The following is a 230,686-nucleotide window of genomic DNA, read 5'->3' on the forward strand; positions in this document are numbered from 1 at the left end:
GTTCCACAGGACAAAACGCATACGAGCAGGCCAAACAATTTTCCATCGCGACGGATATTTCCGCGTTAGCAATTACCAAACTGGACGGAACAGCGAAAGGTGGTGTTGTGATCGGTATCTCCGATCAAATGAAAATTCCGGTTAAATACATTGGCGTTGGTGAAGGAATGGAAGATCTGCAGGTATTCAATAAAATGGAATTTGTCGATTCCTTGTTTTCAGAATAGCATTTCCTTAAAAACAATCCTTTTCAGATTCACTAATCCACCTTTTATGAAGTCAACGATTCTGTTATCTGTATTTTTGCTGGTATCTCCATTTTTGATCTTTGCTCAGGATACGGAGGCATTGGAAATTCGTCATTATTTTTCTGAGGGAGACACATTACTATTGTCGGGAGGTGGGCACATTCGTTCCACGCCTTCCCGAAACGGTAAATCCATTGATCAGCTGGAAGTAGGGCATACGTTATATATTAATGTCGAAGTTGAATACGGAGGAATCGGAGAATATGTCATTCAGACATTAAAAGCAGGATATTATCCTGTCCGGTACGAAAAGGACGGGCAATGGAAATCCGGTTATGTTTGGGGAGGTTTGATTGCTCAGGCGTATTCCTATGACAAAAACGGAAACTGTTATATTTTTGGCCAACGTTCGTTTAATGCAGATACGGAAGAGCTAACGGTTGCTGTTATTCGTATTGACAGAAAGACCAAAAAAATGCATGAGCAACTGTTCCCGTATATTTTCGGATACCAAACAAGTTATGAAAGTAAAGTGCTTGGCAATATGGGATTGAGCCAATTGGATCACATTTTTCGGGTGGGATTTTTAGGAGAAGCGTGTGGTATTTATACGACATATCATTACTATGGCTGGAACGGTAGCCAGTTCATTGAGTTACCGTCCAAAAAGAGTGTGGGAGATGCAGGTGTGTATTACTATTCTGAGAATATGCTTTTCCCGATTGAACATAAATCAGGGAAAGATTTGATCATCATTGAATCAACTTCTTCAGCAATTGACTATGTTGGTTATGCGGAAATTAAAGATCAATCGTTTGAGGTAGAAGAAATCACAAAAGGAATAAAGGTATACTTGTGGGATGGGAAATCTGCCCGGTTACTTGAGCCGATAGAAGTGGAGTATTGATGTTGTGATGGGGTGACGTTATGACTGTATGATAGTATGATTGGTTGATTGTATGACATTATGATTGAGCTGATAGTAGAATGTTGCTGTTATGTAAAACCCACTATTTCTAGCATGTCACGCTGTTGTTAAGTATATTGGTTATTAGTTTAATACATCGTTTCAAAACATCAATTATCCGAATATTTTTTTTTGGTTATTTTCATTTTATTTGTTAATTTCCTTTCACCAAAACTCTTAAAATGAAAACAAAACTACTCGTAAATCTTGTTGGAGTTATCATCTCAATCGTTTCTATTTCTACGTTTTCAATTACAACGTACGGACAAATCATCAGATGTGCCACCGTTGAAAATGATTCTCTCCTCCGATTAGAAAACCCTGATTTGCAATCCGACCAGGATTTTGAAGCCTGGCTGGCCGAAAAAATCGAAGAACGACGACAATTGGAAGCCACCGGATTAATTATTAACGGGGTATACCAGATTCCGGTAGTGGTGCATGTTGTCCACAACGGAGAAGCTGTCGGTTCCGGTACAAATATTTCGTATGCGACGATCTTATCCCAGATTGATGTCCTTAATGAAGATTTCAGAAGAATAATGGGAACTAATGGGTATAATACGCATCCCGACGGAGCAGATACGCAAATCGAATTCTGTTTGGCGAGAAGAAGACCGGATGGGTCTGCCTTTCCGAATGGTGAACACGGAGTGAACAGAATCAACCGGAATACGGCGGGTTTTTCGACTCCTCCCTATAGCATGAACTATACGAATACAACCATTAAGCCCTATTGTACTGTTATACAAAACTGGAGCCCGTCACGGTATATGAATTTTTGGTCGATCAATCTTGGCGACGGATTACTCGGGTATGCACAATTTCCGACAACTATCCTGGGAGGAATGGGGTGCGGTTCTCAGAGTGCAAACACCGATGGTGTTGTGATGTTGTATTCAAGTATCGGTAAAAGTGCCGTTACGGGCCGTCCGGGACCTTATAACGAAGGGCGGACGGCTACACATGAAATCGGTCACTGGTTGGGATTGCGTCACATCTGGGGAGATAGCCCGAATTGCGCTGTGGATGATTTTTGTCTGGATACACCACCTTCTGATGCGGCCAATTATGGATGTCTGACCAATCATCAGTCGTGCGGATCATTGGACATGGTACAAAACTACATGGATTATTCGGATGATTTGTGCATGAATATTTTCACCAATGATCAGCGGATGCGGATGCGTACTGTTTTGGAAAATAGTCCGATCAGGGCGTCGTTGATTACATCGGATGCTTGTGTTCCTCCGGCAGTAAATGACGCTTCTGTTGTCACTATTATCAACCCCAAAGGTGATCATTGCCCCGGGTCCATTACCCCGACAGTTGTTTTGAGAAACAGGGGCAGCGCGAATCTCACTTCCGCGACGATCAGGTATACCATTGACGGAGGAACGCCGGTGAATTTTAACTGGACCGGAAATATTGCACCTGCCGGCAGTGCGAACGTTACATTACCTGCGTTTACCACCACATTGGGAATTCATACGTTTAATGCAGTTTCGCTGATGCCGAATGGAGTAGCAGACCCGCATACAACATTTGATGCGTCTGAAATCACATTTGCCGTTTCAAACGGATACCAACCGAATTATTCGCAGGATTTCGACGGCGGACAATTTCCTCCGGATGTGCGTTGGACAGTTGTTAACCCGAATAGTGATTGCTATGCCTGGGTAGGAGCAACAGCAGTTTCCAGTGCAGGTGTTACCAACAATGCCTGTGCAGTAATGACTAATTACGGTAACGGAACAAACCAGGATGAATACTTGTATACACCTTATTTTATATTGCCGTGTAATGCAGCTTCTGCACAACTTTCCTTTGATGTAGCTTACAGGAAAAGGGTGACAGGAAGTACGGACCGACTGCGCGTTGAAATTTCTACGAATTGCGGTGCTACCTGGCAATCGACTCCGATTTATGACAAGAGCGGGACAACACTGCAAACAGTAACAACAACACAGGATGCTTACTGGATTCCTACAGCAGCTGGAAACTGGCGTACAGAAACGATTAATCTGGCGTCATTTGTGGGACCGACTTCTTCGTCCGTTCAATTTCGTTTCAGAGCGACAAATGCGGGGAGCGGGGGAAATGTATACGTTGATAATGTGCGGATGACTGCATCCCAACCGGTCGAAATTCGGGTTTCAGCCAATGGAACGGAAGTCCTGGACGGCGGATTTTTCAACTTTGGGACACAAACAACAGGAGCGACTGTTACTCAGACATTCACAGTTCAAAATACAGGAACGTCAGCACTGACACTGACCCCACCGATTACAATTACCGGTGCATCACAGTTCTCTGTGAGCAATTCATTTGGTTCGACAACCATTCCGGCGGGAGGCTCAACGACATTTGTTATATCTTTTACCCCCAATGGGATTGGACCATTCACAGCTGTGTTAAGTTTTACCAATAACGATTGTGACGAAGGAACGTATAATTTTGAATTGGCCGGAGCAGGAGATTCTCCGGGAGTTGTTACAGCGGGATTTTCGACATCTCAAACCACCATCTGTAGCGGAAGTACTGTCACATTTACAGATAATTCAGTTGGTGCAACATCCTGGAACTGGAATTTTGGTGCCGGGGCTACACCTTCTACAGCAACAGGGGCAGGACCGCATACTGTAACGTATACAACTTCCGGGACAAAGACGATTTCTCTGTCGGTTAATGGAGGGGCAGCCTCAACAACAGGGACCGTCCAGGTAAATGCAACACCAACGCCTGCTGTTTCCGTTTCCAATACGTGTGGTTCGTCAACACTGACGGCTACGGGAAGTAATTTAGTATGGTCAACCGGAGCGACAACTCCATCCATTACCGTTTCTTCAGCCGGTACCTATACCGTTACACAAACCGTAGGAGGATGTACAAGTGCGAGTGCTTCTGCAACGGCGAGTCCAACAGCAACACCAGCAGCACCAACGGTTTCTGTTTCGAATACGTGTGGTTCATCTACATTGACGGCTACGGGAAGTAATTTAGTATGGTCAACCGGAGCGACAACTCCATCCATTACCGTTTCTTCAGCCGGTACCTATACCGTTACGCAAACCGTCGGAGGATGTACAAGTGCGAGTGCTTCTGCAACGGCGAGTCCAATAGCAACACCAACAGCGCCAACGGTTTCTGTTTCGAATACGTGTGGTTCATCTACATTGACGGCTACGGGAAGTAATTTAGTATGGTCAACCGGAGCGACAACTCCATCCATTACCGTTTCTTCAGCCGGTACCTATACCGTTACGCAAACCGTCGGAGGATGTACAAGTGCGAGTGCTTCTGCAACGGCGAGTCCAATAGCAACACCAACAGCGCCAACGGTTTCTGTTTCGAATACGTGTGGTTCATCTACATTGACGGCTACGGGAAGTAATTTAGTATGGTCAACCGGAGCAACGACTCCATCCATTACTGTTTCTTCAGCCGGTACGTATACCGTTACGCAAACCGTCGGAGGTTGTACGAGTGCGAGTGCTTCGGTAAGCGCCTCTCCTCTGGATTTACCGGTTGTAACGTTTGGTTCATTATCGAATTTCTGTGTGAATCATTCAGCAGTTTCGTTGACATCAGGAACACCGGCTGGTGGAAATTATTCAGGAAATGGTGTTACGAACGGAGTATTTGACCCTGCTATTGCCGGAGTCGGAACCTGGAATTTAAGCTATTCTTATACGGATGGAAACGGATGTACAAATACTGCTCAAACGTCAGCTATTGTAGAAGCGTGTCTGGGATTGGAGGACAAAGAAACATCCATCTTTGAAATCTACCCGAATCCGACCAACGGATTATTTACGATTGTTTCAACCGATCCGATTTCTGTCGTTCAAGTGATGGACAATACGGGAAGACTGGTGTATGCTAATTCAGCGCCTGATCATTATTCTTCTATCATTAATTTATCGGGATTTGCCGATGGAATATATCAAGTGTTGACAACAACAGATAGTGGAGTCAGAGTGAGTAAAATAGAAATTAGAAAATAAAAAGGAGTAAGCCGTAAGTTGAATAAAATTGGCGGCTTATGGTTTCTTGCTGTAGAAACCTCCTTTTTCTTTGATTGATTGGAACAGCGTTTTTGCTTTGTCCTTTTCCCCGTTTGCCTGATAACTGTTTGCAAGCATCCATTCTGCCTCTTCATCAAAGTTGTTGAATTTTGATTCCATACACAGCTTAAACGCTTCAATTGCCCGGTTGTATTCGGCAAGATTGTAATAACAAATTCCTGAATAAAAAAGTGCATTTACATCATCCGGATAGTGTGAGAGAATGATATTACATCGTGCCAATGCCTTTTTATATGCGCCTTCATCCAATAGAAGTGTTGTTTTACTGATGTAATCATAATACGGAATTTCAATCGAGGAAATCGCTGATTTTTTCAATTGCTCTTCTTTGATTTCTTTATCTGCAGGAACTCCTGAAAGCTGAATTGATTCAACCGTTAATTCAGGTTTCTTCCGGTAATTGCGGTAATCAATCAATTTTAAATTATTCAGGTACATCTCTTTCGCTTTGATTTTTTGCAATGTTTGTGTTTCCGTTGTTACAGCAGGCTTCACAACAGGTAACTCATTTACTTCAATTTGTTCTTTCTCAATTACTACTTCTTTTTTCTCGCTTTCCTTTGCTTTGGTTGCCTGTTTAACGGGTTGTTTAATCACTTTTATTTCATCCAATGTGATCCGTTCATTGTTAGGTACTTCAACCAAATTTGCCACTGAATCGGGTAAGATATAGTCTGTTTTTTCAATACTTACAGCGGCTATCTGAACAGGTTGGTCTTGTTGGCGGGTATAAAAATAAATCCCTGTTACAATCAGCATTATTGTTATCCCGGAATAGATCATCCAGGTTTTGGGCGAAGGAGTATATTTTTTGTCCAGTTGCTTCAGGTCTGAAATACCGGCACCATAAGCTGACCATCCTTCAAGCGCATCAGTATCAAAGTCATTGTTGAGTGCTTTTCCTTCAATGACACGCTTTTCCCGTTCGTCGTGGGTCGAAAGATACGCTTGAATGTCTTCGCGCGTCAGGTGCTCGTTTTGTTTTTTACTTGTTGAACTCATGATGTTGCTCTAACAATAGTTTTAAATTTCGTTTTCCATTCTGAATGGCACTTTTCACTTTTGACAGTGGCAGATTCAAATCGTCACTTACTTGCTGATACGACTTTTCTTCCAGGTAGAACAAGCGGATACAGGCTTGTTGTTCATCTTTCAGAAGTGCGATTTTTTCTTCCAGTAATTCCAGCTGTACTTCTTTTTCAACCAAATCCTCAGTGGGATCTTCATGAATCGCGTACATTTCTGCCGATACATCGCTTTGTGGTTTTTGTTTCCGGAGGAACATCAGGCATTCATTTCTGGAAAGTGTATACAACCAGGATTTGAAATACTGAATGGGGTGTTTTTGAAGTTTATCGAAGAGGTGTTCGAATACGTGTGCAGTCAGGTCTTCCGCTTCGTTCTTGTTTTTAAGGTATTTCAGGGCTAAACCAAATACCAGGTGACCATAGCGCTCGTATAGAATACCAACGTAATGAGAAGCTTGCTCCTGCCGGATCAGTAATACAAGTTCCTCATCGGATAGTTTTCTGTATTTTCGATTCTTAAACACGCCTTTAGCAAAGATTTATACTATACAGATGCAATGGAACGAAAAATTCCACAAAGAATTAAAAAAAATAGACAATGAGGTCAGAGAAGAATTTACCGGAAATGATTGACCACCTCGTCCATTGCCATGGCACCAAACGTATTGTTCACCCAGATCGTCATCGGTTCTTTTTCATTGACCAATACAAAACTCGGATACCTTCCTTGTGCAAGTTTTGTCATTTCGTCCGGATTTTCAGCCAGTCGAAGCGGGAATTCTCCTTTGATAACTTCTTTGTAGAATTCGAGGGTCATACTATCGGTAGATGTAACAACATATTCCACTTCTAACTTGTCGTGTAGCTTTTTAACTTCTTTCAACCGTTCAACAGATTCTTTGCAGTATCCACATCCCGGAAGTGAAATGACAACTAATTTTTTACCTGTTAACTCACTGGTTGCGGGTGAATGTTCAACTGTTCGTGATTCATTGGAAAAATCACCCTGATAGATCGGGTTGACGGCAAAATATGCTCCAAAAGGAACGCCAATCAGCAGAACGGAAATAATTTTTATCGTTTTCGATTTTGTTTTTCTGAATAAATAAATACCAATCAGTAAACCCAAAATGATCATTAAAATGTAGGGGAGGGCTTTACTCCAGGTGTATGAAAGTCCGAGATTTAGAAAGAATGATTCCATGGTATATTATTTAGAACAAATGTATTGTTTTTCAATTATCATGAAGGATAGCAGATAAAAAATTTCTCAACAGGTTTTGTCAACGCTGAGATATTCAGGTTGTCGGATGCGTCTGTCAGATTGATGATTTCCCCGTTTTTCATGAGCAGGTTGATTGTCTGTTTTTCCTGGTTGTATGCATTATTAACCAATCGTGATGAATGCAGGTAATAAACTGTTTCTTCTTCTGAGATTCCTAATTTAGCCGCAATTTCCTGTCGTTTTGTACTCAATTCTGCTTCAGAAAACGGTTCTTTGGAAATTTTTATTTTAAATAATTTTCGGTTGATCAATCGTTTAGATAAATCGGATAGAATTTTGTCATCACAGAATTGCCATACTTTAATTGCCCCCATGATATCGTAATCATCCAACAAAGCAAACGTATCTAACGTAGAGGGATCGGCTTCGAAATCACTGCGGGTAATGTTATTTTTCAGAAAATAAGCAAGAGCAGGGGAGGCAAACAATTCTTTTCCTTCCAATGATACCTGTTTCGCTCTTTTTAAGGTGTTGATCAATAAATGTTCGGCAGAAACGACTGTTTTGTGCAGGTACACCTGCCAATACATCAATCTTCGGGCAGTAATAAACTTCTCGACCGAATAGATTCCTTTTTCTTCCAGCACAAGGTTGCCTTCATGTACGTCCAGCATTTCAATGATCCGGTCACTTCCGATTACACCTTCACTTACCCCGGTGTAAAAACTGTCTCGGTTCAGGTAGTCCATACGATCCATGTCCAGTTGACTGGAAACCAGTTGATACAAAAACGGTTTGTGGTATTGGTTGGTGAAAATTTCCCGTGTCAATCGTAATTTATCGCCAAATTCATGTTCGAGCCGTTGCATAAAAAAACCGGAGATGTCTTCATGGCTTACACCATTGACAATGTCGTGTTCCAATGCGTGACTGAATGGCCCGTGTCCAATGTCATGTAATAGAATTGCAGCTAAAACCGCCTGTTCTTCTTTTTCCGTTATTTCATGTCCTTTTCTCCGGATTACCTGAACAGCTAAATTCATCAGATGCATGGCGCCCAGCACATGGTGAAAACGGGTATGTAAAGCCCCGGGATAGACCAGATGGGACATTCCCAACTGCCGTATTCTTCTCAACCGTTGCATGTACGGGTGTTCAATGAGATCAAAAATGAAATCGTTTGGTATGGAAATAAACCCGTAAACAGGGTCGTTGAAGATCTTTTTCTTGTTCTTATTCTTCACAGTTATGTTGTGCTAATCGTATTGAAACAGACAAAAATAGCGATTTTATCAATGAGGAACACATTTATTGCGACTTCCGGCATACAGGAAAAGATCAATTGTATCGATACCGACGGAATGAAAATGTGAAAAGAGATGTAACAAATGTAAAACGAATGCGTTAAATGCCATAAAATTGATGTACATGATAAAAACCGTTCAACCTCTTTTTTTGCTGATACTGACTACCTTTTATTCGTTCGGACAACTGAAAAAAGTACCGATCGGTCAGCGATCTTCTGAAAATAATGCCCTCACACTGGAATTGACACATCGCAATCAATATTATAAAAGCGTAACAGCCAGCGATAAAGATGTGTATGAACCGGCAATTAATTCTCCAAAATCAGTAACGTTCAGCCAGGATGGTTCGAAGTATTACATCCAGTCATTGGAAGGATGTGAAACCGTTGTTTTTGATGCGAAGACGCACAAAAAAATAAAGGGCATTGCTCATAAATTTAATGCAGGGAATAAGCAACTGTTCAAAAACAATGAATATACACTGTTTGACTATGTGTTTCCCGAAGACCGGTCGAATCCGAATTTCTTTTCAGGAAAACCGGTTGAAGCCTGTTTATCTGCAAATGGCGATTGGTTGTTTGTAACTTATTACCGGAGAAGCTATGACGCAAATGCACAATTGCCTTCTGCACTCTGTGTGATTGATACAGAAAAAGATGAGATTGTACGTGTTATACCAACAGCACCTCTTCCAAAGATGATTGCGGCTTCTTCTGACGGGAAATATGTCGCTGTGACACATTGGGGAGACAATACGGTTGGTGTTTTGGATGTTTCTTCCAATGATCCGTTTCAATTCAATTATGTCAAATTACTGGAGGTAGACAAGCGTGTGACATTAGTATATGATACAACTGAAATCATTGACCGTGATAATAATTGTAGTAATTGCCTGCGGGGAACGACCTTTACTCCTGACAGCAAATACCTGCTAATTGGTCGGATGGGAGGAAACGGTGGCCTGGCGATTTTCAGAATGAGTAATTTTTCAAAGGTCGGGAGTGTGGCCGGATTGAAGCCGAATATCCGTCATATTTTAGTGGATACGGAGTACATTTACATGAGTGTGAATAAAACGGGATATGTCGATAAGGTGAAATGGGGTGATGTGCGTTATCATTTCAATCCTGAAGAAATAAAAACGATCACTGTGAAACCGGATAAAAGCGTGTTTGTAGGAACCGGCGCCCGTACGATTGCAATGGATCCGAAGAGTGAATATACATTTGCGGCGGTGAACAATGAAAGTAAGATCGTTGTGATCCGGAATTCGGATTGGAAGGTTGTAACGGAGATCAATGCAGATTCTTATCCCGTTGGACTGGCGGTTTCTCCTGATGGAAAACAGTTAATTGCCACTGCTCAGGGAAAGGGAAATCAGGGAGGTAATTCGGTGATGGTTTACTCCATTCAAAAGCAATAAAAAAGGGAGAAATCTTCTCCCTTTCGAATTCTTTTTATTTCTTGTTTAGTCTTTTACGCGCTCCCATGTCTGGGTTCTGTAGAACGGTCCCACATAACCTCTGACATTTAATTTGTCCGGAGTATCTTTATCGACCCACATTTTCACCTTGTATGTTTTTCCGTTTTCAGGATCGACAATTGTTCCGCTGTGCCACACTTCACCGTCCCATTTCAGGTTTCTTACGATTTGAAGACCAATGAGCGGCTTGTTTTTTCTGTCGTCTGTACACAATGTACATTTCGGATTTTCTTCCCTTCCTTCACGTGGATACAAATAGGTAATTTTCCCATATAATTGCCCTTCGTATTTGTACAATTCGACAATCGATTTTTTCTTTCCTGATTCATCGTCAATGGTAGTCCACTTGTCTACGCATGTTTGTCCCCAACTCATAACACTGATCAGTGAAAATGAGAATATAAAAAGTAATTTCTTCATACTGTTATTTTTTACATAGCTTCTTAAAGCTACAAATTATTTTGAAATTAACCTTAAAAAATTATGCCAAATAATGAGAGAATGAAGTGTTTTTGATTTTAATTGATGGGAAATCAGTTGAATATATTTTTGATCGCATGAAAATAATCCAGGTATAGTTTTGAAAGCATTTATGTGTGCATAATAAAATCACAATCCTATTGAAAAACCGATTTAGACGTTAATTCAGAATGAAAAAAAAGCTAAATTTGCGCCAATTAATTTTAATTCAATGGCTGATATTCATTCTTATAATTTTTCCGGCAAACGTGCCCTGATTCGGGTGGATTTTAATGTTCCGCTCAATAAAGAAACTTTTGAGGTAACGGACGATACCCGTATTCGCGCTGCTGCACCAACGATTTTACATGTTTTAAAAAATGGAGGAAGCGTAGTGCTGATGTCACATCTGGGGCGTCCGAATGGAGTTGAAGAAAAGTATTCGCTTAAACACATCGTTGGCCAGGTTTCCAACGTAATGGGAGTACCTGTTAAATTTGTTTCGGACTGTATTAATGAAGAAGCACTGGAGGCCAGTACTCACTTAAAGCCGGGAGAGATTTTGCTGTTGGAAAATGTTCGGTTTTACAAACAGGAAACAGCCGGAACGGAAAGTTTTGCGGAGGCCTTGGCGAAACACGGTGATGTGTACATTAATGATGCATTCGGAACAGCTCACAGAGCACATGCTTCCACAACAATTGTCGCGAATTATTTCCCGAATGATAAAATGTTCGGTTACCTGATTGAAGGAGAAATTGAAGCGGTAGATAAAGTGTTGAACAGTACGGAAAAACCACTAACGGCAATTGTAGGAGGAGCGAAAGTTTCATCTAAAATTACAATCATTGAACGTTTATTGGATAAGGTCGATAACCTGATTGTAGGAGGGGGAATGGCATATACGTTTGTGAAGGCACAAGGAGGAAAAGTCGGCAATTCACTTGTGGAAGATGATTATATTGATGTGGCGCTGAAGATCCTGGCGAAAGCAAAAGAGAAAGGAGTTAATCTGTATATTCCTGTCGATACTGTGATTGCGGATAGATTTGATAACGATGCCAACAGACGGGAGGTTAAAATTGATGAAATTCCGGATGGCTGGATGGGATTGGACACAGGAGCTCTTACTTCTGTAGATGTAGCAAAAATCATTACTTCATCCAGGTTGATTTTGTGGAACGGACCAATGGGAGTGTTCGAATTGGAAAATTTCCAAAAAGGTACTGTTGATGTGGCAAACGCGATTGTTGAAGCAACTGAAAATGGTGCTTTTTCACTGATAGGAGGAGGAGATTCCGTTGCTGCGATCAATAAGTTCGGACTGGCAGATAAGGTTTCGTACGTTTCAACAGGAGGAGGAGCAATGCTTGAATACCTGGAGGGGATCGAACTACCGGGAATTAAAGCCATAAAAAATTAAACCTTATTGAACTGTTTTCGAAAGAAGTTTCATAAAAATTGTTGTGAAATGCGTTAATGAAAATGGAATATCTATCTTTGACTGATAATGAAAGTAACCGAACACATCGCTCAAGCAAAAGAGACTTTGTTCTCTTTTGAAATTTTACCACCGCTAAAAGGAAAAAGTATCCAATCGATTTACGATGGAATCGACCCGTTGATGGAATTTAAACCAAAGTATGTCAATGTTACATACCACCGGGAAGAATACATTTATAAGGAACACGACAATGGATTGCTGGAGAAGATTTCTGTTCGGAAACGTCCGGGAACAGTTGGTATTTGTGCCGCGATCATGAATAAATATCACGTAGATGCTGTCCCGCACCTGATTTGCGGAGGATTTTCGAAGGAAGAAACTGAAAATGCATTGATTGATCTGCAGTTTTTGGGAATTGATAATGTGTTGGCTTTGCGCGGGGATTCGATAAAAACGGAGGCGGCATTTCGACCGCATAAAAACGGACATGCGTATGCTGTGGAGTTAATTCACCAGGTAAGAGATATGAATAACGGGGTCTATCTGATGGATGATATTCACCTGGAGTCAACAGACTTTTGTATTGGAGCTGCAGGTTACCCTGAAAAGCATTTTGAAGCGATGAACCTGTCTACGGATTTGGAATACCTGAAACAAAAGGTCGATGCCGGAGCAGAGTATATTGTAACGCAAATGTTTTTTGATAATTCGAAATACTTTCGATTTGTAGAGGCGTGCCGTAGTGTGGGAATTAATGTTCCGATCGTTCCGGGAATCAAACCGATTAAAACCCTGAACCATATTTCTTTTTTACCTAAATTCTTTCACATTGACTATCCGGAAGAACTGTCCAGGGAATTATTGAAATGTAAGACCAATCAGGATGCTGAGAAACTTGGGATTGAATGGGGGATTCACCAATCAAAAGAGTTAAAGGAGAAAGGAGTGCCTTGTATCCATTACTATACAATGTCAAATTCATCGTCCGTAAAGGCGATCGCCAAAGAAATTTTCTAACACATGAAGAATAGTGTAATTGTTTTGTTTGTATTGATGTCATTGAACTCCTTTTCACAGTTGAGTAGTTTGAAACTCAAAAACGTTGTAGTAGTGGGGCAGTTTGATAAAATTGAGGAACGTTTTACCATTGAAAGCACATTGGTCACTTTGTTAAATGAATTTCAGGTAAAAACAACTCCTTCTGTAAATTATGTAAAATCAGGCGAGAGTTCAGCTGTTTTAGCAAGTGATTCATTGCTGAATGTACTCAAGGAAAAGGGCTTTGATACCTATGTTATTGTTTCAGTAAGAGGATATGACAGAAAATACAAAATTTCGGAGATTAAATACCCCTTTGCAGAAAAATTAGATCAGGGGACATTAAGAGAAATTTACCGCAATGCAGCTGTTTCCGTTACATTTGAATTTGCCTTCTACAGAAACGGTGAGATGGTTGCAATCGACCAGATCAAATGTAATAATATTTCCGACAGAGAATCTACGTTGAAACGCTTTGTGAAGAAAGCAGCAAAACGTATTGAATCTAAATGGTTATAATTTAATTTATACGACAATTATCCTATTTTGAAATATGTCTATATCGGAATATAGCGATAAATCGATATTGCTATACTTCCAATTTGAATTCTGAATTTTTATGGAATGTAATATCCGGATAATCCTGTTCAGCCATTTGCAACAAAAATTGAGTTTCAGCTAAAAATACCATATTTCCATCTTTATCTGTTGCAAGGTAATTTGCTTTCGCACGCTTAAATGACTCCAGTTGCTCCTGATTTGTTGTCGTAATCCAGACTGATTTTGTGAAGTTTCTTGGTGTAAAGCGACAATTTGCACCATATTCATTAATTAATCGATACTGGATGACTTCAAATTGTAATTGTCCGACAGTTCCTACAATTTTTCTGTTTCCGGGTTGCATAATAAACATTTGAGCGACTCCCTCGTCTGTCAACTGATGAATCCCTTTGTCCAATTGTTTGGACTTCATCGGATCCAGGTTTTCCAATTCCATGAAAATTTCAGGAGAGAAAGATGGGATACCTTTGAACTGGAGTTTTTCTCCTTCCGTTAATGTGTCTCCAATCTTAAAGTTTCCGGTGTCATATAGCCCGATTACATCTCCCGGAAATGCTTCCTCAATCACAGACTTATCTTGCGCCATGAATGATGTCGGGTTTGCAAATTTCATTTTTTTGTCAGAACGCACGTGTGTATAAAATGTGTTACGTTCAAATTTTCCGGAAACGATGCGCAAAAATGCAATTCGGTCTCTGTGTTTTGGATCCAGATTGGCATGGATTTTAAAGACAAATCCGGAAAACTTCGGATCGTCTGGTTCAATAAATCTCATGTCTGTATCTCTCCCTCTTGGAGATGGGGATATTTGAATAAATGTATCCAGCAATTCTTTTACCCCAAAATTGTTGACGGCTGAACCAAAAAATACAGGAGCCAGTTTACCGGCCAGGTATTTTTCTCTGTCAAAGTCATCATATACGCCGTTTATTATTTCAACTTCTTCCCTCAGCTCTTCTGCAAATGATGTCCCGATCATTTCATCAAGTGTCGGATCTGAAAGGTCTTTTATGGTTACAATATCCTCTGCAATTTTAGTTTTGTTTACCTGGAACAAATTCAGATTTTGTTCATGCAGATTGTAAACACCTTTGAATCTGTCTCCCATTCCAATCGGCCATGTTAACGGACGAACTTTGATATTCAGTTTTTCTTCTAATTCATCTAAAAGTGTAAAAGCATCCTTTCCTTCCCTGTCCATTTTATTGACGTAGATGATCACAGGTGTATTTCGCATACGGCAAACTTCCATCAGTTTTTCTGTTTGTGATTCAACTCCGTTTGCGCTGTCAATAACCAGGATTACGCTGTCTACAGCGGTTAGCGTCCGATAGGTGTCTTCTGCAAAGTCTTTGTGTCCCGGAGTGTCCAGGATATTTACCTGTTTTCCGGAATATTCAAATGCCATAACAGATGTAGCGACGGAAATTCCCCGTTGTTTTTCAATTTCCATGAAGTCAGAGGTTGCGGTTTTTTTTATCTTATTGTTTTTTACCGCTCCGGCAGTTTGTATTGCCCCTCCAAATAATAATAGTTTCTCCGTCAGTGTTGTTTTTCCTGCATCGGGATGGGCAATAATTCCAAATGTTCTTCTCTTTTCTACGGCTTCACTATTCTTCATGTTACGTTATTGTTGTTGAATTCTGAAAAATCAGAGCGCAAAGATAACTGATTCTTCCTCAAAAACGGAATTGAGTAGAATTTTTAGATAAAGAGTAGGATGGATCTAAGATTCAAAACACTGATTCCAGTTGTGTACAGACTTTAGTTTGCTGTAAAAATGGTAGAATGATTCATATCGATCATCATTTTTTAACTCAATTTTTTTGAGTAGGTGCTCTAACATATTCATCAGGTGAGTAAACGCAATTTTATTTACTCTAAATACTTTACAACATTTACTTTCATTGTTGATAACAGCTGTTTTTACAAGTCCGGAATTATGAAGTTGTTTAAGGTGAACAGAAAGTGTGGATTGAGACAGTTTAATTTCTTTTGCAATGTCTTTAATTGTTATGTCCTTGTCTGTCTCATTTGCAATGATCAATAATGCTTTTAGTCTTGCGGGATGAGCAATTGCTTTAAGTAAATCTGCTGTATTGATCAATTCATCGGAATAAAATTCATATTTAGTAGCGCCCATATTTAATTAGTTTTAAAAGGTGGTTAATAAAAATTATATGAATTATGAATATAGTGAATAATAGTGTTTTGTGCAAGTGTTAATTTGGATTTTTTGAAGAATCTCCATATCGTAATATTTCGATATATCAATGTGTTAGAATAATTATAAGATAAAAAACCGGATCAACATGTTGATCCGGTTTTACTATTTTGTAAGATCTAAAACGGTCTTTATGCCTCGCAACTACTACAACTAACTAATTCTGTTACGAGCTCCTTCGAAACGCTTTGACTACGTTGGTAATAAAGGGTTTTAACTCCTAGTTTCCATGCCTCGATCAATAATTTATTGACTTCTTTAATTGGTAATTCTGCAGGAATGTTAATGTTTAAACTTTGCGACTGATCAACAAATTTTTGACGAATAGATGCCTGTTGAATAATTTCCAATTGACTGATCTCTTTAAATGTTTTGAAAACAGCCTTTTCCTGCTCGTTCAATTCTTTCAGGTGTTGAACACTTCCTCCGTTCAGCATGATGCTTCTCCAGATATCTTCATTATCAATTCCTTTTTCTTCAAGCAGTGCTTTCAGATACTTATTTTTTCGCATGAAGTTACCTTTCGCCAACCCCGCTTTGTAATAATTACTGCTGAAAGGTTCAATTCCTGGTGATGTTTGACCTAAAATAGCAGAGGAAGAGGTGGTTGGAGCAATCGCCATGGTGGTTGTATTCCTTTTCCCATATCCTTTCAATAGCTCTGGCTCTCCATAGATTCTTGCAAGTTCTTGGGTTGCTTTTTCTGTTTTTTCATGCAGGTGGCTGAAAATTTCATGCGTCAATTGCTTTGCTTCTAACCCTTCAAAAGGAATCATTCGCTTTTGCAACAGGGAATGCCACCCGAGTACACCTAACCCCAAAGCTCTGTGGCGTTTCGCAAATTTATTCGCCGCTGCCAGGTAGTAATTATCTTCTGTTTTTGCTATGAATTCTTGCAGTACTGCGTCAAGAAAGAAGGTTGCCAGTTTTACCGCTTCCGTGTCTTTCCATTCATCGTACAATTCAAGATTCATTGAGGATAAACAACAGATAAATGACTCATCGTCTGTTGACGGGAGCATAATTTCGGAGCATAAATTACTGGCATTAATCATCAGGTTGTGATCCTTATATACTTGAGGTTTATTTCTGTTAACATTATCCGTAAAGAAGATGTAAGGCAGGCCTTTTTGCTGGCGACTTTCAAGGATTTTGGCCCATAACTCACGTTTTTCCATATCCCCGTCAATCATTTCCTGCATCCAGTAATCAGGAACACATACGCCGAAGAATAAATTTTGAATGGGATTTCCGATGTTTTTGATTTGTATAAATTCTTCACAATCCGGATGATCGATATCCAGATAAGCTGCAAAAGCACCTCTTCGTACACCGCCCTGAGAGATTGTATCCATTGCGGCATCGAACAATTTCATAAAGCTAACTGCACCACTGCTTTTTCCGTTATCTGTTACAGCACTTCCTCTTGATCGCAATCCTCCAAAATACCCGGACGTTCCACCTCCTGTTTTTGTTTGCATAATTACCTCACCCAATTTGTGAGTGATTGCTTCAATACTGTCCGGTACGTGGACATTGAAACAAGAAATCGGCAATCCTCTTTCGGTTCCCATGTTTGCCCAAATCGGAGAACTTAAGCTCATCCATCCGCGTTCAATCATTTCTACAAACGCTTCTTTCAATTCGGGTTTGTAGAGTCTTTTTGCTGCGGCTTCACAAATGCGGTCAATTGCACCTTCTACCGTTTCTCCCTTTAACAGATATCCTCTGTTTAGTATTTGCTCACTTTCGGAGTTTTTCCACCATAATCTTTCCATTGTCCAATATGTTTGCCGGTTTTTTTAAAATAAATCTTCAGCAGTAATGCTTTTATCGTGTTTCGTATAATCAACAGGTCGTTTTGCAAAGAAGTCATCCAGACTGTTGGCAAAAACCTCTTCTTCAAACCAACTCATGGGCTGGTATTCGGAGTTGCTAACATTGAAAATAGCATCAAATCCAATTTGCTTCATGCTTTCATCAACTCTGAATTTCATGAAATTCAACAAATCCTTTTTGTTGATGATGTCCAATTCTCCTTCAATGAAAATCCAATCCAGAATTTTTCGTTCAACTTCGATCGAATCTTCAACGCTTTTCCTGATTTGCGCCATTGTTTCGGCATCAAAAAAGTCAGGGAATTCATCTTTAATCGTGTTTACAATATAGATCCCCGCATTTGCGTGTATTTGTTCATCAACAGAAGTCCATGCAATAATGTTGCTTACATTTTTCATGTATCCTTTGAACCGGGTAAAAGATAAAATGATTGCAAACTGACTGAACAAGGATACATTTTCAATCAGGATGGTAAAGAGAATCAACGACACAACGTATTTTTTTCTGTCGTCAGAGCGGGTGTCCTGTAGTACGCCGGAAAGGTATTCAACGCGTTCGCGGATGACAGGTATGTCCATGAGTTTTTGGAATTCATTGTTGTATCCGAGGACTTCCAGCAGGCGGGAATATGCCTCCGAGTGACGGAATTCACACTCTGCAAATGTACTTCCCAATCCATTGAATTCAGGTTTTGGAAAATGAAGGAAAATATTGCCCCAGAATGTTTTTACTGCTACTTCTATTTGGGCGATTGCTAACAAGCTGTGTTTGATCGCAGTGCGTTCGGCCATTGTTAGATTTGAATGAAAATCTTGTGTGTCAGCTGTAAAATCCACTTCGCTGTGAACCCAGAATGATTTGTTAATTGCCTCTGTAAATTTCAATACTTCCGGATATTCAAAAGGTTTATAATTTACGCGTTTGTCAAAAATGCTCATGATTGTATTTCTTAAATTGTTATTATTCGTCTATTCTTCTTCAGTGCAACCGGGAATGTAGCGCTTTAAGGCCCTTGCAACACCATTTTTCCAGGTGTTGATGTTTCCTTCCAGTTGAAGGCTGTTAATCAATTCAACTACCTTTTCAATGGGCATACCATAGCGCAATGTTCCTGAAAGCAATTTGGCATAATTCCAATACTCGGGATTGAATTTATAGGATAACCCTTCGATTGTAGTTTTATAGCCTCGTGTGTTTTTGTACTGAAAATCATAACGGGAGGTTCCGTCCTGATCCTTTCCTTTAATAATCTTACCGTTATCTACCCATCTGGGGATGGCAATACCATCTTCATCGTCCAGTAATCCGGTAAATATCTCATACGGACGGCCATCGATCAAACCGATAAATGCAATCCATTTTTCCTTATTGTTTTGGAAGCGAACAACATCTGCTTCTAATTCAACCGGTCGATTGGTCGGAAAAGGGATTTGAGAGAAATTTTTATCTGTCTCAACTTGGTCGATTTTGCCTCTTTCTATGGTTTCCATTTCTTGAATGATTGAAAAGTTTGGTTGCTTTATTCTGGTTGACAAATGTAAATTATAAAACAACTATATAAAAATTAATTTTTCAAAAGTTTACAGATTTATATACTTAAATATTTATTTATCATTTATTTATGTTTTTTCTAACATGAAAAAGTTTACAAAAAATGAAATAATGATACTTTTTTGGTATTGTTAAAGTGGACATTTTTAGTTAAGGAGTAATAGTGTTCAAATTCCAAAATAGGGATATCGCAATATGACGATATGGCAATTTCGTGTAAATGACTTCACTCAGGCTGTTAATAACAATTTAAAATCTAAAATTCTCTGCCTAAAAATTACTATTTTTGTAAGCCTGTCTAACAATCAGGAGTGAATACGGTAGCTATGAAATACAATCTTTCAGAAATAACAGAATTAATTCGCAACAGACGAACTATTTTCCCGGAGCAGTACAGCTCGCGAAAAGTACATAAGGAACAAATTGAATTAATTATTAATAATGCATTATGGGCGCCTAATCATGGAAACACACAGCCGTGGCGGTTTCATGTTTTTACAGACGGCGGACTTCAAAAACTAAGTGATTTTTTGGGGAAAACATACCTGGAAGTAACACCGAAAGAAGCCCAAAATGATATGAAACTGGCAAAGATGGTTTCCCGCCCATTGAGATCTTCTGTGGTTATTGCTGTCTCTATGGTACGACAACCGGAGAGTAAAATCATGGAGCTGGAAGAAATTGAGGCGGTTGCATGCGCTGTTCAGAATATGTATCTGACCTGTACGGCTTATGGATTGGGTGGTTTTTGGTCAACGCCGAAACTTATTTACAATCAGGAGATGAACCATTTTCTTGATCTGGGTGAGCAGGATAAGTGCCTGGGATTGTTCTATGTCGGTTATCCGGACATTGAGTGGCCGAAAGCGCATCGAAAACCGTTGGAATACGTAACTAAATGGATTTCTGAAGAATAATCAGCAAGAAGAAAGATATATATGCAAAGCATCATTTCAGTACTTCCGGATCATATTGCCAATCAAATCGCGGCTGGAGAGGTGATCCAGCGTCCAGCTTCTGTTGTGAAGGAGTTGGTTGAGAATGCTATTGATGCCGGGGCTGAAAAAATACAGGTACACATCAAAGATGCCGGGAAAACATTGATCCAGGTGATAGATGATGGAAAAGGAATGAATGTGAAGGATGCGGAATTGTGTTTTTTGCGTCATGCAACCAGCAAAATTCATTCAGCAGATGATTTATTCGCTCTGCAGACAAAAGGATTCAGAGGGGAGGCGTTGGCGAGTATTGCAGCAATCGCACATGTGATACTGCAAACACGGCAGGAAGGAACGGATACCGGTACGCGCGTGCTTGTAGAAGGAAGTCAGGTGATTGAACAGGAGGAAGTTGTTTGTGATAAGGGAACAAGTTTTGAAGTGAAAAATTTGTTCTATAATGTCCCGGCACGTCGCAATTTTCTGAAGTCAAATGATGTTGAATTTCGTCACATCAAAGATGAATTTGAGCGAATTGCATTGGCACATCCGAACATTCATCTGATTTTGACACATAATGGAACGGAAGTGTACAACCTGAGAAGCGTTGTTCTCCGTAAAAGAATTGTGGATATCATCGGCGATCGTCAGAACGAACGGTTGGTTCCTATTCATGAAGAAACAACAATTGTAAGGGTTTCAGGATACGTTGTGAAGCCGGAATATGCAAAAAAAACGAGAGGAGAACAGTTTCTGTTTGTGAACAACCGCTACTTTCGGGACGGCTATTTTAACAATGCTGTAAACAGGGCGTTTGAAGGATTGATTCAACCGAAAACATATCCGGGGTACTTTCTGTATTTTGAAATCGATCCTGCAAAAATTGATGTGAATGTCCATCCGACAAAAACAGAAATCAAATTTGAAGAAGATAAATACATTTACTCGATCCTGATCAGTTCGATTCGTCAGGCATTAGGTAAATACAATATTGCACCGACTCTGGATTTTGAACGTGAGCAAAGTTTTGATTTGCCATATCACATGCATTCTCAACCGGTTGTTCAGCCGCAAATTCAAGTCAACCCGAATTACAATCCGTTTTCTCAGGAAACGAAAAGTATAGGGAAAAATTCTCATTCAACAGAACATAAGGCGTTGAATAAACACGGCTTTGGTGAAAATAAATCGACGCAACAGGATTGGGCCGGTTTCTATAATATTGATGAGATTGCGGAAAAACAGGAAGAAGTTCAACAAGCAATTGAGCTGGAAGAAGAAGGGACGCAGTTTGATCAATTTATTCTGCGACCACCTTATATTTTCTTCCCCGCAAAAACCGGGTTGATGGTAATGCACGGTAAACGCGCGTTTGAGCGAATCGTTTACAATTCCATGATGAAAGAATTTATTGTGCATCCGATTGCATCACAAACATTGTTATTTCCATACGAAAAAGAAGTATCATCCGGAGAACAATCGACCTGGGAGTCCCACAATGCGTTACTGAGCCGGTTGGGATTTGAAAGTAACATTCAGGAAAATACATTGTTGCTAAGTGCTGTTCCGGCCGTACTCGAAGAAGAGGCGATTAATGACTGTGTGGATTCCATTCTGCACAATCTTTCCTTTGCGGAAATAGATAAAGGGGAGATTGCACACATTCTGATTTCGAATGTTGCACGAAATGCGGGGAAATCAAAAGTAATCTCAGGAAACAAAGAACAGGTGAGTAATTTGGTAGAATCGCTGTTTCAGTGTGAAGAACATGTCTATACCCCCGGAGGAAAACTGATTTTAAAAACAATACCTTTAACAGATATCCATCAACTATTTTAATTTTTTGAAATGCTGAATAACATTCCTATCGTAACAAAAAACATCCTGATCATCAACATCCTGGTTTATGTAGTGATGATGGTTGGCATCAATATGGGGCATGAGATGTTACCGTTCTATTTGAGTACCCATTATTTTAATGCTCCGACATTTGAACCATACCAGGTGGTTACACACATGTTTACACACAGCGCGACAGATATTTTTCACATTGTGTTCAATATGTTGTTATTGGTAATGTTCGGGTCTCATTTAGAGCGAATCTGGGGAGCGAAACGATATTTTATATTTTATTTTGCCTGTGGGATAGGAGCATTGGTCTTGTATAATTCAATCGGAGTTGTGCAGATTCACCAGCTGAAACAGGCCCTGATTGCCGATGGTTATAACATAGATGTTGTCAACGAATACATCTGGGGAGGGAATGTCAGACAATTACCGATACTTTCAGCTAACAGTCAGGAGTTGTTTAACGAGTACAGCGAGATGGTTTTTAGCTCAATGGCAGGTGCTTCAGGTGCTATTTTCGGATTGCTGGCGGCATTTGCGATACTTTTTCCCAATACTGAATTAATGCTGTTATTTCCGCCTATTCCGATCAAAGCCAAATACCTGATCGGCGGTTATCTGGTATATGAAATCTATATGAGTTTCTTTTCAACAAAAATTGATAACATTGCCCACCTTGCCCATGTCGGAGGGGCGATTGTCGGTATAGTTTTTGTACTGTACTGGAGAAAAACGGACCGACGTAATTTCTATTGATTTCCAATTGATTGTTTTCTAAGTAATAATTCACGAATATGCAAACTGAAAATAGTCTTCTTACCGATCTTAAAAATACGTTCCGGACAGGGGGCATGACCGTGAAGTTGATTTTTGTCAACATCCTGGTTTTTATTGCCATCGGAATTCTTGAAGTTGTTTCCAGTATTATCGGAGGTGTTCCGGGGACTCTGGTACTGGATCTCACAGATGTTGTTTTTGCTTTATTTACCCCCATCAGGGAGTTTATTGTCAAACCCTGGGGGTTGTTTACAAGTATTTTTGCGCACTACAGCTTCATTCACTTGTTGTTAAATATGGTGTTTTTGTATAGTGTGGGAAGAATTTTTGAGCAATTCTTCAGTGCAAAACGCTTGCTGTATACATACATTCTCGGAGGTATTTTTGGAGGATTGCTGGAATTGATTGCGCATTTAATCCTTCCTTCAGTCGGAGGGACAATGGTTGTTGGAGCATCCGGTGCCGTGATGGCAATTCTGGTAGCAACCGCATTCTATCAACCGAAGTTAACGGTTTCTATCTGGGGGATATTCAATATGCGGTTGATCTATCTCGCATTGATCTTTATCCTGGTAAATTTGTACAATGCAGGAATGGGTACAAAAGACGGAACAGCTTATTTTGCTCATCTGGGAGGGGCGCTTTTAGGTTTTTTATCCGTTCGCAATCCATTTAGTATGAATAACATCATCAATCGGGGGATCAGAATCGGGGACGGGCTCGTTTCTGTTTTCAAAAAAAGGAAAACAAACAGCGGAAATTTTCGTTATTCTAAAGAAAAAGCGGGAGCAACAAAGCGGTTTAAAACGGACGAGGAATACAACATGGAAGCAAAAAAACGTCAGGAGCGCATTGATGCAATTCTGGATAAGATTTCAAAATCCGGTTATGAATCCTTGACAAAGGAAGAAAAAGATTTGCTGTTCAGGCAGGGAAATCAGTAAGGAGACAGGCATGAGTAAGGTGAGCAGGCTGAAAAAGATTGTACGTTTTTCCAACGTGATGAGAATAGGATCCGTGGCCCTTATTGTCGCTCTGCTTATTTCTTACCTGACTCCGTTGATACATCCTCAGCACCTGTGGATTTTACCCTTTTTTGGATTGGCGTACCCAATTCTGGTGTTTTTATCATTTATTGTTATTCTTTACTGGGCCTTTCTTCGTTCTGCAAAATGGAGCATTACACTCTTGCTGCTGGTTGTTGCAGGATATCCTTATTTCCTGCGATTGTTTGCATATGGAGAATCCGTGAAACTTCCTGAAAATGCAGTGACAAGTATTAAAGTTGTGTCAAACAATGTGCAGATTTTTGACTTGTATGACGAAGACAGAGAAAAAAAGTACACGACCAGGGATAGTATCTTTAATTACGTCATTAATCAGCAACCGGATGTTGTCTGCTTCCAGGAGTTTTATAAAAAAGACAACCCGACGGAATTTCAAACAACAGATTTATTTCGAAAAGAATTTGATGGTGCAGATCATCATCAACGCTACATTTACAAAAAAACAGGGAGGCAGCATTTTGGTGTTGTTATGTTTTCCAGGTTGCCCGTCATTGCAAAAGGAGATGTTATTTTTGAATCGGAAGACGAAACAAATTACAATTTCTGTATTTACATGGATGTTGTAAAAAATCAGGATACATTTCGCGTGTACAATGTCCATTTGCAGTCGTTTAGAATCAGTAAAATTCAGGATGAAGGAGAAGGAAAGTCGGAGGTGGTGAAAGGAATCGTCCAAAAACTAAAAACAGCGTATCCTAAACGTGCAGACCAGGCAATCCGAATCAATGAACACATCAGGAATTCCCCTTACCCGGTCATCGTATGTGGTGATTTTAACGATACACCAGTGTCATTTGTCTACAATCAGTTTCAAGATCACCTCACAGATGCTTTTCTGAGTTGTGGATCGGGAATCGGTTCAACATATGTAGGAAAGTTACCGGCCGGAAGAATTGATTACGTATTTCATTCTCCGGAGTTGGTTTCAACAAATTTTTTCATTCAAAAAAGAGCATTCAGCGATCATCGTGCCATTTCATGTGTGGTGAGTAAAGTAAAATAGATATGAGCGAAGGACAAGTGACACGCATCAATAAGTACCTGAGTGAGATTGGGTTTTGCTCACGAAGGGCGGCAGATAAGCTGATCGAAGAAGGTCGTGTGAAAATTAATGGTGTGATTCCTGAAATGGGAACAAAAGTTGGAAAGGATGATCAAATTCATGTGGACGGGAAATTAATCCAGGATAAGAAAGCCGCACCTGTATACCTGGCTTTCAATAAGCCAAGAGGAATCGTCTGTACAACAGATACCAAACGTGAAAAAGATAATATTGTTGATTTCATCAATTACCCGGAACGGATTTTCCCGGTTGGAAGGTTGGATAAAGCAAGTGAAGGATTGATTTTCATGACCAATGACGGAGATATTGTCAATAAAATCCTTCGGGCAAGGAATAACCATGAGAAAGAATACATCGTTCGCGTAGATTTACCCATTACAGCACAATTTTTAGAAAAAATGCGTTCCGGAGTACCTATTCTGGATACGGTAACGCGAGAGTGTGTCGTAGAACAATTGGATCGGTTCAAATTCAGAATTATTCTGACACAGGGATTAAACAGGCAGATCCGAAGAATGTGTGAATACCTTGGCTATGAGGTTAAAAGTCTGAAACGAATCCGGATCATGAATATCTCATTGGATGTTCCGGTTGGTCAATACCGCCATTTTACGCAGGAAGAGTTGGATACACTTAACCAGTTGTGCGCTGATTCATCTAAAACAGTCGATTGATTTAAATCTTCCCGGGGAGTTAGGCCACGATTGTATGATCCCGTGTTTTTAACAACTATTTATGATTTTGTCCTATCGCAATAAGACGATATCGCGATAATTACTGTTAATTTTGTGGTTTCGTTATGACACATAAACCAATCAATAAGACATTCCTCATTATTCTTCTTGGAATCCTTGCAGCCTTAGGGCCATTTACAATCGACATGTACCTTCCCGGATTCAAACGCATTGCAGAGGATTTCGGGACCGATGAAAAACAGGTTGCTTTTACGCTCACCTCTTATTTTGTCGGTATTGCTGTCGGACAATTGATCTACGGACCAATTGTTGATAAATACGGTAGAAAAAAGCCGTTACTGGCAGGGTTGTTGATTTATATTCTTGCGGCAGTGGGGTGTGCATTGTCCCCCAATATAGAAACGATGATCGGAATGCGCTTGCTTCAGGCATTGGGAGGATGTGTCGGAATGGTGGCTTCCAATGCGATTATCAGTGATACGTACGAAAAAGAAAAAAGAGCGAAAGCATTTTCTTCAATTATGTTGGTGATGGGAGTTGCTCCGCTGATTGCTCCCAGTTTTGGAAGCCTTTTACTGAAAGAGGCTGACTGGGAATATATTTTTTACTTTCTGGCGATTTTTTCAGCATTTGTTGCGGCATTAATCTATTTTTTTCTTCCGGAGACCAGTAGCTATATGCATTCAAATAAGTTGAAGGTTAGAAAGATATCCGCAGATTACTGGAAGATTTTCCAAAATAAAACGTTCTTATTTTACACATTAGCAGGGAGCCTGGCCATGTCGATTTTATTCGCCTATGTTTCCTCTGCTGCTTTCGTTTTTCTGACGATTCATAAATTGGATCAGGGAACCTTTTCTTTGTTATTTGCAATAAATGCTTCCGGTCTGATATCCGGAAGTTACATCAACGGTTTGTTGACGAAGTACTTCAACTATATAAAAATTGCCAAAGTTGCTTCTTGGATATTGAGCCTGGTTGCGATCGGTATTTTAATTGCCGTGAATTTCCGTTCCGATCTTCATTATTACTGGATCGTGGCGGGTATTTTCTCCATTCTCTTTTTGATTGGATTTATCAACCCGAATGCGACAGCTGCTTCCCTGGCACCGTTTACAGAGAATGCAGGAGCGGCATCAGCATTAGGTGGTGCGGTCAGAATGGGGATCGGTGCACTGGTTGCTGCGGTGATTGGTATCTTTCAGGGAGATTCCTCGAATACCTTGTTTGTAACCATCTTTTTATTAGCGTTTTTAGTAATGTTGTTGTTGTCCGTTGCTCCGGTAATTGCAAAGCGGAAAGCAAAGAAGAAGGCTGAAAAGGGAGAGGAGCATCCTCCTGGTCCTATCGCAATATGACGATATCGCGATATTTATGAATAGAAAAGTGCCATAGCAAAAAGGCCTGAATATTACTATCCGGGCCCTTTCAATAAAATCGTTCTGTAAAGTGATTATTTCGCGTTCTCAACAACTTTTGTTGTAAATGACAAATCGACTTCTGACCATACTTTAGTGACACCATTTTCTGTATGATTTTCTTTACAAGCGGCATTCAACACATCAATTGCCTTACTGGTATTCCATTTTGCAATGTCCATTGTTGCCTTGAATGAAAAGTTTTTGTCTGCAATCTCGTATTTTCCTTTTACAAGATCGGTAATGCCATTCATCGTTACTTCCAATTCCGCAGTCCCGTCATCAGCTAACTTGACAATATGACCAGTTAAATCTACCGTTGACATGGTTCCAAAAAAGAACTCTATGATCTTAGCGTTCCGCGATTCATCCTGTGTTTCGATGGAACTTACAGGAATCGTAAAACCAAATGATTCTGCTAATGTTTTTACGTCTGCAGCTTCACTAACAGAAGTAATGGTGATCTTGTTAAATGTTCCCTTCACCGGAGCTTTACTTTCAAATTTAAAAGCTGTCCACTCCATCACCGAATTTTCGTGACTGTAACTATACGTAACATCTTTTTTTTCGTCCGTTTGTTCACCTTTTCCTCCACATGCAGCAAGTACAACAATACCCGCAATCAGAGTAATACACTTAATAAACTGTTTCATTTCACGCTATTTTTTTCGAAAATACAAATTTCAAAGACAAGAAAGGTCAAAATCTATTGTTAATTTTGCGTTATAATTTCAGAACATGGATCATCACATAGAATTGAGGTTTCAAAAATTGAAATCATTGCTGGAGGAAAAATTTGGAGAAGGAATGGATGTTTCCGCTATTCTGTTTTTGATTGGAGTCAATGAATTGGGAGAGGGGTATCGCAAATTCAGTAAAAATCAGAAAACGGACCTGATGCACATTGCTATTTGCACCTTATTGGAACCATACGGATATTATGAGTTTGAGGGGAGAGACGGAGACAACTGGCCACATTATAAATTATTGAAGGACTTACCTCCACTTGACAATCGCCAGCAGCAACACCTGCTCAAAGAAGGAATGATTGATTATTTTATCCAGAATGATTATTATACGGAAGAAGAATTACATGTCGTTTAAATGAAATACGAGATCATTACAACAAATGACGGTTCTAAAACCATTTATGTGCCTCACTTGGATGAGACATACCATTCATCTCATGGAGCGGTACAGGAAGCGATTCATGTGTTTATCCGGCATGGAATTCGGGCAATTGAAAAGCGCGAACTTCGTGTTTTTGAGATGGGATTCGGTACGGGATTGAATGCATTACTGACGTATGTTGAATCGGAACAGTTCAAACGAACAATTCATTACAGCGGTATTGAAGCGTATCCGGTAGAACTGGAGATGGCAATGTTGATGGACTATTGTTTATTAATCGGAGAAGAATACCAGGGAAATTTTGCAGAATTGCACCAGGCAGATTGGAACCGCAAACACCGATTGTCAGATTTGTTTTCATTTGAAAAAATCCATGCAAAAATAGAAGAATTTACGCCGCCCCATGCGGAATTTGACATTGTCTTTTTTGATGCGTTTGGCCCCCGGGCGCAGGAAGATATGTGGGCCCCTTCTATTTTGAAAAAAATGTATGACGCACTGATTCCGGGTGGTTTTTTGGTAACTTATTGTGCAAAAGGACAGGTAAAACGTGATTTGAAGTCGCTTGGTTTTCACGTCGAAGCATTACCGGGACCTCCCGGAAAACGAGAAATGACAAGGGCGTGGAAATACAGTTGATCCAACGGGAAAAATGAATACATTGCGATATCGCAATATTCCGATATGGCGATAACTGATTATTCTTTATTCAGAGTCCTTAATGCTTTTCGAATAATATAACCTGTCGCTTTCGTATCACTTTCTTCTTTCCATTTTTGACAAATAATCTGTACAAAATCAGGGCGGGTTTTGCTGGCATCATTCAGCCAGTTTCCGACGCTATCCTGTACATATTTCGCAGGATCGGATTTTAAAGGGTTCAATACCGGTAATGCCAGTTCCGGTTGCTGTTTTAATACATCAATGTGTGTGCACCAAACACCTCTGGGACGAATGGATTCACATGCAAATCGACGCACATTCGGATTTTCATCGATTGCCCAGGTCGATAAAATATCAATACTTTTTTTCAGCTGATCGGTAATGTCCTTTCGAACAGCCATCCAACAGATTTCCCTCACACCAAAATGTTCATCTGCCGCAAAAAGCTTAATGGCTTCCAGTTTTTTCTCAATGGAAAGCTGTTGATTTTTCCCGATGAAATAAGTCGCCCAACACCGAACAATATCAGCTGAATGCTGCATTAACAAAGTAGAAAATGCTGTGTCGTTATTCTCAATCGTCAGCATAAACAAACGAGTTCCGATCGCTTCATTGATTGTATTGACGGTTTGTTTTTTTAGCTGGTCAATTTCATCGAGTACCGATTGCAGGTAGTGAATCCGGTTGTTGTGCTTCAGGATATTCGATAGCAGTAATCGCTGATCAACAGATAGCCATTCTACAAGATTTGCTGTTTCGATCGTTCCCTCATTTAATTGTTGCAGAATTGCTCCCGGAATATCTTTTGTGGAGCGTGCCCCTTTTCGCTTTTCGGTCATTGCTTATTTGTCTTTCATGACAATCCGTGCCGTCTGACGGGAGAATTGCTCCAGTAGAATATCTTTTTTAATTGTCACGCGGTCAATTGTTGCCTGATCATAATGTCGAATGGTAACCAATTCCAGCCCCTCGTTATACCGAACTTCATAGTCAGACCGAAAGGTCTTGAGAATGGTTTCAATATCTACTTTTTCGGCATCAACCAGAATTGAAAAGCTGAGGGCAGAGTTTTGCATCAGGTTTATTTTTGCCCCGATTTCAGAAAGCCGGTTGAAAATATCGCTGAGGTGTGATTCCACAATAAATGAAAAGTCACGCGTTCGGAAAGAGATGAGTAACTGGTTTACCTTGAAAATAAAGGACGGTACCAGGTGGTCGAATGCGCCGGAAGATTGAATTTCTGTTCCTTCAGCCTGTGGGGCAACGAATGATTTAACAAACAATGAAATGTTCTTGTTTTGAAGTGGCTTCAATGTTTTCGGATGGATGACACTTGCTCCGTAATAAGAAAGTTCAATTGCCTCACTAAACGAAATCTTATCCAGTTTGATCGTGTTATCAAAGTACTTCGGGTCGGCATTTAGCATGCCCGGAACATCTTTCCAAATGGTCACATTTTCAGCATCCAGACAGTATGCAAAAATTCCCGCAGTAAAGTCGGAACCCTCTCTTCCCAATGTGGTCGTTAATAATTCAACTGTATGTCCGATGAAACCTTGTGTAATAATAATATCTGCCTGTTCAAAAGCCGGTAATACCGTTGAACGGATCAGTTCTTCCGTGCGCTTCCAGTCAACTTCTGCATCGCGGAATACATTGTTGGTGCGAATGAGTCTGCGGGCGTCCACCCATTTTGAAGCAAAACCGGACATGCTGATATACGCTTCTACAATCAGCGTGGAAATGACTTCTCCCAACGAAACAATTTGATCGTATTCATAATTGTAATGATCCGGAATTTCATTTTGGTACCGGTTTTCCAATGCCTGAAAAACCTCGTTCAATTGTTGATATACGGGATGAGCAGAAGAAGGGAATAGTTGATCTGCAATGGTGAAATGGAATGATTTTAACTCCGCAATTTTTTCGTCAAATACGGATTTATTTCGTTTCCAGAGGGCGTCAACAACCAGTTCCAAAGCATTGGTGGTTTTTCCCATAGCGGAAATAACAATTAACAGCTTTTTTCCCTCAAATAACCGGATGATTTCAGTAACATTTCTTACAGCATCAGCATCTTTCACCGATGCACCTCCAAACTTAAACACATTCATATCAGATCAAGTTTTGTAGTCGTATGGTCATTTTACGACGCTTTTAACGGCCGGTAAATTGAAATACAGACAAGGTTCAGTTCAATTTCTCAGTGAGAATACGCATCTCAATCACAGGAGAGATTTTTTCATAAAGAATATTGTAAACCGCCTCTACGATGGGCATTTCCACCTCAAATTTCTTTTTTATTTCCATCACACTTTTTACAGCATAATATCCTTCGGCAATCATGTCCATCTCCAATTGAGCGGATTTCACCGAATATCCTTTCCCGATCATGAAGCCAAAGGTCCTGTTGCGGGAAAATTTAGAATAAGCGGTAACAAGTAAATCTCCCAGGTAAGCACTTGACTTCACGTCGCGGTGAATCGGACTCACTTCGTCAATGAAATTTTCAATTTCCTGTATTGCACAGCTGATCAAAACGGCCTGGAAATTATCCCCGTAACCTAATCCTGCGCAAATTCCTGAAGCGATGGAGTACACATTCTTTAAAACGGCTGAGAGTTCTGTTCCGAATAAATCATCAGAAGCTGTTGTTTTGATGTACCGGCATGACATGAATTCAGCCATTTCTTCTGCAATGACATCTTCCTGACAGGCAATGGTCAGGTAAGAAAGACGCTCCAGTGCAACTTCCTCAGCATGGCAGGGACCGCAAATGATTCCAATCTTACTGTAGGGAGTCCGGAAGGTTTTATGAATAAACCGTGCAGGTATGGCATGGTACTCAGGAACAATTCCTTTTACGGCTGAAAAGACAACTTTGTTTTCGAGCAATTCAACCGGGAAGTTCTCAAAGGTTTTCACCAGAAACGCTGAAGGAGTGGCAATGATGACAATATCAGCCGGTTCAATGATTTCTACCAGATTGGTACTGACATTGATCTTGTTCAGGTCAAATTCAACCGATTGCAGGTAGTTGGGATTGTGACGATACTTTAATATATGTCGAACGGCAGCATCGTTTCGCATCCACCAATTGACAGAAGAAACATTGTTGCACAATATTTTCACGATTGCAGTAGCCCAGCTACCTCCTCCGATTACAGCTATTTTTTTCTCCGAGTTCATTACTAACAACCGCAAATGTATGGATTATTTTGAATTAACAGCAATGAGATATACAGGTTGTTGACAGAATTCATAGGGTTGAAGCGTAAATCGTAGAATATCGCCATATCGTCAGATAGCGATATGGCGATATGGTTTTATTGGGCGATTACTAAAAACTATTCCGGTTTTGATTTTAATCGTTTAACCCACAGTAGATATCTTGCAACTGAACAGATTCCAGGTGCAATAAAATACCATTCAAAATAGGGGCAGGTAATCAAAAAAGATACGCGTTTATCAAGTGGTTTTTACCTTTTTTTAACACCGATTTAACACGAAAAAATACCCGGGTATTTTAAAGTTGATGTACTTTTGTTGACACTATTGTCAAACGGAGTGTCAAACATGGAGTGCTTAACAGAAGAACATATCAAACAGCGTGCGAAAGTACTGTTTTTCACAACCGGAATACTTGATGCAAGTACACAGGAAATAGCAGATTTTGCAGGTGTTAACAGGACATTGGTCAATTATTATTTTCGTTCTAAAAAGAACCTTTTTAACATTGTATATACAGAAATAATCAGTGAAATGCGTGCTGGTTTCGCTGCTGTGTATGCTTCCGATGGTACGTTTCGGGAGAAAGTCGAAGCGTTGATTGATTATACAATTGAATTCAGGGAAACATATCCGTTCCTGGAAATTTTTAATATTCAGGAAACCAGCAAGCTGAATAATCAAATGGAGACATTGCTCCGCCCGACAGCGATCAAAGAAACCCATTTGTTTCTAAAGGAAATAGAAGAAGAAATGAAAAAAGGGACCATTCCGACGTACGAACCGGTGAATTTCCTGATCAACTTAATGTCACTCATCTCGTTCCCGATTGTCATGAAACCGATATTCCGGGAAATATTCTGTATTTCAACGGAGGAACAATACCAAAAAATATACAACCAACGCAAAGAAATGGTGATGACCATTCTATTTAATAATGTAAACCAATGAGAAAAAACAATTCAACAATGATACGTTTATTTATAACTGCTACAGTGATCGGATTGGTCGCGTCATGCGGAGGGAAACAAGAAGAAGCACCTCAAAAAATGATCGGAACATATAAAGTTGTAAACCTGGAAAAAACAAATACAACTTTATTAGCTGAATACCCGGCATCACTCGAAGGAATAATGGACATCGATATTCGACCGAAAATTGACGGGTACATCGAACAGATTCTGGTAGACGAAGGGCAGGAAGTGAAAAAAGGACAAGTGCTGTTTAGAATCAGCAACCCGCAATTTTCACAAGATATGCAAAGTTTGGCAGCTTCTGTTGCAGCAGCAGAATCCGCAGTTGCTACTGCTGAATTACAAGTAACAAAAACAAAACCATTGGTTGACCAGGGCATTATCAGTGCGTTTGAACTGAAAAATGTGGAATTGGCATTGCAGGCACGAAAGGCAGAACTACAACGGGCAAAAGCACAGTATTCCAATGGAGTGACAAACGTCGGATATACGACGATAAAAAGTCCTGTAAACGGAATGGTAGGAACAATCCCTTACCGGATCGGAAGTTATGTAAACAGTGCAACTGCGCAACCTCTAACACGTGTTTCAGATATCAGTACTATTTACGCCTATTTCTCCATCAGTGAAAAACAACAGTTGGATATTGTTGCGGAAATCGAGGGGAAAACCTTCCAGGAGAAAATTGCAAAAATTCCGGAAGTAAATATGGTCCTGTCGAATGGTAATTTATACAACCATCCGGGAAAAATTCAAACATTCAGCGGACAGGTAAACACACAAACGGGAGCATTTAATGTACGTGCGAGTTTTCCCAATGCGGAAAAATTACTGCGTTCCGGAAACAGTGCTACTATTCAGATCCCCACATACCTGGAGCATGTGATTATCATCCCTCAAAAAGCGACGGTAGAGTTGCAGGATAAGCGAATGGCGTACATTTTAGATGGTGATAAAGTAAAAGCAGTACCGGTGAAAGTGAGAGCCGTTCCCGGAGGTAAATTCTTTGTAGTAGATGAAGGATTAACTGAAAAAGACCAGTTGGTGATTGAAGGAATTGGAATTTTGACAGAAGGAACAGTAATCAAACCTGACTTCGTTAAAATTGCCGATGTATTAAAAGAAGAAAGCAAGTAACACCTAACTTCAATTGTCAGGTACTTGTTTTCAGGCTGTCTGACACCTAAAAAAAAGAATATGTTTGATAAATTTATCGATAGACCGGTATTATCTACCGTGATTTCCGTAATCATTGTGATTCTGGGAATTTTGGGACTCATTTCACTCCCTGTTTCACAATATCCTGAGATTGCCCCGCCAACAGTAACGGTAAGCACAAGTTACCAGGGAGCGAGTGCCGAAGTGGTGATGAACTCTGTGGTGATTCCACTGGAAGAACAAATCAACGGAGTAGAGGACATGACGTATATGACATCAACCTCCAGCAACGACGGATCCGCTTCAATCAGTATCTATTTTAAGTTGGGGACGAATCCGGACCTGGCAGCGGTAAACGTACAAAACCGGGTTTCCAGAGCGACTCCTTTGCTTCCGCAGGAAGTAACACGGGCAGGGGTGACAACAGCCAAACGGCAGAGTGACAATATCCTGATCTTCTCGCTTTACAGTGAGACACCGTCATACGATATGACATTCCTGCAGAACTATGCCAATATCAACATTCTTCCGAAAATTAAGCGTGTGAACGGAGTAGGTGAAGCAATGGTATTCGGACAGAAAGATTATGCGATGCGTATCTGGTTGAAGCCGGATATCATGGCAAGTTACGGATTGGTTCCTTCTGATGTCATGGCACTGCTGTCGGAACAAAACATTGAAGCGGCGCCCGGACAGTTTGGAGAAAGCGGAGACCAATCGTTTCAGTACACCTTGAAATACAAAGGACGTTTACAGAGCGTAGAGGAATTTGAAGAGATCGTTATTCGTTCAACAGAAAACGGAGAAGTATTGACCCTTGGGGAAGTTGCCAGAATTGAATTGGGTGCGCTCAGCTATGCGGGAGGTTCAACAACCAATGGAAACCAATCCGTGGGAGTTGCCATCGCACAAACCGCAGGATCGAATGCGCAGGAGGTAATTGATGGCTCAATCAAAGTACTGGATGAAGCATCTAAAAATTTCCCGGCTGGAATTCATTACACAACATTGGTGAATGCCAATGACTTCCTGGATGAATCCATTTCAAAGGTCCTTAGCACGCTGGTGGAAGCATTTATTCTCGTATTTATAGTCGTATTTGTTTTCCTGCAAGATTGGCGCTCGACGTTGATTCCCGCGATTTCTGTTCCGGTAGCGATCATCGGGACCTTCTTTTTCCTGAGTTTGTTCGGATTTACCATCAACATGTTGACGTTGTTTGCATTGGTGTTAGCGGTAGGTATTGTTGTGGATGACGCGATTGTCGTCGTGGAGGCCGTCCATGCCAAGATGGAACAGGGAGAGCACAATCCGAAAAAAGCAACGCATCAGGCAATGGGAGAAATCAGCGGAGCGATCATTTCCATTACCCTGGTAATGTCGGCAGTATTTATCCCGGTTGCATTTATCAGCGGTTCCGCAGGTGTGTTTTACAAACAATTTGGTATTACGCTCGCCGTTTCCATTCTTATTTCTGCGGTTAACGCATTGACACTTTCTCCGGCTTTATGTGCAATATTACTCAAACCGCATGCACATGACGAGAAAGGAAAAAAGAAAGGTTTGCTGAAGCGTTTTTACGGAGCATTCAATACGGCATTTGATGCGACAACTGCAAAGTACAAGAAATCCGTTGAATTCTTTGTAAAACGAAAAACAGTCGCCTTCGCGGGTGTTGCATTATTTGTGGGATTGTTTATCCTGCTGATGAACTCCCGACCAAAAGCATTTGTACCGAATGAAGATACAGGAGGGATTATGTCCGATATTTCATTGCCTCCGGGAACATCCGTTGAACGGACGGAAGAAGTATTGATGCAGGTAGAAAATGCAGTAAAAGACATTCCGGAAATCAATAAAATTCTGCGGATCTCCGGACGAAGTTTGATCAGTGGAGCCGGAAGTAACTACGGGATGATCATTATCAAGTTGCATCCGTGGGCGATGCGGAAAGGAGAAGGTCAGGACGTTACCGCTATTACGCAACAACTCTTTCAGCGGATTGCTCCGATCAAAGATGCGAAAGTGATCTTTTTTGCCCGTCCGACAATTATGGGGTTTGGTTTCAGCAGTGGATTTGAATTTCAGTTGCAGGATCAGATGGGGGGGACCATTGAGAATCTGAATACGGTGAAAGATCAGTTCCTTGGAGCGTTGAATGCACGACCGGAAATACAGCATGCTACAACTTCCTTCTCACCGAACTATCCGCAATACAGGATCAACTTGAATGTTCCTGCAATTAAACGGGCTGGGTTGACCGTATCGGATGTTCTTGGAACCATGCAAGGGTATTACGGAGGGGTGTATGCCTCTAACTTTAATAAATTCGGGAAGCAATACCGGGTCATGTATCAGGCAGAAGCTGAATTTAGAACAGATGCCGAATCACTGAATAAAATCATGGTGCGAAACAGCAAGGGAGAAATGGCGCCGATTTCCCAGTTTATTGAGTTGGAAAAAGTCTTCGGACCGCAGATTATTAGTCGTTTTAACTTGTTTACATCGGTCAATGTGCAAGGAGCTCCGGCTCCGGGATACAGTACCGGTGATGCCATTAATGCCATTGAGGAAGTAGCGGAAAAAACACTACCTGTCGGTTACGGATACGAATATTCGGGAATGACACGGGAAGAAATCAGTGCCGGTGGTCAGACGATCTATATCTTTATATTGTGTCTGGTCTTTGTGTACTTCCTGCTCGCAGCGCAGTATGAAAGTTACATGCTGCCGTTTGCGGTATTGCTGTCACTTCCGATTGGTTTGGCAGGGGCGTTTATCTTCGCCTGGTTTTTTGATGTAAGCAACAACATCTATTTGCAGATTACACTCATCATGCTCATCGGTTTGCTGGCCAAGAACGCTATTTTGATTGTTGAGTTTGCAGCAGATGCGAGGAGAAAAGGAGCAAGTATTCCACAGGCTGCTGTTCAGGGAGCAGTTGCCCGTCTGCGACCGATTCTGATGACATCTTTCGCATTTATCTTAGGGTTATTGCCGCTGATGTTGGCAAAAGGTGCCGGTGCGGTTGGTAACAATGCAATCGGTACAGGTGCAATCGGGGGAATGTTGATCGGTACCATCTTCGGAGTATTGATTATTCCGGCATTGTTTGTTGTATTTCAAAAATTACAGGAGAAAGTAAGTTCTAAAACAATTGAAGAAAAAGAATCACATTAAGTCAAAAACATGAAAACATCATTTTTCAAATACATATTTGCCTCCGTCTTTGTAATTGCATTGGCAGGATGTGGTTTGGTGACGAAGAAATACGAAGAAGTCACCTTAACCGAAAGCCAGCAGAAAGAACTCTATCGGGATTACCAGTCCGAAGATTCTACGAACATTGCGGATATTCCATGGCAGGATTTTTTCACGGATGAACACCTGAAAACGTTGATCAGTGAAGGATTAGAGAAAAACTATGACCTGCAAAATGCTATTTTGCAGATTTCCACTGCTGAAAATACACTGAGACAAAGTAAACAGGCATTCTTACCAAGCCTGGATTTTACTCCCTCGGTGACGTACAATAAAACATCCCAAAATTCATTGAACTTGCCGTCGAATATCAACATCAACCTGCAGACGACAACTGTTTCACTGGGGTTTTCAACAAACTGGGAAATTGAGATCTGGGGGAAATTATCTGCTTCCAAAAGAAGCGCGCAGGCAGCATGGATGCGATCTGTTGCGTCCCAAAATGCGGTTAGAACTTCCTTGGTTGCAACAATTGCAGATGCCTATTATACATTGTTGTCGCTGGACAAACAGTTGGAGATCACTGAAGAAACAATTGCCATTCGTGAAAAAACGGTAGTAGCAATGAAGGCACTCATGGAAGCGGGAAGCGTAACGGGAGCGGATGTGGTACAGGCGGAGTCAAATTTATATGCTGCTCAGGTTAGTGTTCCGGAGTTGAAACGTTCCATTCGCGAATTGGAAAATACCTTGTGTGTTCTGACTGTAAGACCATTGCAGTCCATTCAACGGGGAACGTTTGATGAGCAGCAAATGACCATTGATCTGAAGTCCGGTGTTCCAACGCAATTGTTGGCAAACCGCCCGGATGTTCAGGCGGCTGAATTGTCTTTTCGTCAGGCCTTCGAGTTGACAAATGTTGCGAAAGCTTCGTTTTATCCGACGCTGCGATTGTCTGCCGGTAGTGGAGGAATCAGTGCGTTGACAACCCGTACATTGTTGGATCCGTCCAGTATATTTGTGAACCTGGTTGGTGGATTAACACAACCGATTTTTCAGCGCGGACAATTGAAAACAAATTATAGAAATGCAAAAAACACCCAGTTACAAGCCTGGAATTCATTTGAGCAGACATTGTTGACAGCAGGACAGGAAGTAACGGATGCATTGTATTCCTACGATATGGCGAAAGAAAAACAAGCCATTCGGGAAAAACAGGTAGATGCATTAGAGAAAGCAGTGAGTTTCCGCATGCAGTTACTGGAGTACAGCAGCAATACAAACTATACCGACGTACTGACTTCCGAACAAAGTTTAATTACAGCACAACTGGCAGGAGTAGCGGATAAATTGCAAGAATACAAGGCTGTTATCTCATTGTATCGTTCCTTAGGTGGCGGTTGGAAATAATCTTCCATTTTACATCAATCGAAAATAAACAACCCCGAAAGCGTCGTAATCAGTACGACGCTTTTTTTATCTTTGAGTAATCAGAGAGGAAGTCAGGAAAAAAATTGATTTTTATTCAAGCGATCATCAGTTTTATTATTTGTGACAAAGAATCAGCAATGGAGACGGATTCGTCCATTGAATTTGAGTTGAATGTAATCCCTGGTTTTTATAAATTTAGGATTTATGGTTTTGATCGTGCAATTGATGATGATGGCAATGACTACTATCGAATTGAAATCTGGAGTGACAGAAATACCGAAAGAAAGGTGCTTAAACAGATCCGCATTCAGCACTTTGACATTAAATAGTTATTTTTGCTTAATGAATATACTTGACAGACCAGTCCCGCGCCATTTTGACCATGGATGGAATTTTCCCCTGAGAATCCGTATTATCGGGTTTGTTTTTCTTCTTTTCGCACTGCTTCAACTGCTGATGGGAATGTACTTTATCGGGGGAGCGATGCTGTTCCTTGCGCTATTTATCTCCTTTTCTTTTTCCGGAGTGAAGATTGATGTCGATAATCAACAAATAAGTGAATACATAGCTTATCTGGGGTTTATAAGAATTTCCAAAAAATATTCCTATCTGAAACTACATTATATAACAGTGATTCCGAAGCGTGTTTCAACCGCTGTATCGGCTAATATGGTTCAACAAACGGTTGATACTAACTACAAATTTTCGGTCTGCCTTTTCACTGAGTCATTCAGAGTGAAAAAAACAATTGTAGACTTTGAAACGAAATCAGAAGCGACAGAGATTACAACACAACTGGCTCATCTGTTAAAAATGAATTATTTTGAATATGACCCGCAGGTAGTGCGTGAAAAATTGACAGGAAGATCCGTATAGTTCATCCGTGCGATTTTCCCCTCTTTTAATCTTCTCAATCTTCACCATCTTCCTAATTATTTTGTATTTTTGCCCCGAATTTTGAAACACCTCTCCGGTATGGTTGGAAAAAAGATGAAGGAGTATCTCGTATTTACAAAGTTTCGGTTGTCCTTTACTGTTGTATTGTCGGCATTGGCCGGATACCTCTTTAACGGAGGAACGGATTGGAAAGAAATCCTTTTGTTGGTAGTCGGAGGGACGTTGGTAACAGGAGCCTCAAATGGTTCCAATCAAATCTGGGAGCGCGATCTGGATAAATTGATGAATCGCACGAAACAGCGACCACTTCCCGCAGGAACCATGTCGTTGAAAGAAGCATACATTGTTGTCATCCTTTTTCTTGTTGTCGGTACAGTCATGCTGGCAATGATTAACCTTCCTTCCGCAATTCTGGGAGTGTCGGCTTACGTTTCATACGTTTTTATGTATACGCCATTGAAGCGCAAATCACCGTGGGCTGTATTTGTGGGGGCTTTTCCGGGTGCAATTCCACCGATGTTGGGCGCGATTGCTGCAAGCGGAACTTTCTCATTGGTTCCGGGAGTATTGTTTTTCATTCAGTTCATCTGGCAATTCCCGCATTTCTGGGCCATTGCCTGGGTTGTTTATGACGATTACAACGCCGGTGGATTCTCATTGCTACCTTCGAAATCAGGAAAATCAAAAAACTCAGCGTTTTTCATTTTGTTGTATTCATTGTTTTTAATCCCCTTCAGTTTAATCCCATGGGTGTTGGGGTGGACAGGTAATATTTCCATGGCGATTGCTTGTGTACTGGGAGCATTGTTTTACCTTGCCGCATACCGTCTGTACCAGACACTGGATACAAAAGACGCGAAAAAATTAATGTTTGCCTCCATCATTTACCTGCCGATTATACAATTCCTCTTTGTTTTTGACCGGACAGATGAATTTATTTTGCAGTTGAAAGATGTAGTGGAATTTGTGTTGAAGTAAAAGAAAGAATATGAGAGAGCAGTTTGAAACTGAAATGACGCCTGAATTAAAAGAGAAAGTAAAGAAAAATCTCGTTTACGCTGCGTTGGTTAGTATTTCTATGGTTTTTGCAGGATTGGTGTCTGCATACATTGTGTCAATGGGTGGTTCATTCTGGTTGAAAACCCCATTCCCGACGCCTTTTTTCATTTCAACAGCGCTCATCGTGTTAAGCAGTATCACATTTGTGCTGTCTGTGAAAGCAGCAAAAGCAAATAACCGCAGGTTGTTATCGATTCTGATCTCTGTTACCTTCATGTTGGGAATCGGATTTGTGGTGTACCAGTTTAAGGGATACGGAGAATTAGTCGACAGGGGCGTGTATGCAAGTGCCAACAAAATATTGGTGAATGAAGGGCGTTACGGAGACTACTATACCCTGAAATACAAAGGGAAATACCTGGTTGTGGAAGGGAATGATTACCTGATTGAAGGGAAGAAGATTGATGAAAAGACAAAAGCAGCAATCCGGGCGATCGGGAAGCAGTTTGAAAATGCCGACAGAACAAAGGGATTGGAGGGGATTAAAGGCTACGGAACAGATTTCGTACTGTTGTATGAAAGTGAGCCGGTGGCATACCTGAACAATCAGCTGGTGTTGCCGGATGGAGCGGTGATCGGATCGCATGATTTGTACCGTTTGAGAACCTGGGCAGAGCACATCCGGGACGGCCGCGGTGACTTCTTTGTGAAAGGAGAATTCGGAAAAGATTTTCACGTGTACTACAAAAGTAAAGAACTGGCATATAAAAACAGGACGCTGTACCTGGGGGATCAAAAGCTGAGCCCTTATCTGTTGAACAAGGCAATGGACTCGGCAGATACAGCATCTTCCTATTTATACGTCATTACTTTTTTACATTTATTACATATAGTGTTTACGCTTCTTTTTATGATTAGAACAGTATCATTCTCATTTTTAGGTAAATACACGAATGGTGACGCGATAGGATTGAGAGCAACAGGAATTTTCTGGCATTTTTTAGGTGCTTTGTGGATATTTTTGTTGTTGTTTTTACTTTTTATTCATTAAACTTGCAAAAAAAAATTTAAGAAATGGCTGGACACGCTTCTGAACACATTGACTCAGCAAATGCTTGGGGAGGAAAAGAATCTCCGTTTAGAGTTAGTTACGGAAAACTGATGATGTGGTTTTTCCTGGTATCCGACGCTTTAACATTCGGAGGATTCTTGATTGCTTATGGTTTTTCTAGACACGCACACCAGGGTGAGTGGCCGATTGGAGAGGAAACTTTCCACTCGTTACCGTTCCTGGAAGGGAATTACCCGTTGATGTACGTGGCATTTATGACCTTCTTGCTGATCATTTCATCTGTAACGATGGTGTTGTCAGTTGAGGCAGGTCACAGAATGGATAAAAAAGGAGTGATCAAATGGTTGGTTGCAACAGTAATCGGAGGGATTATCTTCGTCGGATCACAAGCATGGGAATGGTCGCACTTTATTCACGGATCTAAATTCGGGAAAGTAGAATTGGCAGATGGTTCCAAAGCAGTTGTACACGCAGAGCAATTTGGAGAAATTCAAAACTTTACCGTCCAAACAGCAGGGCACCATTACAAAGCAGGGCAAGTTTTGACCAATAAAGATTTGGATTTGTTGCACGAGTTTCAACATGCAGTTGAAGCAGGGCATGTAAAAGATAAGATGATCACGTTGCACGACGGTTCTGTTGCTAAAATTGCGAAGAGTAACGATGTCGGAATGTATCTGGTAGTAAAAGAAGCAGGTTCAAAATACGAACTTCGTCAGCACATTGAAGGAGCGGAAGCGACAAAGTTATATTATGACGCAGCTTACTCAGGAGAAGCAAAACGAATTGTGTACGGAGCGAACATGGAGCGCAATGAATACGGTCCGAGACAATACGCGAACTATTTCTTCTTTATTACAGGATTCCACGGATTCCACGTGTCTATTGGTATCCTGATCAATATCATCGTATTGATCGGATGTATCAAAGGTACATACCATGCGAGAGGACACTATGAAATGGTTGAAAAAGCCGGATTGTACTGGCACTTTGTAGACTTGGTTTGGGTATTCGTATTTACGTTCTTCTACCTTGTTTAATTTGTTAAATCGTAAAAAACACTTAGGATATGGAAAGAGATGATGTTATTGAGTATTCGTTACATACGCACCACTCAGAAGAAGAAGGAAAGAAAATTCGTAAGAAAATCTACTTTGTTACGTTTTTACTTTCTGCCATCACCGCAGTTGAAGTAGTTATCGGTATTTTGTGGGGGCGTTCAACCGTTCACGGATTCTGGTGGGAAACAATCAAATGGTTCTACATCGCACTGACAATCGTAAAAGCAGCATACATTGTGTTGGTATTTATGCACCTTGGAGATGAAAGAAAGAACCTGAAACTGATGATTTTGGTTCCATACCTGGTGTTCATGTTATACCTGATCTTTATTTTATTGAAAGAAGCAAATGCTGTGGGAAGCGTTTGGGCAACTCACGTATAATATAAAATTCATACCATGACTGGTAAAAAAACTGCCGGACGAATGAAGGGGAAAATGATCATACTACTCTTGTTCGCTCCGGCTCTTTTGTTGTTTGTAACCTCCAGAGGTTGCCGGATGAAATTCAAAACCCTGGAAGATTTCGGGAAGGTCAATAACTATTCGTTTGTTGATGCAAGTGGTAAAACATATACCCAGGATGATTTCAAAAACAATGTAATCATCTTTACGAATATTCAGGAAAGTTGCCTGGATACATGTAGTATTAACTTGTTTACCTTCGAAAAAATTATCTACCAGGATATCCGTTCGAAGAAATCATTGAAACATGTCAAGATCGTGTCGTTTGTAAACGATATAGACGGAAATCCCGTGAAAGACCTGAGTCCTGTGCGGGATATGCTGAAAGATAAAATTCACAACTATGATCCTGAAAAGTGGATCCTGGCAAATGGAGATGCAAAAAATGTCTATAACATTGATCACAACGGGAAATCATTGCTGCAGAAAGGAGATGAATACTTTGGAGGCAATGCCTTCCAGGAACTGATGTTGCTGGTTGATAAAGACAATCATTTGCGGATGGCACTTCGCGGAAACGTAGAAGGGATGTTCCGGCGAATGAAAGAATGTGTTGCCTTACTTCAAAAAGAGTACAATACCAATGATACGCATAAAGGAAAATAAACTGATAATTGGTCTGCTGGCAATTGCACTTTGGGGATGCGGAACAACCGAAGAAGAGACCCGCCGGCTTCCCATTGTCGGAGAAGTTGACGTTCACTACCGCATGGTAAACGGAAAAGAAATTGCCGATACAATCTATCATAAAGTTCCGGATTTTAAATACATCAACCAGGATTCGGTATGGATTTCTTCCTCCGATCTGAAAGATAAAATCTGGGTGACAGACTTCTTCTTTACACATTGCCCGACAATTTGTCCCCCGATGACAACCAACATGAAACGGTTGAACATCATGACGGAAGATCTGAAGAATCACCTCCAGTTTTTAAGTTTTTCGATTGATCCGTACAGAGATAATCCGACGCGTTTAAGAGCCTATATTGCCGAGCATGGTATAAAGGCAACAAATTGGTATTTCTTCACCGGAGAAGAAGAAGCAACACACAACCTGGCAAAAGAATTCTTTAACGGGGCAGAGAAAGACGAAACCATTCCCGGAGGTTTCGGGCATACACCTTATTTCGCATTAGTGGATACCAAAGGGCACGTCCGGGGAATTTACGACGGAACCAACTCGGACGCCATTGATTCATTGGCAAACGATATACGAATTTTATTAAAAACAGAATACAATGTTACAGGAAGCAAAAATTAAAAGAGCCCGCACCGCAATTATCATCGCATCCTTTGCAATCCCGCTGGTTGTAGCTGTTTTATTCGGCGTGAACTTAAGAGACCTGGGTTTTGATGTGAAGCCATTGTCATTTTTACCTCCGATTTATGCAACAATCAACGGTGTAACGGCTGTTTTATTAATCCTGGCCTTAGTGGCGATCAAGCAAAAAAACAGAAGGCTGCACGAAGGATTGATAAAAGTGTGTATGGTACTTTCATTGTTGTTCTTGGCGAGTTATGTCGCGTATCACATGACATCCGATTCAACTGTGTTTGGAGACCTGAACGGAGACGGAGCAAGAGATGCGGCTGAAAAACTGGCAGTCGGAAGTTCCCTGTATATCTACACGTTTATTTTATTATCCCACATCTTATTGAGCGTTGTAATTATCCCGATTGTACTGTTCACCTATCTGTTTGCCTGGCAGGGAGATTTCGTGCGTCATAAAAAGTGGACACGTTTTGCCTGGCCGATGTGGTTTTATGTCGCTGCAACAGGAGTAATTGTCTACCTGATGATCTCTCCGTATTACCATTAAATTTAACGGGTAAATTTATAACCCACCCCCCTTATTGAATGAAAATATACAGGTTCTTTGGGGTTTTCTTCAAACAACTTCCGAAACGTTAATATAAAGTTGTCAATTGTACGTGCGGTTGGAAACTGGTCCGTACCCCATACTTTATCCAGAATTTCATCCCGGGATACCACCTCTCCCTGTTTTTCAACAAACAATTGCAGTAAAGCCACTTCCCGTTTGGATAACTCAGTAATTTTCCCCCCGTTTTTGTCGGAGACAATGTAAGTTTTAAAATCTATTTTTTTGTCACCGATTGCAGTCATGTTGTTGGAAACACTTGTTCGGCCGATTAAAATCTTCACGCGCAACAGTAATTCTTCCAGGTCAAATGGCTTACTTAAATAATCGGTTCCCCCGCTTTTTAATCCTTCAATCTTATCTGTACTGGTTCCTTTGGCTGAAAGAAACAACACGGGGACATTCGAACGCTCCCTCAAAGCTTTGCAGATATCAATTCCGTTAACCTCTGGTAACATGACATCTAAAATAACCAAATCCGAACCCGCCAATACCTGGATTTCATCCAGTGCTTTTCTTCCGTGATTGATATGAATAACCTCGTATGATTCCAGTTCAAGATTGAGAATAATTGCCTCAGCAATAGCTTGTTCGTCTTCTACAAGAGTGATCTTCTGACCCATGATTGTTTTTTTGTGATAAAATTAACGATTTACTGATAGTTTAATTTAAAAATGTTCTAAATTTGATCAAACTATAAAATAAAACTAGATCATGAAAAAAGTAATTACCCATGTATTGATTGGTGTTTTACTGCTCTCTCTGCCTTCTGTCTCTAAAGGTCAGAGCCAGGTGAGTGAGGTGAATAACTTCCAAAAAGATGTACCGGTTTTGGCATTTCAGCAACCGGATTTGACGCTTGTACATGCAGAAGACATCCAGCGGGATAATAAAGGTCAGATGTATCGCATCGGAACAGGTATTGGTGTGAACATTACTCCTCAAAACAGCGGACTTTGGTCGACGAATGCGAACGGTGATAAAGTGTGGAGACTGAAGGTGAAATATCCCGGAGCACAGGCACTCAGCTTTATGTTTTCCAAATTTTACCTGTTCGGAAATTCCCGTATTGATGTGTACGGAACAAATGGGAAGAAACTCCACTTAACATACACGGCAAAAGATGTACTTGAGCACGGGCAACAGAATATGTCACTCTGTGTGGGAGATTACATGATGATAGAACTGGTAGAGCCGGCAGGTACACCTGCTTCGATCCTTGAAATGGACCAGATTATCTACAACTATAGAGGAGTGACTCACTCCACAGAAAAAGATTTCGGAGATTCTGAAAGTTGTGAAGTTAACGTGAACTGCTCGGAAGGAAATAACTGGCAGGATGAGAAAAGAGGTGTTGCAAGAATCCTTGTTTTTATAGGAACCCAGGCGGGGTGGTGTTCCGGTTCGCTTGTTAACAATGTCCGCCAGGACTGTACGCCCTATTTCCTCACTGCAATGCACTGTGCGGATGGAGCAACAACAAGTAACTATAACAATTGGCGTTTCTATTTCAATTATGAAGCTTCCGGTTGTACAAACCCTGGTTCTGAAGGTTCTCTGGCAAGTGGATACATCACGGGATGTGTGAAAATTGCCGGTTCAGAAGATGCTTCAAACATCGTAAGATCTGATTTCTTGCTCCTTCATTTGGGAACGATGGCAAATGCTTCATCGACCATTACAACACTTAAAAACAAAAACGTGTATTGGAACGGGTGGGATGCAAACAATACGGCATCTGCAAACGGTGTGGGAATTCATCATCCGGCGGGAGATATTAAAAAAATATCAACCTACACTTCTACTGTACAGTCTGTATCTTACGGAGGGGTGAATCCAAATACACATTGGATGTTAACCTGGGCCGTTACAGCAAACGGACGTGGTGTAACAGAAGGTGGTTCTTCCGGATCTCCGCTCTTTAACAACAATGGAGGTGATTCACGTATTGTAGGAACACTTTCAGGAGGATCTTCCGCATGTACGGTAAATGGAGCCGGACAAGGAACAGGACCGACACAACCGGATTTATATGGAAAAGTATCCTACCACTGGACAAGTTCAGGAACTACGAATGCCACGCGATTAAAACCATGGCTGGATCCGGATAATACAGGTGCGTTGGTTTTGAGCGGTTCTTCTGATCCGTGTGCATCGACTCCGGGAGCACCAAATGCCAATTTTGTTGCCAATCAAACAAATGTAACCCCGGGAACAACCGTTTCATTTACAGATCAAACAACCGGTTCGCCGACATCCTGGTCCTGGTCGGTGACACCTGGTTCCGGATGGGCGTATGCAGGGGGAACATCCGCTGCTTCTCAAAATCCGCAAATTACATTCAATACAGTCGGCTCATATACCGTAGCACTGACTGCTACAAATGCAACCGGTTCGGATACTGAAACAAAAACCAATTATATTATTGTAGCAACAGTAAGTGGCCCGTGCGCTGCAACGTCTACAAATTGTGACGAATACATTGCACAGGTACAGTTGAATACCATCAATAATTCCACTGCATGTAACAATTACACCGATTATTCTTCCATTTCTACAACGTTGGTGAAAGGGCAGCAATATACGATAAGTGTCATCCCCGGAGTTATCGGGGGACAGGTAGGAGACGCATACACCAATGATCAGATTGCTGCGTGGATTGATTTCAACGGAGATGGTGATTTTGTAGATGCAGGAGAACAAATCGGAATGGGGACAATTGGTTCCGGATATAACGGGTCATTTACGTTTACTGTTCCGGCAGGAGCTACAACCGGTTCGGTGCGCATGCGGGTACGTATTATTTTCCCTGGCACTTCAATGCCAACCATTCAGCCGTGCGGAACCAATACAGACGGAGAGGTGGAAGACTACAGAATTAATCTGACTGCTACAGCAGGTGTCGACGACGTGGCTTTAAATGCACTACTAACACTATATCCGAACCCGGCATCTGATAATGTAACGATTGATTTCAATTCAGCAATTCAACAAGCAACCATCCGTATATTGGATGTTACCGGAAAAGAGGTGTTGGCGACTGCTAATACGAATGTTGAAACGGTTACGTTGAATATTGCAGCTTTGTCTGCCGGAATTTATCAGATTGTGATTGATACCGAGCAAGGGAAAGTGGTTAGAAGAATCAATAAACAATAACATAAATAGCTTATTTTTAAAGGCATTCGAATTTCGGATGCCTTTTTTAATATAGAAAATCAAGCGTTATAATACATTGGATTTGAAGAAAAAAGCGCATTAAAATTAGATGAAATTTTAAGCAATTATCCCCTGACTTCCAACTATAATTGTATCTTTATCGTTCTATATACTGTTAATACATTGCTTATGAGAAGAAATCTACTAATCTGTTTTTTGATAGGGAGTATTGGGTCTTATCTGCTCAATTTCGCCCATTCTCAAAATTATCTGGGAGTCCATTCAAGTAATTATGCCGGCGTGATGGGACTGGATATTCAACCGGCAAGTTTCGTTGACGGACGTTTCGTGGTGGATGTGAACCTGGCCAGCGGAAATGTAGGCGGGTGGACAAACATCGCTAAGTTCGACACAAGGGATATGCCGGGATGGTGGACCAAATCGTTCAAACGCGATACGATGTGGATGAAACCGGATTCAACATTCAGTGACCGGTATATCATTGACAATTACCAGTTGGGAAGCGGTAAAAATCTTGGCGTTTATGCAAATACGCAAGTGGATATCCTAAATTTTGCTTTTCACGTTCATCCTAAAATTGCAATCGGATTGGGAATGAAGGTCAGAGGGATCGCCAATGTGGAAGATGCAAGCCCCGAATTGATTAAATTACTCCGGAACGGATTGGACTATGCCGATTTGTGGCAGCAAAATCTTCGTGACCAGAATGTCAACATTTCATCCATGGTATGGAAAGAGTATAAACTGAACTATGGACAGGTTTTGCTGGATAAAGGAGAGCACTTCCTGAAAATGGGAGTCGGTGTGAAATTGTTGCAGGGAGTTTCTTCCGTGTACATGTATTCCAATGACATCAATTACGGATTGAACAATAAAGACACTTCTTTTCTTTTGCAGGGAGACTTCTCTTATGGATACTCATCCAATCTGGATAAGGAAAAAGTAAATTTCGGTAAAGAGTTGCAAGGATCAGCATCGAAATTGGGTGTTGGTTTCGATCTGGGATTTGTGTACGAATGGCGTCCTGATCATGAAGAATACAAATATGAAATGGATGGTGAGACAGGATTGTGGCGAAAAGATAAAAACAAATACAAGGCTCGTGTGGGTGTTTCCCTGTTGGATATCGGCGGAATGCGATTCACAAAAGGTGGGTATAGCCGCGATTTTACCGTTAATGAAACCAATCCGTTTGATCTTCGCGTGTTTGAGAATGCAAAAGACCTTGAGTCTACCGATCGGATCCTGGATAGCTTGATCCGATTTGATCCGGATTGGTCGGAAAAGCAGGGAACTGGTGAAAGTTACTATCACAACTTGCCAACAGCATTGAGTTTGCAGGCGGGATACCAAATCTGGAAAGATTTTAATGTGGATGTAACAGGAATTGTTAACCTGTTATCCAGAAAGAATGAAAGCCGGGTAAGAATTGCCAACCAGATCACCGTAACACCAAGTTATGATTTTGCGTGGGCGGGCGTTCATTTACCAATCTCTTACAACTCCTTTTCAGGGTTTAAGGCAGGTATTGCAACACGTTTAGGACCGATTACCATTGGAGTAACTGATTTTAAAAGCTTGTTTGCTACCGGAAAACTCAGAGGAGCGGAAGTCTATGCCGGATTGAGAGTTCCTGTATTGTACGGAGAGCCGAAGGATCGCGACAATGATAAAGTATCGGATAAAAAAGATTTGTGTATTGATGTTCCGGGAGTGTGGGCATTTAAAGGATGTCCCGACACAGATGGAGACGGAATTCAGGACTCCGAGGATGAGTGTCCTGCTGAACCTGGAATTCCTGCATTCAATGGGTGTCCTGATACAGACGGAGACGGTGTGAAAGATGCATTGGATCTATGCCCGGATGTTCCCGGACTTCCACAATTTAACGGATGCCCGGATACGGACGGAGACGGTGTGATTGACAAAGATGATGATTGTCCTGAAGTACCCGGAATACCGGCGTTCAAAGGATGTCCGGATACAGATGGAGATGGTATTCCTGATCATGAAGATGCATGTCCTACAGCAGCCGGACCGGAAATCAATAACGGTTGCCCGGATACAGATGGCGATGGAGTACTTGACTTCCTGGATAACTGCCCGACTGTTCCCGGACCTGCCGAAAACAACGGATGTCCGTGGCCGGATACGGATGGTGACGGAATTTTGGACAAAGATGATAAATGCCCGAATTTGCCGGGACCAATCAAAAATCAGGGGTGTCCGTACCAGGATACAGATAACGACGGAGTGATCGATTCAGAAGATGATTGTCCGAATACACCTGGAACTGTTGCCAACAAAGGATGTCCTGAAATTGAAGAAGCGGTGAAGGAAATTCTGAAAACAGCATTCGATAACCTGGAATTTGAAACAGGTAAAGACATCATCAAAGAGGCATCCAAACCTTCATTGGATGAGTTGGCTGAAGTATTGGTGAAACGCCCTGAATGGAAATTGCAGATTGCAGGACATACCGATAATGTAGGTAGTGCGCAAAGCAATTTGATCTTGTCCAAGAAAAGAGCAGAAGCGGTAAGAAATTACCTGGCTTCTAAAGGACTGGATGAAAAACGATTCAGTGTACTGTACTTTGGTCAGACGCAGCCGATCGCTGATAATGCAACACCTGAAGGACGTCAGAAAAACAGACGGGTGGAAATGACAGTGATTTTTGAATAAAACCGATTCGAGAGAAACATCGAAAGAGGTTGTCTGTACAGGCAGCCTCTTTTTTATGGACGTTAAATTCATGTTATAAAAAACAATACAACCGTTATTTTGGTAAATTTGCACTTCCTATGTCACCTCAGAAGAAATTAAACATACAAATCTTTTTCAGGCTTCTTACCTACGCGAAAGCGTACAAAGGATTGTATATCGTAGCAATAATCACAACGGTTGTCCTTGCATTTATTTCTCCTTACCGGGTGAAATTAATAGGAGATGTAGTTGATAAATACGTCGCACAGAGTCAAAACAGTCAGCTGTTGCTGATGTGGATTATGATTATCATCGGTATGCTGTTGGTGGAAACAGTCCTTCAGTTCTTGTCGAGTTATTATTCGAACTTGCTGGCTCAGTCTGTCATTTATGACATCCGGGTGAAACTTTTTCGACAAATTTCTACGTTTCGTATGCAGTTTTTTGACCGGCACCCGATCGGAAATATCGTGACCCGGTTAATTTCCGATTTAGAAGCGATTTCCGATGTGTTTTCGTCAGGACTGATGAGCATTATGGGGGACTTACTGATGTTGTTTATTACCATTTTCATGATGTTCTACACCGATTGGGAATTGTCGTTGTATGTACTTGTGCCGGTACCTATATTGGTGATTGGAACCCGTATCTTTGCCCGTGCAATGCGCAAATCTTTTCAATTGGAAAGTCAGCAGGTAGCCAAGTTAAATTCATTTGTACAGGAACGGATTTCAGGAATGAACCTGGTACAGTTGTTCAACCGTCAAAAGAAAGAATTTACCGCTTTCCGGGAAATAAACGAAGGACATAAAGCAGCACATATCAAAGCGATTTGGGCCAATTCGATCTTTTTTCCCTTTGTGGAAATGCTGAGCTCGTTATCCATTGCATTTTTATACATCATAACCGTTGTCAACTTGCAGGGAAATTCTTCCGCTGATATGACCGCAAAATACGGGGAAGTAATGGTTTTTACGTTATGGGTTAACCAGTTGTATCGCCCGATCCGGATGCTGGCGGATAAATTTAATATCCTGCAACGGGGAACCGTTCGCGCGGAACGTGTCTTTTCATTGTTGGATACGGAATCAAATTCTCAAAACCAGGGAACGTCTGTGGAATGTAATTTCGGAGAAGAAATCGTGTTTGATAATGTATCCTTTGCTTACGAAAACACGGACTGGATTCTGAGAGACATTGATTTGCGGATACAACCGGGATCAATGGTGGCATTCGTCGGAGCTACGGGAGCCGGAAAAACTTCTATTGTCAATCTGTTGGGACGTTTCTACGATTTTCAGAAAGGGCAGATCCGAATCGGAGATAAAGACATCACAGAACTGGACCTGAAATTCCTGAGAAGAAACATCGCAATTGTTCTGCAGGACGTGTTCTTGTTTTCGGATACTGTCTTTAACAACATTACACTTCGCGATCCGGCGATTACCAAAGAGCAGGTCATTGAAGCTGCCAAAGCGGTCGGAGCACATCAATTTATTGAAAAGCTACCAAACGGGTACGATTACCAGGTGGGGGAGAGAGGAGGAGTTTTGTCTGTTGGTCAACGTCAATTACTGGCATTTATCCGGGCATATGTTTACAACCCGCAGATTTTAATTTTAGACGAAGCGACGTCCAGTGTCGATAGCGAATCAGAGTTATTGATCCAGCAGGCAACAGAAAAACTCACAGAAGGAAGAACGTCAATTGTCATTGCACACCGGTTGTCTACGATTCAAAAAGCAGATAAAATCGTTGTACTTGAAAAAGGACGCATCATTGAAGAAGGTTCGCACAAAGAATTGTTGAGACAGGATGGGCAATACAAACGCTTGTTTGACATGCAGTTCGGCGTGGAAAGTAACGGATAATTTTTGAGGAGAAAAAGCAATGAAACTGAGAGTGGGCGGAGTTCCTGAACATTTTAACCTTCCGTGGAAACTGGCAATTGAAGAAGGTGACTTCAAAAATGAAGGAATTGAATTGCACTGGACCGATATGCCGGGTGGAACAGGACAAATGTTACGCGGATTTGAAAATGAAACGCTGGATGTAGCTGTTTTACTGACGGAAGGGGTTACAAAAGGAATTTTACAGGGATTAAAAGCAAAAATCGTTGATGTATATGTTACCACTCCCTTGCATTGGGGGGTGCACGTTCCTTATACGGGAGATTATCACAAGATTGAGGACCTGGAAGGTAAAACGTTTGCGATTTCCAGGTTTGGTTCCGGTTCTCATCTGATGGCCTATGTTTGTGCAGACCGGCATGGCTGGGACACGTCCGATTTGAAGTTCAATGTGATCGGCGATGTATACGGGGGCTTGTGGGCTCTGGAAAACAATGAAGCACAGATTTTTCTTTGGGATAAATACATGACGCATCCGTATACTGTTCAGAAGAAATGCCGGTACATCGATGAAGTAATTACACCATGGCCTTGTTTTGTTATAGCTGCCCGTGAAGAGGTGATCCGTAAAAATCCGGAGGTGATTGAGCGCATTTCAAAAATCGTGAACGAACGGGCGCAGATCATGAAAAACAGTGAGCACATCATCGAGATCATTTCCTGGAGGTATAACCTGCGTTCTAACCAGGTACAAAACTGGTTGACGGAAACCGATTGGAATTATAATCTGATTAAATATCCCCTTGCGTTTGAACGAACAGTGAGTTATTTGTTGAAATTAAACCTGATCAGCCCTGAAGAAGCAGAAGGCTGGAGGGAAAAGTTGTTTTATTAGTGGTTTTCCGATTAAGGCAGCTTAAAAAATCGGATGGACAACGATTGAAAATAAAGAAATAAAAAAGGGGCGAAAACGCCCCTTCAATTTTTTTAGATCACCTAAAATTATTTAGTAGACCAAGATCCACCTGCAAGTTTGCAAGATGTTTCAGCTGCTTCAGCTTCAGTTTTATTCAAATCTGTGTAAGTGATTTCAGCGCTGCTAGAATCGCTAAATTTACAAGTGTAAGATTTCTTACAAGAAGCCAATGCCAAAACTGCAACTGCAGCGAACAATACTTTTTTCATAATTTCTAATTTTTTTTAATAATAGTTACAGGCGCAAAGATAGAGTTAAATTTTAATTGTGCAAGAAATCAATAGTCAAAATACGAAAAAATACGTATAAAAGTCGATCGCTTGGCATTAATCACTTGTCAATCAGGTCGGAATTTATAAATTCTTTAATAAAAAACGGTACAATTCCACCATACACATGATGTCGTATTTGTAAACCAGTTCATCCGGGGTATGTACATGATCTTCAGGGGCTCCGATGAAGCACCAATCGATAGGAAGATCTGATTTCTGAAGTACCCCGCCGTCACTTCCCCCGGCCGATTCAACCTCCAATTGAAAGGCTATTCCGGATGACGTTGCCAGGTCAATTATTCTATTCAGGTAAGACCGTCTCGGAAGTAAACTGTCCCGCATGGAAATGGCAACTCCTTTTCCGTGGGGAACTCCCGGGGTAACCCAGGTGATGTCGGAAATCAACGCTTGCCGAACCTGATAGTGATCCAACAGGTACTTCGCGCAGAATCCCACACTATTTCCTCCGTGCTCTTCATATGTAGAGAATACAATTGCCCCGGCCTCCAGTGTTTCTGCCACTTTTAATGCATTCCAGACTCCCAGGCGGTTGTCCATATAAGGCGATTGAATGTAGGTGTCTGTTTCCCGGAAATCAGGTTTGAAAGTGAGTAACGTGCCCCGGTCAATTTCACGGTCAAATACATATTGCAGGTCTTTTGAGCCGTCTTCATTCTCGATGACCATTAATTCTGTTTCAATTTCTCCCTGTGAATCACTTCCAACCAACTGGATACCGTCAATCAATCGGGGACCCCCGACTTTGATTAATTCTTTATCATAACCAACTGAAAAACCGATGGTGTCAATGTGCGCGTAAACGGCCGTTCTCGGTGTTCCGAATACAAGGATCACACAATCCTGGAACCCGGGACCGGAGATAATCTGCGGTTGCGTTTTCCAACTACCGGAGTTTGACTTAACATAGTCAATAATAAATGCTGCGATGGCTCCTTCATCACTTGCTGCCCCTCGTATTTCTGTTAATTTTTTTAGTAATTCCATCTGTTTTTTGTTATTTGTTGACAGGTGTTAATAATCTCCCAGAACTTCACTGTCAGTTATTCCGAGGGTTTCCAGTTCTTCTTTTAATTCGCTTACCCGGTTAAGTGGCAGTTGGATGTCAAGGGTACAAGCCAGTTCAAATTGCTGGTTGCTATAATCGAGGTTCATACGCTTTAACCAATTCATGACTTCCGGCATGACCTCGTACGAAAAGTGAATGCGGACATGATGAAACACTTCGACCTCGATAATCTCTGCTTGTTGCAATGCATCCTGAGCAGCTTCTCTGTAAGCATGGATTAATCCGCCGACTCCCAGTTTAACTCCTCCGAAATAACGCACCACGCCAATCAGAATATTCGTCAGATCAAACGATTGAATTTGACCAAGAATAGGTGCACCGGCGGAGTTGGACGGCTCTCCGTCATCATTTGCCCGGAATTGTTGTTTATCCAGTCCGAACCGATAAGCCCAACACAAATGCCGCGATTGATAGTGCTCTTTTCTCCATTGTTCCAGGTAACGCTTGGCTTCCTCTTCAGAATAACAGCAAACGGCATATGCAATGAATTTGGATCCCTTTTCTTTGTAGAGTCCCTCCGATTGCTGCCTGACGGTTTTGTATGTTGTCTGAATGTCCAACCCGATTAATTTAACTGGTATAATTTCACATCTCCTTTGTCAGAAACAAGGTGATAGTTTTCTTGCACTAATCGCATCAATTCTGATGTACATGCGTCCGGCTCTTCAGGAAAATTACCCATGACAAATATATAATCTATCTTGACGGCTTGATTGGCGGTGTAAGGCCAATGGTTACATCCAATGGACTGGAGTGATTTTCCGTCAATTGAAGGGGATGGAATGGTCTGCATTTTCCACCGAAGCGGGAAATAGTCTTTGGTACATTCATAATTTTCCAGTACAATAACAGGTTTGTCGGCACCGATGTAATTTGAAAAATGCAGAAATAACCAGTTGTTGATGTAATTCAACGGTAAAACAACACTGTTGGGTTGAATGGCGGAAGACAGTTCATAACATTTTTGACCATATTCCCGCAGCCCTTCGGTTTTTTCAACATAAAAATCAATGCGAAGGAAGTGAACAATAATAAAAATCCCTGTGACAGTTAGCTGAATCCATTTGTTCAACCGCTGACCAATAATCCATACCAATACAGACAGGTAGAAAAGAAGGGCTATTCGCAATGAAATAACGCCACCAAAATCATTAACATCGGGAGAAACATAATAAGCTGCTAATAAAACAAGGGCAATAACAATCCATGTATCGCCAGAGGTTAGCAATGAAAGAATCCGTCGGTGCGTTGTATTTTTATAGCTGCGGATCATACTTCTGATTCGCTGATAGATCGCATAAATAAACAACATCAGAAAGGTATAAAACAAGACATTGATCAGTGGTTGTTCTTCAGACATAAGTCCTTTCATAATTGACATGTCCGTCAGATTTTTTGTCAAGTCAGATGCAGATAAATAGTGATTGAATGTCGATGCTTCCCGCGAGAAAAAATAGTTGGCGAATAAAAGCAGGGGAATGACGGAAGCTAAGGTTAAAAATTTTATTTGTTTCAAAAAAAACGAGCGCAACCCGGAACCATTTTCCCGTGTATGCGCATAGCGATGAATAACGCCTATCAGAAGGTACAACCCGATAATCGCCATCAATATGACAAATACAAAAACGTGAGAGAAATACGTGAGTGTAATCAGTAAAGAGAGTTGAATAACAGCACCGGTAGAGGCATGATTGTTTTGATAAATCTTCAGCCAGAAGCTGAGTGTGAAAAACAATAAAATCAATGAAAGATTAAAGTTGTAAAAACCTAAAAAGAAAAAGGAGGAAAAAATGAAGGGAAAGATCAGGTAACTGACCAACCGGTTTTCAGGATGTGTCCGATTAACAAGGCTTCGGAAAGAATAGGGAAGTCCGATGATGTAACAGATAAACAAGAGTTTTTCAGCGATAAAAGCAGGTAAAAATAAATTGAAAAAAGAAAGCAGGAAATGTCCCAGCCAATTGGGTACCGGTTCGGGATTAATCTCTACAAAATCATGAATGATACTTTGTTCATTAAATAACAACGCATTGATGAGATTTGCATTGTGTAAATGAGCCGGACCATCCAGTGTCGGAAAAACAATGCCTGTAAAAACGGGATACAGACTGATGAATGTAATAAGTAAAAAACAATATTTTTCAAGTTGACCGGCTTTTAAGTTCATGTGCTAATGCTAATAAGTGGGAACAGGGTAAATATATCAAAAATGAGAGAACATGCGTTCTCTCATTTTTGATGAATAATCAGATCCGGTATTAATTCAATGAAGCCAGCTTTTCTTCTAAGATTGCAATCTTACTCAGTGCATCTGCCTCTTTCTTACGTTCAATTTCCACGACTTGTGCCGGTGCTCCGGAAACAAATTTTTCATTCTTCAGTTTTCCCTGAACACTTGCCAGGAATCCCTTCGCATATTTCAATTCGTCTTCCATTTTAGCTTTTTCTGCTTCTACATCGATCGAATCTCCGAACGGAACGTAATATTCATTATTTCCGACAATGAAACTGTTTGCATTGGCAATTTTGTCAGAAACATATTCCAGGGAGCTCAGATTTCCCATTTTAATGACCACTGCATCAAAACGCGGATCAAACGCATTGTTTTTCTTGATCAGTAAATCCATTTTTACCTTGTTGGCAATGTTGTTGGATTTACGGATGTTTCGAATGCCTGTAATTACTTCTTCTGTGCGTTTGAAATGATCAAGAACAGTCGTGTTGATTGTTCCGATTACCGGCCACGCTGCAATAATGATATCGTCACCTTCTTTGCGGTCGCGGATCAAATGCCACAACTCTTCTGCAATAAACGGCATAAACGGTTGGATCAACTTCAGAATGTTTTCAAAGAAATCCTTTGTTGTCTCCAGCGTTTTCGGATCAATCGGGTGTTTGTAGCCCGGTTTAATCATTTCCAGGTACCAGGAACAGAAATCATCCCAGATTAATTTATAAATAGCCATCAACGCTTCTGAAATCTTGAATTTATCAAATAAACTGTTGATCTCTGTCAATGCTTCATTAAAACGCGATTCAAACCACTCAATGGCACATTTTGATGACTCCGGCTGATCAATTTCATGCACTTCCCAACTGTCAACCAGACGGAATGCATTCCAGATTTTATTTGTGAAGTTACGTCCCTGTTCACACTGAGAACTGTCAAACGGTAAATCATTTCCGGCAGGAGAAGAAATCAGAATCCCCATACGAACACCGTCCGCGCCGTATTGTTCAATCAACTCAATCGGATCCGGAGAATTTCCCAGTGATTTTGACATCTTTCGTCCCAGTTTATCGCGAACGATTCCTGTATAGTAAACATTCCGGAAAGGTAAATCTCCCATGTATTCATAACCGGCAATGATCATACGTGCAACCCAGAAGAACATGATTTCAGGTGCTGTTACCAGGTCGTTTGTCGGATAGTAATACTTGATTTCCTCGTTTCCGGGCTGTGTCAATCCATTGAAAACAGAAATCGGCCACAACCAGGAGGAGAACCAGGTGTCCAGTACGTCCTCATCCTGACGTACATCCTGTTCAGTAACTGTTTTTCCCGTTTTTTCGGAAGCCAGCTTTGCTGCTTCTGTAGCGGTTTTCGCAATCACAAAATCAGTTGTCCCCTCACCAAAATACCATGCCGGAATCCGATGTCCCCACCATAATTGACGGGAAACACACCAGTCTTTTACATTTTCCATCCAGTGTTTATAGGTATTTTTAAACTTATCCGGATGGAAATTAATGTTTCCGTTTAATACATTTTCCAATGCAGGTTGTGCCAACTCTTTCATTGAAAGAAACCACTGGAGTGATAATTTCGGCTCAATAACGGCATTGGTGCGTTCCGAAAACCCGACTTTATTAATGTGATCTTCTGTTTTTACAAGGTATCCTTTATCATACAATTCTTTTTCGATGGCTTTCCGTACCTCGAAACGATCCTGTCCCTGGTAATGCAATCCGTGTTCGTTCAACGTTCCGTTGTCATTCAGAATATCAATTGTTTCCAGGTTGTGACGAATCCCCAGGTCGTAGTCATTTACGTCGTGTGCCGGAGTTACTTTCAAACACCCTGTTCCGAATTCCATATCGACATATTCATCCAGGATAATCGGAATCGTACGGTTGGCGATCGGAACGATTGCCTGTTTTCCGTGTAAGTGCTTATAGCGCTCATCGTTCGGGTTGATACAGATCGCCGTGTCTCCTAAAATTGTCTCCGGACGGGTGGTTGCAATTACTAACCAGGCATCGTCAGCACCTGCAATTTTATAGCGCAGGTGAAACAATTTGGAGTTCACTTCCTTGTGAAGTACTTCCTCATCCGATAAAGCCGTCTTTGCTTCCGGATCCCAGTTAACCATTCGTACGCCACGGTATATTTTTCCTTTGTTGTATAAATCGATGAACACATCGATCACCGATTCAGAATATTCCGGATCCATCGTGAAACCGGTGCGTTCCCAGTCACATGAAGCCCCTAATTTTTTCAATTGCTCAAGGATGATTCCCCCGTGTTTGTCTTTCCATTCAAATGCATGTTGTAAAAACTCTTCACGTGTCAGATCCGATTTTTTAATCCCTTCCGCACGCAGTTTCTGTACAACTTTTGCTTCTGTGGCAATCGATGCATGGTCCGTACCGGGAACCCAGCAGGCATTTTTACCCAACATACGCGCACGGCGAATCAATACATCCTGAATGGTATTGTTCAACATATGCCCCATGTGCAAAACCCCGGTGACGTTTGGTGGTGGAATGACAATTGTATAAGGCTCGCGTTCATCCGGTGTGGAGTGAAAGTAACCTTTGTCTAACCAATGCTTGTACCATTTTGTCTCTGCGCTTTGCGGTTCGTATGTTTTAGGAATTTCCATAGAATAAAATAAATTTTTGCAAAGGTAGTGATTATGGCTGTTTTTAACAAGATGTAAATGATGCATGAAAAATAAAAATAGTTACATTCGCTGCGTTTTACTGGGGGATAGTTTCGCTGCACGATTTTTATGTAAGGCATTGCTATAACGAATCATTTAATTACCAACTTCAATTAAAAAATATGAAAAAAACAATTACGACTTTTTTAGGTGTATCAATAGGTATTGTTGCAATGAGTCAGGGACCTGCAATTGAATGGAAACAATCACTGGGTGGTTCTGAAAACGAAATCATTTATTCAATTCGTGAAACGTCAGACGGGGGCTATATTGCTGCGGGATATACAGAGTCAAATGACGGGGATATTACAGGGAATAACGGAGACCGGGATGCCTTGTTGATAAAGTTTGCGGCGAATGGTGCAGTTGCATGGTATAAAACGTACGGAGGGACAGGTGCTGAAAATGCACGATCCGTTCTTCAAACAACAGAAGGGGGATATATTTTTACCGGTTCGGCAAGTTCTGACAACGGAGATGTTTCTGCTAATCACGGAGGAAATGATGTGTGGGTTGTTAAACTGGATAGTCAAGGGGAAATAGAATGGGAGAAAACATACGGTGGAATGTATGGTGATGCGGGATTCTCAATTGTTCCGTCGACAGCAGGAGGATACATTATCGGAGGACAGTCCAATTCGTCAGATGGTGATGTGACGGAAAACAACGGAATGACTGACTGCTGGATATTTAAAATTGATGCATCAGGAACACTTACATGGCAGGCATCATTGGGTGGGGGTAACACGGATTATGCTCGCAAGTTAATCGAAACATCGGCAGGGGATATCGTGATCGTTGGTTATTCCGATTCGGCGAATGGTGATTTGACAGAAAATAAAGGAGCGGAAGACGGATGGATCATTAAATTGTCGGAAACGGGAACACTGATCTGGCAAAAGTCAATCGGGGGCAGCGGATCCGATTACCTGTGGGATGTGATTGAAAGCACGGGAGGATCTTATGTGTTGACAGGCTCAACAACTTCCACGAATGGTGATGTTGCTGCGAATCACGGCGGTCTGGATACCTGGATTGTTCAATTAGACGAACAGGGAGTCATCGAATGGGAGCATACATTTGGAGGGACAGGTTATGAGGAAGGGTATCATATCGCTGAAATTTCTGCAGATAATTATGCCGTTTTTGGAACAACAACCTCTAATGATGGAGATGTTGCAACAAATAAAGGTGAAAATGATTATTGGATCTTTGCTGTGAATGCCGCGGGAGCCATCCAATGGGAAAAAACAATTGGGGGGAGCAGCTGGGATATTGCACTGGCAGGTACTTTGACTTCCGACGGTGGATTTGTAATTGCCGGAAGCACAGGTTCAGCAAATGGAGATGTGACTGAAAATCAAGGTCAGGATGATGCCTGGATTGTGAAATTGAAAGAGGAAGGGCTTGGTGTTACTTCTATGCAACAAAATGAAGTAATCGTATATCCAACGGTGACAAACGGACCGGTTGTGATTCAAAGCGAATCGCTGATTGAACAGGTTACTGTTTATACGGTGGCTGGAACAGTTGCCTTGACGATTACCGGACAGCCGGCAACACTTGTTCCGACGGACATTGCTGCTTTAGCAACAGGGAACTACCTGGTTGAAGTTGTATCAGGAATGACAAAAGTTACAAAGAAAATTGTCAAAAAATAAATTGAATGTCAGTTCATGACACCGGAAATCGTGGTTATTCCAATAACCACGATTTTTTTATAGTACCTGTGATCGGCTTAAGTTATTAAACATACCAGGGGTTGGAAATATGTACAGTGTATAAATAAACAGTTGTTTGTTTACATAAAATAGATTAGTTTAGTATACGATATGCTGGAATAGCAGACTATTCTTCGCAGTAGAAACAATTAGACAACACTACTATAACATTCAGTCAAATGAAAAAAGTATTAGTTCTGTTTGCAGGAATCAGCATTGTGCTGCTGTCGTGTAAAAAGGCCGAAATCACTTCTGAGGAAAGAGGTGCGCTCATTAGCAATGAGCGGGTGGGTTCCATTGCCAAAGATGAGGTTAAAGACTTTATCGATGAATACGACGCAAGTGGTATTTCAATGCATGATGTAGAGGTGATACGCATCTCTTATGTGTCTGAAAGCAAAGGGGAAAATGTCAAAACTGACGGGATGTTGTTTCTGCCTAAAAACGCGGATTCGGTTTATTTTATCTCCTATTTCCATGGCACGTTGATTCCCCTGAATGTGTTCGGAGTGAAAAAAGCAGTGCCCTCGCTCTATGACCTGCAAAAAGAAAATTTTTACGAAGTAAGAAACATCGCGTTGGCGTGGGCATCTGCAGGATACACTGTCTTTATGCCCGATTACATCGGGTATGGAAGTACGGAAAAGGAAGAGCACCCCTATATTTATTACCCGGAATTATTTAAATCGTGTATTGACGGGATGAAGGCCTGCAAAACATATTTTAACAACGAGCAGCTGGCATACGATAACCGTGTTTTTCTGGCGGGATGGTCACAAGGCGGAGGAGCCAGTTTGTCCACGCATAAATTCATCCAGGAAGGATATGCAAACGAGTTCCAGGTAGTGGCCAGCTCAAGTCTGGCGGGACCACACGATTGCAAAGAGTTTTTATTCGATGTGTTCAGAAACAAAGACCAGGAATACCAGTTGGTGAATATCTATTCATGGGCCCTGTACTCCATCAATACTTTTTCAGGACTGAAACGCCCGAATGATCAAATCTGGACTTATCCGGTTTACGACCAGGCATCGAGTTTCAGTACCCCTTCAAAAATTCCCGCTCAATTGATCCGTGAAGGGTTTATGCATAAACTGCTTTCAGGAGAAGATACAGGGATGCTCGCGGAAATCAACAAAAATGTATTTTCCGAAGGCTGGACCCCTGTCGGTAAAGTGTTCCTTCATCATGGGGATGCCGATGATGTCGTTCCTTATTTTAATTCGGAACGTGCAAAAACGGGGCTGACAAATGCCGGGGGAGATGTGACCTTGTATACGTACAGCGGCGGAAACCATGTATCGGAAGTAAAAAATTATGTACTGAATACCCTTGCGGATTTTAATCTTTTAAAGTAATGAAAAAACTGCTGCTGATTGCTTTTTTCGGAATTTCTGTTGGAACATTTTCCCAATCGTTGATTCGCCAGGACATGTATTTTAATAACATGAACTACATCAATGCTGCGGCCGGTCTCGCTGACACGAATTTCAACAATGACCTGCAATTGTATCTGCTCCATCGGTTTGTGCCGAACAATTCATCCGTTAAAGCGCCGAATATTTTTCTCAATTACATCCGCCGGATAGATAAAATCAAAGGGAGTATCAATGCCGGGTATGTCTACGATCAGTATTCCTTTTTTGACCGTCATTTACTTCAATTGGGGTACGCAACGCACCTGAAAAAAGGAAACCACCGGTTTGATATCGGGTTGCGGGCGGTAATGAACCTCGATTATTTGAAAGACCGGTCTGTTTATGAAAGCAATGATGCAACGGATATTAAAGGAGCCTATCTGTTGCCCGATCTGGATTTTGGGTTTCAATACAGAATAAAAGGCTTTACACTCGGACTTGCTGCAAAAAACCTGTTTCGCAATAATGTGATTAATACCTACAAATTGTTTGAAAACGAACGTATTTTCTACTCCAATCTTTCATACACGCATGTATTTGGAAGGAATTTTCAATTATCTGTATTCACACTTCCATCTTACACGACTTCTTTCCAGGTTGATGTGGGGTTGGATGCCGTTTTCTGGAACAAGGTCGATGTGGCTTATTTTTTTCGTCTGAAGGAATTGAGACATGTATACAGAGTTGCGGTCAACATCAGCAAACAGCTGTATACGGGAATATCCTTCGGTCATTCACACGTGACATCTGACTACACCGGTAATTTCATGTTCGGTTACCGGTTTTAAGGACAAAAGTCAATACCTTCCCGGGAGCGATGGGCGCATTCAATCATTTTCGAATCAATGGATGATTGTCCTTACCTTTTCGTACTTTTGGTTTTTTGATGCATACAGATGAATTTCAATTTTCCTCCTTTTGAGTCGTTTATTTCCAATTATACTACGCAAAACAGTAGAAGTGAAGCGGAAGTGGTAGCTGTAAGGGAACTGGAATTACAAGAGGGACAAATAAAAGCCAGGCTGGAAGATGGAACGACGTATGCGGTACACATCAATTTCAATCAAAAAAAAGTGCTGAATGCAGCCTGTTCTTGTTTGTACAGCCAGGCAGGATACTGTAAGCACATCATTCGCGCACTGACCTACGCCGATGGGTTACTGCCAAAACAGAGCAAGGAAAAACGAAAGCAGGAAGTCGTTCCTTTAGTTGAAATCAAAAAAGACAAAACCGGTTTTACAATCGAACATCAAGACCTTCTTCAACTCTCAGAAGAGGAGATTGTCAGTGTTTCCCAAGGGATACAGAAAAACAATACATGGGGAAGCCGGATGGATTTCCGGGAAGCAAAATTAGGAAATCATCGGATCGAAGCAAAAATTTATCAGGGATACAGCGATGAGTGGACCGTTGTCATTGAACAGGCAAACGGGCATCTTTCACTGGCATGTACCTGCTACAACCCGTCCAAAAAGCTGTGCGCGCATATCCATTTCGCCATTGCGGAAATTCGGAATACGAATGAATTACAGCTGCCCTTTAACGACGAACAACGCTTTGACTTTTTACGTAAATATGCCGCTAAGATGGGATTGACGAACCTTGGAAACCCGGATGATTTATTTGAATTGAAATTCGATTACGGACGCATTCACGTGCACCCCAGGTATACCTTACTTTCGCTCACGGCTTATGAGAAACAGGAACTCAAACGCCAGTTGATCCCCGAATTCCAATTTCCCAAATTGAACAATGCGGAAAAAAAAGAATTTGTATTGGTCGAAACATCCAACTATTCCAAAGAATTGGTGTTCACATTGATGGAAGCTCCCTTGTCAAAGTCGGGAGAACTCAAATCTCCGGTAGAAAAAGTGACATTGCAGGAGAAAATGAGGCAGCATACCAACCAGGATGAACTGTTGTTCTTCTCGGCGTTGATGCAACAGGATGTATACGGCGCGAAACCGTTTTTATACCAGGACATTGTCAGAAATCCATTGCACTTCCCGTTTTATTTTAATGCAAATTCATGGGATACGAAGCGGGTAAATGTCAAAAATCTGGAATTGATAACGGTTCAGCCCGGAAATCCGGAAGCAACACTATTTGTACGACAATCCGGCGATTTTTACGTGCTTACCTGTGAGGTGACGATTGGGCATAAAACATTTCAATCTAAAAACATTCACCTGTCCGGTTCGTTCTTTCGCTCCGCAGAAAAATTGTTTTTTGTCAATAACGAAACAGTGGTACAGGTACTGCATTTTTTTAAAAGCAAAAACCACGAAATTTTTATTCACCGGACCCAATTTGAATCGTTTCGGGAAGAATTTTTAAATCCATTGGAGCAACGGATCACGGTTTCATACAGTTTTGTGAAAAAAGCCCCTGCAAAAGTAATCAAAGAACGTTCCTTGAACCAGGTGTCAGAACACCTGATTTACCTGTCAGAATCGGATGATTACATCTTAATTACTCCCGTTATTTGTTATGGAGAAGTTGAAGTAGCGGTGCTTTCCAGGCGGACCGTTTACACAGAAAATCCGGATGGAACATTGTATTCTGTTGAACGCAATGAAGCTGCCGAACGAAAATTTCTGCGGTCGATTCAGGCACAGCACCCGTCATTTGAAGCATTTCCGCAAACAGAATTTTTTTACCTGCACAAACAAGAGTTTTTAGACCAGGGGTGGTTCATTGACGCGTTTGAGGAATGGCGCAGCAATCAGTATGCGATCTTAGGATTCAGCCAATTGAAAAACAACCGCTACAATGCGCATAAAATGAACGTTCAGACACAAATCATTTCAGGAATTGATTGGTTTGACGTGAAAATAAATGTGTCGTTCGGAAAGCAACAGGCAGGATTGAAAGAAATTCAAAAATCCATTCTCAATAAAACCCGGTTTGTACAATTGGGAGACGGAACGCAGGGAATCTTGCCGCAGGAGTGGATTGAAAAATTCGGACATTATTTTCGCTCCGGGGAAATTAAAAATGACACCATCCAGGTGCATAAAAGTAATTTTAAACGGATTGATGAACTGTTTGAACGGGAAGTCTTGTCCCGGGAAGCACAGTTGGAAATTGATCAGTACAAACAAAAACTGGAAAATTTTCATTCGATCAGAAAGGTTCAGGTACCCGAAAAATTAAATGCTACGCTGCGTGATTACCAGAAAGAAGGACTCAACTGGCTTCACTTTTTAGATGAATTTTCCTTTGGAGGTTGCCTGGCCGATGACATGGGATTGGGAAAAACCATCCAGATTATTGCTTACTTTTTAACCCGCCATGAAAAAGGAAATACCCGGCCCAACCTGGTAATTGTTCCCACCTCGTTACTCTTCAACTGGCAGCGGGAAATGGATAAGTTTGCTCCTCATCTGAATTACATCGCGTTGCACGGAACAAACAGGGAAACATATACAGTTGATTTCAACCTGTATGATGTAGTGCTTACAACCTATGGTACCTTATTGTCAGATGTGGAGGAATTGAAAAAACAACGCTTTGACTGCCTTGTTCTCGACGAATCCCAGGCGATTAAAAACCCGGATTCAAAACGCTACAAAGCCGTGCGTTTGCTGGATGCACGACAGCGATTGGTGGTGACAGGTACACCATTGGAAAATAACACATTTGATTTGTATGCCCAGTTGTCGTTCGCGATGCCGGGATTATTGGGTAGTGCCAAACGCTTTGCGGCCGATTATTCGACCCCCATTGATAAATTCCAGGATACAGCACGCGCAAAAGAATTGCAACAGAAAATTCATCCGTTTGTGTTGCGACGAACCAAAAAACAGGTGGCTGCAGAATTACCCGAAAAAACCGAAATGGTCGTTTATTGTGAAATGGACACCGAACAACGAAGGGTGTATGATACCTACAAAATAGAATTTCAAAAGTACCTGGCGGGCTTGTCAGAGGAAGAATTACAGGCGTCAGGACTACATGTCTTGCAAGGGTTGGCCAAGTTGCGGCAAATCTGCAATTCCCCTGCATTACTTTCCGATGATGAATTTTACGGTGATCAGTCTGCCAAACTGGATGAATTGATGGCACAAATCAACAACCTGAAAGAAGCGCATAAAATATTGGTGTTCTCGCAATTCGTAGGAATGCTTGACCTGATCAAAAAACGGCTGGATGATCACAAAATCAGGTACGCTTATCTGACAGGACAGACAAAAAAACGGGAAGAACAAGTTGAAATTTTTCAAACTGATGAAACTGTCCGCGTATTTCTAATCAGCTTAAAAGCGGGAGGGACCGGCTTGAACCTTACACGGGCAGAATACGTGTTTTTAGTGGACCCGTGGTGGAATCCGGCTGTGGAAAACCAGGCAATCGACCGGGCACACCGCATCGGACAGACCAATAAGGTAGTTGCCGTTCGCCTGATTACCCCGGGCACCATAGAAGAAAAGATTATGGAATTGCAGCAACGGAAACGTCAGTTGGCTGATGAACTGGTCCATACAGATAACAGCATGCTCAAACAATTATCCAAAGAAGAGTTGATGAAGTTGATGTAAATACCGTACCGGATCAAAAAGTGATGGATTCCGGTGGAATTTAATCGCGAATACCTGACGTTTTCGTTACATTTGCTCCCTGAATAAAAAAATATGGCATCAAGTTTTTTTGCAATTTTAGATGATATCGCAGCATTGATGGACGATGTTGCTGTTGCCAGTAAATTGGCGACAAAGAAAACAGCGGGTATCCTGGGGGATGATTTAGCAGTGAATGCGGAAAAAGCCACGGGTTTTCTTTCTTCACGGGAATTACCGGTCTTGTGGGCCATTACAAAAGGTTCTTTGCTGAATAAACTGATCATCGTTCCAGTCATTTTCGGATTGAATTTTCTATTGCCCGTTGCCATTAAAATAATCCTGATCATCGGCGGGTTTTACCTGGCGTATGAAGGAGTGGAGAAAATCATCGAATACCTGTTTCACCGGAAGGACAAAGCTCATACTTCGGCAAAAGAAGAGCTTGAGGAGGAAGGCATGGAAGCGGAGAAGAAGAAGGTACGTTCAGCGATTTCAACAGATTTTATTCTTTCACTGGAAATTGTGATCATCGCATTGGCAACAGTGCTGGACAAACCATTATCCGTTCAGATCATAACCGTTGCAGTTGTAGCGTTAATTGCGACAGTAGGAGTGTATGGGATCGTTGCACTCATTGTGAGAATGGACGATGCAGGATTCAAATTAATCAAGCGTTCCAAAAATGACGGCTTTTTGCGGAAATTGGGGAATTTAATGGTCAATGCGCTTCCGATGGTGATTCGCTCGCTCGCTGTGATTGGCACCATTGCATTAATCCTGGTATCGGGAGGTATTTTTGTTCACAACATTGATTATTTACATCACCTGCTACCGGGTGTTCCTTCCATTGTGAAAGAAATTGCTGCCGGACTGATTGCCGGATTGCTTGCTGTACCGGTAATGGCAGTAATTAAGAAATTGGTAACAGCAGTGAAAAAATAAGTTCCTTACCTTTACTGGAAATAACAATACAATGAGCATCCTGAAAAACCTGTTAAAAAACCCGTCGTACGGGAAGAATATTGATTTATCCCTTTTATTGCTCCGCATTGCAGCGGGTGGATTTATGCTGTCGCACGGATATGGGAAAATGGTCAAATTATTCAACGGAATAGTTGAATTTGCAGATCCGATTGGATTGGGAGTCGAGTTGTCATTGATTTTAACAGTATTTTCAGAAGTGTTATGTGCGTTGTTTATATTACTGGGAATCATTCCGCGCCTGGCAGCGATTCCGTTGATCATCACCATGCTTGTAATTGTTCTTGTAGTACATGCCAGTGATGGATTTGAAAAGCAGGAATTACCATTGTTTTACCTCATTTCTTATCTCGTGATTTTATTGGTTGGGGCAGGTAAATACTCCGTGCAAAGTCTGTTTTCAAAAGGGTAAAAACTAGTTTTATAGAAGCTTTTGAGAATTAAATGTTACTTTTGCACACAAAAAATCTTATGAAAGCTACTATTTTATGTTTCTTTTTTCTTTTACCGACAATTTATTTGTTTTCTCAAAAGGATGAAGGAAAGTTGTCAAATCCCATCCCTAATTCATTCATTGAAAAAAGTGTCTCATTTTTTCATAATGGAAACCTCTACTTTTTTGACAGCAATGCTGCATATAAAGAGAATACCGTAGTTGTGAATACAGAAAACGGTGATGTATCAACATTTCAACAAAATAAATTAGTGATTGATAACTATGCCATTACGTCGGTTAATAATAAAAAACACATTTCAGGAGAATACCTGTATGAATTGGTTTATTGCTCTAATAAAAAGAAGTTTGGGAATGTGTCATATGCGATTCTGAAGCGAAATTTAAACAGAATATCTGAGGTTGAAAAAGTGTTGTGGTTGGATAATTTTCAGTTATCACCAACGATGATTACCTATTCAACTGTTAATATTTCATTTTTTCCGGGGAAGTCTGGTTTTTACATCATTCGTAAAGCCACAGTTGGTAAGAGCGGAGAACAAAATTACATAGCAAAATACAATTATGATCTGGAAGAAGAATGGAAAAAAGATTTCTCATTCACAAATGAAAAAGGAATTGATGTAGATTATACAGATGTTAATGAAAATGATGACCTTTTGGTATGTATAAAAATGACAGGGGATGTGAAGGGACGTTGGTCGTTTAAATCTACGGTCACCGTAAACCAATCCGGATTGTTTTTTTATATTTTGGATAAAGAAGGCAATGAAATGGGAATCGCACCAAAAATAGATCAAAATATCTTTTTTAAAGCATACGATTTACGTTATTATCCTGAAAAAAAAGAGGTGGTAGGTTTTTTTCAGGTGAACAAGTTAAATCAAAAAGATTATACAATCTATGGGAATGGGTACGCATACATGAAATGGGATGAAGAAGGTTCTATCTTAGTAAGCAATTCTCACTACTTTACAATAGATGAATTTAAAACACCTGAATTTGATCAGTTTCTAAAAGTAAAAGGGAGGGATTCGAAAGATATAGTAGATAAAAATAATGAACTGTTACCATTTAGTTCCGGCTTCTATTCAATATCCTTCAGCCCAAATCAGGAAGTCGTTTTAGGATATAAATATGGGAAACAATTACTCTACAAAGTAAACGAACATGGAGAATTGGATTGGACTTATTTTATGGCAATTAATAACTGTATAATAGGTGAATTTATTTTTGGGGAGGACGACATATATTTTATTGCAACAGACTATGCTGAGAATTTTGTTTCAGGAAAGTATGAGATAGCCGCTCAATCTAAAAAAGAAATTTTATCTGCCCGAAAAATAGACATGAAATCGGGTGAGTTAATAACGATTAACCCGATCTCTAATATCCCATCGGACTACCTCGTCTATAGACAATCAATTTTAGTAGACGAAAATAAAACGACAGCTGTAATTGAGTATCGGAATACCAGGAAGAATAGTCGGAAATATGTGACTTACAATTTATAACGCTAAATTTATTGTTTCGTATTCTGATTAAATAATAAGTAATACTTAAATATTTCCATGTATTTTCTCTAACTTTCTTGCTGTGTGGGGAATTAATCTTAATTTCACATTCAAATTTAGCGTACAACCAAAAACACAGTGAAACTTTCACTATCAAATCGGCAACTTTCAGAAATCGTTGGAGGTAAAAACGGTGTGGGAGAAAATGTATCTTCTGTTCACAGTATTGTTTATGACTCCAGGAGAATCGCAACTGCGTCTACCAGTGCATTTTTTGCATTGAAAGGAGTGCACAGCGACGGACATACTTTTATCGATGATGCCTATGAGAAAGGAATCCGCACATTTGTTGTGAGTGAGAATGTCACAGAAGCTTCTTTTCCTGGAGCGTGTTTCATATACGTGGATGATACGTTGAATGCATTGTTCCGGTTGGCAGCATACCACCGAAGGTCTTTCAAAGGAAAAGTGGTGTTGATTTCAGGGAAAATCGGAAAAACAAGTGTCAAGGAATGGTTGTATACCTTGCTGGCACCTGAACTGAGTGTTTCCAGAAGCCCGAAAAGCTATAATTCCAACCTGGGAATAGCTATATCGGTGCTGGAAGCAAACCCGGTTTCTGATGTGGTATTGATTGAAGTGAAACCCCACGAGGAATTAAACCCCGCTAAAATTAATGAATTGCTGCATCCCGATCTGGGTATTTTAACGACAACAGAAGTAGCGGGAACGATGTTCCCGGATGCATATTTCGAAGCGTTGTACAAAGGATGTACCGATTTGTTTCATGCGGAACGACAACGTGCTTTCCTGAATATGAAAACAGCTGTACGCTTTGTCAACCCATTAAAGGAAGAGTTGTATCCGAGTGAAGCAAAACGGAAAAATGTGGCACTGGCACATGCCGTAGCATTGAAAATGGGGATTTCTGAACCGAAGCTGCAAGAAAAAATGAAGCATTTACCGGATCTGGCATTGAGAATGGAAACATTTGAAGGAAAAAACGGGAACTTTATTATCAACGATTTGTACAACCTGGATGCGGATGCATTTCGAAGTTCACTTGAATTTCAGCAGGCACTGGCAAAGCGAAAAAAACGTGCGGTCATTTTAGGGTTACAGGAAACCGATTTACCTAAAAAACAAGCATTGGAAGAATTGATCCGTGAATTCAAGCCGGATTATTTTTTCCTGTTGAATGAAAACGAAACGTTTACAGAGCAGTTAAAAGATACGGTTATTCTGATCAAAGGAAGTACTTCCAGGTATTTGTTGCGCATCGCGAATCAACTCAAAGAAAAACGCCACCATACACATCTGCGGATCAACCTGAAATCGCTGCGGAAGAATATTATCGCTCATAAGCAGGTACTACCGGAAGGAACCAAATTAATGGCAATGATGAAAGCCTCCGGGTATGGGTCCGGACTGGATAAAATGGTTCAGTTTGTCGACGGATACGGAGTCGATTACTTTGGCGTTGCATTTGTGGATGAAGGTGTTGCAGTACGCAATGCCGGGATTGCAAAGCCGATCATGGTGATGAATACCGAAGAAGACAATTACGAGGCATGCATCAACCACCGGTTGGAACCTGCAATTTTTGATTTTCAACAGTTGGATGACTTTATTTCGGAGTGTATCTATCAGGGAGTGTACGATTACCCGATTCACCTGAAAATCGACACGGGAATGCGACGGTTGGGGTTTGAACCGGATCAGTTGGGAGCAGTGTTGGAAATCATTCAATCACAGCCCGAAGTCAGAATAAAAAGTGTGTATTCACACCTGGCTGAATCTGATAACCTGCGGGATAGACGCTTTACAGAGCACCAAATCCGGCAATTCGCACTTGCTGTCAATAAAATCCGGCAAGTCATTGATTACCCGTTTGAACAGCATATTTTAAATTCCCCGGGGATTGAAAACTACCCGACAGTAGATTTTTCTATGGCCCGGTTAGGAATCGGCATGTACGGAATTTCCGCAAACCCGTCCTTTAAACGGAAGTTAGAACCCGTGATCAGCTGGTACAGTGTTGTTTCGCAAGTGAAAAGAGTCGCGGCCGGTCAAAGTGTAGGGTATTCACGCTCCTATTATTGTAAAACAGACACCATTGTTGCAGTTGTTCCTGTTGGTTATGCGGATGGACTGAGACGCTCATTGAGCAACGGAGCCGGTTACCTGACAATTAACGGTACAAAATGCCCGATCATCGGTAAAGTGTGTATGGACATGGTGATGGTGGATGCAACCAATGCGAAGGTAAAAGTAGGGGATGAGGCAGAAATCATCGGTCCGAATTGTCCGTTGGAAAAAATGGCTGAACTGTTAGGAACGATTCCCTACGAAGTCATGACCTCTATTTCAGAACGAGTACATAAAGTGTATGTTGAATAAATTACAGCCGACATATCCCGTTGTTTCCCTTACTGGAAAAATAGCCCTTCGTCTCGGATTACTTTTTGTGTTTTGGATTTTCGTGTTTGATGCGCAACGCATCTTTTTTACCATTCACAACCTGAGCAAATTTTCTGAATTGGGGTTTTTTAACTGGTTGGGAGCCTTTGTTTTTTCATTTCGGCTGGACATGGCCACGGCAGGCTACCTGAGTATACTACCCGGGATTTTTTTAATACTTGCAACGACGTGGGAAGCAAAATGGGCGTACCGGGTATTTGCAGCTACGCTGTTGTTTGAAGCCATTGTCTGTGCGTTGATACACGCAGGAGAAATCAATGCTTACCCGGAGTGGAATCACAAACTCACCGGACGTGTTTTTACCCATTTATCCAACCCTGATGAGGTTGTCAGAACAGCCGATTACGGGATGATGTTCTGGTTTTTTATCTATGCGGGACTGGAAATCATACTGGCATTTAAATTGAGAAAATGGTTTTTCCCGTTCAAAACGACCGGATGGGAATTGTCAGCTTTGAAACGTACTTTTGTAACAATGATGACCATACCAGTGGCATTCGCGACCTGTTTGTTACTTGCCAGGGGAGGATTGCAACCGATCCCGATTAATACGGATGCGGCAATTTATACCAATGATTATGTCGCCAATGATTTATCCGTCAACTCAACGTATTATTTTGCCAAAAGTTTCTTATTGTACAACCGGACGGATATTGATGAATTCATACCTGAAATTACCGATGAACAAGCAGCTCAGACGCAAGAACTGCTGTACGGCTACAATACGTATCACGAGAATTGGATTCTGGACAACAAACGCCCGAATTTCGTGTTCATCATCCTGGAAAGCTGGACGGGAAATGCAATGGGCTGTCTCACAAAAACAACGACGGCAACTCCTCATTTTGATGAGTTGACCAAAGACGGACTATTCTTCTCCAATATTTACGGTGTTTCAGGAACATCTGAAATCGGTAATTCCGCTATTTTCAGCGGATACCCGGGAGTTCCCGAAATTTCAATTACCATGCAGCCGGATAAACACCGGAAGATTCCTTGTTTGAATGAAGACCTGGAAAAGTGGGGATATACTTCAGCGTATTTGTTCAGTGGTGACCTGAAATACGGAAACATAGGCGGGTATTTTACCGATCACGGGTTTGATCACGTTGAAGATGAAAATAACTTCCCGAAATCATTGGGGAAAGGAAAATTAAACTATTACGATGAGGATTTATACGATCTGCTGATTGCGAAAATGAATCAGCTTCCGCAACCCTTCCTGCAGTGTGGCTTTACGGGAAGTACCCACTCTCCATATGATTTTCCGAATGCAGAGCGCTTTTCCCGGTTCGGAGGAGTAGAAGGAAAATTCCACAATTCGATGCTATATGCCGACTCGTGCCTGTACGATTTTCTTCAAAAAGCAAAAAAACAGTCCTGGTATGCGAATACCGTTTTTGTTTTCGTAGCAGATCACGGACATGCCTCCAATTTACAGCAAAATCCTTCTGCTAGCGCGTACAACAGAATTCCGCTGTTGATTTGGGGAGAACCGTTGAAACAGGAATACAAAGGAAAAACAATCCACAAACTGGGATCTCAGGCTGATATTGTTCGAACTTTGCTCTACCAGATGGGAGGAGATTATCAACGGTACAAATGGGCAAAAGATTTGTTGAACCCGAATGCACCGGAATTCGCCTTGCATACAATTAACCGGGGGTATGGTTGGGTAACACCAAAAGGAAATTTTACCTACCACATGGAAAATAAGTATTTTGTGGAAAATACTTATTCCGAAGCGGATACCGAACGGGAATTTTCTACCTGTCAGTCACTGTTGGCATTGATTTATGAAGAATATAAAAAATTATAATGTGAAACAATCTGTCTGGACTGATTACAAATTGATTTTATGGACAGCTCTGCTGCTTCGTTTGATCGCTGCGATCTTTTCCCAGGGATATGGAATGCATGACGATCATTTTTTGGTAATTGAAGCATCCGGCTCGTGGGTGGAAGGGTATGATTACAATAAATGGTTGCCGTGGAACCCTTTAAATAAAGGACCGGAGGGACATTCATTTACCTATGTAGGATTGAATTTCTTTTTCTTCTACCTGTTGAAACTCATTGGTATTGTTGACCCGAAAATCATGATGCTGCTGGTACGGATTGTACATGCATTGTTCTCGATGTTGACAGTCGTTTACGGAATAAAAATCACAGAGAAATTATCCAATAGACGGGTGGCTAAAATTGTTGGTTGGTTACTCGCTGCATTGTGGGTAATGCCGTTTTTATCGGTACGTCAGTTGTTTGAATTTACCCCCATTCCATTCCTGATGATGGGGATCTGGCTCTTACTGAAAGATGAAAAACGCGCAACGAATTTTCTGTATGCAGGATTGTTGATGGGACTGGCGCTTTCCTTTCGTTACCAGATCGGGGTGTTTGCAATTGGTGTAGCTGCCGTTTATTTCTTTCAATGGAAATGGAAACCGTTTTTCTTGTTTTGTGCAGGTGTACTCGCAGCATTTGTTATCACGCAGGGATTGGTCGATTTTATTATCTGGGGATACCCGTTTGCAGAAATGATGGGATATGTCACCTACAATATGAACGAAGGGACAAAGTACCTGCCGAATACGAATTACTTCATGTATTTCTATGTTCTGATCGGAGTGTTGCTTGTGCCTCTCGGACTCTTGATTTTTACAGGATTTTTCAAAGTGAAAAAGGAATATCTGATCCTGTTTATCCCGGCACTACTCTTTTTGTTGTTTCATACCTGGTATCCCAACCGTCAGGAACGTTTTATCCTGACGATTTTACCCGTATTTATTATCCTTGGTGTAATGGGGTTCGAGCACCTGAAAAAGAATGGGTTTGACAGTAAATTGTGGCGGTATTCCTGGATTGTTTTCTGGATATTAAACATTCCTCTTCTGGTCTTTACAACGCTGATGTATTCAAAAAAATCGCGTGTAGAAGCCATGTATTCCATCTATGAGCCCAACATGCATCCCAAAAATGTATTGATGGAAGGAACAGGAAGTAATAAAACCTCCCTGATGCCTCGTTTTTACAGCAAAGACTGGGCAGGAGCTTATTTGGACCGGACAGATGCCGGCCAGCCGCTAACGGTTGCTGAGGGGATGGAATACGATTACATTTTCTTTTTTGATGAAGAGAAATTGCCGGAACGAATTGCGGAATACAAAACAATTTATCCCAAAATGAAACTGCACCAAAAATGTTATCCGAGTACGTTGGACGTATTACTTCGCAAAATGAACCCCCGAAACTCAAATGAATACATTGAGGTGTGGAAGACAAATCGGTAAATGAATATCTGAAATGACTTGTCAAGGATGAAAATTCTTTTATATATTTGCCGCTGTATTTAAAATATATTCACACATGAAACTACTCTTATCTATTACTGCTTCTTTTTTAATCAGTTTAAGTATTGCCCAACAAGATCCTACTGGTTGTTTCTTTTTTTCTGATTATTCATCTGCTGCCGGTTGGACACAGGTTGGTACGTTGGTCGAAGTAACGGGAGGTACCTTGTCATTTATTAACGGAGCTCCGGGTGGAAGTGTCGGTTCTTCATCTGTAGGAACACAACGACGGGTACACAAAAATATAGGTGTTACAATCGCTGCTGCTGATGCATGGAGAGCTGATTTTGAGTTTACTCCGAATACTGTAGGCCAATATCAGAATAATCCTTACACAGGACATGTTCTGATGGCTCTAACTGCCGGAACACAAGACCCTCTGAATGATTGTACAGATTTACCATGCACCGGATTTCCGAATAGCACACAAAAAGGAATAATGGTTGCTTATGCAGCAAATAATCCTACGGATGGCGACGTTTATTATTATGTGATTGTAAGAGACGGAGTAACAACAACAGAGTATAATTCACCTAAGATTATATACAATGAGTTGGGAGCTACTTTGTACATCAAACTGGTCAAATCTTCTGCAACAGATGTTGAACTAAGTGTTTATAGTGATTCCGAACATACAACTCATGTTCCCGGATCGCCGGTTTCTTACACCATTCCTGCTACAATCGGAGGATTAACCACTGTACAACATGCAAGTATGGTTCGGGGTAGGGTTGAAAGAGAATTAACGGGGTATATTGACAATTTGTGTATTACCAATCAGTTGAATTTATCCATTAAAAATAATGATGTGATACCAGGACTTTCTGTATTACCAAATCCTGTAAACGACGTAGTGTATGTAAACAGTTCTAATGAACCAGTTAAAACAAAAATTTATACACTTTCAGGAGATCTTTTATTTGAGCAAAATAAAGCAGAATATTCCAACAAAATTAACGTTTCAGATTATGCACCCGGAGTATATATGCTAGAGATTACCTCAAAAGATAAAGTTATCATTAAGAAAATAGTGAAGAACTGATCAGTTGATAAAAGCTTTAGGTGTATGAATCGGTTGATTGAAATCTAAACGGATAAACGACCTTCTTTCAGTCAATAATTCTACCTTTGTCCCAATGACGATTGAAGAATTGATTGCAGCATTGAAAATTGAGTCCCGTGCACAGGATGAACGCTATTCCTTGTCCGGTGGAGCCAGTTTGAAACAACTGAGGGCGGATGGATACCTCCTGCAGCCGATCCGGGTGAACCGCCGTAGTTATGGTTTCGCGGATTATCCTGAATTTGAATTTTACCTGCCTTTCCCGGCAGAGACCAGTCAATTCAGAAACGGATGCAGTATTCAGTTGTTTTCAGGAGATGAGCAACCCGTTGCGGGTGTATTATTGTACCTGGAAGGAAACAAAGGAGAAATCCGTCTGTACACATCCGATTTCCCGGATTGGATCGATGATAAGAATATCGGCGTGCAATTGGTTACAGATCAGCGGACCAATGAAATCCAGTTGGAAACATTGAAGCAGATTCAACAATCGAAGAAATATCTTTCGTTGTATCAGCGCTTTCATCAACCGTTTTCCGGAAAAGAATCCCTGGTTCGGAAAACTGAAATTACGTTTCAAAATTCATCATTGAACAATTCTCAGAAACAAGCAATTATGGCTTGTCTGGATACGGATGAGGTGGAAGTGATTCACGGACCTCCGGGTACAGGAAAAACAACAACGTTGGTTGAGTTAATTGATCAACTGAACCGGCAGGGGAGAAGAGTGCTGGTATCCGCTCCGAGCAATACGGCTGTAGATAACATCGGGCAGAGACTGGCTGCACAAAATATCGATTTTCTGCGTGTCGGAAATAACGTGAAAGTACGGGAAGAACTGATTCCGTATACCATTGAGGGAAAGATTGAAGAGAGCAATCTCAAACAGACGATTAAAAAGATGCGCATTCAGTCCGAACAGTTGCGTAAAATGGCACACCAGTACAAACGCAAATTCGGAAAAGACGAACGGGAACAACGCAAATTGTTGTTGAATGAAGTGAAGTCTATTCGCAAAGAAATCAAAGCGTTGCAGCATCATTTTGAGGAATCCTGTTATGAAAAAACGAACGTTATCCTTGGAACACCGATTGGTCTATATGATTGCCAGTTCAAAGAAGAGTCCTATGATGTGTTGCTGATGGATGAAGCGGGACAATGCCTGGAACCATTGACCTGGACAATTATTCCGCTGGCAAAGCGATGTATTCTTGCCGGAGACCCGTTCCAGTTACCACCGACAGTGATTTCCGAAGAGGCCAAACGAAAAGGGTTTAACGTATCTTTACTGGAAACATTCATTGCAAACGGATTTCCGGTCCATTTACTGGATATCCAGTACCGGATGGAAGCAGTGATTGCAGAATTTTCCAATCGTTATTTTTACGAAGGAAAATTGAAATCGGACAAACCTGTTATGGCGGACAGCAATCACTTGTTTTTTTATGATTCGGCCGGTGCAGATTATACCGAGCAGGAAGATGAACATTCCGCATCACTTTACAACCTGGAGGAATTGCGTTTCATTGAGCGTTTGCTGGATGCGGAGGGAATTGATCCGAAGTCAACAGTGTTTATTACGCCGTATAACGGCCAACTACAACAGGCAAAGGACTATTTCAAAGACGTTCCGTTTCAACGTTTTTCAACCATTGACAGTTTCCAGGGGCAGGAAGCCGACGCGATTATTTTGTCGCTTGTGCGTTCCAACCCCAACCAGCAAATCGGTTTTTTGAATGACTACCGCCGGATCAATGTCGCCATGACGCGCGCGCGTAAACAACTCTACATCATCGGTGACTCTTCCACGATCGGTGGTGATGAATTCTATTCTAAGCTGTTGGATTACCTGGAAGAAATCAATGCCTACCACAGTGTGTTTGAAATTTCTGAATAAAAAACAACCACTGATTCAGACATTGTTCTAAAAGCTGAATGGTATTTGTGGTTATGAAACAAAGAACAGTACTTTGCTTAAAGGAGCTGTTATTCTCCTTCCGTTTTTTTTATGGTTGCAGCTCCTGTTGTCGATGCATCATAATTAGATGGTTTTCCACCTATTTTCATTTGACTGGTTCCGGAAGCCCGCAAATGTGCTTTCTCGTTCACAGTGATTGCTAAAGAACTCGCACCATCCGCTTGTGCTTTCACATCGTTTGCACTAAATTTTTCAGCTTTTACAGCACTTGTTCCACTTAGATAGATCTCTGCTTTTTTTGCTGACCCGTTTACACTCAAGCGGGAGGCACCGCTTAAATTCAGCTTTACGGACTCGGTTGTCGTTGCTGAAAGCTCCAGATTTGATGTTCCGGAGAGAGCGATCAACGTCTTCTCAAGTTGCAGTTTATCGTTGAATTTTCCATGTGAAGCCCCTGATAAATTAGCATCTAAATTGTTTAATGTACCGGAAAAACTTGCGTTTGAAGTACCGGAGATCGTTAGGTTGAGCGATTGAACAGTCAGTGATAGATTTGATTTTGTTGCGCCGGTTGCCTGTACATCTAATGTTGTTGCTTTAACCGGCAATTCCATCAAAGAAGTGCCACCAATGCTCAATTTTAATTCTTCAGAAACAATGTCTGTCTGTGCAGTCACTTTGACGATTCCGTTAACAGACAGTTTTTCTAACGATTTGAAGGTTAAATAAAGTGTCAAATCACCATCGTTGGTTGTGTTTATAACAGTGTTTTTACCTTTTTTCTTAACTGTTTTTTCCTGATGGCAGTAGGAAATATGAAGCTCCTTTGTTTTTTCGTCAACAGTAAGTTTAAAATCATCAGCGGTGTAATTTCCTGTGGTTTTATATGAATAACTGTCTCCCTGAATTAAGACGAGCTTAAACACACCACCTGTAGAAATTTTATTAAATGCAGGAAGTGTATTCTCTGCGCCGGAAATGGAAATGGTTTGCTTTTTCTCCGGGAGTTCACGCTGCAATTCAATAGTCTTTTCAATAGGCGCAGGAGTTTCAATAGGAAGTTCAGGCATCATTGATACTTCTTCCGTAAGTTCCGAAAGAACAAACCCATTTTTGTCGACTTGTTCAGACGACGTGTCTGATGATAATCCGATGGATGCTGCGGTTTCTGTTTCCGGAGCGTCAAGCGTTTCATTCACAGAAAATACTGTTGGTGTCTCAGAGACTGTGATTTTTTCTTCCGGAATGGAAGTTTTGGGTTGGGATAAAATCAATGCTGTTGCGCCGATTCCTATAACAGATGCAATGCTTGTGTACATAATAACGGATTTAGTAAAACTTATTTTTAATGATGAGAGGAGATGTGCAAGTACACTCATAAATAGCGTCATTCCCATCCATTTATGGACATCGCTGGCTGAAGTTTCAACAGGTTCTGTTCGTGCCAGATCAAAAAGGTGCTGTAAGTGTTGATCCTGATTCATAATTCAACTGTTTGTATGGGGTTACTTTTCTCCGAAAGCAATTCGAGTAATTCTTTGCGACCTCTGGAAAGCCGTTGCTTCACTGCATCCTCGCTGGATGATTGAATGCCTGCGATTTCCTTGATGGAAAATCCGGAGATTTCAAAGAGTATCAATGCTTCCCGTTGCATGTCCGGTAATTTTTCCAATGCTTTGTACAATTCCTGGATTTCCAGATTGTGCTCTGCCGTGTTTTTCCCACTTGAAGCATAATCGAGATTGGCCGGCCATTTTTCTTCCCGGATTTTTTGATTGGCGTTGGATAAAACACGGATGCTGATCCCAAAAAGAAAGCGTAAAAATACCTCATGCGACTGAAGGGTTTCAAACTTTTCAAATGCAATCGCGATCGTCTCCTGCATCATGTCTTTGAAATCCATTTGTCCATATGCACGTGCCTTGCAAAAGCGCTCAAATTGCGCGTGTACGGGCATGTACAGTGATGTAAATTCTTTATTCTTTTTGTTACTCATAAGGGTGTCTCATAAAGTAAATGTGATGAGAACAAAAAAGGTGACAAAAAAAGAAAACAAATTTTAGGCACACTGCCAGGGAAACCACCAAAGAGAAATATTTTTAGTTGAACCATTCTATTTAAAAACTTCAATGTCCACAACCTCAGCCTCAGTCATTTTTGTCTCCGTGAAACAAGGGAAGACAGTTGGTCGTATTGTGTTTCTGAATGCTGCTTCTTTTCTTCGCTGTTGCTGTACCTTGTAATTTGCTTTTTCCTTAAACAACCACTGCAATTCTTCTTTCAAGCTCATTGGTTGATTAATCCGGCTATTATTTAAGGCGTTGATCCGTTGGTCAAATTCCTGCTGACTAACCTCTTCGAGTGCAATTGTTCCTAAATTAACAGCACTTAGCTTGTCAATCTGGTGATAAAAATAACCGTTTTCGCTCATTCCGATGATGGCAGCCGAATAATTCATGTCTCCATTGAGGTTGTATTTCAAGATCCCGTTATTCACATCCAGTCGCTGGTAGCTGTTCATTTCTTTGGAGAATAAATACAGGAAGAGTTTATCGTATTTCTTGTAATCGTCAATTTGAGCGGAAACAGGTTTGTAGGTAATTTGTGCTGTTTTTCCGGTTTTCGGATCTGTAATAACGGTTGATTGGCGTGCAATCGTTGCCTCCATTACATACTTGTCAATGTTTACGATTGCTGTTCCGTTTCCTTTTCCGTTTCTATTTACACTTGTTGAACCATTGATCCTGAAACCAACCGTGATTCCCAATTGTCGGTATACGTTTTTTAAATTGAAACCAAATTCCTCTGACAAATTTTCATTTTCTCTCATACCTTTTCTGATAAACGCCTTTTCACGTTCCTTCTGCATGTGGTGGTCCCATTTTTGCTCTTTTCTCAATGCTTCTTCCACTCGTTTTTTACCCAGATTTTGAAGTCGTTTTACAGTAGTATTGTAGAATGCATCCAGATTCTTTTGGTGTGCATCGTTGATTTTTATTTTTCCGACACGTTGTGTAGCAAATTCCTGAAATTGTGTATATCCCATTCCAACAACTTGTTCATCCAGCTTCCAAAGCGGCTCACTCAGATTCTTAACATACACATCGAGCACTTGCTGATCACATGTTTCATGGATGAATTTCATCCGGTCCTCAAAATCCTGAGTAGCAAGGTTCGTCTTGTTAAATTTCGAATTCCAGATGGCAAGTACTTTAGAAGGGGGGATAAACCGTTGCTGACAATCTACGTAATCAAAAATGGCATCAATTTGTGCATTGGTCAAAGAAGGAAATTTATTCATGCTTACTGGCTTCAATTTCGCTACAAACATAGCGTATGGATCTCCATAGGCAGCTTTCTCCCAATTGCGTACCCATTCGTAGATAGTTCCTGCTTTTGCACCTCCTTCTTCCCATTTGTAACGCACATCTTTTAGTTTAGGCGCAGTTCCGTCCGTATGGGGAGAGTGACAAGTTGCACAGTTGGACTTGAATAATTGTTCCCCTGTTAATTGATTATTGGGTGCATTGATTGTTATTGAAAAAGTACGCTCAACTGGAGGAAACGCTTTTTGGATATCAAATGGCTGAAAGCTGTATGTTCCGGAAACAGTCGTTTTATTAGTATTTAAAATTCTAATTCTTTGTTTGAAAATAGCTTTTTTTTCGATACCGATTAGATATTCAGCTGTTTCATTGGATAAGTTTTCTAAATCGTTATTCTCAATTGGTTCACCTACTACTTTATAATATGAGGTAGGAATTATTCTGAAAGTGGATGGAAGAAGTACTCCCTCTATTGTTTGACGAATAGGACCAATGTACCATCCATTGTCAATAGTAACAGTTGCAATAATATCAGCCTCATTGTTTTTGAGGTATTCTATATGAAATGCCCACCTTACTTTATCATAAATCCTGTTTTCCGTTTTCTGTTGATTTGCAGTTGCTGTTATTGTGTCAGATGGATTTTCTATATTGGATACTATTTCTCCTTCAAAACTCAAATACAAGCTATCTCTTTTCTTCTTATCTGTATGCCATTTCAATTCATTTAATTTCGGTTCATATCGAGAAGGATATAAATCCATGTCGTTCATGTTTTTTTGTTTAGGCAGTCGTTCCAATTCTACCGGATCTTGCCAGTCGACATCACCATTAGGTTGCGGAACACCTTTAAAGAGCTTCATTCCTTCTTTTACGTTGTCCACTGGTACTTGAATATACACTCCTTCATCGCTCAGATCTAATTTTTTTCCATCAGGTGTAAATGCCGTCAGGCTGAACATACCTTGTGTTTCCAATAAGCGGTCTCCCGATTTTGTGCTTAATCCTGCTTTAGCAAAATCGGACGGTGTTTGCGCTTCTTGCCACTGTATGATTGCTTCACCTGAATAGCGATTGCCATTCAGTAAAAATGAATGTTCTGTCAGACTCAGCAGTACTCCTGTTTCAGAAAGAAAGACATCAGATGTTCCCGTAAACTCGAAATATTGAGCAGGAATATTGGCAAAAACAAGGTGCTGTTCAATTTGTTGAACAAATGAATGTTCAAGCTGTTCCGGCTGATTTTCCGGTGAAGTGTCATTTTTTACAGCCAGCAGATAAACGATTGCTGTGATGAGTATGATACCAGTAAGTGCAATGGCGCTGACTACCAGTTGTTTTTTTAAGCGGTACCACTTACCCGACTTTTTTACAAGTGTTCGCAACGAATGACGCTGCAAGAGTTCAACGGTCAATTTATGCAACTCCAATTCCGCTTGCAGATCGGTGTTTTTTGCCAGTTCATTTTCAAAAGCTACTTTTCCTTCTGCTGAAAACTCGTTATTCAAATAACGCTCAATCAATTGATTCCAATTGTTCTCCATGTTGTTAGAATTGAATTGGTTCAACAGTTAGTTGCGCTTCTTGCACCAAACTTTTGGCTTTTTGAATGCACCGGTATTTTTGAGCCTTCGCTACTTTATCGCTTCTGAAATCCATTTTTCTGGCAATTTCTATCATGGACCATCCCAGGCCGTAAAACAAATGAAGAAGCTGCTTGCATTGGTTTCCTATTTTTGTCAATGCTGTTTCCAGTTGCTTGTAGTGTAATTCACGCTCCATCCATTTGTCGGGCGTGTCTTCCAGGTCAATCGAAGAAACGGATATGTTCTGCTGTTGTTCCTTTCTGGCAAGGTTGAACCACAGTAATTTACATGTCTGTTTGATAAAATGAATCGGTTCCAACTGAAATTCGAAGTCTGCATCACTTTTCTTCCGAATGTAGATGATCAATGATTCTTGAAAAATGTCTTCTGCAGTTACACGATCACATCCGAATGTACGCAATAAGCGTTTAATTTCCGGAAAATGTTTGTAAAGAGTGGTGAGCTCCTTCTTTACGTCTTGTGGATTATACGTTTTAATTTCCATGTCTGAATTTTATTGGTAGTGTTCAGATATCGGAAAGGTAAACAAAAAAAGAAAAATAAATTTTGAAATGATTAGATATACCGCTTCGCAAATTCCCACAATACCACGCCTGCACAAACGGAAACGTTTAAACTATGTTTGGTTCCGAATTGAGGGATTTCTACCACACTATCGGATTGATTCACGACTTCCTGGTTGACACCGTTGACCTCATTTCCGAATACGAGCGCAAATTTGTCTGCTTTTAGTTGATCAACGTTTTGCAACAGGGTTGTTTGTTCTGTCTGTTCAATGGATACAACATGTATCTGATTTGCCTGAAGTTCACGCACCAGTTCTACAATGGATTCCCGGTATTCCCATTCAATGGAATCCGTAGCACCGAGTGCTGTTTTTTGAATTTCACGATGGGGTGGAGTAGCGGTGATTCCACACAAATAAATTTTTTCAACATTAAACGCGTCTGCAGTACGGAAGAAAGAACCGATATTGCTCAAGCTCCGGATGTCATCCAATACCACAATCAACGGGAATTTTTGTTGTTGCCGGAATGCTTCTTCAGATACCCGATCCAGTTCCCACAACTTTAATTTTTTATTCATCGTGCTACAAAAGTAGAGAATTTTAAGTGAAATGCAGACAACTCAATGCTTTCATCCATTTTTGGGATAGATTTTCTCGCCAAGGCGCAAAGACGCAATCGGAATTACCCGATACCTTTGCGGCTTAGCGTCTTTTCGAGCTATATTTTCTGTGTCTATCGCAATGAAACGTAATAAAAGACAGGAATTGAAACACAACTGCTTGTTCACGTTTTTATTTTCTCGCCAAGGCGCAAAGACGCAATCGGAATTACCCGATACCTTTGCGGCTTAGCGTCTTTTCGAGTTATATTTTCTGTGTCTATCGCAATGAAACGTAATAAAAGACAGGAATTGAAACACAACTGCTTGTTCACGTTTTTATTTTCTCGCCAAGGCGCAAAGACGCAATCGGAATTACCCGATACCTTTGCGGCTTAGCGTCTTTTCGAGCTATATTTTCTGTGTCTATCGCAATGAAACGTAATAAAAGACAGGAATTGAAACACAACTGCTTGTTCACGTTTTTATTTTTCTCGCCAAGGCGCAAAGACGCAATCGGAATTACCCCAGACCTTCGCGCCTTCGCGAGCTCTTTCTACGTAAAACATTCAAGAAATTGGAGGTGCGATCGAACAATAAAAGTGTGAAAAATTTTCAATGCGTTTCACTTGTTCTCGCCAAGGCGCAATGAATCACCCCATACCTTTTCTATTTAGCGGCTTTGCGAGCTATTTTTATGTAAATCATTATGTATTTTCTCCGGAGTCATGTTGATGATAATCAGTTAATCCGAAAAATAGTATTAATTTGCAGGCAGCAGTTGAAAAGTAGTTAAAAATGAAAACGGACTCCGAAATAAAAGAGTATTACAATGAGCTGGCAACATCCTATGATCAGGATCGGTTTGATAATACCTACGGTCGTTTCATCGATCGAAATGAACGCATGATCATTGAGCAACTTCTTCTTAAGGAAAAAGGTTCAGTCATTCTTGATCTGGCCTGTGGAAGTGGGAGGTTCCTTAATTATGCAACCATCGGTATTGATGTCAGTGAAGAAATGATTAAAGTGTCTCAGAAGAAATTCAGAGAAAAAAAATTGTATGTTGCCGATGGAGAACACCTTCCTTTGGAAGATAATTCTGTGGATGTTATTTTTTCTTTTCACCTGTTCATGCATTTGAATGATGAAAAAATAGCACGTATTCTGACGGAATGTAATCGTGTTTTAAAAGACAATGGCAAAGTCATTTTTGATATCCCGTCGAAAAAGAGACGTCAATTGCTCAATAAAAAGAGAAACGGTTGGCATGGCTCGTATAGTATGGCATTAAAAGACCTGAAAGAAAATAAAGAGTTCAAAATTACCCGTTCATTTGGATTGTTATTGTTGCCGATTCATCGTCTGCCACCATTCATTCGGCCAGTATTCACGAAGGTAGATCATTGGTTTGCGAACTCATTTTTCAAAGAATACAGTTCTTATTTAATTATTGAAATGAAGAAAAAATGAAACGATTAAAACTTCACGTCAAATTATTGAGAAGAAAGTTGCAGGATGCGTTCGGTGGGGAGAAATTTTCCCGAAAACAAAGAGTAGAAATTCCCTTCGCTTTTGAAATTTGCATTTCACAGGAAATAAAAAGCTCTGAAACATTCGAAAATAAGCTTTATAATCTTCAGGCTGCATCAAAAAAAATCAATGAATATGTTCTTTTTCCGGGAGAATTATTTTCTTTTTGGAGGGTTGTAGAAAATCCATATTCTTTCAAGGAAAGCAGGTCAATTAATAAGGGGAAAATTATTCAGGAAGTGGGAGGAGGCATTTGCCAGGTATCGGGAATTGTGTATTATGTAAGTATTCTTGCGGGGTTGAAAGTTGTTGAACGCTACAATCATTCCGCTGATCTTTATACCGAAGAGACGCGATTTACTCCATTGGGAACCGATGCAACAGTAGTTTATGGTAATAAGGATTTAAGAATCAAAAACACATTTGACTTCCCCATTAAATTTCAGATAGATATCATTGAAAATCGAATTGTGGCCAAATTGCTGAGTATGCAAAAAATTGAAGAAAACCAATTGCAATTTGAGTTTCTACCTTCTAATGAATCGGAAACAATTGTGGAAGTGAAATATACTACTGGTCAATTGGTGAATCAATCTGTTTATAAGAAAATGAATGTTTAATTTTATCTCCTCCATCTTCGCAATAAAAATTCCTGCGTCTCCGCGGTTAAAAAACATCATTACCTCCTGCAATCGTTGATTAATTTGCTATTTTGTTGAAAACAACTCAATATAGAACCTTTCCTAACCCGCATAGATTCTCTATTTTTACCCTGCAAATCAAAAAAATCAGAACAAGTTGGCAAAGAGTGAGACACCTTTAATGAAACAGTACAACCAGATCAAAGCAAAACATCCGGGAGCTTTGTTACTGTTCCGTGTGGGAGACTTTTATGAAACATTCGGAGAGGACGCAATCAAAGCCTCAAAGATTTTGGGAATTGTACTGACAAAAAGAGGAAACGGAAGCGAGTCCGAGACTGCACTGGCTGGGTTTCCGCACCATTCACTCGAAACCTATTTGCCGAAACTGGTGCGTGCCGGGCAACGCGTAGCAATCTGCGATCAATTGGAAGATCCGAAAATGGCAAAGGGAATTGTTAAACGTGGCGTGACCGAATTAGTTACGCCGGGAGTGTCATTCAACGATCAGGTATTAGAGCAGAAGAAAAACAATTTCCTGTGTGCCATTCATTTTACAAAGGGACAACATGGAATTGCCTTCATTGATGTTTCTACGGGGGAGTTTTTGGTTGCTCAGGGAAACAATGAATACATTGATAAACTAATCCAGGGATTTGAACCGAAAGAAATCATTTTTCAAAAGAATAAATCCAAAGAATACGACGCTGTTTTTGGTACAAAATACTATCACTTCCGATTGGATGACTGGGTATTTACACCCGATTTTGCGCGGGAGAACTTAACAAAACATTTCAGTACAAAATCCTTGAAAGGATTTGGGGTGGAAGGTCTGGATGCAGGGATTGTAGCTGCAGGAGCAATTTTGCACTACCTTTCGGAAACCCAAAACGATAAACTGGGACACATCACGGCATTGTCTCGCATTGAAGAAGACAAATACGTTTGGTTGGACCAGTTTACGCTTCGCAATCTTGAATTGATATTCTCTCCGCACCAAAATGCGACAACACTGAGCGATATTCTCGATCAGACATACACGGCAATGGGAGGACGTATGATGAAGCGTTGGATCGTATTACCTTTAAAACATACACAGCATATTCAGGCCCGCCTGGATGCAGTTGCCTTTCTGAAAGCAAAAGAACAAATCACAAACGAGTTGGCCGATCACCTCAAAGACATTGGCGACCTCGAACGATTGATCTCAAAAGTGGCTGTAGGGAAAGTAAATCCGAAAGAAGTGATGCAACTCAAGCGAACCATCTGCCGGATAGATCCGATTAAGGCTTTGCTGAACAATTCAGAATCACCACTGATTGAGCAGATTGCCGGTCAGTTGAACCCGTGTCACAAATTGATTGAGTTGGTGGAAACAACCTTGTCGGAAGATCCTGCCGTTCAGATCGGGAAAGGGCGTGTCATTGCTGACGGTGTGAATGACGAATTGGATGACTTGAGAAAAATCCTGCATTCCGGGAAAGAATACTTGGAAGAACTCCAGGACAGGGAGAGCGATAAAACAGGGATCCCGAGCTTGAAAATTTCATTCAACAACGTGTTCGGTTATTACCTGGAAGTACGGAATACACACAAAGATAAAGTTCCTGCCGAATGGATTCGTAAACAGACGCTCACCAATGCGGAGCGCTACATTACGGAAGAACTGAAAGAATACGAAACGAAAATCCTGGGAGCGGAAGAAAAAATACACACGCTTGAAACGCAATTGTACCAACAGCTTATTGTATCGTTGGAAGCATTCATTCAACCCATTCAACAAAATGCCATGTTGATTGCCCAGCTCGATTGTCTGACTGCTTTTTCAGAAGTTGCCAGAGAACATAACTATGTGCAGCCGGTTGTCAACGAGACATTTACCATTGAAATTAAAGAAGGACGTCATCCGGTGATTGAACAAAAACTACCGGTTGGTGAGAGCTACATTGCCAATGATGTATTCCTGGACAACAAAGAGCAGCAGATCATTATGATCACGGGACCAAACATGAGTGGTAAGAGCGCGATTCTCCGTCAGACGGCATTGATCTGCCTGATGGCACAGATGGGAAGTTTTGTTCCTGCAGCTGCAGCAAATCTGGGGGTAGTCGATAAAGTGTTTACCCGTGTCGGAGCTTCGGACAATATTTCCAGCGGTGAATCGACGTTTATGGTGGAGATGAATGAAACAGCCAGTATTTTAAATAACCTGTCGGAAAGAAGCTTGGTGCTGCTGGATGAAATCGGCCGGGGAACAAGTACCTACGACGGAATTTCCATTGCCTGGGCGATTGCCGAATACCTCCACGAACATCCGAAATACAAAGCAAAAACATTGTTTGCAACGCACTACCACGAGTTGAATGAAATGACACATCAGTTCCAACGGATTAAAAACTACAATGTCGCAGTAAAAGAGGTGGGAAATAGAATCCTGTTCCTGCGTAAATTAGTAGCGGGCGGAAGCGAACATTCCTTTGGTATACACGTAGCAAAACTGGCAGGAATGCCGCCTGTTGTACTCAGTAGAGCAGAAGAAATCCTGGCGTCACTGGAAAAATCGCACGATTTGGAGAATTCGTCCGCGAAGAAAGCCAATAAGGTAACCAAATCAGCGAAAAAACTGGAAACAGTACTTGAAGACAATATGCAGTTGAGTTTCTTTCAGTTGAATGATCCGGTACTGGAACAAATCCACGATCAGCTGATTTCCATTGATATCAACACACTGACTCCGGTAGAAGCACTCATGAAATTGCACGAAATTAAGAAACTGACAGGTGGATAATATGCAGAAAAAATGAACAATCGGCTACTATTTTTCGTGTTGATAGCTTGTACGGGAGTATTGACATCATGTGCGAGTTATATCAGGGTATTTGAAGCCAAAAGCGTCCCCAATGAGAATGCCATGCAGTCCCGGGTAATCACAGTGCCTTCGGACACCATTACGATGCAGTTTTTCGGGGATTATTGTTTTGAAACCATCAAAAAAGAATTCATTTTGATCTCCGACCGGGACGTGCGGAAAATTCTCTCGCAGACACCAGAATTAGCAGAAGGAAAACAAGTGTTGTTTACGTACACCGATTTACAAGATTACAACAACGTCTTTGGTTTTTACTACAACCTCGAAGATCTGGATACCGTCAGAAAACACTATGCGGTCAAACCTTACAAAGAGCATTTCAACGGAATAATCTACGTTTATGCGCATGCTGATTATACGGTTGCAGATGTGTTTAAACAAGTGAACGGAGGGATCATCCGCTTTTTGATCATTAGTAAGCAGGCCGGAGAATCTCAGCGGCAGGCATTTTTAGAGCATGAAGTCAATGAACTCTACTTTGTTCGTAATTAAGAGCAGATGTTCGGAAATTAATTACCTTTAGCCAAATCAAAATGGGAATGGCATTCGCTTATTTTTCAACTGCTCAACTTGTTCCGTTTATCATTGGTGGCGTTTGCCTGATTTGCTCCATCGGATTGTTTTTGGGAAGCAGCAGAAAATTATCCCTTATTTTCCTTTTTTCAGGAGCGATTTCACTGGGGTTTTTTATTTCCAACCTGGACCCGTTCCTGAATTTATGGGATGAACAATTTCATGCACTGGTAGCCAGGAATATGGTTGAAACACCGTTGATGCCAAGACTCTATCCCGTTCCGATTTTGGAGTATACGCATACCGACTGGACACAAAATTATATCTGGTTGCACAAACAACCGCTCTTCTTGTGGCAAATAGCGCTGAGTATAAAGTTATTTGGTGCTTCCGAACTGGCAGTAAGGTTACCGGGGATTCTGATGTTTGCATTGGCGGCATTATTTGTTTACAGAATCGGAAAAATTGCTTACAGTGACAGGGTCGGTTTCTTCGGTGCTGTATTTTTTATATCGGTCAATTACCTGTTGGAACTACTTACCGGGAAGCACTCAACAGATCACAATGACGTCGCTTTTTTATTTTACGTGACAGCAAGCTTTTGGGCGTGGTTTGAATATCAGGCAAAAAAGTCCGTTTATTGGATTGTCCTGATCGGAATCTTTTCAGGATGTGCCATACTTGTCAAATGGTTGGTTGGTCTATTGATTTATGCTGTATGGTTTTTAACAATTGGTGCAAATAACCGGAAAGATTTTTTCCGGATAAAAAACTACTACCCGATGCTCATCGCTTTCGGTGTTACAATGCTGATTACTCTTCCCTGGCAATTATTCATTCTGAATGCTTATCCGGTGGAGGCAACCTATGAATTTAAACTGAATTCAACACATTTTTTTCATGCGGTGGAAGGACATGGTGGCGACTTCTGGTATCATTTCAGAGTACTGAAAAAAATCTACGGATCCGGAGACCTGATTCCTTTTCTGTTACTTGCCGGACTGATTATTTTCCTGATCGGTACGAGACATAGAAAATACCGGATCGCAATCGGAGCAGCAGTTGTAATTGTCTACGGATTTTTTTCGATCGCAGCTACGAAGATGGATTCCTTTTGCATTATTGTGTTACCGTTTGTAATGTTGGGGATGGCAGCGTTCGTAGATAAAATCTTCTTATGGATTGCCGGAAAAAACCGTTTTCACTGGTTAAATAACCTGTTTCAGTTCATCATAATTGGGGGATTAAGTTACTCGTTTATCAACCTGTCGAAAGTGGCCGGATATCACGTAGACAAAGGAAATGCCGTGAATGAATTGCGGAGTCAAAATCTGAAATTGATGCAGTTTATTGATCAGTTACCACGTGAAGTGAAAGAACAGCCATACGTTGTATTTATTCCGAATCATCGCTTAAAAAGCAGTGTTCCGGTGATGTTTTATACCCATGTAATTGCGTACGATTTCATCCCGACTCAGGAGCAGTTGGAAAAAGTGTGGAAACAGTCTTATGCTGTTGCAATTGAAGACAACGGAAACTTGCCGGATTACATTCGCGAGGATGCACGTATTCTGAAATTGTGATTTCCTTCAGAATTGTTGGGCGTGAAAAGCAAATTGCTTAATTAACAATTGTTAATATCATCTTTTAATATCTTTTTAACGTTCTTTTCGGATTTCCCTCCACCCAAGTACTTCATTTGCGTATATTTGTCGTATGGAAAATCAACCGGAGAAAAAGCGGAAACCAGCAGCAAGAATTGCTTCAAGCACACCTGGCATCAATGAATTGGGGAGGGTACCACCTCAGGCAGTTGATCTGGAGCAAGCTGTTCTGGGAGCGATGATGTTGGAGAAAAATGCGGTGACGGATACGATTGATATTCTTAAAATCAGCAGTTTTTACGATCCGAAACACCAGTATATCTACGGTGCGATTCGTGAATTGTTCGGAAGTTCTTCCCCGATTGACTTATTGACGGTGATCAATTACCTGAAGAAAAAAGGAGAGTTGGAAGCAGCAGGAGGTGCAGCGTATGTATCTTCCCTGACGAGCAGAGTGGCTTCAACAGCACACGTGGAATACCATGCGCGGGTTATTTCTGAAAAATACATCAAACGGGAGTTGATCCGCATGAGTTCAGAAGTGATCAAGGATGCATTTGATGAAACACAGGACGTTTTTGACGTGTTGGGAAAAGCGGAAGGTGAATTGTTCCAGATTGCAGAGAACAACATGGGGAAATCGGTGGATACCATGCAGAATGTTGTTCGTCAGGCAATTGAAGAAATCGAAATTGCTTCTCAGAATAAAAGTGGAATTTCAGGAGTCCCTACCGGATTCATCGATTTGGATAAGTTGACCTCGGGATGGCAGCGTTCGGATATGATCGTTATCGCGGCACGTCCTGCAATGGGGAAAACAGCATTTGTCCTTTCCATGGCACGAAACACCGCAGTTGATCACAACATGGGAGTGGCCGTATTCTCACTGGAGATGTCCTCCGTACAGTTGGTCAAACGTTTGATTGCGAGTGAGGCGCGTTTGAGTGCGGAAAAATTGAGAAAAGGAGACCTGGCGGAACACGAATTCCAACAGCTGCATACACGGATTTCCAAACTGGCAAGTGCACCCTTGTACATTGATGATACCCCCGGAATTTCCGTATTCGACCTGCGTGCGAAATGCCGCCGCTTGAAAATGCAACACAACATCGATATGGTGATCATTGATTACTTGCAGTTGATGACCGTGGGTGGATCAAAAGGAACCGGAAACCGGGAGCAGGAAATCTCAACCATTTCCCGATCCATTAAAGAAATTGCCAAAGAATTAAATGTTCCGATTATCGCACTTTCCCAGTTGAGCCGTTCGGTTGAACAAAGGGGGGGGGACAAACGACCTGTATTGTCCGACTTGCGTGAATCCGGAGCGATTGAGCAGGATGCCGATATTGTTTCGTTCATTTACCGCCCGGAATACTACGGGTTTGACACCGACGAAAACGGAGAATCCAATAAAGGAGTAGGAGAGATCATTGTTGCAAAACACCGGAATGGTGGATTGGATACGGTTCGTCTGCGCTTTATCGGGGAATTTGCCCGTTTTGAAAACTTGAACAGCTACGGAGATTTTGCAGATATGGGAGGAGGAAACAGAACTGGAGGGTTGAACCCGATGCAGTCCATGGAAGGAAACAGCATTACCATTCCATCTAAAATGAATTCATTCGACGATGATGGCGCGGATTTTGACCGATCGTACAATGACGATGTTCCATTCTAACCGGATAACAGAATAATTCCGTCTTTTTTTCGTAATAACTGAAAGAAGTAAGTAGAAAGAGAAATATGAAAAAATTACTGTACCTGTTTGTAGTGATTGTCAGCTTTCAGTTGAATGCTTCACAGATTCTTGTTCCCATGGACGATTCACAATCCAACCACCTCAAAGCATATGGTGTTTCCTACTGGGCATTGGAGCACGATGTGGTGATTGAATGGTTGCTGAATTACCGTGGAGGGTCGTTTTTATACCCGCACCTGCAGGGATTGGAAGAAGAGCTGTTGCTGAAAGGAGTCAAATACGAGATTATTACTGACGGACAAGCCAATTCAATCCGGAGCCAGATTGCTCACCCGGAACAGAACATGGAAATTGTACAGCTGGAAAAAGCACCGAAAATCGCAGTGTACACCCCTGACGGTAAACAACCGTGGGATGATGCTGTTACATTAGTACTTGAATACGCGGAAATTCCCTACGATAAAATTTATGATTCAGCCATTGTAAACGGAAAATTACCGGAATACGATTGGTTGCATTTGCACCACGAAGATTTTACGGGACAGTATGGGAAGTTCTATGCTTCCTACCGTTCGTATCCGTGGTATAAACAACAAGTAGCAGATGCCGAGGCGCTCGCTGCTTCTTTGGGATTTAACAAAGTTTCCAAATTGAAGCTGGCAGTGGCTCAAAGCATTAAAAACTTTGTCATCGGAGGAGGATTCCTGTTTACAATGTGTAGCGGAACGGATAGTTTTGATATTGCATTGGCAGCACAAAATACAGATATCTGTGAAGTCATGTACGATGGCGATCCGGCACGTCCGAACTGCCAGAAAGAATTGGATTTTTCCCAAACCTTTGCCTTTGAAGATTTCCAGTTGGAACGGGATCCTCTGAAATATGAATATTCATCCATTGACGGAACAGACTTGAGAAGACGGCAGGGAATCCGTGAAACGACCGATAAATTTACCTTGTTTGACTTTTCTGCGAAATGGGATGTGGTGCCGACGATGCTGACACAATGTCACACGAACATTATCAATGGTTTCATGGGGCAAACAACTGATTTTATGAAAGAATACATCAAACCAAATGTCTTGGTGATGGGAGAAAATCAGGCATTGGGAACGGCTCGTTACATTCACGGAGAAATGGGGCAGGGAACGTGGACTTTCTATGGTGGACACGATCCGGAGGATTATGAACACAGGGTGGGAGATCCGCATACAGACCTTAATTTACATCCTAATTCCCCTGGTTACCGGTTGATTTTGAATAACATACTTTTTCCTGCGGCTAAAAAGAAAAAACAGAAAACCTAAGACGCGATTTGAATGCCTCCGACAGTTTTCGTTTTTTTTAACACATATTTAAATTTAACTTTTCGGATGAATTGTTAAATTTGTTGCCGTATGAAGAGATGTTTTTCAATAGTATTACTTTCGATTTTTACATTATGTATAGTCTCAATTAGTTATGGACTGTACAAAAAAGGTAATCAGACATCGGTTGTAATGGTAGAGGAGGATGAGACGCATACACAGCTACTGGAAGTAAAGGAATACCTGAAAACAGAAGATCCGCAACCTTTTGCTATTTACAAAATCATTGAATTTAAAACAGACCAATTAACAGACATCCCCGTAAAAAACTACGAGGACGTCTACCTGCGTTGTGTTGAAACCCCTCCTGATTTTATGTGTTAATATCCCCTTTGTTTTGCATTTCCTGAAATGCATTTGTATTGTTAACGCATAATAAAAAATCAATGAAAAATATTTTTTCCAACTGGAGAAGTGATGCTCCTGCCAGTTTGGTTGTCTTTTTGGTTGCCCTTCCTTTGTGTTTAGGAGTAGCCTTAGCATCTACAGGTGAAAATCCTGTCTTGTTCTCCGGTATTATTGCCGGGGTAGTAGGAGGTGTTGTGGTCGGTTTTTTCAGTGGTTCCCGTCTGGGAGTCTCCGGGCCGGCAGCCGGACTGATTACAATTGTACTGGGTGCAATTGCCACACTCGGCAGTTTTGAAGCATTTCTTGTTGCAGTTGTCATTGCCGGTATTTTACAGATTATTGCCGGTTTCTTTGGTGCAGGAGTGATCGGAAACTATTTTCCGTCCTCCGTGATCAAAGGAATGTTGGCAGCAATCGGTTTAACCCTGATCTTGAAAGAAATTCCACACCTGGTGGGATATGATAAAGATTTTATGGGGGATGAGGCCTTTCTGCAGACCGATGGAGAAAATACCTTTTCAGAGATTTTTAAAGCATTCGATTACGTCAGTACAGGAGCAATCATCATTGCCATTCTTTCGTTAGCCGTTCTGATCCTCTTCGATCGTCCGTTTATGAAGCGAATTGCACTGTTCAAGTTCGTTCCGGGAGCATTGATCGTCGTAGTGATGGGTGTTGTACTTAACCAGCTTTTCATTTCTTCCTTTCCGAACCTGGCAATGGGAGGAGAACACCTGGTGAGCTTGCCCGTTGCAGAGTCGTTCAATGACATCAAAGGATTCTTCATGTTTCCTGATTTTTCCGCATTGACCAATCCGAATGTGTATGCTGTTGCGTTTACAATTGCATTGGTAGCCAGTCTCGAATCACTGTTGAGTGTAGAGGCAACGGATAAACTGGATCCGGAAAAAAATGCAACCCCGACCAATAAAGAATTGAAGGCACAGGGAATCGGTAACGTGGTTTCCGGCATGCTGGGAGGATTGCCCGTGACACAGGTAATTGTAAGAAGCTCTGCAAATATTAATGCAGGAGGTCAATCAAAATTATCAACGATTTTACACGGAATTTTATTATTCTTGTGTGTAATGTTGATACCGAATGTGCTCAATATGATTCCTTATGCATCCCTGGCAGCGATCTTGATGATGGTGGGATACAAGTTGTCAAGCGTATCGCTTTACAAGAAAATGTACGCGTTGGGATGGGATCAGTTTCTTCCCTTCATTATGACAATTGTAGGTGTGTTGCTCACAGATTTACTGAAAGGAATTGCAATTGGTTTGGCATTTGCGGTCTTTTTTATTCTGCGCAAAAACTACCGGAATAACTACCGCATTGAGGAAGGAAGTGAAAATGGAAAGCCACTGGTTCGGATTCAGTTGTCTGAAGAAGTTACGTTCCTTAACAAAGGAAGTATTTTGGAATCCTTGTACAAGGTTCCTGCCGATTCACACCTGATTATTGACGGTTCGAGCAGCAAGACAATTGATTATGACGTGCTGGAAGTCATTCAGGAATTCAGGACGCATACAGCGATGGAAAGAAATATTAAAGTAACAACGTTCAGAATCCCGAAAGTAGATGTAATGGGACACTAACGTGAATAAACGTAAGTCAAAAATTAAAAAATTAAATAGAAGCAAATACCATGGAAAAGTTTTATAACCAATTATTAGAAAACAATAAGAACTGGGCAAAGAAACAATTAGAGAAAGATCCTGAATTTTTTAACGACCTGGCGAAGGGACAGACACCACCGGTCTTGTGGATCGGATGTGCGGATTCCCGTGTACCTGCAAATGAAATCATCGGTGCAAAACCGGGAGAGGTATTTGTACACCGCAATATTGCCAACATGGTTGTTCACTCAGATATGAACATGTTGAGTGTGCTGGATTATGCGGTAAATGTGCTAAAAGTGAAGCACGTTATTGTCTGCGGGCATTACGGATGCGGAGGAGTTGCTACGGCAATGAGCAACAAACACGTGGGGTTAATTGACAACTGGATTCGTCACATCAAAGATTCATACCGTTTTCACAAGGCGGAATTGGATGCTATTCAGGACAACAGAGTGCGTTTTGACCGTTTTGTTGAATTGAATGTACAGGAGCAGGTCTTAGATCTGGCGAAAACATCCATTATCCAGAACGCGTGGGAAAGAGGACAGGAAGTTCATTTGCACGGATGGGTATATTCCATTGAAGACGGAATTATCCGTGATCAGAACTGTACGATCAAAAGCAACGACGGATTGGAAGAAGTATACCAATTGGACTTATAATCCGCTAAAATAGCATATCTTTGAAGCGAGGGTGAAAGCCCTCGTTTTTTGTTTTCTTAACCGGATAATTGACATGAATCTCGTTTTCGCGACACAGAATCGAAACAAAGCATTGGAAATTCAGGCATTAATGCCCCAGGGAATTACCATACAAACGTTATCGGATATTGGTTGTACCACAGATATTCCTGAAGATGCGGATACCTTGCACGGGAATGCCGAATTAAAAGCGAAATTTGTTGCAGATAATTACAACGTGGCTTGTTTTGCGGATGATACAGGACTGGAGATCGAAGCACTGGACATGCGTCCCGGAGTTTATTCGGCGCGGTATGCAGGAGCTCAAAGAAGCGATGAAGCCAACATTCAAAAAGTCCTGACCGAACTGGAAGGGAACAAGAATCGAAAGGCACAATTCAGAACAGCGATCTGTCTGATGATCCATGGAGAAACATATCATTTCGAAGGGAAAGTAGAAGGAGCAATCCGTACTGAAAAAGCAGGAGCAGAGGGGTTCGGTTACGACCCGGTGTTTGAGCCGGAAGGATGCGGAATTACTTTTGCGGAGATGTCACGTGAGGAAAAAAACAAGCGAAGTCACCGCGCGCGCGCATTTGAGAAGATGATCGCATTTTTGAGAGAAAGAAAGTAATCAGGATCCTATTTATTCCAGTTTTTTCTCCAGTATTTTTCCAGCTCGGGAAGTTGTTTCTTGTATTCTTCCAAATCCCAGGTCATGCCGAACATGGAAACGTAGTCGTTTAATGGCATGAGTCCCACTTCAGCCCGGCGCTTATCTACATCATCAGGGTTGGCCAATGGCAAAACAAAGTATGTTCCGGTTTCGTTATTGATGCCAATTTGACTTCCATAGACTTGTTTTTCGCCCAATCCCAGCGCTACGCGATCTTCGAGTAAAGCCAAACTACCAGGGTCGGCATTTTTATTCTTCACCGCTTCACGCATCATTGGTAGATACTGCTGCTGGGTGTTCAAATCCGAATGTTGAATCACCAAAAATAGCGTAGAGCTGCCCTGTCCACTAATTAGTTGAGGTCCCAGCCATCCCCGTTCATCGAGTATTTTCTTTACCACAATGAGATTCAGCGAATCTTTTTCATTAATAATGTCCCAATGCGCTTTTACTTCGGGAGAATTACGGCCGTATTTTTCTTCCAGTGCGGGGAGTTCGTGTCTGTATTTTTGATCTTCATTGTAGATGGAATCTAAGAGTGCTACCAACGGTTTGTCATAATCTTTTTCAATTTCATCTTTGTTTGCCTTTACATGTTGAATCAGTTGCTTCCATCGCTTGTGTTTGTGTAACGCATTCAAATCGGGATCTTGAATAATGTGATCATAATCGGAATAGTTGACAGAACCTGTCGCCAAATTTTCTAAATGGAAGAATGCCATTTTTTTGTTGCCTGCTAAGGTATAAGCACAGGCGGCATTGTAACGGTCATTTGGATAGGCTTTTCCGTCAAGTGCGTCAAAAGCAGTCTGAAAGTTCTTTGCAGATTCTTTGTATTGCTTCACGTGATACAAACTGTCTCCGATAGTGATATAGCGGGCATATTTTTCTAAATCATCCTTTTGCCCCCGGGACGGCTCGATTAGTGTTAAAGTAAGGATAAATAATACAATAGCTTTCATTCGATTCATTTTTAGTTACAAAAGATACTAATTTATTTCCTGGTTAACTGTTTTGTTGAATTAAGTTCTGGTAATCAACAAATGATTCCTTTTTTGAAAGAGCGCAATGAAATCAATACTTGACTTCCTCGTCGAAACAAGACGTTTGCATGTATTGAAAACCCTGGTATTGTTTATTAATAATGGCAGTGTACCAGGTATAGTTTTCTTTGTTGTCCAGCACCTGAAACAGCTGATTGAGGTCAACCCAGAATAATTCTCTTCCTCCATATACTTTATCAGTTCCTGCATAAAAGCTAATGGCAATCGGCTGAAAGATGTATTGATTGGTCTTTGTATTGTAGATTCTAATTTCTTTTAATCGTATTTCATTAAAATCCTCTATACTATAAGCTTCTCTTCGGGCATGTGGATAGGTGAAGGTTTCCGTGCCATCCGGATTTACAGTAATGACTGGATCGCCATATTCATCAAGAAAAGGTGTGTCAGACTGAAACAGGTATTCAAAATAAGGATCTTTTTCTTCTTCCGTTGTGTCTAATAATCGGAACCGTATTTCATGAAGGTAGTAGACTTCTCTCCATGGAATTGTTCCACGTGACTTATTATCTTGTTTGTAAATAGGAAGTTTTTCTTGTTGCGTTAATTGTTTTATGACCTGAAAAATGTTTGTGGATTCTGATGAAAACAATAATTTGTTGGCAGTTGTTGGCTTCAAGGCAATCCACCGTGATTGGATACAAGTTGTATCGGTCAATTGACTAAAACCAAGAAGCGGAACAATGGAAATCAGGAATATTGGTAATGCATATTTCATAACCGTTTGGAATAAAGAGATTCTAATTATATAATCTCTTTTTCAATAGAAGGTTACAATTTATTTTCGCGCATTTCTCATTGCTTTTACTTTTGCAACGTTTTCGTCCTGGAGTAATTGCGCATATTCTTCCGTTTCAATTCCGTAAAGTGCAATTTTTCCTTCCTCATTCGCATGAATCCCGAAACCATAGCGTTTGGCAAGCGGAGAAGTTCGCAGACACGGTTGTCCTTTTGAAAAAAAGACGGCTCTTGCTGCTTCGTGTTCTGATGGAGTCAGGTCATTCTTGTCAGCATAAATCCGGAAAATAACATCATCGGAAGTCAGGGTGTAGGGATGTTTGGAAATCAATTCAAACTGTACGGTTGCAACAGTGGATTTCCCGCCTTTCGTTGTAGGGATTTCACTTATTGATACAGGACAATCTTCTGCGGGTTGAATGAGTGTGTTGCTGTAATTGGTTGTATGAATTTTATCGGATGCCATTCTGCTTATATCATTAAAGACGGACTGCTTGTTTATTATTCATTTGTTACTGTTGGTAATAAATCACAAGGACAATAAAAATCAGACGAATATATGAAAAAGAATGCATTTATTCTTTCTTTTCCCTGATTAATCGTTGCATCTGTGGTTTTTGATCGGTATCATCCGCGGGAGAAAACGACCGATCTTCATCCGGTCACCCTTCCAACAATGCAATACCTTCCTCAATCGAAGCAACAAAACCAACTTGTTTACCTTTGTTACATTCATGGATAAAATCCCGGAGGCTTTTGCTACTTGTATATTGAGAAAAATCTCCTGCAATGACCAGCCGCATACGATAATTGGAGAATTTTTGAAGAATTTCTCCTGCCAGACCTGTTTTCAGATCAAAGAAATCCGGAGAAATGCTCTTTTCAGGTACAATGATACCATCAAATCCTTGATAATAACTATTCCCAATCAAATTTGTTGCGTCTTCGATAGAAGCAATGACAACGTGTTCAGATTTTATTTCTGCAATTTGTATGTCTTTTATCTGATGTCGTATATAATCCATTTCCTTTTGATTACAGTTTTCAACTTCCAGTCTTTGTATGTCCCGATTTAATTGTAATTTTGCACTCCAATGGCACAGACTGCTGTAAATATAAAAAATAAACGGGCAAGGTTTGAATATCACTTGCTGGACACTTTCGTTGCCGGAATTCAACTTTCCGGAACGGAGATCAAAAGTATTCGCCGCAACAAAGCGAGTATCCTGGAAGCCTATTGCATTTTCAGTAAAGGAGAAATGTGGGTGCGTAACATGCACATCACGGAATATGAAAACGGAAGTTTTTATAACCATTCTCCCCGATCCGACCGGAAATTACTGCTCAATCGTAAGGAAATCAATAAGATTGAAAAGTTTCTCAAAGACAAAGGAAATACAGTCATTCCGCTGAAAGTGTTTATATCAGACAAAGGTTGGGCAAAAATGGAAATTGCACTGGCGCAAGGGAAAAAATTACACGATAAGCGTCACGACCTGAAAGAAAAAGACGACAAGCGGGACATGGATCGTGCAATGAAAAGTTTCAAATAATGGGAAAAATCATTGCGATTGATTTTGGCTTGAAGCGTACCGGATTGGCCATCACCGACGAATTGCAAATCATTGCAACAGGACTGGAAACTGTTGAATCCAAACAATTGATGAATTACCTCATTGCCTTGTTTCAAAAAGAAAAAATTGAAAAAATTGTTCTTGGGGAACCAAAGCGAATGGATGGAAGTGATGCGCACATTACCCAAAATGTCTATTTACTCAAGGAAGCATTGGAAAAACAATTTCCAGGAACTCCTGTTATTCTTCACGATGAGCGCTTTACCTCAAAGATGGCAGTGGAAGCAATGATTGCCGGGGGAATGAAGAAAAAACAGCGTCAGGATAAAGCCATGATCGACAAAATCAGTGCTACGATCATCCTGCAATCCTACATGGCGGGAGAGTAACCGGTCTTTATTGCTTAGGCCCACTATTTTTTCCTGTTTACCATCTGTTTGATTGTTAATCAATAACACCATTTTGAGTCAACATCCTTTCCGGTGATTCACGGATTGCTTGTGAATGTCCGTATCTTTTAAATATCTTTGTCGCGCTATAAGGTTTCCGTTAACCGGAATTAATAGGGAATCGTGTGAAAATCACGAACTGTTCCCGCAACTGTAAGTAACAAAAAAAGTTTATCCATATAGCCACTGTTTGCCGACCGGCGAATGGGAAGGAGGATAAATGTTACAAGTCAGGAGACCTGCCTTTTAGCAGATATGTAGCTTTCGGCGAAAAAGTGAATTACTTCCATTGGTAGCTTCTCCGACTAATTGTCGTTGTTTTCTTTTTTGCTTTTTATTCAATTTTTTTAATCAGTAGAAATGAGAAAAACATTCCTTTCTTTACTGCTCATTGCGGGCAGCATCACCTCGTTTACACAAACAACCTACAAACTTGAACTCATCGCAGAAGGAAATTTCGGACAAACCAACGGAGACGTATTTGTTCGGAACACAACTGTGACACCTGCACAAAATTCAGGACCATTGTACCAATCAGTGAACGCCGTACCCGGCTTAAATGTGCTGCAGGATTTCAAAGTCGCAGGAAGCAAAGCGATCATGGTGGATAAACCAACAGGGCAGAGCACGGTGTATGTGTTAAATTATCCTTCCATGGAAGTGGTACAAGTGTTACCAACAGGCAATAACGGAGGACAAACAATTGGTGTGGCAAGTCCGACAAAAGCATATGTCAGTTTTGGAAGCCCGGGAGGTGTAAAGTTGCTGGATCTGACAAATCACACACTTACCCAGGTGACGGATCCGAACACTGATCTCAGTTCTTATTCCAATGGGATGGTTCATGCAAGAGGATACATGTACGTACAGATTTCCAGTAAAATTGTTAAAATCGACACGTTGACCAATACGGTTGTCGGAACAATCTTACCGGGCGTCGGAACCATTTCAGGACTGGTAGTGGATGACGCACAGGAACAATTGTGGGTAATGGGTGGATCCAACTTAAAATCAATTGACTTGTTGGACAATGAAACGGTGAGCACAGCGATTGCAATGCCTGTTGCCGGAAAACATATGCGTTATTACGATCAGAAAATTTACTTCTGGTCCTCCAAAAAAATGTACATCTACGACATTGCTCAGGGTATTGTTCCGACAACTGAAGTGTACACTTCTTCATTAGCCGGCTCTTGGGATTTCGGATATGGAAGAGGTTTTGACATCGATCAGAATACCGGAGATTTTGTGATCACATCGGCAAGTGGATTTACCGGTCCGTCAGCATTTGAGGTGGTAGACGGTACAACATTCGAAGTGATTGAATCTTCTTCCATAACCGGATGTATCGGAGCAAATAACTGCCGGTTGTTTACCTATCATTCCACACCGGAATTACCTGTTCCTGATATAGCCTTATTGCCTGTGGTTGAAGAAGAATGTTCCGTTGAGTTGACCGCACCAACGGCGGATAATGGTACGATTACCGGAACGACAACTGATCCTGTTACTTATGCAGCGCAGGGAACATACACGGTTGTATGGACTTTTACCAACAATATGGGAAGTGTTACACAGGAACAAACTGTTGTGATCAATGATGTAACAGCTCCGGAGCTTGATACAATAGCCGGAAGTTCAATTACCTGTTCCGAAACCGTTGATGCTCCGGTGGCAATGGACAATTGTGAGGGAGAAATTACCGGAACGACAACAGATGCGGTTAGTTTCGATACTTCAGGAACATACAGTATCAACTGGACGTTCGACGATGGTAACGGAAACAGCGTTACAAAGCAGCAGGAAGTAATCGTAACATGCAGTGATCTGAGTGTAGGAACAAAAACGATCATAATCAATAGTGTTTTCCCGGTTCCGGCTGACCAGACAATCACAATTGTATTGAGTGAGCAGGTCACAGGAGAAATTGTTATCACAGATGTGCAAGGGAATACGATCCTGGTACAAGAAACAAACGGAATGAAAAATACGATTGATACCTCTTCATTTGTTGCGGGAATCTATTTCCTTTCAGTAAATGGGGAAATGATACGTTTTAACGTAATGCATTAACACAGGAATAATAGATAAACAAGCGGCGTTTCATGATTGAAACGCCGTTTTTTATTTTTTGAATTGATTCAGAAAGTGTGCATCACAAGGAGAGAAGAATGAATGCTGTTGATTGAAAATACATTTGTTTATTCGTTTGAGCAATCTTTACGTTCAGCGTTTAATTAATTATGAATTATCAATGTTCAATTATGAGTTGTCAAGACTTTGTAACAAGAAATCTACGGCCAACATTTGATCATTCATAATTGATAATTAAACACGCTCCACTTTCCATTTTCAACTATTCACTTTCCACCAACTCACTGCGTCACCAGCTCCATTTCCTCGACCAAATGTCCGGCTCCTGAATAAATATCCATGACCCACAGTACATAGCGAATGTCTACGACAATATTTCTGCAACGCGACGGGTCGAACATATAATCACTCATCGTACTTTCCCATGAACGGTCAAAATTCAGTCCCATCAGATTTCCATTCGCATCAATCACCGGTGATCCGGAATTTCCTCCTGTTGTATGGTTGGACCCCGTGAAGCATACCCACAATTCACCATTTTGAGCATAATTTCCGTATTCCTTCTTCTTGTGTAAGTCAAACATTCGTGGCAGCAGCTCAAAATCAGGATTTCCCGTGTAGTATTTGTCAATGATTCCGTCCAGTGTCGTATATTCCAGGTATTGAACACCGTCCTGTGGCTTTGATCCTTCCAGTTTCCCGTAGGTAATACGCAGCGTACTATTGGCATCTGCCCAATGCTTTTGATCCGGAAATAGCTCGAGTTTTCCTTTTACGTATACTTTTAGTAAATCCGCCATTTTAGCATCGTAAGCTTCATAGTTTGCGTAATGATTATTAATAAAATCGTTGAATAACAGACTGTAATGGCTGTATCCGGGGTCTTTTTCCAGGTTTTTGACGGATTTTGCTGTAAACTTTTTGATAAACGCGATGTACCTGTCTTTGTCTGTCAGGAATGACTTACTAAAAATAGCAGCCGAATTGTAACCGTTTATTGGATTGTTGATCTTACTTGTCGACGGGCACGAGATGTAATTGTTGTAAGCTGCAGTTTGCAATTCAAATACTTTTTTATCAACGGAAGCATCGTAGTTTTTGAAAAATCCTTCAGCGCCGTCGATCAATCGTTTTTTGACTGTTTCGAGGGCTGTAGGATTGGATTCCGCTGTTTTTTTCAATTGGTCAACTCCTCTTGCCAGCCGCAGAAATTCCGAACCGGTGAAAAAATACTCAATCAGCATGGAATAACGGAATTCATAATCAGCCGATGATGCCACCAATTGATTCATATCATTGACAACCGTCCCGTATTCATTTTTCCAGGAATCTTTACTCAACGCGCGGTTGTTATATTCCTGTTCCCGTTCTTTTTTCACCGTTACGGCATCCATTCGTCTCAATCCGTCAATTTGCCCGATCCATTTTTTGTAAGCGTTGGCAATACTTGCCTGTTTTGACGCGTATTTAATCCGCACTTCGTCCGATTGGCGCATCGCCTGGTCAATCACGCTCAACGACAATTCCCGCATGTGAATACGTGCCGGACGCTCCTTCTCAATAATGAATTTCAGGTAATCGGAAACGACGTGTTGCTCTGTTTCTCCCGGGAAACCGTAAACCATTGTAAAATCTCCTGCCTTTCGGTCATTAAACGCAATTTTTAAGTGGTGTAAAGGTTTGTAGGGAACATTGGATGTGTTGTATTCAGCCGGTTTATTATCTGTTCCGGCATAGATACGGAAGACCGAAAAATCTCCTGTGTGACGCGGCCATACCCAGTTGTCCGTATCTCCTCCGAATTTTCCGATGGAGTTGGGTGGCGTTCCTACCAAACGGACATCTTTGAATGTTTCTTTGACAATCATGTAAAATTCATTCCCCTGATTGAATGGCTTGATTTCTGCTTCGTAGTGGTTGCCGTTCATGGCTTCTTTGATCAGCGCTTGTGTATTTTTTGTCAGAATTTCCTGCAACTTTGCCGGATCGGTAACTCCTGCGGTTCCCAAGAGCACTTCTTTGGTTACATCCTGGATGCGTACCATGCGCGAAGCTGTCAACCCTTTATTGGGAAGCTCTTCCGATTTGTTTTTGGCCCAGAAACCATATTTCAGGTAATCGTTTTCCAGAGAAGAATGTGACTGGATCTGGGAATAACCACAGTGGTGATTGGTCAGTAATAATCCTTGATTGGAAACCAATTCTGCTGTGCATCCACCACCAAAATGAATAATCGCATCTTTCAGACTGGATTTATTTACACTGTAAATTTCTTCTGCGGTCAATTTCATTCCGAACGACTGCATGTCCGATTCAAACGCTTTGATCAGCGCAGGAATTAACATCCCCTCTTCTGCAGAAACGTTTAAAATAGTGAGTGTAAGCGTAAAGCCTAAGATGAATTTTTTCATGATAATTTAAAACTTGATTGCGCCAAAAATAATGAAAATGATCGGAAGAGAAAAGCAACATACATAACGTTGCTTTTTTTAGCAGGCATTCCAATTATAAAATAATTTTAGATGATTACAGGTACTGTATAGCGTACATAAGTGAAACGGAGTTGTTGTTAGAAATTTACCTTGATATTGGAGTGAATTGATAATCCTCTCTTGATCGTTTTATTTTGAATTGCGTTTTAGCGCCTTTGCGAGCAAATGAATGCTTAATGCGCCTTCTGATTTTTCATGGTTTTATTGTTTAGTACTTATACTTCTTTGATGATTTGTTTGAAAAATGCCTCGCCAAGCCGCCAAGTCGCAAAGGAATTGTAGCGATTTGAATTGCGTCTTAGCGTCTTTGCGAGCAAATGAATGCTTAGTGCGTCTTCTGATTTTTCAAGGTTTTATTAGTTAACAACTCATTTTCTTCAGATGAATCTTTCATTACCTTCCGCTCTTCTCTATCCAATTATTACTATATTTAGCCCTAAACAAAACACGAGTATAATGACACGATTTTTTGTATGTATTTCATTTTTAGTTTTTTCACTGATTACCCACATTTCTTATGCACAAACCGCTCGCTATGAGTTAAGAATAGAAAATCCTGCCAATCATTATTTTCAGGTTGATTTCTTTTTGAGCGATTATAAAACAGACGAAATTGAAGTCAAAATGCCGGTATGGGCACCCGGATCTTACCTGGTACGCGAATTTTCGAAAAACCTCAATGCAGTCCGTGCGTACGACGAGTCAGGAAAACAACTGGAGGTAATAAAAAAAACAAAGAATGCATGGGTTGTAAAACGGGGAAAGGCAAAAACAGTAAAAATTAGTTATGAAGTATACGCCTTCGAATTGACTGTGAGAACGAGTTTTTTAGATCAAACCCATGGATTTGTCAGCGGGACGGGGGTGTTTATGTACACAGAAGAAACAAAAAACAAGCAGGGAAGGTTAAAAATTATTCCGCACGCGTCTTTTTCAAAAATTACAACAGCATTACCATTGGCAGGAGAAGGTGTTGTTGGTGACGGTGGAGCAAAGGAATTTGCGTTTTCAACTTACGATTATCTGGTCGATTGTCCCATTGAAATCGGCAATCATGAAGAGTTTACATTTACAGCAGCCGGTATTCCACATACAGTTGCGATGTACGGTTGGGGAAATTATGACATTCCGACATTAAAAAAAGACATGGCGAAGATTGTCGAAGCAGCAACGGAAATTTTCGGACAGAATCCCAATAAGAATTATACGTTCATTATTCACAATGTGACGGATTCCCAGGGAGGATTGGAACATATTAATTCAACAACCTTATCGATCAACAGGTATTCCTACACCGGAGGAAGTTATTTGGGGTTCCTTTCGCTGGTTGCTCACGAATATTTTCACCTCTGGAATGTAAAACGCATCCGCCCGTTTGAATTGGGCCCGTTTAATTACGATCAAGAAGTTTATACTTCATTGCTGTGGGTAATGGAAGGGTTTACATCCTATTACGATGAATTGATTTTACTACGGGCGGGATTCTATGATAAAAATCAATACCTGAACAAACTGTTGGGAACGATCAACTATGTTGAAGGAACACCGGGAGCACGCGTTCAACCGGTTGCACATGCAAGCTTTGATGCGTGGATCAAGTCCTATCGCCCGAATGAAAACAGTAACAACACAACGATTTCTTACTATTCTAAAGGAGGAGTTATTGCGGCGTTGTTAGATGCCATGATCATCAAAAAGTTTGATGGAAAAAAATGCCTGGATCATTTCCTGAGAGAATTGTATACGAAATACTTCGAAAAGTTACAGAGAGGATTCACCGATAACGAATTTCAACAGGAAGTAGCTGCTTTTTTAGGGGAAGATATGACAGGATTCTTTAACGATTACATCTACGGAACAAAAATTCCGGATTACAATGCCATTTTTGGGAAAGTTGGAGTAAATGTAGATTATACAGGAGTTGCTGCTCCTTCATTTGGTGCAGTCCTGGGGCAATCGGGAAAATCGGTGACAATTCGTTCTGTGAGGAGTGGTTCCGCTGCGGAGAATGCAGGATTGAGTCCCAATGATGAAATCATCGGATGCAATGGAATCCGTGTGAACCAAAGCGATTTTGAAACTTTGGTGAACAGCCTGAACAGTGGAGAATCAGTCAATCTGCTCATAGCAAGAGATGATGTGTTATTGGAAATTAAACTAACAATTTCTGATTACGAACGTCCGAAGTTTAACTTCGCTGCGGGAAGTGGTACCAGGGAAGTGAAGTTGAGAGATTATTGGTTGAGAACAGTGCTTTGATGACAGAGATATGGCAATTGAACGATTTATAAATATATTGATCATTGACGATGATGCCCGGCTGGCGTCAGGGTTAAAAGAAATTCTGACAGGATCCGGAAATAACGTGCTGGTCGTCAACGATCACTATGAAGCATTGCCGATTGTCAGAAAACGGGAAATAGGAATTATCCTGATTAACCTGGACAGTGAGTCATTCTCAGGAATGGAGATTTTACAGGAATTAAAAAATGAAAGCATTACCCCCAACACCTATAAGCTACTCATTACGCAAAGTACAACCTCGGCAGCGAAAATGGTTCGGGGATTAAACAATGGCGCTGTTGACTTTATCACAGCACCGTTTAGTCCAAACCTGATCAAAGCGAAGATCGATGTTTACAAATCGTTGTTTCACAAAGACCAGCGAATTGTACAATTGCTGAAAAACATCTTCCCGATGAACGTACTGGAAGATTTCAATGTGTACGGAAAATTTTCTCCGAAACGTATTGAAAACGGAGTTGTACTGTTTACAGATTTTGTAGACTTTTCAGCTATTTCAAAAGATATGGATCCGATTCAGTTGCTACGTCAGCTGGAAAAATACTTTACCGTGTTTGATGAAATTATCAACCGGTACCAATTGGAGAAAATTAAAACCATCGGAGATGCGTACATGGCACTGTCCGGTGTGACAGAAAACAAGGCAAACCCTGCAGTCAGAGCGTGTCTGGCAGCATTGGAGATGCAGCAATACATCGAAAACGAAGCGGAGTTATCGCGGGCAATGGGAAGAGGGTTCTGGCAAATCCGGATCGGCATTCACACAGGGCCGTTAGTCGCCGGGATTATCGGAAAGACAAAATTCTCATTCGATGTCTGGGGAGACAGTGTAAACGTTGCGGCCAGAGCGGAGCGGGTAAGTACCCCGGGAAAAATTACCATAACGGATGCCGTTGTTAGTGCGATTATGCCCTATTTCGAAGTGGAATCAAGGGGAGAAATTGATATTCAGAAGAGGGGAGGAAAAGTAGAAATGTTTTACCTCGAAGAAATCAAAGAAGAATACGCATTGAATAAAAACAAGCGGCTTTCCGGATCGGAGTTGCGAAGTATTTGTGACCTCCCGACGATTGATTTCGATAACATGCGCAGTGATATTATTAACAAGTTGAAGGCCTTGTTGCCCGAAGATCTGGTATACCACGATGTGCAGCATACCCTGAATGTCGAAAAGGCTGCTATCCGGTACGCGCGGTTGGAAGGGATTTCTGACCAGGAAATGTATTTGCTCCGGACAGCGGTTTTGTACCACGATGCGGGATTTATTCTGGAATACAAGAACAATGAAGATTTTGCCATTCGGTTGGCACAAAATAACTTGCCTCAATTTGGCTATTCCGATGAACAAATCACTACCATTTGTTCCATCATTGAAGCGACAAAATCTACGGTAACTCCTGTTACATTGCTGGAGCAAATTATGCGGGACGCCGATCACGATTACCTGGGAAGAGCAGATTACAAAGTCATTTCGTCGCGGTTGAGAACCGAACTGGAAGTAATGGCAGGAGAAGTGAAAAATGATGTAGAATGGGTGGAATTTCAACTGAATTACCTTAAAAATAAACACAGGTACTTTACAGAAACAGCCAAAAATATCAGAAGTATCGGAAAAAATGCACGGATCCAGGAATTGACAATGCAACTCAATTTATTAAAACAACAGTCATGAAAATATATACAAAAAAAGGGGACCAGGGAACGACAGGGTTGATCGGGGGAACCCGTATTTTGAAAAGTTCGTTGCGGATTGAAGCGTATGGAACAGTAGACGAACTGAATTCACACATTGGTTTATTGAGGGATTTGGCCGGTCAGGAAGAACTGGTTGACCAACTGTTAGAGATTCAGGATCGTTTGTTTACATTGGGATCACACCTGGCAGCGGATCCGGTAAAATCAAAGATGAAATTGCCGGATATTACCGGTGAAGATGTAGAAAAACTGGAACAATGGATGGATAAAATGGACGAAGAGCTCGAACCAATGCGCTTTTTTGTACTTCCCGGAGGACATCCGACGGTCTCATATTCTCATATTGCCCGGTGTGTATGCCGTCGTGCAGAACGAATCGTGGTGGACTTAAATCAGTCGGAACCGGTGGAGCCCGTTATCATGAAATACCTGAACCGCCTGAGTGACTATATCTTTGTGTTAGGCAGAAAACTGACCAAAGACCTGAAAGCTGATGAAAAACCGTGGATTCCCAGAACATAATCGCATACGAAGTAAACCGGTAAAATTGAAGAGATATGAACGTACGTTTTTTAGTAAGAATGGCTCTGCTGACACTGCTGGGGTACATTCATTTTGGAGCGTCTACTGATCAGACATTTGATATTCAGGTGAAGTTTTCAAATGTCCGGAATACAAACGGAAGAATCCAATTGCAGATTTACAGGAGTCAGGAAGCTTTTGCGGGTGAAAAACCCTGGAAAGTGATCCAGGTTCCGAAAGACGGTTGGAAAGACAAAGGATTTAGTTATAAAGTAACGGGAATCCCGGCGGGAACGTATGGAATTGCTATTTTAGACGATGAAAACAGTAACAAGGAAATGGATTATTCGTTCATGGTTCCCAAAGAAGGATTTGGCTTTTCCAATTACTACCATACAGCGTGGAGTAAACCTAAATTTGACAATTTTAAATTTACATTGAATGAAGATGTCAGTGTAAATATAAAAGTGAGGTATGTGTAAGCAAAACAGGAAGTAATCAAAAAAGAAGAAAAACTTTTTTACACTTCTCTTGCATTTTTTCAAAATAAAATTACTTTTGCGGCTTTAATAGCCACTTTTAAAAGATAAAAATATGTATTGGACATTAGAATTAGCATCGTATTTGGAAGACGCACCTTGGCCGGCGGCAAAGGATGAGTTGATTGATTATGCCATCAGAACGGGAGCTCCTTTGGAGGTGGTTGAAAATTTGCAGGATTTGGAAGACGAAGGTGAAATTTACGAAAGTATCGAAGAAATTTGGCCGGATTATCCGTCAAGAGAAGACTTTCTTTTCAATGAAGATGAATATTAAACAATAAGTAAATCCCTTCCAGTTTCGGAGGGGATTTTTTTTTCAATGAATTTTTTAGGACATATCTATTTTTCAGGCAACGACCCGGAGTTGATGCATTCCAACTTGTTCGGAGACTTTGTCAAAGGAAGTGACCTGAGCTCATTTCACCCCGAAGTGCAGAAAGGAATCCGTCTGCACCGCAAGATAGATGACTACATCGATCACCACCCGGAAGTAAAATTGCTGACAAGACAACTATCTCCTTCGCTCCCCAAAGTAGCGGCAATTGCGGTGGATATTTATTTTGATCACTTTCTGTCAAAACACTGGCATCATTTCCATCCGGAATCACTTGATTCATTTCTGGATAAATTCTATACATACCGCATCAACGAAAAACAGTATCCGAATGAACAGTTTCTGCACATGATCTTCCGTCTGAAAAGAGGGCGATGGATTTCTGGTTATTTGAGTCTGGATGGAGTGGAAGCAGCCTGTTTTGGCGTATCCCGGAGAATATCGTTTCCCAATGCATTAATCAACGGACGCATGGTACTTGAAAACAATTATACTGCTGTTGAAGCAACCTTTTTCATTTACATGAAGGATGCAATTGACTACTTTCGTACAAACTCAGATTAACCCAAAAACCACTTCAGTTCAACCATACCCTCCGTGCCTTAGCGATTAAAAGATACGGTTTGCCATTTAAAATGACAGGTGATCGAATCCCCTACCTGAAAAACTTCTCTACACTACCGTTGGAATAGCGTTTGATAACAACCCCCTTGTAGTATTCATCCACTTCATAACCATACATATTGTATAGTTTAAAATCAGACGACAGTTGCCCATCATTGATATAACCGATTCTCAATACTTCAGTTGTTCCCTCAAAATTCACAGTACTTAACTTATAGTAATTTATTTCCCCTCCGTACGTTCTGTCCGTATAATTATATGTATCACTTGTCCCTGGAGAAACGTTGTCCAGTTCCGTCCAGTTGTAACCATCGTTAGAGCGCTCAATCAGGTAGTGATCGATACCCGTTTCACTCTTTTTATCCACGGACCAGTGCACCAGATTTGCGCCTTTTTTGTTTTGCAGCGAAAAATCCGTCAGTGTAATGTTCAGTGGAGTCCCTAAATTTCCGGTCACACTCCCGTTAGGTGCCCAGTAATCCATTCTGAATGAGGTAGGATTGGCATCCAGAACCGTAAAATTCTCACAGCGTTGCATACATTGCGCGCCAGTCATATTCGTACAGTTGACCTGAAATCCATTGTTAAATACCTGATAAATATTATTTTCACTGGTATTGCTGAGCTGGTAAGCCCCCCCATAGGCATGTCCCGGATTGCTGGAGCTGTAAAAGTAAAGATTGTATGTCAGATTATAGGGCGTATTGTTCATTGATTGAGACTTTACCCGTACAACAAAACCATAGTGAAATCCCCAGCTGTTACATGTTTTCACAATGCCCAGAACTTCAACAGTTACCTGCACATTATTGTTTACAATAACGGTTCCGGCGTAATAAGCAGGAGAATTCTGATCGTATCCGTAAGATACAGATTGCAGAGAAGTAAGAATAAAAATAACGGAACTGACAAATAATGCCTTTACAGTGTGGAGTGGTCGTCCAAATGATTTCATGATAATGGTTAGTATTAAAAATAAGGCGCAAAATTAGCACCTCATTTTTACTTGAAACCTTAAATAAATGTTAAATAAAATCAACGAAAAAAGATGCATTAGCTAAACCTGTTTAGTAACCGTTTTTGATGAAATGTTAAATTTTATTCCACGAACTGCTGAGTAATCAAATGCCTTACAAAACAATCAGGGATCGTGTTTCTACAGCCACATCGTTTTCGATGAGTCTGACGAGATATTGTCCCTTAGGCAGGCTCACCTCATGACTGGAAGTCGCAGTGTTAAGTTGCATGCGTTGAACAAGATTTCCTACCGGAGTATAAAACTCGACACGTGTGTCACCGTTGTTCGCTGTTTCATAGAAAATAACAGTTGCTTTACCACTTTCAGTAGGATTGGGGAACAGCTTAAATACATGGTCTGCTTTCAGCTCAATGCTCTTGATTTCGAGAATACTTACTTTTCCGTCATAATTAACTTCAGATAAGCGATAGTAATGATAGCCGGAATCTTTATTTTCATCGGTGAACGAATAATTGTTTTCCTGGTTGGGTAATCCGGTTGCCTGAACAGTAGAAAGTTGCTTAAAAATTCCGTCACTTCCGGCATGTTCGATCAAGAAGTAGGAGACATCACGTTCATCAGCAGTTACCCAATTCAACAAAATGTCTGTTGCTGCTGTTTCTAATTCGAATGATACAAGTTTCACCGATAACGGAAAAGCACAACTGGTACAATTGGTTACCAGTGTAGCATTTCCTCTTGCGATACTGGACGGATCTGAAGCAGTGGTTCCCTGGCAGATATACAAACCGGCATTGTTTGTGACCGGGTTATTGCCACCGAAAGAACCGGAATAGCTGATACATGCATTTCCGGAAGGGATTGTAACACTGTTCGGGTGGTCATTGTATACACTTCCTGAGTTGAGTGCGGCATTTACCCCCATACACATCTTTGCTCCACTGTTAAACCGCGTTTCTCCGGTTACAGTTATAAGACCATTGTTAATAATCCCATTGCTGTTGACAGTTAAATTGCCGTTGATGGTAAGACTTCCCGAATTATAGATTTTATTGTTATTTTGTAAATTAACAGATCCGTTAATGATCAGCGAACTTCCGGAAGTAATGATGACATCCCCCCCCGGATTGAAACCGTTGATGGAGACAGGACCTCCGCAAATAATCAGAGTACCTCCGTTGTAATAACTGATGGACAAGGTTGTTGCACCTCCACTATAATAGTAGATACCTGAGTTCATGCCAAAAGAGCTGTTGGGACTGATTTGTATCGATCCGCCCGGAAGATTTGAACAGGAAGTGTAAGGTGGATTCGCACATTGCGCAGCTATTCGGAAGGAAAAGGACAACGCCAAAACAGCGAACAGAATGCTGTTTTTTGCCAGTGATTGAAAAATTGTTTTCATGGGATGAAAAATAAAGTGTTACGGTTCTTATGAATATGCTTTGTTGCGGGTGTATTTTAGCCGTTATTTGCCCTTCTTCGCGGCGTTTAGTACACTATATTTTAAGAGCGTAAATAGGGTTGACAGATGTATGTACGACGTTGTTTTAGTAATGGATTTCTTCCGTTGATACATTTAGTCAAAATTCTTCTAAGTTTTTCATTTCTTTCGTTATAGCTGTGTTAAATAATTTGTGTGGGAACCCCAAAAAATGTTAATGAATCAGACAGATCGACTCCCGTAAAAAAGATTCACACAACAATAAAAGTTGCATTAATGGCAAATGATTTCAACTATTTTTTATCTTTGGGCTCGTTTCTGTGTAGAAAACGCGTTTATAGATTGACATGAAGACAGTACAATTTAGAGAGGCTTTGCGTGAAGCAATGTCTGAAGAAATGAGAAGAGACCAACGTGTGTTTCTGATGGGAGAAGAGGTCGCTGAATACAATGGTGCCTATAAAGTTTCTCAGGGAATGTTAGACGAATTTGGTCCGAAAAGAGTAATCGATACTCCGATTGCAGAACTTGGATTTGCAGGGATTGGAGTGGGAGCGTCCATGAACGGATTGCGCCCGATTGTTGAGTTTATGACCTGGAATTTTGCCATTCTTGCAGCTGACCAAATTATCAATAGTGCAGCTAAAATGTTGCAGATGTCCGGAGGACAATATGGTTGTCCCATCGTTTTCCGCGGAGGAAACGGTACCGCAGGACAATTAGCGGCGACGCACTCTCAAAGCTTTGAGTCATTTTACGCACATGTGCCGGGCTTGAAAGTGATCACTCCTTCAACACCTTACGATGCCAAAGGATTACTGAAAGCCGCTATACGTGATAACGACCCGGTTGTTTTCCTGGAATCTGAAAAAATGTATGGAGACAAAGGAGAGATTCCGGAAGGTGAATACATCATTCCGATCGGAGTAGCCGATGTTAAAAGAAAAGGGAAAGACGTAACGATTGTTTCATTTGGAAAAATCATTAAAGTCGCTCATGAAGCTGCGGAAGCATTGGCAAAAGAAGGAATTGAACTTGAAATCATCGACCTGCGTACAGTACGTCCGATTGATTATGCGACAGTTGTAGAATCCGTTAAGAAAACAAACCGTTGTGTGGTGGTGGAAGAATCATGGCCGTTGGCGTCAATTTCCTCGGAGATCGCATACCACCTGCAGCGTTACGCATTTGATCACCTGGACGCACCTGTTTTACGTGTAACACAGACCGATACACCTTTCGCATTTTCACCGACACTGATCGATGAGGCGTTGCCAAACGTTGACCGAATTGTAAAAGCGGTGAAATCCGTATTGTATAGATAATAGTGAATGCTGGATATCGTTCGGTATTCAGCATTTATAATTCATAATTAAGTTGGTATTTAGTAGCATCTTTTTTCTGCTTTATTTCCTGCCAATTTTCTTGTTGGGTTACCATTTTATTGATAAAAAGTATAAAAATTACTGGATTTTAGCGTCCAGTATTTTTTTTTACGCCTGGGGCGCACCGAAATTCATTTTTGTGGTATTGGCAGCAGCCATTGTTGATTATAGCCTGGTAAACAAAATGCATGCGGTCGAAAACCGTACACACAAAAAAAGATGGCTGGTTTTTTCACTATTGTTAAATATCGGGCTACTCGCTTATTTTAAATATGCTAACTTTTTCATTGAAAATGTAAATGCGCTTCTGGAAGCGATGGGAGTGACGACGATTGCATGGACGGAAATCGCACTTCCGATCGGTATTTCCTTTTACATCTTTCAGTCAATCACATATGCCGTTGATGTATATCGCGGTGTCAATCCTCCCGTTAAGAATTTCTCCCTTTATTTATTGTTCATCTTATCGTTCCCCCAAATGATTGCAGGGCCTATTGTGAAATTCAACCACATTGCCCACCAATTGGCCAACCGGGATGAAACGGCAGATGACAGGTTGTTGGGATTTTATCGTTTTTGCATCGGTTTGGGAAAAAAAGTCCTCATTGCAAACGTCCTGGCAGTGTATGCGGATCGGGTGTTGAACGGAGATCTGCACGCAGCATCTTCAGCCGCTGTGTGGATGGGAATTATCGCATATACGTTTCAAATCTATTTTGATTTTTCGGGATATTCCGATATGGCGATCGGACTTGGCAGAATGATCGGGTTTAAATTCCCGGAAAATTTTGATTCACCATACTTATCAGCAACTATTTCTGAATTCTGGCGGCGATGGCACATGACCCTGGGAGGGTTCATGAAAGAATACCTCTACATACCGTTAGGAGGGAGTCGGGGAGTTTCAAAAAATCGTGTGTTGTTAAACCTGGGAATTGTCTTTTTATTATCCGGTTTGTGGCACGGAGCATCGTGGAATTTTATCCTGTGGGGAGCATTTCATGGTTTATTCCTGATCCTGGATCGATTGTTCCTGATCAGGCTGTTGAACAAATTGGGAACAATTGTTTCCGTTGTCGTTACGTTTTTTATTGTTGTGGTTGGCTGGGCAATCTTCAGAATGGAAGATTTCGATGCCATGAAACTGGTGCTTGAAAAAATGTTTTCGTTTGAGGCAGGTACGGCAATTCAACTGTCATTGGAATATTGGGTGGTACTTGCCGTGGCAGTATTTTTTTCCGTTGTCACTGCCTTTCGCTTTGGGAAAATGGCGGAAACGTTCTTTCTTCACCAGGAGACGGCTTCTGTAGCTGCTCACTTTACATTGTTTGTTATCGCAGTCGCACTCCTTATGTTGAGTATTTCAGGTATCGCGGCATCCGGGTTTAATCCGTTTATTTATTATAGATTTTAGGATGAAGAAATATACCGGACATATAAAAAATGGATTGTTTTTAGTTGTGTTAGTGCTGCTGTTCCTGCCGATGCTGCAGTCCAAGTTCAGAATAGTCAACATTCAGCCATTGAAAGGTGCTGTTCAGGCAACGGCCGATCCGTATATTTCCGGAAGCAATTGGTTGTCCGGAGAGTACCAGAGATTGCAGGAACAATATGTAAAAGATAGTTTTGGATTGAGAGAGCCATTTGTCCGGTTGTACAATCAATTGAACTTTTCCATGTACAATCAAACCAATGCGGAAGGAATTGTTATTGGCAAAGAAGGGTATTTGTATGAGGAAGGATATATCAGGGCATATCTGGGATTGGACTTTGTAGGGGAGGATAGTATCCGCAAAAAAGTTGAGCAGTTGAAGGTCATTGCGGATTCCCTGGAGAAAGAAGGTATCGAAGTGGTTGTTCTGCTGGCACCGGGAAAAGGAAGTTTTTACCCGGAATATTTCCCGGAATCTTATAATGGGATTAAGAAAGGCAAGACCAATTTTGAAGTCTATAAAAAATACCTTACCAGTGAAGGAATAAATGTATTTGATGCCCATACCTGGTTTGCAGAAATGAAGCATGGTGTGCATCAACAGAACAAACTGTATTCCAAAACGGGAATTCACTGGAGTAAATACGGAGAGTACCTGGTGGCTGACTCACTGTTGGCTTATTTAACTCAGGTAACGGGGCGTCCTTTTCCCGGGATTGAATTGGACCACATCGAATATACTTCAAAACTCCGGGATACCGATAACGATATCTGGCAGGGGATGAATCTGATCCGGCCGTTAGAGGATTTTAAAATGGCATACCCGGTTTTTCACAGAACGGAAGAAGAACATAACAGAACGCGGGTTGTCACAATTTCAGACAGCTACTTTTGGGGCTTGTACTGGATGGGATTGCCAAAAGATTATTTTGCTGATGGTGAATTCTGGTATTACATGGAGCAACGTTACCCGCAAAGTTTCACAACATCAGCTCTTGTTGACAAAGCGAATTTGGCACGGGAAATAGAGAAAAACAACGTAGTACTGCTTATTTGTACCGAATCCAATCTTCCGCGGTTTGGCTTTGGATTGATTGAATCATTTTTTAAATGATCCCGGCCCTTCATTTTCTCAATATTTTTTTTCTAACTACTTGTTTTGTAAAATTAATGTCATATATTTGCACCCCCCAAAGTGTGTTTGGGGTTATTGTTTATTTATAAAAATTAAGAGTATTTTATGCCAACTATCCAACAATTAGTTCGCAAGGGAAGAACAGCGGTAGTAAAGAAATCAAAGTCTGCCGCACTTGATTCATGTCCACAGCGTAAAGGGGTATGTGTAAGGGTTTACACCACTACTCCTAAGAAGCCGAACTCTGCAATGCGTAAAGTTGCGAGGGTGCGTTTGACCAATGGAAAAGAAGTCAATGCGTATATCGGTGGAGAAGGTCACAATTTGCAGGAGCACTCCTTAGTGCTTGTACGCGGAGGAAGAGTTAAAGACCTTCCGGGGGTACGTTACCACATCGTTCGCGGTGCGGAAGATACTGCAGGAGTAGAAGGAAGAAGACAGCGTCGTTCTAAGTACGGTGCGAAAAGACCTAAACAAAAATAATAGTTAAAGCTGTTAGACAATGAGAAGAAGAAAAGCGAAAAAGATAACCGTCCTTCCTGATCCGCGTTTTCAGGATGCGCAAGTAACAAAGTTTGTGAATAACTTAATGTACGACGGTAAGAAAAGTTTGGCATTCAAGATTTTTTACGATGCGATTGATATCGTAGAAAAGAAAATTGAAGATGTTTCAGGATTGGAGACGTTTAAAAAAGCATTGGAAAATGTTGCTCCTCCTGTGGAAGTTCGTTCACGCCGTGTTGGTGGTGCAACGTTCCAGATTCCTACTCCGGTTCGTGAGTCAAGAAAAAATTCACTGGCAATGAAATGGTTGATCGGATACGCACGTAAGCGTAACGAGAAAACAATGGCTGGTAAATTGGCTTCTGAAATTATTGCTGCATCCAAAGAAGAAGGTGCTGCATACAAGAAAAAAGAAGATACATTAAGAATGGCTGAGGCAAACAAAGCATTCTCACATTTTAGATTTTAATCACCATGGCAAGAGATCTTAAATTTACACGTAACATTGGTATCGCAGCGCACATTGATGCTGGGAAAACTACAACGACAGAGCGTATTTTGTACTACTCTGGGATGAGCCACAAAATTGGTGAGGTACACGATGGTGGTGCTACAACTGACTGGATGGCGCAAGAGCAGGAGAGAGGGATTACAATTACTTCTGCGGCTGTTACAGTTCCATGGAACTACAAAGGAAATACTTACCAGATTAACGTTATTGACACCCCGGGACACGTTGACTTTACAGTTGAGGTGAACCGTTCTTTGCGCGTGTTGGACGGATTGGTGTTCTTGTTCTCTGCTGTTGATGGTGTAGAGCCTCAGTCAGAAACAAACTGGCGTTTGGCTAACAACTACAACGTTCCTCGTTTAGGGTTCGTTAACAAAATGGACCGCCAGGGAGCAGACTTCATGAACGTTGTTCGCCAGGTGAAAGACATGTTGGGAAGTAATTCACTTCCGTTACAGTTGCCTATCGGTGCTGAAGATGATTTTAAAGGAGTGGTTGACTTGATCAACTTCCGTGCGATCGTTTGGAACGAAGAAGACAAAGGAATGACATTTACAGAAATCGAAATTCCTGCTGATTTGTTGGAAGAAGCAACAGAAATGCGTGAACACTTATTGGAGCAAGTTGCAGAATTTGACGACAATTTGATGGAGAAATACTTCGAAGATCCGAATTCAATTACGGAAGCAGAAGTACTGGCTGCATTGCGTCAAGCGGTAATCGCTGGTAAAGTGGTTCCGATGATGTGTGGTTCTTCTTTCAAAAACAAAGGAGTTCAGGCGATGTTGGACAACGTAATGGCATTGTTGCCATCTCCGTTGGATCAGGAAGCAATTACAGGTACAGATCCTAAAACAGGAGACGAAATCAGCCGTAAGCCTTCTTACGATGAGCCGTTCTGTGGATTAGCATTTAAAATTGCAACAGACCCGTTTGTAGGTCGTTTGTGTTTCGTGCGTGCGTACTCAGGAAAATTGCCTGCAGGATCGTATATTTACAACCCGCGTACAAATAACAAAGAGCGTATCTCACGTATCTTCCAGATGCATGCAAACAAACAAAATCAAATTGATGAGTTAGGAGCAGGTGATATCGGAGCGGTTGTAGGATTTAAAGATATCCGTACCGGAGATACTTTGTGTGCGGAAGGTCACGGAATCATTTTGGAATCGATGGACTTCCCGGATCCGGTAATCGGATTGGCAATTGAGCCGAAGACACAAGCTGACCAGGATAAATTAGGTGTTGGTTTGAACAAATTGGCAGAAGAAGATCCTACGTTCCAGGTACGTACAGATGAAGAGACAGGACAAACAATTATCTCAGGAATGGGGGAGTTGCACCTGGATATCATTGTTGACCGTTTGAAGCGTGAGTTTAAAGTGGAAGTGAACCAGGGAGCACCTCAGGTTAGCTACCGTGAGAACATCACTTCTTCTGTTGATCACAGAGAAGTTTACAAAAAACAATCAGGTGGTCGTGGTAAATTTGCGGACATCGTTGTTAAAATTTCTCCTCAGACAAATCCTGAAAAATCCGGATTGGAGTTTATCAATAGTATTAAAGGAGGTAATATCCCTAAAGAATACGTTCCTTCTGTTGAAAAAGGATTTAGAGAATCAATGAAAAACGGTGTATTGGCGGGGTATCCGGTTGATGCGTTTATCGTTGAATTGTTAGATGGATCTTTCCACGCAGTTGACTCGGATTCATTATCATTTGAATTGTGTGCTAAAATGGCTTACAAGGCAGCGATGAAAAAAGCAAACCCTGTATTGTTGGAGCCGATCATGAAATTGGAAGTAGTTACTCCGGAAGAAAACATGGGAGACGTTGTAGGTGACTTGAACCGTCGTCGTGGTGTGATCAGAGGAATGGACGATAGAAACGGAGCAAAAGTTGTAAAAGCAGATGTTCCATTATCTGAAATGTTCGGTTACGTGACTCAATTACGTACTTTGACTTCAGGTCGTGCAAACTCTTCAATGGAGTTCTCACATTACGCAGATGCACCTAAAAATGTTGCTGAAGAAGTAATTGCAAAAGTTAACGGAAAAGTGAACGCATAATACAAGAGTATAATGAGCCAAAAAATTAGAATTAAATTAAAATCATACGATCACAATTTGGTTGACAAATCAGCTGAAAAGATCGTGAAGACAGTTAAAGCTACGGGAGCGGTTGTTAGTGGACCAATTCCGTTGCCGACTCACAAACGTATATACACTGTATTGCGTTCTCCACACGTAAACAAAAAGGCGCGTGAGCAGTTCGAATTGAGCTCTTACAAGCGTTTGTTGGATATCTACAGCTCTTCTTCTAAGACTGTTGATGCCCTGATGCGTTTGGAATTGCCAAGCGGAGTAGACGTTGAGATCAAAGTCTGATCGGTTTTAAATTAGAAAGACATAAAGGCCTAATCCCGGAGTGTTCCGGGATGCCTTTCATTCAAGTAGTAATAATTAAATAAGTAAAGTAATGCCAGGAATTATTGGTAGAAAAGTCGGAATGACTAGCATCTATAGTGCTGAGGGTAAAATTTTACCATGCACAGTGATTGAAGCTGGTCCTTGCGTCGTTACTCAGGTAAAGACACAAGACAGAGATGGTTACGATGCCGTTCAACTTGGATTTGGAGTACGTAAAGAAAAAAACACTCCAAGCGCGTTGAAAGGTCACTTTAAAAAAGCTAACACAGACCCGAAGTCTAAGTTGGTGGAATTTAAAGGTTTCGATAACTTGAATTTAGGAGACGTGGTAACAGCGGAGATCTTCGAAGAAGGTGAGTACGTTGATGTCATCGGAACTTCTAAAGGTAAAGGATTTCAAGGGGTAGTAAAACGCCACGGATTTGGTGGGGTTGGACAATCTACTCACGGTCAGCACAACAGATTGCGTGCACCGGGATCCATCGGAGCAGCTTCTTACCCTGCGAAAGTATTCAAAGGAATGAGAATGGCCGGTCAAATGGGGAACAAACGCATCACTGCTGAAAACCTTCAGGTATTGAAAGTGTTAACTGACAAAAACCTGATCATCGTTAAGGGTTCCGTTCCAGGAGCTAATGGTTCAACCGTAACAATTCAGAAATAATGGAAGTAAAAGTATTTGACGTAAAAGGAAAGGCTACTTCGAAAACTGTTAGCTTGTCTGATGATGTTTTTGGAATTGAGCCAAACGATCACGCAATTTATCTGGACGTGAAGCAACACCTGGCAAATCGTCGTCAGGGAACGCACAAAGCGAAAGAAAGAGCTGAAATTGCAGGATCTACTAGAAAGATTAAAAAGCAAAAAGGAACAGGTGGTGCACGTGCAGGAAGTATCAAATCTGGTACTCGTGTAGGTGGTGGTCGTATCTTCGGACCAAGACCAAGAAACTACCACTTCAAATTGAACGTAAAATTGAAACGATTGGCGCGTAAGTCTGCATTTGCATACAAGGCGAAACAAGATTCAATTATTATTTTGGAAGATTTGAATTTCGATGCAGCAAAAACAAAAGAGTTTAAATCATTGTTGAGCAGCTTGAATTTGGATAACCAAAAAGTATTGTTCATTTTGGGGAACGAAAACGAGAACGTTTACAAATCGTCTCGTAACCTTGAGAGAGTTAAAGTTGTAACTGCTGAGTCTTTCAATACATTTGACGTGTTGAATGCGAAGAAAGTGGTTTTGGCAACAAGTTCAATAGAAGCAATCGAAAAGATTCTAAATTGATTGAAAGATGAAAGCAATTATTAAAAAACCGGTTATTACCGAGAAAGCAACAGGTCAAAGCGAAAAAGCAAACCGTTTTTCATTTGTAGTTGACAGAGCGGCAAATAAACTGGAAATTAAGGATGCTGTCGAGAAATTGTACGGAGTTCAGGTGACTGAAGTGCGCACAATGAATTATGGTGGCGGAAAATCCTCTGTAAAATATACAAACAGAGGTGTCGTTGAGCAACGAAGCAAACAATGGAAAAAAGCTGTTGTTACAGTTGCGGATGGAGAAACGATTGATTTATTTAGTAATTTTTAAGTAGTAAAACGAAATGAGTCTTAAAAAATTCAAGCCTACAACTCCAGGGCAAAGACACAAAATCATCAGCGACTACTCTGAAGTAACTGCAGCAAAGCCTGAAAAGTCTTTGGTAGTAGGAAAGAGCAAGTCTGGTGGTCGTAATCATGACGGTAAAATGACCATGCGCTACATCGGTGGTGGTCACAAACAAAAATACCGTATCATTGATTTCAAAAGAAGTAAGCATGGTGTTCCGGCTACGGTAAAAACGATCGAATACGATCCGAACCGTACAGCCCGTATTGCTTTGCTGTATTATGCAGATGGTGAGAAAGCATACATTATCGCTCCTGAAGGATTGAAAGTAGGAGATACTGTAGTAGCTGGTAAAGATGCAGCACCAAATGTAGGAAATGCACTTTTCTTAAGTGATATTCCGTTAGGAACTGTAATTCATAACATTGAATTAAAACCTGGTAAAGGTGGTGCCATTGCTCGTGGAGCTGGTACTTACGCTCAATTGAACGCGCGTGATGGTCGCTATGCAATTATCAAATTGCCTTCTGGTGAAACCAGAATGATTTTGACAACTTGTCTGGCAACAATCGGTGCAGTATCCAATTCTGAACACAACTTAGCGATCTCCGGTAAAGCAGGTAGAAAGCGTTGGTTAGGCCGTCGTCCACGTGTACGTGGTGTTGTTATGAACCCGGTTGATCACCCGATGGGAGGTGGTGAAGGACGTAACGCAGGAGGTCACCCTAGATCACGTAAAGGTATTCCGGCTAAAGGATACAAAACACGTGCTAGCAAGAAGTATTCAGATAAGTTTATTATCGAAAGAAGAAAAAAATAATTAGGATATGAGTCGTTCGTTGAAAAAACCGCCGTTTGTACACTACAAATTAATCAAGAGAGTGGACGAGGCGCAGGAATCAGGAAGCAAAGCTGTTATCAAAACATGGTCGAGAGCGAGTACAATTACTCCTGACTTTATTGGGTTAACGTTTGCTGTTCATAACGGGAATAAGTTTATTCCTGTATTTGTTACCGAAAACATGGTCGGACACAAGTTGGGCGAATTCGCTCCGACGCGTAATTTCCGTGGCCATGGAGGGAATAAAAAAGATAAGAAAAGATAGAATTTAATATAGCAAAGTCATGGGTGCTAGAAAACAATTAAGAGCAAAACAATTAAAAGCGGAGAAAGCGACAACTGCGATTGCACGTTTGAATGATTCTCCGATCGCTCCGAGAAAGATGAGATTGGTTGCAGATCTTGTAAGGGGAGTAGAAGTAAATAAGGCTCTGAACATATTGCAACACAATTCCAAGGCTGCTTCTGTAAGCCTTGAGAAGCTATTGCGTTCCGCAATCGCAAACTGGGAGCAAAAGAACGAAGGAAAAAGCATTGAAGAAGAAACATTGATCGTGCGCTCAATTGAAGTGAACGGTGGTCCGATGTTGAAGCGAATTCAGGCTGCTCCTCAGGGACGTGCTCATAGAATTAGAAAAAGATCAAACCATGTTACCATTATCGTTGATGGTGTTAAATAAGTAAGAGAATGGGACAAAAAACAAATCCAATAGGAAATAGATTAGGTTTCATCCACGGATGGGAGTCTAATTGGTACGGTGGAGATAACTACAAAGATAAGTTAGTAGAGGACGATAAGATCCGTAAATATCTTCACGCTCGTTTGTCTAGAGCTTCGATCGCTAAAATTATTATTGAGCGTACGTTGAAGCTTGTCACTGTTACTATTAACACTGCAAGACCAGGAGTTATCATCGGTAAAGGTGGGCAAGAGGTTGACAAGCTGAAAGAAGAGTTGAAAAAATTGACGAAGAAAGAAATCCAAATCAACATTTTCGAGGTGAAACGTCCTGAATTGGATGCTCGTTTGGTTGCAGATGGAATCGCTCGTCAGTTGGAAGCTCGTATTTCATTCAGAAGAGCAATTAAAATGGCTATCGCGAGCACGATGCGCATGGGAGCTGAAGGAATCAAAGTGAAGATCTCCGGACGTTTGAATGGCGCAGAAATGGCTCGCTCAGAGATGTACAAGGATGGACGTACTCCGTTACATACGTTCAGAGCAGACATCGATTATGCAATTTCCGAAGCACACACGACTTATGGTCGTTTAGGTATCAAGGTGTGGATATGTAAAGGTGAGGTTTACGGAAAACGCGATTTGTCACCAAATGTTGGGCAAGCTCAATCTTCTGGAAAAACAGGAGGACAGGGAAGAAAACCTGCAGGTGCTAAAAGAAAGAAAAAGTAATTAGGACAGTAAAATTTTAGAAAAATGTTACAGCCAAAAAGAACCAAATTTAGAAAAGCACAGAAGGGAAGAAACCGTGGTCTTGCTCACAGAGGAAGCACCGTAGCATTCGGATCTTTTGCGCTGAAAACTTTGGAACCGGGATGGATCACATCCCGTCAGATCGAAGCTTCCCGTATCGCAGTTACGCGTTACATGAAGCGTGAAGGTAAAGTATGGATCCGTATCTTCCCAGACAAACCAGTTACGTCAAAACCAGCTGAAGTACGTATGGGTAAAGGTAAAGGAGCTCCTAGTCACTGGGTGGCAGTTGTTAAACCGGGACGTATTTTATTTGAAGCGGACGGAGTACCTTACGAAATTGCAAAAGAAGCAATGCGTTTGGCAGCTCAGAAATTACCGGTTAAGTGTAAATTCATCGTCCGTAATGATTTTGTAGTTCCAGAAAAATAGTCGTAAAATGAAGCAGCAAGAAATCACAAAATTATCTCTTGAAGACGTGAAAAACCGTATTGCGGATTTGAACGGACAATTGTCGAAAATCAAGTTAAATCACAAAGTTTCTCCATTGGAAAATCCACTTCAGATTCGCAAGATGAGAAGAACGGTTGCCCAGTTGAAAACTGAGTTAACAAAACGTGAAAAACAAGCTTAATCGCTTGTCATTCAAAAAAATGATTACAATGGAAGAGCGTAATTTAAGAAAAGAACGTATCGGTGTTGTTACAAGCGATAAGATGGACAAATCTATCGTTGTATCCGTTGAAAGAAAAGTAAAACACCCTAAGTATGGTAAGTTTGTCAAAAAAACTACTAAATTTGTGGCCCACGATGAGAAAAATGACTCCAATATCGGAGATACAGTTCGTATCATGGAAACACGTCCTTTGTCAAAAACAAAGAACTGGAGATTAGTAGAAATTGTTGAGCGAGCTAAATAATTTTAAGTAATGATACAGAGTGAATCAAGACTTACAGTAGCAGATAACTCCGGAGCGAAGGAGGTGTTGTGCATCCGTGTATTGGGTGGTACAAAACGTCGTTACGCTTCTGTCGGAGACAAAATCGTAGTTGCTGTTAAGAGCGCAGCGCCCTCTGGAGCCGTTAAAAAGGGAGCGGTTGCCAAGGCAGTAGTAGTAAGAACAAAAAAAGAAGTACGTCGTGCGGACGGTTCTTACATTCGTTTCGATGATAACGCGTGCGTTATCTTGAATCAGGCGGGGGACATGAGAGGAACCCGTATTTTCGGACCAGTTGCTCGTGAGCTACGTGAAAACGATTATATGAAGATCGTTTCATTGGCTCCTGAGGTACTTTAAATGAATGGAAGTCATGCAACAGAAATTACACATTAAAGTAGGTGACACTGTTAAGGTTATTAGCGGTACGTCACGTAATCAGGAAGGAAAAATCCTTGCGATTGACAGAAAGAAATCCCGTGCAATTGTGGAAGGAGTGAACATCGTTAAGAAACACTCTAAGCCAAGCGCACAAGACCCTCAGGGAGGAATCGTGGAGAAAGAAGCAAGTATTCACATTTCAAACCTTATGGTTGTTCACAACGGCGAGGCAACACGCATCGGACGTAAGTTGAACAAAGAAGGAAAATTAGTTCGTTATTCAAAAAAGTCAGGGGAGGAGATTAAATAATGAGTTATACACCACGACTTAAGGAAAAGTATAAAGCAGAGATTATCCCTGCTTTGACTGAACAGTTCGGATACAAGTCTAGTATGCGTGTACCGAAACTGACAAAAATTGTTTTGAGCCAGGGATTGGGTGATGCTGTAGCCGACAAGAAAATTGTTGAAACTGCAGTAGACGAATTATCCAGAATCGCCGGACAAAAAGCAGTATCGACAAATTCCAAAAAGGACATCTCTAACTTTAAGTTGAGAAAAGGAATGCCGATCGGGACAAAAGTAACGTTGAGAGGAGATAATATGTATGATTTCCTGGATCGTTTGATCTCTATCGCACTTCCGAGAACTCGTGACTTCAGAGGGGTGAGCCCGAAAGGATTTGATGGACGCGGAAACTTCAACTATGGAGTGAAAGAACACATCATTTTCCCGGAAATTGATATCGATAAAGTGAACCGCATTTTAGGAATGGATATTACGTTCGTGACAACTGCTGAGACAGACGAAGAAGGTAGAGCATTGTTGGATGCATTCGGATTCCCATTTATAAAAAAATAAGAGATGGCAAAAGAATCAATGAAAGCGCGTGAGCGCAAAAGAGAAAAACTCAACGCACGTTACGCGAAAAGACGTGAGGAATTGGTAAAGGTGTTAAAATCTGCTGATAACTCAGACGAAGTCGGAGCTGCGAAATGGGATGCAATGATGGCATTGCAAAAATTGCCTGCTAACTCTGCAAAAAACAGACAGCACAACCGTTGTGGTCTTACAGGACGTCCAAGAGGTTACATGCGTCAGTTTGGTATTTCACGTGTTACTTTCCGTGAAATGGCATTGGCAGGAAAAATCCCGGGAGTAAAAAAAGCAAGCTGGTAAAAAATATTTTTATATATTTGCAGCCCAATTTTGTATTATTAACTGATTAAAGGTTCGGTATGTCATTTTTATGGCATACCGAAAACCATAATCGCAATTTTTTTTATATGTATACAGATCCAATAGCAGATTATCTGACGCGTATTCGTAACGCAAGTTCTGCTGGCTTGAAAACAGTTGAGATCCCTGCATCTAACACAAAAAAAGCGATCACGCAGATTTTGTTCGACCAGGGGTACATCACCAATTACAAGTTTGAAGATGATTCAAAGCAAGGAATTATTAAAATCGCTTTGAAATACAATCCTTCGACAAAAGTTCCTGCGATCACTAAGATCCAGCGGGCATCAAGACCAGGTCTTCGTAAGTATGCAGGAGCACAAGAGCTTCCACGTGTAATTAACGGACTTGGAATTGCAATTGTTTCTACTTCTCACGGAGTAATTACAGACAAAGAAGCAAGAAAGCAAAACGTAGGTGGAGAAATTCTTTGCTACGTATATTAATCTTTAACAAAAAACAAAAATGTCAAGGATAGGTAAATCCCCAGTTAACATCCCGAGTGGAGTAGACGTAAAGTTTGACGGTAAAGTGATTACTGTTAAAGGTTCCAAAGGAGAATTGACTCAGGTTATCGATACCGATAGCGTGAATTTGTCAATTGAAGACGGAACAGTAACTTTCAGCCGCGCATCAGACGCACCTGCCCATAGAGCAAAACATGGTTTATACCGTGCATTGCTTCAGAATATGGTGGTTGGCGTTTCAGAAGGGTTCAAAAAGGAATTGGAAATCGTAGGGGTTGGATACCGTGCGACAGCAACAGGACAAACACTGGAGCTTGCATTGGGATACTCTCACCCGTATATCTTCGAAATTCCGAAAGAAGTAAAGGTATCTGCAGACACCCAAAAAGGTAAGGCACCAGTGGTAACACTTGAGTCGCACGACAATCAGCTTTTGGGTCAGGTTGCTGCCAAAATTCGTTCCCTTCGTAAGCCAGAACCATACAAAGGAAAAGGTATTAAGTTTGTAGGCGAGGAAATCAGAAGAAAAGCAGGAAAATCTGCAGGTAAAAAATAAAACTTAAGTTATGGCATTTAGTAAATTAAATAGAAGAGCAAAAATCAAACGAAGAATCAGAAAGAAAATTTCTGGTACTTCTATGGTGCCTAGATTGTCAGTTTTTCGTAGTAACAAACAAATCTATGCGCAAGTAATAGATGATACTACAGGAAAGACATTAGTATCCGCATCTTCTTACAACAACAAAGCAGCTGAAAAGAAAAACAAATCTGAGCAAGCTGCAGTAGTAGGAAAAGAAGTTGCAGAAAAAGCAGTAAAAGCCGGAATCGAGAGCGTTGTGTTTGACCGCAACGGATACTTGTACCACGGGAGAGTTAAATCATTAGCTGACTCAGCAAGAGAAGGCGGTTTAAAATTTTAAGAAATGGCGACACAAGCAGTAAACAAAGTAAAATCTTCGGATATAGAGCTTAAAGATAAGTTGGTGGCCGTAAACCGCGTTACGAAAGTTACAAAAGGAGGACGTACATTCTCTTTTTCAGCAATCGTTGTAGTTGGTGATGAAAACGGAATCGTTGGTCATGGCTTAGGAAAAGCAAAAGAAGTTACAGAAGCAATCACAAAAGGGATTGACGATGCGAAAAAGAACCTGATCAAAGTTCCGATTTTGAAAGGGACAGTTCCACATCCTCAAAAAGGAAAATTCGGTGGTGCCAGCGTATTGTTGAAACCAGCTTCTGAAGGTACGGGAGTAATCGCAGGTGGTGCGATGCGTTCAGTGCTGGAAAGTGTAGGTATACACAATGTATTAGCGAAATCTCAGGGCTCATCAAACCCGCATAACGTAGTGAAAGCAACAATCGATGCATTGTCTCAAATGAGAGATGCGGTATCTGTTGCAAGACAGCGTGGTATTTCGTTGGATAAAGTATTTAATGGTTAATAGAGACAAAGACATGGCTACAATTAAAATTAAGCAGGTAAGAAGCGCTATTAATCGTCCGGCGGTACAAAAAGCTACGATAAAAGCGTTAGGATTGAGAAAGTTGAATCAAGTAATTGAAAAAGAAGCAACTCCTCAAATCTTGGGAATGGTTAAAAAAGTTCAACACTTAATTGAAGTTGTTGAGTAACTTAAAAAAACGATTTGATATGAGCACTTTACATAATTTAACTCCTGCGAAAGGATCTGTTAAGGACAGAAAAAGAATCGCAAGAGGTCAAGGGTCCGGATACGGTGGAACATCTACACGTGGACACAAAGGAGCGAAATCCAGATCAGGGTATAGCAAGAAAATCGGATTCGAAGGAGGTCAGATGCCACTTCAAAGACGTGTACCTAAATTTGGTTTCAAAAATATAAACAGAGTAGAATACAAAGCAATCAATTTGGATATCATCCAGTCACTGATTGACCGTAAGAACGTAACGGAAATCACTCCTGAAGTTCTGCGCGAAAACGGACTGGTATCCAGAAATGAATTGGTAAAAGTTCTAGGAAGAGGTGAGTTAACTGCAAAGATTAATGTAACTGCACACAAATTTTCAGCGTCTGCAAAAGAAGCAATTGAAAATAAAGGTGGGAATTGTTCAGAAATCTAATTAACTTTGCCAACATTTTTATAAAATGAAGCGTTTTATACAGAACATAAAAAACATCTGGAAAGTGGAAGAGTTGAGAAAGCGAATTCTCTTAACTCTTTCGCTTATTTTGATTTACCGTTTGGGGTCATTCATTATTATTCCGGGTGTAAATTATACTGCGTTAGCACAGGCTAACCAAGCTGGTTCAGCAAATGTACTGGAAGATTTACTTTCTCTCTTCTCGGGAGGAGGGTTTACCAATGCCTCTATTATGGCACTGGGGATCATGCCTTACATTAGTGCATCGATCATTATGCAACTCTTGGGGATGGCAGTTCCTGCCGTTCAGAAGATGCAGAATGAAGGTGAATCAGGTAGAAAACGTATCAACAACTACACACGAATTCTAACAATCGGAATCTGTGCTTTACAGGCTCCGAGTTATCTGGCTCTTTACGTTAAAAGTAAAGGAGCGATGCCTGCGGATGAAACTACTTTGTGGTGGGTTCAGACGATCCTGGTGTTGGTTGCAGGTGCAATGTTTGCTGTGTGGTTGGGTGAGCGTATTACTGAGAAAGGAATCGGTAACGGTATCTCGTTGTTGATTACTGTCGGAATCCTTGCTCGTTTGCCGCAATCGTTTATCTCCGAAGTTGGTATCAACGAAGGAAACCTGATTAAAATCGTTCTTGAAATCGTAGCGTTCATGGTGGTTGTAATGGCAACTATTTTCATTGTACAGGGAGTTCGAAAAATTCCGTTAAACACAGCGAAAAGAGTTGTTGGATCCCGATCTGTTGAAGATGCACAGGGAGCACGCAACTACTTGCCGATTAAAGTAAATGCTTCGGGAGTAATGCCGATCATTTTCGCACAGGCAATCGTTACCATTCCAATGATGTTATTTGCTTCCAACACGGAAACACCAAGTAAATTGCAAACAGCAATGAGCGATCCGTACGGATTGTGGTACAACGTGATTCTGGCGGTATTGATCATCGTATTTACGTATTTCTATACGGCGATCATGATCAACCCGAAGAAAATTGCCGATGATTTAAAGAGAAGTGGTGGATTCATCCCGGGAGTAAGACCAGGTGAAGAAACAGCTGATTACATCGATTCATTGGTGTCGCGTATCACATTCCCGGGATCATTATTCCTGGCGGCGATTGCAATTATTCCTGCAATTGCTTCTTTGGCCGGTGTAAACGGTCAGTTCGCAATGTTCTTTGGTGGAACTTCTATCCTGATCATGGTCGGTGTTGTATTGGATACATTGCAACAAATCGAATCGTACTTGTTGAACCGCCATATGGATGGATTGATGGAAGGTACACGTGTGAAAGGTAGAAGGTCTGCAAACGAATTATCCGGATTTTAAGATATGGCGAAGCAGACATCAATTGAACAGGATGGAACAATCATCGAAGCATTGTCAAATGCGATGTTCCGTGTCGAGTTGGAAAACGGTCACGTGATTACAGCTCACATTTCAGGTAAAATGCGCATGTTTTACATCAAAATTTTACCTGGAGACAGAGTGAAAGTGGAAATGTCTCCTTATGATTTGACAAAGGGGCGAATCTCTTTCAGATATAAATAAAAGTAGAAGCTCAAAATATTAAAAAATTAGGAAAATGAAAGTTAGAGCATCAGTAAAAAAACGTACTGCAGATTGCAAGATCGTTAAAAGAAAAGGTAGAGTTTACGTGATTAATAAAAAGAATCCGAAACTTAAACAAAGACAAGGATAATTATAGAAGATTATGGCACGTATTGCAGGTATAGATTTACCAAAAAACAAAAGAGGTGTAATTGGATTAACTTACATCTTTGGTATCGGAAGAAGTACAGCTTCTCAAATTTTGAAAGATAACAACATCGATGAAAACATCAAAGTATCTGAGTGGAATGACGATCAGATCGGTTTGATTCGTGAAGCAATCAACGCGATTAAAGTGGAAGGAGCATTGCGTTCTGAGATCCAGTTGAACATTAAGCGTTTGATGGACATCGGGTGCAACAGAGGAATTCGTCACCGTGCAGGTCTTCCGTTGAGAGGACAACGTACTAAGAACAACTCCCGTACACGTAAAGGAAGAAGAAAAACGGTTGCAAACAAGAAAAAATAATTAGATTTTTTCTGTACCTGTTTTTAAGTTTAATAAAAAACAATAGCTAGTTAAAATGGCAAAGTCGAATCAAAAAAAGAAGAAGAACGTCAAAGTAGATGCATCGGGCGAAGCGCATATCCAAGCTACCTTCAACAATGTTATTATTTCTTTGACTAACGGAGCTGGTCAGGTTATTTCCTGGTCTTCTGCCGGTAAAATGGGCTTCAGAGGTTCTAAAAAGAACACTCCTTATGCTGCATTGGTTGCTGCTGAGGATGCTGCAAAAGAAGCACATGACTTCGGATTACGTCGCGTGAAAGTGTATGTGAAAGGACCAGGAGCAGGTCGCGAGTCTGCAATTCGTTCTATTCACAACTCTGGTATCGAAGTAACTGAGATCATTGATGTAACTCCATTACCGCACAACGGTTGTCGTCCACCGAAAAGACGTCGCGTATAGTAAATTAATAACGAGAAAAGGATTCATGTCGTCGAAGGAAAGCCTTAATTCACGATACCTTTTCATAAATAAATAGTAAAATGGCAAGATATACAGGTCCAAAATCAAAAATTGCACGTCGTTTCCGTGATCCGATCTTCGGTCCGGACAAGGCGTTGGAAAGACGCGCTTACGGTCCGGGACAACACGGTCCGAACAAGCGTCGCGGAGGAAAACAATCTGAATACGCTATTCAGTTGGGTGAAAAACAAAAAGCAAAATACACATATGGTATTTTGGAGCGTCAGTTCTCTAACATGTACAAAAAAGCGAATGCGAAACCAGGAATTACCGGTGAAATTTTGTTACAATTGTGTGAGATGCGTTTGGATAACACAGTTTACCGTTTTGGTGTAGCGCCTTCAAGAAGAGCGGCTCGTCAGTTGGTAACACACAAGCACATCACTGTAAACGGTGAGATTGTTAATGTTCCCTCGTACCAGTTGAAACCTGGAGATGTAGTTGGGGTAAGAGAAAAATCCAAGTCATTGGAAACAATTACAGGAACACTTTCTTCCAACGGAAAAAAATACGATTGGTTGGCATGGGATAATGCAACAATGACAGGAACGTTATTAGCTGTTCCTGCTCGTGAAATGATCCCTGAGAACATCAAAGAGCAATTAATCGTCGAATTGTATTCGAAGTAATAACGTATAAATTAACCATTGAATCGCAGCTAAAGGGTCTGATTGATTTTCTTCACTCTTTCATACCGCGCAACTGCGAGACAATTAAAAAGAAGAACAAACAAAATGGCAATTTTAGATTTTCAAAAACCGGATAAGGTTATTATGATCCAATCCGATGAGCACCACGGACAATTTGAATTCCGTCCGTTGGAGCCAGGATATGGTATTACAGTTGGTAACGCGTTGCGTCGCATCTTGCTTTCTTCATTGGAAGGGTTTGCAATCGCTTCTGTAAAGATTAAAGGAGCAGACCACGAGTTTACTACAATCAAAGGAGTGGTAGAAGATGTTACTGAAATCATCCTGAACTTGAAACAAGTACGTTTCAAGCAGCAAATTGAAGGAACGGATAATGAAGCTGTAGCAGTGACAATTTCCGGACAAGAGCAATTGACTGCAGGAGATTTGGGTAAATTTACATCCGCATTCCAGGTATTGAACCCTGATCTGGTAATCTGTAACCTGAATGCTTCCGTTAAATTGGAATTGGAATTGACGATCAACAAAGGACGTGGTTATGTTCCCGCTGAAGAGAACAAAACCGGGAACGCTCCGTTTGGAACGATCTTCGTTGACTCCATTTACACACCGATTAAAAACGTGAAGTATTCAATCGAAAATTACCGTGTGGAGCAAAAAACGGATTATGAGAAATTAGTATTGGATATCACTACTGATGGATCGATTCATCCGAAAGATGCTTTGAAAGAAGCAGCGAAAATTTTGATCCACCACTTCATGTTGTTCTCTGACGAACGCATCACACTTGACAGCGAAGTGAAAGCAGAAACGGAAGAGTTTGATGAGACTTCATTGCACATGAGACAATTGTTGAAATCTAAATTGGTAGATATGGACTTGTCTGTACGTGCATTGAACTGTTTGAAAGCAGCAGACGTTGAAACATTGGGTGATTTGGTTTCTTACAACAAGAACGATTTATTGAAGTTCCGTAACTTCGGTAAAAAATCACTGACAGAGTTGGAAGACCTTGTTGAAAACAAAGGATTGAACTTCGGAATGAATGTTTCTAAATACAAATTAGACAAAGATTAGTATCGCAATTAATAATGTAAAATGGCGTAATAGGTGGTAAAATCCATGCGATACAAAAAGGATTTTACTAACCGTTACTTACGAAATTAAATAAAATGAGACACGGAAAAAAAGTAAACCATTTGGGTAGAACAGCTTCTCACAGAAAAGCGATGCTGTCTAACATGGCTTCTTCGTTGATCCTGCACAAGCGTATCACTACGACTGTTGCAAAAGCGAAAGCCCTGAGAACGTTTGTTGAACCATTGTTGACAAAGTCAAAAGAAGACTCTACTCACAATAGAAGAACAGTTTTCAGTTATTTGCAAAACAAAGACGTTGTTTCTGAGTTATTCAGAACAGTTGCTCCTAAAATTGCTGATCGTCCGGGAGGATACACACGTATCATCCGTACAGGGTACCGTTTGGGGGATAACGCTGAAATGTGTATGATCGAGTTGGTTGATTTCAACGAAATCTATACAAACGAAAAAGCGAAGAAAACAACACGTCGTTCAAGAAGAGGAGCGGGTGCTGCTAAAACAGAAGCAACAGCAACGGAAGAAGTTGTTGAAGCGGTAGAAGTAGAAACAGTTGAAACAGCTCCTGAAGCTGCAACTGAAGAAACTCCTGAAGCATCAGAAGAATCTTCTGAAGAAAAAGAAGATAAAGAATAATTAAATTCTTTACAGGAATAGAAAAGGATTGTCAAATTTGGCAATCCTTTTTTGTTTTAAAATAAACTGGGCTTTTTTTTAAGCGCAGCCCACTAATTAAGTTTTTGTTTGTTTTCTTAATTAGTTGAAAATCTTGAAAAACGAAATATCTATATGAAATAACAGATGCAAAAAGAGGCCGATTATATATGTTTAAAGGTTATGTAGCCCTTTTTAAATAAAAAAAAAACAGTACATCAAAACTTCTCCGACACCCTCAGCCCATCTTCATTCTTTAGGTAATACCCTTTGCGTCTTCGCGCCTTTGCGAGAAAAATAGACCCATTTCTCATCTCCGGAAAAGCTCGTTCATTAAAACTTCTCAAACGCCCCCAGCCCAAACAGTGCAAAATCGTACTTAACAGGATCTTTTTCATCAAACGAGCGTAAATGCCCCATCAGTTCCTCCAAGGCCTTCCAATCGTCTTGTTTGCGGCTTAAAATACCAATTTTACGCGCATTCTTACTCGTATGAACATCCAATGGAAGATATAACTCAGATGCATCCATGGATTTCCAAATCCCGAAATCAACCCCTTTTTGTGCATCGCGAACCATCCAGCGGAGAAACATGTTCAATCGTTTGCAGGCAGAATTCTTCAGCGGACTGGAAATGTGCTTTTCAGCACGTGATTCATGCTCAACAGATAAAAAATAATCCCGAAACCGGACAATACGCCCTTTCATCCCTTCGATTTCAGGATGTGCGGAAAATGCCTGCTCCAATCCTCCGGTATGATACATGTTTTTCAGTGAACGCAGGTAAAATTCCAGATCCTGGGAATTGAATGTCCGGTGAACAAATTCCAAATCCCGGGATGTAAAATCCAAAATATACCGATGCGGATCTTCTTCCATTAATTCCATCAACTTATTTCCGTTCCGGATAATCATCGTACGGTTTCCCCAGGCAATCGTCGAAAGTAAGAAACCACTGATTTCAATGTCTTCTTTCTTGGAAAAACGATGCGGGATCTGAATCGGATCTGTTTCAATGAAATCCGTATTTTCGTATTGTTCAGCTTTGAAATCGAGAAAGGATTTTAATTCGTCGGGAGTCATTGATTATTTTTTGATGCCGTAAAAATACACACTATTCTACATTCAATCGCGTCTTTGTGCCTTAGTGAGTAATAATCAAATTAAAAATTTCAAACAGCTACTTTCCTTTCGTAAAATACAGACCATTCTTCACACAATTGCGTCTTTGCGAGAAACAAAAGACATCTTCGGATGAATTATTCGTGTGCTTCTTAACAAGAAAATCAGCACAAAAGTAAAAGAAGCATTGATAATGCTAACCAATCACCAGCCCATCTTTCATGGTGATCATCCGGTCGGCCATTTTTGCCAGGTCTTCATTGTGCGTGACAATGACAAACGTTTGTTTAAATTCTTCGCGCAATTCGAAGAACAAGTTGTGCAGCATTGTTGAATTTTCCGTATCCAGGTTTCCGGAAGGTTCATCTGCAAAGATGATACTTGGTTTGTTTACCAATGCTCTGGCTACGGCAACACGTTGTTGTTCTCCACCCGATAATTCATTGGGTTTGTGTTCACCTCTGTGACTCAATCCCAGCCGGTCGAGTAGGGGAGTTGCCAGTTTTTTTGCATCAACCATCGATTTTCCGTTCATCATGGCTGGAATGCATACATTTTCCAAAGCCGTAAATTCAGGCAACAATTGATGAAACTGGAAAATAAAACCGATGTGTTGATTGCGGAACGCGGCAATTTTTTTGGAAGACAATTGAAACGGGTTGATTCCGTTGATTTCAAGGATGCCCTGATCGGGTTTATCCAATGTACCTAAAATCTGCAGCAAAGTCGTCTTACCTGCTCCGGAAGACCCGACAATCGAAACAATTTCACTGTCCGTTACCTCCAGACTAATTCCTTTCAGAATTTCCAGGTGATCATATTTTTTATGAATGTTCTTTGCCGCAAGCATAAAGAGTTGTTTTTAAGCATTCATTCTTCCCGATACCAGTAACTACCGGGAAGAATCAAGCACCAATTATTTTTTTATCATTTTAAGCGAATGTCCCATTTTATCGCGTTTTGTCTGCAAATAAAATTCGTTGTGGCTGTTGCTCTCAATTTCGATTGGTACATTGTCTACAATTTCCAACCCATAGCCGACCAATCCGGTGCGTTTGGTTGGATTATTAGACATCAGTTTCATTTTGGTTACTCCCAGGTCACGCAAAATTTGCGCACCTACACCGTAATCGCGTTGATCGCTTTTAAAACCAAGTTGCAGGTTGGCTTCTACAGTATCTAATCCTTCTTCCTGCAATTTGTAGGCCTTCAATTTATTCAGTAAACCGATTCCGCGTCCTTCCTGGTTCATGTATACAATGACGCCTTTTCCTGCTTCTTCGATCATCTGCATGGCTTTTTCCAGTTGAGGGCCGCAATCACAGCGACAAGACCCGAAAATATCTCCGGTCATACAAGAAGAGTGTACACGTACCAATACCGGTTCGTCTTCTTTCCATTCTCCTTTGATCAGTGCCAGATGATCCTGATCGGTTAGTTTTTCCTTGTAGGCAACCATTTTGAAGTCACCGGCTTTTGTCGGCATTTCAACTTCTACTTCCCGTTCGATCAGAGATTCATTGTGCATACGGTATTCAATCAATTGCTCGATGGAGATCAGTTTCAGATCAAACTTCTTCGCCACTTCTACCAATTGAGATAAACGGGCCATGGTTCCGTCTTCATTGAGAATTTCGACAAGAATTCCCGCGGGAGCATATCCTGCTAAACGTGCCAGGTCAACAGCTGCTTCCGTATGTCCGGTTCTTCTGAGAACACCACCTTCTTTTGCCCGCAGGGGGAAAATATGCCCCGGACGCCCCAGATCAGCGGGTTTGGTTGCCGGGTCTACCAATGCCTTGATGGTCTTTGCCCGGTCATGAACAGAGATTCCGGTTGTACATCCGTGACCAATCAGGTCGACAGATACCGTAAACTGTGTTTCGTGCAAAACGGTATTGTTGGTGACCATTTGATTCAATGCCAATTCATCACATCGTTCAGCGGTAAGTGGCGTACAGATCAATCCGCGTCCGTGCGTAGCCATAAAATTGATCATTTCCGGTGTGGCGCATTCTGCTGCTGCAATAAAGTCACCTTCGTTTTCACGGTCCTCGTCATCCACTACGATCACGACTTTCCCGTTTTTGATGTCTTCGATTGCTTCTTCTATCGTATTTAGTACTGATGACATAATTGTTGTTCTAATGAGAACTACAAAATTACTTTAAATTCACCACAGCACTACTAACACAAGAGAAGTTTTTTATGCCTTTAACAATCTGTTAGGATTTGCGAAGAAAAGTGCTACAGGAAGCCACATCAATTTCCTCCTTCAAAATGGAAGATTAACGAGAGAAGATCGGTTGATCACTTCCCGCTTGATTTCCGGTCAGCGAATCAATCATCCAGTGCCTCGCGCAATTTTTGTCGCAGCTGACGGTTGTATGTTTCCTGTAAATATTTGAAATAGTTATTGGTACTCTTGGAAATACACTTGGTGTATTGTTTCAGACGGTGTTCAATATGGTCCTGCAATGCTTCCTGGATATCCAGTGCATCGTAAAAATCACCTGAAGCACTGCGGATGACTTCAAAGTGATTGTCCAGTGATTGATCAACGGCAGCTTTCCCTTTGTCTCCGGCATCCAGACACTCATAATAAATGTCCTTCATATTGAATTCTTCCAGCTTCACCGTATCAATCAGTTCCGTTAATTTTTTAGGGAATTCAAACTCCACTTCAAATTCCACGTCATCCGATTCTGATAAACGTGATTCCAGGAAACGGTCCGGAAAGCGGAATGCATCCTGCCAGTTGATATAATCCTGCCACAATCCGAAACGGCGTACATTATTTCCCAGGTCGATGACCTTAAAATTGTCTTTGTTCGGCAGTTTCCGTGATCCCCGTCCGATCATTTGATGATACAACGTCAGGGAGCGTGTAGCACGGTTCAGTATAATCGTTTCTACAGTCGGTTCGTCAAATCCTGTGGTGAGAATTCCGACAGAAGAAAGAATGGCGTCTTTGGTTTCTTTGAACCATTGAAGTACTTCTTTGCGGTCTTTGTCTGAAAATGTCGAGTCCAGGTGACGAATCTTAAATCCTCGTTTTTTAAAGGTTTCCTCTACCCGGATAGATGTCTCGATTCCCGGGTTAAAAATGAGTGTTTTTGTTCCGACAGCGATTTCCTCATAAGCGAACAGCAGTTTTTCCTGCATGAAGTAATTTCCGTAAACAACATCGGAGCTGCTAACGGTAAAATCCCCGTTTGTCCCGATTTTCAACCCGTGAAGATTCACATCGTAAGTATAGGTTTCAGCATTAGCCAGGTATTGCCCTTCGATCAGTGAAGCAATGCTTTCTCCAACCAGGAGTTTGTTGTAATTGTCATTTAGCGGAAGCACACGATTGCTGCTCAGCGGCGTCGCCGTTACCCCTAAAATATTTCCTCCCTTATAGAATTGGAAGATTTTACGGAAACTGTTGTAATGCGCTTCATCCACGATGACCAGTCCAACGTTTTCAATGAAGTTTTCATCTTCCTGCAGCCGGTTATTCAACGTTTCCACCATTGCAATGAAGCAGGAATATTCATGCTGATCAGGAATTGTCTTTACTTCCGAATTGATGATTTTATTGTTGACATTAATGGCATGCAATTGCTTCGACGTTTGAACCGATAATTCAATTCTGTGTGTGAGGATCAGTACCTTTTTACCCCACAACTCAATGTAACGCCTTGCTATTTCTGAGAAAATAACGGTTTTACCTCCTCCTGTCGGCAACTGGTAGAGTAAATTAAAATTATCTCCATTGGATTTCAGCTCTTCGATAATGGTGTTTACTGTGTCTTCCTGGAAAGGGTATAATCTTTTTGCTGTTTCTAAATCCGTATCGATCATTTGTTCTTAAAAATGGGGTACAAAATTACCGCCTTTATTCTGATTTAGCAAATTATTAACGATAGATTACCATTTATTTTTTGTTCTGTAGTGATAATTGACTGCTTGGATACAACAAAAGGACGAAAAATACCGTTATTTGTGAAAATTAATGGCATCTTTGCAGCAAATAATACGATGAAATTCAGATTAGCAGTTTTATTTTTACTTTTTATCCAGGTCTCATTTTCTCAAACTGTTAAAGAGAAAATCCCTACTTATTTCGGGTTTCAGATCAAGCCGATCTTTCCGGGAGTTTTTATCGGGACAACTACATTTGACAGTAATGTGGACGGATTTAATACAACATTAAGACAAGCTACCGGCTATTCGTTTGGTGGAGTTGTGCGTGTCGGATTAACAAAATTAATTGCTCTTGAAACGGGAATTAACATGACACAGCGCAATTATTTTCTTGATTATTCAATTCCTGATTCCAATTTATATATGAATTCCCGGCTCCGTTACCTCACATATGATGTTCCGGTAAGTGCATTGTTTTACATTCGACTGGCAGAAAGAGCTTATATGAATGTTTCCGTTGGAGCTGCTATTTCGTACAATCCAACTGTAGTGGGGGTGAAGAACACAGAGGGAAAATATCATGAGTTTAATCAGTGGGCGATTGGGAAAAAAGTTTTGGGTGAAGCCATTGGGAATATCGGATTTGAATACAGAACGCAAAAGGCAGGTACATTTTATTTAGGAGCAGCGGCAAGAATCCCGTTTGAGCCATTATTTTATTTAAAGTCCAGCTATAAAAACCAAGGGTTTCAAATTGAAACAGATGCGGAAAATCAAGGAAGAGTGGATGGATCCTACATCGCATTGGAAATAAAATACTTTTTCCCGTTAATCAAAATCAAGGGAAGCCCGATCAAAACACCGATTGAATAAATGACTACTGCGATTCAGAAAATTGTAGAACAATTGAACATGCGACCGCATCCGGAAGGAGGCTATTTTGTTGAAACCTATCGTTCTCCCGTTGTGTTGGAAAAGACACAGAAATCACTTGCAACCGTCATTTACTTTTTATTGCCTTCTTCGGAAACGTCAAGTTGGCATCGCATCAAAAGTGATGAATTTTGGTTTTACCATGCCGGAAGTCCGATCGTTGTACATGCTATTGAAAATGGTGTATACAGCGCAACAATCGTTGGGAAAGAACTTGAACATGGTCAGGTCCCGCAACATTTAGTGCCCGCAGGTGCTGTTTTCGGAGCTTCTGTTTCGGAAGAAAACACCTATTCGTTGGTGTCGTGTGTCGTCGCTCCCGGTTTCGACTTTTCGGATTTTGAATTGTTTACACAAGAACAAATGCTGGAACTGTTTCCGCATCTGAAGAAAGAAATCAGCCTGTTATTTTAATTCGTATTTCTGATTCAGAATGAAGCAAGCGTAATCTTCCTCATTGCCCGGAAGTTCTCACCACTGATTTCAAGTAAGTAATTTCCGTTGTTTAACGGGCTCAGATCAACCGATTGGATGTTTTCTGCTTCCATTATTTGGATGATACGTCCTTGCAGGTCAAAGATGCGGACACGTTCGATATGTACTTTTGAATCAAAATTGATGATGCCCTGTGAAGGATTGGGATAGATAGCGAAATCCTGTGCTGTCGGTGTTGTGATTCCCACTTGTCCGGATGATTGGTATTGACTGAAAAAACGCCATATTTCTTTACTGGCACTAAAATCCATACATGTATTTCCGGCACCCGGTAACGGAACCGGTGCTCCCGGCCACGTATGACCTCCGCCTGTTACTTTGAAAAACTCGACCGTATGTCCGTTTGTTCCTCCTGCATAGAGGTAACGCTCAGCAGTAGCCCCGTCTGTCGTATTTGTATTGGGTACAGGAGTAATCGCAGGAGTTAAATTACATGCATTTTTGTCTGCCCAGAACAACACAACATCTTCCACTGCTTTTGACGTCGAATTACCGGAATACGGAACTGTCGGATCATTTGTTCCATGAATCTGAATTATTGGAATCGGATTGGAAGGAGTGCACAAATTGTACATCGGTACAGACATCGACCCCGTTACCGACCCTACGGCAGCAAATTTATTGCTCTGACAGGCCAAATAATAACTCATGTAACCGCCATTTGACATTCCGGTGCTGTATACCCGATTCGGATTGATGGTATAATGAGCGGAAATCGTATCGATCAGTGCTTCCAGAAAACCAAGGTCATCGACAGTAGAACCGAAAATACCGAAATTCCAGTACCGTTGACTTGTCGTTTGATCAATTGTTCCGTCCGGATGTACAACAATGAAATTGGCAGTGTCTGCAATGGGTTTAAAATTTCCGTAAATGGATTGCTCTGATCCGTTAGATGTATATCCATGTAAATTTAAAACCAGTGGAACAGCCTGTCCCGGAACGTATGAAGCAGGAACGTAAAATGAATAAGTACGCGTGATGCCTCCATGCACGAATGAACCGTTTATATTCTGGGCATTCCCGTAAAATGTGAAGAAAATAAAACTGATAAATAGATATGTAATACGCTGTTTCATAGAGTCAGTAATTTGCGCTAAAGGTAGAACAAATTTGTTGTGTAAGATACTGCCGGATGTAAAAAAAACAGACAGGTATCCTTATGTTTAACAGTCAGGTATTTTCAGAATTTGATAATTTTCCGCACATAGGTGCCATTGGAGGTAGAAATCGTCACCAGGTAAACACCGTTTTTCAGGTAGTTCTGATCCGTTAAAACAACCGATTTATTGTTGTATGTACCTTCGAATAGTTGCTGTCCGGTATAATCAACAATGACAATTTGTTGGATTCGTTCGTTTTTGGTGATGGCACGAAAGGTAATTTGTCCATTGAACGGATTCGGGTAAATTTTTACAAGGTCATACGCCTCTTCCGTAATTCCGTAATCAGCTTCCATATCCACCGCCAGTTCTGCAAGTGTGGCTATTCCGAGTTTAGTGTTGCGCAGAAAATAGGGCATGTTGAAATGACTCATCACGTCGCTTGCTGAGTGATAATGCGGGTTCAGGTCCTGCAGGTAATGTTCATTAATGGCAATGGCTGAATAACCGTTTTCCCAGAATGGAAACTGATCGGAGTAGTAAAATCCCGGGTCCACTATATTCAGTGTAACCTGTAAGTTGTAGACCGAATTGCAGTAAACGACTTTGTTTTTTAATGCATCCGAATGATGAATTTGTTTGACGTGCAGGTCTGCGACTGAATCGTTGTTTCCATCCCAGGCAATCATATCCAGGTTGATGTATCCCGCTAATTTTTCTCCTTTCATTCCGACCCGGTGCATGTGTGCGGTACTTCCCAACAGTCCCGGTTCTTCTTCATCCCATAAGGCGAGGACAATGGTGTAGGGAAATTCATAACCGGAAAGTACTCTTCCTGCCTCTAACACTGCGGCACAGCCACTTGCGTTGTCATCGGCGCCCGGAGCAACTGTTGTGAGCGGGAGGTTGTCATAGTGTGCGCCAAGCATCAGCCATCTGTCCGGGTATTCGTACCCTGTTTTGATGGCGAACAGGTTTTTACCTCCGGCACTGAATTTAAAAGAATCAATTGCATAACCATACCGGTGCAATTCCTGTTTCATGAACTGAAAAGCAATTTCATTGCCCGGTTTCTGGTACTGACGTGAATGAATGGTGTGTGATTGCCCGTTGATGACAACCGGTTTTCCTCCTGTTAATTGTTCCACAAAATTGACGAGTGAATCCAGTTGTATTTCTTCGAGAATCGTTTGTACGACCGGGTGCTGTGCATGCAGCGACTGATTGCACAACAGAACAAGCAACATTGATCGTATTATTTTCATGGATACGTAATCGTATGAACCGTTCAAAGGTAGCGTTTTTCGAAATGACAACAGGCACTTTTAACCGGATGTGTTGTGATTATTTAGTGTGCGGATTTTTGGTTGTTGTATGATTTACGGTTTTTTGTTGATCAACGCATAACAATCGGAGTCTTCAAATACTCCGTCAACCAGGTAGTGTTCTCTCAATGTGCCTTCTTTGATAAAGTGATTTTTTAGCAGGAGTTTTACCGAGGGGATATTCCAGTCCGCGACCAATGCTTCGATCCGGTGTAATTCCATTTGTGTAAAACCAAAATCGAGCACAGCAGGCAGTACTTCACTCAGGTAGCCTTTTCGCTTATCGGATTCATACTTCAGAGAGTAAAACACTTCCGCCCGTTTGTGTGCTTTGTTCCAGGTATGAAAGCCGCATTCTCCGATGACCTCGCCGGTTTCTTTTTTTTCCAGCAAAAAATAGAGCAGTGAAATACGGTGTGTCTCCATGCCTTGCCGGTACATGTTCAGGTATTTTTCATACCCGGATTCATCCAGTGCCAAGGCTTCTTTTACAGACATTTCAGTATGTGTTTCAAAGAGATTGCGAATGATTTCAGGAGTAATGATTTTCAGACGGATTCGCTCGGTTTCAAGTGTGATTGCATGCATTTCTCAGAATGTTTGGTCAAGGACGTGTTAATACAAAGTCGACACGCATATTGGCGAGTTCATCAGCTTTTGTTTTTTCAGGAAATACGACCGGCATGGAGTTTTTCATTCCCACGGTTGTGATTTGCTCCTTGTGCGTTCCAAACAACAGCAGGTAGTCCCGTACTACTTTTGCCCGGCGTTTGGCTAACCCATTTCGCTTGACACAACATACATGCCCTCTGATTGTAACGTGCAGATCGGGTGTTTTCCGCAAACTGTCTGCCAGGCGATAAATCAGCGGAAGGTACTCGGGTTTTAATTCTGCTGAAGCATCTTCAAACTGGATGTTGAGTTTGCTGAAATCAATGTTCTTGGAATAGTTTTGAGCAGTTCCCCAATGAATAACCAACGACAATATGACCAGACAGATGTACTTCATTCGTTCGCAAAATAGCAAAAAATAAAAAAGGCTTGCAATAATTTACAAGCCTTTTTCTATAGCAACCTCCATCCGGTTAATTGTCGATTGACCCGGTAACGCGTTTCATGAAGTCATTTAAGGCATCCCGTTGTGATTTACCATTCTTTTTCATGTCTTCATGTACTTCAATGGCACCCGAAAAGTTGGAGAGCAATTCCCCGATCACGTCCAATTCTTCATCTTTCAATCCCGGGGCATCAATTAAATGCTCCAGTGTTTCCAATGTTTCATGGATATAGTCTTCATCGTTTTGCTCGATGAAGCCGATCATGTGTTTAATTACCGGCAACCGCATCTCTGACCTCCTGAATGATTTCCACTTTGTTTCCCTGAGCCTGTTTTACCAATTTTCCGTCTACAAAGCCTGCGAAAGTAGGCAGGTTGGAGACATCTGCAAATTGACGTGAATTCGGCAATTTCTCCGCATCTACGTAGTAAAACTCAATGTCCGGGTTTTCTTCCGCCATGCGTTTGAATTTCGGCTTGGTGATTTTACAGTTACCGCACCAGGATGCTCCGTATTGAACCATCACTTTGGTGTTGCTGTTCAATAACTGCTCTAGTTTATCTTCCGTTAACTCTGTAAACATGTTGTTTGTTGTTTAGTTTTTGCTCAAATATTCAGCAGTGCTGATTCTGTTTGCTTTCATCGCTTCTTTTCCTTCTTCCCAGTTTGCCGGACATACTTCACCATGCGTCTGAACGTGTGCATATGCGTCTACCAAACGGATGAATTCAGCTACGTTACGTCCCAACGGCATGTGGTTGATTGATTCGTGGAATACTGTTCCGTCTTCATCAATCAGGTAAGTTGCGCGGTAAGGAACATTGTCACCTTCTGATTCTTCATCAAATTGGTCATAATCCAGAATTCCCAGTTCTTCCGCTAATACACGTGTTGAATCTGCGATCAATGGAAAGCGAACACCTTCGATTCCTCCGTTGTCTTTTGCTGTGTTTAACCATGCAAAGTGAACTTCAGCAGTATCACAAGAAGCACCGATAACGATTGTATTTCTTTTTGCAAATTCAGCAGCAGCTTCCTGGAATGCATGAATTTCTGTCGGACAAACAAATGTGAAATCTTTCGGATACCAGAATAATACTACTTTTTTCTTCTCATTAACAGCTTTTTCAAATACATTGATTTTGAATGTATCCCCCAATTCATCGATTGCATTTACTGAAAGAGACGGGAATTTTTGTCCTACAATACTCATAACGTTTTGTTTTTTTATTGTGATTATTAATTTATTTCCGGAACAAAGATACATACCTTTTTCACGTGACTTCAATTATAAAAAGCAATAAGTATATAGATAAAATTTATATCTGATGATGAAGCTATTTTTTTCTTCTATAAAAGGGTGGGTTTTCTGGAAAAAGTGTGTTCCAAACACGTGATTAACTTCGGTTTGTTTGCATAATTTTACTTTTAAAGCATCCTCTTTGGCGAACGAACGCTTTTTGGTCGTATCTTCGTGTAACCGAAATATCACAAACAGTTGGAATATGAAAACCGATCCGGAATTACTCAAACATCTGATGCAGCAGGGAAGTTTACTTCCTCAGGAAGAAATGCTTGAAATCGCGAGAAAGAAAGGGAGTTTAAACATAGGTATTCCAAAGGAGACCTCTTTCCAGGAGAATCGTGTTGCATTGGTGCCGGAGGCCGTTTCGTTACTGGTTTCCAACGGACACCGGGTTAAAATTGAGACAAAAAGCGGGGAGGGGGCCAACTTTTCGGACCGGGAATACAGTGAAGCAGGAGCTGAAGTATGTTATAGCAGGGAAGAAGTCTTTAAATGTGATATTATTTTCAAAGTAGCTCCTCCGTCAGAAGATGAAATCGATATGATGCCGGGACATCAAACGATGATTTCCGCGTTGCAGATTTCGATTCAACCCAAGGAAATTCTTCAGAAGTTAATCAACAAAAAAATTACGGCAATTGCCTGGGATTACATCCGTGATGAAGAAGGGGTGTTTCCGGTTGTACGTACCATGGGAGAAATGGCCGGAACAACTTCCGTATTGGTTGCAGGAGAGTTGCTTTCCAAATACAGTAACGGAAAAGGAATGATGTTGGGAGGTGTTTCCGGTGTGCAACCAGCAGAAGTGGTTGTTATCGGAGCCGGATCCGTTGGAGAATATGCTACCCGTGCCGCATTGGGGTTGGGAGCGAATGTAAAAGTATTTGATAACTCATTGTCGCGTTTGAGACGTTTACAAAACGATATCGGAACCCGGATTTACACATCTGTCATTCAGCCGAAAGTGTTGGCAAAAGCATTGATGCGTGCAGATGTTGCCATTGGTGCGTTGCGCGCTCCGTTGGGACGTACACCGTGTATTGTTACGGAAGAAATGGTGCGTGAGATGAAGCAGGGATCAGTCATTGTGGATGTCAGCATTGATCAGGGGGGGTGTTTCGAAACCTCCCGGGTGACCAATCACAAAAAACCGACGTTTGTGGAACATGGAATTATTCATTACTGCGTTCCGAACATTGCTTCCCGGATATCCCGGACAGCTTCGTTTGCATTATCCAACATTTTTTCACCGATTTTATTGGAAATGGGAAATGCAGGAGGTTGTGAAAACCTGATTTCGAATGACCTTGGTTTCAGAAGTGGGGTGTATATCTACAAAGGAAACCTGACGAGTGAAGTACTCGGAAAAGTCTTCGATCTAAAATACAAAAGCATCGAGTTATTACTGATGGGACTGAAAAGAGGACAGTAATGAACGTCATTCAACCATTAAATTTACCGAAAGCACCGTTGAAACTTGAAAAAAAGCAAGGTGAATTGTATGTTTGGTGTGTTGTCCGTAAGAAATCACTGCTCTTAACACCCGAAGAGTGGGTGCGGCAGCACTTCATCCATTATTTGATTACAAGTATTCAAATTCCTGTTGAACGCATCGCCTCGGAATTCAGTATCCGGGTAAACGGTTTGGCGCGGCGTTGCGATCTTGTTGTGGTGGATAGAAACGGGAATCCGAAATTGATTGTAGAATGCAAAGCCGTATCTGTTCCTGTTGATGAGCACGTCTTGTTTCAGATTGCCCAATACAACAGGGTATTGCAGGTGGATTATTTATTACTCACCAACGGAGTCGATCATTTTCTTTCGAAAATTAACGCGGAAACAGGTGAATTGGAACTACAGGAAGCGCTCAAAAAAGAATGGTTTGATGAATGATCAGTTATGAATGGTGAATTATAGATGATGAATTATCAATTATCAAGACGTTGGGACAAAAAATCTTTTTACCGACATTTGATAATTGAACATTGATAATTAATCTCCCACACTTTCAACTTTCAACTCTCCACTACTTAACTCCCCAAACAATTATCCGTGCATCATCTGAAGCGGTAGCAAATGTCGTATCATCTATCTTCACTGCACAATTGACCGAATGCCGGTGCCCTCCTTTTTTCAGATCGAGTCGTTGCAAAACCGACCAATCCTCTGTATTCCATATTTTGATTGTTTTATCCCTGCTGACAGATATCATCAATTCATCATTGAGTTGAATGAGTTCGTAAACCATATAGTTGTGTGCGGGAATCCGCTTAAAAAAAGATTTAGAAGCAATGTCGAGCAGACTGATGTGTGCATCTTTTCCTCCTGTGATTAACAGATGTGTTCGTTCAAGTATCGTTCCCACACCACCTTCATGTGCAAAAAACACATCGATGAGGTTGAAATAAGTCGTGTCGATGCATCGGATGTTTCCATCCTGGCAGCAGAGGTAAACCAGAGAACCGTCTTTCGAAGGAATAATTCTCCTGATTTTACCACAATCAAAAGGAAGCTGGATTAACAACTCCAATGTTTGCGTATCCCAAACAGAGAACGTTCCGTCGCCATCGGCGCTGTAAAATTGCCGCTTCAATTGATTTTCTGCTAATGCAAAAACACCTTTTTTATGAAGTTTATAGAATTTCACTTCTTTTCGTTCCACCAGGTCAAAAATGTGAAGGTCTCCGTTTGATAACCCGGTGATGAGTTTTGAATGTCCGTCAATTAACTGAATGGAATACGGAGTAGCAGGAAGACGAATCGCGAATTTGTCCTGTTCTCCTGTGGCTAAATTCCAGCGAACAACATATTTGTCAGCACTGGCGGAATAAATGAATTGTCCGTCATATTGCAGCGAATAGATCGCACCGGAATGGCCTTCAAAAACCAGTTTTTTAGAAAAATCAGTAACTCCGGACATGCATCTTGTTTTACGCCTACAAAATTATAGGATTTCAATCAACGGAGAACATTTCTCTCAATTAAAATCAATTCTTATAGCTGGCACACGTTCAATGATGAATCACAAATAATGAATTATCAATTATCAAAACTTCGGAACAAAGAATCTTCTTTCCGACATTTGATAATTAAGCATTGATATTCTAAACTTTCAACTCCTTCAAAAATAGTACCCCTATACTTGATAATTCAACATTCAACATTCATAATGCATCATTACTACTCCTTATCCGAACTCAACAACTACCCGTGTTCCTTTTCCTTCTTTCGATTCAATACTGATTGTTCCGTTGAATTCTTTCACACGCTGTTCCATGTTTTGTAATCCATATCCTCTCTTGGCAGTTTCGGGGTCAAATCCCTTCCCGTTATCCGTTATTTCTAATTTTGAAGCGCTGATCAGCACACGTAATTCGGTACAATTTGCATATTTTGAGGCATTGTTAATCGTTTCCTGGATAATTCTGAACAAGTGAAGCGCCAGTGCAGGGGAGAGAACGGTATTTTTATCTGTTGCAACAACAGCAACACGGATTTCTCTTCCTCCCAGAATCCGGTTGGCGTATTCTTCCGCTTTTCGGTACAATTCATCAATTGTGAGTTCCTGTTTGTGAATGGACCAAATGGTTTCCCGCAATACAAAATTGGCATTGGAAGAAATGCTGCGGATATCTTCCAGGTCTTTTTTATCAGTTTCATTCGTTGTACGGAATGCTTTCATGTCCAGTTTCGACGAAATCATGGTCAACTCCGCTCCCAGGTTATCGTGCAAATCCCGGGCAATACGGTTCCGCTCAGCTTCCAGGTTTTGTAAACTGGTAATCGTCGATTGTTGCCGGTCCAATTTTCTCCGTTGAATAATCAGTACAATGATAATGATAAGGATGACAATGGCACCGATTAATACCAGTAGCAGCAGGGTTTTATTTTTATTTTTAATAATTTCTTCCTGAAGCGCTAATTCTTTTTTCTCAGTATCAAACTTCACTTTCATTTCCGAAATGGCTTTGTTGGACTGTTGGTTGTAAATGGAATCCATTTGTGCAACGTACAATTCGAAGTATTCGTCAGCTTTTTCATTGTTTCCTTTCAAGGTTTCCAGGCGAAACAATCCTTTGTAGGCATGGCGGATATTATAATTCGATTCCATTTCCAATGCAATATCCAACCCCTTTTTCAGGTATTGTTCTGCTTCCGGAAAGTTTTTCTTATCCAGGTAGCTCATTCCCAGGTTGACAGCAACGAGAGAAATACCACTTTTGACACCGACCTCTTCGTATTTTTCCAGTGATTTTTTATAATACTCAATTCCCTTTTCCAGATTTCCCTGTTCACGTTCTAAAACTCCCAACCCCTGGTAAACTCCAGCAAGGTATTCAGTATGTTTAATCGCTTCAATTTCAGGAATAAGCTCCAGGTACATGTTCCGGGATGTGGTTGCATCACCTAATTTCCGATAACAATTTGCAGCGTTGATCTTGGAAGTAATGACACCGACTTGATTACCATATTTTGTTAATAATTCAATCGCTTGCAAGTGAAATTTCAATGCTTCTTCATACCGGTTGATCCGTTCATATACATTGGCGATATTGGTGTATACCTGGCCGATTAATTGTTCTTGCCCGGTCTTTTTAAAATAATCTAAACTCAGTAAATTGGCTTCAAGACATTTATCGTGCAGGCCTTTTTCATAATACGTGTTTGCAATTTTATTGAGGGATTTGCCCATTCCGATTGTATCGTGCAACTTCGTCCGGTATTCCAACGCTTGTTGATTCAATAGCAGGGAAGAATCCAGATCACCGCTATAGAAATAAGCAAAACTCCAGTCATTCCAAATGGTCGCAAGAAAAGCGGAATCGTTTAGCATTTTTGCCTCTTTTTCAGCCATCCGCCCATATTTTTTTGCCTCTTCCGGTTTAGACGCCGCCAGGTAAAACGATAAATCGACAAGTGATTGCGCTTTTTCTTTTCCTTTTTGCTTTGGATATGCTTTCTTGAGTGCATCAATTTCCGGTTGACTCCAAACAGAAAGAGAAGTAAGAAATGTCAGAAATAAAACAAATGAGCGCATAGGTTTAAAAATGAAAGTTTTACACCAAAAGTAATTTTTTTTTAGATAAAACGGTTTCAGTAGCGGGCAAAGAATGATTGAAAAATAATTGATTTGTGAAAATCAGGTGTTTTTTGTTAGATTAATCCGCCCTTTTTAGCTTTTTCCAGGGCTTCAACTTTGTTGTGAACCTTCATTTTCTTGTAGATGTTTTCCACGTGTTTTCTTGCTGTCCCATAACTGATGAACAAGTTGTCGGAAATTTGATCATAGCTGAGTCCCTTAGCGATTTGTTCCAATACTTCCAGTTCCCGCCGGGTCAACTCATAATCTTTTTCGATAACAACTTCACTCGGTTTTCCTTTTCGGATCAGTGTTAGTGATTTCTTAGCGATCATCGGACTCATCGGAGCGCCTCCTTCCAGTGCCTCATAAATAGATTTGTGAACTTTCACCGGTGGTTCATCTTTGAGAATGTATCCGCTTGCACCGGCCATGATGGCTTCAAAGATGTTTTGTTCATCGTCAAAAACCGTACACATGATGATTTTAATATTCGGCCAGCGATTGGAAATGATCTCCGTTGCCTGTACGCCATCCATTTCCGGCATGTTGATGTCCATGAAAATGACATCAACAGCGTGATTGTTTTCCAGTCGTTTGACCATTTCAGAACCATTGGAGACGATTTCTACGACTTTGAATTCAACGGCCAGTTCTATTTTTTCCTTTAAGGCCTGAGCGAGCTTGGAAATGTCTTCAGCAATAGCAATTTTTATTATTTGGGTCATGTTCTACTGTATTTGATTACAAAATTGGAAATTTTAACCAATCTTCAAAATACGACAAACTTCGGATTTTTTGTAGCAGTCTATAACATTGAAAGTGGAGAGTTGAAAGTGAATCATTACACACATTTCCAACTTTCAACTCTCCACTAATACACGTTTAATGCTTCATTCACTTAACCGTTAATCGCAACAACTTCCGTTACTTCGGGGATGTATTGTTTCAGTAAGTTTTCAATTCCACCTTTCAGGGTAGCTGTAGAAGAAGGACAACCGGAGCAAGAACCTTTCAGGATCACGGATACAGTACCGTCGTTGAATCCCAAATAATCGATTGCACCACCGTCATTTTCTACGGCCGGACGTACATATTCATCCAGGATGTTGGAAATGGCATCGTCGAACTCAGAAGGAGATAAATTAGCCAGAATAGATGCTTTTTCTTCTGTTTCTACTTTTGCTTCTACGTTTGCAGTTTTTTGCGGCATGGCAATTAATACCTCTTTTCCGTCTTCAATCCATGTTTTGATAAACTGACGCAATTCCATTGTGATAAAATCCCATGGAACATTATTTGTTTTTGTAACGGTAACGAAGTTAGCGGCGATGAAAACACCATCTACAAAAGGAAACGAAAACAATTCTTCTGCCAGCGGAGAAAAACCTTTTGCTTCTGATTTATTTCTGAACTCTGCGGAATCTCCCGTCCCAAGTAAGTATTTATTAGCAACAAACTTCATTGTTGACGGATTGGGAGTCATTTCTGAATAGATGGTAACCGGAACTTTCATATTGATTTTATTTTTAGAAATACAAAGGTACGGATTGTTTTGATGAAAATGAATTGGAATCTTGTTTTGTTCATCGGATTCTGTTTGTTAGTTTGCATCCCGTGTACACGGCAAAACTTCCGTCAGCGAAAAAAAATACTGCCTGAACGGTTAAAATGATACATATTTGTTAGGTTTGTTAACCAAAACCACTGAAATAAAATAAAAGCAGAGTAAATAATGAGGTAAATTGTTACCGGGATTGTGTGAAAACCGGATGAACAAAAAGCGGTCATTACAAGGATAGGGATCAACATGAAACATGAAATAGACGAAATAAGGCAGCACCGATTATTTGCGGAAATCAAACGTTTTGAAAAATGGATGCACAGGCAACCTGCTTCGGTTATGAGAGAATTTAATTATACGCATTGGAATCAGATTTACCAGGAATTTGAAGTGTTTATGCAGACGACAGAACCGGATGAATGGTCAGCAGCAGAAAAAGAACGGTTACTGTTTATCATTGCCAAAGATTATGAGACGCAGAATCTGACCTATTGTCTGAGTGAAAAAGTGATTGTAGCATTGGCAAAAGAAAGTATATTGACCGGAGAGAGTGATGCAAAATGGCAAATGGCATTGCAATTACATAAAATCACGGATAAAACACTTGCTTTCAACCTGCTCGAACAGTTTGTCAATGACCAGGATGAATACGTCAGCAGACGGTCGTTGATGGAACTCGCAAAATTGCAACCGGATAAAACAGAAGCGTATGCCGTTCATTTTTGGAACAGAAACATATATGGAGAGATGGATGAATACCAAAAAATGGCAGTTTTGCAGACGTTAAAAACCATTCATTCACCGCTGCTGGAAGATTATATTGCGCAGGCGAAAGCAGATAACAGAAAATACTTGTCTGATTATGCCCGGAAAATGGAGGAGACCGGTGGCGTGCACCGGTTCAATGAAAATTGATGTAAACCGCGATGACGTACAAACAACACATTCAACACCTGTTACAGCGCAACGATTGGGAAATTATTGAAATCGGCTCCGGTCTGTTTTGGTGGGATTTGGAACACTGGAAGATTTGCCGGTATGCACAATCAGAATTAGTGATTTGTTTTATGGGCGATCCACTGTCTGAAAATCGTGTCCAGGAGGTGCGATTGAGTATACAATTTCCGGAAAGAAGAGATGAGCAGGGAGCAATTGCTTCCATCGACCTTCAAAACGGACGATTCGATGAACAATTGAAACTATTTGAAGATCAGCTTGTCCGGTTTAAATAAAAGGTGCCATTCTCATGAAAGAGCAAACCTGTAAAGTCATACAAGCCTGGAGTGTTTCCAATATCGGGATGATTGCCGAATTGGAGAGTCATTTCAGGGGGCTTGCGTATGGAAGCATTCTGAAATCGTTGACATCCGGGTACAGTTGGACAATTCACCAGCGGGTTATTCCCGGGTTTATCGTTGATGAGGTGACCCGTTTTGAGAATGAAACGGAAAGCCTGGCACACCTTCGTTTTAGCTCGGTTGAAGCAAGGGAAACCGCAAAGCAGCAATTGCTGCAGAAAGACAAAAATTGTATTTTTCAGTACAAATTAGAGCCAAACGGACATCGTGAAAAGCCAAAGACAGGAGAAATTCTAAAGTTACTTTCCTTTGAGGACCAAAAAAATGATTTCCTGGAAGCTTACCGGAACGGACAACGGTATTTTAAAGACCTGGACCTGGAGAATGTGTCATTTGATAACGAAAACCTGGAAGGAATTACATTCGAACACTGTGCATTGTATGTGAGTTTTCGGAATGCCAACCTGCGAAATGCTACGTTTTTGAATGGAGGTATAAAAACTTGCGATTTTACAGGGGCGGATCTGACAAATGCCCGCTTCGAGATGCTGACAATAGAGTCGGCCGAATTTGCTTTTGCCAGGATGGAAGAGGTGCAAATTAAAAACTTGTACGCGTACGGGCAGGAAGTGTCAGAAGAAATGTTTTTCAGGATAAAGCAACAACAAGAAGAAGAATTAAAAAATAAGTAAGAACAAAAACGAACGAGATGGCATACATCATGGTAGACATAGAAAGTGACGGGCCGATTCCGGGAGATTACTCGATGATTTCGTTTGGTGCAGTCCTTGTTGATCAGGAGTTGAACAAAACATTTTATGGGAAACTACGTCCTGTTTCAGACCGGTTTATCCCGGAAGCATTAGTCGTTTCCGGGCACTCCCGTGAAGAGACGTTGGCTTTTGAAGATCCAAAAATTGTTATGGAAAACTTTGCGAAATGGATTCGGGAAGTGTGCAAAGATCAACCGGTTTTTATCAGCGATAACAACGGGTTTGACTGGATGTTTGTCTGTTGGTACTTTCACCATTTCACAGGAAAAAATCCGTTTGGGTTCAGCTCACAAAACCTGGGAAGTTTGTATAAAGGATTGTTACAGGATACCTTTAAGAACTTCAAACATTTGCGGAAAACAAAACACACCCATCATCCTGTCGATGACGCCAAAGGAAATGCCGAAGCTCTGCTAACCATGAAAAATGAGTATGGACTAAAAATAAAACTATAAGACCGAGACGCCTAACCACTATCATTTCATTGCTCACCATATGGCATTATGATTAGTTGATATTATGACTTTTTGATAGTACGATGCATTGACATTATGACTTGGTAATAAATTGATGTTATGATTAGCTGATAGATTACTTCTACCCAAAAAAAACTTCTCGCTTTCAACAGATCACTTCTCATTATCTAACGTCTAGCTTCTAATACTCTAACATCTGGTATCTCGCTTCTGGCATCAACACTAAGTTGTTAACAATATTTAGAATGCCTGTTGGAAAATATCTGACTGTTTTAGGCGTTCATCCAAATAGAACCGCTAAATTTGTGGCGAAAATAATAGCATAGCTAATAAATAGGATACAATTATGGATATGTTTGGAAAGTTGGGTAAAAACACAGATTTAAAAACATCTATCGGGCTCGATAAGTTGGGCAACCAATTCTGGAATTTAACCCCTGCGGAATTAGTGGAAGACACCATTTTGCTGGGACAAGGAATGTTAACTGATACAGGAGCAATCGCTGTAGAAACAGGTGAATTTACCGGACGTTCTCCAAAAGACCGTTTCGTGGTATGTGACGAAAAAACAGAAAATGCAGTGTGGTGGGGTGATATTAACATCAAGTTTTCTCCTGAGAAATTTGATGCGTTGTACAACCGCATGAAAGCATACCTGATCGGAAAGGACGTGTATGTACGTGACAACTATGTGTGTGCAGATGACGATTTCCGTTTGAATGTTCGTACAATTACCGAATTTCCCTGGTCAAACCATTTTGCGAACAACATGTTTCTTCGCCCTACGGATGCTGAATTGGAAGACTTTACGCCAGACTGGCACATCGTATGTGTTCCCGGGTTTTTAGCGATTCCTGAAGTAGACGGAACCCGTCAGCACAACTTCGCAGTATTGAATTTCACAAAGAAGATGATCATCATCGGAGGTACGGGATACACCGGAGAAATTAAAAAAGGGATTTTCTCTGTGTTGAACTTTATTCTTCCACACGAGAAAAACGTATTATCCATGCACTGTTCCGCTAACATTGGTGAAGCAGGAGACACTGCGGTTTTCTTTGGGTTGTCAGGAACAGGAAAAACAACATTGTCCTCTGATCCGAACCGACGTTTGATCGGTGATGATGAGCACGGATGGGCCGACAACACGGTCTTCAATTTTGAAGGAGGATGTTATGCAAAAACAATCGACTTATCCCGTGAGAAAGAACCACAAATCTATGATGCGATTAAATTCGGAGCAATTCTGGAGAACATTGGTTTTGTAGACGGAACTTCCACTCCGGATTATGAAGATAATTCAATCACAGAAAATACACGGGTTTCTTATCCGTTGGAACACATTGAAAACACAGCGGTACCGTCCATCGGTTCTGCACCTAAAAATATTTTCTTCCTCACATGTGATGCGTTCGGAGTATTGCCTCCGATCTCCCGTTTGACAAAAGAACAGGCAATGTATCATTTCATGTCCGGATACACGGCAAAAGTTGCAGGTACTGAAGTAGGAGTAACAGAGCCGACAACAACATTCTCAGCATGCTTCGGAGCGGCATTCTTGCCGTTACACCCTGCAAAATATGCGGAATTGCTTGGAAAGAAACTGGAAGGAACAGACATCAAAGTATGGTTGATCAACACCGGATGGTCCGGAGGTTCGTATGGTGTAGGAAGCCGTATGAAACTGAGCTACACACGTGCAATGATTACAGCAGCATTGACGGGAAAACTGGACAATGTGTCGTATGAGAAATTGCCGGTGTTTGAATTGGAGTTCCCTACTTCTTGTGAAAATGTGCCGTCAGAAATACTGAATCCGCGTGAAACGTGGGCAGATAAAGCTGCTTACGATGAAAAAGCAAATAACCTGGCAGGACAGTTTGTTAAGAACTTCGAAAAATATGCAGATCAAACAAGTGACGCGATTAAAAACGCAGCACCGAAAGTATTGGCATAACAATAAGACCATTGATAAATAACAAAAAATCCTTCAGTAATCACACTGAAGGATTTTTTGTTTAATTTAATGCCGCATTCAAACCGTTCAAATGGTGTTCAGAATGACTACCTGCGATGCAGAATACATGAAAACGTGATAATTGTCTTCCACATGAAAATAACCATTTTACTCTTCTTCCTCACATATAGTACATTCCATACAAACGGACAGGAAACAATTCAGCCACCACAACGATTGAGTACGGATGCTGCAAAAAGTGATTTCCGTTCGTTGATTTTGACACTTCGTGAATACCATCCGGCGTTACATGAATTCGTTGAAGAAAAAACACTTGAAGGTACAGCTGATTCCATTTTGCACACAATCCGGGACAGTATTTCGGAGTTACAATTACACCAGCTGGTCCGAATCTACCTGGCTCGCATCGGGTGTGGTCACACGGTTGCCATTCCCTCAGAAGCAAGCTATGCTTATTTCCGTGCGGATTATGCCTTTATTCCGTTTGATATCTATTATGTGGAAGGAAAAATGTACATCAAAGAACTGCATGTGGATGGAATGGATGAATTGACGGGAGCCGAGTTAATTGCGATCGAACAGAAACCAGTGACGGAGATCATTCAGGAACTAAAACAGATCCAGCCCCGGGATGGTTGGCAGGAATCATTCATTGATTACAACATTCAGGACAATTTCCGTACGTATTATCGGTTTCTATATGGTCACAAACCGACTTATGAAGTGGAGTATAAACAGAAAGGGAATACGGGAAAAATAATTCTTCCTGCCGAGACAACTCTTCCCCAAAAAGAAGAGAAACGGCAGCTGCCGGACACTACCCGTTGGAAACTGACAAAGGAATTCACACATGCGGAGTTGTACCAGTTCAAAAGGGATTCGAAATGGAATATGCTCCGGGTGAAAAGTTTTAACACCCGTACATTTAAAAAGACATACAAAGCAATCTTTAAAGAGATAGACGAAACCGGAGCAGATCACCTTGTCGTTGATCTGAGAGGGAATGGCGGTGGTTATTTCCCGAATGGAAATTATTTCCTGAGGTATTTTATGCGGGAAAAATTCAGTTACCATTTCTATGAATCCGACCGGAAAAAATCCAAAGATGTATTACAACCGGAAAGTAAAAATGCATTGACAAAATTTTTGTTCGCACTCATTCCCGATAGAAAAGACAAGCAAGGTTACCGGACAAATAGCTTGACCTATAAACCAATCCGTAAGCATGCATTCAACGGTTCTGTTTTTGTCCTCACAAACGGTGGAACGTTCTCAATGGCTTCTTCAGTAGCATCCTATCTGAAGCACAAAACGGCAGCTCAGTTTATCGGAACGGAAACAGGCGGTGGAGATGAAGGTTCCAACGGGATTCTGATGAGTTGGTTTGTACTACCGGCATCTCAAATCAGGGTCATGATCCCGTTTTTTCACGTAGATCATGCATTTCCGGGAGTCGAAAAGGGAAGAGGTGTGCTGCCGCACGTAGCGATTGACTATTCCATTGATGATTTGCTTCAGCAAAAAGACAAGGAACTGGAATACATAGAAACGTGGATCAGTAAATAACCGTTTTCAGGCCTTAAACTTATCGGACTTCATGCTGCAGGGGTGTTCCTATCTGAAAGATTTGTTGTAATTTTGAGTATTCAAAAGAAAAATGGCAAACATTCCCCCGCATATTGTTGACGACATCATGCAAACCGCTCGTATAGAGGAGGTCATAGGAGAATTTGTGAGTCTGAAAAAGGCAGGATCAAACCTGAAAGGATTGTCCCCGTTTACGGATGAAAAAACACCTTCATTTGTTGTGTCTCCCGGGAAACAGATTTTTAAATGTTTTTCTACGGGAAAAGGAGGAAGCGTAGTGACATTCCTGATGGAAAAAGAACATTTTTCCTACCCGGAAGCATTGAGGTGGCTGGCGGATAAGTACGGTATCCAGATTCCGGAAGAAAAACCACTTACATCCGAAGAACAGGCAGCGATTTCCGAACGGGAAAGCCTGCACATCATCAATGAATTTGCCAAAGAGCATTTTAAGAAAAATATGACCGGAACAGAAGAAGGAAAGTCTATCGGGCTGTCCTATTTTGTTGAGCGGGGATTCCGTCCGGATATTATCGAGAAATTTCAACTCGGGTATTGTTTAAACTCAGGGACGGACTTTACCGATGCTGCCAGAGAAAAAGGATATAAACTGGAATACCTGGAAAAAGTCGGACTGGTCAAAACCAAAGATGACCGCAACTTTGATTTTTTCCGTGGCCGGGTCATGTTCCCGATCCATTCTGTTTCAGGTCGCGTACTTGGTTTTGGAGGGAGAACCTTGTTTACGGACAAGAAAATTGCGAAATACTTCAACTCCCCGGAAAGCATCATTTACAATAAAAGTGAAATTCTCTACGGGTTGTACTATTCCAAAGGAGACATTATCAAATATGATAACTGCTTTTTGTGTGAGGGGTACACGGATGTCATCAGTATGTATCAGGCGGGAATCCAGAACGTCGTTTCTTCTTCCGGAACATCACTTACCAAAGAACAGATTCGTCTGATCAAGCGATACACGAACAATGTAACGATTCTCTACGACGGAGATGCAGCGGGAATTAAAGCATCGTTCAGAGGAATTGATTTGATTCTCCAGGAAGGGCTAAATGTAAAAGTGGTACTTTTCCCGGATGGAGAAGATCCGGATTCCTATTCCAAGAAAGTGAGTACTTCTGAATTGGAAAACTACATCAAAGAACATACACAGGATTTTATTTCCTTCAAGGCAGATATTCTGCTGAAAGATGACGGTGATGACCCGTTGAAACGTGCCGAACTGATCAAAGACATTGTGCATTCGGTCGGATTGATTCCCGATTCGATTACCCGGACGGTTTTTATTCAGAAAATAGCTGCTGAATTTCAAATCCAGGAAGCAGTCCTTGATTCGGAACTACTGAAAATCCGGAAAAATACACTGGCAAAAGAGTTCAATGAACCGGAAATAAGAGAGCTTCCCGTCGAACACCAGGCGGTTGAGACATACCCGGAATTTATTCCTGAATTTACAGAAACAGCAACCGGGGTCAGGCTACAGCCGGAAGAATTTGCATTGATTCGTCTGATGGTATTGTACGGTCCCCTGGCAACAGAAGTCATGGCATTGAACGAGCACGGGCAAATGGAAGAAACGGAAATATCCGTTATTCAATACATCTGTAATGAGCTCGAAGAAGATGAATTGTTCTTTGACACTCCCGTATTAGCCAAAATACACCAGGTGTATGCAGAAGGATTGGCCAATAATGAACTATACCGTTCTTCTGTTCTCAAACGCCAGGAAGATCAGGAAATCGTTCGACTGGTTAGTGACATTGAAGCTAATGAACACGAAATAAGCGACAATTGGTACATCAAACACCACATTGAAACACGAAAAGACGGAGACCGTTTGAAACAGGCTGTTCCGCAGGCAATTTATGCCTTTAAGTTGTACAAGTTGGAAAAACGGATCAATGAAATTCGCCAGGCATTAAAAAATGATATACAGGACGAGGAAGAATTGACATTGTTACTGGTGGAACAGGTAACATTGGAGAAAATTAAATTACAGTTTACAAAAGAATTGGGACGGACGATATTGAGATAACATTATGAGCACAGTACTTTTTCATTTAGGGCCTTTTGAAATCACCATTTGGAATATACTATTGACAGTGGTAACGCTGTTGCTGGCATCGATTTCCAGAAAATTGATCAACAGAAGGCTGAAACGTTACCTGGCGCAATCCAATATTCGTGTGGAAGGCCAGCGTACAATCGTCATGCGATTGGTTGGTCAGCTCATCTACCTGGTTGCCGGTTACATTATTTTCCTGGTACTTCAAACACAAAACCCCGATGTCAGCTTCCGGATGTTCCTGGAATATAAAATCATTGAAACAAAGAATTTTCAGCTGAGTTTTTCGCATATCATTGTTGTTGTAGCGGTATTTTACCTTGCCAAACTTGCTGTTCGTCTGTTCCAGCTCATCATTACCCGGCGATTGCGCAAACGAAAAGATTACGACGCAGGACTGGAATACGTATACGTTCAATTCAGTAAATACGTCATCTACATCATTGCGATTATGATCGCGTCCAAGATTTTGTTCAGCAATATTTCCGGTTTGCTAACGGGGTCATTGGGGATTTTGGTCGGAGTCGGACTTGGACTACAAGACGTGTTCAGAGACTTTATCGCGGGAATTGTCCTGTTGGTTGAACGCAACCTGATGGTGGGGGATATCATCGAATTACCGGACCAGGACGGGCAGGAAATGCTGGTGGCAAAAGTAGTGGCGATCGGTGTGCGAACATCTAAAATTGAAACACGGGAAGGAAATATCCTGATTCTGCCCAATACACAATTAACCCAAAACCGTATTGAGAACTGGAGCCACGGAAGCTTATTGTCGCGTTTTTCAATCGAAGTCCCCGTCGCTTACGGTGCAGATACGGAGTTGGTAACACGCTTGCTTAAACAGGCGGCTTTCAGCCATACCAAAGTAAGTAAAACAAGTGAGGTGATGGTACGCTTGTCCGAATTTCAGCAAAATAATCTGAAATTTGAACTTCTTTTCTGGGCGGATCAAAGTTGGCAAATCAATAACTTCCGTTCCGAGATCCGAATGGAAATTGACAGGTTGTTCCGTCAGTACAAGATCAATATGCCGTATCCGCAACTCGATTTACATATTGCCAGTGATAAACGTGATTCTCATAGAAAAACAGGGCATTACGACGATCCGAATGAGTGATTTATTCACCAAATACAAAGAAAAATTTGGAGATTATTTTTTTTCTTCATTATTTTGCTCCATCATTTCACAACGGTGAACGGCATTCTTTGCCGATATGATTTATACAGAAGAGGCGAGAGACAGGCTCTGCGACCCTCTGGCAACCAACTTTAAGTCCGTCTGTTGACGGGTTGGAAAACCGGTGCCAATTCCTGTTCCGGGTAATAGTGCTTCGGAAAAATATAAATTAAAGTAAGATGAAAAAACATTTTTCAAAACAACCGTTTTTTTCCGTTTCGTTTCCATCGAAAACGAATTGTTTGCATGAACAATGTGTCATGTGCTGTTGTTGATTATTTGTCGACTCAGAAATAAACAGCACAGCAGGTAGTTTACATTCCTGCTTTCACATTTAAATTCAAATTCTTCATGCATAGTTATACAACCAATACTCCTTTACATCTGGAGAATGGGGGAGTACTCGAACATTTTTCGATGACCTATCATACATACGGGAAACTCAACAAAACCAAAACTAATGTTGTATGGGTTTGCCATGCGCTTACCGCAAACAGCGATGCGCAGGACTGGTGGTCGGGAATTGTCGGAACAGGAAAACTGTACGACCCGAATGATTATTTTATTGTTTGTGCAAATACAATCGGTTCACATTACGGGACAACAGGCCCGCTAACCGCTCAACTAAACCAGCGTCCGTTGCTGGACAAATTCCCGGGTGTTACTATTCGGGACATGATCAATGCACATGTCTTATTGAGGAAACACCTGGGAATTCAATCAATCAACACATTAATCGGTGCATCCATCGGTGGACAACAAGCAGTGGAATGGGCGATTACTGAACCACAGCTCATTGAACAGCTCATTTTAATCGCAACGAATGCCCGTCATTCAGCGTATGGAATCGCGTTTAATGAAAGCCAGCGCATGGCAATTTATACCGACCCGACGTATGGAAACGGTAACATCAAAGGAGGAGTAAAAGGACTCATCGCAGCCAGAAGTATTGCATTGCTCAGCTATCGTTCCTATTCCGGTTACGCAACCAACCAGACGGATAGTGACAACGAGCGGACGGATGATTTTCTGGCGAGTTCTTACCAGCGGTACCAGGGAGAAAAACTGGCAAAACGCTTCAACGCGTACAGTTATGTATTGCTTTCGAAGGCAATGGACACTCACAATGTCGGAAGAGGGCGGAAATCTGTTGAACACGCACTGGCCCGAATTCAAGCAAAAACACTGGTCATAGGTATCGAATCGGATGTTCTGTTTCCTGTTTCGGAACAACAATTTTTGGCAGAACACATTCAAAATGCCCGTTATGAGCAAATTAAAAGCGATTTCGGACACGATGGATTCTTGCTGGAATACGAACAATTGACACACTGTATCCGGGCTTTTTATGAAGATAAATTACCGGATTCTTTACCCGGTTTGTCAGCAATCAATTACAATTAATAACCACTAAAAAAGAATAAAATGAGTAGTAAAATAACAATAGGATTGTTTGGATTCGGCGTTGTCGGAGAAGGACTGTACAATGTGATCAATGAATCTAAAATTCAGGATGCACAGATCAAAACGATTGTCGTAAAGGACAAAAACAAGTCGCGTTCCATTGGCAAAGATCATTTTTCTTTTGATCCGGAAGATATTTTGGAGGATGAGTCGATTAACCTGGTCGTGGAACTGATCAATGATGCAGCAGCAGCGTATGACATCGTAACAACAGCATTGAAACGAAAAAAGAATGTCGTTTCCGCGAATAAAAAACTGATTGCTGAGCATCTTGATGAACTGATTGCCCTTGCGCGGGAAAACGATGTTTCCTTTTTATATGAAGCGGCAGTCGGCGGAGCGATTCCTGTAGTGAGAAACCTGGAAGAGTATTACAATAATGACCTGTTGACTTCGGTGGAAGGAATTGTAAACGGCACCACCAATTACATTCTCACACAATTAGCGGCCGGAGGAACGTACCAGGAAACATTAAAAACAGCCCAGGAACTCGGGTTCGCGGAAATTGATCCGACCTTGGATGTAGATGGATTTGATGCAAAATTCAAACTTACACTGTTACTGAAGCACGCATTCGGAGTATCGGCAGATTATCGGAAAATTCAACAGATCGGAATCCGTAACATCAAAGCAGCGGATGCGGCATACGCGAAAGAGAAAGGATATAAAATCAAACTCCTGGCGCGGGCAGAGCGCATTGAAGATGGAGTGTTGGGATATGTTGCACCTCATTTCATTACAAATACCAACCTGTTGTACAATGTGAATGATGAATTCAATGGAATTGTTGTCGAGGGGGCCTTTGCTGACCGGCAGTTGTTCTATGGAAAAGGAGCAGGGAGTTACCCTACCGCCAGCGCAGTACTCTCCGATATTTCCGCAATTAAATATGCGTACAAATATGAATACAAAAAAGCGACGGATAACAACCTGAAACTTTCCGGGAATTTCCTGGTAAAGGTTTATGTAGGATCTGAATTTGTGGAGCTGATCAATGAAATTCCGTTTGTTCGGATTGATGAGGTGTTTCAGAGTGAAGGATATTCCTACCAGACCGGTTGGGTTGATTTTTCAGAATTACAGAAATTTCAGTTGAACAGTATTCCCGGTTTATCAGTCATTTTTCTTCCTGAGCCGATCCTTCATAAAAGCAAAGCGAAAGGACTGGAAGTATCAAAGAAGCAATATCAGGTTGAATTTTAAAGAAAAGGTGATGCATTTAAATTTAAGACGATTGGAATCTCTGTTTGTAATGGAGTTGAAAAATGAGCAGGGAATTACGTGTTTGATTGATGCCAATGAAACAATCGGCGGTCAGAATAAAGGGTTTCGTCCGATGGAATTGCTGGCGGGAAGCCTTGCGGCATGTGCCTCTATTGATGTCATTCAAATTCTGCGCAAAAAGCGGATATTGTTGGGGTGTTATGAAGTACACATCGAAGCAAAACGAAAAGAGTCCGTTCCGGCACCGTTTGAGCACATTACCCTGCATTTTATTTTTTGCAATGTGATCAGTGAAGAACAATTGAAAGCAACCATCGAGCTGGCATTGTATAAATATTGTTCGGTTAATGCCAGTCTGTCCGATGAGATAAAAATTGATTATACCTATAAAATCGAAGAATGAACAGAGAAACATTAGCGATCCGTTTACAGAGTCAGAAAAGTTCATACGGGGAACATTCCGTGCCGCTTTACCTGACCAGTTCTTTTGTGTTTGACGATGCAGAAGACATGAGGGCACAGTTTGCCGAAGAAAAAGAAGGGCAGATCTATTCGCGGTATGCAAATCCCAATGTGGAGGAATTATTACAGAAAATGGCGACATTGGAAGGGACGGAAGCCGGATGGGCTACGGCAACAGGAATGGCGGCTGTTTTTACCACATTTGCAGCACTTTTACAACAAAATGACCACATTGTGGCAAGTCGCTCTGTTTTTGGTTCGACACATAAAGTACTGACAGAATTACTGCCGAAATGGGGAATTACCACAACTTATGTGGATGTGAATGACTACGAGGGATATGAGCAGGCAATCGGTGCAACTACGAAAATGGTGTATGTGGAAACACCAAGTAATCCCGGGCTGGATATCATTGACCTGGAGCGTTTATCAGCCATCTGCAGGCAAAAAAAGGTCCTACTTGTCGTCGACAATTGTTTTGCAACACCTGTGATTCAGCGACCAGTGGAATCGGGGGCAGACATTGTGATTCATTCTGCTACAAAATACCTGGACGGACAGGGACGTACAATGGGAGGAATTATTTTAGCGAGTAAGTCCATTATTGATCAGATCAAAGCATTTGCCCGGCATAGTGGTCCTGCGTTGAGCCCGTTTAATGCATGGATTTTATCCAAATCGTTGGAAACGCTGTTTATTCGTGTCGAACGACATGCACAGAGTGCGTTGGAGATTGCCCGGCGATTGGAACAACATCCTGCCGTTGCCAGTGTACGTTACCCGTTTCTGGAATCACATCCGGGATATGCAATTGCCAGAAAGCAAATGTCATTGGGTGGAGGAATTGTCAGTTTTGAGATCAACGGAGGAATTGAAGCCGGGAAAAAATTCCTGGATGCCCTTCAGTTATTTTCCTTAAGCGCGAATCTGGGTGATACGCGCAGCATTGCGACACATCCCGCTTCTACAACCCATTCCAAATTAACGCCAGAACAACGCTTGGAATCCGGAATTACTGATGGATTGATCCGCTTGTCCATTGGTCTGGAACATGTGGAAGATATCTGGGAAGATGTGTTGAAAGGCTTGTCTTAAAATTTGAATTTGTAATAGTTAGTTGATAAAAAAGAAAACAGTGGAGTGTAAATCTTACCCCGCTGTTTTTTGTATAATGTGATGTGGTAATCAACTATTTTTTGATTCCATTGTTGAGTAAGAATAATCGTAGTCAAAAGCAATGTAATACCCCAAAGAAACAGGTGAAGGTGAATTGGCATCGAATGAAAAGGAGACATACAATTGCCCTCCCGGATTGTCTTTCATCAGTTGTGTAATGTCTTCTCCCGTCGAGGTGTAATTGATTTGAGAACTGGTACTTCCTATTCCGGCATAGTTTGCGAGTGTTACCTTTTTTTCTCCGCTGTTATCACTCGGGTAATACGAATAAATCAGTTTAGAATCCGTCAGGTGGTTTCTAACAAATGAACTTCCATCGGATATAATTTCAACATGTACATCGTAAGCCAATCGCAATTTACTGATCTGAATGTCTTTCACCCAATTGAGTTTGTCGTTCGTTGTATTTGAATTGGCCATACCGGATACAATTCCCATAATATTGGGATATACATCCGCGTTCTCAATGATGAGGACATTCCCTACAAGCGTCGGAGTGATTTTAGAAGGATAACCTTGGGGAGATCTGTATACCTGGGTATTGCTTCCGGTCATCACAGAATCTTTTTTACATGCAGCCAGTACAAGACAAGCCATTGAAATAATCAGTAATCGGGTCATAGAATTAATTTTTTGCAAGATTACAACCTATTTTTGAATGCATGAGCGATTTTGAATAACAACTTTTGAGATTAAATGTAAATCGTTACTTTTGAGACTGGTAAATAAAAGGTATAAAGATGGTACGTGATTTTGGGAAATGTATAAAGATATTATTCGTCTTCTTGTTTGTTCTGATTATTGTATCCTGTAAGAAGGAGAAGGTACAGGAACAAGTAGAAAATAGTGGTTATAAATCGGTGCCTAAAGGAAATTTGTTAGTATTGGAAGTAGGAGAAGATGTGAACTATGGATACGAGTATAAATATCAAAATGGACAAATTCCCTTGGACTCAATGCCTGTATGGATGTCTCTGACAACATATATAGACTCACTTAATTCATATATGTATTGGATTGGATTCGATAATCTTGCTGTAACATGGGGGTATGTTGCATACCCTTATGGCGGGTATTGCCGCAAATTCCCTGATTTTTATGCTGCTGCTCTGGACAATTTTATGCCGGGTAATTATACATTCATCCCAAAAGAACAGCTGATACATAATTCTTCAAAAGCAACACTAAAAGAAGAGAATGCGAATGTCCTCTTTGAGAGGGAGATGGGATCCCCGGGATGGGATAAAAATGCTTGTTGGAAACCAGTCTGGGAAAAAGTAAGTGATCTGGCAGTTGTCATCCAGTATAGGAATATGTATCCCAATGCAGATGTTGGTTTTATTATGTTGGAGGATGAACAGGGAGTTGTCAAAAACTATGTTTTTCTTGCGAAAGCAGATTAAATAATCAATGGTTGCTAATATTAATCATATTGACACTGTTTTGAGAATTATTAATTTTTCAATTATTAACAACGTATAAGTAGAATCTTATTCCATCATTTGATAATTCATAATTACTCCATTGATAATTCAGTATTCATCATTCCACATTCACAACTAATTCCTACTTTTATCACATGTTTCTGAAACGGATTTTGCTTTTCCCTTTTTCATTTCTCTACGGATGCATCACTGCAGTTCGCAATCTGCTGTACGATACCGGAGTAAAAAAATCATATCCCATTCCCGGAAAATCAATTGTAATTGGTAACCTGAGCATGGGGGGAACCGGAAAAAGTCCGCATACACTCTATTTGTGGAACTTACTGAAAAAAGACCATCCAATTGCCATGCTGAGCAGAGGTTACGGACGGAAAACGACCGGGTTACTGGAAGTGAACGATGAAAACACATCAACGGAAGTAGGAGATGAACCGCTTATGTTCAAAAAACGGGTAGGAAAACAAACACAGGTTATTGTTGCAGAAAATCGAAAAACAGGTGTCGATTACATTCGTTCCCGGGATAAACAGGCAGTTATTCTTTTGGACGACGCCTTTCAGCACCGAAAAGTAAAAGCAGGCTTTTCTATCCTGCTGACAGATTTCAACCGGCCGTATTATGCAGATGCGGTTGTCCCTGCAGGAACATTGCGGGAGTGGAAATGTGGAAAGAAACGAGCGGATTGTATTGTTGTAACGAAATGCCCGGAATTACTGTCCGATGCGGAAAAACAAACGATTATAAAAAAATTAAAGGTGAAGCATGATAAAACCGTATTTTTTTCCCAGATCATTTATGGAAGTTTGATTCCGTTTGCAAAAGAAATTCCGGCATATACACAGGTCCTGCTGATTACAGGAATTGCCAACCCGAAACCATTGGAAAGCTACCTAAAACGGTTTTATAAAGTGGATTCCATCATTTTTTCGGACCATCATCAATTTACTGCTGCCGATTTAGCAAGAATTCACGCAAAATTTGATACTTTTACACCTCAAAATTCAATTATTGTTACAACGGAGAAAGATTTTGTGCGCCTGGAGCCATTGCTATCGACAACAGAAAAACAAAACTATCCGTGGTACTACCAGTCAATAACGGTACAATTGGATCGGGAAGAAGCGTTTAATGAATTAATTAATAACTATGTTGACACAATTTAAAGAATCAGTTGACTACATCAAGTCAAGAACGAATGTTCAACCGACAATCGGAATCATTTTAGGAACAGGATTGGGCGGATTGGTTAAAGAGATCGAAATCATCGATGAGATTGAATACAAGGACATTCCGAATTTTCCGGTTTCTACCGTAGAAAGCCACAAAGGAAAACTGATCTTCGGTAACCTGGGAGGAAAACAGGTCGTTGCAATGCAGGGACGTTTTCATTACTATGAAGGTTACAACATGAAGCAGGTTACATTCCCTGTACGTGTGATGAAATTGTTGGGAATTCAACGCTTATTCGTGTCCAATGCTTCCGGAGGAGTAAACCCGGACTTTGAAGTAGGTGAAATCATGATTCAGGACGATCACATCAACATGTTCCCGGAGCATCCGTTATTGGGGAAAAACTTTGATGAATTAGGACCGCGTTTCCCGGACATGTCGGAGCCGTACGACCGAAAAATGATCGAAATGGCGAAAGGAATTGCTGCTGAAAATAACATCAAAGTTTCGGTCGGAACTTATTTGGGATTGACAGGACCAACACTGGAAACACCGGCAGAATACAAATATGTACGTGTAATCGGTGCGGATGCAGTAGGAATGTCAACCGTTCCCGAGGTAATTGTTGCCCGTCACATGAGCATCCCTTGTTTTGCGATTTCAATTATTACAGACCTGGGAGTTCCGGGGAAAATTAAAGAAGTGAGCTTGCAGGATGTAATTGATGTTGCGAACAGACAAGAGCCGAAAATGACCTTGATCATGCGCGAATTGATTACCAGAATCTAAACTGGCTTTTAAAATAAATAATAGTGCGTTTAGCAACGAAGCGACTTTAGCTTCAGGTAGCGAGCGATTCTTGTTTCTTTAGGAAGAATAAATGGAAATAAAAGATAAATACGAAGCAGTGATAGGGTTAGAGGTCCACGCACAAATGCTGACCAAATCAAAAGCCTATTCCAATGATGTGAACGAATACGGGGCACAGCCGAATACCAACGTGAGTATTGTTACCCTGGCACATCCCGGAACACTGCCGATGATGAACAAAAAAACAATCGAATACGCGATTCGTTTGGGATTGGCATGTAGCGCCGATATTGCAGACAATCAGTACTTCGCACGTAAAAATTATTTTTACCCGGATCTTCCAAAAGGATATCAGATCACACAGGACAAAACGCCGATCTGTACAGGAGGAGAGATCATCATTAAAGACGATAACGGGAATGATAAAACAATTGGACTGACGCGTATCCACATGGAAGAAGATGCCGGAAAAAGCATCCACGACGTAGATGTGTTTGACACACTGGTTGATCTGAATCGCGCAGGTGTTCCCTTGTTGGAAATTGTATCGGAACCGCACATTAAAACATCGCAGGAAGCATACAATTACCTGACAGAAGTACGGAAGCTGGTTCGTTACCTGGATATCTGTGACGGGAACATGGAAGAAGGATCGTTGCGATGTGATGCCAATATTTCCGTGATGTTGAAGGGATCAAAAGTGTTCGGAACAAAAGTGGAGGTGAAAAACATGAACTCCATCCGGAATGTGCAACGTGCCATTGAATTTGAGATTAGCCGCCAGATTGAAGCGATTGAGAAAGGAGAAGTAATTGCGCAGGAAACACGTTCATTTGACGCATTAAAAGGAATCACTATTTCCATGCGCTCAAAAGAAGCTGCCAACGATTACCGGTATTTCCCGGAACCGGATTTACAACCGATTTATGTAGGGAAAGAACAAATTGAAGCCGTTAAAAATGAAATGCCGCCGCTTCCGCGTGAATTGTTTATCAAATACACAAACGAATTGGGCTTGTCGGATTATGATGCGTATGTCTTGACGGATTCGAAAGAACTGGCACTGTATTACGAAGGAGTAATCGCGGCAACGAAAAATTATAAAGCGGCAGCCAACTGGGTGATGGGAGATGTGAAATCTTACCTCAATCACAGAGGCTTGGAAATTACGGATTTCCCTGTAGCACCGCAGCAGATCGCTGCCTTGATTCAATTGATTGAAGAAGGAAAAATTTCCACTTCAATTGCTTCGCAAAAGATATTTCCGGCGTTGACGGAAAACCCGTTGGAGCCACCTTTGAGCATTGCTGAACGTCTTAATGTTATACAAGACTCAAATGAAGATTCGATCAGGGCATATATTTTAAAAGTAATAGAACAGAATCCGAACGAAGTTGCGCGGTATAAAAGCGGAGAAAAACAACTGACAGGATTTTTTATGGGTCAATTGATGAAGGTCTCACAAGGAAAAGCAGATCCGAAGCAAGCCAATCAATTGATGCGGGAATTATTGGAAAATTGATTATGAGACACATTGTTGTAGTAATATTAGTAGCGTTTTTGGCAGGATTTACGTCCTGTAATTCAAGTGAATCTTCTGATTCGACTGAAAACAAAGAAAACAACCTGTTTATTTCAGGAACGATCAAAGGTGCAAACGGGCAAAAAGCATACCTGGAAGCAGTTTCGCAAAACGGTGTCATCTCCGTTGCCGATGGAGTAATTGAAAACGAACAGTTTGATTTGCAGACAAACATTCCCGGACTGGGAATTTACCAGTTGCGAATTGGAGAGCAACCTGATAATGCGCTTATTATTACGGCAAAAAAAGGTGATAAAATTAAGATCAGCGGGGATATCAGCAACATTGCCTTTGGTGCGAAGATTTCAGGAGTGGAGTGGGGCAACCAGTACGGCAAATACATGGAGTTGGTAGCCGGTTTCAGTAAATCCCAGAATGAACTGATGGCATTACAGGGGCAACTTTCTCAGGAAGAATTGGTGAAAAAATACCTGGAATTGAAGAAGCCGATGGACGAATATGCACGTGAACAAATCAATAAAAATCCTGCCAGTGCATTTAATATCGTACTATCCAATTCATTAATGCCGGCTACGGGGTTTGTTGATTACCCAAAGGAAAACGTAGAAACATTGCGGAAAATGGCTGACAGTTACGAAAAAAATCATGCCGATTCCCCGATTACACAAACATTGATTCAGCAAGTGACACAGATTGAATCCGGTTACAACGAATACGAAATCATGAAGACGGGTAAAAAACCTGCTCCGGATATTTTAATGGAATCGCCTGAGGGAAAAGAGATTAAATTGTCTTCATTGAAAGGAAAGGTGGTATTGATTGATTTTTGGGCCTCCTGGTGCGGACCGTGCCGGAAAGAAAACCCGAACGTAGTGAAACTGTACAACAAATACAAAAACAAAGGATTTACAATCTATTCTGTTTCGTTGGATACAGATCAGGCAAGTTGGGTGAATGCCATTGAACAAGACGGTTTGATCTGGCCCAACCACGTCTCGGATCTGATGGGGTGGAAGTCATTTGTAATTAAATTGTACGGATTTAGCGCGATTCCTCATACGGTACTGGTCGGAAAAGATGGCAACATTATTGATGTGGGATTAAGAGGTGATGCGTTGGAAAAGAGACTGGCGGAAATTTTAAAATAACAAACAATGAAACTATTTGTATTATTGATTACAGGATTGCTGACGGGAACTGCAGCAATGACACAGGAACAGATTGCAGTTAAAATAAGCGGAAGTGTATTCAATACAACTTCAAAGGAAATGATTCTTTCACAGCAACTGGAAAATAACAAATTCCAGGACTTTGCAACCGTCAAGCTTGATAAAGAAGGAAAATTTGAACTGGCAACAAAACTTCCTCAAAGTGATTACTATGTATTGCGAATCAATGAAGGAGTCATTCATTTAATTCTTCGTCAAAATTCCGACATCAAAGTATACGGTGACGGAAAACAATTAGGGAAATTTACCAATTTTGTCAATTCGGACGAAAGCGCCGCCTTACATACGTTTACCTATGCTTCACAGGAATGGATCCGCCTGCGCAACGATGCCATTCAGAAGATGCAAACCAATCCGGAATTATCTGAACAGATCAACCAGGAAATGCAGATTTCACTGAGAGATTTTCAGGGTGTTTTCCAAACATTTTATAGCGAAAATCAAAACTCCCCGGCACTGATTGCCGCGTTAAATGTGATTGATCCCAACAATGACTTCGATACCTTTGAAGGAATTGTCAATGCGGTGAACAAAAATTTCGGACAGAGCAAGCGGGTGAAAGAATTAGTCGCAGCATACAAGCAGTTGAGAGCAAAGAAAGATGCGGATAATGTATTTGCAGCAGGAAAACCAGCTCCTGATTTTGAGGAATTGATGCTGGACAGAAAAACAAAAATGAAACTTTCTGATTTGAAAGGAAAAGTAGTATTGCTTGACTTCTGGGCTTCCTGGTGCGGACCGTGTCGAAAGGAAAATCCAAATGTAGTTGCTACGTACAATAAATACAAAGACAAAGGATTTACCGTGATGAGCGTTTCTTTGGATGACAACCTGGATCGATGGAAACAAGCAATTGAACAAGACGGATTGATCTGGCCGAATCATGTCAGTGATTTGAAAAAATGGCAGAGTGCTGTCGGTCAAATCTATCAGGTCAGAGGGATTCCGTTTACGATGTTGATTGATCAGGAGGGAAACATCGTTCAGACCAATTTGAGAGGACCTGCGCTGGAAGAAGCAGTCGCGCGACTGTTACAATAATTACCGTCATCTCTGATAATGTCGCTACTCGAACGCCCAACAAAAATTTATTTTGCATCGGACTTCCACCTTGGGGTTCCCGACTATGAATCAAGCCTGGCGCGTGAAAAACGGATCGTCCGTTGGTTAGATGAAATAAAACGGGACGCGACGGAAATCTTTTTAGTCGGAGATATTTTTGATTTCTGGTTTGAATACAAAAGAGCCATTCCCAAAGGTTTTGTCCGTCTGCAGGGAAAAATAGCTGAAATTACCGATAGCGGAATTCCTGTCCATGTCTTCACAGGAAACCACGACATGTGGATTTTTGACTATTTACCAAAAGAATTAGGCGTGCAGTTGTACCGGGAACCAATCATAAGAGAATGGAACGGGAAAAAATTTTACATCGGGCATGGAGATGGATTGGGACCGGGTGATAAAGGATATAAATTCCTGAAAAAAGTATTTGCATCCCGCTTCTGTCAGTGGTTATTTGCCCGTTTACATCCCAATTTCGGAATCTGGCTGGCGGACCTCTCTTCCCGCAAAAGCCGCTCTGTTACCGGAAGTGCAGATGAAAAATTTTTAGGTGAAGAAAATGAATGGCTCGCAATATATGCCAAAGAATACCTCCGGAAAGAACACATTGATTATTTCGTTTTCGGACACAGGCACCTGCCGATTCAGCTTGAAATAGGTAAGCATTCCACTTATTTTAATTTGGGAGAATGGATTAATTACAACACATTTCTTGTGTTTAATGGGCAAGAGTGTACACTAAATGTATGGGATTAAATAATTTATAACAATTATTTTTATTCCTGAAGCAACCTTTCCTGATTATTATCGTATTATTAAAAAAGTGTTTAGATTTTCACAATTGTGAATAAATAATGGCACAATGCTTTTGAAACCAAAAACTCTAAAGATGAAAACTATGATTAAGACAAGCAGTTTAATTATTTTCTCTTTCTCTTTACAAAGCGCACTTTGCCAGGAGGTAACAAGGACTCCTGAAAGAACTATTCACAAAGAGATCAGGTCAGTACAAGAAACAAAGGAGAATGCAGCAAGTATCAGTAATTCTTCTCAAACGAATCACCAATCAGAACAGACATATTCTGTTGACAGATATGGCGTTCAGCGACAACATGACAAGGCGTATTACCAGGAAAAACTTGCCGAACTGGATGAGTTGGTTCAGGCAATTGACGTAAAAGTTGATTATGTAAATTCAAATCCGGAAGAACGGGCAAAAGCAACAGAGAATGGCTGGTTCAGAGATATGGAAACAACAAAAGAGCGACTCCGGAATGAACGGGTTGAACTTGTACGGAAAATAGAATCTTTTTAACTGACTATTTCTTCTTATTTACCATGAAAACAGTAATACTCTTTTTGTTATCTGTAGGTTTAACAGGTACAATACTAAGCCAGGCAAATACATGCGGTACAGCGAATCCATTCTGTTCTTCGCAATCTTATAACTTTCCGAATGCCACATCCGGTTCAGCACCCGTTGGTCCGAATTATGGATGTTTAGGTTCTCAGCCCAGACCGATCTGGTACTATATGGAAGTCGGTACCTCGGGAACAATTGATATGTTATTGCAACAGACAACCGGGCCAAACGGAACCGGAAGCCAGATCGACGTTGACTTTGCCATGTGGGGACCTTATTCAAGTCTTTCTGCCGGCTGTACAGCAATTATGTCCGGGTCAGCTCCACCGATTCAATGTAGCTTCTCCAGCTCTTATTCGGAAGATCTTGGATTAGGGGTGTCGGGAGGAACCGGAACCGGACTTACAACTCCGCCTGCTGCTGTCGCAGGACAGGTATACATCGTTTTATTGACAAACTATGATGGTGCGGCAGGTTACATTTCGTTCAATCAAACAGGTGGTACGGGAAGTGCGGATTGTAGTATTGTTGAACCTTGTTCAATTGATAATTTTACAGCGACCGTTTCGGCATGTAATTCAGCGACAAATACCTATTCCGTAAATGGTAACATTACCGTATCTAACCCTCCTTCTGCGGGACAATTAATTGTTCAGGCATGTGATGGGACACAAACGGTGGTTGCTTCTGCGCCATTTGGTTCAGCGACATACTCCTATAACATTGCAGGTTTAAATGCAAATGGAGCGACATGTGATGTTGAAGTGTTTTTTACAGGTGAGTCCTGTTCACAAATATTGAACTACACAGCTCCGACATGTCCGCCAGTATGTTCTTTTTCCAATATAAATGCAAACATCAGTGCATGTCAGCAGGGAAGTGTATTTGATTTGACAGGAACGCTGACATTTGTCAGTCCGCCTTCAACAGGGCAGTTGATTGTCCAAGATTGTAATGGGAATTCGGCAACCTACAATGCGCCGTTTACGAGTCCTTTGAATTTTGCAATTAACGGAATTGATGCAGATGGTCAGCCGTGTAATGCAACTGCTCACTTTACAGCAGACCCGGGGTGTACCATCTCTGTTTCATATACAAATACGCCATCTTGTGAGTGTACTGTTGACATCGGAACATTCTCAACAACAACCGCAGGACAAAGTAATAGTACGTATGTATTGTGTTACGGAGACGAAATATTGATTGAACCGAACGGTGATTATACACCGCCGGGAGAAGCATTGAATCCTCCTTTGGCAGAAGGATATGAACCGGGAATTGCCTGGATTATGTATTCCTGCCCGCCAACAGTTGCGGTTACTCCAAGTGCAACCAATGGTATCGGGGACGATCCTTGCTTTTTGGGAATTGTTTCTCCGACAGATTTGTATGATATCAATGATTTATACTGGATCAATGGTTATCCCGGGACGTTTACCAATAATACGGTGTATTTCGTGCCGATTACAATGTATAATTTAACAGAATATTATTATTCCTATGTCAACGGAGGGCTTCCGTGCTATGAAATGGGGGCTCCGTACGCAGTACAATATTTACCGGAAATAACAACTACGGTAACACCGAATTGCCAGGCAGGAACGGTATCTGTGGCTGTCCAGGGAGGTTCACCGGCCATTAACGGAACAAATTTCACTGCTTCGAATCTCCAGCCGGGAACAGCTTCACTGGCAAGTAATACGGTGGCAAATAACGGAACCTTCATTATTTCAGGATTGCAGAACGGAGATAACTATTCATTAGATATTGCCGATGAATTCGGATGTCCGGTAACCATCACAGGAACATTCCAGGGGGTCAACGCTTCAGGATTTACATATCCGCAGAATGCTTATTGTAAAGGCGCCGCGAATCCTTCACCGACATTGACGGGAGTTGCGGGAGGTACCTATACGGGATCAGCAGGATTGGTAATCAATGCCACAACAGGAGTGATTAATATTGCTTCAACCCCTCCGGGGAATTATGTAGTGACATATACGTCACCGGGTGCACCGTGTAACTCGTCTTCAACATTTAATATTACAATTAACCCATTGCCGGTTGTGACAGCTCCGAATGTGGCCGTTTGTAACGGGCAGGCAGCAAACCTGACAGCTTCCGGAGCAAATAACTATACGTGGTCTCCGGCAACAGGATTGAATACCACGACAGGTCCGAATGTAGTAGCTACATTGGCAACAAACCAGACGTATACAATAACGGGTACAAATACAACAACGGGATGTGTGAATACAGGTACCGTAACAGTTACTGTGAATCCCAATCCGACTCCGGTTATTAACGGACAATCCGATTATTGTACAGGAACAAGTGCGACGATTCAAACTTCTCAGACATATGCATCGTATTCCTGGTCTACCGGGCAAACGACGCCATCCATTCAGGTAACAACGGCAAATAATCCGATCCAGGTAACAGTAACAAACGGATTTGGTTGTAGTGGGACATCTGCTGTATATACTGTTACGGAAAACAATGTCATCACCGTCAATTCCCAGGTGGAAATTTGCCAGGGACAAAGTACGGTAATTCACGGTATTTCACGTACCACTGCGGGAGTTTATTCTGTAACATTGCCTTCTTCAAACGGTTGTGACAGTACTTCAAACGTTACATTGATCGTGAATCCGTTACCGGTTATTGATGCCGGTCCGAATCAAACTGTTTGTGAAGGAGAGACGGTGATTCTCAATGCTACAGGTGCGCCGGCAATTACCTGGTCACCAACACAAACGAATGGTGTTGGGTTTGTTCAGCCGGTTGGTTCGCAAATTTATACAGCGACGGGTACAGACGCAAATAACTGTGTGAATACAGATCAGGTTGAAATCATAGTACGACCAAATCCAGTTGTTGCAACTGTATCTCCTCAAACGCGTTGTAACGGTACGGCAACTGCAGCAGTTAATTTTACGAGTTCTGTGAGCGGTACAACATATACATGGACAAATGATACACCGTCGATTGGCTTGCCGTCAAACGGAAATGGAAATATCAATAGCTTCACAGCAACAAATACAACAAGTAATCCGGTTACTGCAACAATTACAGTGACACCGACTGCAGCAGGTTGTGTGGGGGCTCCGGTAAGTTTTACGATAACCGTTCAACCATCTCCGACGGCGACCATTTCAGGTACAACGGCCGTTTGTATCGGAGGACCTTCACCACAGGTTACATTTACAGGAGGTACCGGAACAGCCCCTTATACAATTACGTATACTATCAACGGAGGTGCGCCTCAGACGGTAACTACAACCGGGAATACCGCGACGGTGAACGCCCCGACCACTACTTCCGGTTTATTTGTATATACACTGACCAATGTAACAGAGTCCGGAAATACATGTAGCGCTGCTGCTAACGGTTCTGTTACGATAACAGTAAATGCTTTACCGGTTATTAATGCCGGTGCAGATGTTGCAGTCTGTCAAAACGGGCAGATCACATTGACAGGTACCGGGGCGGGTGTGAATGGAAACTACACATGGACACCGGTAATTACAAATGGTGTTCCGTTTGTTCCGGCTTCTTCCGGTACGTATACTGTTACGGGAACTGATGCCAATGGATGTTCAAATACAGATAATGTGAATGTTACGGTGAATGTTGCTCAAAATGTTGATGCAGGGCCAAACCAGGAAATATGTATCGGTGAACAGGTGACCTTAAGTGGGTCTCCTGCGGGAATAGGAGCTACGTTCTTATGGACGGGAGGTATTACAAATGGTGTTGCATTTACACCGAATCAATCGGGAACATACACCGTTACTTCAACGGATGTGAATGGCTGTAACGCAACTGACCAGGTAGATGTAATCGTACATAATCTCCCTGTGATTGAAGCCGGTTCCAACATCTCCGGATGTGAAGGAAATCAGTATACATTGACAGGTAGTGGAGCCGGTGTTGGAGGAACGTACGTCTGGAATCATGGTGTTCAAAACGGCGTTCCGTTTGCTCCTGTGGCAAGTGTAAGTTCCTATGTAGTTGTCGGTACAGACCAATATGGCTGTTCAAATACAGATTCAATTCTTGCGAAGATAGAGGCCATTCCGGTTGTTTCATTCTATGCGGATATTGATCAAAATTGTGCCCCTGCATCTGTGACTTTCTATAATACAACAACAGACCCTGCTGTCAACTGCCTTTGGACCTTTGATGACGGTTCAACGGTTTCAGGTTGCGGTCCGGTAACACATATTTTCCAACATGCAGGTGTATATGGAGCATCTTTACAGGTAGAGACACCGGTGAATAGATGTCCGGGGTATTTATACCAAAGTGCGATCGTTACAATAGATGCAAATCCGGTAGCACACTTTACTCCGAATCCGGCAATCGGAACACAGGTTAATAACCAGATCTCGTTTACAAATCAGTCGTATGGAGCGTCATCCTATTACTGGGAATTCGGAGATGGTGTCGGTACTTCTACAGCTGTAAATCCGGTTTATACATACGGGGAAGAATCCGATCTTTATACGGTCATGCTGATTGCATATTCAAACGCAGGATGTGTCGATACAGCATATTCATTGGTGACAATCCGTGAAGAATTGATTTTCTATGTGCCGAATACCTTCACACCTGATTTGGATCAATACAATGAAGTCTTTAAGCCGATATTTACATATGGATACAACCCGTTTGATTATACCTTGATGATATTCAACCGTTGGGGAGAAATGATCTTTGAATCGCACGATGCTTCGGTGGGGTGGGATGGTACTTACGGGATAGATGGTAAAATCTGCCAGGATGGTACGTATACCTGGAAAATTGAGGTAAAAACAACGAGTACAGACGAACGAAAAATGTTTACAGGACATGTCAATATAATCAGGTGATAATAACTGGAAAAACAGATACAATTGAAACGGGAAGAATTTTCTTCCCGTTTTTTATTTTTACAGCGAAAAATCTTGCTGAAATCGTTATTTAGAATCTTTCTTATTAATTGGACTGACGGATTGTAATCCCTTGATAAATCGATGTATTTGAAAGGACTTATGGAGGCAATGGCTTCTAAAACAGATACCGGGGTAGATGACCTTTTTTAAATTCACTTGCAAAGATGTTAAGAAGTGCTAATTTTGTTGGATTATTATACTTAAATCTTATGTCAGACGTTCAAGATTATATTCCAATTGTCCTACAATCACTTGTCGTGCTTGCGTTTGTGGTTGGAACGTTGGTGTTTGCACCTAAATTAGGACCGAAATTAAGTTCAGCTAAAAAAGATGCGAACTGGGAGTGTGGAATCGAAGCAGACGGAAATGCACGTTTCCCGATTTCTGTTCGCTACTTTGTCATCGCTATTTTATTCGTACTATTTGATGTAGAAGTTATCTTCTTCTATCCGTATGCAGTTAATTTCCAGGCGTTACAACTGGAAGGATTAATGGCGGTATTGATTTTTGTAGGATTCTTCCTGACAGGATTTATATACGTACTTAAAAAAGGAGCGTTGGAATGGGAAAAATAACAGCTGAAGGAAATGTGGAAGCCATCAACTATGAAGGTTTCCAGTTAACACGATTGGATACAGTTATTGGCGCCGCAAGATCTAATTCTTTGTGGCCTTTGCCGTTTGCAACATCTTGCTGCGGAATCGAATACATGGCATCCATGGCACCTAATTACGACATTGCACGTTTTGGTATGGAACGGATGTCATTCTCTCCCCGCCAGGCGGATTTGTTAATTGTCGCAGGGACAATTTCCAAGAAATTAGCCCCGGTATTGCGTCAGGTGTACGAACAAATGTCAGAACCAAAATGGGTATTGTCTGTCGGAGCATGTGCTTCTTCAGGGGGGATCTTTGATACATATTCTGTATTGCAGGGGATTGACAGGGTTATCCCGGTGGACGTTTATGTTCCCGGATGTCCCCCGCGACCGGAACAAATCATTGACGGTATTATGAACATTCAGGCACTGGTGAAACATGAATCCCTTCGCAGAAGATATTCTCCTGAATACAAAGACCTGTTGGATAACTATAACATTGAAAACGACATCGATGGAAAGTAAATTGACAAATGAGCAGGTATTGACCGCGTTGCGTGAGCAATTCGGTGACGCTGTCGGGCAGGAAGAGCAGACAACGGATCACTACCTGAATGTATATGTGACTGCTGAATCAGTTCATGCGATGATCGAATGGTTGTACGCACATGGAGAATTTAAAGTGCAGTTCCTCACCAATATTACGGGAATTCACTTTCCCGATAACGATGAAGACCAGAAAATGGTTATTGTTTATCACCTGCACAGCTTGCAAAACAACTTCAGATTGCGCCTGAAAGCTTATTTGCCAATTGAAAATCCATCCATTCATACAATTACGGATATTTTTTCTGCAGCGAATTGGCTGGAAAGAGAAACATACGATTTCTTCGGAATCAATTTCGTCAATCACCCGAATCTCACACGTATCCTGAATGAAGACTCGATGGATTATTTCCCGATGAGAAAGGAGTATCACCTGGAGGATGAGACAAGACAAGATAAAGACAACCGCTTCTTCGGAAGATAGCATATAAGTGGTATGAGCGAAGACTTAGAGAAATATAAAGGAAGTAACGTTCCCGAAAAATGGGAATCCGATGACACGATCGAGGGCGAAATCGCCACGTTAAACTTAGGACCAACTCACCCTGCAACACACGGAATCTTTCAAAATGTATTGAAAGTTGACGGTGAAAAGATCTTGTCATCTGAGCAGACTGTTGGATACATCCACCGGGCGTTTGAAAAATTAGCGGAAAGAAGACCGTTTCACCAGATTACACCAATTACAGACCGGTTGAACTATTGTTCGTCTCCGATTAACAACATCGGATGGCACATGACCGTTGAAAAACTGGCTCAGATTGAAGTATCGAAACGGATTGATTACATGCGTGTGATCATCATGGAGCTGGCACGTATTGCAGACCACCTGGTGTGTAATTCGGTAATCGGAGTGGATACAGGAGCTTTAACAGGATTTACATGGATGTTCATCGAGCGTGAGCGAATCTACGACATGTATGAGCAGATTTGCGGAGCGCGTTTGACAACAAACATCGGACGCATTGGTGGATTTGAACGGGACTTTACTCCGAAATTCCACGAATTGATCAAAGATTTCCTGAAAACATTTCCGAAACGATTTGAAGAGTTCAACTCCATGTTGGACAGAAACCGGATCTTTATGGACCGTACAATCGGCGTGGGAGGAATTTCAAGCGAACGTGCATTGAATTACGGGTTTACAGGCCCTAATCTGCGTGCTGCGGGAATCGATTATGATGTACGTGTTCATTCTCCGTATTCTTCTTACCAGGATTTCGAATTTGATATTCCGGTAGGGACCGGAGGAGATACATACGACCGTTTCCAGGTACGCCAGGAAGAAGTTCGTCAAAGTTTGAGAATCATCAATCAGGCATACAATAATCTTCCGGAAGGAAATTACCATGCAGATGCTCCGGAGTTTTACTTGCCGAACAAAGCAGATGTATACAACAAAATGGAGGCATTGATTTACCACTTTAAAATCATCATGGGAGAAACACCTGTTCCGGCAGGAGAAGTATACCACAGTGTAGAAGGTGGAAATGGAGAATTGGGGTATTATTTAATCAGTGACGGAGGACGTACTCCATACCGATTACAGTTCAGACGACCTTGTTTTATTTACTACCAGGCATATCCTGAGATGATTACCGGCCAATCGCTTTCAGATGCGGTTGTTACATTGAGTAGTATGAATGTGATTGCAGGAGAATTGGACGCATAGTTATGAAAATAGAAATTACAGAGCAAAAAAGACCCGTTCTCAGCGAAGAAGCAAAAGCTGAGATTCAACGAGTAATCAAACAATATCCTGAAGGTCGTCAGAAAAGTGCGATCCTTCGCGTGATGCACATTGTAGAGGAAGAAGCCGGAGGATGGTTGAGCCCGGATACGATGGACATGATTGCAGAAATCCTGAGCATCGAGCCGATTGAAGTGTATGAGGTGGCAACATTTTATACCATGTTCAACCTGCAGCCTGTCGGGAAATATGTATTTGAAGTATGCCGTACCGGACCATGTATGTTGGTGGGGTCGGATAACATCATTACATACCTCGAAAATAAATTGAATATCAAAGTTGGTGAAACAACAACTGACGGAATGTTTACACTGAAAACAGCAGAGTGTCTCGGAGCGTGTGGTTACGGGCCGATGTTGCAGTGTGGAGAAGAATACCACGAGTATTTGACTCCTGAAAAAGTGGATGAATTAATTGAAGCTTGCCGCAGAGGTGAGATCAAAGGAAATAAAGTAGTCTGATGGGAAGAAAATTACTTTTAGAACATGCAGATGTTCCCGGCATTGAAACATTCGATGTGTACAGAAAACACGGGGGATATCGTTCGGTTGAAAAAGCATTGAAAACAATGTCACCGGAGGAAGTAGTGGAAGAGGTGAAAACCGCAACCTTAAAAGGTCGTGGAGGTGCCGGATTCCCTGCAGGAATGAAATGGTCGTTTATCGCGAAACCGGAAGGAGTTCCGAGGTATTTGCTGTGCAATGCAGATGAATCAGAACCGGGTACGTTCAAAGACCGTTACCTGATGCAGTACATCCCGCATTTGCTGATTGAGGGAATGATCGTTTCAAGTTATGCACTGGGTGCAAATCAAGCATACATCTACATTCGTGGAGAGTATATGTTTGTATTGCGCATTGTTGAGAAAGCAATTGCAGAAGCTTACGAAAAAGGATTTTTAGGAAAAAATATTTTAGGTTCCGGCTTTGACCTGGATTTGAGTATTGCTCCGGGAGGAGGTGCTTATATCTGCGGAGAAGAAACAGCACTGATTGAATCACTGGAAGGAAAACGTGGAAACCCACGTATGAAACCACCATTCCCGGCAGTACAGGGATTGTGGCAATGCCCGACAGTGGTTAACAATGTTGAAACATTGGCAACAGTCGTTCCGATCATCAACATGACGGCAGCTGAATACACGAAAATCGGTACCGAACAATCAAAAGGAACAAAATTAATTTCAGCAGGAGGAAACGTTGAAAGAGGTGGTGTTTATGAGATTGAACTGGGGCTCTCCGTTGAAGAATTTATATACGGAGATGAATGGTGTCGTGGAATCAAGAACGGTAAAAAAATGAAGGCATTGGTGCCGGGAGGTTCTTCCGTTCCGATTCTACCTGCACATTTAATTACAAAAACTGCAAACGGAGATACACGTCTGATGAGTTACGAATCCCTTTCTGACGGAGGTTTTGCTTCCGGATCCATGTTGGGATCAGGAGGATTCATCGTCTTTGATGAAGATCAGTGTATTGTGAGAAACACGTGGAATTTTGCCCGTTTTTATGCACATGAATCGTGCGGACAATGTTCACCATGCCGTGAAGGTACGGGCTGGATGGAAAAAGTATTGCACCGGATTGAGACAGGAAAAGGAAACATGCGTGACATTGACCTGTTGGCAGATATCAACAAGAAAATCGAAGGAAATACAATTTGTCCGTTAGGAGACGCTGCCGCATGGCCGGTAGCTGCTGCAATTCGTCATTTCCGAGAAGAATTTGAATGGCACGTAACACATCCGGAAGAAGCGGTAAAACGCAATTACGGAATGTTGAAAGGGGTAACAGCCTAACTCGCGATTTCAATCGTGAGCTAGATGAAATCCCGGTGGATACAATAATTTAATAAAATCAAAAGATATGGTCAAGGTAACCATTGATGGAATAGAAATAGAAGTAGAAGAAGGAACAACGATTCTCAACGCTGCCCGTCAGGTCGGTGGAGACATTGTTCCTCCTGCTATGTGTTACTACAGCAAGTTGGAAGGTAGCGGTGGGAAATGCAGAACGTGTCTGGTGGAAGTTGCTGCCGGTTCTGAACGGGATCCGCGCCCGATGCCCAAGCTGATGGTATCTTGTTCTACACAGGTGCAACACGGAATGGTGGTGAAAAATCTGACAAGCGACCGCGTGAAAGAAGCCCGCGCAGGAGTAACGGAATTCTTACTGGCAAATCACCCGCTGGATTGTCCTGTTTGTGACCAGGCAGGAGAATGTCACTTGCAGGATTTAGGATTTGAGAACGGGAAAGAAGGAACACGTTTCGAAGAAGAGAAGAGAACGTTCGCACCAAGAGATATCGGTGACAAAATCAAGTTGCACATGAACCGTTGTATTTTGTGTTACAGATGTGTCTACACGGCAAATCAGTTGACCAATAAACGTGTACATGGAGTCTTAAACAGAGGAGACCATGCGGAAATCAGTACATACATTGAAAAAGCATTGGATAACGAGTTTATCGGTAATGTCATTGACGTATGCCCGGTAGGAGCATTGACGGATAAAACATTCCGCTTTAAAAGTCGTGTATGGTTCCTTAAGCCGATGAATGCACACAGAGATTGTCCTACGTGTCAGGGAATTGCAACTGTTTGGATGTTTGGAAACGAGATTCAACGTGTTACAGGTCGAAAAGACGCTTATGGTGAAATTGAGACACACAATGGAAAGACAGCGTGGTTATGCAATACCTGCCGTTTTGAATCAAAAGATGTCGCTCAATGGACAATCGAAGGGCCACGTGTAATCAACCGTCATTCGGTTATTTCTCAGGGGCATTACGTGTTGAAGAACCCGTTGGAGGATAAGAGTACTGTTAAAAACTTGAAATAATGGATACAGGTTTACTAATTGAAAAAATTGTTTTAATTGTCCTTTTGTTTGCAGTTTCCCTGGGAGTTGCAGCGTATCTGACATTGTTGGAAAGAAAGGTGGCGGCATGGATGCAGGATCGTATCGGGCCGGACAGAGCAGGAAAGTGGGGATTGTTGCAGCCATTGGCTGACGGTGGAAAGCTCTTCTTCAAAGAAGATTTTATCCCGGCAAATGCAGACCGTTTTCTGTTTATCATCGGACCCGGATTGGCGATGGGATTTGCAATGATGACATCAGCAGTGATTCCGTGGGGACCAAACATTCAGGCATTCGGAAGAGATATCGCGTTACAGGTTGCAGATGTGAACATCGGAATTTTGTACATCATGGCATTGTCTTCCGTTGCAGTATACGGAATCATGATCGGAGGATGGGCATCCAATAACAAATACTCGTTGTTTTCTGCTATCCGTGCTTCTTCTCAGATGATTTCTTACGAATTGGCAATGGGAATTGCGATCATTACGGTTGTGTTGATGTCCGGAAGTTTAAGTTTGAGAGAAATCGTTGATGCACAACACGGATTCTGGAACGACGGATATTTTACATGGAATTTCTTCAAACAACCAATCGGTTTCATCGTATTCTTCGTATGTACGGTGGCTGAATTGAACAGAGCTCCTTTTGATATGGCAGAATGTGAGAGTGAGTTGATCACAGGTCACCACACGGAATACGGATCGATGAAAATGGGATTCTTCCTGTTTGCAGAATACGTGCACTTGTTCATTGGTTCCGCAGTAATCTCCGCATTGTACTTCGGAGGGTACAACTTCCCGTTCATGGACTATTTCTCCGGAAATACACTGGCAATCCTGGGAGTACTTGCATTTTTCGTAAAAACAGGATTCTTTATCTTCGTCATTATGTGGATTCGCTGGACATTACCGCGCTTCCGTTACGACCAGTTAATGGGATTGGGATGGAAGAAATTGATTCCGATTTCCATCGTAAACATGGTGATTACGGCTGTTGCTGTTGCATTTGCATCCGGTTGGTTCAGTACGGATAAGAAAGATCAGACGGAACCGGCTTCCGCTAAAATGGAAGTAGTGGCTGACAAGCAAAAATTAACCTTGAATCAATCAACGATAAAACACTAAGTGGTATGGAAAGTTTATCGAATAGAAAAAAGGTAGTCTCCGACAAGAAAATGACCTTTGTTGAAAGTTTGTACCTCCCGGCTATTTTTTCCGGGATGTCAAAATCATTCAAACACATGTTCAACAAACCGGCAACGGTTCGTTACCCGGAACAGGAACGAGAGTTTGCACCGGTGTACAGAGGAATGCACGTCTTGAAACGTGATGAGCAGGGACGTGAAAACTGTACCGCATGCGGACTGTGTGCAGTAGCATGTCCTGCTGAAGCAATTACGATGAAAGCAGCGGAAAGACAACCGGGAGAAGAACATCTATACCGCGAAGAAAAATATGCGGAAACATATGAAATCAATATGCTGCGCTGTATTTTCTGTGGGTTGTGTGAAGAAGCATGCCCGAAGGAGGCGGTTTTCCTTACAGACAGAATTGTACCTACAAATTTTGAACGCCAGCCGTTTGTGTATGGAAAAGATAAACTGGTAGAACCGGTTGATCAACGCGTAGATATTACAAACAGACAACATACAGGTAAAAGAGGAAACAAATGAGTAGCATAGAAATTATAGCATTAGCATTGGGAGCGTTGACCATCGCATCTGCGTTGATGGTCGTATTGAGCATGCACCCTGTCAGAAGTGTATTGTACCTGATTCTGACATTTTTCCTGATTTCAGCCAACTACGTATTGTTGAATGCGCAATTCCTGGCAATTGTAAACATCGTGGTATATGCCGGAGCCATTATGGTATTGTTCCTGTTCGTATTGATGTTGCTTAACCTGAGTAAAGACAACGAACCACGTGCATCAAATATCATGAAACTGGCAGCTTCGCTGGCGGCCGGAGCATTGGTAATTGTATTAGTTGCAGCGTTGAAAGATGCAATTTATCTTCCTGTTGTAGAAAATGTGCAGGGAAATAGTCAGGGACTGGTTGAAAACCTGGGGCAATTGTTATTTACAAAATACGTATTGCCGTTTGAAACTTCTTCAGTGTTGTTCATCGCAGCAATGGTAGGAGCAGTACTACTTTCGAAAAAAGAAAAACAAATAATAGACTAAGCAATGGTATTAGCGACAATGTTGAAATCTGGAGTGTCGTTGGAGTTTTATGTGATTCTCGCAACAATACTTTTCACGATTGGAGTTTTAGGAGTTTTAATCCGCAAAAATGCCATCATCATCCTGATGTGTGTGGAATTGATGCTGAATGCTGTAAACCTGTTGATGGTGGCGTTCTCAACGTACCACGGAACAGGAGATGCGCAGGTGTTCGTGTTCTTCATCATGGTTGTAGCAGCAGCTGAAGCAACTGTGGGACTTTCTATCCTTGTATTATTATACAGAAATAGAAAAACAGTGGATGTTGGAATGTTTAATAAATTAAAAGGATAAGTATGTCAGTGGAACAATTACTACCGCTCGTATTGTTACTACCTTTGATCGGAGGGTTTATAAACGGAGTGTTTGGAAACAAACTTCCGAAAGTTGTGGTCGGATCGCTTGCTACCTTGTTGGTTGCCGGATCGTTCTTCATCGCATTATCGATTTTCTTTCAGTTGGATCAAGCAGTTGAAGTGAAACTGTTTTCAATTATCTCCTTACCGGATTTAACATTGAACGCGAAATTACTGGCAGATAACTTATCCATCTGGATGACCTTGATCATCACAGGAATTGGTTCACTGATTCATTTGTTCTCCATGGGATACATGAGCCACGATCCGGGATATAGAAAATTCTTTACGTACCTGAACCTGTTTATTTTCTCGATGTTAATCCTTGTTCTGGGAAGCAACTATTTCATGTTGTTTTTCGGATGGGAAGGAGTAGGAATCTGTTCGTATTTATTGATCGGATTCCACTATGCGGATGAGCAAAAAGGATTCCTGAATGGTATTGCGGCACGAAAAGCATTCATCATGAACCGTGTCGGGGATTTGGGATTGTTGATCGGATTGTTCCTGTTGCTGATGCAGTTCGGAACATTGGAATATTCAGAAATTGCAGCAGTGGTAACGGCAGAAGATTTTGTAAACCCGACCTGGATGATGTTTGGAATTACCATGTGTTTGTTCATCGGAGCAACGGGTAAATCGGCACAGATTCCATTGTTCACGTGGTTACCGGATGCAATGGCGGGACCAACTCCGGTTTCAGCATTGATCCACGCGGCAACGATGGTAACGGCAGGGATCTTCTTGACGGTACGTTCCAATTACTTGTTTGAATTGGCTCCGGATACACAAAAGGTTATGCTGTACATTGGTTTGGCAACGTCATTGGTGGCGGCATTCATTGCCATGCGCCAGAACGATATCAAAAAAGTATTGGCGTATTCAACCGTTTCTCAGTTGGGATTGTTATTCGTAGCACTGGGACTGGGAGCTTATACAGCAGCAATGTTCCACGTTACGACACACGCATTCTTCAAAGCATTGTTGTTTCTCGGATCAGGTAGTGTCATTCACGCCATGTCTGACGAACAGGACATTCGTAAAATGGGAGGATTGAAAAAATACATTCCGGTGACGCACTGGACATTTTTGATCGGAACATTGGCCATTACTGGTTTCCCGTTGTTGTCCGGATTCTATTCAAAAGACGAAATTTTAGGATATGCGTTTGCTGAAAGCATTCCTTTGTACCTGATACTGATGTTCTCAGTATTACTGACAGCGATTTATATGTTCCGGATGTATTTCCTGGTATTCCACGGAGAGTTCAGAGGTTCGGATCACCAAAAACATCACTTGCACGAATCACCTGCAAACATGACTGTTCCGTTGATCATTTTGGCGATTCTTTCCGTATTCGGAGGTGTGTTGAATTTACCGGGCTTGTTCCTCCACGATCAGGCGCATTACATGACACATTTGTATGAACACAACGTTGCAGGGATGAATTTGATTCACATGGAACACTTACCTTCGAATACGATCATGGTATTGATGGCCGTAGCAGTGATTTCGTGTTTAGCTGTGCTGGCAATTTCCTATCAGGTATATGTCAAGAAAAAATCACTACCGAAAGAAGATGCACAATTGACAGGTTGGGAAAAAGTATCAGCCAACAAATTATATTTCGACGAAATCTACACGGCTCTTTTTGTAAAACCAATTGAATGGTTGTCTGAAAAAGGATACCGTTTCTTTGAAATCGTATTCCTGAACGGAATCGTTTTCGGAGTGGCAAAAGGATTTGAAACAGCAGGGGAGGTAGTGAAGAAATGGGAGTCCGGTCGGGTGAACTGGTATGTCCTCTGGATGGTTTCAGGAATTGTAGGATTGATTATTTATTACTTGGTTAAATTTTAAGCGTTTTGGAATTACTATTAATACCTTTCGTTTTCGCACTTGTTGCGATGATTATTCCTCAAAAAGCGGTTAGAGGATACGCATTGATCGGAGCTTTGGTTTCTGTGGTAGTTGGTGTTGTTCATGCAGTGAATTACGTTCCTTCAGCAGAATACTTTTCGATTGTAGAAGCATGTACAACAATGATGGGAGGCAAATTGCCGTTCTTCATGAAATACGGATACGACGGAATCGGATTGACGATGGTCTTGCTGACAAATGTCATTGTATTCCTGATCTTGCTGAGTAATTACGATAATCAATCAATTGCCGCATCGAAAAAGTTTGTCGCATTGGTGTTTTTCATGCAGTTCGCCTTGCTGGGAGTGTTCTTATCATTGGATGGGTTGCTGTTCTACATCTTCTGGGAATTGTCATTAATCCCGGTGTTCCTGATCTTCTTGTGGTTCGGAGCAAAAGGAAAGCGAAGAGCGTTGATGAAATTCTTCATTTATACCTTTATCGGATCATTGGCAATGTTGTTCTCATTGATTTATATCCGTTCGTACGCACCTTCTTTCGCGATCGAAGACTTGGTTGCTGCTCAATTGACAACCGTTTCCGCTCTTTGGGTGTTCGGAGGATTCTTTATTGCATTCGCAGTAAAAATTCCATTGTTTCCATTTCATACATGGCAACCTGAAACATATACAAAATCGCCGATGGCGGGAACCATGTTGTTGGGTGCATTAATGCTGAAAATGGCCTTGTTCGGAATGATTCGCTGGATGATTCCGTTAGCACCTGAAGCATTGCACTGCATGACAGAGGTAATTGTAATACTGGGGGGTATAGGAGTTATTTATGCAGCGATTATTGCAATCAAGCAAAACGATATGAAAACGTTGTTTGCATACGCGTCGATTTCTCACGTAGGATTGATTGCAGCAGGAATCATTGTTTTGAGTCTGGATGCATTGACAGGAGCAATGGTACAGATTGTAAACCACTCATTTGTTGCCGTTGGTTTGTTCCTGGCAGCAGATATCATTGACAGAAGATTGGGGCACAGAAATTTATTGGAATTGGGAGGAATTGCGCAGCAAGCGCCCAAATTTGCATTCTGGTTTGCAGTCATCATTTTTGCGGGAGTATCTGTTCCGTTGACAAGCGGATTCATCGGAGAATTCCTGTTGATAAAAGGAATTTATGGATACAACTGGATGTACGGAGTACTGATCGGTACAACCTTGATCCTGGCATGTGTGTATTCATTCAGAGCATACCAGTTGAGTATGTTCGGTCCTTCAAAAGGATTTGAATTTCCAGACCTGACATGGGCAGAATGGTTGTCGTTCTTCATCGTGGCAATTGTGGTTGTTTTCTTAGGGGTATACCCGCAATTCCTGATTGACATGGTAGAACCGGGCTTGCAAAAATTGATAGAAATCGTAAACGTTAAATAATCGCACAGAGATATGTTGGCTTTAATTATTTTATTTTTAACGGCATTAGTTACCTTATTTGTAGGATTTGCAAAGAAGCCGTTATTGACCTTATCACTATCCGTTTTAGGGTTGTTGGGTACAGCAGCAGCGTTGATCTGTCAGTGGTACCATCCTTCCGACTTTTTAAGTTCATATGAAGGGGTAAATATGGATGGATTTGCAATTCTCTTCTCACTGGTTGCAATTATTTTCACAATTCTGATCATTTTCTCCGGGTTTGAACAATTCAAATCACGACTGGATCACACAGCGGATTACATCGGATTGCTGATTTTTTCTCTTTTTGGAGCAATTGTTATGGTTTCATTCCAGGATATGTTTATGTTCTTTTTGGGATTGGAAATTTTGTCCATTCCGATCTATGTAATGGCAGGAGCCAGAAAAGACGATCCGCTTTCGTCCGAATCTTCCCTGAAGTATTTTATTACGGGAGCATTCGCAACGGGAATCCTGTTATTTGGAATCGCATGGTTGTATGGAGCGACGGGAACATTCAAAATCTATGAAATCCAACAATTCTTCATGGAAGCGGAACAGATCAGTTCATTGGCGTATGTAGGTTTGTTATTTATCTTGTCTGCATTCTTGTTTAAGATCGGTGCGGCACCTTTCCACTTTTGGAGTCCGGACGTATACGATGGAGCACCTGCTCCGGTGACAGGATTCATGGCTGCAGTTGTTAAATTAGGAGCATTCGGTGCGTTCATTAAATTGTTTACCATTGCGTTTTCCGAATTATACGATTTCTGGATGCCGGCATTGACATTCCTGGCGATACTGACGATGTTTGTCGGAAACCTTTCAGCAATCCGTCAGGTGCGGTTCAAACGCTTGTTGGCATATTCAAGTATTGCACACGTCGGATACTCCCTGATCACGATGGTCGTATTGACAAACAACAGCGCATTGAATCTGTGGTATTACTTGTTCTCCTATGGATTTGCAACAATTGCATTGATCACGGTACAGATGATTGTAAACGACCGGGAAGACCGCATTGAAGCCTTTAAAGGATTGGGGCGTGCCAATCCGTTTGTTGGTTTTGTTGCAGTAGTTGCATTGCTTGCTCTTGCCGGAGTTCCACCATTGATGGGGTTCTTCGGGAAGTTCCTGATCTTTGCGGATGCCATTTCTCAAAACCCGGCACTGATTGCTGTTGCACTTCTGAACTCCGGGATCGGTATTTTCTATTACCTGAGAACAGTGATTGTTATTCTTCAGAAACCAGGTGTTGACAATGAAATTGAACAGTCAGAGTTTAAGACCACACCATTGCAATTGATTGTGCTGGGAATTTGTGTTCTTGCTATGTTGTTCGGAGGAGGATTGTTGATGGTGCATTAACCGACTGATAAAAAGATATGAAAAGCCCGTGTTTACGGGCTTTTTTGTTTTTTGCACACATTGTTTTTTTTAACAGTAAATTAATGATTTGTTGTTATTTTTTAAATCGACTGTAGACAGATAGTTGTTTAAGTCATTTAGTTTTAGTTTATTTGTCTCATTATCTAAATTAACTATGAAAAATAATTTACTATTTGCGGGAGCCCTGTTATGTGGCTTAAGCTTTACTGGTTTTGCTCAAACAAACCAAAAAACAGTAGGAACTGCTACATTGAACGTTAATCAGATGCATAACCGTTCAGCAATTGATCCTAATCAACCCAAAACGATTCAATGTGTTGATACATTGCATTATTCATTCTTGAAACAACAACAACTTGGTCCTAACGGACTTAGTGGATTTAGTACGTTTTCTCTGTGGCAATCAGATGCTGAATCTGTTTCTCAAATGTTTTTCGGGTATGCAGGAATGCAGATAAGAGGAGTAGAAATTTTAGGTTTTCGCTCTACGAATGTTAATGCAGCTCCAACAGTTGTTGTTCGGGCATCTATTTACAATGTAGATGGGACAAATACTCCTACAGGAACAGCTTTGGGAAGTGGTTCTGTTACGATCACAAGTACGACACAAGCTTTTTATTCAATTAACTTTTCTTCTCCAATCAGTGTAACAGGAAACTATGCAGTTGTTTTAGATGTAACGAATGCAGGAGGAATCTATACGTCGTTTTATAACAGCGCAGCACCTGGCCAGATCATAGACGAAAACTTGACACGTTTTAAATCCAATGACGCTACTTTAGGTAGTAATGGAAACTGGATTGCGATGACATCCATTACAGGTTTGGGGCAAACTGTTGATTTTGAGCCGATCGTTGCGCCTTTTGTTTCTTACCAAATCAATACAACAGCTACCGTTACTCCTACAACGGCTTGTCTTGGAACACCGGTTACATTGACAAATACAACAACAACTCCTCAACTGGGGAACAGAATGTACAATTATTCAAAATACCGTCAATACTTTGGATTTACGACAAATGACTCTACATATGTATGGGACGTAGATAACGATGCAAACCCTGCAACAACACCTGCAGCCGATCTTATCTGGACAGGAAATACGACACATACTTATGCAGCTGCCGGGACATTCTCTCCGGATATCATTTCATTGGGTGGTTTTATAAATTCATGTTTGGATTTTCAATCACATTCAGTTACAATCAACCCGGTTGACAACGCAGCATTCTCGTATGCTTCTTCAACAATCTGTGAAGGATCAGCAAACGTAACACCGGCTTCCGTGGCAACAGCAGGAGGAACATTCTCTTCTACTTCAGGATTGGTATTTGCAAATGCAACAACAGGAGAAATTGATGTGGCAGGAAGTACATCAGGTGCATACACGGTTACGTATACAACAGCTGGTGCTTGCCCGAGTACGTCTACACAAAACCTTACAATTACCAGTGCTCCTGATGCAACGTTCTCCTATGCACAAACAGGTTACTGTACGACAGGAACGAACCCTTCACCGGTATTGACAGGTAGTGCGGGAACGTTTACATCTTCACCAGCTGGTTTGTCTATCAACGCAACAACAGGTGCGATTAACCTGGCAGGAAGTACAGCAGGAACATACGATGTGACGAACACAATTGCAGCTTCAGGAGCGTGTCCTGCTGCGACTGAAACAGTACAGGTAACGGTTACAACTGCTTCTAACGCAGCATTTACATATCCTGCATCTACTTACTGTTTAAGCGCTGCGAACCCGTCTCCGGCAATTACAGGTACAGCGGGAACATTTACGGCGGCTCCTGCGGGATTGACTGTGAACGGAACAACAGGTATTGTTGACCTGACAGCAAGTACAGCGGGAACATATACGGTTACAAATACAGTTGCAGCTTCAGGAGCTTGTCCTGCAGCAACAACAAATGTACAAATTACAGTTACAGCAAATCCAAATGCGTCATTCTCGTACGCAGAAACAAATTACTGTCCTACAGGAACAGCAACTCCTGTAATTGCAGGAACAGCAGGTGCATTTACAGCATCTCCTGCAGGATTGACAGTGAACGGATCAACAGGTGTTGTAAACCTTGCAACAAGTACAGCAGGAACATATACAATTACAAATACGATTGCGGCAACTGCGACATGTGCGGCAGCTATCGAAACAACGACAGTAACAGTTGATGCTGCTCCGACAGCTGCGGTAACTGTTTCCGGAGCTACAATTACAGCGACAGAAGCAACAGGTGTAACATACCAGTGGATCAACTGTGCAGGAAACACTCCAATCGCAGGAGAAACAAACCAAACATTCACAGCGACAGCAAATGGAAACTATGCAGTGATCGTTTCAAATGGTGATTGTTCAACAACATCTGCATGTCAGGCGATTTCAGGATTGGGAATCGAAGACAATTCAATTGAATTGATTTCAGTGTACCCGAACCCGGCAGAAAATACAATTACAATCAGTGGATTGACAGCTGCAAAAGCAGTTATCTCAGTTGTAGATGTGAACGGTCGTTTATTGATCTCTGAAACAACTTCTGCAACAACATTGGAAGTGTCAGTACGTGATTTCGAAGCAGGTGTTTACTTTATCCAGGTAGCATCTGACTCCATCAACGGAACAAAACGATTCATCAAGAAGTAATTTTTTAAATCACTTATATGAAAACGGGACGATCGTCAGGTCGTCCCGTTTTTTATTGCAATTTCCCAATCTTTCAATTTCAGGGGCTTTCAAACTTCCAATTTCTGGCTATATTTGCACCATTAAAATTTCATTGATTTTCACCATGGAACAAAAAGAAGACAAATTAAAAGACGTTATTTCCCACGCGAAAGAATACGGGTATGTATTCCCTTCATCAGAAATTTATGATGGTTTGGCAGCTGCTTATGATTATGGACAATTGGGAGCAGAACTGAAAAATAACATCAAACAATATTGGTGGAAGTCCATGGTGCAATTGCATGAAAACATTGTCGGAATAGATGCGTCTATTTTCATGCACCCGACAACGTGGAAAGCTTCCGGACACGTTGATGCATTTAACGACCCGTTGATCGATAACAAAGATTCAAAAAAGCGGTACCGTGCCGATGTGTTGATTGAAGAACACATTGAAAAATACGTTCAGAAGAACAATAAAGAAATTGAAAAGGCGAAAAAGAAATTCGGAGATGCATTCGACGAAGTTCAATTCGTCGCAACCAATCCCAACGTTGTACGCAATACTGCAAAGATCAGAGAGATCGAAGACAGAATGCGTGAAACATTAGAAAACAACGACCTGGAAGGTGTTTACAACCTGATCATGGACCTGGAAATCGTTTGCCCGATTTCAGGTACGAAAAACTGGACGGAAGTGCGTCAGTTCAACCTGATGTTTTCTACTGAGTTAGGTTCCGTTGCCGGAGATGCTTCCAAAATCTATCTCCGACCGGAAACAGCACAAGGGATTTTTGTGAATTTTCTGAATGTTCAAAAATCAGGACGCATGAAAGTTCCTTTTGGAATTGCCCAAATCGGTAAGGCATTCCGAAACGAGATCATTGCACGTCAGTTTATTTTTCGTATGCGCGAATTTGAGCAAATGGAAATGCAGTTCTTTGTTCGTCCGGGAGAAGAATTAAAATGGTATGAATACTGGAAAGAAACACGCAGAAAATGGCATTTGGCACTTGGATTGGGTGCAGAGAAATACCGGTTCCACGATCACATTAAACTGGCACATTATGCGAATGCTGCTGCCGATATCGAATTTGATTTCCCAATGGGATTCAAAGAACTGGAAGGAATTCACTCGCGTACGGATTTTGATTTGAAACAACACGAACAATTCTCCGGAAAAAAACTACAATACTTTGATCCTGAACTGAACCAAAATTACATTCCATATGTTGTAGAGACATCTGTCGGATTGGATCGTTTGTTTTTGGCAGTATTGAGCGCTTCCCTGAAAAATGAAGTACTGGAAGACGGATCAGAACGGGTCGTATTGTCACTTCCCCCGGCATTGGCTCCATACAAAGTTGCAGTAATGCCGTTGACGAAAAAAGACGGATTACCTGAAAAAGCACAGGAAATATTCAACTCCCTGCGCATGGATTTCAGTTGCCAGTACGATGAAAAAGATTCTCCGGGAAAACGGTACCGCCGTCAGGATGCCATCGGAACACCATATTCTATCATGGTCGACCACCAGACATTGGAAGACAATACGGTAACGATCCGCGACAGAGATACCATGTTGCAGGAGCGCGTAGCGATTGCAGATTTACACCGGGTAATCGATCAAAAGGTAAACTTCAGATCTTTATTGCAGCAGTTGCTGTAAATACATCTAACTAGATTTAGAAAGCCTCTGTATTCTTTGTGAATGCAGAGGCTTTTTTTATTAAAAAGATGCTTGAAAATTTAACTTTTGAAGGTGTTGAACACTTTACTCCTTCCAACGATAATTACCATTGCCAGTCCGAACAGAGAAAATAAGGTAAATGACCAACTCAGGTTGAACAATTCAGCAATGTAACCGATTAATGGCGGACCCATCAAAAAACCTAAGAAACTGATGCTGGAAACCAGGGCGAGGGCCATTCCCGGAGAAATAGACGGGTGTTTCCCCGCCAGACTGTAAACCGTCGGGACGCAGCAGGCAACTCCTAATCCGACGAGCATAAAACTGATGGTTGCCACAACAAGATTTGGAAATACAACAGAGGAGATCATGCCGATAAACATTAAACTTCCGCTGATCATGAGTACTTTTTTATAACCGAAGCGGGTTACCATAAAGTCGCCGATGAACCGTCCGGTAGCCATCATGATCATGAATGCGGTATATCCCAGGATTATCAGTTTTTCCGGTGCGTTGACAATTTCCTGGAAATAGACACCGCTCCAGTCAAACATGGCTCCTTCTGTTGCCATACTGAAGAACCCGATAATCCCCAGCTGAATCAGAATCCGATCTGGTCGGAACCGTTCTTTTCCGGATTGATTTTCGGGTTGTACATCCTGGGGTAAGAGGTAGCGGACATTCCACAATGTGTTAACAATTAAGATTCCCAAAATGAACAGGAAATGAGTTAGTGTACTCAGGTTGAATTGCAGGGTAATTAGCCCGATCAATGCACCTGTAAACCCGGCAAGACTCCATCCGCCGTGAAAGGTCGTCATGATGGATTTACCGTAGAGTTTCTCAACACCTACCGCTTGTGTGTTGACGGCAATGTTGCACATGTTACTGGCAATACCGAATGCCATCAGTATCGGTGCCAGTATGTAAATAGAGGTTGCAAAAGAAATGCTTACCAAAAGCGATCCGTAAATCAGGCACATCATAGAAAGCACTTTTGCACTGCCAAAACGGGTAACCAGTTTTCCGGAGAGGGGAAGGGTGAATAATTGACCCAGCGGAAGCATCAGTAACATGGTGCCGAGTTGTCCTTCCGAAAGACCTAAATCGGCTTTGATCGTCGGAATACGGCTTGCCCAGGAAGCAAATGTAATACCCGTACAGCAGAAATAACTGAAAACGGCTAAGCGGTAACGTTTGTTGGAAATAGTGGAGGGATCGTGTGCAGGTGTGTCGGAAATCACGTTGGACATGTTGTTGAAAAAACTGCAAAGTTAATGGAAAGTTTTGATCTGTCGAATACACTGAGATAAAGGAATTGTTATTGTTTTTAAGCTTATCCAGACCAGTTTTTTGTACTTATCTGCAGATCGTACCGTCCCCTTTATGAGTGATTTCCTGATAGCAGTTGGTCACAAATGTGATTGTATAAAAATAAACTCCTTCAGGAGCAGGGAGCTCCATTCTGATTATTTCCGTCCCATCCTGAATTTTGGATGCGATATGAATCATTTCCCATCTGTTCAATATTGTTAATTCTCATTCAATGACATCAATGGCTTCAATGGGAATGAAGTAATCGTTTGTAAAGAGCTGAACCATGGATCCATCTTGTGCGAATTATAGAACAGATTTATGATCAGTTAACTAACGAATTTGTTTTTCAATCTGTTGGTTGGCAAACTTGTTTTTATGTTATTTTTACTGCTCATGGAAGAGCTGTGGAAAATAAGATCGCCGAAAAACAATAAACAACATAAATGAATCATGCTGAAGAATTGAAACATGCCGCTGAAAAACTTGCCTTAGACTATGAATTGTTAACCGGAGAAACTGCAGCTGCAATTATTAATACAAGTTTTGAAAAATTTGAACCGTTCAGAAGACAAGGTCACCTGGGAATTATGCATGAACGATCGGTCAAGTTGAAATTAAGTGAGCATGAATACACATTTTCTGAACAATTAAATGACGAACCCTTGTTGGTGTTTTTTGAGCAGACACGTGAAAATGTTGCTGTTGTTTTTAAACTCTTCAAAGGCCGATATTTTTGTCAATTGTTGGAAGAGTGCTATGGTATGGAATATTTTCTGACGAATACACACATGGATTACCTGATCGCAGTAAATTGGTATACCATTGAAATCGTAGATAATGACAATTTCTTATGAGAATGTATAGAAACTACCACGTAAAATGATAGTAATTTAATAGAAGATTATATAAGATATGAATGAAGATGAGTTCTTGGATTGTGTTTTTGAGGGAGACATTGAAGCCGTCAAAAAAGTAATTGTAGAAAATGATCGTCCGGGGGTAAATTTTGTATGTCATAAGTTAAATGCGACTCCTTTGATTATTGCTGTTGACTCCGGATTTCCTGCAATGGTGGAGCTATTTTTAATGAACGGTGCGAATCCCGATTTTACCCGACCTGGGTTGTCACTCCCATTGTACCACGCAATAGAATTGGCAGAAGAAGCTGCAGATTATCAAGGAACAGATGATTCCGGCTTACTTGAGATCATCCGGTTGTTGATGGAATATGGGGCGAATGCAAATGCACTTAATTACAATGAAACGTCCCCCGTTGATTATGCTGCACACAGGTACCCGCCCGCTTTGAAAATTATCAATAACTACGTGAAATGAACGAAGATCAACTGAAAGAAACGGTAATTGACTACTTCCGGAAAAAACGCTATGACGAACGAATGATCCCGAAAACACATTTTGACATCATTCACGAAATTGACGATGAGCTGACGATCCGAATTGAACCGTTACTGGATCGGAATTACAGCCATTCAACTGATTTTGTACTTATATTGAACCCAAAAGGATGGATCAACGGAACATATGAGTTTATGGGAGATGAAGAGGTAGGTGTATTGAAAAATACTCCGGATCATATTCACTGGGCGCTGTTGTTTAAACTCAGTTTAACAGGAGAGGTGGCGACCTGTATTTTTAATTCCCGTCGCTTGGTCGATGATGAAATTCAGGTAGAGCAAGTGAGTGCAAATGATCTTCCTGTAGAATTACAATCCCGGATCACGTCGATTGTTCACATCATGGAATCTTACAATTATCAATTTGTGAGCCTGGAAGAGTTAGAGCAGCAAAAAGACTGGGCCAATGCTATTTTTAAATTTCGGGATGGTTATCAGCCAACTCTTTATGACTTGTTATTTGGATCCTTCGAATTGTATACGGAAGCAGACATATGAACCTTGCGTAAAATGTATAAGTAACACTTTCTGTTAATCCAAGCAATAATAGCTTACCTATTTCTTCCTTGAAAACCGGTAAGCAATCAATCCGGGGATTCCAACCGTAAAAATAAACGCCAGCATGTATCCGGAAGGTTTCAGGTAAAAATCTTTGATGCCTGTCATATCTGCTTCATTGTAGCCCAATCCGATAAAATAAGACAAGCTCAGCGGTGCATCTTCCGTAATGTCCTGAATACCGTTGCCATATGAAATTACCCCCGGAAATAAATTAATGGGCAATGTCCACAACGGAATGGAAACAACCAGGAACAGGATGAGAAAAATAAGAAAAGGCTTGTTTTTTAACGCGTTCATACAATGAAAATCAAATTCAGACGGGAAAATTAACCAAAAAATACCCAACCCAATAAATAAAGGAGTATTTTTATCGTTTTCACCTGCGTGGCAGATAAGATGAATCTTTATTCAAACAAACAAAAATGGAAAATTGCCCTGCTGATAGTTGCTCTACTATTGGTCGGAGTTTCTTTGTTTATCTCCAACCAGATCGTATCGAAAGTCGGGGAGCAGGAGCGTCAGCGTGCAAAACAATGGGCGGGAGCTATCAAGAAAAGGGTGGAACTTATTCAGTTGACCAACCGTACCTTTACACAGCTAAGAGAAAAGGAGCAGGAAAAAATAAAGTTGTGGGTAGAGGCATCAAAAGAAGTGGCCAATCCAACGACGCTGTCTATTCCTGAATTCCCAATGCAGATTGTCAAAGACAATAATAACATTCCTGTGATCTTGTTGGATGACCAACGGAACATCTCCGGGTTCAGAAATATTTCGTTCGATACTTCTGACTTGCGTCCCCGCTATCCGGAACTTTCATCACGAGCGCTTGAAAAACGGTTTGAAGATTCCCTCCGGGTGCTTTCCGAAGTCTGGAAAAAGAAAAATCCGTCGTTTACCGTTGAAGTGTATGAAGACTTGTTTATGACGTATGTGTATGATGATTCAAAAGAGATTGTACGATTAGAAAAAGAACGTGATTCCCTGTTTCGTTCTTTCAACAAAGAATTGATCGAGAATGAAGGATTGGTTCCCGTTATTCTGATCAATCAGGATACCCGGCAGATTGTCGGAACAAATATTACCGATTCACTGTTGATGAAAAAAGAGTTGTCGGTATTGACCAGAGAATTGGCTCGCAACAATGATTCACTGATCATTGATTTCAACAACGGCGAGCGAAATGTACTGTATTTTGACAGTAGTGCGGAATTGAAACAATTACACTATTTCCCGTACATCCAGTTCCTGATTATCGGTTTATTCGGGTTCATTGGCTATGTATTGTTCAGTACATTCCGGAAAGCAGAGCAAAACCAGGTCTGGGCGGGGATGGCAAAAGAAACAGCACATCAGTTGGGAACACCGATTTCATCCCTGATGGCATGGATTCAGTTACTCGAATCCCAACAAGCAGATCCGATGATTGTGACGGAGATGCAAAAAGATGTGGACCGGTTGGGAATTGTCACAGACCGTTTTTCGAAAATAGGAAGTGGTGCCAATCTGGAAGCAACGGATTTGTCCGGTACGGTGACGGAAATTATTGAATACCTGAAACCACGCGTTTCCAAGCAAATAGAATTTACAACGTCTGTTCAGGGCAATGTCATTTCTCCGCACAGTGCGTCATTGATTTCCTGGGTGCTTGAAAACATTTCAAAGAACGCGATTGATGCGATGGAAGGGAAAGGGAAATTACAAATTGTGCTGACGACAACACCGGAATGGGCGCATATTGACATCAAGGATACAGGAAAGGGGATGACCCCGAAGCAAATCCGAACGATTTTCAAACCGGGATATACAACCAAAAAAAGAGGGTGGGGACTGGGATTGACATTGGTGAAGCGAATTGTGGAGGAGTATCACAAAGGGAAAGTATTTGTAGTTGAATCACAACCGGGAGCAGGTACTACCTTCAGAGTCAGTATTCCTATGTAGAATGATTTTTTTCGTTTTGAAAAAAGATTATCTTTGCATCCTGAAAAAAACGAAAATAAACAATAAAGAATGGCAACTACAGCTGATATTAAAAACGGATTGTGTATCAAACACAACGATAAGTTATTTCAAGTTATTGAATTTCAACATGTGAAGCCGGGAAAAGGCCCCGCTTTCGTTCGAACAAAGATTCGTCAGATCGAATCAGGTAAAGTATTGGATCATACGTTTTCCGCAGGACACAAAATTGAGATTGTTCGCATTGAAAACCGTGAATACCAATACCTGTATGAAGAAGCGGATTCATTTGTATTCATGAATAATGAAACATTTGAGCAGGTGAATATTCCCAGAACAATGGTCGAAAAACCATTGTTTTTACAAGAAGGAATGATTTGTAACATCTTGTATCATGCAGAAGAAGAAATGCCGCTTGTAGTGGAATTGCCAATGTATATTATTTCCGAGGTTACGTATACAGAGCCGGGAGTGAAAGGAGATACGGCAACGAATTCATCCAAGCCTGCAACCATCGCTACCGGGGCGGAAGTAAAAGTTCCGTTGTTTATCGGTAACGGAGAAGTGATCAAAATCGATACACGCACAGGTACTTACGTTGAACGTGTGAAAAATTAATAAAACTTCATAGAAGTGGGAAAGGATGCTGAACGGCATCCTTTTTTATTTTTCGGAATCATGTTCGTTGAGGATGACGTTGTGGGGTTCTGATTATAAGGAGACGGAATAACGAAACACCTGGTATGGTATGCTCAAAAGAGTTCCAACGGTGGTATATCCACTTTTTCAATCAGGTCAAACCATTCCATCACCAACAGGATGTGTCAGGGATATTTTAAGAAAGTCCGATAGAGAGGGACTTCAGAGTAATTCTTCAATGATACGCTCCATCGAATACCCTTCTGCTTCTGCCCGGTAATTGCGAACCAGACGGTGACGTAAGATTGGCTTTGCAACAGCTTTTACGTCTTCAATATCCGGAGAATATTTTCCGTTGAGTGCTGCGTGGCATTTTGCTCCTACGATGAGGTATTGCGACGCACGGGGTCCTGCCCCCCAGGTAATATAATCCTTGGTCAGTTGAGTTGCAAATTCCGAGTTGACACGTGTTTTTCCAACCAATTTAACGGCATATTCCAATACATTATCTGCTACCGGGATCCGGCGGATTAATTCCTGGTAGCGAATAATTTGCTCACCGCTTAATACTTGTTTTAATTCCACTGAAGCATCCGTTGTGGTAGCCCGCACGATTGCCAGCTCTTCCAGGTAGCTTGGATAATCTACCCAGATATTGAAAATAAAACGGTCCAATTGCGCTTCCGGCAGGGGATACGTACCCTCCTGTTCGATCGGGTTCTGGGTTGCCAACACGAAAAAGGGTGCCAGTAATTGATACGTTTTTCCTGCAGCCGTTACAGAACGTTCCTGCATGGCTTCCAACAATGCTGATTGCGTTTTAGGCGGGGTACGGTTGATTTCGTCCGCTAAAATAATATTGTTGAAAATAGGACCTTGTATGAACTTAAAACTGCGGGTTTCATCAAGGATTTCTGAACCTACAATGTCAGAAGGCATTAAGTCCGGTGTAAACTGAATCCGGTTAAAGGAAAGTCCCAATGTCTGAGCAATGGTATTGACAAGTAATGTTTTGGCAAGCCCCGGTACACCGACGAGCAGGCAGTGTCCACGGGAAAAAATGGAAATCAGTACCTGATCCACCACTTCGTCTTGTCCCACGATTACTTTATGAATTTCATTTTTTAACTCCTTGTAATGTTGAACTAACTCCTCAATTGCTGCTTTATCAGACATAAATGCTATTTTAGGTTGTTACTTTTGATGCAGTCAAACTTACACAAAAAAAAGATGTTTTATGTGATTTTTTCCCGGCGATGTATTATTTCGTAATCCAATCGTATTTATACGTACAATCCTTGTATGGCTCACTGATTTTTACATAAGCCAGCTTAATTTTTTTTGCCACCCATTCATCTACCATTTCCTGGTGCTTGGTGCTTTCTGCCGCTTTTTGGATCAATGGGTAATCTTCTTTTAAATTTGCTTTGTGCGGTTGTGTTCTGAGTGCCAGTCGAACAATGCGGACACCTTCTTTTCTTGACATCATGTCGACATACAAATTCGGTTCTGTAATTTGCCCGGGACTCATTTCTTTTGTCAGGATATAGATTTGGTTGTCAATCTCGTTCAGTGCTGCCGCATCCCATTTCTGATCTCCGGTGTACGGGTTGGTAATGATTCCCTTATTTTGTTTTGTCGCCTCGTCGTTAGAATAGGTCGTAACAGCATCATCCCACGTAATTTCATTTGCTTTCAATCTGCGGTAACAGGAATCCATCCGAATGGCTGCTTTTTCCAGGGATTCGGTTGTATAAGTCGGAACTTTCAGAATGTGCGCACATTTATAATTGTCTCCTTTCCGTTCGATCAATTTTACAATGTGGTAACCGTATTCCGATTCGAATACCTCTGAAATTTCACCTTCCTTCAAACTAAATACAGCTGCTTCGAACGGAGCGACCATCATTCCACGTCGTGCACTGATTTCACCTCCCTTGTTGGCACTTCCCGGGTCATTTGAGTTCAAACGTGCCAGCGTCGCAAAGTTTTTTCCCGAACGTGCCTGATCCAGGAGCTTTTGAAGCTCGTCACGTGCCCGTTGCTTATCCGCTTTTGTAATTTCGGGATACAACACAATCTGCTGAAACATCATCTGCATGTTGATGTATGGAATACTATCGGCAGGAAGGCTTTCGAAAAATTCTTTTACTTCCCGCGGTGTTACTGTCAGGTCTTGCGTGATTTGCCGCTCCATTTCCTGTGCGAGCATCCGCTCCCGGATAATTTCCCGGAATTCCGCTTTGATCTGGAGAATGGTTTTTCCATAAAACTTTTCCATTTTCTCGCGTCCGCCAATCTGTTCCTCAATCACACGAATCCGGTTTTCCATTTCGGAGTCAACTTGTTGGTCTGTTACCACCAAACTGTCCAGCAAAGCCTGGTTGACCAACAGGTTTTGATACATAATTCCTTCCAGAACGGAGCATCTTAACTCCTGTGTGACAACCATTCCGGCCTGTTTTGCCTGAACAACCTGCGCCTCAATATCGGAGTTGAGAATAATATTATCCCCGATCTGGGCAGCAATTCCGTCCAATGGAATGCGGGAAAGTTGTGAAAACCCAACTTGAGTAAACGTTAATAACAAACTAATACTTACTAGTAATCTCATGTTTTTGTTTTATTTTTTGTACAAACGAAGCGCTGTTCTTTTCCTTCAGTTCGTTCAGTTTCTGGCTCATTAATAATTGTTCAATTACCGGCTTCAAAAAATCGACCGGGGGTGTTGCATCTTTGAGTTTAAAATCAATGATGTTCAGGTAATAAACGTATTGACCGTCTGAAAAGTATGTTTTTGTCCGGTTGAGAACAAGGTTGTCTTTGTTCAGTTTTTCCGTTGGAGCATCTTTTGTTAATTCATCGAAGTAGACCCATGTGCTGTCGTCATAATAAAAATTATCAGCGTAAAGTTTAGCATAACTGACGACTTTTGAATAGTCTTTATCCTTTTTTAACAAATAATACTGTTTCAGCTTATCCTGGTCCGGTGCTTCCTTCGGAACTTTAATGTACAGCGCTCGGACAATATAATCGTTGAGAGCGAAATCTTCTTTGTGATGGTCGTAGTAATCCAGGATCAGACTGTCGGAAATTTCTGTTTCCAGTTCTTTTTGAATGTGCGATTCTTCCAGGTAAAAACGGGATAAATCTCCCTGGTACCAATTCATTTTTGAACGAATAATTGCTGCTTCTCCCGGATTTTCTTTTTCCAGTTCCTGGATGAATACCTGCCGCTCGATCCACTCTTCTGTAAATTTCTTTCGGTCTTCTTTTGCTTCCGAATCGTATCCCAGGTGTTCCATTAAAATGAGCGCGTCATTTTCTGTCAATGATACATCATTCACTCTCGCCCATTCTTTCCCATTGGAACCACAGGAGAAGAGCACCACTATAAAAAAAAGGCTGACCAAAGCGCCAGCCTTAGATAATCGATATGTTTTTTTATTTACCAAGCGAGTACAATACCTCTTCGTTGATTTTTATTTTGTGTTTTTGTTCCAGTTCTTTCAACCATTCTTTTTCCAGGTATGTCTGGTAGTCTGAGGTGATTAATCCTTTTGCTTCTGACAATTCCTTGTTCTTCGCTTCAATCACTTCATTGAGCACAATTACATAGTTCTTTCCGTCAAACGCATATGGTTTGTTAACACCTTTTTTCAATGGCTGATTTAACAGGTATGGAGTTTTGGATACCTCAAACTTACCGGACCTCACACGCAGATTCAATTCCGTATTGTCGTTGATAATTTTTGAGATGCTGTCGGAGCTGATTTTTTTCTTTGCGAGTTTGAAGACTTTTTTCGCAACATCCGGAGATACGGATTCATAAGCTACAACGTCGTATCGTTTTTCCCAAGTGTATTTACCTTTGTTGGCGTCGTAAAACTCTTTTAATCCCACCGTGTCTTTCATGGCTTTATTCCATACCTTGTCACTCATGATCTCATACAACAAAATTCCATCGTGGTATTCGTTCATCAACGCTTTATATTCCGGGTATTTTACAGGAAGTTTTGTCTTTTCCAACTCAACAACCGTATTGTTGACCCATTCAGGATATGCTTTTTTCGCTACTTCATTCAGTGCGTTCCCTCTCGTCAAACGCGGGTTTTCGTTCATATATTTAACAAAATCTGCTTGTGTATAGTTTTTTCCGTCGACTGTAAACAGTGATTTTGAAGAAGCAGGTACTTTTGCAGGGTCAAATGTTCCTTTGTAAATACTGGAATCCATGTTTTTTTCAAACCACTTGATGGACTCTGCAGATTGATCTGTGAATTTGTATTCTTTCTTCAACTTTTCAATGTAGCTGTTTTGTGTCAGACCTGCCCGTTCATCCCGGTTTACACGGCTTTCGATTTCTTTTTTCAGGTCATCAAATGATTTCAATGGCGTCAGTTCAATCCGTTTGATGATGTGAAATCCGAAGTCGGATTGAATTGGTTTGCTGAAATCTCCGTCTTTGTTCAACGAGAAAGCAGCTTCTTCAAATTCAGGAATCATGCGTGTTGTTGCACCTGTTCCGAATAACGGTAAAACACCTCCGTTGGAAGCGGAAGAAGGGTCGTCTGAGTATGCTTTTACAAGGTCTTCAAATTTTTCTCCTGCTACTAACTTTGTATACAATTCATTGGCTTTAACACGTGCTTTCTCAATCACGTCTGCGTCATCTGTTTGCTTGTTTGCTGCGATCATCAGGTGCGCGGCTTTCATCGTACCCCGTGCAGGACGTTTATCGGTTACTTTCAGGATGTGGTAACCAAATCGTGTTCTGACAGGCATGGAAACTTCTCCGACTTTCAGGTTGTATGCTGCGTTTTCGAACGGGTATACCATTTGAAATGCTGTGAAATACCCCAAATCTCCTCCGTTGGTTTGTGCAGACGGATCTTCTGAACCGCTATCTTTGGATTTTGCCAGTTTTGCAAAATCTTCCCCTTTCACCACCTTATCGCGGATTGCCATGATACGTTTGTATGCTTTCAGCGTATCTTCCGGAGATGCGGACGGATCTACTTTGATCAGAATGTGTGAAGCTCTTACTTCCGTTTTCATGCGCTCGTATGCCTGATCTACCAACGTTTTGTTCATTTCGTTGTCCGTCAGGTACGGTTGCGCCAATTGCTTCTGGTATCCTTCCAACTCGCGTTTCAACTTTGGAATGGTATCATACCCCAATGCTTCAGCTTCAGCAACTTTTAATTGAAACTTTTTGAACAGTTCGATGTATTCATCCAACGTTTGCTTATCGTACTTCGGGTTGTTGTTGTTTTTCAGATAGATTTGAAGGAATTCGGATTTTGTAATTTTTTTTCCGTCCACTTCCATCAATACCGGATCTTGTTGTGCAAATACTGTTGTTCCTACAGTAAATGATAATCCAAGTGCAATCAACAATTGTTTTTTCATAGAGTTTTAAATTTCAATCAGCCCAAAAATAAGGGTTACAACTAATTTTCGCGTAAAATTAAGAATAATTTAAGTTTTGAAGAACAGATAATGGCACAGGAATCAAAAAATGAAAGAGATTCTTTCTCAAATTCTTTGTTACAAATAATAAAGTGACCTGGCCATCTATTTTAATTCTTCCAACAAACCAAAACATAACCGATCAATTCCCCCATCACCCTGAGCGATGTTGGACAACAAAATGATTCCGTTTTTGTGTTGTACGTCCAATGCCATTGAAGAGGAATAACCTCCCGTTCCGCCATTGTGCCACAGGTATTCAGCACCTGTTTTGGATAGAACGATATGCCAACCCATACCAATTTTCATCCGGTCATTGATTGTGAATGTCGGTACATGCGTCAACGCTAATTCTTTGTTGCCCGGATTAAACTGAGCGATTGCAAATTTGGAGAGATCAGTAACAGAAGAAATAATGCATCCTGTTCCTGCAAACGCGTCCCAGTCCCAGTTGGATGCCTCACTTCCATCTTCCTGCATGCCTTTTACCATCCGGTTTTGAATGCTGTTACCAGAAGTATACGTCGCCGTCATTTCATAGCGATCGAAAATCAATTCCCGGACTAATTCCCGGTAAGTGGCTTTTTGCGAAATACCGATAATTGTCCCCAATAATCCAGCTCCCGTGTTCGAATAATCATAGGCCGTTCCGGGTTTTGCGTTCAATTTTAACCCATCTTTCAGGTACTGTTGAAAATCACTAATGGTGTAATTTTTATAGGGATTGTCGTGAATGAATTCAGTGGTCACAAAATTGGCTGGAAGTCTGGGAAGTCCGGATGTGTGATTTGACAGTTCGATTAATGTAATGGGTTGTTTTTCTTTGAATTTAAACCTGAAGTACTGATTGGCTGTTGCCTGCGGTTTTATTTTTTCGTTCACAATGCAATGTGCAAGCAGGGTAGCGGTAAATACTTTTGTAATGGAACCGATTTCAAATAAAGCATCTTTATTTTCAATCAGACGAATACTATCGCTTTCTTTGATGAACCCGTAAAAAGCAGGAACACCGTTTTCAATGACTGCTACGGCTAATTGAACGTTATCGGGAAGTTTACTAAAATAATCTTTTAACGCTGTTGACTGTTCCGGTTGTGAAAACAGGGAAGTGCTGATTGTCAGGAAAAATACGGCAGCAATTAATTTCATTTCAGGATGGTTTGTGAGGTGCAAATAAAGCTCCTTCTTTCAATGAATAAGGAGAGATCAAGAGTTGTTGTACACCGAGTTTTTTCAGAATCCAGTTGATCTTGGCAGATGCAATGGGAATCATGATCTGCCGGATCGGGATAATGTATTGATTCTGTCTGCGTTGTTCCAGTGTGGATTGCATGATGTGTGTAAGGACATTTTTCAATTCGTCAACCGTCATTGGAATACAGGCGTGTGAATTGGGAAACTTTTGCTGAAAATAGACTTCGTGCAGCGTTTCAAAGGTCCCGGAAGAACCAATCAGGATATCGCATTGGATGCCATCCAGCTTCCCATGGGAATGCTCTTCCAGCCAATTTTCAATGGTGTGAATGTCTTCTTTACTGATGGGGTCATTCAGTTGCAATTGCTGATAGATCCTCGAAACTCCGATGTTCAGACTCACGGCTTTTTGAATTCCGTCCTTGTCTGCCAGGATAAATTCCGTGCTTCCTCCTCCGATGTCCATGATGACAGCGGGTCGGGTATAATCGTATGAGCATCTGACTCCCCGGTGAATCAACTGCGCTTCTTCCAATCCGGAAATAACCGTCACCCTAATTCCCGTCTGACGATATACCAACGCGCAAAACTCATCTCCGTTAACAGCATCCCGTATGGCAGATGTGCCAAATGCACGGATTTCTCCCACTTCGTATTCATCACATTTCGCTTTGTACACCCGGAGTGCCTGCAAAGCACGATCAATAGATGCTTCCGCCAGTCGTTTTTCATTGATTCCTCCCATTCCCAATGCGACACCTATTTTATCGTGATATAGCGTTTGGAAGGTGTCTGCTTCTACAGTGGCGATCAATAAATTGAACGTATTCGTTCCCAGATCGACGACAGCTACTTTCTTAGCCATTTGAACAGGTGTTGGAGTTTCAGACGGTGACCGAATTGCAGTACCCCGTTTTTGTAAAGCCTGGAGGCAACCGACAAACAAAAGAATGCTGACAATAGCAAAACAATAAGTGATAGCCAAATTTGATACGCTTCTCCTGCTGCATAGCCGTAGGTCAATTTGACCATTACAACAACAGGGGAGGTAAACGGAATGTAGTGCAGCCATCCTGTCAATTCACTTTCGGGATTGGCGACAGTATAATAACCTGCATAGGCGGACAGTGCCAAAATCAACAGGACAGGAAGGATAAATTGCTGTCCGTCGTTTTCTGTTCCCGCTGTGGAACCAATTGCTGCGAAGAAAGAACCGTAAAACAAGTAACCTCCAATGAAAAACAAGACAAAAAAGGTGAGCATGACGCCAAAATTCACACGTTCATAGACCAGATCCACAATGGTATTGAATTCTTTACCTGCATAGAGTTTTTCCTGAACAGATAAAATGCGCCCGTTGTCTGTAAGCTCAGCCATATTCATCGAAGACGCGTCGTAGATACTCGGAAACATCCACTCCCGCATCAGGTACAAACCGAGTCCGATGAATATGATCCAGATAAAAAACTGGATGAATGCGGAAATCCCGACACCGGTTAATTTACCGAATAACAACTGTTGCGGTCTGACAGATGCCAGTAACACTTCCACAATTCGGTTGCTTTTCTCCGAGGTTACGCTTCGTAAAATCGTCATGCCAAACAAAGCGATGAATGCCAGAATGACCATTCCGAAGAAAAATCCCACCCATGTCCGTACATCTGAAGTCTGATCATAAGGATCATAAACATTTCTGAACGAGAATTTAATCGGTTGTTTGATTTCCCGGAATGTTTGAACAGAGAGGTCTGTAAACCGCTGAATCATGACTTCTTCCAACCTTCGTTCCACCTGGTACTGTACTTTTGCCTGCAAGTTGAAGGAAGGTTTGGTCCGGTAAAAAACATAGGACAATTTATTACTCAGTACTTTTTCATTGATTTCCACCATTGCATCGTATTGCTGGTAGCGTTTCCCATTAGCAAAATCAGTGTGTTCGATGTAGTCATTGGCAAACGAATAGGTCACATTCGGGTCCGGGTGGGGCATTAACTTGTTATCGAGAATTCCTGCCTTGTCTGTTACCAGTATATTCCATTTTTCAGCTTCATTTCCGCCGAATACAAATAACAGGTACACGAGTCCCAGAATAATCAGCGGACCGAAAATAGCAAACAGAACGTAGGACCTCGATCCGATCCGTTCTTTCACTTCACGAAGGGCAATTATCCAACTGTTTCTCATAGGGCTTCCGTTAATTTAGGTTGAACAATTGAAATGAAAATATCTTGCATAGTGGGCAGGACTTCCCATGCCGCTTCGATCTTTACTTGTCCGATCAATACCTTTAACAAGTCATCGAAGGTATTTTCTCCGCGCATTTTAACACGTACAATAAACAGGTTGTCAGAAGGGTTCTCGGTATCTACGACTTCAAAACCAGACCACAATGCATTGGCAAAGGCAATCATGTTTCCGCGAAACCGGATGGCGTACAGTCCTTCTTTTCGTTCTTCCTGAATGTCGGCAACGCGCCCTTCCAATAATTTTTTCGAATGATGAATCAGTGCTACCCGGTCACAAATTTCTTCTACACTTTTCATGTTGTGGGTAGACAGAACGATTGTTTTTCCCTGGTTGCGCATGTGGATGAGTTCGTTTTTTATCAATTCCGTATTGATGGGATCAAACCCGCTGTATGGTTCATCTAAAATCAACAGTTCAGGTTCGTGTAAAACAGTGCAAATAAATTGAACTTTTTGTGCCATTCCCTTAGAAAGCTCTTCAATCCGCTTCTTTTTCCAGTCACCGATTTCAAATTTATCGAGCCAGTAATTGAGCTTTGCAGTAACATCTTGCTTGGACAATCCCCGCAATCTCCCCAGAAATACAGCATGATCTTCCACAGTCATTGATTTGTACAATCCCCGTTCTTCCGGCATATAACCGATGTGCTCCAGGTGTTTGCGGGTCATGATGGCACCATTGATTCTCACAACCCCATTGTCGGGCTCTACAATGCGGTTAATGATGCGAATTAACGTTGTCTTTCCGGCTCCGTTGGGACCGAGCAGACCGAATATCTCTCCTTTTTCAGCTCCCAGTGAAACATCGTCCAATGCCTGTTTCCGGAAAAAGGATTTAGAAATATGTTCAACAGATAACATATAAATTGTTCGTTTTAGCAATCAATCAAAGATAGAAAAATATTAACCGTACACGTGCAAAGAATCAGATAAAGTTCACAGACATTTTCCCCGATACACCGGAGTGTTCAACAGAAAAGCCTGATCTCAATCGTAACTGTATTGACGATGTGTATTCACAAGAATAAAAAAGGGACCCGAAACCGGGTCCCTCATATCATTAACCTGTAGACGTTAATAATTGATCCTGCCTTATTAACGGATGGTTGTTGAAAAGGTTTCATTTTCGGAATTAAAAAAATACAGTCAAAAAAGGATTTTTCCGTAAGTCATTTGTAATCAGAGTTAAAAAATGCGTTTTTCACCGGGAAAGTTTCAGGCCCCGAATCCATCCTTTTCATTACTTTTGTAAAAAACACAGAAAATGTCAGTAAGAAACTTAGAACCGAAAGAAATGTGGAATCATTTTGCAGACTTGAATGCAGTTCCACGTCCCTCTAAAAAAGAAGAGCGCGTCATTCAGTTTATGATTGATTTTGGTAAATCACTCGGATTGGAAACGAAAACAGATGCCATTCAGAATGTCATTATTAAGAAACCGGCATCTCCGGGAATGGAAAACCGGAAGACTGTGATTCTGCAATCGCACCTGGACATGGTTCACCAGAAAAACGCGGATACGGTTTTTGATTTCGATACACAAGGCATTGAGATGATTGTAGAAGGTGACTGGGTACGTGCAAATGGTACAACCTTAGGTGCCGATAACGGAATAGGTGTGGCGACAATTATGGCTGTTCTGGCGTCTGATACGATTCAGCATCCTGCTATTGAAGCCATGTTTACCATCGATGAAGAAACAGGAATGACAGGAGCAATGCAGCTGGATGGTTCCAATTTTAAAGGAGAAATTTTATTGAATCTCGATACGGAAGACGATGATGAGTTATCGATTGGATGTGCGGGAGGAATTGACACCAATACAAAATATACCTATGCCGAAGAAACGGTTGAAGCCGGAAGTGTGCACCTGACGATTTCCATCCGGGGATTACTGGGAGGACACTCCGGAATGGACATTGACAAAGGAAGAGGAAATGCGAATAAACTGATGAACAGAATTTTGTATCATTTGCTGTCCCTGCACCAATTCCAACTGATTTCAATCGACGGGGGAAGTCTCCGCAACGCGATTCCGAGAGAATCTACAGTTGTCATTGCCATCGCAAAAGACGATTTGAAAGCCGTAAAAACTTCTATTTCTGAAATCTCGGAAATTCTGAAACACGAATACAAGACCATTGAACAGGCGTTGGTAATTGCTGTCGAAGAAAAAGGAGCGGGAGGGAAGGCCGTTGCGCATGAGGACATGATCAAAATTGTTAATGTGCTGTATGCTGTTCCAAATGGTGTATTCCGCATGAGTCCGGATATTGAAGGATTGGTAGAAACTTCTTCAAGTCTGGCGCGAGTTATCGTTGCTGATGGAAATTTTGTCACGCAATCATTGCAGCGAAGCAGTGTTGAGTCGACGAAAGCAGACGTTGCCAATGCCGTCAGAACTGCATTTGAAACAGCAGGAGTTGCCGTTGTTCAGACAGGTGACTATCCGGGATGGCAGCCGAACCCGAATTCAGAGATTTTAACACTGATGCACCAGTTGTATGTAAAACGTTTCAATGAAGAACCGCAGATCAAGGCGTGTCACGCAGGATTGGAGTGTGGAATCCTGGGGAAACATCTTCCGGGAGTGGACATGATTTCCTTCGGACCCAATATCCGGGCAGCACACTCTCCGGATGAAAAAGTACAGATTTCATCTGTTCAGAAATTCTGGGGATTCTTTCTGGAAGTATTGCAACAAACACCAGTAAAATAAACTAAATCTTCCGGGGGACGGCAACTTGCAATCCCCCGGAAGATTCATCTGTATCAATGTCGGAAAAAACACACCAACAGCAATTAGTTGAGCTGGCAAATATGAAGATGCCGTTTGGAAAATACCAGGGACGTTACCTGGTGGATTTACCCGAATACTATGTTGTCTGGTATAGAAACAACGGATTTCCAAAAGGAAAACTGGGTGAGCAGCTCCAACTGATTTATGAAATAAAAGTCAACGGACTGGAGCACTTGATTCGTCCCTTGATCCGGAGGTAATTGAAAGCAAATGCTTCTTTTTGAGGCAACTCACGTCTAACTACTACGTCTTGTAATTACTACGCACGCTAAATTGATCCGGATTATGCGCAATTTTCTGTTGTTATTCTTTTCTTCGTTCTATTTTTCCACAACAGGTATTACACAGGATGTGTGGACACTGGATTCAACTGAAGTACATGTTGAAACAGCAGTTGATGCATCCCTTGTGGATGGCGCCTGGGATATTCATTGGGGACCGGACAATAAATTGTGGTTTACCGATTTGGAATACATCAAACGATATGATCCTGCCACTTTACTGGTGGATACAGTGCTGTTCAGGCCGGGTGACAATGGCTTGGGGATTGTAACTCACCCGGATTTGCTGAATGGAACACCTTATGTATTCATCGCATTCGATACTGCTGCTTACTATGCATCAAACGATTGGGTAGATGTGTATAGGTATGAATTTTCCGGTGGACAACTCATCAATCCGTTGCTTATTTTTTCGTATTCCCATGTCGGTGAGCATGCCGGAGGTCGGATGGTGATCACAGCTGATAATAAATTGATGCTCACAACAGCTGACTACTGGTTTGGCGGAGACCCGTTAAGAGGCAGAACGTTGCGCCTGAATTTAGATGGCTCCATTCCTGCTGACAATCCCGACCCGACAACCTACGAATATTCTTCCGGACATAGAAACCCGCAGGGATTGGTTCAGATTCCGAATGGTAACGTTTACAATTCGGAACACGGGCAATTCGGAGTGGATGAAATCAATCTGATCCGACCCGGTCGACATTACGGTTGGCCTGCTTATGACGGAGATGCGTGTTCCGACTTTGTTCCCGATAGCTGTAGTTCGGCTACGTATAGTTATGAATCACCTTTACTTCTTCTCACGATGTCACCACCTTCCGGACTGGATTTTTATAATCATACAGCTATTCCGGAGTTCTCCAACAGTTTACTGGTAGGAACGTTGGCCAGCCGTGCAATCGATGTGCATACGCTGAATACTGCCGGTGATGCTGTTACCGGTTCTTTAAGAGTATTTTCTCAAGGATACGGACGGATCAGAGATGTAGCCGTAGCACCTGACGGAAGTGTGTATTTTATCGGGTTTGACAGAGATCCCGAATCAAAAAATGCCATTTACAGGATTGTAAACCCATTATCTGTCGGCGTGTCAACTATTGAAAATGAATGGGCGGGGAGTCGCTTGTTTCCGAACCCGGCACATGATCAGTACAACTTAGTGTTGCATCCATTCAGTGATGGCGTTACAATTGCACTGACACACGTAACCGGTGAAGTGATCTCCTGTTCGGCTGTTGAGAATGGTGTAAAACAACTGAAATTTTCTACCGCGGAGTTATCCCATGGAATTTATTTTGTTCAAATAATGGTCCGGGGTAGAATCGTTGAAACATTAAAATTGCTGGTTGAATGATGTTTTCAATAAACTATTTGTGCTTTCCGGGATCTGCTTACTTCTTGAAAATAAAGTAAACGGCCAGTACCAGGAATACAAAACCGATCACGTGATTGGTACGTAGGACTTCCCCTTTAAACATCAATAATGTGAAACCGGTAAAAACAACCAGGGTGACGACTTCCTGGATGACCTTCAATTGCCAAAGAGAAAACGGGCCGCCATTTCCTTCAAAACCAATTTTATTGGCAGGTACCATTACCATGTATTCAAAGAAAGCAATCAGCCAGCTGAAAAGGATAACTTTGAACAGGCTCCAATTGGAAAACCAGTTATATTCCTTGAATTTCAAGTGTCCATACCATGCAAATGTCATAAAGATGTTGGACATGATTAACAGTAAAATCGTGTACGTCGCTTTCATCGGTTAAAAACTTGTTTTCCGTTTAAAATGGATGCAAAGGTATTTTTTTACCACAATTATTACTTGGTGGTAAACACAATTTTTCCGTTTTTCTTAAGTTCGATTTGCTCCCCTTTGCCACGCAGTTCATACGTATCATTGGTGTACCAGATTCCGGATGCTGCACGTTCAGCCGTCAGTTCAATCACTTCTCCGTTTAGTGTTAAAGATGCGGTTCCTCGGGAGTTGTTAAAAACCATTGACAATTCAGTTCCTTCTTTGCTTGTTGCAGTACTTTCAACCACTTCATCACCGGTCGAGAACACCGTTTCCCCGTCTTTTTTCAACTCAATTTCCTCTCCCTTTCCACGTAGTTCAAACGTATCGTCTTTGTACCAGATTCCGGACGCCGGATGTTGACCAAACAGTTCAATAGATTTTCCCTCATATATAAATGCAACACTTTCTTTGGTGTTGTTGAACGCAAGTTCCAGTTGCTTTCCTTTGGAATCCGTATAGGTTTTCACAACAATGTCATTCGGATCAATGTGATCCAATGGATGATGACTCACAGATTTCTCTCCGCAGGAGGAAAAGATTAATACTGCCGGAACAATAAGAAGTGCGAAAAAATGATTTAGTTGCTGCATGACGTGCTGTTTTATAGATACGACACCTAAAGATATTAAAAAATAACAATTGTATCAATTGAAGGGTAAAATACTTAATTTAGTACTGTTTTATGCAATGGTTGCAGGTAAAACTGCCTTTACAGAAAAAGAACGGACAGAATGAAACTCGGAAACGTATTCAAAAAGAAACCAAAAGAACAGAACAAACGAGCGATTTTAGAAGAATTGTTCCAAAAATATACATCGTTTTCTTCAGATTCAGTAACATATACGGGAATTGAATTGCTGGTAGACGTTGTGGATGTATTCCGCCCGGCTGATATGAAGCAGTTTGAGAACGTTGACTTATCTCCGTTACTCGATTTACTTATTGAAAAGGAAGCGTGTAAAGATTTTTTTGCGACGTATATTTCCAACCTGCTCAAGCACAAAGAACTTGACCGGATTATTTCAGATACAGGCATTCTCAAGGATACAGATTTTTTGTACGAAGTGAGAAAACGGATTATTGAAAAGATTTTACCGGTACAACCTTCTGAAGACACCCTGCAGTTTGTCCTCAACCAGGTCTTTTATTCCAGCTCCGATCCAATCTGGCTGGGTACGATTCCCAAGCAACAGATTGATCAATTATATGCTTTGTGTGCATTTCGATCTGTTTACCATGGAAGCAAAGACAATTTCGCACTGGCGGAAATCATGTATGGAGTTGAAGTGCTGGTCAACCGGATTTCCGGGAAAGCGATGGAAACAGATGTCAATAAAATGGTACCCGAATTGCAGAATTTCGACAGCCCTTTTATTGCGATTCAACGGGAAATTGCTGATTTGAATGAACGGTTGATGGCTTCCCCTGAGCGGTATGTATCATCGAATGACCTTGCTTATAAGCAAATTTTACTGCTGCACAAACAGTGTGAAAAATACGTGGATACGGCATTCAACAATTCACATAAATATGGTATTTCATTAAAGGTAAACCAATCGTTGTTGAGAATCCGCCAGCAGTTAGACAGGATCAAACAACTACTACCTTTTTTTGCATTGGATTCAGAGCATGATGCCGACCGAAAAACAATTGACCTGGGATTGTTGCTGATCCGGTACAATTGCCATAAAAACAACGTTCGAAAGTTGATTAACGAGAGTACACAGTTACTTTCTTATGAAATTACACAGCATACGGCGCAGACAGGTGAACATTACATAACCAGGACGCGAAAAGAGTATTTCAAAATGCTGCGAACGGCTGCAGGAGGGGGATTAATTGTGGCCTTTCTATGTGTATTCAAGGTGTTGCTGGGTAAAATTGAAACAAGTGATTTCGGGCACGCATTGCTTTACAGCATGAATTACTCGATCGGATTCATCGCCATTTATCTTTTCGGATGTACGCTTGCAACCAAACAACCAGCTATGACGGCTTCAGCACTGGTCAGTGCACTGGAAAACGGAAAGAAAATCAATGGAAAAGACGATCCGGATAAATACCGCAACTTTGCTGTGTTTTTTGCCCGTGTCTTTCGGTCTCAGTTCATTGCGTTTTTCGGAAATGTAATGTTTGCTTTTCCCATAGCACTGCTGTTGATTTGGGGAATTGACAGTGTGTTTCATTACAACATCGCAGAAAAAAAGTGGTTTACACTTGTGAATGACCTCAATCCGATGGGGTCACCTGCAATTTTTCATGCTGCGATTGCCGGTTTTTTCTTGTTTATATCGGGGATTATAGCAGGAAGTATTGCTAACAGGGACAAACACAACTCTGTTTATTATCGTATCCAGGAACATCCCATTTTAAAGAAAACATTCGGAAAAGAGCGCACCAAACGGTTTTCCAAATTTTATGAGAAAAAATGGGCGGGTATCATTTCCAATTTCTGGTTTGGTGTGTTTATGGGAAGTACGGCTTCGATCGGTATTTTTATAGGGTTGAATCTGGACATTCGCCACATTACGTTTGCGAGCGGAAACCTGGCACTTGGATTGTACGGTGCCGACTTTCAGCTGTCGACGGACATGATCGTCTGGGGAATCATCGGGATCGGTGTGATCGGGTTGGTTAACTTCCTTGTCAGTTTTGCACTTTCACTGATACTTGCGTTTCGGTCACGGAGCATCCCGTTCATTGAATTGCGATTGGTTGCCGGCTCTATCTGGAAGCATTTCAAACAAAAACCCTTGCATTTCTTTTTTCCGCCACGAACCTCTTAATGAGTTTTGCTGCCTGAAAACAGCTGATGAAACGCCTGGTAGATACTATTGTGTAAAATAGAGGCATGATCTTCCGACTTCATTTTATTGAAAGTGATTTTCTGATAGTTCGATAGAATTTTTGCCAGCTTGGCAGCATCTTTTTGCATAATTGGATGCTCTTTCCCGCCAACAGCAATGTACACAAAACGATCGTGTTGTGTTTGCTGACGAATCAATCCATCGGCCTGGTTAATCAGGGACTGATCATCCCACCATAAGCTTGGACTGATGATCAGGTAGTGTGAAAACAATTCCGGTTTTTTCAGTAAAATTTCAGTTGCCAGCAAACCGCCAAGTGACTGCCCGATGAGGTAATTGGTTCCGTTTGTTTTATACTGTTGCTCAACATATGGTTTTAATTCCGTCTCTACAAATTGAATGAATGGATCGGAATGACCGGTCGTGGGATATGCCTGTTTTAATTCCTCAACGGTTGTGGGATGAGTAAAATCGCGCTTTCGGTCTATGTTCTCAATGCCGATAAGAATCACTTCCGGCATCTGGAATGTCATGTGGTAAAACTGTACCAAACCGGCGATGTGCAAAAAATCTTCGTGGTAAGAACCGTCCAGCAAATAGATAACGGGATAACTTTTTGTCCGGTCAAATGAATCGGGTAGATAGACATTTAATCTCCGTTCTTCGTTCAAAACAGAAGAATACACGGTTTTGATTTCGCCGATTTGCAATGGCTGTGTGCTGCTTTCCTGTGCGTTAGTCTGAAAAACAAAGAAATACAGGAGAAGAAAAAGAAAAAAACGGTTCATAATTCGATTGTTGAGAACGCGACCAAGTTACGCATTATCTGCGATGATTTTTACCACTACGTTTCCTTTTTTACGGCCTGTGTCCACATAACGGTGTGCTTCAACGATTTCCGTTAAGAGGTAACTTTTATCGATGTGGGCATGTAATTTTCCTGCTTCAAACAATTGTTTTAGAAACGTGATCTCCTTTTTCCGTTCTTTCGCCATTGATAATCCCCCTACCGTCAGGTAAATTCCGTTTGGCTTTAACAGTGCGGCAAACGTTTTTTTTGTCGTTTTCCCGACAGCATCGTACACCATATCGAATGGATCGTTTAATTGCTTGTAGGCTTCACTGGTGTATACCACAATTGCATCACTTCCGAGTTGCCGGGCTAATTCCACACCTTGTTCACTACAAACAGCAGTAACTACCGCACCGTGCGAGCGGGCGATTTCCACACCGGCTGCTCCGACAGATCCCGTGGCACCGTAGATTAATACGCGTTGGCCGGCTTTAATTCCTGCTTTGTGAAGAAAGAATGCAGATGTCATTCCGCCAAATAAAATGGCGGCAGCTTCTTCAAATGTAGCGTTGGAAGGTTTGTGATCAATCGGGCTGTCTTCCGCTACGGTAATATATTCCGCGTATGTACCGAATTTGAAGCCACGGCTTCCGAATACTTCATCTCCGGGTTGGAACTGACGTACCTGTTTCCCGACCGCTTCTACCACACCGGAATAGATTGTTCCCAATACCGGTTTGCGGGGACCTTTAAACCCCAGAACGAATCGCATAATGATTTTCATAAAACCATCCACAGCCAGTCCCCGAACCCTGACATCTCCTGAATTGACAGCTGTTGCATGAATTTTTACCAATACTTCATTGTCCTTTGGTACCGGTTTTTTGAGGGTGGTTAGTTGTAGAACTTCAGGTGCGCCGTAGGTGGTGCAAATCACCGCTTTCATGTTCGTTGGTTGTGTCATAGTGTATGGCAGTTTTAAATTCATTAATGGCTAAACTGATTATTACTCCTATTTCAATTAAAAAGTAACTGAGACCGATAATAGAAATTGTTTCAAAATGAAGAATCAGTAAAAGTCCGGTAAAAATACAGTAAAGAATATTTGCTGTGCCGATGATTACGAGAAAAAGATTTCGCCCGGATGTTAAAAAGAAAAAACAACAGAAAGAATACAAACTCAATCCTCCTGCAATGACAGCGAGAATGTTCAGAACATGAGCAGGTATTCCGATGTGAAATTGAAAAGGCTTGAGTATGAATAGCATGCAGACAGCTGTCAGTAACGCGCCGATCGCATCGATGAGAAAAAGCAATTTAGGGGAACGACTAATTCTGCGGAATCGCTGTTTATTGTTCAATGAGGATGTCATATTTGTTGAGAAGACCGGTAATAGCGGGGAGTGAAAACCGGGCTTTTTTGATTTTGTTTTGCTCCGGGTTGATTACATAATTAACCGCAGATCTGAAATCTGCTTTTACCAGGGTTGTCTGATCGAAAACAGCTCCTCTCAGGTCACAGTTGTTAAAAACGGATTCAGACAAATCGCTGTTCGAAAAATCAACCTCTTCTAACTGGCAGGAGACAAAATTTGTCTTTCGGATTTTTAACTCGAAATAGGAAGAATGTCTGAGTTGACAATTTTCAAATGAAAATTCAATTCCGAACGGATTGCAGGCGTCAAACCGGAGTCCGAGCATTTTGCAATCCTTAAAATGTACATTCCTGAATGCCGTTTGCGTCAGTTTGGCAAGACTGAGGTTACATTCTTCGAATGTGCAGTCATTGAATCGAACCTGAGATAAATCACTTTGTTCAAAATTACAGGCAATAAAGGTGCAATTATCAAATTCAGAATGGGGGACAGATCGGGTAAAATCCAGTCCTTTAAATGTATTGTCCTGTATATAACTCATACCGGTAAATGTACAAAATTAGAACCGTTGAACGGAGAGAAAGAAATCAAATTACTCAAAATTTTCCTTGTTTTTCAGAGTTTGAATTGAATGGGAAGATTGAATTCCGTGTCAACCGGATGTCCATTCTGTTTCCCGGGAATCCAGTCAGGCATGGAACGAATAACACGGATGACTTCATGGTCGAAGTTTTTACTTTTGGGGACGGATCGTATGATTTGTGGCTGTTTAATTTTTCCTTCCTTGTCGATGATGAATTTTACATAAACAGTTCCTTCTATTTTCTTTTTTCGTTCCCGTTCAGGATACACTAAATGTTGCCGGATATATTGCATTAAACTGTCAACCCCACCTTTAAATTGAGGCATTACTTCAGAGAATTGACAGACTTTTTCTTCTGCGGGCGACGGTTCAATGTATACGATATCTCCAAGTAGTTGCTCTGTAGAGGACGGAGGAGAAATGACAGGGGCTCCCATTGTCGGACTCACATCAGAGGCTTCACAGGTTGTTTGTATGGATTTATCGTTTGAAGAAGTGGTGCATTCTCGGCGGGTTGTATCGACATCGACCGAATCTTGTGGTGCGAATTCTAAGGTGATGCCATCATTTTTTGTCGTTGGAGGTGAATCATTGCATCCTGTCAGTAGCAAGGCACCAATGGTTAGAATATAAAATGATAAATCGGTGTTTCTATGGTGGTGCGACAAGGAACGAATGGTGACCAGTATGTCGGAGTACGAAAAGTCCATTTGTGCTGGATTAATTCGACCGCATACTTGCTGATTCCGGTTTAAGAGCAAGTATTCAAGGATTTCCCGGCGGTCCATCTGAGTAAAATCCTTCACATGTTTCTGACAACTGTCACAAAAACGGGAACGGACACTAATTTTCATTTGCTCCCAGTCTTCGGTGCATGGATTCGGAATATCCACCAATTTTTTCATTTGTTGCTTCATTTTCTGTCGTTTATTGCTGGCAAGATAGGTGAAAAACAAGTGAAATGGTCGTCTGTTGCTTGGGCAGAAACACCTACCTATTCTACTGTTGTTATTTCTGTTTCATCCGTATTTTCGATTAAATGACCATCATCGAAAACTGCCCCAATGAATAGGTACAATAGCAATATTGTCGGGGTGACTGATCCCGAAAGTTCGGAAAATTAAAGGAAGACACTGCCGGGAAGACGCGACACCAGTGCAGAATGTTCTACATGGTCCAGACCGTCAGTTTCGATAACCTGCAAGTAGGATATTCCTTTTTCATGTGCTGAAGAAAGATCGAAAAGTTAGGGTTCGAAAGTGTAATGTTGGTCAGAAAACGATAGGATTGTTTCCTGCGTTCGTGAATCAGGGTTAATTCCCAGACTTCACGGTGATTGACCTTGTTGTACGTTCGCTGTACGGATATAATCGACGCCAATGGGAATTGCTTGACTTCTTTTTTTCGCTGAACATACAAAAATTCCTTGTCGAAAAACAACTCGTTCTTAAAGGCAAACAATCCGAAGAAAAACGGGCGGGAACTGATTCTAATCGCGTCAGGATTCATTCATCAAAACAACTTCGGTTGATCATCGTCATTTGTCATGTCCCATTCCATTGTCGGAGATTCCCCTTCGTCGGTATCTACCGTAGTATCAGATTCCGCATCGATTACCGGTTCAACGGCCTGTTCTTCCGGCCATGGCTCTTCACCTCCTTCCGGAATTTCAGGAAGTACTTCCTTGATCTTTAGTTTGGTCAGTTGATTTCCCTGAGCTTTCATTCCTTTGATATCAATAAAGTCCGCAATATCAATGATGGTATCCGCCAAATTTTTGGTCGCTTTCAGCAGCTTGTTGTAGACAATCCGTGCTTTCGGTCGGTATGCCGTTGAAGCCAGATCTAAGTGAGAGCCTTCTGATTCACTGATGAACAATACTTTCTTGTCCATTGTCACCTCACACAGGAAGCGTTTTACAAAATGTAAGTCTTTTTCTGCGTCGTAATAAACGGCGGAGATCGGACGATCCGGGTGCCACTTTTCAATGTGAATCATATCTTCATCAAAGTGCGTTGCCAGGTCAAACCCGGACAAACGGTATTCACCTGATTTGTACAGGGTAAGTATTTTGTCATTTCCTTTAAATTGCCCCAGGAATTTTCCTCTTCCATCGTCATTCAGACGTCCGACAATTTCATCGTACCAGATTTTCCGTGCAGCGAGTGTTGACCCGCCCACTTCTTTCTGAACAATTTTCTGAACAATTTCCTTTGTTACACGGTTTCCTGCAGCACTTCGCCCTTTGATCAGCAAAGCACCGAAATCAATATCGAAACGCAGGCGTTTGATATGCGGACGCGGACGCAGCATCACCGTTACGATTTCCCGTTCGCCATTCGGATGTACAGAGAAATACAACAATTTTGACCCTTTTGTTCCGCGTGTCAAATCGTATTCCGTATCCCGGGTAATGGAGTCTACCGTGAACCGCTTCATCATCGTTGGTCCGCCAACTCCGTCCTGGTACATCATGTGATAAATGGTGCGTTTGTCCCCCTTTTTCCAGACATTGGCATACACGATTCCCTTCCCGACAAATTTCTTATCGCTGACTTTGGTCACCATCATTTTTCCAGTTGCAAAGAAAATGATCACGTCGTCAATTTCAGAACAATCGGCAATGTATTCTGCTTTTTTCAATCCGTGTCCAATAAATCCTTCGTCGTAGTCGACGTAGAGTTTTTTATTGGCAATGATCACTTTTGTTGCGTTAATTGAATCGAATGTCTTGATTTCCGTTTTGCGTTCCCTTCCTTCTCCGAATCGTTTTTTCAGATCTTTGTAATATTCGATGGCATATTCGATCAGGTTTTCGAGATTGCGTTTGATTTCCTCCATTTCCGCCTCGATTTTTGCAATCAGTTCGTCTGCCTTCGAAGCATCAAAGCGCGTAATCCGAATCATCGGAATCTGAGTCAGTTTTTGCAGATCTTCATCTACAATCTCGCGAATCAGTTGCTTTTTGAACGGTTCAAAACGTTTGTACAAATATTCATACAGTGATTCTCTGTCGGAATAATGCTTAAAGTCGATGTACATTTCTTCGTTGATGAAGATTTTTTCCAACGTAGAGAAATGCCATTGACGTTGCAATTCATCCATGCGGATTTCCAGTTCACGACGTAGTAAATCAACAGTGTTATTGGTGTTGATTTTTAAAATCTCACTGACACCGATAAAACGTGGTCGGTCACCGTCAATAACAGATGCATTGGGTGAAATTGAAAGCTCACAATCGGTAAATGCGTAGAGCGCATCGATTGTTTTATCCGGAGAAACACCGGGAGCAAGGTGAATAATGATTTCCGCTAATGCAGCAGTGTTGTCTTCAATTTTTTTGATCTTGATTTTCCCTTTGTCGTTGGCTTTCAGAATAGAATCGATCAATGACGTGGTTGTTCCCACCGGAATTTCATTGATGATCAGTGTTTTAGAGTCTTCTTTTTTGATTTTAGCACGCAAACGTACTTTTCCGCCTCTCAATCCATCGTTGTAATTGGAAAAATCTGCCATTCCACCGTTGGGGAAGTCCGGGTAAATTTCTACACGTTTTCCACGCAGGTGGTTAATGGATTGATCAATCAGCTCAATGAAATTGTGTGGTAAAATCTTACAGGCCATCCCTACGGCAATTCCTTCTGCTCCCTGTGCTAACAGCAGCGGGAATTTTACCGGCAATTGTTCCGGTTCGTTATTTCTTCCGTCATAACTCTTTAGCCAGTTGGTCGTTTTCGGGTTGAAAACAACATGGTTGGCAAATTTTGTCAGTCGGGCTTCGATGTATCGCGGAGCGGCGGCACCGTCACCGGTAAGTGTATTCCCCCAGTTTCCCTGACAATCAATCAGCAAGTCTTTTTGTCCCAACTGCACCAATGCGTCTCCTATGGATGCATCCCCGTGCGGGTGGTATTTCATGGTATTTCCGATGATGTTCGCCACCTTGTTGTAACGACCGTCATCCATTTCTTTCATGGAGTGGAGAATACGACGCTGTACAGGCTTGAATCCGTCGTGCACCGAAGGAACGGCACGTTCAAGAATTACATAAGAAGCATAGTCCAGGAACCAGTTTTCATACAATCCGCTGACCGGTATGATGGAACTATCTTCCGGCTCATCCGTATTGCGCGAATGAACACCGCTGAAATCAGTTGAAGCCGATTCATTTTGTTCGTTCTGCTCGTTGTTTTCGTCAAATTGCTGGTCGTTTTCTTCCTCGTTTTCTGCCATGTTGCCTGAAATTTTACGCAATTAACAAATTTAGCAAGATGATTTGGATTAAAGGGTTGTCTGTAAAGGGATTTATTCACAAAGTGAGTGTTGGTAAGTGGAGGGTTTGTTTGCGGTATCTTTGATGTTTTATTGCGTGCAACTGAACAGCATTGTTTTGTCGAAACAATTTGTTAATGTCTCCGGGGTTGGTTGTTTCTGCTGACAATGCCAGAAAAGGGCTTGTAGGTTGTATCAGTAAGTTATTTATTGATACAAATAGCCCGTTGACGTCAGAAGAGCAATGGATGTTGAAGCCTTTGTACTTTGTTAAAGATTAAATCAAATGGTTGAATTTTCGTGCTTCTTCGTCTCTTCAAGCCACCGCTTCTTCCTCTTCTTTTACACCATCAATTGCTGCATCCGAACGCAAATTTCCAATGATAAAATCTTGGCGTTCCTGTGTGTTTTTACCCATGTAGTAAGACAAAATCGTATCAATTGTTGCTTCTTTTGACAAGATCACCGGTTCCAGACGCATGTCTTCCCCGATGAAGTTTTTGAACTCGTCCGGTGAGATTTCTCCCAATCCCTTGAATCGGGTGATTTCCGGGTTTTTTCCCAATCTTGAAATGGCGTCCAGTCGCTCTTCTTCTGTGTAGCAGTACACAGTTTCTTTTTTATTTCGCACACGGAAAAGTGGTGTTTGTAGGACGTAAACATGGTTGCGTTTTACCAGGTCTGGAAAAAATTGAAGAAAGAATGTGAGCAACAACATGCGGATGTGCATCCCGTCAACGTCGGCATCGGTCGCA

General features: G+C 41.4%; 218 protein-coding genes, 1 pseudogene and 2 riboswitches (2 of these 221 only partly in view). Of the genes and pseudogenes, 151 read left to right on the top strand and 68 right to left on the bottom strand.

The window, feature by feature from the left end:
• From ftsY to H9Y05_RS03365, 3 genes are all read left to right on the top strand, one after another.
• Positions 1-227, top strand: the end of a protein-coding gene (gene ftsY / locus H9Y05_RS03355) for a signal recognition particle-docking protein FtsY (protein WP_216713510.1). The gene continues 730 nt to the left of window position 1, outside the view; 227 of the gene's 957 nt are visible here — the last part of the coding sequence; its start codon lies off the left edge, out of view; the stop codon is at positions 225-227.
• A 46-nt stretch (positions 228-273) separates the two neighbouring features.
• Positions 274-1,155, top strand: coding sequence for a hypothetical protein (locus tag H9Y05_RS03360; protein WP_216713511.1), 882 nt, complete (start codon positions 274-276; stop codon positions 1,153-1,155).
• 242 nt (positions 1,156-1,397) lie between these two features.
• Positions 1,398-5,222 (top strand): choice-of-anchor D domain-containing protein, encoded by a 3,825-nt coding sequence (locus H9Y05_RS03365; protein WP_216713512.1) that lies wholly within the window; start codon positions 1,398-1,400, stop codon positions 5,220-5,222.
• A 36-nt stretch (positions 5,223-5,258) separates the two neighbouring features.
• Here the strand turns inward: H9Y05_RS03365 and H9Y05_RS03370 are convergent, their stop codons facing one another.
• The 4 genes from H9Y05_RS03370 to H9Y05_RS03385 form a co-directional block, all read right to left on the bottom strand.
• Entirely contained in the window at positions 5,259-6,305 is a 1,047-nt protein-coding gene (locus H9Y05_RS03370) for a tetratricopeptide repeat protein (RefSeq protein WP_163491840.1), read from the bottom strand.
• Positions 6,289-6,855: an RNA polymerase sigma factor gene (locus H9Y05_RS03375; protein WP_163491839.1), complete on the bottom strand. Its 567-nt coding sequence runs from the start codon at positions 6,853-6,855 to the stop codon at positions 6,289-6,291. The genes H9Y05_RS03370 and H9Y05_RS03375 overlap by 17 nt, the downstream gene beginning before the upstream one ends.
• Positions 6,856-6,947: 92 nt before the next feature.
• Positions 6,948-7,535, bottom strand: a complete 588-nt coding sequence (locus H9Y05_RS03380) for a redoxin family protein (RefSeq protein ID WP_163491838.1) — start codon at positions 7,533-7,535, stop codon at positions 6,948-6,950.
• A 38-nt stretch (positions 7,536-7,573) separates the two neighbouring features.
• Positions 7,574-8,800, bottom strand: coding sequence for an HD domain-containing protein (locus H9Y05_RS03385; RefSeq protein ID WP_216713513.1), 1,227 nt, complete (start codon positions 8,798-8,800; stop codon positions 7,574-7,576).
• A gap of 184 nt (positions 8,801-8,984) precedes the next feature.
• Here H9Y05_RS03385 and H9Y05_RS03390 point away from each other — a divergent pair, with 184 nt between their 5' ends.
• Positions 8,985-10,286: a YncE family protein gene (locus H9Y05_RS03390; RefSeq protein ID WP_216713514.1), complete on the top strand. Its 1,302-nt coding sequence runs from the start codon at positions 8,985-8,987 to the stop codon at positions 10,284-10,286.
• Positions 10,287-10,331: 45 nt separating this feature from the next.
• Here H9Y05_RS03390 and H9Y05_RS03395 read toward each other — a convergent pair whose 3' ends face one another.
• Positions 10,332-10,766 carry a DUF2147 domain-containing protein gene (locus tag H9Y05_RS03395; RefSeq protein ID WP_163491835.1) on the bottom strand — a complete coding sequence of 145 codons (435 nt, stop codon included), beginning with the start codon at positions 10,764-10,766 and terminating at the stop codon, positions 10,332-10,334.
• Positions 10,767-11,037: 271 nt separating this feature from the next.
• On the opposite strand from H9Y05_RS03395, the gene H9Y05_RS03400 reads away from it, so the two are divergent.
• The 3 genes from H9Y05_RS03400 to H9Y05_RS03410 all read left to right on the top strand — a co-directional run bounded on the left by H9Y05_RS03400 (position 11,038) and on the right by H9Y05_RS03410 (position 13,806).
• Positions 11,038-12,228, top strand: coding sequence for a phosphoglycerate kinase (locus H9Y05_RS03400; protein WP_163491834.1), 1,191 nt, complete (start codon positions 11,038-11,040; stop codon positions 12,226-12,228).
• An 87-nt stretch (positions 12,229-12,315) separates the two neighbouring features.
• Positions 12,316-13,266 (top strand): methylenetetrahydrofolate reductase [NAD(P)H], encoded by a 951-nt coding sequence (metF, locus tag H9Y05_RS03405; protein ID WP_163491833.1) that lies wholly within the window; start codon positions 12,316-12,318, stop codon positions 13,264-13,266.
• A gap of 3 nt (positions 13,267-13,269) precedes the next feature.
• Positions 13,270-13,806: a hypothetical protein gene (locus H9Y05_RS03410; RefSeq protein WP_163491832.1), complete on the top strand. Its 537-nt coding sequence runs from the start codon at positions 13,270-13,272 to the stop codon at positions 13,804-13,806.
• Positions 13,807-13,876: 70 nt separating this feature from the next.
• Here the strand turns inward: H9Y05_RS03410 and H9Y05_RS03415 are convergent, their stop codons facing one another.
• The 5 genes and pseudogenes from H9Y05_RS03415 to H9Y05_RS03435 all read right to left on the bottom strand — a co-directional run.
• Positions 13,877-15,469, bottom strand: coding sequence for a peptide chain release factor 3 (locus H9Y05_RS03415; RefSeq protein WP_163491831.1), 1,593 nt, complete (start codon positions 15,467-15,469; stop codon positions 13,877-13,879).
• Between the two features lie 105 nt (positions 15,470-15,574).
• Positions 15,575-15,991, bottom strand: coding sequence for an ArsR/SmtB family transcription factor (locus H9Y05_RS03420; RefSeq protein ID WP_163491830.1), 417 nt, complete (start codon positions 15,989-15,991; stop codon positions 15,575-15,577).
• Between the two features lie 212 nt (positions 15,992-16,203).
• A complete protein-coding gene (locus tag H9Y05_RS03425) occupies positions 16,204-17,850 on the bottom strand; it encodes a ribonucleoside-diphosphate reductase subunit alpha (protein ID WP_163491829.1) in 1,647 nt (548 codons plus the stop codon).
• A 24-nt stretch (positions 17,851-17,874) separates the two neighbouring features.
• Entirely contained in the window at positions 17,875-18,849 is a 975-nt protein-coding gene (locus tag H9Y05_RS03430; protein ID WP_163491828.1) for a ribonucleotide-diphosphate reductase subunit beta, read from the bottom strand.
• Positions 18,850-18,903: 54 nt separating this feature from the next.
• Positions 18,904-19,335, bottom strand: a pseudogene (locus H9Y05_RS03435) (adenosylcobalamin-dependent ribonucleoside-diphosphate reductase); the annotation flags it as partial.
• Positions 19,336-19,788: 453 nt separating this feature from the next.
• Here H9Y05_RS03435 and H9Y05_RS03440 point away from each other — a divergent pair.
• From H9Y05_RS03440 to H9Y05_RS03470, 7 genes are all read left to right on the top strand, one after another.
• On the top strand, positions 19,789-20,379 hold the full coding sequence (locus H9Y05_RS03440) for a nitroreductase family protein (RefSeq protein WP_216713515.1): 591 nt from the start codon (positions 19,789-19,791) through the stop codon (positions 20,377-20,379).
• Between the two features lie 21 nt (positions 20,380-20,400).
• A complete protein-coding gene (mutL, locus tag H9Y05_RS03445) occupies positions 20,401-22,239 on the top strand; it encodes a DNA mismatch repair endonuclease MutL (protein WP_216713516.1) in 1,839 nt (612 codons plus the stop codon).
• 9 nt (positions 22,240-22,248) lie between these two features.
• Complete coding sequence (locus H9Y05_RS03450; protein WP_163491825.1) at positions 22,249-23,004, top strand: rhomboid family intramembrane serine protease; 756 nt, start codon at positions 22,249-22,251, stop codon at positions 23,002-23,004.
• Positions 23,005-23,042: 38 nt separating this feature from the next.
• Entirely contained in the window at positions 23,043-23,969 is a 927-nt protein-coding gene (locus tag H9Y05_RS03455) for a rhomboid family intramembrane serine protease (protein ID WP_163491824.1), read from the top strand.
• A gap of 10 nt (positions 23,970-23,979) precedes the next feature.
• Positions 23,980-25,095 (top strand): endonuclease/exonuclease/phosphatase family protein, encoded by a 1,116-nt coding sequence (locus H9Y05_RS03460; RefSeq protein WP_216713517.1) that lies wholly within the window; start codon positions 23,980-23,982, stop codon positions 25,093-25,095.
• A 2-nt stretch (positions 25,096-25,097) separates the two neighbouring features.
• Positions 25,098-25,829, top strand: a complete 732-nt coding sequence (gene rluF / locus H9Y05_RS03465) for a 23S rRNA pseudouridine(2604) synthase RluF (protein ID WP_216713518.1) — start codon at positions 25,098-25,100, stop codon at positions 25,827-25,829.
• 125 nt (positions 25,830-25,954) lie between these two features.
• Positions 25,955-27,208 (top strand): multidrug effflux MFS transporter, encoded by a 1,254-nt coding sequence (locus tag H9Y05_RS03470; RefSeq protein ID WP_216713519.1) that lies wholly within the window; start codon positions 25,955-25,957, stop codon positions 27,206-27,208.
• A gap of 95 nt (positions 27,209-27,303) precedes the next feature.
• On the opposite strand, the gene H9Y05_RS03475 is transcribed toward H9Y05_RS03470, so the two are convergent.
• A complete protein-coding gene (locus H9Y05_RS03475) occupies positions 27,304-27,921 on the bottom strand; it encodes a YceI family protein (protein WP_216713520.1) in 618 nt (205 codons plus the stop codon).
• 85 nt (positions 27,922-28,006) lie between these two features.
• On the opposite strand from H9Y05_RS03475, the gene H9Y05_RS03480 reads away from it, so the two are divergent.
• Both H9Y05_RS03480 and mnmD read left to right on the top strand, forming a co-directional pair.
• Complete coding sequence (locus H9Y05_RS03480) at positions 28,007-28,372, top strand: hypothetical protein (protein ID WP_163491819.1); 366 nt, start codon at positions 28,007-28,009, stop codon at positions 28,370-28,372.
• A complete protein-coding gene (mnmD, locus tag H9Y05_RS03485; RefSeq protein ID WP_216713521.1) occupies positions 28,373-29,038 on the top strand; it encodes a tRNA (5-methylaminomethyl-2-thiouridine)(34)-methyltransferase MnmD in 666 nt (221 codons plus the stop codon).
• 59 nt (positions 29,039-29,097) lie between these two features.
• On the opposite strand, the gene H9Y05_RS03490 is transcribed toward mnmD, so the two are convergent.
• The 3 genes from H9Y05_RS03490 to H9Y05_RS03500 all read right to left on the bottom strand — a co-directional run bounded on the left by H9Y05_RS03490 (position 29,098) and on the right by H9Y05_RS03500 (position 32,251).
• Positions 29,098-29,901: a DNA alkylation repair protein gene (locus H9Y05_RS03490; RefSeq protein ID WP_216713522.1), complete on the bottom strand. Its 804-nt coding sequence runs from the start codon at positions 29,899-29,901 to the stop codon at positions 29,098-29,100.
• 3 nt (positions 29,902-29,904) lie between these two features.
• Complete coding sequence (locus H9Y05_RS03495) at positions 29,905-31,176, bottom strand: aspartate kinase (protein WP_216713523.1); 1,272 nt, start codon at positions 31,174-31,176, stop codon at positions 29,905-29,907.
• 76 nt (positions 31,177-31,252) lie between these two features.
• Positions 31,253-32,251 carry an NAD(P)H-dependent glycerol-3-phosphate dehydrogenase gene (locus H9Y05_RS03500; RefSeq protein WP_163491815.1) on the bottom strand — a complete coding sequence of 333 codons (999 nt, stop codon included), beginning with the start codon at positions 32,249-32,251 and terminating at the stop codon, positions 31,253-31,255.
• Positions 32,252-32,638: 387 nt separating this feature from the next.
• On the opposite strand from H9Y05_RS03500, the gene H9Y05_RS03505 reads away from it, so the two are divergent.
• From H9Y05_RS03505 to H9Y05_RS03565, 13 genes are all read left to right on the top strand, one after another.
• On the top strand, positions 32,639-33,241 hold the full coding sequence (locus H9Y05_RS03505) for a TetR/AcrR family transcriptional regulator (protein WP_163491814.1): 603 nt from the start codon (positions 32,639-32,641) through the stop codon (positions 33,239-33,241).
• A 17-nt stretch (positions 33,242-33,258) separates the two neighbouring features.
• Complete coding sequence (locus H9Y05_RS03510; RefSeq protein ID WP_163491813.1) at positions 33,259-34,401, top strand: efflux RND transporter periplasmic adaptor subunit; 1,143 nt, start codon at positions 33,259-33,261, stop codon at positions 34,399-34,401.
• A 60-nt stretch (positions 34,402-34,461) separates the two neighbouring features.
• Entirely contained in the window at positions 34,462-37,602 is a 3,141-nt protein-coding gene (locus tag H9Y05_RS03515; protein WP_216713524.1) for an efflux RND transporter permease subunit, read from the top strand.
• Between the two features lie 9 nt (positions 37,603-37,611).
• Positions 37,612-39,033 carry an efflux transporter outer membrane subunit gene (locus H9Y05_RS03520; protein ID WP_163491811.1) on the top strand — a complete coding sequence of 474 codons (1,422 nt, stop codon included), beginning with the start codon at positions 37,612-37,614 and terminating at the stop codon, positions 39,031-39,033.
• Between the two features lie 104 nt (positions 39,034-39,137).
• On the top strand, positions 39,138-39,383 hold the full coding sequence (locus tag H9Y05_RS03525) for a hypothetical protein (protein ID WP_216713525.1): 246 nt from the start codon (positions 39,138-39,140) through the stop codon (positions 39,381-39,383).
• A 13-nt stretch (positions 39,384-39,396) separates the two neighbouring features.
• The gene (locus H9Y05_RS03530) at positions 39,397-39,930 is read left to right on the top strand and encodes a hypothetical protein (protein ID WP_163491809.1); all 534 of its coding nucleotides are present in this window, start codon (positions 39,397-39,399) and stop codon (positions 39,928-39,930) included.
• A 114-nt stretch (positions 39,931-40,044) separates the two neighbouring features.
• Entirely contained in the window at positions 40,045-40,929 is an 885-nt protein-coding gene (gene cyoE / locus H9Y05_RS03535) for a heme o synthase (protein ID WP_163491808.1), read from the top strand.
• A gap of 10 nt (positions 40,930-40,939) precedes the next feature.
• A complete protein-coding gene (locus H9Y05_RS03540; RefSeq protein ID WP_163491807.1) occupies positions 40,940-42,001 on the top strand; it encodes a cytochrome c oxidase subunit 3 family protein in 1,062 nt (353 codons plus the stop codon).
• 23 nt (positions 42,002-42,024) lie between these two features.
• Positions 42,025-43,062, top strand: a complete 1,038-nt coding sequence (locus H9Y05_RS03545) for a cytochrome c oxidase subunit 3 (RefSeq protein ID WP_163491806.1) — start codon at positions 42,025-42,027, stop codon at positions 43,060-43,062.
• A gap of 29 nt (positions 43,063-43,091) precedes the next feature.
• Positions 43,092-43,466 carry a cytochrome C oxidase subunit IV family protein gene (locus H9Y05_RS03550; protein WP_163491805.1) on the top strand — a complete coding sequence of 125 codons (375 nt, stop codon included), beginning with the start codon at positions 43,092-43,094 and terminating at the stop codon, positions 43,464-43,466.
• Between the two features lie 15 nt (positions 43,467-43,481).
• A complete protein-coding gene (locus H9Y05_RS03555) occupies positions 43,482-44,153 on the top strand; it encodes an SCO family protein (RefSeq protein WP_216713526.1) in 672 nt (223 codons plus the stop codon).
• The gene (locus tag H9Y05_RS03560) at positions 44,131-44,808 is read left to right on the top strand and encodes an SCO family protein (RefSeq protein ID WP_163491803.1); all 678 of its coding nucleotides are present in this window, start codon (positions 44,131-44,133) and stop codon (positions 44,806-44,808) included. Before H9Y05_RS03555 ends, H9Y05_RS03560 begins: the two co-directional genes overlap by 23 nt.
• Entirely contained in the window at positions 44,786-45,367 is a 582-nt protein-coding gene (locus H9Y05_RS03565; RefSeq protein ID WP_163491802.1) for a DUF420 domain-containing protein, read from the top strand. The genes H9Y05_RS03560 and H9Y05_RS03565 overlap by 23 nt, the downstream gene beginning before the upstream one ends.
• A 2-nt stretch (positions 45,368-45,369) precedes the next feature.
• On the opposite strand, the gene H9Y05_RS03570 is transcribed toward H9Y05_RS03565, so the two are convergent.
• A complete protein-coding gene (locus H9Y05_RS03570; RefSeq protein WP_163491801.1) occupies positions 45,370-46,050 on the bottom strand; it encodes a response regulator transcription factor in 681 nt (226 codons plus the stop codon).
• Between the two features lie 91 nt (positions 46,051-46,141).
• Between H9Y05_RS03570 and H9Y05_RS03575 the strand changes: the two genes are divergently transcribed.
• The 4 genes from H9Y05_RS03575 (at position 46,142) to H9Y05_RS03590 (ending at position 54,058) form a co-directional block, all read left to right on the top strand.
• Positions 46,142-48,586: a T9SS type A sorting domain-containing protein gene (locus tag H9Y05_RS03575; protein WP_216713527.1), complete on the top strand. Its 2,445-nt coding sequence runs from the start codon at positions 46,142-46,144 to the stop codon at positions 48,584-48,586.
• Between the two features lie 189 nt (positions 48,587-48,775).
• Positions 48,776-51,292: a DUF5723 family protein gene (locus tag H9Y05_RS03580; protein WP_216713528.1), complete on the top strand. Its 2,517-nt coding sequence runs from the start codon at positions 48,776-48,778 to the stop codon at positions 51,290-51,292.
• A gap of 119 nt (positions 51,293-51,411) precedes the next feature.
• Positions 51,412-53,184 (top strand): ABC transporter ATP-binding protein, encoded by a 1,773-nt coding sequence (locus H9Y05_RS03585; RefSeq protein ID WP_216713529.1) that lies wholly within the window; start codon positions 51,412-51,414, stop codon positions 53,182-53,184.
• 19 nt (positions 53,185-53,203) lie between these two features.
• A complete protein-coding gene (locus H9Y05_RS03590) occupies positions 53,204-54,058 on the top strand; it encodes an ABC transporter substrate-binding protein (RefSeq protein WP_163491797.1) in 855 nt (284 codons plus the stop codon).
• Between the two features lie 107 nt (positions 54,059-54,165).
• On the opposite strand, the gene H9Y05_RS03595 is transcribed toward H9Y05_RS03590, so the two are convergent.
• The 5 genes from H9Y05_RS03595 to H9Y05_RS03615 all read right to left on the bottom strand — a co-directional run bounded on the left by H9Y05_RS03595 (position 54,166) and on the right by H9Y05_RS03615 (position 60,384).
• Positions 54,166-54,348, bottom strand: a complete 183-nt coding sequence (locus tag H9Y05_RS03595; RefSeq protein WP_163491796.1) for a lipoprotein — start codon at positions 54,346-54,348, stop codon at positions 54,166-54,168.
• Positions 54,349-54,492: 144 nt separating this feature from the next.
• A complete protein-coding gene (locus H9Y05_RS03600) occupies positions 54,493-55,416 on the bottom strand; it encodes an aminopeptidase (protein WP_216713530.1) in 924 nt (307 codons plus the stop codon).
• 27 nt (positions 55,417-55,443) lie between these two features.
• Positions 55,444-56,058, bottom strand: a complete 615-nt coding sequence (locus H9Y05_RS03605; RefSeq protein WP_205729580.1) for an IMPACT family protein — start codon at positions 56,056-56,058, stop codon at positions 55,444-55,446.
• A gap of 5 nt (positions 56,059-56,063) precedes the next feature.
• A complete protein-coding gene (locus H9Y05_RS03610) occupies positions 56,064-57,665 on the bottom strand; it encodes an LTA synthase family protein (RefSeq protein ID WP_216713531.1) in 1,602 nt (533 codons plus the stop codon).
• A gap of 91 nt (positions 57,666-57,756) precedes the next feature.
• Entirely contained in the window at positions 57,757-60,384 is a 2,628-nt protein-coding gene (locus tag H9Y05_RS03615) for a valine--tRNA ligase (protein ID WP_216713532.1), read from the bottom strand.
• Positions 60,385-60,566: 182 nt separating this feature from the next.
• Here H9Y05_RS03615 and H9Y05_RS03620 point away from each other — a divergent pair, with 182 nt between their 5' ends.
• From H9Y05_RS03620 to H9Y05_RS03675, 12 genes are all read left to right on the top strand, one after another.
• The gene (locus H9Y05_RS03620) at positions 60,567-62,105 is read left to right on the top strand and encodes a T9SS type A sorting domain-containing protein (protein WP_216713533.1); all 1,539 of its coding nucleotides are present in this window, start codon (positions 60,567-60,569) and stop codon (positions 62,103-62,105) included.
• Between the two features lie 239 nt (positions 62,106-62,344).
• Positions 62,345-63,523 carry an alpha/beta hydrolase family protein gene (locus tag H9Y05_RS03625; protein ID WP_216713534.1) on the top strand — a complete coding sequence of 393 codons (1,179 nt, stop codon included), beginning with the start codon at positions 62,345-62,347 and terminating at the stop codon, positions 63,521-63,523.
• Complete coding sequence (locus H9Y05_RS03630; RefSeq protein WP_216713535.1) at positions 63,523-64,371, top strand: type IX secretion system membrane protein PorP/SprF; 849 nt, start codon at positions 63,523-63,525, stop codon at positions 64,369-64,371. Before H9Y05_RS03625 ends, H9Y05_RS03630 begins: the two co-directional genes overlap by 1 nt.
• A gap of 108 nt (positions 64,372-64,479) precedes the next feature.
• Entirely contained in the window at positions 64,480-68,124 is a 3,645-nt protein-coding gene (locus tag H9Y05_RS03635; protein WP_216713536.1) for a DEAD/DEAH box helicase, read from the top strand.
• A 93-nt stretch (positions 68,125-68,217) separates the two neighbouring features.
• Entirely contained in the window at positions 68,218-69,087 is an 870-nt protein-coding gene (locus H9Y05_RS03640) for a DUF808 domain-containing protein (RefSeq protein WP_216713537.1), read from the top strand.
• 31 nt (positions 69,088-69,118) lie between these two features.
• On the top strand, positions 69,119-69,538 hold the full coding sequence (locus tag H9Y05_RS03645) for a DoxX family protein (RefSeq protein ID WP_216713538.1): 420 nt from the start codon (positions 69,119-69,121) through the stop codon (positions 69,536-69,538).
• A 59-nt stretch (positions 69,539-69,597) separates the two neighbouring features.
• A complete protein-coding gene (locus tag H9Y05_RS03650) occupies positions 69,598-71,094 on the top strand; it encodes a hypothetical protein (RefSeq protein WP_216713540.1) in 1,497 nt (498 codons plus the stop codon).
• A gap of 138 nt (positions 71,095-71,232) precedes the next feature.
• Entirely contained in the window at positions 71,233-73,494 is a 2,262-nt protein-coding gene (gene alr, locus H9Y05_RS16510) for an alanine racemase (protein WP_163491785.1), read from the top strand.
• Complete coding sequence (locus tag H9Y05_RS03660) at positions 73,484-75,394, top strand: LTA synthase family protein (protein WP_216713541.1); 1,911 nt, start codon at positions 73,484-73,486, stop codon at positions 75,392-75,394. The genes alr and H9Y05_RS03660 overlap by 11 nt, the downstream gene beginning before the upstream one ends.
• Position 75,395: 1 nt before the next feature.
• Positions 75,396-76,865 carry a glycosyltransferase family protein gene (locus tag H9Y05_RS03665; protein WP_216713542.1) on the top strand — a complete coding sequence of 490 codons (1,470 nt, stop codon included), beginning with the start codon at positions 75,396-75,398 and terminating at the stop codon, positions 76,863-76,865.
• Between the two features lie 76 nt (positions 76,866-76,941).
• Positions 76,942-77,967, top strand: coding sequence for a T9SS type A sorting domain-containing protein (locus H9Y05_RS03670; protein ID WP_163491782.1), 1,026 nt, complete (start codon positions 76,942-76,944; stop codon positions 77,965-77,967).
• A gap of 94 nt (positions 77,968-78,061) precedes the next feature.
• Entirely contained in the window at positions 78,062-79,885 is a 1,824-nt protein-coding gene (locus H9Y05_RS03675; protein WP_216713543.1) for an AAA domain-containing protein, read from the top strand.
• Between the two features lie 89 nt (positions 79,886-79,974).
• Here H9Y05_RS03675 and H9Y05_RS03680 read toward each other — a convergent pair whose 3' ends face one another.
• From H9Y05_RS03680 to H9Y05_RS03700, 5 genes are all read right to left on the bottom strand, one after another.
• Positions 79,975-81,390 carry a GIN domain-containing protein gene (locus H9Y05_RS03680; protein ID WP_216713544.1) on the bottom strand — a complete coding sequence of 472 codons (1,416 nt, stop codon included), beginning with the start codon at positions 81,388-81,390 and terminating at the stop codon, positions 79,975-79,977.
• Positions 81,387-81,902, bottom strand: a complete 516-nt coding sequence (locus H9Y05_RS03685; RefSeq protein ID WP_216713545.1) for an RNA polymerase sigma factor — start codon at positions 81,900-81,902, stop codon at positions 81,387-81,389. Before H9Y05_RS03685 ends, H9Y05_RS03680 begins: the two co-directional genes overlap by 4 nt.
• A gap of 117 nt (positions 81,903-82,019) precedes the next feature.
• Positions 82,020-84,776, bottom strand: a complete 2,757-nt coding sequence (locus H9Y05_RS03690) for a c-type cytochrome (RefSeq protein ID WP_216713546.1) — start codon at positions 84,774-84,776, stop codon at positions 82,020-82,022.
• Between the two features lie 4 nt (positions 84,777-84,780).
• Complete coding sequence (locus tag H9Y05_RS03695; RefSeq protein WP_216713547.1) at positions 84,781-85,323, bottom strand: RNA polymerase sigma factor; 543 nt, start codon at positions 85,321-85,323, stop codon at positions 84,781-84,783.
• Between the two features lie 71 nt (positions 85,324-85,394).
• Positions 85,395-85,925, bottom strand: a complete 531-nt coding sequence (locus tag H9Y05_RS03700; RefSeq protein ID WP_163491778.1) for an RNA methyltransferase — start codon at positions 85,923-85,925, stop codon at positions 85,395-85,397.
• 819 nt (positions 85,926-86,744) lie between these two features.
• Here H9Y05_RS03700 and H9Y05_RS03705 point away from each other — a divergent pair.
• The 11 genes from H9Y05_RS03705 to H9Y05_RS03755 all read left to right on the top strand — a co-directional run bounded on the left by H9Y05_RS03705 (position 86,745) and on the right by H9Y05_RS03755 (position 99,462).
• Entirely contained in the window at positions 86,745-87,419 is a 675-nt protein-coding gene (locus tag H9Y05_RS03705; RefSeq protein ID WP_216713548.1) for a class I SAM-dependent methyltransferase, read from the top strand.
• Positions 87,416-88,099 (top strand): VanW family protein, encoded by a 684-nt coding sequence (locus tag H9Y05_RS03710; protein WP_216713549.1) that lies wholly within the window; start codon positions 87,416-87,418, stop codon positions 88,097-88,099. The genes H9Y05_RS03705 and H9Y05_RS03710 overlap by 4 nt, the downstream gene beginning before the upstream one ends.
• Positions 88,100-88,301: 202 nt before the next feature.
• Positions 88,302-90,908, top strand: a complete 2,607-nt coding sequence (gene mutS / locus H9Y05_RS03715; RefSeq protein ID WP_216713703.1) for a DNA mismatch repair protein MutS — start codon at positions 88,302-88,304, stop codon at positions 90,906-90,908.
• Positions 90,909-90,920: 12 nt separating this feature from the next.
• Positions 90,921-91,481, top strand: coding sequence for a hypothetical protein (locus H9Y05_RS03720; protein ID WP_216713550.1), 561 nt, complete (start codon positions 90,921-90,923; stop codon positions 91,479-91,481).
• A gap of 47 nt (positions 91,482-91,528) precedes the next feature.
• Positions 91,529-93,085, top strand: coding sequence for an ArnT family glycosyltransferase (locus H9Y05_RS03725; RefSeq protein ID WP_216713551.1), 1,557 nt, complete (start codon positions 91,529-91,531; stop codon positions 93,083-93,085).
• 133 nt (positions 93,086-93,218) lie between these two features.
• Positions 93,219-94,787 (top strand): replicative DNA helicase, encoded by a 1,569-nt coding sequence (gene dnaB / locus H9Y05_RS03730; RefSeq protein WP_163491773.1) that lies wholly within the window; start codon positions 93,219-93,221, stop codon positions 94,785-94,787.
• A 65-nt stretch (positions 94,788-94,852) separates the two neighbouring features.
• Complete coding sequence (locus tag H9Y05_RS03735; protein ID WP_163491772.1) at positions 94,853-96,115, top strand: asparagine synthetase B; 1,263 nt, start codon at positions 94,853-94,855, stop codon at positions 96,113-96,115.
• A 192-nt stretch (positions 96,116-96,307) separates the two neighbouring features.
• On the top strand, positions 96,308-96,499 hold the full coding sequence (locus tag H9Y05_RS03740) for a hypothetical protein (protein ID WP_163491771.1): 192 nt from the start codon (positions 96,308-96,310) through the stop codon (positions 96,497-96,499).
• Positions 96,500-96,561: 62 nt separating this feature from the next.
• A complete protein-coding gene (locus tag H9Y05_RS03745) occupies positions 96,562-98,124 on the top strand; it encodes a SulP family inorganic anion transporter (protein WP_163491770.1) in 1,563 nt (520 codons plus the stop codon).
• A gap of 50 nt (positions 98,125-98,174) precedes the next feature.
• Complete coding sequence (gene can / locus H9Y05_RS03750) at positions 98,175-98,810, top strand: carbonate dehydratase (RefSeq protein WP_163491769.1); 636 nt, start codon at positions 98,175-98,177, stop codon at positions 98,808-98,810.
• Positions 98,811-98,883: 73 nt separating this feature from the next.
• On the top strand, positions 98,884-99,462 hold the full coding sequence (locus H9Y05_RS03755) for a non-canonical purine NTP diphosphatase (RefSeq protein ID WP_205729579.1): 579 nt from the start codon (positions 98,884-98,886) through the stop codon (positions 99,460-99,462).
• Positions 99,463-99,470: 8 nt separating this feature from the next.
• On the opposite strand, the gene H9Y05_RS03760 is transcribed toward H9Y05_RS03755, so the two are convergent.
• The 4 genes from H9Y05_RS03760 to H9Y05_RS03775 all read right to left on the bottom strand — a co-directional run bounded on the left by H9Y05_RS03760 (position 99,471) and on the right by H9Y05_RS03775 (position 102,328).
• A complete protein-coding gene (locus H9Y05_RS03760) occupies positions 99,471-100,466 on the bottom strand; it encodes a DUF6624 domain-containing protein (protein WP_216713552.1) in 996 nt (331 codons plus the stop codon).
• 112 nt (positions 100,467-100,578) lie between these two features.
• Positions 100,579-101,283 (bottom strand): hypothetical protein, encoded by a 705-nt coding sequence (locus H9Y05_RS03765; RefSeq protein WP_216713553.1) that lies wholly within the window; start codon positions 101,281-101,283, stop codon positions 100,579-100,581.
• Positions 101,284-101,343: 60 nt separating this feature from the next.
• Positions 101,344-101,769 carry a DUF6157 family protein gene (locus H9Y05_RS03770; RefSeq protein ID WP_163491765.1) on the bottom strand — a complete coding sequence of 142 codons (426 nt, stop codon included), beginning with the start codon at positions 101,767-101,769 and terminating at the stop codon, positions 101,344-101,346.
• A gap of 196 nt (positions 101,770-101,965) precedes the next feature.
• Positions 101,966-102,328, bottom strand: coding sequence for a DUF4180 domain-containing protein (locus H9Y05_RS03775; RefSeq protein WP_216713554.1), 363 nt, complete (start codon positions 102,326-102,328; stop codon positions 101,966-101,968).
• A gap of 69 nt (positions 102,329-102,397) precedes the next feature.
• On the opposite strand from H9Y05_RS03775, the gene smpB reads away from it, so the two are divergent.
• The 3 genes from smpB to H9Y05_RS03790 all read left to right on the top strand — a co-directional run bounded on the left by smpB (position 102,398) and on the right by H9Y05_RS03790 (position 105,399).
• Complete coding sequence (gene smpB, locus H9Y05_RS03780; RefSeq protein ID WP_163491763.1) at positions 102,398-102,856, top strand: SsrA-binding protein SmpB; 459 nt, start codon at positions 102,398-102,400, stop codon at positions 102,854-102,856.
• Positions 102,856-103,266 carry a Holliday junction resolvase RuvX gene (ruvX, locus tag H9Y05_RS03785; protein WP_163491762.1) on the top strand — a complete coding sequence of 137 codons (411 nt, stop codon included), beginning with the start codon at positions 102,856-102,858 and terminating at the stop codon, positions 103,264-103,266. The genes smpB and ruvX overlap by 1 nt, the downstream gene beginning before the upstream one ends.
• Before the next feature lie 134 nt (positions 103,267-103,400).
• Positions 103,401-103,587, top strand: a riboswitch (cobalamin riboswitch).
• A gap of 99 nt (positions 103,588-103,686) precedes the next feature.
• Positions 103,687-105,399, top strand: coding sequence for a T9SS type A sorting domain-containing protein (locus tag H9Y05_RS03790; protein ID WP_216713555.1), 1,713 nt, complete (start codon positions 103,687-103,689; stop codon positions 105,397-105,399).
• A gap of 302 nt (positions 105,400-105,701) precedes the next feature.
• On the opposite strand, the gene H9Y05_RS03795 is transcribed toward H9Y05_RS03790, so the two are convergent.
• On the bottom strand, positions 105,702-107,831 hold the full coding sequence (locus tag H9Y05_RS03795) for a S46 family peptidase (protein ID WP_216713556.1): 2,130 nt from the start codon (positions 107,829-107,831) through the stop codon (positions 105,702-105,704).
• A gap of 537 nt (positions 107,832-108,368) precedes the next feature.
• Between H9Y05_RS03795 and H9Y05_RS03800 the strand changes: the two genes are divergently transcribed.
• The 6 genes from H9Y05_RS03800 (at position 108,369) to H9Y05_RS03825 (ending at position 113,873) form a co-directional block, all read left to right on the top strand.
• Positions 108,369-110,171 (top strand): M61 family metallopeptidase, encoded by a 1,803-nt coding sequence (locus H9Y05_RS03800; protein WP_216713557.1) that lies wholly within the window; start codon positions 108,369-108,371, stop codon positions 110,169-110,171.
• 10 nt (positions 110,172-110,181) lie between these two features.
• Positions 110,182-111,888 (top strand): adenylate/guanylate cyclase domain-containing protein, encoded by a 1,707-nt coding sequence (locus H9Y05_RS03805; protein WP_216713558.1) that lies wholly within the window; start codon positions 110,182-110,184, stop codon positions 111,886-111,888.
• Positions 111,885-112,433 (top strand): cob(I)yrinic acid a,c-diamide adenosyltransferase, encoded by a 549-nt coding sequence (locus tag H9Y05_RS03810; protein ID WP_163490963.1) that lies wholly within the window; start codon positions 111,885-111,887, stop codon positions 112,431-112,433. Before H9Y05_RS03805 ends, H9Y05_RS03810 begins: the two co-directional genes overlap by 4 nt.
• Positions 112,434-112,468: 35 nt before the next feature.
• Positions 112,469-112,915: a DUF2141 domain-containing protein gene (locus tag H9Y05_RS03815; protein WP_163490962.1), complete on the top strand. Its 447-nt coding sequence runs from the start codon at positions 112,469-112,471 to the stop codon at positions 112,913-112,915.
• A gap of 112 nt (positions 112,916-113,027) precedes the next feature.
• Positions 113,028-113,249 (top strand): DUF2795 domain-containing protein, encoded by a 222-nt coding sequence (locus tag H9Y05_RS03820; protein WP_163490961.1) that lies wholly within the window; start codon positions 113,028-113,030, stop codon positions 113,247-113,249.
• A gap of 45 nt (positions 113,250-113,294) precedes the next feature.
• Positions 113,295-113,873 (top strand): acyl carrier protein phosphodiesterase, encoded by a 579-nt coding sequence (locus tag H9Y05_RS03825; RefSeq protein WP_163490960.1) that lies wholly within the window; start codon positions 113,295-113,297, stop codon positions 113,871-113,873.
• A gap of 91 nt (positions 113,874-113,964) precedes the next feature.
• Here H9Y05_RS03825 and H9Y05_RS03830 read toward each other — a convergent pair whose 3' ends face one another.
• Positions 113,965-114,888: a hypothetical protein gene (locus H9Y05_RS03830; RefSeq protein ID WP_216713559.1), complete on the bottom strand. Its 924-nt coding sequence runs from the start codon at positions 114,886-114,888 to the stop codon at positions 113,965-113,967.
• A gap of 175 nt (positions 114,889-115,063) precedes the next feature.
• Positions 115,064-116,317: a T9SS type A sorting domain-containing protein gene (locus tag H9Y05_RS03835; RefSeq protein ID WP_216713560.1), complete on the bottom strand. Its 1,254-nt coding sequence runs from the start codon at positions 116,315-116,317 to the stop codon at positions 115,064-115,066.
• Positions 116,318-116,703: 386 nt separating this feature from the next.
• Between H9Y05_RS03835 and H9Y05_RS03840 the strand changes: the two genes are divergently transcribed.
• The 35 genes from H9Y05_RS03840 to rplQ all read left to right on the top strand — a co-directional run bounded on the left by H9Y05_RS03840 (position 116,704) and on the right by rplQ (position 137,765).
• Positions 116,704-117,681 carry a pyruvate dehydrogenase complex E1 component subunit beta gene (locus H9Y05_RS03840; RefSeq protein WP_163490957.1) on the top strand — a complete coding sequence of 326 codons (978 nt, stop codon included), beginning with the start codon at positions 116,704-116,706 and terminating at the stop codon, positions 117,679-117,681.
• Positions 117,682-117,784: 103 nt separating this feature from the next.
• Positions 117,785-119,155, top strand: a complete 1,371-nt coding sequence (locus H9Y05_RS03845) for an MBOAT family O-acyltransferase (RefSeq protein ID WP_235992104.1) — start codon at positions 117,785-117,787, stop codon at positions 119,153-119,155.
• A gap of 1 nt (position 119,156) precedes the next feature.
• Positions 119,157-120,287, top strand: a complete 1,131-nt coding sequence (locus H9Y05_RS03850) for an alginate O-acetyltransferase AlgX-related protein (RefSeq protein ID WP_216713562.1) — start codon at positions 119,157-119,159, stop codon at positions 120,285-120,287.
• A 126-nt stretch (positions 120,288-120,413) separates the two neighbouring features.
• Positions 120,414-120,791 (top strand): 30S ribosomal protein S12, encoded by a 378-nt coding sequence (rpsL, locus tag H9Y05_RS03855; RefSeq protein ID WP_163490954.1) that lies wholly within the window; start codon positions 120,414-120,416, stop codon positions 120,789-120,791.
• Positions 120,792-120,810: 19 nt separating this feature from the next.
• On the top strand, positions 120,811-121,281 hold the full coding sequence (gene rpsG / locus H9Y05_RS03860; RefSeq protein ID WP_163490953.1) for a 30S ribosomal protein S7: 471 nt from the start codon (positions 120,811-120,813) through the stop codon (positions 121,279-121,281).
• A gap of 5 nt (positions 121,282-121,286) precedes the next feature.
• Positions 121,287-123,392 carry an elongation factor G gene (gene fusA / locus H9Y05_RS03865; protein ID WP_163490952.1) on the top strand — a complete coding sequence of 702 codons (2,106 nt, stop codon included), beginning with the start codon at positions 121,287-121,289 and terminating at the stop codon, positions 123,390-123,392.
• A gap of 12 nt (positions 123,393-123,404) precedes the next feature.
• A complete protein-coding gene (gene rpsJ, locus H9Y05_RS03870) occupies positions 123,405-123,710 on the top strand; it encodes a 30S ribosomal protein S10 (RefSeq protein WP_163490951.1) in 306 nt (101 codons plus the stop codon).
• Between the two features lie 91 nt (positions 123,711-123,801).
• Positions 123,802-124,416: a 50S ribosomal protein L3 gene (gene rplC / locus H9Y05_RS03875; RefSeq protein WP_163490950.1), complete on the top strand. Its 615-nt coding sequence runs from the start codon at positions 123,802-123,804 to the stop codon at positions 124,414-124,416.
• Positions 124,416-125,042 (top strand): 50S ribosomal protein L4, encoded by a 627-nt coding sequence (rplD, locus tag H9Y05_RS03880; RefSeq protein ID WP_163490949.1) that lies wholly within the window; start codon positions 124,416-124,418, stop codon positions 125,040-125,042. The genes rplC and rplD overlap by 1 nt, the downstream gene beginning before the upstream one ends.
• A gap of 7 nt (positions 125,043-125,049) precedes the next feature.
• Positions 125,050-125,346 carry a 50S ribosomal protein L23 gene (gene rplW, locus H9Y05_RS03885; RefSeq protein WP_163490948.1) on the top strand — a complete coding sequence of 99 codons (297 nt, stop codon included), beginning with the start codon at positions 125,050-125,052 and terminating at the stop codon, positions 125,344-125,346.
• A 13-nt stretch (positions 125,347-125,359) separates the two neighbouring features.
• Positions 125,360-126,184 carry a 50S ribosomal protein L2 gene (gene rplB / locus H9Y05_RS03890; protein WP_163490947.1) on the top strand — a complete coding sequence of 275 codons (825 nt, stop codon included), beginning with the start codon at positions 125,360-125,362 and terminating at the stop codon, positions 126,182-126,184.
• Positions 126,185-126,191: 7 nt separating this feature from the next.
• Complete coding sequence (gene rpsS / locus H9Y05_RS03895) at positions 126,192-126,470, top strand: 30S ribosomal protein S19 (protein WP_163490946.1); 279 nt, start codon at positions 126,192-126,194, stop codon at positions 126,468-126,470.
• Between the two features lie 19 nt (positions 126,471-126,489).
• Positions 126,490-126,885 carry a 50S ribosomal protein L22 gene (gene rplV, locus H9Y05_RS03900; protein ID WP_163490945.1) on the top strand — a complete coding sequence of 132 codons (396 nt, stop codon included), beginning with the start codon at positions 126,490-126,492 and terminating at the stop codon, positions 126,883-126,885.
• Between the two features lie 8 nt (positions 126,886-126,893).
• Positions 126,894-127,616, top strand: a complete 723-nt coding sequence (rpsC, locus tag H9Y05_RS03905) for a 30S ribosomal protein S3 (RefSeq protein ID WP_163490944.1) — start codon at positions 126,894-126,896, stop codon at positions 127,614-127,616.
• Between the two features lie 24 nt (positions 127,617-127,640).
• The gene (gene rplP, locus H9Y05_RS03910; RefSeq protein WP_163490943.1) at positions 127,641-128,069 is read left to right on the top strand and encodes a 50S ribosomal protein L16; all 429 of its coding nucleotides are present in this window, start codon (positions 127,641-127,643) and stop codon (positions 128,067-128,069) included.
• Positions 128,070-128,076: 7 nt separating this feature from the next.
• Positions 128,077-128,271 (top strand): 50S ribosomal protein L29, encoded by a 195-nt coding sequence (gene rpmC, locus H9Y05_RS03915; RefSeq protein WP_163490942.1) that lies wholly within the window; start codon positions 128,077-128,079, stop codon positions 128,269-128,271.
• A 28-nt stretch (positions 128,272-128,299) separates the two neighbouring features.
• On the top strand, positions 128,300-128,557 hold the full coding sequence (rpsQ, locus tag H9Y05_RS03920; protein WP_163490941.1) for a 30S ribosomal protein S17: 258 nt from the start codon (positions 128,300-128,302) through the stop codon (positions 128,555-128,557).
• A gap of 9 nt (positions 128,558-128,566) precedes the next feature.
• Positions 128,567-128,935 (top strand): 50S ribosomal protein L14, encoded by a 369-nt coding sequence (gene rplN / locus H9Y05_RS03925; RefSeq protein WP_163490940.1) that lies wholly within the window; start codon positions 128,567-128,569, stop codon positions 128,933-128,935.
• Between the two features lie 13 nt (positions 128,936-128,948).
• Entirely contained in the window at positions 128,949-129,266 is a 318-nt protein-coding gene (gene rplX / locus H9Y05_RS03930; RefSeq protein ID WP_163490939.1) for a 50S ribosomal protein L24, read from the top strand.
• Positions 129,266-129,817, top strand: coding sequence for a 50S ribosomal protein L5 (gene rplE, locus H9Y05_RS03935; RefSeq protein WP_163490938.1), 552 nt, complete (start codon positions 129,266-129,268; stop codon positions 129,815-129,817). The genes rplX and rplE overlap by 1 nt, the downstream gene beginning before the upstream one ends.
• A gap of 3 nt (positions 129,818-129,820) precedes the next feature.
• Positions 129,821-130,135 carry a 30S ribosomal protein S14 gene (rpsN, locus tag H9Y05_RS03940; RefSeq protein WP_163490937.1) on the top strand — a complete coding sequence of 105 codons (315 nt, stop codon included), beginning with the start codon at positions 129,821-129,823 and terminating at the stop codon, positions 130,133-130,135.
• Positions 130,136-130,242: 107 nt separating this feature from the next.
• Positions 130,243-130,641 carry a 30S ribosomal protein S8 gene (rpsH, locus tag H9Y05_RS03945; RefSeq protein ID WP_163490936.1) on the top strand — a complete coding sequence of 133 codons (399 nt, stop codon included), beginning with the start codon at positions 130,243-130,245 and terminating at the stop codon, positions 130,639-130,641.
• A 19-nt stretch (positions 130,642-130,660) separates the two neighbouring features.
• Positions 130,661-131,218 (top strand): 50S ribosomal protein L6, encoded by a 558-nt coding sequence (rplF, locus tag H9Y05_RS03950; protein WP_163490935.1) that lies wholly within the window; start codon positions 130,661-130,663, stop codon positions 131,216-131,218.
• Between the two features lie 10 nt (positions 131,219-131,228).
• Positions 131,229-131,582, top strand: a complete 354-nt coding sequence (gene rplR / locus H9Y05_RS03955) for a 50S ribosomal protein L18 (protein WP_163490934.1) — start codon at positions 131,229-131,231, stop codon at positions 131,580-131,582.
• 3 nt (positions 131,583-131,585) lie between these two features.
• Complete coding sequence (rpsE, locus tag H9Y05_RS03960) at positions 131,586-132,104, top strand: 30S ribosomal protein S5 (RefSeq protein ID WP_163490933.1); 519 nt, start codon at positions 131,586-131,588, stop codon at positions 132,102-132,104.
• Positions 132,105-132,117: 13 nt separating this feature from the next.
• A complete protein-coding gene (gene rpmD, locus H9Y05_RS03965) occupies positions 132,118-132,294 on the top strand; it encodes a 50S ribosomal protein L30 (RefSeq protein WP_163490932.1) in 177 nt (58 codons plus the stop codon).
• Positions 132,295-132,313: 19 nt separating this feature from the next.
• The gene (rplO, locus tag H9Y05_RS03970) at positions 132,314-132,763 is read left to right on the top strand and encodes a 50S ribosomal protein L15 (protein WP_163490931.1); all 450 of its coding nucleotides are present in this window, start codon (positions 132,314-132,316) and stop codon (positions 132,761-132,763) included.
• Between the two features lie 25 nt (positions 132,764-132,788).
• Positions 132,789-134,129 carry a preprotein translocase subunit SecY gene (gene secY / locus H9Y05_RS03975; RefSeq protein WP_163490930.1) on the top strand — a complete coding sequence of 447 codons (1,341 nt, stop codon included), beginning with the start codon at positions 132,789-132,791 and terminating at the stop codon, positions 134,127-134,129.
• Positions 134,130-134,132: 3 nt separating this feature from the next.
• Positions 134,133-134,351 (top strand): translation initiation factor IF-1, encoded by a 219-nt coding sequence (gene infA / locus H9Y05_RS03980; RefSeq protein WP_163490929.1) that lies wholly within the window; start codon positions 134,133-134,135, stop codon positions 134,349-134,351.
• 34 nt (positions 134,352-134,385) lie between these two features.
• Entirely contained in the window at positions 134,386-134,502 is a 117-nt protein-coding gene (rpmJ, locus tag H9Y05_RS03985) for a 50S ribosomal protein L36 (RefSeq protein WP_124744438.1), read from the top strand.
• A gap of 12 nt (positions 134,503-134,514) precedes the next feature.
• Entirely contained in the window at positions 134,515-134,880 is a 366-nt protein-coding gene (rpsM, locus tag H9Y05_RS03990) for a 30S ribosomal protein S13 (RefSeq protein WP_163490928.1), read from the top strand.
• Positions 134,881-134,935: 55 nt separating this feature from the next.
• On the top strand, positions 134,936-135,322 hold the full coding sequence (gene rpsK / locus H9Y05_RS03995; RefSeq protein ID WP_163490927.1) for a 30S ribosomal protein S11: 387 nt from the start codon (positions 134,936-134,938) through the stop codon (positions 135,320-135,322).
• Positions 135,323-135,402: 80 nt separating this feature from the next.
• A complete protein-coding gene (gene rpsD / locus H9Y05_RS04000) occupies positions 135,403-136,011 on the top strand; it encodes a 30S ribosomal protein S4 (protein ID WP_163490926.1) in 609 nt (202 codons plus the stop codon).
• Positions 136,012-136,116: 105 nt separating this feature from the next.
• Positions 136,117-137,109 (top strand): DNA-directed RNA polymerase subunit alpha, encoded by a 993-nt coding sequence (locus H9Y05_RS04005; RefSeq protein ID WP_163490925.1) that lies wholly within the window; start codon positions 136,117-136,119, stop codon positions 137,107-137,109.
• A 95-nt stretch (positions 137,110-137,204) separates the two neighbouring features.
• A complete protein-coding gene (rplQ, locus tag H9Y05_RS04010; protein WP_163490924.1) occupies positions 137,205-137,765 on the top strand; it encodes a 50S ribosomal protein L17 in 561 nt (186 codons plus the stop codon).
• 351 nt (positions 137,766-138,116) lie between these two features.
• Here rplQ and H9Y05_RS04015 read toward each other — a convergent pair whose 3' ends face one another.
• From H9Y05_RS04015 to H9Y05_RS04030, 4 genes are all read right to left on the bottom strand, one after another.
• Complete coding sequence (locus H9Y05_RS04015; RefSeq protein ID WP_216713563.1) at positions 138,117-138,866, bottom strand: TIGR02757 family protein; 750 nt, start codon at positions 138,864-138,866, stop codon at positions 138,117-138,119.
• Positions 138,867-139,101: 235 nt separating this feature from the next.
• Positions 139,102-139,755, bottom strand: coding sequence for an ABC transporter ATP-binding protein (locus H9Y05_RS04020; protein WP_163490922.1), 654 nt, complete (start codon positions 139,753-139,755; stop codon positions 139,102-139,104).
• Positions 139,756-139,821: 66 nt separating this feature from the next.
• A complete protein-coding gene (locus H9Y05_RS04025) occupies positions 139,822-141,039 on the bottom strand; it encodes a bifunctional 3,4-dihydroxy-2-butanone-4-phosphate synthase/GTP cyclohydrolase II (RefSeq protein ID WP_216713564.1) in 1,218 nt (405 codons plus the stop codon).
• Positions 141,040-141,245: 206 nt separating this feature from the next.
• Complete coding sequence (locus tag H9Y05_RS04030; protein WP_163490920.1) at positions 141,246-142,754, bottom strand: DEAD/DEAH box helicase; 1,509 nt, start codon at positions 142,752-142,754, stop codon at positions 141,246-141,248.
• 177 nt (positions 142,755-142,931) lie between these two features.
• Between H9Y05_RS04030 and H9Y05_RS04035 the strand changes: the two genes are divergently transcribed.
• A complete protein-coding gene (locus tag H9Y05_RS04035; protein WP_216713565.1) occupies positions 142,932-143,690 on the top strand; it encodes a hypothetical protein in 759 nt (252 codons plus the stop codon).
• The gene (locus H9Y05_RS04040) at positions 143,691-144,164 is read left to right on the top strand and encodes a cupin domain-containing protein (RefSeq protein ID WP_163490918.1); all 474 of its coding nucleotides are present in this window, start codon (positions 143,691-143,693) and stop codon (positions 144,162-144,164) included.
• Between the two features lie 14 nt (positions 144,165-144,178).
• Here the strand turns inward: H9Y05_RS04040 and H9Y05_RS04045 are convergent, their stop codons facing one another.
• The 7 genes from H9Y05_RS04045 to H9Y05_RS04075 all read right to left on the bottom strand — a co-directional run bounded on the left by H9Y05_RS04045 (position 144,179) and on the right by H9Y05_RS04075 (position 148,944).
• Positions 144,179-145,324 (bottom strand): extracellular catalytic domain type 1 short-chain-length polyhydroxyalkanoate depolymerase, encoded by a 1,146-nt coding sequence (locus H9Y05_RS04045; RefSeq protein WP_216713566.1) that lies wholly within the window; start codon positions 145,322-145,324, stop codon positions 144,179-144,181.
• A gap of 104 nt (positions 145,325-145,428) precedes the next feature.
• On the bottom strand, positions 145,429-146,613 hold the full coding sequence (locus H9Y05_RS04050; protein ID WP_216713567.1) for a M28 family peptidase: 1,185 nt from the start codon (positions 146,611-146,613) through the stop codon (positions 145,429-145,431).
• 114 nt (positions 146,614-146,727) lie between these two features.
• Positions 146,728-147,261, bottom strand: coding sequence for a GNAT family N-acetyltransferase (locus H9Y05_RS04055; protein ID WP_216713568.1), 534 nt, complete (start codon positions 147,259-147,261; stop codon positions 146,728-146,730).
• A gap of 16 nt (positions 147,262-147,277) precedes the next feature.
• On the bottom strand, positions 147,278-147,682 hold the full coding sequence (locus H9Y05_RS04060) for an OmpA family protein (protein ID WP_216713569.1): 405 nt from the start codon (positions 147,680-147,682) through the stop codon (positions 147,278-147,280).
• Positions 147,683-147,758: 76 nt separating this feature from the next.
• Positions 147,759-148,019: a DUF6952 family protein gene (locus tag H9Y05_RS04065; protein WP_163490913.1), complete on the bottom strand. Its 261-nt coding sequence runs from the start codon at positions 148,017-148,019 to the stop codon at positions 147,759-147,761.
• Positions 148,000-148,314 carry a thioredoxin family protein gene (locus tag H9Y05_RS04070; protein WP_163490912.1) on the bottom strand — a complete coding sequence of 105 codons (315 nt, stop codon included), beginning with the start codon at positions 148,312-148,314 and terminating at the stop codon, positions 148,000-148,002. The genes H9Y05_RS04065 and H9Y05_RS04070 overlap by 20 nt, the downstream gene beginning before the upstream one ends.
• Before the next feature lie 12 nt (positions 148,315-148,326).
• Positions 148,327-148,944, bottom strand: coding sequence for a peroxiredoxin (locus H9Y05_RS04075; RefSeq protein WP_163490911.1), 618 nt, complete (start codon positions 148,942-148,944; stop codon positions 148,327-148,329).
• A gap of 292 nt (positions 148,945-149,236) precedes the next feature.
• Between H9Y05_RS04075 and H9Y05_RS04080 the strand changes: the two genes are divergently transcribed.
• Together H9Y05_RS04080 and H9Y05_RS04085 are read left to right on the top strand one after the other, a co-directional pair.
• Positions 149,237-150,469, top strand: coding sequence for an alanine dehydrogenase (locus H9Y05_RS04080; RefSeq protein ID WP_163490910.1), 1,233 nt, complete (start codon positions 149,237-149,239; stop codon positions 150,467-150,469).
• Positions 150,469-150,930, top strand: coding sequence for a type I restriction enzyme HsdR N-terminal domain-containing protein (locus H9Y05_RS04085; protein WP_163490909.1), 462 nt, complete (start codon positions 150,469-150,471; stop codon positions 150,928-150,930). The genes H9Y05_RS04080 and H9Y05_RS04085 overlap by 1 nt, the downstream gene beginning before the upstream one ends.
• Before the next feature lie 133 nt (positions 150,931-151,063).
• Here H9Y05_RS04085 and H9Y05_RS04090 read toward each other — a convergent pair whose 3' ends face one another.
• From H9Y05_RS04090 to H9Y05_RS04105, 4 genes are all read right to left on the bottom strand, one after another.
• Complete coding sequence (locus H9Y05_RS04090) at positions 151,064-151,957, bottom strand: WD40 repeat domain-containing protein (protein WP_163490908.1); 894 nt, start codon at positions 151,955-151,957, stop codon at positions 151,064-151,066.
• Between the two features lie 267 nt (positions 151,958-152,224).
• Positions 152,225-154,075, bottom strand: a complete 1,851-nt coding sequence (locus tag H9Y05_RS04095; protein ID WP_216713570.1) for a tetratricopeptide repeat-containing sensor histidine kinase — start codon at positions 154,073-154,075, stop codon at positions 152,225-152,227.
• Positions 154,076-154,191: 116 nt separating this feature from the next.
• Positions 154,192-154,845 (bottom strand): response regulator, encoded by a 654-nt coding sequence (locus H9Y05_RS04100; RefSeq protein ID WP_163490906.1) that lies wholly within the window; start codon positions 154,843-154,845, stop codon positions 154,192-154,194.
• A 173-nt stretch (positions 154,846-155,018) separates the two neighbouring features.
• Positions 155,019-155,633 (bottom strand): NifU family protein, encoded by a 615-nt coding sequence (locus H9Y05_RS04105; protein ID WP_205729553.1) that lies wholly within the window; start codon positions 155,631-155,633, stop codon positions 155,019-155,021.
• 294 nt (positions 155,634-155,927) lie between these two features.
• On the opposite strand from H9Y05_RS04105, the gene H9Y05_RS04110 reads away from it, so the two are divergent.
• The 12 genes from H9Y05_RS04110 (at position 155,928) to H9Y05_RS04165 (ending at position 169,301) form a co-directional block, all read left to right on the top strand.
• Entirely contained in the window at positions 155,928-156,596 is a 669-nt protein-coding gene (locus H9Y05_RS04110; protein WP_216713571.1) for a hypothetical protein, read from the top strand.
• Positions 156,597-156,607: 11 nt separating this feature from the next.
• Positions 156,608-156,913: a hypothetical protein gene (locus H9Y05_RS04115; RefSeq protein WP_163490904.1), complete on the top strand. Its 306-nt coding sequence runs from the start codon at positions 156,608-156,610 to the stop codon at positions 156,911-156,913.
• 14 nt (positions 156,914-156,927) lie between these two features.
• On the top strand, positions 156,928-157,671 hold the full coding sequence (locus H9Y05_RS04120) for a pentapeptide repeat-containing protein (protein WP_216713572.1): 744 nt from the start codon (positions 156,928-156,930) through the stop codon (positions 157,669-157,671).
• Between the two features lie 17 nt (positions 157,672-157,688).
• The gene (locus H9Y05_RS04125; protein WP_216713573.1) at positions 157,689-158,207 is read left to right on the top strand and encodes a 3'-5' exonuclease family protein; all 519 of its coding nucleotides are present in this window, start codon (positions 157,689-157,691) and stop codon (positions 158,205-158,207) included.
• 367 nt (positions 158,208-158,574) lie between these two features.
• Positions 158,575-160,185 carry a phosphoenolpyruvate carboxykinase (ATP) gene (pckA, locus tag H9Y05_RS04130; RefSeq protein WP_205729552.1) on the top strand — a complete coding sequence of 537 codons (1,611 nt, stop codon included), beginning with the start codon at positions 158,575-158,577 and terminating at the stop codon, positions 160,183-160,185.
• A gap of 153 nt (positions 160,186-160,338) precedes the next feature.
• Entirely contained in the window at positions 160,339-161,772 is a 1,434-nt protein-coding gene (locus H9Y05_RS04135) for a S41 family peptidase (protein ID WP_216713574.1), read from the top strand.
• A 91-nt stretch (positions 161,773-161,863) separates the two neighbouring features.
• Positions 161,864-163,846 (top strand): DNA primase, encoded by a 1,983-nt coding sequence (gene dnaG, locus H9Y05_RS04140; RefSeq protein WP_216713575.1) that lies wholly within the window; start codon positions 161,864-161,866, stop codon positions 163,844-163,846.
• A gap of 4 nt (positions 163,847-163,850) precedes the next feature.
• Positions 163,851-164,996 (top strand): mechanosensitive ion channel family protein, encoded by a 1,146-nt coding sequence (locus H9Y05_RS04145; protein ID WP_163490899.1) that lies wholly within the window; start codon positions 163,851-163,853, stop codon positions 164,994-164,996.
• A 99-nt stretch (positions 164,997-165,095) separates the two neighbouring features.
• A riboswitch (SAM riboswitch) is annotated at positions 165,096-165,227 on the top strand.
• A gap of 180 nt (positions 165,228-165,407) precedes the next feature.
• Positions 165,408-166,460 (top strand): homoserine O-acetyltransferase family protein, encoded by a 1,053-nt coding sequence (locus H9Y05_RS04150; RefSeq protein WP_216713576.1) that lies wholly within the window; start codon positions 165,408-165,410, stop codon positions 166,458-166,460.
• A gap of 21 nt (positions 166,461-166,481) precedes the next feature.
• Positions 166,482-167,723 (top strand): homoserine dehydrogenase, encoded by a 1,242-nt coding sequence (locus H9Y05_RS04155; protein ID WP_216713577.1) that lies wholly within the window; start codon positions 166,482-166,484, stop codon positions 167,721-167,723.
• A 10-nt stretch (positions 167,724-167,733) separates the two neighbouring features.
• Entirely contained in the window at positions 167,734-168,147 is a 414-nt protein-coding gene (locus H9Y05_RS04160; protein WP_163490896.1) for an OsmC family protein, read from the top strand.
• Positions 168,144-169,301 (top strand): trans-sulfuration enzyme family protein, encoded by a 1,158-nt coding sequence (locus tag H9Y05_RS04165; protein ID WP_216713578.1) that lies wholly within the window; start codon positions 168,144-168,146, stop codon positions 169,299-169,301. Before H9Y05_RS04160 ends, H9Y05_RS04165 begins: the two co-directional genes overlap by 4 nt.
• Before the next feature lie 90 nt (positions 169,302-169,391).
• Here the strand turns inward: H9Y05_RS04165 and H9Y05_RS04170 are convergent, their stop codons facing one another.
• On the bottom strand, positions 169,392-170,003 hold the full coding sequence (locus H9Y05_RS04170) for a hypothetical protein (protein WP_216713579.1): 612 nt from the start codon (positions 170,001-170,003) through the stop codon (positions 169,392-169,394).
• 119 nt (positions 170,004-170,122) lie between these two features.
• Here H9Y05_RS04170 and H9Y05_RS04175 point away from each other — a divergent pair, with 119 nt between their 5' ends.
• From H9Y05_RS04175 to H9Y05_RS04295, 25 genes are all read left to right on the top strand, one after another.
• Positions 170,123-170,785, top strand: coding sequence for a hypothetical protein (locus H9Y05_RS04175; protein ID WP_216713580.1), 663 nt, complete (start codon positions 170,123-170,125; stop codon positions 170,783-170,785).
• 176 nt (positions 170,786-170,961) lie between these two features.
• Positions 170,962-171,990 carry a tetraacyldisaccharide 4'-kinase gene (lpxK, locus tag H9Y05_RS04180; RefSeq protein ID WP_216713581.1) on the top strand — a complete coding sequence of 343 codons (1,029 nt, stop codon included), beginning with the start codon at positions 170,962-170,964 and terminating at the stop codon, positions 171,988-171,990.
• Entirely contained in the window at positions 171,974-172,786 is an 813-nt protein-coding gene (locus tag H9Y05_RS04185; RefSeq protein ID WP_163490891.1) for a purine-nucleoside phosphorylase, read from the top strand. The genes lpxK and H9Y05_RS04185 overlap by 17 nt, the downstream gene beginning before the upstream one ends.
• Positions 172,787-172,877: 91 nt before the next feature.
• Complete coding sequence (gene gatB, locus H9Y05_RS04190) at positions 172,878-174,329, top strand: Asp-tRNA(Asn)/Glu-tRNA(Gln) amidotransferase subunit GatB (RefSeq protein ID WP_163490890.1); 1,452 nt, start codon at positions 172,878-172,880, stop codon at positions 174,327-174,329.
• Positions 174,330-174,331: 2 nt separating this feature from the next.
• Entirely contained in the window at positions 174,332-175,498 is a 1,167-nt protein-coding gene (locus tag H9Y05_RS04195; protein WP_216713582.1) for a TlpA disulfide reductase family protein, read from the top strand.
• A gap of 6 nt (positions 175,499-175,504) precedes the next feature.
• Positions 175,505-176,620 (top strand): TlpA family protein disulfide reductase, encoded by a 1,116-nt coding sequence (locus H9Y05_RS16290; RefSeq protein ID WP_235992107.1) that lies wholly within the window; start codon positions 175,505-175,507, stop codon positions 176,618-176,620.
• 18 nt (positions 176,621-176,638) lie between these two features.
• Positions 176,639-177,397 (top strand): UDP-2,3-diacylglucosamine diphosphatase, encoded by a 759-nt coding sequence (locus tag H9Y05_RS04205; RefSeq protein ID WP_216713583.1) that lies wholly within the window; start codon positions 176,639-176,641, stop codon positions 177,395-177,397.
• 133 nt (positions 177,398-177,530) lie between these two features.
• Entirely contained in the window at positions 177,531-177,956 is a 426-nt protein-coding gene (locus H9Y05_RS04210) for a hypothetical protein (RefSeq protein ID WP_163490887.1), read from the top strand.
• A gap of 23 nt (positions 177,957-177,979) precedes the next feature.
• Entirely contained in the window at positions 177,980-182,878 is a 4,899-nt protein-coding gene (locus H9Y05_RS04215) for a PKD domain-containing protein (protein WP_216713584.1), read from the top strand.
• Positions 182,879-183,150: 272 nt separating this feature from the next.
• Positions 183,151-183,516 carry an NADH-quinone oxidoreductase subunit A gene (locus H9Y05_RS04220; protein ID WP_163490885.1) on the top strand — a complete coding sequence of 122 codons (366 nt, stop codon included), beginning with the start codon at positions 183,151-183,153 and terminating at the stop codon, positions 183,514-183,516.
• The gene (locus H9Y05_RS04225) at positions 183,504-184,064 is read left to right on the top strand and encodes an NADH-quinone oxidoreductase subunit B (RefSeq protein WP_163490884.1); all 561 of its coding nucleotides are present in this window, start codon (positions 183,504-183,506) and stop codon (positions 184,062-184,064) included. The genes H9Y05_RS04220 and H9Y05_RS04225 overlap by 13 nt, the downstream gene beginning before the upstream one ends.
• Positions 184,054-184,569, top strand: a complete 516-nt coding sequence (locus H9Y05_RS04230; RefSeq protein WP_163490883.1) for an NADH-quinone oxidoreductase subunit C — start codon at positions 184,054-184,056, stop codon at positions 184,567-184,569. Before H9Y05_RS04225 ends, H9Y05_RS04230 begins: the two co-directional genes overlap by 11 nt.
• A 12-nt stretch (positions 184,570-184,581) precedes the next feature.
• Positions 184,582-185,817, top strand: coding sequence for an NADH-quinone oxidoreductase subunit D (locus H9Y05_RS04235; protein WP_216713585.1), 1,236 nt, complete (start codon positions 184,582-184,584; stop codon positions 185,815-185,817).
• 2 nt (positions 185,818-185,819) lie between these two features.
• Positions 185,820-186,356: an NADH-quinone oxidoreductase subunit NuoE gene (gene nuoE, locus H9Y05_RS04240; RefSeq protein WP_163490881.1), complete on the top strand. Its 537-nt coding sequence runs from the start codon at positions 185,820-185,822 to the stop codon at positions 186,354-186,356.
• Positions 186,356-187,693, top strand: coding sequence for an NADH-quinone oxidoreductase subunit NuoF (gene nuoF / locus H9Y05_RS04245; protein WP_163490880.1), 1,338 nt, complete (start codon positions 186,356-186,358; stop codon positions 187,691-187,693). Before nuoE ends, nuoF begins: the two co-directional genes overlap by 1 nt.
• A gap of 67 nt (positions 187,694-187,760) precedes the next feature.
• Positions 187,761-188,735 (top strand): 2Fe-2S iron-sulfur cluster-binding protein, encoded by a 975-nt coding sequence (locus tag H9Y05_RS04250; protein WP_163490879.1) that lies wholly within the window; start codon positions 187,761-187,763, stop codon positions 188,733-188,735.
• Positions 188,735-189,880, top strand: a complete 1,146-nt coding sequence (nuoH, locus tag H9Y05_RS04255) for an NADH-quinone oxidoreductase subunit NuoH (RefSeq protein ID WP_163490878.1) — start codon at positions 188,735-188,737, stop codon at positions 189,878-189,880. Before H9Y05_RS04250 ends, nuoH begins: the two co-directional genes overlap by 1 nt.
• 5 nt (positions 189,881-189,885) lie before the next feature.
• The gene (locus H9Y05_RS04260; RefSeq protein WP_163490877.1) at positions 189,886-190,428 is read left to right on the top strand and encodes a NuoI/complex I 23 kDa subunit family protein; all 543 of its coding nucleotides are present in this window, start codon (positions 189,886-189,888) and stop codon (positions 190,426-190,428) included.
• Positions 190,425-190,940, top strand: a complete 516-nt coding sequence (locus H9Y05_RS04265) for an NADH-quinone oxidoreductase subunit J family protein (protein WP_163490876.1) — start codon at positions 190,425-190,427, stop codon at positions 190,938-190,940. Before H9Y05_RS04260 ends, H9Y05_RS04265 begins: the two co-directional genes overlap by 4 nt.
• Positions 190,941-190,943: 3 nt before the next feature.
• Positions 190,944-191,273, top strand: a complete 330-nt coding sequence (gene nuoK / locus H9Y05_RS04270; protein ID WP_163490875.1) for an NADH-quinone oxidoreductase subunit NuoK — start codon at positions 190,944-190,946, stop codon at positions 191,271-191,273.
• A gap of 2 nt (positions 191,274-191,275) precedes the next feature.
• Positions 191,276-193,195 carry an NADH-quinone oxidoreductase subunit L gene (gene nuoL, locus H9Y05_RS04275; RefSeq protein WP_205729551.1) on the top strand — a complete coding sequence of 640 codons (1,920 nt, stop codon included), beginning with the start codon at positions 191,276-191,278 and terminating at the stop codon, positions 193,193-193,195.
• Between the two features lie 5 nt (positions 193,196-193,200).
• On the top strand, positions 193,201-194,640 hold the full coding sequence (locus H9Y05_RS04280; RefSeq protein WP_163490874.1) for a complex I subunit 4 family protein: 1,440 nt from the start codon (positions 193,201-193,203) through the stop codon (positions 194,638-194,640).
• Positions 194,641-194,652: 12 nt separating this feature from the next.
• A complete protein-coding gene (locus tag H9Y05_RS04285) occupies positions 194,653-196,026 on the top strand; it encodes an NADH-quinone oxidoreductase subunit N (protein WP_216713586.1) in 1,374 nt (457 codons plus the stop codon).
• A gap of 175 nt (positions 196,027-196,201) precedes the next feature.
• On the top strand, positions 196,202-198,700 hold the full coding sequence (locus H9Y05_RS04290) for a T9SS type A sorting domain-containing protein (RefSeq protein WP_216713587.1): 2,499 nt from the start codon (positions 196,202-196,204) through the stop codon (positions 198,698-198,700).
• 145 nt (positions 198,701-198,845) lie between these two features.
• Positions 198,846-200,390: a glycine--tRNA ligase gene (locus tag H9Y05_RS04295; RefSeq protein WP_163490871.1), complete on the top strand. Its 1,545-nt coding sequence runs from the start codon at positions 198,846-198,848 to the stop codon at positions 200,388-200,390.
• A gap of 80 nt (positions 200,391-200,470) precedes the next feature.
• Here the strand turns inward: H9Y05_RS04295 and H9Y05_RS04300 are convergent, their stop codons facing one another.
• Complete coding sequence (locus tag H9Y05_RS04300; RefSeq protein WP_216713588.1) at positions 200,471-201,664, bottom strand: MFS transporter; 1,194 nt, start codon at positions 201,662-201,664, stop codon at positions 200,471-200,473.
• Between the two features lie 106 nt (positions 201,665-201,770).
• Positions 201,771-201,923, bottom strand: a complete 153-nt coding sequence (locus tag H9Y05_RS04305) for a hypothetical protein (protein WP_216713589.1) — start codon at positions 201,921-201,923, stop codon at positions 201,771-201,773.
• 248 nt (positions 201,924-202,171) lie between these two features.
• Here H9Y05_RS04305 and H9Y05_RS04310 point away from each other — a divergent pair, with 248 nt between their 5' ends.
• Genes H9Y05_RS04310 through H9Y05_RS04320 form a run of 3 tightly spaced genes read left to right on the top strand, consistent with a single transcriptional unit; the run spans position 202,172 to position 203,641 of the window.
• The gene (locus H9Y05_RS04310; RefSeq protein WP_163490869.1) at positions 202,172-202,582 is read left to right on the top strand and encodes a hypothetical protein; all 411 of its coding nucleotides are present in this window, start codon (positions 202,172-202,174) and stop codon (positions 202,580-202,582) included.
• Positions 202,583-202,640: 58 nt separating this feature from the next.
• Positions 202,641-203,063, top strand: coding sequence for an ankyrin repeat domain-containing protein (locus H9Y05_RS04315; protein WP_216713590.1), 423 nt, complete (start codon positions 202,641-202,643; stop codon positions 203,061-203,063).
• Positions 203,060-203,641 carry a hypothetical protein gene (locus H9Y05_RS04320; protein WP_216713591.1) on the top strand — a complete coding sequence of 194 codons (582 nt, stop codon included), beginning with the start codon at positions 203,060-203,062 and terminating at the stop codon, positions 203,639-203,641. The genes H9Y05_RS04315 and H9Y05_RS04320 overlap by 4 nt, the downstream gene beginning before the upstream one ends.
• A 57-nt stretch (positions 203,642-203,698) precedes the next feature.
• Here H9Y05_RS04320 and H9Y05_RS04325 read toward each other — a convergent pair whose 3' ends face one another.
• Entirely contained in the window at positions 203,699-204,001 is a 303-nt protein-coding gene (locus H9Y05_RS04325; RefSeq protein WP_163490866.1) for a hypothetical protein, read from the bottom strand.
• 99 nt (positions 204,002-204,100) lie between these two features.
• Between H9Y05_RS04325 and H9Y05_RS04330 the strand changes: the two genes are divergently transcribed.
• Together H9Y05_RS04330 and efp are read left to right on the top strand one after the other, a co-directional pair.
• Positions 204,101-205,645 (top strand): sensor histidine kinase, encoded by a 1,545-nt coding sequence (locus tag H9Y05_RS04330; RefSeq protein ID WP_216713592.1) that lies wholly within the window; start codon positions 204,101-204,103, stop codon positions 205,643-205,645.
• Positions 205,646-205,714: 69 nt separating this feature from the next.
• Entirely contained in the window at positions 205,715-206,281 is a 567-nt protein-coding gene (efp, locus tag H9Y05_RS04335; RefSeq protein ID WP_163490864.1) for an elongation factor P, read from the top strand.
• Between the two features lie 243 nt (positions 206,282-206,524).
• Here the strand turns inward: efp and H9Y05_RS04340 are convergent, their stop codons facing one another.
• The 8 genes from H9Y05_RS04340 to H9Y05_RS04375 all read right to left on the bottom strand — a co-directional run bounded on the left by H9Y05_RS04340 (position 206,525) and on the right by H9Y05_RS04375 (position 216,075).
• On the bottom strand, positions 206,525-207,478 hold the full coding sequence (locus tag H9Y05_RS04340; protein WP_216713593.1) for an AAA family ATPase: 954 nt from the start codon (positions 207,476-207,478) through the stop codon (positions 206,525-206,527).
• A gap of 85 nt (positions 207,479-207,563) precedes the next feature.
• The gene (locus H9Y05_RS04345; RefSeq protein ID WP_163490862.1) at positions 207,564-208,916 is read right to left on the bottom strand and encodes a peptidylprolyl isomerase; all 1,353 of its coding nucleotides are present in this window, start codon (positions 208,914-208,916) and stop codon (positions 207,564-207,566) included.
• A complete protein-coding gene (locus H9Y05_RS04350; protein ID WP_163490861.1) occupies positions 208,894-209,715 on the bottom strand; it encodes a hypothetical protein in 822 nt (273 codons plus the stop codon). Before H9Y05_RS04350 ends, H9Y05_RS04345 begins: the two co-directional genes overlap by 23 nt.
• A 31-nt stretch (positions 209,716-209,746) precedes the next feature.
• Positions 209,747-211,714 (bottom strand): peptidylprolyl isomerase, encoded by a 1,968-nt coding sequence (locus tag H9Y05_RS04355; RefSeq protein WP_163490860.1) that lies wholly within the window; start codon positions 211,712-211,714, stop codon positions 209,747-209,749.
• A gap of 165 nt (positions 211,715-211,879) precedes the next feature.
• Positions 211,880-212,923 (bottom strand): serine hydrolase domain-containing protein, encoded by a 1,044-nt coding sequence (locus H9Y05_RS04360; RefSeq protein WP_216713594.1) that lies wholly within the window; start codon positions 212,921-212,923, stop codon positions 211,880-211,882.
• A 1-nt stretch (position 212,924) separates the two neighbouring features.
• Entirely contained in the window at positions 212,925-213,833 is a 909-nt protein-coding gene (locus H9Y05_RS04365) for a Ppx/GppA phosphatase family protein (RefSeq protein WP_216713595.1), read from the bottom strand.
• Positions 213,818-215,152, bottom strand: a complete 1,335-nt coding sequence (locus H9Y05_RS04370; protein ID WP_216713596.1) for an ABC transporter permease — start codon at positions 215,150-215,152, stop codon at positions 213,818-213,820. Before H9Y05_RS04370 ends, H9Y05_RS04365 begins: the two co-directional genes overlap by 16 nt.
• Positions 215,149-216,075, bottom strand: coding sequence for an ABC transporter ATP-binding protein (locus H9Y05_RS04375; protein ID WP_163490855.1), 927 nt, complete (start codon positions 216,073-216,075; stop codon positions 215,149-215,151). The genes H9Y05_RS04370 and H9Y05_RS04375 overlap by 4 nt, the downstream gene beginning before the upstream one ends.
• Before the next feature lie 403 nt (positions 216,076-216,478).
• Between H9Y05_RS04375 and H9Y05_RS04380 the strand changes: the two genes are divergently transcribed.
• From H9Y05_RS04380 to H9Y05_RS04390, 3 genes are all read left to right on the top strand, one after another.
• Positions 216,479-217,933 carry an aminoacyl-histidine dipeptidase gene (locus H9Y05_RS04380; RefSeq protein ID WP_163490854.1) on the top strand — a complete coding sequence of 485 codons (1,455 nt, stop codon included), beginning with the start codon at positions 216,479-216,481 and terminating at the stop codon, positions 217,931-217,933.
• A gap of 56 nt (positions 217,934-217,989) precedes the next feature.
• Positions 217,990-218,214, top strand: coding sequence for a DUF3820 family protein (locus H9Y05_RS04385; protein WP_163490853.1), 225 nt, complete (start codon positions 217,990-217,992; stop codon positions 218,212-218,214).
• Between the two features lie 85 nt (positions 218,215-218,299).
• The gene (locus H9Y05_RS04390) at positions 218,300-219,655 is read left to right on the top strand and encodes a PQQ-dependent sugar dehydrogenase (protein WP_216713597.1); all 1,356 of its coding nucleotides are present in this window, start codon (positions 218,300-218,302) and stop codon (positions 219,653-219,655) included.
• Positions 219,656-219,692: 37 nt separating this feature from the next.
• Here H9Y05_RS04390 and H9Y05_RS04395 read toward each other — a convergent pair whose 3' ends face one another.
• On the bottom strand, positions 219,693-220,061 hold the full coding sequence (locus H9Y05_RS04395; RefSeq protein WP_163490851.1) for a DMT family protein: 369 nt from the start codon (positions 220,059-220,061) through the stop codon (positions 219,693-219,695).
• A gap of 59 nt (positions 220,062-220,120) precedes the next feature.
• The gene (locus tag H9Y05_RS04400; RefSeq protein ID WP_216713598.1) at positions 220,121-220,690 is read right to left on the bottom strand and encodes an MliC family protein; all 570 of its coding nucleotides are present in this window, start codon (positions 220,688-220,690) and stop codon (positions 220,121-220,123) included.
• A 141-nt stretch (positions 220,691-220,831) separates the two neighbouring features.
• On the opposite strand from H9Y05_RS04400, the gene H9Y05_RS04405 reads away from it, so the two are divergent.
• A complete protein-coding gene (locus H9Y05_RS04405) occupies positions 220,832-222,886 on the top strand; it encodes a site-specific recombinase (protein ID WP_216713599.1) in 2,055 nt (684 codons plus the stop codon).
• On the opposite strand, the gene H9Y05_RS04410 is transcribed toward H9Y05_RS04405, so the two are convergent.
• The 6 genes from H9Y05_RS04410 to H9Y05_RS04435 all read right to left on the bottom strand — a co-directional run bounded on the left by H9Y05_RS04410 (position 222,883) and on the right by H9Y05_RS04435 (position 229,892).
• Positions 222,883-223,695 carry an alpha/beta hydrolase gene (locus H9Y05_RS04410; RefSeq protein ID WP_216713600.1) on the bottom strand — a complete coding sequence of 271 codons (813 nt, stop codon included), beginning with the start codon at positions 223,693-223,695 and terminating at the stop codon, positions 222,883-222,885. The two genes, H9Y05_RS04405 and H9Y05_RS04410, sit on opposite strands and share 4 nt — an antisense overlap.
• Before the next feature lie 27 nt (positions 223,696-223,722).
• The gene (locus tag H9Y05_RS04415) at positions 223,723-224,664 is read right to left on the bottom strand and encodes an NAD(P)-dependent alcohol dehydrogenase (protein ID WP_235992108.1); all 942 of its coding nucleotides are present in this window, start codon (positions 224,662-224,664) and stop codon (positions 223,723-223,725) included.
• Positions 224,665-225,050: 386 nt separating this feature from the next.
• On the bottom strand, positions 225,051-225,617 hold the full coding sequence (locus tag H9Y05_RS04420; protein WP_216713601.1) for a pentapeptide repeat-containing protein: 567 nt from the start codon (positions 225,615-225,617) through the stop codon (positions 225,051-225,053).
• Positions 225,618-225,691: 74 nt separating this feature from the next.
• On the bottom strand, positions 225,692-226,576 hold the full coding sequence (locus H9Y05_RS04425; RefSeq protein WP_216713602.1) for an energy transducer TonB: 885 nt from the start codon (positions 226,574-226,576) through the stop codon (positions 225,692-225,694).
• A gap of 250 nt (positions 226,577-226,826) precedes the next feature.
• Positions 226,827-227,168 carry a hypothetical protein gene (locus H9Y05_RS04430; protein ID WP_216713603.1) on the bottom strand — a complete coding sequence of 114 codons (342 nt, stop codon included), beginning with the start codon at positions 227,166-227,168 and terminating at the stop codon, positions 226,827-226,829.
• A 3-nt stretch (positions 227,169-227,171) separates the two neighbouring features.
• Entirely contained in the window at positions 227,172-229,892 is a 2,721-nt protein-coding gene (locus H9Y05_RS04435) for a DNA gyrase/topoisomerase IV subunit A (protein WP_216713604.1), read from the bottom strand.
• A gap of 176 nt (positions 229,893-230,068) precedes the next feature.
• Here H9Y05_RS04435 and H9Y05_RS04440 point away from each other — a divergent pair, with 176 nt between their 5' ends.
• Positions 230,069-230,212 carry a hypothetical protein gene (locus H9Y05_RS04440; protein WP_216713605.1) on the top strand — a complete coding sequence of 48 codons (144 nt, stop codon included), beginning with the start codon at positions 230,069-230,071 and terminating at the stop codon, positions 230,210-230,212.
• 35 nt (positions 230,213-230,247) lie between these two features.
• Here the strand turns inward: H9Y05_RS04440 and H9Y05_RS04445 are convergent, their stop codons facing one another.
• Positions 230,248-230,686: the final stretch of a DNA topoisomerase IV subunit B gene (locus tag H9Y05_RS04445; RefSeq protein WP_216713606.1), read on the bottom strand. Its footprint extends 1,430 nt past the window's final position; only the last 439 of its 1,869 coding nucleotides appear in the window; its start codon lies beyond the right edge, outside the window; the stop codon is at positions 230,248-230,250.

Source organism: Taishania pollutisoli (assembly GCF_014518315.1).
GTDB classification, from domain to species: domain Bacteria; phylum Bacteroidota; class Bacteroidia; order Flavobacteriales_D; family Crocinitomicaceae; genus Taishania; species Taishania pollutisoli.

Bases quoted from the DNA above. Each gene is read 5' to 3' on its own strand.
- smpB (WP_163491763.1), top strand. From the start codon at position 102,398: ATGGCACAGACTGCTGTAAATATAAAAAATAAACGGGCAAGGTTTGAA.
- H9Y05_RS03725 (WP_216713551.1), top strand. From the start codon at position 91,529: ATGGCATTCGCTTATTTTTCAACTGCTCAACTTGTTCCGTTTATCATT.
- H9Y05_RS03630 (WP_216713535.1), top strand. From the start codon at position 63,523: ATGAAAAAACTGCTGCTGATTGCTTTTTTCGGAATTTCTGTTGGAACA.
- rplX (WP_163490939.1), top strand. From the start codon at position 128,949: ATGCAACAGAAATTACACATTAAAGTAGGTGACACTGTTAAGGTTATT.
- H9Y05_RS03850 (WP_216713562.1), top strand. From the start codon at position 119,157: ATGAAGAAATATACCGGACATATAAAAAATGGATTGTTTTTAGTTGTG.
- H9Y05_RS03775 (WP_216713554.1), bottom strand. From the start codon at position 102,328: ATGGATTATATACGACATCAGATAAAAGACATACAAATTGCAGAAATA.
- H9Y05_RS04090 (WP_163490908.1), bottom strand. From the start codon at position 151,957: ATGTCCGGAGTTACTGATTTTTCTAAAAAACTGGTTTTTGAAGGCCAT.
- rpsD (WP_163490926.1), top strand. From the start codon at position 135,403: ATGGCAAGATATACAGGTCCAAAATCAAAAATTGCACGTCGTTTCCGT.
- H9Y05_RS03820 (WP_163490961.1), top strand. From the start codon at position 113,028: ATGTATTGGACATTAGAATTAGCATCGTATTTGGAAGACGCACCTTGG.
- H9Y05_RS03685 (WP_216713545.1), bottom strand. From the start codon at position 81,902: ATGAGTAACAAAAAGAATAAAGAATTTACATCACTGTACATGCCCGTA.
- H9Y05_RS03805 (WP_216713558.1), top strand. From the start codon at position 110,182: ATGGCAATTGAACGATTTATAAATATATTGATCATTGACGATGATGCC.
- H9Y05_RS04135 (WP_216713574.1), top strand. From the start codon at position 160,339: ATGAAAATAACCATTTTACTCTTCTTCCTCACATATAGTACATTCCAT.
- H9Y05_RS04105 (WP_205729553.1), bottom strand. From the start codon at position 155,633: ATGAAAGTTCCGGTTACCATCTATTCAGAAATGACTCCCAATCCGTCA.
- H9Y05_RS03595 (WP_163491796.1), bottom strand. From the start codon at position 54,348: ATGAAAAAAGTATTGTTCGCTGCAGTTGCAGTTTTGGCATTGGCTTCT.
- nuoF (WP_163490880.1), top strand. From the start codon at position 186,356: ATGGGAAGAAAATTACTTTTAGAACATGCAGATGTTCCCGGCATTGAA.
- H9Y05_RS03380 (WP_163491838.1), bottom strand. From the start codon at position 7,535: ATGGAATCATTCTTTCTAAATCTCGGACTTTCATACACCTGGAGTAAA.
- H9Y05_RS04015 (WP_216713563.1), bottom strand. From the start codon at position 138,866: ATGACTCCCGACGAATTAAAATCCTTTCTCGATTTCAAAGCTGAACAA.
- H9Y05_RS04210 (WP_163490887.1), top strand. From the start codon at position 177,531: ATGAAAACTATGATTAAGACAAGCAGTTTAATTATTTTCTCTTTCTCT.
- rplQ (WP_163490924.1), top strand. From the start codon at position 137,205: ATGAGACACGGAAAAAAAGTAAACCATTTGGGTAGAACAGCTTCTCAC.
- H9Y05_RS04165 (WP_216713578.1), top strand. From the start codon at position 168,144: ATGAACAGAGAAACATTAGCGATCCGTTTACAGAGTCAGAAAAGTTCA.
- H9Y05_RS04025 (WP_216713564.1), bottom strand. From the start codon at position 141,039: ATGTCATCAGTACTAAATACGATAGAAGAAGCAATCGAAGACATCAAA.
- H9Y05_RS04440 (WP_216713605.1), top strand. From the start codon at position 230,069: ATGTCTCCGGGGTTGGTTGTTTCTGCTGACAATGCCAGAAAAGGGCTT.
- H9Y05_RS04155 (WP_216713577.1), top strand. From the start codon at position 166,482: ATGAGTAGTAAAATAACAATAGGATTGTTTGGATTCGGCGTTGTCGGA.
- H9Y05_RS04175 (WP_216713580.1), top strand. From the start codon at position 170,123: ATGGTACGTGATTTTGGGAAATGTATAAAGATATTATTCGTCTTCTTG.
- H9Y05_RS04400 (WP_216713598.1), bottom strand. From the start codon at position 220,690: ATGCAGCAACTAAATCATTTTTTCGCACTTCTTATTGTTCCGGCAGTA.
- rpmJ (WP_124744438.1), top strand. From the start codon at position 134,386: ATGAAAGTTAGAGCATCAGTAAAAAAACGTACTGCAGATTGCAAGATC.
- H9Y05_RS03565 (WP_163491802.1), top strand. From the start codon at position 44,786: ATGTTACAGGAAGCAAAAATTAAAAGAGCCCGCACCGCAATTATCATC.
- rpsN (WP_163490937.1), top strand. From the start codon at position 129,821: ATGGCAAAAGAATCAATGAAAGCGCGTGAGCGCAAAAGAGAAAAACTC.
- gatB (WP_163490890.1), top strand. From the start codon at position 172,878: ATGGAAATAAAAGATAAATACGAAGCAGTGATAGGGTTAGAGGTCCAC.
- H9Y05_RS04020 (WP_163490922.1), bottom strand. From the start codon at position 139,755: ATGCTTGCGGCAAAGAACATTCATAAAAAATATGATCACCTGGAAATT.
- H9Y05_RS03540 (WP_163491807.1), top strand. From the start codon at position 40,940: ATGAGAGAGCAGTTTGAAACTGAAATGACGCCTGAATTAAAAGAGAAA.
- H9Y05_RS03620 (WP_216713533.1), top strand. From the start codon at position 60,567: ATGAAAAAAACAATTACGACTTTTTTAGGTGTATCAATAGGTATTGTT.
- H9Y05_RS04065 (WP_163490913.1), bottom strand. From the start codon at position 148,019: ATGCGGTTGCCGGTAATTAAACACATGATCGGCTTCATCGAGCAAAAC.
- H9Y05_RS03700 (WP_163491778.1), bottom strand. From the start codon at position 85,925: ATGAATAAAAAATTAAAGTTGTGGGAACTGGATCGGGTATCTGAAGAA.
- fusA (WP_163490952.1), top strand. From the start codon at position 121,287: ATGGCAAGAGATCTTAAATTTACACGTAACATTGGTATCGCAGCGCAC.
- H9Y05_RS03670 (WP_163491782.1), top strand. From the start codon at position 76,942: ATGAAACTACTCTTATCTATTACTGCTTCTTTTTTAATCAGTTTAAGT.
- H9Y05_RS04250 (WP_163490879.1), top strand. From the start codon at position 187,761: ATGGTCAAGGTAACCATTGATGGAATAGAAATAGAAGTAGAAGAAGGA.
- rplV (WP_163490945.1), top strand. From the start codon at position 126,490: ATGGGTGCTAGAAAACAATTAAGAGCAAAACAATTAAAAGCGGAGAAA.
- rpsH (WP_163490936.1), top strand. From the start codon at position 130,243: ATGTATACAGATCCAATAGCAGATTATCTGACGCGTATTCGTAACGCA.
- H9Y05_RS04040 (WP_163490918.1), top strand. From the start codon at position 143,691: ATGACTACTGCGATTCAGAAAATTGTAGAACAATTGAACATGCGACCG.
- H9Y05_RS03580 (WP_216713528.1), top strand. From the start codon at position 48,776: ATGAGAAGAAATCTACTAATCTGTTTTTTGATAGGGAGTATTGGGTCT.
- H9Y05_RS03475 (WP_216713520.1), bottom strand. From the start codon at position 27,921: ATGAAACAGTTTATTAAGTGTATTACTCTGATTGCGGGTATTGTTGTA.
- H9Y05_RS04265 (WP_163490876.1), top strand. From the start codon at position 190,425: ATGAGTAGCATAGAAATTATAGCATTAGCATTGGGAGCGTTGACCATC.
- H9Y05_RS03515 (WP_216713524.1), top strand. From the start codon at position 34,462: ATGTTTGATAAATTTATCGATAGACCGGTATTATCTACCGTGATTTCC.
- cyoE (WP_163491808.1), top strand. From the start codon at position 40,045: ATGAAGGAGTATCTCGTATTTACAAAGTTTCGGTTGTCCTTTACTGTT.
- H9Y05_RS04345 (WP_163490862.1), bottom strand. From the start codon at position 208,916: ATGAGATTACTAGTAAGTATTAGTTTGTTATTAACGTTTACTCAAGTT.
- H9Y05_RS03835 (WP_216713560.1), bottom strand. From the start codon at position 116,317: ATGAAAACAATTTTTCAATCACTGGCAAAAAACAGCATTCTGTTCGCT.
- H9Y05_RS04285 (WP_216713586.1), top strand. From the start codon at position 194,653: ATGTTGGCTTTAATTATTTTATTTTTAACGGCATTAGTTACCTTATTT.
- H9Y05_RS04070 (WP_163490912.1), bottom strand. From the start codon at position 148,314: ATGTTTACAGAGTTAACGGAAGATAAACTAGAGCAGTTATTGAACAGC.
- mutL (WP_216713516.1), top strand. From the start codon at position 20,401: ATGCAAAGCATCATTTCAGTACTTCCGGATCATATTGCCAATCAAATC.
- H9Y05_RS03460 (WP_216713517.1), top strand. From the start codon at position 23,980: ATGAGTAAGGTGAGCAGGCTGAAAAAGATTGTACGTTTTTCCAACGTG.
- H9Y05_RS03610 (WP_216713531.1), bottom strand. From the start codon at position 57,665: ATGAACTTAAAAGCCGGTCAACTTGAAAAATATTGTTTTTTACTTATT.
- H9Y05_RS03370 (WP_163491840.1), bottom strand. From the start codon at position 6,305: ATGAGTTCAACAAGTAAAAAACAAAACGAGCACCTGACGCGCGAAGAC.
- H9Y05_RS03660 (WP_216713541.1), top strand. From the start codon at position 73,484: ATGTTGAATAAATTACAGCCGACATATCCCGTTGTTTCCCTTACTGGA.
- H9Y05_RS04005 (WP_163490925.1), top strand. From the start codon at position 136,117: ATGGCAATTTTAGATTTTCAAAAACCGGATAAGGTTATTATGATCCAA.
- H9Y05_RS03440 (WP_216713515.1), top strand. From the start codon at position 19,789: ATGAAATACAATCTTTCAGAAATAACAGAATTAATTCGCAACAGACGA.
- H9Y05_RS04340 (WP_216713593.1), bottom strand. From the start codon at position 207,478: ATGTCTGATAAAGCAGCAATTGAGGAGTTAGTTCAACATTACAAGGAG.
- rpsG (WP_163490953.1), top strand. From the start codon at position 120,811: ATGAGAAGAAGAAAAGCGAAAAAGATAACCGTCCTTCCTGATCCGCGT.
- H9Y05_RS04060 (WP_216713569.1), bottom strand. From the start codon at position 147,682: ATGAAGTACATCTGTCTGGTCATATTGTCGTTGGTTATTCATTGGGGA.
- rplP (WP_163490943.1), top strand. From the start codon at position 127,641: ATGTTACAGCCAAAAAGAACCAAATTTAGAAAAGCACAGAAGGGAAGA.
- H9Y05_RS03755 (WP_205729579.1), top strand. From the start codon at position 98,884: ATGAATCTCGTTTTCGCGACACAGAATCGAAACAAAGCATTGGAAATT.
- nuoK (WP_163490875.1), top strand. From the start codon at position 190,944: ATGGTATTAGCGACAATGTTGAAATCTGGAGTGTCGTTGGAGTTTTAT.
- rpsE (WP_163490933.1), top strand. From the start codon at position 131,586: ATGGCGACACAAGCAGTAAACAAAGTAAAATCTTCGGATATAGAGCTT.
- H9Y05_RS04045 (WP_216713566.1), bottom strand. From the start codon at position 145,324: ATGAAACAGCGTATTACATATCTATTTATCAGTTTTATTTTCTTCACA.
- rplB (WP_163490947.1), top strand. From the start codon at position 125,360: ATGAGTCTTAAAAAATTCAAGCCTACAACTCCAGGGCAAAGACACAAA.
- H9Y05_RS04390 (WP_216713597.1), top strand. From the start codon at position 218,300: ATGCGCAATTTTCTGTTGTTATTCTTTTCTTCGTTCTATTTTTCCACA.
- H9Y05_RS16290 (WP_235992107.1), top strand. From the start codon at position 175,505: ATGAAACTATTTGTATTATTGATTACAGGATTGCTGACGGGAACTGCA.
- rpmD (WP_163490932.1), top strand. From the start codon at position 132,118: ATGGCTACAATTAAAATTAAGCAGGTAAGAAGCGCTATTAATCGTCCG.
- H9Y05_RS04365 (WP_216713595.1), bottom strand. From the start codon at position 213,833: ATGGCTAAGAAAGTAGCTGTCGTCGATCTGGGAACGAATACGTTCAAT.
- H9Y05_RS04290 (WP_216713587.1), top strand. From the start codon at position 196,202: ATGAAAAATAATTTACTATTTGCGGGAGCCCTGTTATGTGGCTTAAGC.
- lpxK (WP_216713581.1), top strand. From the start codon at position 170,962: ATGTTTCTGAAACGGATTTTGCTTTTCCCTTTTTCATTTCTCTACGGA.
- pckA (WP_205729552.1), top strand. From the start codon at position 158,575: ATGGATATGTTTGGAAAGTTGGGTAAAAACACAGATTTAAAAACATCT.
- H9Y05_RS03470 (WP_216713519.1), top strand. From the start codon at position 25,955: ATGACACATAAACCAATCAATAAGACATTCCTCATTATTCTTCTTGGA.
- rplR (WP_163490934.1), top strand. From the start codon at position 131,229: ATGGCATTTAGTAAATTAAATAGAAGAGCAAAAATCAAACGAAGAATC.
- H9Y05_RS04145 (WP_163490899.1), top strand. From the start codon at position 163,851: ATGAGCACAGTACTTTTTCATTTAGGGCCTTTTGAAATCACCATTTGG.
- H9Y05_RS04410 (WP_216713600.1), bottom strand. From the start codon at position 223,695: ATGAACCGTTTTTTTCTTTTTCTTCTCCTGTATTTCTTTGTTTTTCAG.
- H9Y05_RS04150 (WP_216713576.1), top strand. From the start codon at position 165,408: ATGCATAGTTATACAACCAATACTCCTTTACATCTGGAGAATGGGGGA.
- H9Y05_RS03410 (WP_163491832.1), top strand. From the start codon at position 13,270: ATGAAGAATAGTGTAATTGTTTTGTTTGTATTGATGTCATTGAACTCC.
- nuoH (WP_163490878.1), top strand. From the start codon at position 188,735: ATGGATACAGGTTTACTAATTGAAAAAATTGTTTTAATTGTCCTTTTG.
- H9Y05_RS04185 (WP_163490891.1), top strand. From the start codon at position 171,974: ATGTTGACACAATTTAAAGAATCAGTTGACTACATCAAGTCAAGAACG.
- H9Y05_RS04170 (WP_216713579.1), bottom strand. From the start codon at position 170,003: ATGACCCGATTACTGATTATTTCAATGGCTTGTCTTGTACTGGCTGCA.
- H9Y05_RS03560 (WP_163491803.1), top strand. From the start codon at position 44,131: ATGATACGCATAAAGGAAAATAAACTGATAATTGGTCTGCTGGCAATT.
- efp (WP_163490864.1), top strand. From the start codon at position 205,715: ATGGCAACTACAGCTGATATTAAAAACGGATTGTGTATCAAACACAAC.
- H9Y05_RS03675 (WP_216713543.1), top strand. From the start codon at position 78,062: ATGACGATTGAAGAATTGATTGCAGCATTGAAAATTGAGTCCCGTGCA.
- H9Y05_RS03425 (WP_163491829.1), bottom strand. From the start codon at position 17,850: ATGGAAAGATTATGGTGGAAAAACTCCGAAAGTGAGCAAATACTAAAC.
- dnaG (WP_216713575.1), top strand. From the start codon at position 161,864: ATGGCAAACATTCCCCCGCATATTGTTGACGACATCATGCAAACCGCT.
- H9Y05_RS03635 (WP_216713536.1), top strand. From the start codon at position 64,480: ATGAATTTCAATTTTCCTCCTTTTGAGTCGTTTATTTCCAATTATACT.
- H9Y05_RS03480 (WP_163491819.1), top strand. From the start codon at position 28,007: ATGGATCATCACATAGAATTGAGGTTTCAAAAATTGAAATCATTGCTG.
- H9Y05_RS04115 (WP_163490904.1), top strand. From the start codon at position 156,608: ATGACGTACAAACAACACATTCAACACCTGTTACAGCGCAACGATTGG.
- H9Y05_RS03520 (WP_163491811.1), top strand. From the start codon at position 37,612: ATGAAAACATCATTTTTCAAATACATATTTGCCTCCGTCTTTGTAATT.
- H9Y05_RS03650 (WP_216713540.1), top strand. From the start codon at position 69,598: ATGAAAGCTACTATTTTATGTTTCTTTTTTCTTTTACCGACAATTTAT.
- H9Y05_RS03765 (WP_216713553.1), bottom strand. From the start codon at position 101,283: ATGAAATATGCATTACCAATATTCCTGATTTCCATTGTTCCGCTTCTT.
- H9Y05_RS03365 (WP_216713512.1), top strand. From the start codon at position 1,398: ATGAAAACAAAACTACTCGTAAATCTTGTTGGAGTTATCATCTCAATC.
- H9Y05_RS03570 (WP_163491801.1), bottom strand. From the start codon at position 46,050: ATGGGTCAGAAGATCACTCTTGTAGAAGACGAACAAGCTATTGCTGAG.
- H9Y05_RS03615 (WP_216713532.1), bottom strand. From the start codon at position 60,384: ATGGAAATTCCTAAAACATACGAACCGCAAAGCGCAGAGACAAAATGG.
- rpsM (WP_163490928.1), top strand. From the start codon at position 134,515: ATGGCACGTATTGCAGGTATAGATTTACCAAAAAACAAAAGAGGTGTA.
- rpsS (WP_163490946.1), top strand. From the start codon at position 126,192: ATGAGTCGTTCGTTGAAAAAACCGCCGTTTGTACACTACAAATTAATC.
- H9Y05_RS04305 (WP_216713589.1), bottom strand. From the start codon at position 201,923: ATGATTCATATCGCATCCAAAATTCAGGATGGGACGGAAATAATCAGA.
- H9Y05_RS04120 (WP_216713572.1), top strand. From the start codon at position 156,928: ATGAAAGAGCAAACCTGTAAAGTCATACAAGCCTGGAGTGTTTCCAAT.
- H9Y05_RS04030 (WP_163490920.1), bottom strand. From the start codon at position 142,754: ATGATCGATACGGATTTAGAAACAGCAAAAAGATTATACCCTTTCCAG.
- H9Y05_RS03505 (WP_163491814.1), top strand. From the start codon at position 32,639: ATGGAGTGCTTAACAGAAGAACATATCAAACAGCGTGCGAAAGTACTG.
- H9Y05_RS04315 (WP_216713590.1), top strand. From the start codon at position 202,641: ATGAATGAAGATGAGTTCTTGGATTGTGTTTTTGAGGGAGACATTGAA.
- nuoL (WP_205729551.1), top strand. From the start codon at position 191,276: ATGTCAGTGGAACAATTACTACCGCTCGTATTGTTACTACCTTTGATC.
- metF (WP_163491833.1), top strand. From the start codon at position 12,316: ATGAAAGTAACCGAACACATCGCTCAAGCAAAAGAGACTTTGTTCTCT.
- H9Y05_RS04055 (WP_216713568.1), bottom strand. From the start codon at position 147,261: ATGCATGCAATCACACTTGAAACCGAGCGAATCCGTCTGAAAATCATT.
- H9Y05_RS04080 (WP_163490910.1), top strand. From the start codon at position 149,237: ATGAAAACCGATCCGGAATTACTCAAACATCTGATGCAGCAGGGAAGT.
- H9Y05_RS03695 (WP_216713547.1), bottom strand. From the start codon at position 85,323: ATGGAAATTAAAACGTATAATCCACAAGACGTAAAGAAGGAGCTCACC.
- H9Y05_RS04125 (WP_216713573.1), top strand. From the start codon at position 157,689: ATGGCATACATCATGGTAGACATAGAAAGTGACGGGCCGATTCCGGGA.
- H9Y05_RS04405 (WP_216713599.1), top strand. From the start codon at position 220,832: ATGAAACTCGGAAACGTATTCAAAAAGAAACCAAAAGAACAGAACAAA.
- secY (WP_163490930.1), top strand. From the start codon at position 132,789: ATGAAGCGTTTTATACAGAACATAAAAAACATCTGGAAAGTGGAAGAG.
- H9Y05_RS03590 (WP_163491797.1), top strand. From the start codon at position 53,204: ATGAAACTGAGAGTGGGCGGAGTTCCTGAACATTTTAACCTTCCGTGG.
- H9Y05_RS04095 (WP_216713570.1), bottom strand. From the start codon at position 154,075: ATGCGCTCATTTGTTTTATTTCTGACATTTCTTACTTCTCTTTCTGTT.
- H9Y05_RS04325 (WP_163490866.1), bottom strand. From the start codon at position 204,001: ATGAACGCGTTAAAAAACAAGCCTTTTCTTATTTTTCTCATCCTGTTC.
- H9Y05_RS03840 (WP_163490957.1), top strand. From the start codon at position 116,704: ATGAAGACAGTACAATTTAGAGAGGCTTTGCGTGAAGCAATGTCTGAA.
- H9Y05_RS03600 (WP_216713530.1), bottom strand. From the start codon at position 55,416: ATGGAATTACTAAAAAAATTAACAGAAATACGAGGGGCAGCAAGTGAT.
- H9Y05_RS03720 (WP_216713550.1), top strand. From the start codon at position 90,921: ATGAACAATCGGCTACTATTTTTCGTGTTGATAGCTTGTACGGGAGTA.
- mutS (WP_216713703.1), top strand. From the start codon at position 88,302: ATGAAACAGTACAACCAGATCAAAGCAAAACATCCGGGAGCTTTGTTA.
- dnaB (WP_163491773.1), top strand. From the start codon at position 93,219: ATGGAAAATCAACCGGAGAAAAAGCGGAAACCAGCAGCAAGAATTGCT.
- H9Y05_RS04110 (WP_216713571.1), top strand. From the start codon at position 155,928: ATGAAACATGAAATAGACGAAATAAGGCAGCACCGATTATTTGCGGAA.
- rpsK (WP_163490927.1), top strand. From the start codon at position 134,936: ATGGCAAAGTCGAATCAAAAAAAGAAGAAGAACGTCAAAGTAGATGCA.
- H9Y05_RS04380 (WP_163490854.1), top strand. From the start codon at position 216,479: ATGTCAGTAAGAAACTTAGAACCGAAAGAAATGTGGAATCATTTTGCA.
- H9Y05_RS03555 (WP_216713526.1), top strand. From the start codon at position 43,482: ATGACTGGTAAAAAAACTGCCGGACGAATGAAGGGGAAAATGATCATA.
- H9Y05_RS03400 (WP_163491834.1), top strand. From the start codon at position 11,038: ATGGCTGATATTCATTCTTATAATTTTTCCGGCAAACGTGCCCTGATT.
- rplD (WP_163490949.1), top strand. From the start codon at position 124,416: ATGGAAGTAAAAGTATTTGACGTAAAAGGAAAGGCTACTTCGAAAACT.
- rplF (WP_163490935.1), top strand. From the start codon at position 130,661: ATGTCAAGGATAGGTAAATCCCCAGTTAACATCCCGAGTGGAGTAGAC.
- H9Y05_RS04435 (WP_216713604.1), bottom strand. From the start codon at position 229,892: ATGGCAGAAAACGAGGAAGAAAACGACCAGCAATTTGACGAAAACAAC.
- rplE (WP_163490938.1), top strand. From the start codon at position 129,266: ATGAGTTATACACCACGACTTAAGGAAAAGTATAAAGCAGAGATTATC.
- rpsJ (WP_163490951.1), top strand. From the start codon at position 123,405: ATGAGCCAAAAAATTAGAATTAAATTAAAATCATACGATCACAATTTG.
- H9Y05_RS04320 (WP_216713591.1), top strand. From the start codon at position 203,060: ATGAACGAAGATCAACTGAAAGAAACGGTAATTGACTACTTCCGGAAA.
- H9Y05_RS04415 (WP_235992108.1), bottom strand. From the start codon at position 224,664: ATGACACAACCAACGAACATGAAAGCGGTGATTTGCACCACCTACGGC.
- H9Y05_RS03430 (WP_163491828.1), bottom strand. From the start codon at position 18,849: ATGAGCATTTTTGACAAACGCGTAAATTATAAACCTTTTGAATATCCG.
- H9Y05_RS03575 (WP_216713527.1), top strand. From the start codon at position 46,142: ATGAAAAAAGTAATTACCCATGTATTGATTGGTGTTTTACTGCTCTCT.
- can (WP_163491769.1), top strand. From the start codon at position 98,175: ATGGAAAAGTTTTATAACCAATTATTAGAAAACAATAAGAACTGGGCA.
- H9Y05_RS04205 (WP_216713583.1), top strand. From the start codon at position 176,639: ATGTCGCTACTCGAACGCCCAACAAAAATTTATTTTGCATCGGACTTC.
- H9Y05_RS03450 (WP_163491825.1), top strand. From the start codon at position 22,249: ATGCTGAATAACATTCCTATCGTAACAAAAAACATCCTGATCATCAAC.
- H9Y05_RS04375 (WP_163490855.1), bottom strand. From the start codon at position 216,075: ATGTTATCTGTTGAACATATTTCTAAATCCTTTTTCCGGAAACAGGCA.
- H9Y05_RS03705 (WP_216713548.1), top strand. From the start codon at position 86,745: ATGAAAACGGACTCCGAAATAAAAGAGTATTACAATGAGCTGGCAACA.
- H9Y05_RS04360 (WP_216713594.1), bottom strand. From the start codon at position 212,923: ATGAAATTAATTGCTGCCGTATTTTTCCTGACAATCAGCACTTCCCTG.
- H9Y05_RS04220 (WP_163490885.1), top strand. From the start codon at position 183,151: ATGTCAGACGTTCAAGATTATATTCCAATTGTCCTACAATCACTTGTC.
- rpsQ (WP_163490941.1), top strand. From the start codon at position 128,300: ATGGAAGAGCGTAATTTAAGAAAAGAACGTATCGGTGTTGTTACAAGC.
- H9Y05_RS03690 (WP_216713546.1), bottom strand. From the start codon at position 84,776: ATGGAGAACAATTGGAATCAATTGATTGAGCGTTATTTGAATAACGAG.
- H9Y05_RS03640 (WP_216713537.1), top strand. From the start codon at position 68,218: ATGGCATCAAGTTTTTTTGCAATTTTAGATGATATCGCAGCATTGATG.
- nuoE (WP_163490881.1), top strand. From the start codon at position 185,820: ATGAAAATAGAAATTACAGAGCAAAAAAGACCCGTTCTCAGCGAAGAA.
- H9Y05_RS03360 (WP_216713511.1), top strand. From the start codon at position 274: ATGAAGTCAACGATTCTGTTATCTGTATTTTTGCTGGTATCTCCATTT.
- H9Y05_RS04160 (WP_163490896.1), top strand. From the start codon at position 167,734: ATGCATTTAAATTTAAGACGATTGGAATCTCTGTTTGTAATGGAGTTG.
- H9Y05_RS03830 (WP_216713559.1), bottom strand. From the start codon at position 114,888: ATGAAATCATTTGGACGACCACTCCACACTGTAAAGGCATTATTTGTC.
- rpsC (WP_163490944.1), top strand. From the start codon at position 126,894: ATGGGACAAAAAACAAATCCAATAGGAAATAGATTAGGTTTCATCCAC.
- rpmC (WP_163490942.1), top strand. From the start codon at position 128,077: ATGAAGCAGCAAGAAATCACAAAATTATCTCTTGAAGACGTGAAAAAC.
- H9Y05_RS04310 (WP_163490869.1), top strand. From the start codon at position 202,172: ATGAATCATGCTGAAGAATTGAAACATGCCGCTGAAAAACTTGCCTTA.
- H9Y05_RS03745 (WP_163491770.1), top strand. From the start codon at position 96,562: ATGAAAAATATTTTTTCCAACTGGAGAAGTGATGCTCCTGCCAGTTTG.
- ruvX (WP_163491762.1), top strand. From the start codon at position 102,856: ATGGGAAAAATCATTGCGATTGATTTTGGCTTGAAGCGTACCGGATTG.
- H9Y05_RS03420 (WP_163491830.1), bottom strand. From the start codon at position 15,991: ATGGGCGCTACTAAATATGAATTTTATTCCGATGAATTGATCAATACA.
- H9Y05_RS03760 (WP_216713552.1), bottom strand. From the start codon at position 100,466: ATGAAAGCTATTGTATTATTTATCCTTACTTTAACACTAATCGAGCCG.
- H9Y05_RS03810 (WP_163490963.1), top strand. From the start codon at position 111,885: ATGAAAATATATACAAAAAAAGGGGACCAGGGAACGACAGGGTTGATC.
- H9Y05_RS03510 (WP_163491813.1), top strand. From the start codon at position 33,259: ATGATACGTTTATTTATAACTGCTACAGTGATCGGATTGGTCGCGTCA.
- H9Y05_RS03545 (WP_163491806.1), top strand. From the start codon at position 42,025: ATGGCTGGACACGCTTCTGAACACATTGACTCAGCAAATGCTTGGGGA.
- H9Y05_RS04300 (WP_216713588.1), bottom strand. From the start codon at position 201,664: ATGTCCAACGTGATTTCCGACACACCTGCACACGATCCCTCCACTATT.
- H9Y05_RS03390 (WP_216713514.1), top strand. From the start codon at position 8,985: ATGATAAAAACCGTTCAACCTCTTTTTTTGCTGATACTGACTACCTTT.
- H9Y05_RS03490 (WP_216713522.1), bottom strand. From the start codon at position 29,901: ATGACCGAAAAGCGAAAAGGGGCACGCTCCACAAAAGATATTCCGGGA.
- H9Y05_RS03710 (WP_216713549.1), top strand. From the start codon at position 87,416: ATGAAACGATTAAAACTTCACGTCAAATTATTGAGAAGAAAGTTGCAG.
- H9Y05_RS04075 (WP_163490911.1), bottom strand. From the start codon at position 148,944: ATGAGTATTGTAGGACAAAAATTCCCGTCTCTTTCAGTAAATGCAATC.
- H9Y05_RS04385 (WP_163490853.1), top strand. From the start codon at position 217,990: ATGTCGGAAAAAACACACCAACAGCAATTAGTTGAGCTGGCAAATATG.
- H9Y05_RS03800 (WP_216713557.1), top strand. From the start codon at position 108,369: ATGACACGATTTTTTGTATGTATTTCATTTTTAGTTTTTTCACTGATT.
- H9Y05_RS04230 (WP_163490883.1), top strand. From the start codon at position 184,054: ATGGAAAGTAAATTGACAAATGAGCAGGTATTGACCGCGTTGCGTGAG.
- rplN (WP_163490940.1), top strand. From the start codon at position 128,567: ATGATACAGAGTGAATCAAGACTTACAGTAGCAGATAACTCCGGAGCG.
- H9Y05_RS04195 (WP_216713582.1), top strand. From the start codon at position 174,332: ATGAGACACATTGTTGTAGTAATATTAGTAGCGTTTTTGGCAGGATTT.
- H9Y05_RS03735 (WP_163491772.1), top strand. From the start codon at position 94,853: ATGAAAAAATTACTGTACCTGTTTGTAGTGATTGTCAGCTTTCAGTTG.
- H9Y05_RS03585 (WP_216713529.1), top strand. From the start codon at position 51,412: ATGTCACCTCAGAAGAAATTAAACATACAAATCTTTTTCAGGCTTCTT.
- H9Y05_RS04295 (WP_163490871.1), top strand. From the start codon at position 198,846: ATGGAACAAAAAGAAGACAAATTAAAAGACGTTATTTCCCACGCGAAA.
- H9Y05_RS04370 (WP_216713596.1), bottom strand. From the start codon at position 215,152: ATGAGAAACAGTTGGATAATTGCCCTTCGTGAAGTGAAAGAACGGATC.
- rluF (WP_216713518.1), top strand. From the start codon at position 25,098: ATGAGCGAAGGACAAGTGACACGCATCAATAAGTACCTGAGTGAGATT.
- mnmD (WP_216713521.1), top strand. From the start codon at position 28,373: ATGAAATACGAGATCATTACAACAAATGACGGTTCTAAAACCATTTAT.
- H9Y05_RS04235 (WP_216713585.1), top strand. From the start codon at position 184,582: ATGAGCGAAGACTTAGAGAAATATAAAGGAAGTAACGTTCCCGAAAAA.
- rpsL (WP_163490954.1), top strand. From the start codon at position 120,414: ATGCCAACTATCCAACAATTAGTTCGCAAGGGAAGAACAGCGGTAGTA.
- H9Y05_RS03530 (WP_163491809.1), top strand. From the start codon at position 39,397: ATGAATATACTTGACAGACCAGTCCCGCGCCATTTTGACCATGGATGG.
- H9Y05_RS03625 (WP_216713534.1), top strand. From the start codon at position 62,345: ATGAAAAAAGTATTAGTTCTGTTTGCAGGAATCAGCATTGTGCTGCTG.
- H9Y05_RS04260 (WP_163490877.1), top strand. From the start codon at position 189,886: ATGGAAAGTTTATCGAATAGAAAAAAGGTAGTCTCCGACAAGAAAATG.
- H9Y05_RS03495 (WP_216713523.1), bottom strand. From the start codon at position 31,176: ATGAATGTGTTTAAGTTTGGAGGTGCATCGGTGAAAGATGCTGATGCT.
- H9Y05_RS04085 (WP_163490909.1), top strand. From the start codon at position 150,469: ATGAACGTCATTCAACCATTAAATTTACCGAAAGCACCGTTGAAACTT.
- H9Y05_RS03645 (WP_216713538.1), top strand. From the start codon at position 69,119: ATGAGCATCCTGAAAAACCTGTTAAAAAACCCGTCGTACGGGAAGAAT.
- rplO (WP_163490931.1), top strand. From the start codon at position 132,314: ATGAGCACTTTACATAATTTAACTCCTGCGAAAGGATCTGTTAAGGAC.
- H9Y05_RS03680 (WP_216713544.1), bottom strand. From the start codon at position 81,390: ATGAATCAGGATCAACACTTACAGCACCTTTTTGATCTGGCACGAACA.
- rplC (WP_163490950.1), top strand. From the start codon at position 123,802: ATGCCAGGAATTATTGGTAGAAAAGTCGGAATGACTAGCATCTATAGT.
- H9Y05_RS04100 (WP_163490906.1), bottom strand. From the start codon at position 154,845: ATGACCCAAATAATAAAAATTGCTATTGCTGAAGACATTTCCAAGCTC.
- H9Y05_RS03795 (WP_216713556.1), bottom strand. From the start codon at position 107,831: ATGAAAAAATTCATCTTAGGCTTTACGCTTACACTCACTATTTTAAAC.
- H9Y05_RS04225 (WP_163490884.1), top strand. From the start codon at position 183,504: ATGGGAAAAATAACAGCTGAAGGAAATGTGGAAGCCATCAACTATGAA.
- H9Y05_RS03455 (WP_163491824.1), top strand. From the start codon at position 23,043: ATGCAAACTGAAAATAGTCTTCTTACCGATCTTAAAAATACGTTCCGG.
- H9Y05_RS03415 (WP_163491831.1), bottom strand. From the start codon at position 15,469: ATGAAGAATAGTGAAGCCGTAGAAAAGAGAAGAACATTTGGAATTATT.
- H9Y05_RS03500 (WP_163491815.1), bottom strand. From the start codon at position 32,251: ATGAACTCGGAGAAAAAAATAGCTGTAATCGGAGGAGGTAGCTGGGCT.
- H9Y05_RS04050 (WP_216713567.1), bottom strand. From the start codon at position 146,613: ATGAAAATAATACGATCAATGTTGCTTGTTCTGTTGTGCAATCAGTCG.
- H9Y05_RS04395 (WP_163490851.1), bottom strand. From the start codon at position 220,061: ATGAAAGCGACGTACACGATTTTACTGTTAATCATGTCCAACATCTTT.
- H9Y05_RS03790 (WP_216713555.1), top strand. From the start codon at position 103,687: ATGAGAAAAACATTCCTTTCTTTACTGCTCATTGCGGGCAGCATCACC.
- H9Y05_RS03815 (WP_163490962.1), top strand. From the start codon at position 112,469: ATGAACGTACGTTTTTTAGTAAGAATGGCTCTGCTGACACTGCTGGGG.
- rplW (WP_163490948.1), top strand. From the start codon at position 125,050: ATGAAAGCAATTATTAAAAAACCGGTTATTACCGAGAAAGCAACAGGT.
- H9Y05_RS04330 (WP_216713592.1), top strand. From the start codon at position 204,101: ATGAATCTTTATTCAAACAAACAAAAATGGAAAATTGCCCTGCTGATA.
- H9Y05_RS04420 (WP_216713601.1), bottom strand. From the start codon at position 225,617: ATGAGTTATATACAGGACAATACATTTAAAGGACTGGATTTTACCCGA.
- infA (WP_163490929.1), top strand. From the start codon at position 134,133: ATGGCGAAGCAGACATCAATTGAACAGGATGGAACAATCATCGAAGCA.
- H9Y05_RS04215 (WP_216713584.1), top strand. From the start codon at position 177,980: ATGAAAACAGTAATACTCTTTTTGTTATCTGTAGGTTTAACAGGTACA.
- H9Y05_RS03395 (WP_163491835.1), bottom strand. From the start codon at position 10,766: ATGAAGAAATTACTTTTTATATTCTCATTTTCACTGATCAGTGTTATG.
- H9Y05_RS04430 (WP_216713603.1), bottom strand. From the start codon at position 227,168: ATGAATCCTGACGCGATTAGAATCAGTTCCCGCCCGTTTTTCTTCGGA.
- H9Y05_RS04355 (WP_163490860.1), bottom strand. From the start codon at position 211,714: ATGAAAAAACAATTGTTGATTGCACTTGGATTATCATTTACTGTAGGA.
- H9Y05_RS03770 (WP_163491765.1), bottom strand. From the start codon at position 101,769: ATGGCATCCGATAAAATTCATACAACCAATTACAGCAACACACTCATT.
- H9Y05_RS04425 (WP_216713602.1), bottom strand. From the start codon at position 226,576: ATGAAGCAACAAATGAAAAAATTGGTGGATATTCCGAATCCATGCACC.
- H9Y05_RS04035 (WP_216713565.1), top strand. From the start codon at position 142,932: ATGAAATTCAGATTAGCAGTTTTATTTTTACTTTTTATCCAGGTCTCA.
- H9Y05_RS03825 (WP_163490960.1), top strand. From the start codon at position 113,295: ATGAATTTTTTAGGACATATCTATTTTTCAGGCAACGACCCGGAGTTG.
- H9Y05_RS03740 (WP_163491771.1), top strand. From the start codon at position 96,308: ATGGTAGAGGAGGATGAGACGCATACACAGCTACTGGAAGTAAAGGAA.
- H9Y05_RS03550 (WP_163491805.1), top strand. From the start codon at position 43,092: ATGGAAAGAGATGATGTTATTGAGTATTCGTTACATACGCACCACTCA.